This is a genomic window from Methylibium sp. Root1272, assembly GCF_001425905.1.
Lineage (GTDB): Bacteria > Pseudomonadota > Gammaproteobacteria > Burkholderiales > Burkholderiaceae_C > Methylibium.
On sequence record NZ_LMDY01000001.1, the window covers coordinates 226,021 to 449,988 of the forward strand.

215 protein-coding genes, 4 tRNA genes and 1 pseudogene (2 of these 220 cut by a window edge) are annotated in these 223,968 nt (G+C 69.1%); 134 read left to right on the forward strand and 86 right to left on the reverse strand.

The features are described from left to right. On the reverse strand, window positions 1-461 hold the beginning of the coding sequence (locus ASC67_RS01025) for an ROK family protein (protein WP_056314460.1). 481 nt of this gene lie to the left of the window's left edge; 461 of the gene's 942 nt are visible here — the first part of the coding sequence; the start codon lies at window positions 459-461; its stop codon lies beyond the left edge, outside the window. A gap of 209 nt (window positions 462-670) precedes the next feature. On the opposite strand from ASC67_RS01025, the gene ASC67_RS01030 reads away from it, so the two are divergent. From ASC67_RS01030 to ASC67_RS01075, 10 genes are all read left to right on the forward strand, one after another. After that, window positions 671-1,687 (forward strand): YncE family protein, encoded by a 1,017-nt coding sequence (locus ASC67_RS01030; RefSeq protein ID WP_056315083.1) that lies wholly within the window; start codon window positions 671-673, stop codon window positions 1,685-1,687. Beyond that, complete coding sequence (locus tag ASC67_RS01035) at window positions 1,671-2,465, forward strand: polysaccharide deacetylase family protein (RefSeq protein WP_056314461.1); 795 nt, start codon at window positions 1,671-1,673, stop codon at window positions 2,463-2,465. The genes ASC67_RS01030 and ASC67_RS01035 overlap by 17 nt, the downstream gene beginning before the upstream one ends. A gap of 8 nt (window positions 2,466-2,473) precedes the next feature. Next, a complete protein-coding gene (locus tag ASC67_RS01040) occupies window positions 2,474-3,448 on the forward strand; it encodes a sterol desaturase family protein (RefSeq protein ID WP_056314462.1) in 975 nt (324 codons plus the stop codon). 39 nt (window positions 3,449-3,487) lie between these two features. Next, window positions 3,488-4,360, forward strand: coding sequence for an EI24 domain-containing protein (locus ASC67_RS01045; RefSeq protein WP_056314463.1), 873 nt, complete (start codon window positions 3,488-3,490; stop codon window positions 4,358-4,360). A gap of 24 nt (window positions 4,361-4,384) precedes the next feature. Next, the gene (locus tag ASC67_RS01050; RefSeq protein WP_056314464.1) at window positions 4,385-5,194 is read left to right on the forward strand and encodes a molybdopterin-binding protein; all 810 of its coding nucleotides are present in this window, start codon (window positions 4,385-4,387) and stop codon (window positions 5,192-5,194) included. A 223-nt stretch (window positions 5,195-5,417) separates the two neighbouring features. Beyond that, window positions 5,418-6,836 (forward strand): type I glutamate--ammonia ligase, encoded by a 1,419-nt coding sequence (gene glnA / locus ASC67_RS01055; RefSeq protein WP_056314465.1) that lies wholly within the window; start codon window positions 5,418-5,420, stop codon window positions 6,834-6,836. Between the two features lie 191 nt (window positions 6,837-7,027). Beyond that, window positions 7,028-7,543, forward strand: a complete 516-nt coding sequence (locus ASC67_RS01060) for a hypothetical protein (protein WP_056314466.1) — start codon at window positions 7,028-7,030, stop codon at window positions 7,541-7,543. Between the two features lie 37 nt (window positions 7,544-7,580). Next, window positions 7,581-8,660, forward strand: coding sequence for a nitrogen regulation protein NR(II) (glnL, locus tag ASC67_RS01065; RefSeq protein ID WP_056315085.1), 1,080 nt, complete (start codon window positions 7,581-7,583; stop codon window positions 8,658-8,660). A gap of 50 nt (window positions 8,661-8,710) precedes the next feature. Continuing rightward, the gene (ntrC, locus tag ASC67_RS01070; protein ID WP_056314467.1) at window positions 8,711-10,219 is read left to right on the forward strand and encodes a nitrogen regulation protein NR(I); all 1,509 of its coding nucleotides are present in this window, start codon (window positions 8,711-8,713) and stop codon (window positions 10,217-10,219) included. Window positions 10,220-10,270: 51 nt separating this feature from the next. Continuing rightward, window positions 10,271-10,861 (forward strand): DUF3617 domain-containing protein, encoded by a 591-nt coding sequence (locus ASC67_RS01075; RefSeq protein WP_156466609.1) that lies wholly within the window; start codon window positions 10,271-10,273, stop codon window positions 10,859-10,861. 12 nt (window positions 10,862-10,873) lie between these two features. On the opposite strand, the gene xth is transcribed toward ASC67_RS01075, so the two are convergent. From xth to ASC67_RS01090, 3 genes are all read right to left on the reverse strand, one after another. Then, window positions 10,874-11,644, reverse strand: coding sequence for an exodeoxyribonuclease III (xth, locus tag ASC67_RS01080; protein ID WP_056314469.1), 771 nt, complete (start codon window positions 11,642-11,644; stop codon window positions 10,874-10,876). A 212-nt stretch (window positions 11,645-11,856) separates the two neighbouring features. Beyond that, window positions 11,857-12,882, reverse strand: a complete 1,026-nt coding sequence (locus ASC67_RS01085) for a nucleotidyl transferase AbiEii/AbiGii toxin family protein (RefSeq protein WP_056314470.1) — start codon at window positions 12,880-12,882, stop codon at window positions 11,857-11,859. After that, a complete protein-coding gene (locus tag ASC67_RS01090) occupies window positions 12,875-13,471 on the reverse strand; it encodes a DUF6088 family protein (protein ID WP_056314471.1) in 597 nt (198 codons plus the stop codon). The genes ASC67_RS01085 and ASC67_RS01090 overlap by 8 nt, the downstream gene beginning before the upstream one ends. A 256-nt stretch (window positions 13,472-13,727) precedes the next feature. Here ASC67_RS01090 and ASC67_RS01095 point away from each other — a divergent pair, with 256 nt between their 5' ends. Beyond that, window positions 13,728-14,951 carry a hypothetical protein gene (locus ASC67_RS01095; protein WP_056314472.1) on the forward strand — a complete coding sequence of 408 codons (1,224 nt, stop codon included), beginning with the start codon at window positions 13,728-13,730 and terminating at the stop codon, window positions 14,949-14,951. 253 nt (window positions 14,952-15,204) lie between these two features. Here ASC67_RS01095 and ASC67_RS01100 read toward each other — a convergent pair whose 3' ends face one another. From ASC67_RS01100 to ASC67_RS01140, 10 genes are all read right to left on the reverse strand, one after another. Beyond that, window positions 15,205-16,737 (reverse strand): cryptochrome/photolyase family protein, encoded by a 1,533-nt coding sequence (locus ASC67_RS01100; RefSeq protein WP_056314473.1) that lies wholly within the window; start codon window positions 16,735-16,737, stop codon window positions 15,205-15,207. A 1-nt stretch (window position 16,738) separates the two neighbouring features. Further along, the gene (locus ASC67_RS20090; RefSeq protein ID WP_082535750.1) at window positions 16,739-16,906 is read right to left on the reverse strand and encodes a DUF2256 domain-containing protein; all 168 of its coding nucleotides are present in this window, start codon (window positions 16,904-16,906) and stop codon (window positions 16,739-16,741) included. 170 nt (window positions 16,907-17,076) lie between these two features. Then, window positions 17,077-17,445: a hypothetical protein gene (locus ASC67_RS20430; protein ID WP_156466610.1), complete on the reverse strand. Its 369-nt coding sequence runs from the start codon at window positions 17,443-17,445 to the stop codon at window positions 17,077-17,079. A gap of 55 nt (window positions 17,446-17,500) precedes the next feature. Further along, window positions 17,501-17,998 carry a dihydrofolate reductase gene (locus ASC67_RS01110; RefSeq protein WP_056314475.1) on the reverse strand — a complete coding sequence of 166 codons (498 nt, stop codon included), beginning with the start codon at window positions 17,996-17,998 and terminating at the stop codon, window positions 17,501-17,503. A gap of 10 nt (window positions 17,999-18,008) precedes the next feature. After that, window positions 18,009-18,833, reverse strand: a complete 825-nt coding sequence (locus ASC67_RS01115; RefSeq protein WP_082535751.1) for a thymidylate synthase — start codon at window positions 18,831-18,833, stop codon at window positions 18,009-18,011. Window positions 18,834-18,895: 62 nt separating this feature from the next. After that, window positions 18,896-19,603, reverse strand: coding sequence for an OmpA family protein (locus ASC67_RS01120; protein WP_056314477.1), 708 nt, complete (start codon window positions 19,601-19,603; stop codon window positions 18,896-18,898). An 85-nt stretch (window positions 19,604-19,688) separates the two neighbouring features. Further along, complete coding sequence (locus ASC67_RS01125; protein WP_056314478.1) at window positions 19,689-21,521, reverse strand: ABC transporter transmembrane domain-containing protein; 1,833 nt, start codon at window positions 21,519-21,521, stop codon at window positions 19,689-19,691. Window positions 21,522-21,607: 86 nt separating this feature from the next. Next, a complete protein-coding gene (locus ASC67_RS01130) occupies window positions 21,608-22,756 on the reverse strand; it encodes a lipocalin-like domain-containing protein (protein ID WP_082535752.1) in 1,149 nt (382 codons plus the stop codon). Then, window positions 22,753-25,290: an FtsX-like permease family protein gene (locus tag ASC67_RS01135; RefSeq protein WP_056314479.1), complete on the reverse strand. Its 2,538-nt coding sequence runs from the start codon at window positions 25,288-25,290 to the stop codon at window positions 22,753-22,755. The genes ASC67_RS01130 and ASC67_RS01135 overlap by 4 nt, the downstream gene beginning before the upstream one ends. Before the next feature lie 85 nt (window positions 25,291-25,375). Continuing rightward, a complete protein-coding gene (locus ASC67_RS01140) occupies window positions 25,376-27,040 on the reverse strand; it encodes an FAD-dependent oxidoreductase (protein ID WP_056314480.1) in 1,665 nt (554 codons plus the stop codon). Window positions 27,041-27,164: 124 nt separating this feature from the next. Here ASC67_RS01140 and ASC67_RS01145 point away from each other — a divergent pair, with 124 nt between their 5' ends. Continuing rightward, window positions 27,165-27,749: a flavin reductase family protein gene (locus tag ASC67_RS01145; RefSeq protein WP_056314481.1), complete on the forward strand. Its 585-nt coding sequence runs from the start codon at window positions 27,165-27,167 to the stop codon at window positions 27,747-27,749. Window positions 27,750-27,762: 13 nt separating this feature from the next. Here ASC67_RS01145 and ASC67_RS01150 read toward each other — a convergent pair whose 3' ends face one another. The 4 genes from ASC67_RS01150 to ASC67_RS01165 all read right to left on the reverse strand — a co-directional run bounded on the left by ASC67_RS01150 (window position 27,763) and on the right by ASC67_RS01165 (window position 32,806). After that, entirely contained in the window at window positions 27,763-28,749 is a 987-nt protein-coding gene (locus ASC67_RS01150; RefSeq protein WP_056314482.1) for a tripartite tricarboxylate transporter substrate binding protein, read from the reverse strand. 143 nt (window positions 28,750-28,892) lie between these two features. Beyond that, window positions 28,893-30,311: a pyruvate kinase gene (gene pyk / locus ASC67_RS01155; protein ID WP_056314483.1), complete on the reverse strand. Its 1,419-nt coding sequence runs from the start codon at window positions 30,309-30,311 to the stop codon at window positions 28,893-28,895. Next, complete coding sequence (locus tag ASC67_RS01160) at window positions 30,312-31,598, reverse strand: glycerate kinase (RefSeq protein WP_056314484.1); 1,287 nt, start codon at window positions 31,596-31,598, stop codon at window positions 30,312-30,314. A gap of 119 nt (window positions 31,599-31,717) precedes the next feature. Beyond that, window positions 31,718-32,806 (reverse strand): tartrate dehydrogenase, encoded by a 1,089-nt coding sequence (locus tag ASC67_RS01165; protein WP_056314485.1) that lies wholly within the window; start codon window positions 32,804-32,806, stop codon window positions 31,718-31,720. 111 nt (window positions 32,807-32,917) lie between these two features. Here ASC67_RS01165 and ASC67_RS01170 point away from each other — a divergent pair, with 111 nt between their 5' ends. From ASC67_RS01170 to ASC67_RS01190, 5 genes are all read left to right on the forward strand, one after another. Then, on the forward strand, window positions 32,918-33,847 hold the full coding sequence (locus ASC67_RS01170) for a LysR substrate-binding domain-containing protein (RefSeq protein WP_056314486.1): 930 nt from the start codon (window positions 32,918-32,920) through the stop codon (window positions 33,845-33,847). A gap of 31 nt (window positions 33,848-33,878) precedes the next feature. Continuing rightward, window positions 33,879-34,517 carry a phosphatidylcholine/phosphatidylserine synthase gene (locus tag ASC67_RS01175; RefSeq protein ID WP_056314487.1) on the forward strand — a complete coding sequence of 213 codons (639 nt, stop codon included), beginning with the start codon at window positions 33,879-33,881 and terminating at the stop codon, window positions 34,515-34,517. A 122-nt stretch (window positions 34,518-34,639) separates the two neighbouring features. Next, window positions 34,640-35,365 carry an AzlC family ABC transporter permease gene (locus ASC67_RS01180; protein ID WP_056314488.1) on the forward strand — a complete coding sequence of 242 codons (726 nt, stop codon included), beginning with the start codon at window positions 34,640-34,642 and terminating at the stop codon, window positions 35,363-35,365. Continuing rightward, complete coding sequence (locus tag ASC67_RS01185) at window positions 35,352-35,663, forward strand: AzlD family protein (RefSeq protein WP_235566182.1); 312 nt, start codon at window positions 35,352-35,354, stop codon at window positions 35,661-35,663. Before ASC67_RS01180 ends, ASC67_RS01185 begins: the two co-directional genes overlap by 14 nt. Window positions 35,664-35,883: 220 nt before the next feature. Continuing rightward, window positions 35,884-36,858, forward strand: a complete 975-nt coding sequence (locus ASC67_RS01190) for an aspartyl/asparaginyl beta-hydroxylase domain-containing protein (RefSeq protein ID WP_056314490.1) — start codon at window positions 35,884-35,886, stop codon at window positions 36,856-36,858. Window positions 36,859-36,861: 3 nt separating this feature from the next. Here the strand turns inward: ASC67_RS01190 and ASC67_RS01195 are convergent, their stop codons facing one another. Genes ASC67_RS01195 through ASC67_RS01205 form a run of 3 tightly spaced genes read right to left on the reverse strand, consistent with a single transcriptional unit; the run spans window position 36,862 to window position 39,615 of the window. Beyond that, the gene (locus ASC67_RS01195) at window positions 36,862-38,292 is read right to left on the reverse strand and encodes an ATP-binding protein (protein WP_056314491.1); all 1,431 of its coding nucleotides are present in this window, start codon (window positions 38,290-38,292) and stop codon (window positions 36,862-36,864) included. Beyond that, on the reverse strand, window positions 38,261-38,947 hold the full coding sequence (locus ASC67_RS01200; RefSeq protein WP_056314492.1) for a response regulator transcription factor: 687 nt from the start codon (window positions 38,945-38,947) through the stop codon (window positions 38,261-38,263). The genes ASC67_RS01195 and ASC67_RS01200 overlap by 32 nt, the downstream gene beginning before the upstream one ends. Further along, entirely contained in the window at window positions 38,947-39,615 is a 669-nt protein-coding gene (locus ASC67_RS01205) for a MipA/OmpV family protein (protein WP_235566183.1), read from the reverse strand. Before ASC67_RS01205 ends, ASC67_RS01200 begins: the two co-directional genes overlap by 1 nt. A gap of 378 nt (window positions 39,616-39,993) precedes the next feature. Here ASC67_RS01205 and ASC67_RS01210 point away from each other — a divergent pair, with 378 nt between their 5' ends. The 5 genes from ASC67_RS01210 to ASC67_RS01230 all read left to right on the forward strand — a co-directional run bounded on the left by ASC67_RS01210 (window position 39,994) and on the right by ASC67_RS01230 (window position 47,471). Next, a complete protein-coding gene (locus tag ASC67_RS01210) occupies window positions 39,994-41,463 on the forward strand; it encodes an efflux transporter outer membrane subunit (protein ID WP_156466611.1) in 1,470 nt (489 codons plus the stop codon). Next, window positions 41,460-42,614 carry an efflux RND transporter periplasmic adaptor subunit gene (locus ASC67_RS01215; protein WP_056314495.1) on the forward strand — a complete coding sequence of 385 codons (1,155 nt, stop codon included), beginning with the start codon at window positions 41,460-41,462 and terminating at the stop codon, window positions 42,612-42,614. The genes ASC67_RS01210 and ASC67_RS01215 overlap by 4 nt, the downstream gene beginning before the upstream one ends. Continuing rightward, complete coding sequence (locus ASC67_RS01220; protein WP_056314496.1) at window positions 42,611-45,736, forward strand: efflux RND transporter permease subunit; 3,126 nt, start codon at window positions 42,611-42,613, stop codon at window positions 45,734-45,736. The genes ASC67_RS01215 and ASC67_RS01220 overlap by 4 nt, the downstream gene beginning before the upstream one ends. 123 nt (window positions 45,737-45,859) lie before the next feature. Further along, the gene (locus ASC67_RS01225) at window positions 45,860-46,693 is read left to right on the forward strand and encodes a VacJ family lipoprotein (RefSeq protein WP_082535754.1); all 834 of its coding nucleotides are present in this window, start codon (window positions 45,860-45,862) and stop codon (window positions 46,691-46,693) included. 352 nt (window positions 46,694-47,045) lie between these two features. Then, the gene (locus tag ASC67_RS01230; protein WP_082535755.1) at window positions 47,046-47,471 is read left to right on the forward strand and encodes a GreA/GreB family elongation factor; all 426 of its coding nucleotides are present in this window, start codon (window positions 47,046-47,048) and stop codon (window positions 47,469-47,471) included. Between the two features lie 60 nt (window positions 47,472-47,531). On the opposite strand, the gene ASC67_RS01235 is transcribed toward ASC67_RS01230, so the two are convergent. Further along, window positions 47,532-48,473, reverse strand: coding sequence for a carbon-nitrogen hydrolase family protein (locus ASC67_RS01235; RefSeq protein WP_056314498.1), 942 nt, complete (start codon window positions 48,471-48,473; stop codon window positions 47,532-47,534). Window positions 48,474-48,577: 104 nt separating this feature from the next. On the opposite strand from ASC67_RS01235, the gene ASC67_RS01240 reads away from it, so the two are divergent. Continuing rightward, window positions 48,578-49,282: a helix-turn-helix domain-containing protein gene (locus tag ASC67_RS01240; RefSeq protein WP_056314499.1), complete on the forward strand. Its 705-nt coding sequence runs from the start codon at window positions 48,578-48,580 to the stop codon at window positions 49,280-49,282. A 163-nt stretch (window positions 49,283-49,445) separates the two neighbouring features. Further along, window positions 49,446-51,146 (forward strand): amidohydrolase, encoded by a 1,701-nt coding sequence (locus tag ASC67_RS01245; RefSeq protein WP_156466612.1) that lies wholly within the window; start codon window positions 49,446-49,448, stop codon window positions 51,144-51,146. 67 nt (window positions 51,147-51,213) lie between these two features. Here ASC67_RS01245 and ASC67_RS01250 read toward each other — a convergent pair whose 3' ends face one another. After that, window positions 51,214-52,548, reverse strand: a complete 1,335-nt coding sequence (locus ASC67_RS01250; protein WP_056314500.1) for a PLP-dependent aminotransferase family protein — start codon at window positions 52,546-52,548, stop codon at window positions 51,214-51,216. 91 nt (window positions 52,549-52,639) lie between these two features. Between ASC67_RS01250 and ASC67_RS01255 the strand changes: the two genes are divergently transcribed. Next, entirely contained in the window at window positions 52,640-53,263 is a 624-nt protein-coding gene (locus ASC67_RS01255; RefSeq protein WP_056314501.1) for a DJ-1/PfpI family protein, read from the forward strand. Between the two features lie 39 nt (window positions 53,264-53,302). Continuing rightward, window positions 53,303-53,941, forward strand: a complete 639-nt coding sequence (locus ASC67_RS01260; protein ID WP_056314502.1) for an FMN-binding negative transcriptional regulator — start codon at window positions 53,303-53,305, stop codon at window positions 53,939-53,941. A 19-nt stretch (window positions 53,942-53,960) separates the two neighbouring features. On the opposite strand, the gene ASC67_RS01265 is transcribed toward ASC67_RS01260, so the two are convergent. Continuing rightward, window positions 53,961-54,764 (reverse strand): 2-keto-4-pentenoate hydratase, encoded by an 804-nt coding sequence (locus tag ASC67_RS01265; protein ID WP_056314503.1) that lies wholly within the window; start codon window positions 54,762-54,764, stop codon window positions 53,961-53,963. Window positions 54,765-54,988: 224 nt separating this feature from the next. Here ASC67_RS01265 and ASC67_RS01270 point away from each other — a divergent pair. From ASC67_RS01270 to ASC67_RS01280, 3 genes are all read left to right on the forward strand, one after another. After that, window positions 54,989-55,068 (forward strand) — tRNA-Leu (locus ASC67_RS01270). Between the two features lie 48 nt (window positions 55,069-55,116). Continuing rightward, window positions 55,117-55,401 carry a hypothetical protein gene (locus ASC67_RS01275; protein WP_056314504.1) on the forward strand — a complete coding sequence of 95 codons (285 nt, stop codon included), beginning with the start codon at window positions 55,117-55,119 and terminating at the stop codon, window positions 55,399-55,401. Continuing rightward, window positions 55,398-55,775, forward strand: a complete 378-nt coding sequence (locus tag ASC67_RS01280) for a DUF2513 domain-containing protein (protein ID WP_056314505.1) — start codon at window positions 55,398-55,400, stop codon at window positions 55,773-55,775. The genes ASC67_RS01275 and ASC67_RS01280 overlap by 4 nt, the downstream gene beginning before the upstream one ends. Before the next feature lie 147 nt (window positions 55,776-55,922). On the opposite strand, the gene ASC67_RS01285 is transcribed toward ASC67_RS01280, so the two are convergent. Next, window positions 55,923-56,927 (reverse strand): hypothetical protein, encoded by a 1,005-nt coding sequence (locus ASC67_RS01285; protein ID WP_056314506.1) that lies wholly within the window; start codon window positions 56,925-56,927, stop codon window positions 55,923-55,925. A 366-nt stretch (window positions 56,928-57,293) separates the two neighbouring features. Here ASC67_RS01285 and ASC67_RS01290 point away from each other — a divergent pair, with 366 nt between their 5' ends. Further along, window positions 57,294-58,043 (forward strand): hypothetical protein, encoded by a 750-nt coding sequence (locus ASC67_RS01290; RefSeq protein WP_056314507.1) that lies wholly within the window; start codon window positions 57,294-57,296, stop codon window positions 58,041-58,043. 171 nt (window positions 58,044-58,214) lie between these two features. On the opposite strand, the gene ASC67_RS01295 is transcribed toward ASC67_RS01290, so the two are convergent. After that, on the reverse strand, window positions 58,215-59,159 hold the full coding sequence (locus ASC67_RS01295; RefSeq protein ID WP_056314508.1) for an AraC family transcriptional regulator: 945 nt from the start codon (window positions 59,157-59,159) through the stop codon (window positions 58,215-58,217). A gap of 107 nt (window positions 59,160-59,266) precedes the next feature. Between ASC67_RS01295 and ASC67_RS01300 the strand changes: the two genes are divergently transcribed. The 7 genes from ASC67_RS01300 to ASC67_RS01330 all read left to right on the forward strand — a co-directional run bounded on the left by ASC67_RS01300 (window position 59,267) and on the right by ASC67_RS01330 (window position 65,387). After that, window positions 59,267-60,016: an SDR family oxidoreductase gene (locus ASC67_RS01300; RefSeq protein WP_056315092.1), complete on the forward strand. Its 750-nt coding sequence runs from the start codon at window positions 59,267-59,269 to the stop codon at window positions 60,014-60,016. Window positions 60,017-60,190: 174 nt separating this feature from the next. Next, window positions 60,191-61,081 carry a branched-chain amino acid ABC transporter permease gene (locus ASC67_RS01305; protein ID WP_056314509.1) on the forward strand — a complete coding sequence of 297 codons (891 nt, stop codon included), beginning with the start codon at window positions 60,191-60,193 and terminating at the stop codon, window positions 61,079-61,081. Further along, window positions 61,081-62,160, forward strand: a complete 1,080-nt coding sequence (locus ASC67_RS01310; protein WP_082535757.1) for a branched-chain amino acid ABC transporter permease — start codon at window positions 61,081-61,083, stop codon at window positions 62,158-62,160. Before ASC67_RS01305 ends, ASC67_RS01310 begins: the two co-directional genes overlap by 1 nt. Before the next feature lie 25 nt (window positions 62,161-62,185). Further along, window positions 62,186-63,454 carry an ABC transporter substrate-binding protein gene (locus ASC67_RS01315; RefSeq protein ID WP_056314510.1) on the forward strand — a complete coding sequence of 423 codons (1,269 nt, stop codon included), beginning with the start codon at window positions 62,186-62,188 and terminating at the stop codon, window positions 63,452-63,454. 24 nt (window positions 63,455-63,478) lie between these two features. After that, window positions 63,479-64,243, forward strand: coding sequence for an ABC transporter ATP-binding protein (locus ASC67_RS01320; protein ID WP_056314511.1), 765 nt, complete (start codon window positions 63,479-63,481; stop codon window positions 64,241-64,243). After that, window positions 64,243-64,965, forward strand: a complete 723-nt coding sequence (locus ASC67_RS01325; protein WP_056314512.1) for an ABC transporter ATP-binding protein — start codon at window positions 64,243-64,245, stop codon at window positions 64,963-64,965. The genes ASC67_RS01320 and ASC67_RS01325 overlap by 1 nt, the downstream gene beginning before the upstream one ends. 35 nt (window positions 64,966-65,000) lie before the next feature. Then, window positions 65,001-65,387 (forward strand): carboxymuconolactone decarboxylase family protein, encoded by a 387-nt coding sequence (locus tag ASC67_RS01330; RefSeq protein WP_082535758.1) that lies wholly within the window; start codon window positions 65,001-65,003, stop codon window positions 65,385-65,387. A gap of 15 nt (window positions 65,388-65,402) precedes the next feature. Here ASC67_RS01330 and ASC67_RS01335 read toward each other — a convergent pair whose 3' ends face one another. The 6 genes from ASC67_RS01335 to mutL form a co-directional block, all read right to left on the reverse strand. Continuing rightward, window positions 65,403-66,083, reverse strand: coding sequence for a glutathione S-transferase family protein (locus ASC67_RS01335; RefSeq protein ID WP_056314513.1), 681 nt, complete (start codon window positions 66,081-66,083; stop codon window positions 65,403-65,405). Window positions 66,084-66,155: 72 nt separating this feature from the next. After that, window positions 66,156-66,809: an ABC transporter ATP-binding protein gene (locus tag ASC67_RS01340; protein WP_164481698.1), complete on the reverse strand. Its 654-nt coding sequence runs from the start codon at window positions 66,807-66,809 to the stop codon at window positions 66,156-66,158. Further along, window positions 66,806-67,786: a tRNA (adenosine(37)-N6)-dimethylallyltransferase MiaA gene (gene miaA / locus ASC67_RS01345; protein ID WP_056314514.1), complete on the reverse strand. Its 981-nt coding sequence runs from the start codon at window positions 67,784-67,786 to the stop codon at window positions 66,806-66,808. Before miaA ends, ASC67_RS01340 begins: the two co-directional genes overlap by 4 nt. Then, window positions 67,783-69,090 (reverse strand): pseudouridine synthase, encoded by a 1,308-nt coding sequence (locus ASC67_RS21225; RefSeq protein WP_056314515.1) that lies wholly within the window; start codon window positions 69,088-69,090, stop codon window positions 67,783-67,785. Before ASC67_RS21225 ends, miaA begins: the two co-directional genes overlap by 4 nt. Window positions 69,091-69,124: 34 nt before the next feature. Then, on the reverse strand, window positions 69,125-70,006 hold the full coding sequence (locus ASC67_RS01355) for an alpha/beta hydrolase (protein WP_056314516.1): 882 nt from the start codon (window positions 70,004-70,006) through the stop codon (window positions 69,125-69,127). A gap of 30 nt (window positions 70,007-70,036) precedes the next feature. Further along, window positions 70,037-71,860: a DNA mismatch repair endonuclease MutL gene (gene mutL / locus ASC67_RS01360; protein ID WP_056314517.1), complete on the reverse strand. Its 1,824-nt coding sequence runs from the start codon at window positions 71,858-71,860 to the stop codon at window positions 70,037-70,039. 87 nt (window positions 71,861-71,947) lie between these two features. On the opposite strand from mutL, the gene ASC67_RS01365 reads away from it, so the two are divergent. Continuing rightward, on the forward strand, window positions 71,948-73,582 hold the full coding sequence (locus ASC67_RS01365) for a cation:proton antiporter (RefSeq protein ID WP_056314518.1): 1,635 nt from the start codon (window positions 71,948-71,950) through the stop codon (window positions 73,580-73,582). 43 nt (window positions 73,583-73,625) lie between these two features. Continuing rightward, on the forward strand, window positions 73,626-74,282 hold the full coding sequence (locus tag ASC67_RS01370) for a DedA family protein (protein WP_056314519.1): 657 nt from the start codon (window positions 73,626-73,628) through the stop codon (window positions 74,280-74,282). Window positions 74,283-74,300: 18 nt separating this feature from the next. Here ASC67_RS01370 and ASC67_RS01375 read toward each other — a convergent pair whose 3' ends face one another. Both ASC67_RS01375 and tsaE read right to left on the reverse strand, forming a co-directional pair. Beyond that, complete coding sequence (locus ASC67_RS01375; RefSeq protein ID WP_056314520.1) at window positions 74,301-75,665, reverse strand: N-acetylmuramoyl-L-alanine amidase; 1,365 nt, start codon at window positions 75,663-75,665, stop codon at window positions 74,301-74,303. Further along, on the reverse strand, window positions 75,662-76,132 hold the full coding sequence (gene tsaE, locus ASC67_RS01380) for a tRNA (adenosine(37)-N6)-threonylcarbamoyltransferase complex ATPase subunit type 1 TsaE (protein ID WP_056314521.1): 471 nt from the start codon (window positions 76,130-76,132) through the stop codon (window positions 75,662-75,664). The genes ASC67_RS01375 and tsaE overlap by 4 nt, the downstream gene beginning before the upstream one ends. A gap of 33 nt (window positions 76,133-76,165) precedes the next feature. Between tsaE and queG the strand changes: the two genes are divergently transcribed. After that, entirely contained in the window at window positions 76,166-77,215 is a 1,050-nt protein-coding gene (gene queG, locus ASC67_RS01385; protein ID WP_056314522.1) for a tRNA epoxyqueuosine(34) reductase QueG, read from the forward strand. Window positions 77,216-77,244: 29 nt separating this feature from the next. Here queG and ASC67_RS01390 read toward each other — a convergent pair whose 3' ends face one another. Then, on the reverse strand, window positions 77,245-78,147 hold the full coding sequence (locus ASC67_RS01390; protein ID WP_056314523.1) for an AEC family transporter: 903 nt from the start codon (window positions 78,145-78,147) through the stop codon (window positions 77,245-77,247). Window positions 78,148-78,271: 124 nt separating this feature from the next. Between ASC67_RS01390 and ASC67_RS01395 the strand changes: the two genes are divergently transcribed. The 4 genes from ASC67_RS01395 to ASC67_RS01410 all read left to right on the forward strand — a co-directional run bounded on the left by ASC67_RS01395 (window position 78,272) and on the right by ASC67_RS01410 (window position 81,703). Then, the gene (locus ASC67_RS01395) at window positions 78,272-79,255 is read left to right on the forward strand and encodes a tripartite tricarboxylate transporter substrate binding protein BugE (RefSeq protein ID WP_056314524.1); all 984 of its coding nucleotides are present in this window, start codon (window positions 78,272-78,274) and stop codon (window positions 79,253-79,255) included. A 148-nt stretch (window positions 79,256-79,403) separates the two neighbouring features. Next, window positions 79,404-80,324 (forward strand): site-specific tyrosine recombinase XerD, encoded by a 921-nt coding sequence (gene xerD / locus ASC67_RS01400; protein ID WP_056314525.1) that lies wholly within the window; start codon window positions 79,404-79,406, stop codon window positions 80,322-80,324. A 37-nt stretch (window positions 80,325-80,361) separates the two neighbouring features. Beyond that, a complete protein-coding gene (locus ASC67_RS01405; RefSeq protein ID WP_082535760.1) occupies window positions 80,362-81,075 on the forward strand; it encodes a phosphatase PAP2 family protein in 714 nt (237 codons plus the stop codon). A 25-nt stretch (window positions 81,076-81,100) separates the two neighbouring features. Beyond that, window positions 81,101-81,703 (forward strand): MarC family protein, encoded by a 603-nt coding sequence (locus ASC67_RS01410; protein WP_056314526.1) that lies wholly within the window; start codon window positions 81,101-81,103, stop codon window positions 81,701-81,703. 7 nt (window positions 81,704-81,710) lie between these two features. Here the strand turns inward: ASC67_RS01410 and ASC67_RS01415 are convergent, their stop codons facing one another. After that, a complete protein-coding gene (locus tag ASC67_RS01415) occupies window positions 81,711-82,532 on the reverse strand; it encodes a ferritin-like domain-containing protein (RefSeq protein WP_056314527.1) in 822 nt (273 codons plus the stop codon). A 31-nt stretch (window positions 82,533-82,563) separates the two neighbouring features. On the opposite strand from ASC67_RS01415, the gene ASC67_RS01420 reads away from it, so the two are divergent. From ASC67_RS01420 to ASC67_RS01455, 8 genes are all read left to right on the forward strand, one after another. Further along, window positions 82,564-83,088, forward strand: a complete 525-nt coding sequence (locus ASC67_RS01420; RefSeq protein WP_056314528.1) for a gamma carbonic anhydrase family protein — start codon at window positions 82,564-82,566, stop codon at window positions 83,086-83,088. A gap of 138 nt (window positions 83,089-83,226) precedes the next feature. After that, a complete protein-coding gene (locus tag ASC67_RS01425) occupies window positions 83,227-84,192 on the forward strand; it encodes an Hsp33 family molecular chaperone HslO (protein WP_056314529.1) in 966 nt (321 codons plus the stop codon). Window positions 84,193-84,442: 250 nt separating this feature from the next. Further along, window positions 84,443-87,301 carry a 2-oxoglutarate dehydrogenase E1 component gene (locus tag ASC67_RS01430; protein ID WP_056314530.1) on the forward strand — a complete coding sequence of 953 codons (2,859 nt, stop codon included), beginning with the start codon at window positions 84,443-84,445 and terminating at the stop codon, window positions 87,299-87,301. Window positions 87,302-87,414: 113 nt separating this feature from the next. Next, complete coding sequence (gene odhB / locus ASC67_RS01435) at window positions 87,415-88,707, forward strand: 2-oxoglutarate dehydrogenase complex dihydrolipoyllysine-residue succinyltransferase (RefSeq protein WP_056314531.1); 1,293 nt, start codon at window positions 87,415-87,417, stop codon at window positions 88,705-88,707. Between the two features lie 33 nt (window positions 88,708-88,740). Further along, complete coding sequence (locus ASC67_RS01440) at window positions 88,741-89,058, forward strand: multidrug efflux SMR transporter (RefSeq protein ID WP_056314532.1); 318 nt, start codon at window positions 88,741-88,743, stop codon at window positions 89,056-89,058. Between the two features lie 29 nt (window positions 89,059-89,087). Next, window positions 89,088-90,515, forward strand: a complete 1,428-nt coding sequence (gene lpdA, locus ASC67_RS01445) for a dihydrolipoyl dehydrogenase (protein ID WP_056314533.1) — start codon at window positions 89,088-89,090, stop codon at window positions 90,513-90,515. A gap of 117 nt (window positions 90,516-90,632) precedes the next feature. Then, window positions 90,633-91,730 carry a cell division protein ZapE gene (gene zapE / locus ASC67_RS01450; protein WP_056314534.1) on the forward strand — a complete coding sequence of 366 codons (1,098 nt, stop codon included), beginning with the start codon at window positions 90,633-90,635 and terminating at the stop codon, window positions 91,728-91,730. After that, window positions 91,730-92,359 (forward strand): hypothetical protein, encoded by a 630-nt coding sequence (locus tag ASC67_RS01455; RefSeq protein ID WP_056314535.1) that lies wholly within the window; start codon window positions 91,730-91,732, stop codon window positions 92,357-92,359. Before zapE ends, ASC67_RS01455 begins: the two co-directional genes overlap by 1 nt. 63 nt (window positions 92,360-92,422) lie before the next feature. On the opposite strand, the gene ASC67_RS01460 is transcribed toward ASC67_RS01455, so the two are convergent. Continuing rightward, complete coding sequence (locus ASC67_RS01460) at window positions 92,423-93,190, reverse strand: PP2C family serine/threonine-protein phosphatase (protein ID WP_056314536.1); 768 nt, start codon at window positions 93,188-93,190, stop codon at window positions 92,423-92,425. 96 nt (window positions 93,191-93,286) lie between these two features. On the opposite strand from ASC67_RS01460, the gene ASC67_RS01465 reads away from it, so the two are divergent. Both ASC67_RS01465 and ASC67_RS01470 read left to right on the forward strand, forming a co-directional pair. Continuing rightward, window positions 93,287-93,490: a YdcH family protein gene (locus ASC67_RS01465; RefSeq protein ID WP_056314537.1), complete on the forward strand. Its 204-nt coding sequence runs from the start codon at window positions 93,287-93,289 to the stop codon at window positions 93,488-93,490. An 82-nt stretch (window positions 93,491-93,572) separates the two neighbouring features. Continuing rightward, window positions 93,573-95,573, forward strand: a complete 2,001-nt coding sequence (locus ASC67_RS01470; RefSeq protein ID WP_056314538.1) for an ATP-dependent DNA helicase — start codon at window positions 93,573-93,575, stop codon at window positions 95,571-95,573. Window positions 95,574-95,609: 36 nt separating this feature from the next. Here ASC67_RS01470 and ASC67_RS01475 read toward each other — a convergent pair whose 3' ends face one another. Then, window positions 95,610-96,419, reverse strand: coding sequence for an outer membrane protein assembly factor BamD (locus tag ASC67_RS01475; protein WP_056315101.1), 810 nt, complete (start codon window positions 96,417-96,419; stop codon window positions 95,610-95,612). Window positions 96,420-96,485: 66 nt separating this feature from the next. Here ASC67_RS01475 and ASC67_RS01480 point away from each other — a divergent pair, with 66 nt between their 5' ends. The 20 genes from ASC67_RS01480 to ASC67_RS01575 all read left to right on the forward strand — a co-directional run bounded on the left by ASC67_RS01480 (window position 96,486) and on the right by ASC67_RS01575 (window position 117,221). Continuing rightward, window positions 96,486-97,514: an RluA family pseudouridine synthase gene (locus ASC67_RS01480; protein ID WP_156466613.1), complete on the forward strand. Its 1,029-nt coding sequence runs from the start codon at window positions 96,486-96,488 to the stop codon at window positions 97,512-97,514. A 199-nt stretch (window positions 97,515-97,713) separates the two neighbouring features. Further along, window positions 97,714-98,499 (forward strand): SMC-Scp complex subunit ScpB, encoded by a 786-nt coding sequence (scpB, locus tag ASC67_RS01485; RefSeq protein ID WP_056314539.1) that lies wholly within the window; start codon window positions 97,714-97,716, stop codon window positions 98,497-98,499. Then, a complete protein-coding gene (locus tag ASC67_RS01490; protein ID WP_056314540.1) occupies window positions 98,496-100,571 on the forward strand; it encodes a pseudouridine synthase in 2,076 nt (691 codons plus the stop codon). The genes scpB and ASC67_RS01490 overlap by 4 nt, the downstream gene beginning before the upstream one ends. Before the next feature lie 80 nt (window positions 100,572-100,651). Continuing rightward, entirely contained in the window at window positions 100,652-101,077 is a 426-nt protein-coding gene (gene ndk, locus ASC67_RS01495; RefSeq protein WP_011829595.1) for a nucleoside-diphosphate kinase, read from the forward strand. 47 nt (window positions 101,078-101,124) lie between these two features. Further along, a complete protein-coding gene (rlmN, locus tag ASC67_RS01500) occupies window positions 101,125-102,309 on the forward strand; it encodes a 23S rRNA (adenine(2503)-C(2))-methyltransferase RlmN (protein WP_056314541.1) in 1,185 nt (394 codons plus the stop codon). Next, window positions 102,306-103,133: a type IV pilus biogenesis/stability protein PilW gene (gene pilW / locus ASC67_RS01505; protein ID WP_056314542.1), complete on the forward strand. Its 828-nt coding sequence runs from the start codon at window positions 102,306-102,308 to the stop codon at window positions 103,131-103,133. The genes rlmN and pilW overlap by 4 nt, the downstream gene beginning before the upstream one ends. Continuing rightward, window positions 103,126-104,046 (forward strand): RodZ domain-containing protein, encoded by a 921-nt coding sequence (locus ASC67_RS01510; protein ID WP_056314543.1) that lies wholly within the window; start codon window positions 103,126-103,128, stop codon window positions 104,044-104,046. The genes pilW and ASC67_RS01510 overlap by 8 nt, the downstream gene beginning before the upstream one ends. Continuing rightward, window positions 104,043-105,341 (forward strand): flavodoxin-dependent (E)-4-hydroxy-3-methylbut-2-enyl-diphosphate synthase, encoded by a 1,299-nt coding sequence (ispG, locus tag ASC67_RS01515; RefSeq protein ID WP_200946762.1) that lies wholly within the window; start codon window positions 104,043-104,045, stop codon window positions 105,339-105,341. The genes ASC67_RS01510 and ispG overlap by 4 nt, the downstream gene beginning before the upstream one ends. A gap of 77 nt (window positions 105,342-105,418) precedes the next feature. Beyond that, on the forward strand, window positions 105,419-106,750 hold the full coding sequence (gene hisS, locus ASC67_RS01520) for a histidine--tRNA ligase (protein ID WP_056314544.1): 1,332 nt from the start codon (window positions 105,419-105,421) through the stop codon (window positions 106,748-106,750). Window positions 106,751-106,799: 49 nt separating this feature from the next. After that, window positions 106,800-107,492, forward strand: coding sequence for a tetratricopeptide repeat protein (locus ASC67_RS01525; RefSeq protein WP_056314545.1), 693 nt, complete (start codon window positions 106,800-106,802; stop codon window positions 107,490-107,492). Continuing rightward, a complete protein-coding gene (gene bamB, locus ASC67_RS01530) occupies window positions 107,492-108,613 on the forward strand; it encodes an outer membrane protein assembly factor BamB (protein WP_056314546.1) in 1,122 nt (373 codons plus the stop codon). The genes ASC67_RS01525 and bamB overlap by 1 nt, the downstream gene beginning before the upstream one ends. Before the next feature lie 17 nt (window positions 108,614-108,630). Further along, window positions 108,631-109,971 (forward strand): ribosome biogenesis GTPase Der, encoded by a 1,341-nt coding sequence (der, locus tag ASC67_RS01535; protein WP_056314547.1) that lies wholly within the window; start codon window positions 108,631-108,633, stop codon window positions 109,969-109,971. Between the two features lie 72 nt (window positions 109,972-110,043). Further along, window positions 110,044-110,289 carry an RNA chaperone Hfq gene (hfq, locus tag ASC67_RS01540; protein ID WP_036230128.1) on the forward strand — a complete coding sequence of 82 codons (246 nt, stop codon included), beginning with the start codon at window positions 110,044-110,046 and terminating at the stop codon, window positions 110,287-110,289. 70 nt (window positions 110,290-110,359) lie between these two features. Next, window positions 110,360-111,610: a GTPase HflX gene (gene hflX / locus ASC67_RS01545; RefSeq protein WP_056314548.1), complete on the forward strand. Its 1,251-nt coding sequence runs from the start codon at window positions 110,360-110,362 to the stop codon at window positions 111,608-111,610. After that, window positions 111,607-112,917: an FtsH protease activity modulator HflK gene (hflK, locus tag ASC67_RS01550; protein ID WP_082535761.1), complete on the forward strand. Its 1,311-nt coding sequence runs from the start codon at window positions 111,607-111,609 to the stop codon at window positions 112,915-112,917. The genes hflX and hflK overlap by 4 nt, the downstream gene beginning before the upstream one ends. A 13-nt stretch (window positions 112,918-112,930) precedes the next feature. Next, the gene (hflC, locus tag ASC67_RS01555) at window positions 112,931-113,821 is read left to right on the forward strand and encodes a protease modulator HflC (protein WP_056314549.1); all 891 of its coding nucleotides are present in this window, start codon (window positions 112,931-112,933) and stop codon (window positions 113,819-113,821) included. 37 nt (window positions 113,822-113,858) lie between these two features. Further along, complete coding sequence (locus ASC67_RS01560) at window positions 113,859-114,047, forward strand: DUF2065 domain-containing protein (protein WP_056314550.1); 189 nt, start codon at window positions 113,859-113,861, stop codon at window positions 114,045-114,047. Window positions 114,048-114,127: 80 nt separating this feature from the next. Beyond that, complete coding sequence (locus ASC67_RS01565) at window positions 114,128-115,291, forward strand: ATP phosphoribosyltransferase regulatory subunit (RefSeq protein ID WP_056314551.1); 1,164 nt, start codon at window positions 114,128-114,130, stop codon at window positions 115,289-115,291. A gap of 38 nt (window positions 115,292-115,329) precedes the next feature. Next, complete coding sequence (locus ASC67_RS01570; RefSeq protein WP_056314552.1) at window positions 115,330-116,664, forward strand: adenylosuccinate synthase; 1,335 nt, start codon at window positions 115,330-115,332, stop codon at window positions 116,662-116,664. Window positions 116,665-116,699: 35 nt separating this feature from the next. Next, window positions 116,700-117,221, forward strand: a complete 522-nt coding sequence (locus ASC67_RS01575) for a phosphoribosyltransferase (RefSeq protein ID WP_056314553.1) — start codon at window positions 116,700-116,702, stop codon at window positions 117,219-117,221. A 65-nt stretch (window positions 117,222-117,286) separates the two neighbouring features. Here the strand turns inward: ASC67_RS01575 and ASC67_RS01580 are convergent. Beyond that, window positions 117,287-117,371 (reverse strand) — tRNA-Leu (locus ASC67_RS01580). Window positions 117,372-117,445: 74 nt separating this feature from the next. Between ASC67_RS01580 and rnr the strand changes: the two genes are divergently transcribed. After that, entirely contained in the window at window positions 117,446-119,680 is a 2,235-nt protein-coding gene (gene rnr, locus ASC67_RS01585; RefSeq protein WP_056314554.1) for a ribonuclease R, read from the forward strand. Between the two features lie 27 nt (window positions 119,681-119,707). Here rnr and ASC67_RS01590 read toward each other — a convergent pair whose 3' ends face one another. Genes ASC67_RS01590 through ASC67_RS01600 form a run of 3 tightly spaced genes read right to left on the reverse strand, consistent with a single transcriptional unit; the run spans window position 119,708 to window position 124,000 of the window. Beyond that, the gene (locus ASC67_RS01590) at window positions 119,708-121,237 is read right to left on the reverse strand and encodes an NAD(P)H-hydrate dehydratase (protein WP_235566185.1); all 1,530 of its coding nucleotides are present in this window, start codon (window positions 121,235-121,237) and stop codon (window positions 119,708-119,710) included. Between the two features lie 13 nt (window positions 121,238-121,250). Continuing rightward, the gene (locus tag ASC67_RS01595; protein ID WP_082535762.1) at window positions 121,251-122,642 is read right to left on the reverse strand and encodes an FAD-dependent oxidoreductase; all 1,392 of its coding nucleotides are present in this window, start codon (window positions 122,640-122,642) and stop codon (window positions 121,251-121,253) included. After that, a complete protein-coding gene (locus ASC67_RS01600) occupies window positions 122,639-124,000 on the reverse strand; it encodes an amidase (protein ID WP_056314555.1) in 1,362 nt (453 codons plus the stop codon). The genes ASC67_RS01595 and ASC67_RS01600 overlap by 4 nt, the downstream gene beginning before the upstream one ends. Before the next feature lie 223 nt (window positions 124,001-124,223). Between ASC67_RS01600 and rpsB the strand changes: the two genes are divergently transcribed. The 16 genes from rpsB (at window position 124,224) to ASC67_RS01680 (ending at window position 139,299) form a co-directional block, all read left to right on the forward strand. Next, complete coding sequence (rpsB, locus tag ASC67_RS01605) at window positions 124,224-124,967, forward strand: 30S ribosomal protein S2 (protein ID WP_056314556.1); 744 nt, start codon at window positions 124,224-124,226, stop codon at window positions 124,965-124,967. A 116-nt stretch (window positions 124,968-125,083) separates the two neighbouring features. Then, the gene (tsf, locus tag ASC67_RS01610) at window positions 125,084-125,992 is read left to right on the forward strand and encodes a translation elongation factor Ts (RefSeq protein WP_056314557.1); all 909 of its coding nucleotides are present in this window, start codon (window positions 125,084-125,086) and stop codon (window positions 125,990-125,992) included. 89 nt (window positions 125,993-126,081) lie between these two features. Beyond that, window positions 126,082-126,792, forward strand: a complete 711-nt coding sequence (pyrH, locus tag ASC67_RS01615; protein WP_056314558.1) for a UMP kinase — start codon at window positions 126,082-126,084, stop codon at window positions 126,790-126,792. A gap of 23 nt (window positions 126,793-126,815) precedes the next feature. Continuing rightward, a complete protein-coding gene (gene frr, locus ASC67_RS01620) occupies window positions 126,816-127,376 on the forward strand; it encodes a ribosome recycling factor (RefSeq protein WP_056315111.1) in 561 nt (186 codons plus the stop codon). 11 nt (window positions 127,377-127,387) lie between these two features. Then, complete coding sequence (uppS, locus tag ASC67_RS01625; RefSeq protein WP_255353655.1) at window positions 127,388-128,149, forward strand: polyprenyl diphosphate synthase; 762 nt, start codon at window positions 127,388-127,390, stop codon at window positions 128,147-128,149. A gap of 14 nt (window positions 128,150-128,163) precedes the next feature. Further along, entirely contained in the window at window positions 128,164-129,000 is an 837-nt protein-coding gene (locus tag ASC67_RS01630; RefSeq protein WP_056314559.1) for a phosphatidate cytidylyltransferase, read from the forward strand. A 7-nt stretch (window positions 129,001-129,007) separates the two neighbouring features. Further along, on the forward strand, window positions 129,008-130,186 hold the full coding sequence (ispC, locus tag ASC67_RS01635; protein WP_056314560.1) for a 1-deoxy-D-xylulose-5-phosphate reductoisomerase: 1,179 nt from the start codon (window positions 129,008-129,010) through the stop codon (window positions 130,184-130,186). Further along, window positions 130,183-131,544: an RIP metalloprotease RseP gene (rseP, locus tag ASC67_RS01640; RefSeq protein ID WP_056314561.1), complete on the forward strand. Its 1,362-nt coding sequence runs from the start codon at window positions 130,183-130,185 to the stop codon at window positions 131,542-131,544. The genes ispC and rseP overlap by 4 nt, the downstream gene beginning before the upstream one ends. A gap of 4 nt (window positions 131,545-131,548) precedes the next feature. Continuing rightward, a complete protein-coding gene (gene bamA, locus ASC67_RS01645) occupies window positions 131,549-133,894 on the forward strand; it encodes an outer membrane protein assembly factor BamA (protein ID WP_235566186.1) in 2,346 nt (781 codons plus the stop codon). Then, window positions 133,894-134,403 carry an OmpH family outer membrane protein gene (locus ASC67_RS01650; RefSeq protein ID WP_056314563.1) on the forward strand — a complete coding sequence of 170 codons (510 nt, stop codon included), beginning with the start codon at window positions 133,894-133,896 and terminating at the stop codon, window positions 134,401-134,403. Before bamA ends, ASC67_RS01650 begins: the two co-directional genes overlap by 1 nt. 16 nt (window positions 134,404-134,419) lie before the next feature. Next, a complete protein-coding gene (gene lpxD, locus ASC67_RS01655) occupies window positions 134,420-135,517 on the forward strand; it encodes a UDP-3-O-(3-hydroxymyristoyl)glucosamine N-acyltransferase (RefSeq protein WP_056314564.1) in 1,098 nt (365 codons plus the stop codon). Further along, window positions 135,514-135,954, forward strand: a complete 441-nt coding sequence (gene fabZ / locus ASC67_RS01660) for a 3-hydroxyacyl-ACP dehydratase FabZ (RefSeq protein WP_036230115.1) — start codon at window positions 135,514-135,516, stop codon at window positions 135,952-135,954. The genes lpxD and fabZ overlap by 4 nt, the downstream gene beginning before the upstream one ends. Before the next feature lie 11 nt (window positions 135,955-135,965). Further along, complete coding sequence (gene lpxA / locus ASC67_RS01665) at window positions 135,966-136,754, forward strand: acyl-ACP--UDP-N-acetylglucosamine O-acyltransferase (RefSeq protein ID WP_056315116.1); 789 nt, start codon at window positions 135,966-135,968, stop codon at window positions 136,752-136,754. Window positions 136,755-136,773: 19 nt separating this feature from the next. Beyond that, a complete protein-coding gene (gene lpxB, locus ASC67_RS01670; protein WP_404932818.1) occupies window positions 136,774-137,892 on the forward strand; it encodes a lipid-A-disaccharide synthase in 1,119 nt (372 codons plus the stop codon). Then, the gene (rnhB, locus tag ASC67_RS01675) at window positions 137,864-138,517 is read left to right on the forward strand and encodes a ribonuclease HII (protein WP_056314566.1); all 654 of its coding nucleotides are present in this window, start codon (window positions 137,864-137,866) and stop codon (window positions 138,515-138,517) included. Before lpxB ends, rnhB begins: the two co-directional genes overlap by 29 nt. Continuing rightward, complete coding sequence (locus tag ASC67_RS01680; RefSeq protein WP_056314567.1) at window positions 138,514-139,299, forward strand: RNA methyltransferase; 786 nt, start codon at window positions 138,514-138,516, stop codon at window positions 139,297-139,299. Before rnhB ends, ASC67_RS01680 begins: the two co-directional genes overlap by 4 nt. On the opposite strand, the gene mnmC is transcribed toward ASC67_RS01680, so the two are convergent. The 4 genes from mnmC to earP all read right to left on the reverse strand — a co-directional run bounded on the left by mnmC (window position 139,266) and on the right by earP (window position 143,978). Continuing rightward, the gene (mnmC, locus tag ASC67_RS01685) at window positions 139,266-141,227 is read right to left on the reverse strand and encodes an FAD-dependent 5-carboxymethylaminomethyl-2-thiouridine(34) oxidoreductase MnmC (protein WP_056314568.1); all 1,962 of its coding nucleotides are present in this window, start codon (window positions 141,225-141,227) and stop codon (window positions 139,266-139,268) included. The two genes, ASC67_RS01680 and mnmC, sit on opposite strands and share 34 nt — an antisense overlap. Next, entirely contained in the window at window positions 141,224-142,174 is a 951-nt protein-coding gene (locus tag ASC67_RS01690; RefSeq protein ID WP_056314569.1) for a heme-dependent oxidative N-demethylase subunit alpha family protein, read from the reverse strand. Before ASC67_RS01690 ends, mnmC begins: the two co-directional genes overlap by 4 nt. A gap of 88 nt (window positions 142,175-142,262) precedes the next feature. Then, window positions 142,263-142,817 carry an elongation factor P gene (efp, locus tag ASC67_RS01695; protein WP_056314570.1) on the reverse strand — a complete coding sequence of 185 codons (555 nt, stop codon included), beginning with the start codon at window positions 142,815-142,817 and terminating at the stop codon, window positions 142,263-142,265. 90 nt (window positions 142,818-142,907) lie between these two features. Then, entirely contained in the window at window positions 142,908-143,978 is a 1,071-nt protein-coding gene (earP, locus tag ASC67_RS01700; RefSeq protein WP_056314571.1) for an elongation factor P maturation arginine rhamnosyltransferase EarP, read from the reverse strand. Between the two features lie 42 nt (window positions 143,979-144,020). Here earP and uvrC point away from each other — a divergent pair, with 42 nt between their 5' ends. From uvrC to ASC67_RS01750, 10 genes are all read left to right on the forward strand, one after another. Next, entirely contained in the window at window positions 144,021-146,054 is a 2,034-nt protein-coding gene (gene uvrC, locus ASC67_RS01705; protein WP_082535764.1) for an excinuclease ABC subunit UvrC, read from the forward strand. After that, the gene (locus tag ASC67_RS01710) at window positions 146,041-146,550 is read left to right on the forward strand and encodes a hypothetical protein (RefSeq protein ID WP_235566187.1); all 510 of its coding nucleotides are present in this window, start codon (window positions 146,041-146,043) and stop codon (window positions 146,548-146,550) included. Before uvrC ends, ASC67_RS01710 begins: the two co-directional genes overlap by 14 nt. Window positions 146,551-146,601: 51 nt before the next feature. Further along, a complete protein-coding gene (gene pgsA / locus ASC67_RS01715; protein ID WP_056314573.1) occupies window positions 146,602-147,168 on the forward strand; it encodes a CDP-diacylglycerol--glycerol-3-phosphate 3-phosphatidyltransferase in 567 nt (188 codons plus the stop codon). After that, window positions 147,168-148,064, forward strand: coding sequence for a DMT family transporter (locus tag ASC67_RS01720; protein WP_156466615.1), 897 nt, complete (start codon window positions 147,168-147,170; stop codon window positions 148,062-148,064). The genes pgsA and ASC67_RS01720 overlap by 1 nt, the downstream gene beginning before the upstream one ends. Window positions 148,065-148,322: 258 nt before the next feature. Next, window positions 148,323-148,595: an HU family DNA-binding protein gene (locus ASC67_RS01725; protein WP_011829551.1), complete on the forward strand. Its 273-nt coding sequence runs from the start codon at window positions 148,323-148,325 to the stop codon at window positions 148,593-148,595. A gap of 14 nt (window positions 148,596-148,609) precedes the next feature. Continuing rightward, a tRNA-Val gene (locus tag ASC67_RS01730) sits at window positions 148,610-148,685 on the forward strand. Window positions 148,686-148,843: 158 nt separating this feature from the next. Then, window positions 148,844-150,766, forward strand: a complete 1,923-nt coding sequence (locus ASC67_RS01735; RefSeq protein WP_056314574.1) for a SurA N-terminal domain-containing protein — start codon at window positions 148,844-148,846, stop codon at window positions 150,764-150,766. Between the two features lie 29 nt (window positions 150,767-150,795). Further along, window positions 150,796-150,871 (forward strand) — tRNA-His (locus ASC67_RS01740). Between the two features lie 418 nt (window positions 150,872-151,289). Continuing rightward, the gene (locus ASC67_RS01745; RefSeq protein ID WP_056314575.1) at window positions 151,290-151,616 is read left to right on the forward strand and encodes a DUF1778 domain-containing protein; all 327 of its coding nucleotides are present in this window, start codon (window positions 151,290-151,292) and stop codon (window positions 151,614-151,616) included. Window positions 151,617-151,624: 8 nt separating this feature from the next. Continuing rightward, a complete protein-coding gene (locus ASC67_RS01750) occupies window positions 151,625-152,122 on the forward strand; it encodes a GNAT family N-acetyltransferase (RefSeq protein WP_056315121.1) in 498 nt (165 codons plus the stop codon). 30 nt (window positions 152,123-152,152) lie between these two features. Here the strand turns inward: ASC67_RS01750 and ASC67_RS01755 are convergent, their stop codons facing one another. From ASC67_RS01755 to ASC67_RS01780, 6 genes are all read right to left on the reverse strand, one after another. Next, window positions 152,153-153,334: a site-specific integrase gene (locus ASC67_RS01755; protein WP_056314576.1), complete on the reverse strand. Its 1,182-nt coding sequence runs from the start codon at window positions 153,332-153,334 to the stop codon at window positions 152,153-152,155. Beyond that, the gene (locus ASC67_RS01760) at window positions 153,310-153,603 is read right to left on the reverse strand and encodes an excisionase (protein ID WP_310731958.1); all 294 of its coding nucleotides are present in this window, start codon (window positions 153,601-153,603) and stop codon (window positions 153,310-153,312) included. The genes ASC67_RS01755 and ASC67_RS01760 overlap by 25 nt, the downstream gene beginning before the upstream one ends. A gap of 133 nt (window positions 153,604-153,736) precedes the next feature. Continuing rightward, window positions 153,737-156,070 (reverse strand): copper-translocating P-type ATPase, encoded by a 2,334-nt coding sequence (locus ASC67_RS01765; RefSeq protein ID WP_082535765.1) that lies wholly within the window; start codon window positions 156,068-156,070, stop codon window positions 153,737-153,739. Between the two features lie 95 nt (window positions 156,071-156,165). Further along, window positions 156,166-156,411, reverse strand: coding sequence for a DUF2933 domain-containing protein (locus ASC67_RS01770; protein ID WP_056314577.1), 246 nt, complete (start codon window positions 156,409-156,411; stop codon window positions 156,166-156,168). Window positions 156,412-156,427: 16 nt separating this feature from the next. Then, the gene (locus ASC67_RS01775) at window positions 156,428-156,826 is read right to left on the reverse strand and encodes a hypothetical protein (protein ID WP_056314578.1); all 399 of its coding nucleotides are present in this window, start codon (window positions 156,824-156,826) and stop codon (window positions 156,428-156,430) included. 108 nt (window positions 156,827-156,934) lie between these two features. Continuing rightward, window positions 156,935-157,210 carry a heavy-metal-associated domain-containing protein gene (locus ASC67_RS01780; protein WP_082535766.1) on the reverse strand — a complete coding sequence of 92 codons (276 nt, stop codon included), beginning with the start codon at window positions 157,208-157,210 and terminating at the stop codon, window positions 156,935-156,937. Window positions 157,211-157,375: 165 nt separating this feature from the next. On the opposite strand from ASC67_RS01780, the gene cueR reads away from it, so the two are divergent. Further along, window positions 157,376-157,822, forward strand: a complete 447-nt coding sequence (cueR, locus tag ASC67_RS01785; RefSeq protein ID WP_056314579.1) for a Cu(I)-responsive transcriptional regulator — start codon at window positions 157,376-157,378, stop codon at window positions 157,820-157,822. Here the strand turns inward: cueR and ASC67_RS01790 are convergent. Then, on the reverse strand, window positions 157,819-159,171 hold the full coding sequence (locus tag ASC67_RS01790) for a heavy metal sensor histidine kinase (protein ID WP_056314580.1): 1,353 nt from the start codon (window positions 159,169-159,171) through the stop codon (window positions 157,819-157,821). The two genes, cueR and ASC67_RS01790, sit on opposite strands and share 4 nt — an antisense overlap. Continuing rightward, window positions 159,168-159,869: a heavy metal response regulator transcription factor gene (locus tag ASC67_RS01795; protein WP_056314581.1), complete on the reverse strand. Its 702-nt coding sequence runs from the start codon at window positions 159,867-159,869 to the stop codon at window positions 159,168-159,170. The genes ASC67_RS01790 and ASC67_RS01795 overlap by 4 nt, the downstream gene beginning before the upstream one ends. A 228-nt stretch (window positions 159,870-160,097) precedes the next feature. Here ASC67_RS01795 and ASC67_RS01800 point away from each other — a divergent pair, with 228 nt between their 5' ends. The 12 genes from ASC67_RS01800 (at window position 160,098) to ASC67_RS01855 (ending at window position 172,117) form a co-directional block, all read left to right on the forward strand. Further along, window positions 160,098-160,553, forward strand: coding sequence for a hypothetical protein (locus ASC67_RS01800; RefSeq protein ID WP_056314582.1), 456 nt, complete (start codon window positions 160,098-160,100; stop codon window positions 160,551-160,553). Between the two features lie 105 nt (window positions 160,554-160,658). Further along, on the forward strand, window positions 160,659-161,015 hold the full coding sequence (locus ASC67_RS01805) for a hypothetical protein (protein ID WP_200946765.1): 357 nt from the start codon (window positions 160,659-160,661) through the stop codon (window positions 161,013-161,015). Between the two features lie 23 nt (window positions 161,016-161,038). Next, entirely contained in the window at window positions 161,039-162,472 is a 1,434-nt protein-coding gene (locus ASC67_RS01810) for a TolC family protein (protein WP_056314584.1), read from the forward strand. A 19-nt stretch (window positions 162,473-162,491) separates the two neighbouring features. Further along, on the forward strand, window positions 162,492-163,919 hold the full coding sequence (locus ASC67_RS01815) for a multicopper oxidase family protein (RefSeq protein WP_056314585.1): 1,428 nt from the start codon (window positions 162,492-162,494) through the stop codon (window positions 163,917-163,919). A gap of 38 nt (window positions 163,920-163,957) precedes the next feature. Further along, window positions 163,958-164,449 (forward strand): cupredoxin domain-containing protein, encoded by a 492-nt coding sequence (locus ASC67_RS01820; protein WP_056314586.1) that lies wholly within the window; start codon window positions 163,958-163,960, stop codon window positions 164,447-164,449. Then, window positions 164,446-164,913: a DUF411 domain-containing protein gene (locus tag ASC67_RS01825; RefSeq protein ID WP_056314587.1), complete on the forward strand. Its 468-nt coding sequence runs from the start codon at window positions 164,446-164,448 to the stop codon at window positions 164,911-164,913. Before ASC67_RS01820 ends, ASC67_RS01825 begins: the two co-directional genes overlap by 4 nt. 10 nt (window positions 164,914-164,923) lie before the next feature. Continuing rightward, entirely contained in the window at window positions 164,924-165,277 is a 354-nt protein-coding gene (locus tag ASC67_RS01830) for a copper-binding protein (protein ID WP_056314588.1), read from the forward strand. 49 nt (window positions 165,278-165,326) lie between these two features. Further along, window positions 165,327-165,530 (forward strand): hypothetical protein, encoded by a 204-nt coding sequence (locus ASC67_RS01835; RefSeq protein WP_056314589.1) that lies wholly within the window; start codon window positions 165,327-165,329, stop codon window positions 165,528-165,530. Window positions 165,531-165,582: 52 nt separating this feature from the next. Beyond that, window positions 165,583-165,996 (forward strand): hypothetical protein, encoded by a 414-nt coding sequence (locus ASC67_RS01840; RefSeq protein ID WP_056314590.1) that lies wholly within the window; start codon window positions 165,583-165,585, stop codon window positions 165,994-165,996. 69 nt (window positions 165,997-166,065) lie between these two features. Beyond that, entirely contained in the window at window positions 166,066-167,379 is a 1,314-nt protein-coding gene (locus tag ASC67_RS01845) for a TolC family protein (RefSeq protein ID WP_235566190.1), read from the forward strand. Next, entirely contained in the window at window positions 167,376-168,983 is a 1,608-nt protein-coding gene (locus ASC67_RS01850; protein WP_056314591.1) for an efflux RND transporter periplasmic adaptor subunit, read from the forward strand. The genes ASC67_RS01845 and ASC67_RS01850 overlap by 4 nt, the downstream gene beginning before the upstream one ends. Next, the gene (locus ASC67_RS01855) at window positions 168,980-172,117 is read left to right on the forward strand and encodes an efflux RND transporter permease subunit (protein WP_056314592.1); all 3,138 of its coding nucleotides are present in this window, start codon (window positions 168,980-168,982) and stop codon (window positions 172,115-172,117) included. Before ASC67_RS01850 ends, ASC67_RS01855 begins: the two co-directional genes overlap by 4 nt. 57 nt (window positions 172,118-172,174) lie before the next feature. Here ASC67_RS01855 and ASC67_RS01860 read toward each other — a convergent pair whose 3' ends face one another. From ASC67_RS01860 to ASC67_RS01905, 10 genes are all read right to left on the reverse strand, one after another. Beyond that, window positions 172,175-172,513 (reverse strand): CzcE family metal-binding protein, encoded by a 339-nt coding sequence (locus ASC67_RS01860; protein WP_056314593.1) that lies wholly within the window; start codon window positions 172,511-172,513, stop codon window positions 172,175-172,177. 252 nt (window positions 172,514-172,765) lie between these two features. Beyond that, window positions 172,766-173,311 (reverse strand): hypothetical protein, encoded by a 546-nt coding sequence (locus ASC67_RS01865; RefSeq protein ID WP_056314594.1) that lies wholly within the window; start codon window positions 173,309-173,311, stop codon window positions 172,766-172,768. Window positions 173,312-173,323: 12 nt separating this feature from the next. After that, window positions 173,324-173,710 carry a hypothetical protein gene (locus ASC67_RS01870; RefSeq protein WP_056314595.1) on the reverse strand — a complete coding sequence of 129 codons (387 nt, stop codon included), beginning with the start codon at window positions 173,708-173,710 and terminating at the stop codon, window positions 173,324-173,326. A 29-nt stretch (window positions 173,711-173,739) separates the two neighbouring features. Continuing rightward, window positions 173,740-176,859 (reverse strand): efflux RND transporter permease subunit, encoded by a 3,120-nt coding sequence (locus ASC67_RS01875; protein ID WP_056314596.1) that lies wholly within the window; start codon window positions 176,857-176,859, stop codon window positions 173,740-173,742. Window positions 176,860-176,869: 10 nt separating this feature from the next. Beyond that, complete coding sequence (locus ASC67_RS01880) at window positions 176,870-177,982, reverse strand: efflux RND transporter periplasmic adaptor subunit (RefSeq protein ID WP_056314597.1); 1,113 nt, start codon at window positions 177,980-177,982, stop codon at window positions 176,870-176,872. Next, entirely contained in the window at window positions 177,979-178,533 is a 555-nt protein-coding gene (locus tag ASC67_RS01885) for a hypothetical protein (RefSeq protein WP_056314598.1), read from the reverse strand. The genes ASC67_RS01880 and ASC67_RS01885 overlap by 4 nt, the downstream gene beginning before the upstream one ends. A gap of 43 nt (window positions 178,534-178,576) precedes the next feature. Further along, window positions 178,577-179,854: a TolC family protein gene (locus ASC67_RS01890; protein ID WP_056314599.1), complete on the reverse strand. Its 1,278-nt coding sequence runs from the start codon at window positions 179,852-179,854 to the stop codon at window positions 178,577-178,579. 143 nt (window positions 179,855-179,997) lie between these two features. After that, the gene (locus tag ASC67_RS01895; RefSeq protein ID WP_056314600.1) at window positions 179,998-180,348 is read right to left on the reverse strand and encodes a hypothetical protein; all 351 of its coding nucleotides are present in this window, start codon (window positions 180,346-180,348) and stop codon (window positions 179,998-180,000) included. 91 nt (window positions 180,349-180,439) lie between these two features. Continuing rightward, window positions 180,440-180,664, reverse strand: coding sequence for a GDCCVxC domain-containing (seleno)protein (locus tag ASC67_RS01900; protein ID WP_056314601.1), 225 nt, complete (start codon window positions 180,662-180,664; stop codon window positions 180,440-180,442). After that, entirely contained in the window at window positions 180,661-181,302 is a 642-nt protein-coding gene (locus ASC67_RS01905) for a cation transporter (protein ID WP_056314602.1), read from the reverse strand. Before ASC67_RS01905 ends, ASC67_RS01900 begins: the two co-directional genes overlap by 4 nt. A 114-nt stretch (window positions 181,303-181,416) precedes the next feature. On the opposite strand from ASC67_RS01905, the gene ASC67_RS01910 reads away from it, so the two are divergent. The 3 genes from ASC67_RS01910 to ASC67_RS21160 all read left to right on the forward strand — a co-directional run bounded on the left by ASC67_RS01910 (window position 181,417) and on the right by ASC67_RS21160 (window position 182,905). Further along, a complete protein-coding gene (locus ASC67_RS01910) occupies window positions 181,417-181,752 on the forward strand; it encodes a YnfA family protein (RefSeq protein ID WP_056314603.1) in 336 nt (111 codons plus the stop codon). Window positions 181,753-181,768: 16 nt separating this feature from the next. Next, window positions 181,769-182,257: a Cd(II)/Pb(II)-responsive transcriptional regulator gene (gene cadR / locus ASC67_RS01915; protein WP_056314604.1), complete on the forward strand. Its 489-nt coding sequence runs from the start codon at window positions 181,769-181,771 to the stop codon at window positions 182,255-182,257. 282 nt (window positions 182,258-182,539) lie between these two features. Beyond that, entirely contained in the window at window positions 182,540-182,905 is a 366-nt protein-coding gene (locus tag ASC67_RS21160) for a class I SAM-dependent methyltransferase (RefSeq protein WP_310731962.1), read from the forward strand. 26 nt (window positions 182,906-182,931) lie between these two features. Here ASC67_RS21160 and ASC67_RS01925 read toward each other — a convergent pair whose 3' ends face one another. Then, on the reverse strand, window positions 182,932-183,756 hold the full coding sequence (locus ASC67_RS01925) for an NYN domain-containing protein (protein WP_056314605.1): 825 nt from the start codon (window positions 183,754-183,756) through the stop codon (window positions 182,932-182,934). Between the two features lie 935 nt (window positions 183,757-184,691). Between ASC67_RS01925 and ASC67_RS01930 the strand changes: the two genes are divergently transcribed. The 16 genes and pseudogenes from ASC67_RS01930 (at window position 184,692) to ASC67_RS02000 (ending at window position 203,047) form a co-directional block, all read left to right on the forward strand. Further along, the gene (locus tag ASC67_RS01930) at window positions 184,692-185,180 is read left to right on the forward strand and encodes a single-stranded DNA-binding protein (protein WP_056314606.1); all 489 of its coding nucleotides are present in this window, start codon (window positions 184,692-184,694) and stop codon (window positions 185,178-185,180) included. A gap of 73 nt (window positions 185,181-185,253) precedes the next feature. Next, on the forward strand, window positions 185,254-186,111 hold the full coding sequence (locus ASC67_RS01935) for a DUF932 domain-containing protein (RefSeq protein WP_056314607.1): 858 nt from the start codon (window positions 185,254-185,256) through the stop codon (window positions 186,109-186,111). Window positions 186,112-186,241: 130 nt separating this feature from the next. Beyond that, window positions 186,242-186,598, forward strand: coding sequence for a hypothetical protein (locus ASC67_RS01940; protein ID WP_056314608.1), 357 nt, complete (start codon window positions 186,242-186,244; stop codon window positions 186,596-186,598). 238 nt (window positions 186,599-186,836) lie between these two features. Further along, window positions 186,837-187,676 (forward strand): ParA family protein, encoded by an 840-nt coding sequence (locus ASC67_RS01945; protein ID WP_056314609.1) that lies wholly within the window; start codon window positions 186,837-186,839, stop codon window positions 187,674-187,676. Then, window positions 187,660-188,577: a ParB/RepB/Spo0J family partition protein gene (locus ASC67_RS01950; protein ID WP_056314610.1), complete on the forward strand. Its 918-nt coding sequence runs from the start codon at window positions 187,660-187,662 to the stop codon at window positions 188,575-188,577. The genes ASC67_RS01945 and ASC67_RS01950 overlap by 17 nt, the downstream gene beginning before the upstream one ends. Window positions 188,578-188,660: 83 nt before the next feature. Then, entirely contained in the window at window positions 188,661-188,837 is a 177-nt protein-coding gene (locus tag ASC67_RS20835) for a YlcI/YnfO family protein (protein WP_164481699.1), read from the forward strand. After that, window positions 188,834-189,151 (forward strand): annotated as a pseudogene (locus ASC67_RS01955) (type II toxin-antitoxin system RelE/ParE family toxin). Before ASC67_RS20835 ends, ASC67_RS01955 begins: the two are co-directional and overlap by 4 nt. 324 nt (window positions 189,152-189,475) lie before the next feature. Then, window positions 189,476-190,060: a hypothetical protein gene (locus ASC67_RS01960; protein ID WP_156466616.1), complete on the forward strand. Its 585-nt coding sequence runs from the start codon at window positions 189,476-189,478 to the stop codon at window positions 190,058-190,060. A gap of 15 nt (window positions 190,061-190,075) precedes the next feature. Beyond that, the gene (locus tag ASC67_RS01965) at window positions 190,076-191,041 is read left to right on the forward strand and encodes a relaxase/mobilization nuclease domain-containing protein (protein WP_056314612.1); all 966 of its coding nucleotides are present in this window, start codon (window positions 190,076-190,078) and stop codon (window positions 191,039-191,041) included. Window positions 191,042-191,196: 155 nt separating this feature from the next. Further along, entirely contained in the window at window positions 191,197-194,457 is a 3,261-nt protein-coding gene (locus ASC67_RS01970; RefSeq protein ID WP_056314613.1) for a helicase-related protein, read from the forward strand. A 32-nt stretch (window positions 194,458-194,489) separates the two neighbouring features. After that, window positions 194,490-195,230, forward strand: a complete 741-nt coding sequence (locus ASC67_RS01975; protein WP_235566191.1) for a DUF4391 domain-containing protein — start codon at window positions 194,490-194,492, stop codon at window positions 195,228-195,230. 121 nt (window positions 195,231-195,351) lie between these two features. Beyond that, complete coding sequence (locus ASC67_RS01980) at window positions 195,352-197,403, forward strand: site-specific DNA-methyltransferase (protein WP_056314615.1); 2,052 nt, start codon at window positions 195,352-195,354, stop codon at window positions 197,401-197,403. A 2-nt stretch (window positions 197,404-197,405) separates the two neighbouring features. Next, window positions 197,406-198,041 (forward strand): DUF4433 domain-containing protein, encoded by a 636-nt coding sequence (locus tag ASC67_RS01985; protein WP_056314616.1) that lies wholly within the window; start codon window positions 197,406-197,408, stop codon window positions 198,039-198,041. Window positions 198,042-198,054: 13 nt separating this feature from the next. Beyond that, window positions 198,055-199,122 (forward strand): macro domain-containing protein, encoded by a 1,068-nt coding sequence (locus ASC67_RS01990; RefSeq protein ID WP_056314617.1) that lies wholly within the window; start codon window positions 198,055-198,057, stop codon window positions 199,120-199,122. Continuing rightward, the gene (locus ASC67_RS01995; protein ID WP_056315128.1) at window positions 199,119-202,199 is read left to right on the forward strand and encodes a type III restriction-modification system endonuclease; all 3,081 of its coding nucleotides are present in this window, start codon (window positions 199,119-199,121) and stop codon (window positions 202,197-202,199) included. The genes ASC67_RS01990 and ASC67_RS01995 overlap by 4 nt, the downstream gene beginning before the upstream one ends. Before the next feature lie 62 nt (window positions 202,200-202,261). Next, window positions 202,262-203,047 (forward strand): hypothetical protein, encoded by a 786-nt coding sequence (locus ASC67_RS02000; protein ID WP_156466617.1) that lies wholly within the window; start codon window positions 202,262-202,264, stop codon window positions 203,045-203,047. Here the strand turns inward: ASC67_RS02000 and ASC67_RS02005 are convergent. From ASC67_RS02005 to ASC67_RS02100, 21 genes are all read right to left on the reverse strand, one after another. Then, window positions 202,988-204,190 (reverse strand): DUF4417 domain-containing protein, encoded by a 1,203-nt coding sequence (locus tag ASC67_RS02005; protein ID WP_056314619.1) that lies wholly within the window; start codon window positions 204,188-204,190, stop codon window positions 202,988-202,990. The genes ASC67_RS02000 and ASC67_RS02005 overlap by 60 nt on opposite strands. A gap of 1 nt (window position 204,191) precedes the next feature. Continuing rightward, on the reverse strand, window positions 204,192-204,536 hold the full coding sequence (locus ASC67_RS02010) for a hypothetical protein (protein ID WP_156466618.1): 345 nt from the start codon (window positions 204,534-204,536) through the stop codon (window positions 204,192-204,194). Then, window positions 204,526-205,098: a hypothetical protein gene (locus ASC67_RS02015; protein WP_056314621.1), complete on the reverse strand. Its 573-nt coding sequence runs from the start codon at window positions 205,096-205,098 to the stop codon at window positions 204,526-204,528. Before ASC67_RS02015 ends, ASC67_RS02010 begins: the two co-directional genes overlap by 11 nt. 241 nt (window positions 205,099-205,339) lie before the next feature. Then, complete coding sequence (locus ASC67_RS02020) at window positions 205,340-206,242, reverse strand: nucleotidyl transferase AbiEii/AbiGii toxin family protein (RefSeq protein WP_056314622.1); 903 nt, start codon at window positions 206,240-206,242, stop codon at window positions 205,340-205,342. Then, window positions 206,239-206,844, reverse strand: coding sequence for a type IV toxin-antitoxin system AbiEi family antitoxin domain-containing protein (locus ASC67_RS02025; RefSeq protein ID WP_056314623.1), 606 nt, complete (start codon window positions 206,842-206,844; stop codon window positions 206,239-206,241). The genes ASC67_RS02020 and ASC67_RS02025 overlap by 4 nt, the downstream gene beginning before the upstream one ends. A 22-nt stretch (window positions 206,845-206,866) precedes the next feature. Further along, window positions 206,867-208,162, reverse strand: a complete 1,296-nt coding sequence (locus ASC67_RS02030; protein WP_082535769.1) for a DUF1173 domain-containing protein — start codon at window positions 208,160-208,162, stop codon at window positions 206,867-206,869. A 16-nt stretch (window positions 208,163-208,178) separates the two neighbouring features. After that, window positions 208,179-209,336 carry an LPD7 domain-containing protein gene (locus tag ASC67_RS02035; protein ID WP_056314625.1) on the reverse strand — a complete coding sequence of 386 codons (1,158 nt, stop codon included), beginning with the start codon at window positions 209,334-209,336 and terminating at the stop codon, window positions 208,179-208,181. A gap of 13 nt (window positions 209,337-209,349) precedes the next feature. Then, window positions 209,350-210,015 (reverse strand): OmpA family protein, encoded by a 666-nt coding sequence (locus tag ASC67_RS02040; RefSeq protein WP_056314626.1) that lies wholly within the window; start codon window positions 210,013-210,015, stop codon window positions 209,350-209,352. 18 nt (window positions 210,016-210,033) lie between these two features. Beyond that, window positions 210,034-212,085, reverse strand: a complete 2,052-nt coding sequence (locus tag ASC67_RS02045; RefSeq protein ID WP_056314627.1) for a type IV secretory system conjugative DNA transfer family protein — start codon at window positions 212,083-212,085, stop codon at window positions 210,034-210,036. After that, entirely contained in the window at window positions 212,085-213,176 is a 1,092-nt protein-coding gene (gene virB11, locus ASC67_RS02050) for a P-type DNA transfer ATPase VirB11 (protein ID WP_056314628.1), read from the reverse strand. Before virB11 ends, ASC67_RS02045 begins: the two co-directional genes overlap by 1 nt. Further along, the gene (gene virB10 / locus ASC67_RS02055) at window positions 213,173-214,585 is read right to left on the reverse strand and encodes a type IV secretion system protein VirB10 (RefSeq protein ID WP_056314629.1); all 1,413 of its coding nucleotides are present in this window, start codon (window positions 214,583-214,585) and stop codon (window positions 213,173-213,175) included. The genes virB11 and virB10 overlap by 4 nt, the downstream gene beginning before the upstream one ends. Continuing rightward, on the reverse strand, window positions 214,582-215,499 hold the full coding sequence (locus ASC67_RS02060) for a TrbG/VirB9 family P-type conjugative transfer protein (protein WP_056314630.1): 918 nt from the start codon (window positions 215,497-215,499) through the stop codon (window positions 214,582-214,584). Before ASC67_RS02060 ends, virB10 begins: the two co-directional genes overlap by 4 nt. A gap of 35 nt (window positions 215,500-215,534) precedes the next feature. Further along, window positions 215,535-216,317, reverse strand: coding sequence for a virB8 family protein (locus ASC67_RS02065; RefSeq protein WP_056314631.1), 783 nt, complete (start codon window positions 216,315-216,317; stop codon window positions 215,535-215,537). A 12-nt stretch (window positions 216,318-216,329) separates the two neighbouring features. After that, window positions 216,330-217,034 (reverse strand): type IV secretion system protein, encoded by a 705-nt coding sequence (locus ASC67_RS02070; protein WP_056314632.1) that lies wholly within the window; start codon window positions 217,032-217,034, stop codon window positions 216,330-216,332. Between the two features lie 21 nt (window positions 217,035-217,055). After that, window positions 217,056-218,156: a type IV secretion system protein gene (locus tag ASC67_RS02075; protein WP_056314633.1), complete on the reverse strand. Its 1,101-nt coding sequence runs from the start codon at window positions 218,154-218,156 to the stop codon at window positions 217,056-217,058. Between the two features lie 20 nt (window positions 218,157-218,176). Continuing rightward, the gene (locus ASC67_RS20095) at window positions 218,177-218,605 is read right to left on the reverse strand and encodes a hypothetical protein (RefSeq protein WP_082535770.1); all 429 of its coding nucleotides are present in this window, start codon (window positions 218,603-218,605) and stop codon (window positions 218,177-218,179) included. Further along, window positions 218,602-221,088: a VirB4 family type IV secretion/conjugal transfer ATPase gene (locus tag ASC67_RS02080; RefSeq protein WP_056314634.1), complete on the reverse strand. Its 2,487-nt coding sequence runs from the start codon at window positions 221,086-221,088 to the stop codon at window positions 218,602-218,604. The genes ASC67_RS20095 and ASC67_RS02080 overlap by 4 nt, the downstream gene beginning before the upstream one ends. Further along, on the reverse strand, window positions 221,072-221,404 hold the full coding sequence (locus ASC67_RS02085) for a type IV secretion system protein VirB3 (protein WP_056314635.1): 333 nt from the start codon (window positions 221,402-221,404) through the stop codon (window positions 221,072-221,074). Before ASC67_RS02085 ends, ASC67_RS02080 begins: the two co-directional genes overlap by 17 nt. 13 nt (window positions 221,405-221,417) lie before the next feature. Further along, on the reverse strand, window positions 221,418-221,717 hold the full coding sequence (locus tag ASC67_RS02090; protein WP_056314636.1) for a TrbC/VirB2 family protein: 300 nt from the start codon (window positions 221,715-221,717) through the stop codon (window positions 221,418-221,420). After that, the gene (locus ASC67_RS02095; protein ID WP_056314637.1) at window positions 221,714-222,217 is read right to left on the reverse strand and encodes a lytic transglycosylase domain-containing protein; all 504 of its coding nucleotides are present in this window, start codon (window positions 222,215-222,217) and stop codon (window positions 221,714-221,716) included. Before ASC67_RS02095 ends, ASC67_RS02090 begins: the two co-directional genes overlap by 4 nt. Window positions 222,218-222,229: 12 nt before the next feature. Then, window positions 222,230-222,757: a hypothetical protein gene (locus tag ASC67_RS02100; RefSeq protein ID WP_200946768.1), complete on the reverse strand. Its 528-nt coding sequence runs from the start codon at window positions 222,755-222,757 to the stop codon at window positions 222,230-222,232. Window positions 222,758-222,961: 204 nt separating this feature from the next. On the opposite strand from ASC67_RS02100, the gene ASC67_RS02105 reads away from it, so the two are divergent. Continuing rightward, window positions 222,962-223,968 carry the 5' portion of a rhodanese-like domain-containing protein gene (locus ASC67_RS02105; RefSeq protein WP_056314641.1) on the forward strand. It continues 28 nt past the right edge of the window, so 1,007 of the gene's 1,035 nt are visible here — the first part of the coding sequence; the start codon lies at window positions 222,962-222,964; its stop codon lies off the right edge, out of view.

Here is a 223,968-nt window from a genome sequence, read left to right on the forward strand (position 1 = left end):
CCTTGCAGCACTCGGCCATGCACTGCCACGCCGCCGCCGCAGCCGGTGCCGAGGATCACCGCGAACACCACCGCCGCCCCGGCGCCGGCGCCGTCGGTGGCCTCCGACAGCGCCAGGCAGTTGGCGTCGTTGGCCAGTGCAATCGGCTGGCCGAGCAGCGCCTCCAGGTCGTGCAGCAGCGGCTGGCCGTTGAGGCAGGTGGAGTTGGCGTTCTTCATCGCGCCGTCTGCGCGCCGCGTGCCCGGCGTGCCGATGCCCACGCTGATGGCGCTGCCGGCGGCCGCACGGGCCCGCTCGACCAGGCCGCCGAGGGCGGCCAGCGCGGCACGGTAATCGTCGGGCGGCGTCGGGATGCGCTCGCGCCAGCGCGTGGTGCCGGTGTCGTCGAGCAGCATGGCTTCGATCTTGGTGCCGCCGAGGTCGATGCCGAGGGCGGGCAGGGGGCTGGAGCTGGGGCTCATGGTCGGTGGGGTCGGCGGCGAAGGCCATGATCGCGTTGACTGCACTGTAGTGAAGCCCGGGCCGTCATGGGGCCGCCCGTAGAATCTTGGGTTTGCTGTCGGGGGATCGATTGAATCAAGAAGTGAGCGCGGGTCGCGGCCCGTGCCGGCGTGGGAAATTGGGCAGGGCATTGCAGACCGTGGTGCTGACGACGCTCTGCGCGGCCTGCCTGGGGGCCCGATCGCAGCCTGCCTCGGCCCCGGCGGTTGCAGCGGCCCCGGCGCCGCCTGCCGCGAGCGCGGCGAGGCCGAGCGGCCCACAGCCGATCTTCGTGCTCAACTCGCTGGACGCGACGATCAGCGTGATCGATCCCGTGAGCTTCACCGAACTGCGCCGCCTTCCGACCGGCAAGGAGCCGCACCATCTCTACCTGTCGCCCGACGAGCGTTCGCTGCTCGTCGCCAATGCGATGTCGGACACCCTGACGCTGGTCGATCCGAAGACCGGGCTGGTGCAACGCACGATCGCCGGCGTCGACGATCCCTACCAGCTGCGCTTCTCGCCCGACATGAAGTGGTTCGTCACCGCGGCGAACCGTCTCGACCATGTGGCGATCTACCGCTGGAACGCCGCGGTCGACGGTGGCGATTTCAAGCTCGTGAAGAAGGTGCCCGCCGGCAAGACGCCGAGCCACCTCTTCATCGACAGCAGGAGCACTGTGGTCTATGCCTCGTTGCAGGACAGCGACCAGCTGATGGCGATCGACCTCGCAACGCAGACGCCGCGCTGGACGGTGCCGACCGGCAAGTTGCCGGCCGACGTCTACCTGACACCGGACGACAAGCAACTGCTCGTCGGCCTGACCGGCGACGAATTCGTCGAGGTCTACGACGTGACCTCCGCCACCGCGAAGCTGGTCAAGCGCATCAAGACCGGTGCCGGCGCGCATGCCTTTCGCGCCTGGGGCGACGGACGCCACGTGCTCGTGAGCAACCGCGTGGCCAATTCCATCAGCCGCATCGACCTGCAGACGCTGGCCGTGGTCGACACCTATCCCGCGCCCGGCGGGCCGGACTGCATCGACGTGATGGTCGACGCGCAGGGCGTGAAGACCATCCTGGTCACCTCGCGCTGGGCGCGCAAGCTCACGGTGATCGATCCAGTGAAGCGCCAGGTGGTGCGTCAGGTTGCCGTCGGCCGCTCGCCGCACGGCGTGTGGACGCTCGCCCATGCGTCTCGCCGCTGAGCTGCGACGTGCGGTGGCCGCCGTGGCGGCGACGGTGTGCGGCAGCGCGGCGCTCGCAGCGGCCTGCGATAGGCCGGTCTACCTGAGCTTCGATACCGGCCACATGGGTGTGGCGCCGCTGGTGGCCGAGGTGCTGCAGCGCCAGCAGGTCCGGGTCACGTTCTTCCTCGCCAACGAGCGCACGCTGACGGACGGCAGCAGCCTCGACGACCAGTGGGCGCCGTGGTGGAAGGCGCGGGCGGCCGAGGGCCATGCCTTCGGTTCGCACACCTGGGACCACTGGGTGTGGCGCGCCGACCGTGGTGCGGGCTTCAGCGTGCGGCCCACTGCCGGCCCCGACAGCGGGCGGACGCTGTCGGTCACCGCGGCCGACTACTGCGCAACGCTGAAGCGCCCGCTGCAGCGCTTCACCCAGATGACCGGGCAGCAGGCGTTGCCGCTGTTTCGCGCCCCGGCCGGCCGCACCTCGCCGGTCCTTCTGAAGGCGGCCGAAGCCTGCGGCTTCAAGCACGTGCCGTGGTCGCCGGCGGGCTTTCTGGGCGACGAGCTGCCGAGCGACAAGTACCCCAATGCGCAGCTCCTGTCGGCGGCGCTGCGTGACATCCGGGCGGGTGACATCCTGCTGGCCCACCTGGGCATCTGGTCGCGTCAGGACGCCTGGGCGCCGGCGGTGCTGGAGCCGCTGATCGAAGGCCTGAAGGCTCGCGGGCTGTGCTTCGCGACCCTGCGCGAGCATCCCGACTACCTCGCCTGGATCGCGGCCCACCCGCTGCATTGAGCCCGGCGATGGAGACCCTGACCGATCTGTTCGCGCAGGCCCAGCAGGCCTTGTTCGAGGCAGTGGTGCAGCCCTTGCTGTTCTCGCTCGGATTCGGCAACCTGCTCGAGGATGGCTTCGACGCCACCGGCTGGCTGCTGGTCGGCCTGCTGCAACTGGCGGTGATGCTCGCGGTGATCGCACCGCTGGAGCGCTGGCGGCCGGTGGAGCCGGTAGTGGACCGGCAGGCCGTGCGCGTCGACGTGCTGTACACACTGCTGCATCGTCTGGGCCTGTTCCGCGTGGCGCTGTTCTTCGCCGTCGATCCGCTGTGGGACGCGCTGTTCGGCGCGCTCAGCGTGCAAGGCTACGCGGGCTGGCAGCTCGATCAGTGGCTGGCGCCCTGGTGGCCGGGCCTCAGCGACACGGCGGTGTTCGCCTTCGTGGTCTACCTGTTGGTCTTCGACCTCGCCGACTACTGGATCCACCGCGGCCAGCACGGCGTGAACGCCTGGTGGGCGCTGCACGCTCTGCACCACAGCCAGCGCCAGATGACGATGTGGAGCGACAGCCGCAACCACCTGCTCGACGACCTGTTGCGCGACATCCTGCTGGTGCTGCTGGCGCGGGCGATCGGTGTCCCGCCGGGCCAGTTCATCGCGGTCGTCGCGGTCACGCAGTTGCTCGAGAACCTGCAGCACGCGAACCTGCGCCTGAGCTTCGGCCGCGTCGGCGAGCGGCTGCTGGCCAGTCCGCGCTTCCATCGCCTGCACCACAGCATCGGGCTCGGCCACGAGTCGAACGGGCAGGGCACGCTCGGCGGCCACAACTTCGCGGTGCTGTTCCCGCTCTGGGACGTGCTGTTCGGCACGGCGAACTTCGAGAACCGCTACGACCCGACCGGCGTGCGCGACCAGTTGCCCGGCGAGGGTGCGCGCGACTACGGCCGCGGCTTCTGGGCCCAGCAGTGGCGGGGCCTGCGGCGTCTGTTCGGGCGCGCCTGAGCGACGGCGCGGCCGGCGGGCCTTGGGTATGCTCGTCGGATGAAGCAACTGGTCGATTCGTTCTGGCGCGCCGCCGCCTACTGCCTGCACCCGCGCGTCATCTGGCTGTCGGTGCTGCCGCTGTTGCTGACCGGCGTGCTGGCCGCGGTGCTGGGCTATTTCTTCTGGGAGAGCGCGCTGGTGGCCGTGCGTGCCCAGCTCGATGCCTGGTCCCTGACCGGCAGCGCGCTCGGCTGGCTCGAATCCGTCGGCGCCGGCAGCCTGCGGACCCTGGTCGCCCCGCTGATCGTGCTGGCGCTGGCGGTCCCGGCGCTGGTCATCCTGTCGCTGCTGGTGGTGGCACTGATGATGATGCCCAAGCTGGTCGACCTGGTGGCGCAGCGGCGCTTCGCCGCGCTCGAGCGGCGGCATGGCGAGCCGGTGTGGCGCAGCGTGCTGTTCTCGCTCGGCGCGACGCTGCTGGCGGTGGGCGCGCTGGTGATCTCGATGCCGCTGTGGCTCGTGCCGCCGCTGGTGCTGCTGCTGCCGCCGCTGATCTGGGGCTGGCTCAGCTACCGCATGATGAGCTTCGATGCGCTCGCCGAGCACGCGACGCGCGACGAGCGGCAAGAGCTGATGCGCGCGCACCGGTTGCCGCTGCTGGGCATCGGCATCGTCACCGGCTACCTCGGTGCGGCGCCGGCGCTGGTGTGGGCGGTGAGCGCGGCGCTGCTGGTGTTCGCACCGGTGCTGATCGTGGTGTCGGTCTGGCTGTACACGCTGGTGTTCGCGTTCTCGGCGCTGTGGTTCAGCCACTACTGCCTGGCCGAGCTGCAGGCGCTGCGCGCGCGCAGCGAGCCGGGGAGCTCGGTGACAGGGGCGCCCGATGCGATCCTGATCGATGCCGTGCCGCCCGCGCTGCCGCCGGTCTGAACCGCCGCCGAACGAAAGACGACCATGGAATTCGGACTGCTGATCATCGGGGACGAGATCCTCTCGGGCAAGCGCCAGGACAAGCACCTGGCCAAGACCATCGAACTGCTCGGCGAGCGTGGCCTGCAGCTCGCCTGGGCGCGCTACGCCGGCGACGACCGCGCACGCATCACCGCCGACCTGCGCGACGCCCTCGCCAGCGGGGCAGCGGTGTTCTCGTGCGGCGGCATCGGCGCGACGCCGGACGATCACACGCGCCAGTGCGCGGCGGCGGCGCTCGGCGTGCCGCTGGCGCTGCATCCGCAGGCGCGTGAACTGATCCTGGAGCGCATGCGCGACATCGCGGCGGAGCAGGGCGTGCCCTACGAGCCCGATCGCGACGACAACCGTCACCGTCTCAACATGGGCGTGTTTCCCGAAGGCGCGCGGATCATCCCCAACCCGTACAACAAGATCGCCGGGTTCACGGTGGACGGTCCGGCGGGCGGCGCCGTGCATTTCGTCCCCGGCTTCCCGGTGATGGCCTGGCCGATGATGGCCTGGGTGCTCGACACCTACTACGCGCACCTGCGCGGCGGCGGGCAGGCCGAGCGCTCGGTGATCGTCTACGGGGCGATGGAGGCCACGCTGACGCCGCTGATGGAGGCCATCGAGGCCGAGTTCGGCGACGTCAAGGTCTTCAGCCTGCCCAGCGTCGACCATCCGGAGCATGGCCGCCACATCGAGCTCGGGGTGAAGGGCGGCAACGCCGACACGCTGGGCCGTGCCTACGCCACGCTGCTGACGGGACTGTCCGCCCACGGCGCCCGGCTCGGCCCTGAAATGGTGCGCTGACGACGCCAGAGGGTGATCGTGTTTGGTGCGTTGTCTGCCTCTAATCAGTGCCTGATGAGCAATCTGCGCTGGAGATGAGCCGTCGAGGCGCACGCGCGCACCGTTCGCGATCCTGTCCTGGGCATGGTTTCTGCTAAATTTCCGAGAGCCTTATGCGGCCATTGCCGGGGCCTCTCAGCCCCATTACCCCCACACCGATCCAACGTCTCGCTAGGAGCACCTGATGGCCAACAAGACCGTCGCCGACGTGATGAAGATGGTGAAGGAAAACGAGATCAAGTTCGTTGATTTCCGTTTCACCGACACCCGCGGCAAAGAGCAGCACGTATCCGTGCCCGTCTCGCATTTCGACGAAGACAAGTTCACGTCGGGCCACGCCTTCGATGGCTCTTCGATCGCCGGCTGGAAGGGCATCGAAGCCTCCGACATGCAGCTGATGCCCGATCCGAACACGGCCAACATCGACCCGTTCTTCGAAGAGCCCACGCTGATCCTGACCTGCGACGTCATCGATCCGGCCGACGGCAAGGCCTACGAGCGCGATCCGCGTTCGCTCGCCAAGCGTGCCGAGGCCTACATGAAGGCTTCGGGCCTGGGCGACGCCGCCTACTTCGGTCCGGAGCCCGAGTTCTTCGTGTTCGACAGCGTGCGCTGGAGCAACGACATGTCGGGCTGCTTCGCCAAGATCGAGAGCGAGGAAGCGGCCTGGAACACCGGCAAGGAATACGAGCATGGCAATTCGGGCTTCCGTCCTGCGGTGAAGGGCGGCTACTTCCCGGTCCCGCCGGTCGATTCGGGCCAGGACCTGCGCTCGGAGATGTGCCTGATCCTCGAATCGGTGGGCATTCCGGTCGAGGTGCACCACCACGAGGTGGCGAACGCCGGCCAGATGGAGATCGGCACGAAGTTCAGCACGCTGATCCAGCGCGCCGACTGGGTGCAGTTGCAGAAGTACGTGATCCACAACGTGGCCCATGCCTACGGCAAGACCGCGACCTTCATGCCCAAGCCCATCGTCGGCGACAACGGCTCGGGCATGCACGTGCACCAGTCGGTCTGGAAGGACGGCAAGAACCTGTTCGCCGGTGACGGCTATGCCGGCCTGTCGGAGTTCGCGCTGTTCTACATCGGCGGCATCATCAAGCACGCCCGTGCGCTCAATGCGATCACGAACCCCGGCACCAACAGCTACAAGCGACTGGTGCCCGGTTTCGAAGCCCCGGTGAAGCTGGCCTACTCGGCCAAGAACCGCTCGGCCTCGATCCGCATCCCCTACGTGGCGAACCCGAAGGGCCGTCGCGTCGAGGCGCGCTTCCCCGATCCCCTGATGAACCCTTACCTGGGTTTCGCGGCGCTGCTGATGGCCGGCCTGGACGGTGTGGAGAACAAGATCCACCCGGGCGAAGCCGCCACCAAGGACCTCTACCACCTGCCGCCGGACGAAGACGCGAAGATCCCGACCGTCTGCGCCAGCCTCGAGCAGGCGCTCGAGTACCTGGAGAAGGACCGCGCCTTCCTGACCAAGGGCGGCGTGTTCACCGACTCCTACCTCGACGCCTACATCGACCTCAAGATGCAGGAAGTCACGCGCTTCCGCATGGCGACCCACCCGGTCGAGTTCGACATGTACTACACGCTCTGATCCCGGTCGCGGACCTGCGGGTCCGCGCCAGGCGCGGAACACGCGTGTGAGAAAGGGACGGCATCCGCCGTCCCTTTTTTTTGGGCGCGGTGCGCGCCGGCTGCGCCCCGCGCGTTGAATGTGGGATGCCGGATACTCCGGGCGCAGGGCGTTGCGGTGCAGCGACCGGATCGTTTGATGAAGGAGCCGGGATGAGTCGATGGAAGGATGAACTGCGCGTGCTGGCCGCGGCAGGGCTGCTGGCCTCGGCCGTGGGAGCAGGGGCCCAGGAGCCCGTCATCTACAAGTGTCCGGGCAACCTGTACACCAGCGCCCTCACGCCCAAGGAGGCGCTCGCCAAGGGCTGCAAGACGCTCGAGGGCGCACCGATCACCGTGATCCAGGGCCCGGCGCGGCGTGCCCCCGCGGCCACGTCGAGCAGCGAATCGCGCCCGGCCGACAGCCGTGTCGACCCGGCCGACCAGAAGGCGCGCGACACCGACAAGCGCCGCATCCTCGAGACCGAACTGCGGCGCGAGGAAGAGCGCCTGACGGCGCTGAAGCAGGAGTACAACAACGGTCAGCCAGAACGTCGCGGCGACGAGAAGAACTACCAGAAGTACCTGGACCGCGTGGCCGAGATGAAGGCCAGCATCGAGCGCTCCGAGTCCGACGTGGCGGCACTGCGGCGCGAACTCTCCAAGGCCGCCGGCGGCAGCGGTGGCTGAGCGGCGCGGCGTCGCGGCGGCGCCGGGCGTCGCCACCATCCCCTTGCCGCCGACCTCGGCGCTCTGGAACGAGGCCTTCGACCTGCTCGCCACCATGGTGGCGGTGGTCCAGCCCGACGGGCGCTGCCTGTTCGCCAACGCCGCCTTCGAGAACGTGCTCGGCCTGTCTCGGCGCAACGTGCTGCGGCGCGACTGGTTCGACTGGTTCGTCGACCCCGCGCTGCTGCGCGACACCGTCACGGCGGTGGCTCGCAACGAGTTTTCGACCAGCCGGCTCGACGCCCAGTTGAAGCGGCCGTTCGTGTCGCCCGGCGAGCCGCTGCTGGTGCATGTGATCGTCAACCAGATGGAGCATTCCGACGTCACGCTGGTCGAGCTGATCGAGATCGAGCAGCAGACCCGACAGGACCGCGAGGAGCGCGCTCTCGATCAGGTGCGCGCCACCAAGGAACTGATCCGCAACCTCGCCCACGAGATCAAGAACCCGCTGGGCGGCATCCGTGGCGCGGCGCAGCTGCTGCAGATGGAGGTCGAGTCCAAGGGACTGAGCGAGTATGCGCAGGTCATCATCCACGAGGCCGACCGCCTGCAGGCGCTGGTCGACCGGCTGCTGGCGCCGCACCGCCGCCCGCACGTGGTGGGCGATGTCAACATCCACGAGGTGTGCGAGCGGGTGCGGGCGCTCATCGTGGCCGAATTCCCGCGCGGGCTCACGATCGAGCGCAACTACGACACCTCGATCCCCGATTTCCGCGGCGACCGAGAGCAGTTGATCCAGGCGGTGCTGAACATCGCCCACAACGCCGCGCAGGCGCTGGCCGAGCGCATGGTGGCCGGCGACGCCCGCATCGTGCTGCGCACGCGGATCGCTCGCCAGGTCACGCTCGGCAAGCAGCGCTTTCGTTTGGCACTGGAATTGCATATTGAGGACAACGGTCCGGGCGTCCCCGAGGCCATCCGCGATCGCATCTTCTACCCTCTGGTTTCTGGGCGCGATGGCGGGTCGGGCTTGGGGCTCACACTGGCACAGACCTTCGTGGCGCAACATCAGGGCACGATCGAATGCGAGAGTGAACCGGGCAGGACGCTGTTCAAAATCACGATGCCGCTACCCTGACTCCCTGTCGGGGGTGTGGCTTGCAAGACGCTCAGGGATCGCAGAGCCGCATGAAATCCATCTGGATCGTCGACGACGATCAATCCATCCGCTTCGTGCTCCAGAAGGCCCTGCAACGCGAGGAGCTGCCGGTGCGCTGCTTCTCGAACCCGCGCGACGTGCTCACGGCGCTCGACGAGGGCGACGCGCCGCAGGTGCTGGTGAGCGACATCCGCATGCCCGGCGGCTCGGGCATCGATCTGCTCGGCACGCTCAAGGAGCGGCTGCCCGCCCTGCCGGTCATCATCATGACCGCCTACTCCGACCTCGACAGCGCCGTCTCGGCCTTCCAGGGCGGCGCCTTCGAATACCTGCCCAAGCCCTTCGACCTTCCCAAGGCCGTGGAGCTGATCCGCCGTGCGCTCGACGAGAGCCTGCGCGAGGACGAGGGCGACGAGCGGCTGACCCAGGTGCCTGAGATGCTCGGCCAGGCGCCGGCGATGCAGGACGTGTTCCGCGCCATCGGCAGGCTCAGCCAGAGCAACGTCACCGTGCTCATTACCGGCGAGAGCGGCTCCGGCAAGGAGCTGGTGGCGCATGCGCTGCACAAGCACAGCTCGCGCGCCAGCGGCCCGTTCGTCGCGATCAACACCGCGGCCATCCCCAAGGACCTGCTGGAGAGCGAGCTGTTCGGCCACGAGCGCGGCGCCTTCACCGGCGCGCAGACCACGCGGCGCGGCCGCTTCGAGCAGGCCGACGGCGGCACGCTGTTCCTCGACGAGATCGGCGACATGCCCTTCGACCTGCAGACGCGCCTGCTGCGCGTGCTGTCGGACGGCCAGTTCTACCGCGTCGGCGGCCACAACCCGTTGAAGAGCACCGTGCGCGTGATCGCCGCGACCCACCAGGATCTCGAACAACGCGTGAAGCAGGGCGCCTTCCGCGAAGACCTGTTCCACCGCCTCAACGTGATCCGCCTGCGTTTGCCGGCGCTGCGCGAGCGGCGCGAGGACATCCCCGCGCTGGCGCGCTCCTTCCTGCAGAAGAGCGCCAAGGAACTGGGCGTCGAGGCCAAGCGACTGAGCGAGGCCGCGCTGGCGCGCCTGTCGAGCTTCGACTACCCCGGCAACGTGCGCCAGCTCGAGAACATCTGCCACTGGCTCACGGTGATGGCACCGGCGCAGATGGTCGATGCCAAGGACCTGCCACCGGAGCTGACGGCGGCTGCCGCGGTGGTTCCGACAATGGCCGCAGCGTTGGTCGCCCCCCCTGGCACCATGCCCGAGGCCGCGGTCTCCTCGACTTCCGAGCCGGCGGTGGCCGGCGCGGCCGCCACGCCGATCGCGATGGCGGCGGCAGTCGCCGGACTCTGGCTCGACGACCTGGAGCGCGAGGCGCGTGCCCTGCTCGAGGCCGGCGTGCCCGACGTCTGGCAGGCCTTGACCGAGAAGTTCGAGGCGCGCCTGATCCATACCGCGCTCGACATCACGCGCGGCCGGCGCATCGAGGCGGCCCACAAGCTCGGCATCGGCCGCAACACGATCACGCGCAAAATCCAGGAACTGGGTCTCGACGACTGACCGGCGCCACGCCGGCACGGGTCGGTTCCCGGGCTGGACGAGGAGACGATCGTGAGTCATTCATGGACGTGCACCGCGGCGCCGATACAGCGCGGCGCGGTGCTGGCGCTGCTGTGCGCCGGAATGCTGGGGGCGGTCGGGCCGGCGCAGGGCCAGACCGCCATGAAGCCGGGTCTGTGGCAGATCAAGCAGCAGATGGAGCTCGATCCGGCCCAGCAGGCGCAGATGGAGCAGATGCGCAAGCAGATGGCCGCCATGCCGCCGGCCCAGCGCAAGCAGATGGAAGAGATGATGGGCCGCAACGGCGCCAGCCCGGACGCCGCCGGCGGCACGACCAGCAAGGTCTGCGTCACGCCCGAGGACGTGGCGCGCCAGTCGGTCCCGATGGAGCAGCGGCCCGACTGCAAGTACGACCAGAGCCGCTCCGGCGCGACGACGAACATCAAGTACGTCTGCACCAAGCCGCCGTCACAGGGCGACATCGAGATCACCACGCTCGGCCCCGAGCGCTACACGATGAAGATGCGCGGCACCGGGGGCGCCAAGGCGACGAAGATCGCGATGCAGGGCGAGGGCCAGTGGCTCGGTGCCGATTGCGGCAGCGTCAAGCCGGTGCCACGCCCGCCCGCTGCCGCCAAGTAGGCACGCCGCCGTTTACGCGATCGACAACTCCACGACCACCGGCGCGTGGTCGCTCGGCCGCTCGTTCTTACGCGGCAGCTTGTCGATCGTGCAGGCGCTCACCGCCGGCTTCAGCGCCTCGCTGACCAGGATGTGGTCGATGCGCAGGCCCTGGTTCTTGCGGAACGCCAGGTTGCGGTAGTCCCACCAGCTCCAGCTCTTGGGCGGCTGCTCGAACAGCCGGAAGGCATCGACCAGCCCGAGAGCGATCAACTCGCGGAAGTGTTCGCGCTCCTGCGGCGTGCAATGGATCTGCCCGGCCCACAGCACCGGGTCGTGCACGTCGCGGTCTTCCGGGGCGATGTTGAAGTCACCCATCAGCACCAGCCGCGGGTGCGTGGCGAGCTCGCTGCGCACCCAGTCGCGCAGCGCCTGCAGCCACGCCATCTTGTAGACGAACTTCTCGCTGTCCGGCGCCTGGCCGTTCGGGAAATACGCGCCGATGACGCGCACGCCAGCCACGCTGCCGGCAATCACCCGCGCCTGCTCGTCGGCGAAGCCGAAGATGTTCTTCGCCACGTCCTGCGCCGGCTCGCGCGACAGCAGCGCCACGCCGTTGTAGGTCTTCTGGCCGAACCACTGCACGGCGTAACCGGCGGCCTCGATCTCGGCGCGCGGGAACTTGTCGTCGGTGAGCTTGGTTTCCTGCAGCACCAGCGCATCGACCGGGTTCGCGGCCAGCCAGTCCAGCACCTGCGGCAAGCGCACGGTGAGCGAATTGACGTTCCAGGTGGTGAGTTTCAAGGAGATCCTAAGTATCTGTTTTTATTGAACTTTGTTTCTTGAAGACTGAACGGTACCCCCACGCATACCCCCACGCATACCCCCACGCATACCCCCACGCATACCCCCACATTTTTCCGCTGCGAGCCCAGTTGATGGCGCTGGGCGGCAAGGTGTTGTCGTCATCCTACAAGCGGTCGTCGGTACGCGCTCTTGGATGCGCGGGCAGAGCGTCATGCGGCCCCAAGCGCCGCCGCGTTCACCTTGAGCGCAAGCGCCTGGCAACGCTGCAGCAGGACGTCGAAGGGTTCGGCGTCGTCCAAGAGCAGGCCGTCCTCGACCATGCGCTGGTAGTCCTCGGCCAGCGTCTTCCGTGCGTCGCCGCTGGGTGCCAGATCCAGTGCGCCAGTGACCGCTGCGCGGTAGTCGATGAGCGCACCGTCTGGCATCGATTCGGCGAAGAAGATGCTCTTGTGCTCTGCGACGGCGTGTGCCAACGCGCGGTCCTTCGCGGCGCTGTCGGCAAAGCCGGCAGCGTCGAGCCGCGTCACGTCGTGCCAGTGGCGCGCGTAGCGGTCACCGCCTCGAAAGCTGCCTTGGGCGCAGAAGACATGGATGGCCGTGGCCTTCTCCCAGAACGTGCGCTCGGGGCGCATGACCTGGGGTGTGGCCGACGGAAAACTCACGTCCGGCAAGTGCGGCGCGGCGTCGCACGCGACCGATCGCAGCTCGTTGGGCTCGCCCGTCGATCGCGCGCCGAACTCCAGCAGGACCGAGGGACGCACATAGCCCGTACCTTCGCCGAAGGCCTCGTAGTCGATGAAGAGCTGCTCACCCTCTGCGCGGGCCTTCGCCTGCAGCCCCTGCTCGGCGAGTGCTTTGGCGAGATCGGGCGCCAGCTTGCCGCTGACGAGTTCGGCAAGGCGCTGCCGGATGGCCTTGCTCCACTTCTTCTCCTGGCTGCGGGACGTGGGCCAGGGTGAATCGGCCTTCTCGATGAGGTCCGGAGCGATGGCACGGATGTCGTAGGTGAGGTCCACATCTTCCGAGAAGCGCTTGATCACGCCGTAGACCTTGGAGAGCGATGTACCCCCCTTGAAGACCAGGTGCGGCGCGTGCGGTCCGGTGAACAGGTGGTGCAGGGCCCAGACGACCCACGTGTCCTTCTCGAGCAAGTGCAGGGGGCGACCCGAACGCTGTGCCGCAACCAGCAGCGCCTCGCGCTGGTCCTCGCGCGGCAGGGCGAAGTATTCAGGCACGGGTCACCAGGCTGCTGACCTGGCTCGCCAGCCAGGTGGGCAGGCGCGCGCGTGCGTTGGCGACGGCCAGCAATTCCGACGCCGGCAGCCGTTGCCTGAGCTGACCGAGCGCCGCTGCGGAGCCCGATGGCCCTACCCATGCCAGCGAGCGGATGACTTCGCCCGCGGCCTGCCCTGGGTAGAGCAGTTGCCACGGCGGGGCATGCTTCAACTCGACCGTCTGAGCGCCGAGCTTGAGCTTGCGGCTGCGGCCAGAGGTCAGGAAGACCTGGCGCACCGGCACCTGGGTCGTCAGACCCAGCGCATTCGCTGCAGCCGCGCCGTTGCCGACGACGGTTTCGCCGCGCTGGCTGGCCCATTCCTGGACCACCTTGGCGACTTCCGGTGCCCGTGCGCCGAACTTGCCCTTCACCGGCAGGACGTAGACGCCCCGCCCGGCGCGCAGCAGTTCGCCGCTGCGCGCCAGGCGCGACAGCGTCTGATCCACCGCAGCCCGGCTGCCCAGGTGCAGCAGGGCCTTCGCGGACAGGCTGGCGCCTTCCGGCATCGAGGCGGCGTGCGCGAGGACTTGCTGGGCGAGGTTGGACACGGTGATTCCTTAGCTGTCAGAAGTATGAATCTAATTCTGACAATTTTCAAGGGCTGGTGGCGCGGAGCGTGGAGGAGGGCGCTTGGATGGTCCGGGCAGGATGCCTAGAATCGCCGGCAAGGCGCCCGCCGTACTTGCACGCGAGTAGAAACAGGCATCCCTTTCATCGTCATCGATCTCCCTTCAAGGCCTCGTCATCGGGGACTTAAACGCGTGCGTCTGACCTGATTCGGCGAGGTACACCGAAGGAAGACTCATGACCTTGAAAGAACTCGCGCACCTTGCGCAGCAGACCCTGCATACGCGTTCCGGCTGGCCCGTCAAACGCAGCCACGTGCATGAACTCCTCGCCGCCGCGTTCGGGCATCGTTCCTGGGCTGCGTTCCTCAGCGACTCAGTGCTGGCCGATTCGAGCGTGGGAGCGGCGCCGACAGGCGGCTTGCCCGACCTGATCGGTCGCGCCGTTCAGCTTGGCTACGAACAGCAAGCCGCCGCGACGGTTGCGATCACCCTCCAGGCCTTCATCGCCGAACACCGACTTTCGGCGGTGTCGTTGGCCGACCTGCGAGCCGCACTGTTGCCGGCGGCGCAGGTCGCCGACCGTGACGATCTCGACGATGACGATGACGACGACGGCATCGATGAGGACGACGAGGGCTGGAACGATGAACCGCCCAGGACTGCGCCGCCTGCCTCCGGCCCCGCTCGCGAGCACCTCATGGGCTCGCCGATGCTGCTGAGCAGTCTCGAGCAGGCGGCCGGGCCGGCGAATCCGCAGGGGCACTTCCTGCTGGCCGCTCTCTACCGCTGCGGCCGTCCGAATCCCTACCTCTACGAGGAGTCGCTGAAGGGGCGCGTGCTGACCGCCATCGAGCGCGGCTGGGTCGACGACTACCTGCGGCTCGAACCGCAGTACCGGAAGTACGAGGCCCACCTGAAGGCGGCGGCGCTCGGTGGCGTCCGGGTGGCGGCGCTGGAGTACGGCACGACGTTCGAGAACCCGGAGTTCATTGCTTTGGCCGAACGGCTCACCGGCGAGGTCGATGCCCTGAAGATGGCCCGACACGCTTCCAGTGACGAAGCGCGCGCGCGGTGGCTTCGCACGGCGGCGGAGCGGGGGTCGCGGACGGCCATGGAAGCACTCGCGTCCGAAGGTGACGCATGGGCCGAAGACCGGGTTGCGGAGTGGGCCGATGACCATTGGCTGCGATCTGCCGCGGAACGGGCACTCGACGCGGGCAATGTCGTCCGCGCCTGGACCTGGCAGTACCTGGCGCTGGAGCATGGGGTCGACCTCACCCGCTCGACGATGGCCGCGTACCACGACGGCGGTGAACGCGACGGCCAGTTCTATGACAGCGATTTCGGCGGACCCCTGTACGCCGGTGGCGACGAGGGGCTGGTGCTTCCCGACCTGGACCCTTCCTCACACGAGGTGGCAAAGGCGAAAGCCGAAGCGATCTTCAGCCGGGCGCGGTAGGGACGCCTTAGACCGGTTGGATCTGGCCTTCCGCGGTGTCGCAGCTTGGCTGCGTCACCGTGTTGGTCAAGCTTCCAGGTGGCGAGTTTCAAGGCGATCCTAGGTTGTTTTTTGGTGCTGAGAATCCGACCCACACCGGCAGGCTGGGACTCGCGTCATCCTACAAGGCACGGCAGCAGGGCGGCTCACTCAGAACCGGCGGCCTTGTCCATCGTCGGCCAGGTGCAGGTCGCGCATGAACCAGACGACGGCCTCACGCGACCTCGCCATTGCGAACGGCCGCCGCGCGTTCGCGGATTGCCTGCTTCTGCGCGTCGTTCAGGCGAGCCATGTTCTTCATCTGTAGCGCCATGCGCGGGTTGTCGGACAGCGCCGCCTCGTGGCGCATCAGGAAATCCCAGTACAGCGTGGTGAACGGGCAGGCCTTCTCGCCCGTGCGCTGGGCGGGGTCGTAGCGGCAGCCCTTGCAGTGCGGGCTCATGCGCTGGATGTACTTGCCGGTCGCCACGTAGGGCTTGCTGGCCATCAGGCCGCCGTCTGCGTACTGGCTCATGCCCAGGGTGTTGGGCAGTTCCACCCATTCGACGGCATCGACGTACACCGCCAGGTACCAGGCATGCACCTGCTGCGGCTGCACGCCCAGCATCAGCGCATACAGGCCGGTGACCATCAGGCGCTGGATGTGGTGTGCATAGCCGTGCTGCAGCGTCTGCGTGATCGCATCGCGCAGGCAGGCCATCTCGGTGCTGCCGGTCCAGTACCAGGAGGGCAGGTCCTGGTGCGCGTCCAGCGCATTGAGCTCCGCGTAGCCGGGCATGCGAGTCCAGTAGATGCCGCGCACGTACTCGCGCCAGCCGAGGATCTGGCGCACGAAGCCTTCCACGCCGGCCAGCGGCGCGGCGCCTACGCGGTAGGCGGCCACGGCCGCGGCCACCACCTCGCGCGGGTTCAGCAGCTTCAGATTCAGTGCGGCCGCCAGGTGTGCGTGGTACAGCCAGGGTTCGCCGGGCCACATGGCGTCCTGGTAGCGGCCGAACAGCGGCAGGCGCTCGGCGACGAAGCGCTGCAGGGCGACGAGTGCCTGCGCGCGTGTCACCGGCCAGGCAAAGCCATCGAGTCGGCCGGGATGGGCGCCGAAGCGCTTTTCGACCAGCGCAATCACCTCACGCGTGAGCGCATCGGGCTCGAACACCACACGCGGCGGCACGGCGCCGGGACCGGCGGCGCCGAAGGCCTCGCGGTTGTCGGCATCGAAGTTCCACTGGCCGCCCTCGGGCTCGTCGCCTTGCATCAACACGCCGTGGCGCTTGCGCATCTCGCGGTAGAAATACTCCATGCGCAGCACTTTGCGGCCCCGCGCGTGGGCCGCGAACTCGCGCACGCTGCAGTGGAAGTGGCGGTCCTCTCGGATGTCGAGCGGCAGACCCTGCGCTTGCGCCACCCCCTTGATCGACTGCAGCACGCGCCAGTCGCCTGGGGCCGTCATCACCAGGCCGGTGGGGCGCAGGCGCTCGACGTCGGCGTGCAGCTGCGCCTGCAGGCTGCCGTGCGTGGCGGGGTCGTCCAGCGGGGCGTAATGCAAGGTCCGACCGGCGGCGCGCAGGGCGAGCGCGAAATGGCGCATCGCGGCGAGGAACATCACCGTGCGCGGCTTGCTCGACCACACATGCGCCGATTCTTCGGCCACCTCGGCCATCCACACCGCGTCGCGTGCGGCGTCGAAGCCGTCGAACCCGGCAGCGTCCAGATCCAGCTGATCGCCCAGCACGACGACCAGGTGGCGCATCTCAGTCACGGCTTCTCTTGGCGCGCCGGCAAGCGTCGGAGCAGAACTTCACCTCGTCCCAGGTGCGGGCCCAGCGGCGGCGCCAGCTCATCGGCCGGCCGCAGGCCACGCAAGGCTTGCTGGGCAGGGCGGCCTTGTTGCCGCGGAATGCGGGGGTCGATGATGTCATTGGCAGCGTGCCCGAACCGAGCGCCGAGTGGACTGTTCTGGCTCCGAAGGATGCCATCTCGATGCGATCAACCCCATGCTGTGCATGCCGGCGCCGAACTGCATCCCCGCACGGGGTGCGCGCCGGTCTTGAACAGACGCTGGAATAGGTTGCGCTGCGCGAGGGCCCCTCTATTTCTTGGGGAGTTCCTCTGCCAGTCCCTTGGACAGCGCGGCGCCTGCGGCGTTGCTCATCTCGACCGGGAGCACCGCCCCGTTCTCGAACAGCAATTGGACGCGAACCTTGCCTTCGGTCTCGGAAGGCGCTGCTCCCGCAGCCAGACATTCCAACGACGGCGCCGCGGCGCCCGGGGGCTGATCGGTCTTGTCGAGCAATGCGATGGCGACGGCCGGCGCGAGCTCCGTCGCAATGGCTTCGTTGGTCGCGGCCTTCTTCGCGCGCTGGGTCGCAGCAGACTTGGAGCGAGCGCCGCCGGCACCTGGCTTCGACTTCTTGGCCCGCTTCGAGGCGGTCGCCGCAGTCCGGGAAGAGGTTGTCATGATTCGCACCCTCTGAATGAACGTCGAAATAGTAGTCGCTACCGAAAGTGCGGTTTCAGCGATGTACTCGCTTGTAGCGCACGAAGTGATAGGGCCAGGGCGCGACGTCGGCGTGGCTCTCGCGCGCGACTTCGGTGAAGGCGCCGCGCTCCCAGGCCGGGAAGTGCGTGTCGGCGTCCGGCACGTCGGTGTCCACCTCGGTCAGCACCAGACCGTCGGCGTGCGGAAGTGATTGCGCATAGAGCTCGCCGCCACCGATGACGAACACGCGCTCTTCGCGGCGCAGTCGCTCGAGCGCAGCGTCGAGTGACGGCGCCGCCTCGGCGCCGTCGGCCTGCCAGGCGGTATTGCGCGTCACGACCACGTTGCGCCGGCCGGGCAGGGGCCGGAAGCGCGGTGGGAGCGACTCCCATGTCTTGCGGCCCATCACCACCGGGCAGCCCAGCGTCGTGCGCTTGAAGTGCGCCAGGTCCTGCGGCAGGTGCCAGGGCATCGTACCGGCGCGGCCGATGGCGCCGTCGCGCGCCACCGCGGCGATCAGGAACAGCTCCACCGCGCCCGCCTCAGACCGCGACCGGCGCCTTGATCGCCGGGTGCGGGTCGTAGTCGAGCACTTCGAAGTCCTCGTAGGCGTAGTCGAAGATCGACGGCGGGCGCTGCTTGATCTGCAGTGTGGGGTAGGGGCGCGGCTGCCGCGAGAGCTGCAGGTCCACCTGCTCTCGGTGGTTGCTGTAGAGATGGCAGTCGCCGCCGGTCCAGATGAAGTCGCCGACCTCCAGGTCGCACTGTTGCGCCAGCATGTGGGTCAGCAGCGCGTAGCTGGCGATGTTGAACGGCACGCCGAGAAAGATGTCGGCGCTGCGCTGGTAGAGCTGGCACGACAGCCGACCCTCGGCCACGTAGAACTGGAAGAAGGCGTGGCAGGGCATCAGTGCCATCTTCGGCAGGTCGGCGACATTCCACGCGCTGACGATGATGCGCCGCGAATCCGGGTTGGCTTTCAGTCGCTTCACCACTTCGGCGATCTGGTCGATGTGGCCGCCGCCCGGCGTGGGCCAGCTGCGCCACTGCACGCCGTAGACCGGGCCCAGGTCGCCGTCGGGTCGAGCCCATTCGTCCCAGATGGTCACGCCGCGCTCCTGCAGCCAGGTGGCGTTGCCGTCGCCGCGCAGGAACCACAGCAGCTCGAGGATGATGCTCTTGAGGTGGACCTTCTTGGTCGTGACCAGCGGGAAGCCTTCGCGCAGGTCGAAGCGCATCTGGTGGCCGAACACGCTGGTGGTGCCGGTGCCGGTGCGGTCGGCCTTGAACACCCCGTGGTCGCGCACATGGCGCATGAAGTCTTCGTACTGGGAGCGGATGGGGCGAACGGGAGGGGAGACCGGCATCCGAAGATTGTAGGCAGTCGGATGCCGGGAGCCGGATCCCGGCCCCGTGCCCACGCCGGTCCTCAGGACTTGGGCTGTGTCGCCGCGCCGGCCTGTTCCGGCTCGCGCAGCAGGATCTCGACGCGGCGGTTCTTCGCACGGCCGGCGTCGCTGGTGTTGTCGGCGATCGGCTCGTGCGAGCCGCGGCCCGAGGTCTCGACGCGGGCCGGCTGGATACCGCGACCGGCCAGGTAGTCGCGCACGCTCTGCGCGCGATCGACCGACAGCGGGTTGTTGATCGCGTCGCTGCCGGTGCTGTCGGTGTGGCCGATCACGCGCACCTGCAGCGCCGGGTCGTTGGCCAGACCGTTGGCGAAGCTGTCGAGCACGGTGCGCAGCTCGGGCTTGATGGCCGACTTGCCGGTATCGAAGGAGATGTCGCTCGGCACGTTGAGCTTGAGCTGGTTGTCGGCCGTGCGGGTGACGTCGACGCCGGTGCCCTGCGTGGACTGCTCCATCGCACGGCGCTTCTCTTCCATCTTCTTCGACCACACGTTGCCGGCCACAGCGCCGCCCAGCGCGCCGATCGCCGCGCCGGTGGCCGCGCCCTTCTTGCTGTCGCCGATCAGCACGCCGGCCACGGCGCCCACGGCCGCGCCGATACCGGCGCCCTTGGCGGTGTCCTGCTGTTCCTGGTTCATGCTGGCGCATCCGCTGGCCAGCAGTGCGGCGGCGGTGAGCGCGACGATCGAAAGCGAGGAAGAGATCGACTTGCGGGGCGTGATCGTCATGGCTATTCCTTCGGTGACTACGGGGATCGTCTTTGTACGGCGGGGCGCGGAGAGCGCTGCAAGCGTTCGTTACAACGCGCTCGCTTCAGTCGTCGTTGACCGCCGCCGCCGGTGCGTCGGAGAACTGCGACGCCGCCAGCCGTTGATAGAGCCCGCTGCGCGCCAGCAGTTCCGTGTGCGTGCCGCTGTCCACCACCCGCCCGGCATCGAGCACGACGATCCGGTCGGCGTGCATCACCGTGCCCAGCCGGTGCGCGATGACCAGCGTCGTGCGGCCGCGCATCGCCTCGTCCAGTGCGGCCTGCACCGCGCGCTCGCTTTCGCTGTCGAGCGCGCTGGTGGCCTCGTCCAGCAGCAGCAGTGGCGCGTTCTTCAGGATCGCGCGGGCGATCGACATGCGCTGGCGCTGCCCGCCCGACAGCCGCACGCCGCGTTCGCCCAGGAAGCTGGCATAGCCCTCGGGCAAGGCGCGGATGAAGCTGTCCGCGTGCGCGGCCCGCGCGGCGGCGATCACTTCGTCGTCGCTCGCCTCGGGCCGGCCGTAGCGGATGTTCTCCATCGCGCTGGTCGAGAAGATCACGCTGTCCTGCGGCACCAGGCCGATGCGCGAGCGCAGCGCGCCGAGGTCGGCCTCGCGCACCGGCACGCCGTCGATCGCCACCGTGCCGCCCTGGGTGTCGTAGTAGCGCAGCAGCAGCTGGAACACCGTGCTCTTGCCGGCGCCGCTGGGTCCCACCAGCGCCACCGTCTGGCCCGGCTCCACCTCGATCGTCACGCCGTCCAGCGCCGGCGTCAGCGGCCGCGACGGATAACGGAACAGCACATCGCGCAGGCTCACGCGCGAGCCGATCGGCGCTGCGGCCAGCGCGCGCGGCTGGGCGGGGCTCTCGATCGGCGAGCGCGTGGCCAGCAGCTCCATCAGCCGCTCGCTGGCGCCGGCGGCGCGCAGCAGGTCGCCCCACACCTCGGCCAGCACCGCGACCGAGCTCACCAGCAGGATCACGTAGACCACGGTCTGGCCCAGGTGGCCCGCGCTGATCTCGCCGCGGATCACCGCTTGCGTGCCCTGGTACAGGCCCCACAGCAGCGCCGCGAAGGTGGCGGTGATGATGAAGGCCACCAGCCCGGCGCGCATGCGCGTGCGCCGCACCGCGGTGGCGAAGGCGCGTGCGGTGGATTCGTCGAAGCGCTGCGCCTCGCGCGCCTCCTGCGTGTAGCTCTGCACCACCGGCACCGCGTTCAGCACCTCGGCGGCGATCGCGCTCGAATCGGCCACGCGGTCCTGGCTGGCGCGCGACAGGCTGCGCACCTTGCGGCCGAACCACAGCGCCGGCAGCACCACCAGCACCAGGATGCCCAGCACCTGTGCCATCACCACCGGGTTGGTGATCACCAGCATGACGAGCGCGCCCAGGCCCATCACGGTGTTGCGCAGGCCCATGCTGAGGCTGGAACCCACCACCGTCTGCACCAGCGTCGTGTCGGTGGTCAGGCGCGACAGCACCTCGCCGGTCTGCGTGGTCTCGAAGAACTGCGGGCTCTGCTTCACCACGTGCGCGTACACCGCATTGCGCAGGTCGGCCGTGATGCGCTCGCCGAGCCAGGTGACCATGTAGAAGCGCAGCGCCGAGAACAGGCCCAGCGCCGCGCCCACGCCGAACAACGCGAAGAAATGGCCGCGCAGCGCCAGCACGCGCTCGCCGGGGTCGGTGCTGATCAGGCCTTGGTCGATCAGCGCCTTCAGCGCGACCGGAAACACCAGCGTGGTCAGCGCGGCGCCCACCAGGAACAGCCCGGCCAGCACGATGCGGCCGCGGTAGGGTTTCAGGAAGGGCAGCAGGCTGCGCAGCGGGCGGACCGAGCGTGCCTTGGCGTCGGCGGCGCCGTCGGTCGCGCCGCCGGTCACGGCCTGGGTCATCGTGGAAGTGGAAGAGGCCATGGGGCCAGCAGTGTAAGCAGCCTCCGCCATCGGCCCCTGATGCTGCGGCCCTGCGCGCGGCGCGGCTACAGCTTCAGCGGGCTCGCATAGCCCGTCATTTCCAGGTAGCCACGGCCGATGCGCGTGCCGCTGCGCGCGTCGAGCAGGTCGCTCAGGCCCTCCCAGTAGACCGAGCCGGTCGAGCCCCGGCCGTCGAGTTCCTGCGCGTCCAGACGGGCGCGTACGTGGTGCGTGCCGGCGGGCGTGTCGAGCCGCCATGCCACCGCGTACTCGGCCTGCGTGGCCGGGCTGCGCCAGCGCCGCAGCGGGGTGAAGCGCACCTCGTCGGCGCCGAAGGAGCGCACCGCGCCACCGCGCGGCCGCAAGCTGCCGCCGGCCCACAGCGGCGAGCCATCGGCGCGGCGCAGCCGGAAGGCGGTGAGGGCGCTGCCGTCGTCGAGATTCATGCCGACCCAGTCCCAGCCCACCGCCTCGGGATGCATCAATGACTCGCTCCATTCGTGGTCGAGCCAGGCGCGGCCGGTCACCGCGAGCGTGCGGCCCTCGACGCGCAGCGTGCCGGCGACGGCCAACTGCGGCTCGCTGAGGTAGTGGCTGGCTTGCCCCGGTGCCGGGCCCTTGCGCGAGTAGCCGGCGTCGCCCTGCAGCAGCACCGGCTGCGTCGCGTCGAGGCGCAGATCGAACGCGAAGCCCTGCGTGCTGGCATCGACCACGGCGCGGTAGTGGTGCGGGCTCGACGCGGCGGCACCGTCTCGCACGAGCTGCCAGCCACGCAGCCGCACGTCGGTGTCGGCGGTGGCTGCCTCGGCGATGCCGAAGCCCGCACGGGCGATGCGCTGGTCGTGGCGCAGCCGGCCGGCCTGCGGATCGGTGAGCGCCGCATGCGCGAACAGCAGCTGTCGGGCGGCGAAGCGGCTCGGGTGGTCGTCGCCCGCCACGTCGGTGCGCGAACGGAAGAACGTCACCTGAAACCCGAAGGGTTCGGTGGAGCCAAAGCCAAACGGTTCGGACAATTCCGCAACCTCGAGCCAGCCCGTCACGTACCACCATTCGGTGCGGTACTCGGGGTGCGAGCCGAAGTCGCGCGGCAGCACGATCGGCGTGCCGGCGCGCACCACCGGCGCCGCGTGCGCGGTGCCGGGGCCCAGCGCGAAGGCCGGCGCGCACGCCAGCAGCAGCGCGCGGCGCGACAACCGCAGCGGCGACGCGTTCACCAGTCCTCCTTCACCGCCAGCACGGCGTCCTGCGAGACCGCACGCCGCGCCGCGATGGCGGCCGTCAGCGTGCCGGCGGCCACCACCGCGGCGCACAGCGCGGCCAGCCGGCCCCACGGCGCCAGCAGCTCCATGGTCCAGTGGAAGCTCTGCGGATTGACCACGTGCACCAGCACCACGCTGACGGCCAGCCCGAGCCCCAGGCCGAGCAGGGCACCGGCCGCCGTCCACGCGACGCCTTCGCCGGCCACGATGGCCAGCACCTGGCCGCGCGTGAAGCCCAGGTGCGCCAGCAGGCCGAACTCCTTGCGCCGCGCCAGCACCTGCGCCGAGAAGCTGGCCGCGATGCCGAACAGCCCGATCGCGATCGCCACCGCCTGCAGCCAGTAGGTGACCGCGAAACTGCGGTCGAAGATGCGCAACGAGCTCGCGCGGATCTCGCCCGCCTGCGCGAACTCGATCAGCGCCGGGTCGGGCGCCAGCGCGCGCAGCGCCTGCTGCAGCGCGGCCAGGTCGGTGCCGGGCGCGAGCGTGAGCGCGAGGTCGTTCACGCGCGTGTCGCCGGTGAGCGCCACGAAGTCCTGCGTGTCGATCGCCACCGCGCCCTGTTGGCGCGCGTAGTCGCGCCACACGCCGCGCACGAAGAAGGCCGCGCGCACCGCGCTGCCGTCGCGGTGCGTCAGCGGCAGCACCAGGCGCGTGCCCGGCGCGGCGCCGTAGAGCGCCACCATCGCCTCGCTCACGTACACGCCCGGTTCACCGCCCGGCGCGGCCGGCAGCAGCTCGCCCACCATCGGCAGCGTGCGCTGTGCATCGGCCAGTGGCCGTGCGATCAGCACCGGCGGCGGCCGCGCCGGGTCGAGCGACAGCGGCAGCGCGCGCAGCGTCTCGAGGCGGCGCACGCCGGGCAGGGCACCTGCACGCGCCACGAAATCGGGCGGCAGCCAGGCCGTGTCGTTGCTGGCGCTCACGGTCGCGGTGCGCACATACAGGTCGGCCGGCAGCACGGTGTCGAGCCAGCGCGACACCGCGTCGCGGAAGCTCGCCACCATGACCGTCAGCGCCACCGCGAGCGCGAGGCTCGCCACGACACCGGCCACCGCCACCGTCGCGCTGGCGCGCAGGTGCCGCGCGCGCTGGGTGGCCAGCAACCACCCGGCGTGGCGCGACGTGGGCCGCCGCACCGCGCGCAGCAGCAGGCCCACGCCGGCTGGCACGCAGGCGATGCCACCGACCAGCAGCACCGCCACCGCCACGTAGGCGGCGATCGGCAGGCCGGCGATCGGCGGCGCCAGCGCCAGCAGCGCGCCGGCCAGCATCAGCAGCGGCCCGAGCCACGGCCGCCGCGTGCGCGCGCCGGCGTCGCCGAGGCCCTTCAGGGCCTGGGCTGGTGCGATGCGCTGCGCCGCGCGCGCCGGCAGCCAGCCACCGACCAGCGCCGCCACCACACCCAGTCCGCCGTAGACGAGCGCTGCGAGCGGACCGAACTGCAGCTGCGGCGCCACACCGGCGAAGTACCCGCCGCCCAGATCGCCGCCCAGCCAGCGCAGCGCGCCCTGCGCGAGCGCCGTGCCGAGCGCGATGCCCAGCGCGCTGCCCACCAGCCCCAGCAGCGCCGACTCGGCCAGCACCCAGTGCAGCCGTTCGCGCGCGCCCAGCCCCAGCACGCCCAGCAGCGCGAACTGCGGCTGCCGTTTCGCGACCGACAGCGACAGCACCGAGAACACCAGGAAAGCCCCGGTGAACAATGCCACCAGCGCCAGCACCGTGAGGTTCACGCGGTAGGCGCGCGACACGTTGCTGAGCCGCTGCGCCGATTCGGCCGGCGTCGCGGCCCGCACGTCGGCCGGCAGCGCCAGCTCGCGCAGCACGCGCGGCGGGTCGGCGCCGGCGGTGAAGCGCAGGTCGATGCGGCTCAGCCGGCCGAGCCGGTCGAAGGCCTGCTGGGCGCCGGCCAGGTCCATCACCGCGAGCGGCGCGCCCGGCGCGCTGCTGCCGCCGGCGATGCGCAGCGTGACGAGGCGCAGGCCGCTCTGCACGCGCAGCGGGTCGCCACGCGGCAGCTTCAGCGCCGCTCGAGCGGCCGGGTTGAGGAACACCGCGCCGGGGTCCAGCATCGCCAGGCGGCCGGCATCGGCGGCGGGCTCGGGCAGCAGCGAAGGCGAGAGCGCCGGCGCCACCAGCGCATCGAGCCCCAGCACGCGCAGCGCCACGCGCTGGCCCTGCGCATCGAGCGCATAGGTGTCGACCTCGATCACCGGCGACGCCAGCGCCACCTGCGGATGCGTGGCCACGCGGCCGTAGACCGTCTCGTCGAAGCCGCTGCCGGCCACGGCCCGCAGGCTCAGGTCGGGCTCGCCGTTGACGCTGCGCACCGCCGCGCCGAACTCCGACAGCGCCGAAGCGTTGATCAGGTGCACCGAGAACGCCAGCGCCACGCCCAGCATCACCGCGAGCACGGCGACGGCGTGGCGTCCGGCGTTGTGCCGCAGTTCGGGCCACGACAGGTGGCGCAGCAGGGTCGACAGCCTCATCGCGCTGGCTCCGCGGTGCTTCTTGCCGGCGGCAACGCTGGCAGTGCAACGACGGCGCCGCGGACGACGACTGCGCCCGGGCGGCTCAGCGTGCCGCCTCGACGCCGTCGCGCGCCAGGTACTGGTGCACGAACGCGATCGCCATGCTGCCTTCGCCCACCGCGGCGGCCACGCGCTTGATCGGGCTCAGGCGCACGTCGCCGCAGGCAAACACACCCGGCAGGCTGGACTCCAGCAGGAAGGGCTCGCGCGTGTGCGACCAGCGGCCCGACTTCAGCACCTCGTCGCCGGTCAGCACGTAGCCGCTCTTGTCGCGCTGCACCTCGGGGGGCAGCCAGCCGGTGTCGGCATCGGCGCCGATGAAGACGAACAGGCCGCCGCATTCGTGGCGCGTCACGCCGCCCGCCTTGCGATCGACGATGTCGATCGCCTCGAGGTGCGCCTCGCCGTGCGCGGCCTGCACCTCGCAGCCCAGCCGCGCCGCGATGTTGGCCTTGCCGGCGATCTGCTCGATGAGGTAGCGCGACATGCTCTTCTCGAGCGAACCGCCGCGCACCAGCAGCGTCACCTGGCGCGCGTGGTTGGCGAAGTGCAGCGCCGCCTGGCCGGCCGAATTGCCGGCGCCGATCAGGTACACGTCCTGCCCGTGCGTGGACGCGGCCTCGCTGCGCGCGGCACCGTAGTAGATGCCCTTGCCGATCAGGCGCTCGAAGCCGTCGATGACCAGCCGCCGCCACGACACGCCGGTGGCGAGGATCACGCTGCGCGCCCGCACGCGCTCGCCGCCGTCAAGCACCACCTCGCGTGTGGCCGGGTTCATGCTCTCCACGCCGCGCATCACCAGGATCTCGGCCCCCAGCCGGCGTGCCTGCTGCAGCGCGCGGCTGGCCAGCTCGTCGCCCGACACGCCGTTGGGAAAGCCCAGGTAGTTCTCGATGCGCGACGAGGTGCCGGCCTGCCCGCCCGGCGCCTCGCGCTCGATCACCAGCGTGCGCAGGCCCTCGCTGGCGCCGTACACCGCGGCCGCCAGCCCGGCCGGCCCGCCACCGACGATCAGCGTGTCGTAGACCTCCTGCGTGGGGCGCGTCTGCAGGCCCAGGTGCACCGCCAGCTCGCGCAGCGGTGGCTTCTCCAGCCGGCTGCCGTCGGCCAGCCGCACCACCGGGCACTCGACCGCCTGCGGGATGCTGCCGGTCCACGAGCGCGTGAGGTCCGGGGTCTCCGGCGACAGCCAGTCGTGCACGATCTGGTTGCGCGACAGGAAGCGGCGCAGCTCGCTGCAGGCCGGGTCCCAGCGTTCGCCGTACACGGTGATCTGCGCCTTGGGCGGCTGCATCGCGATGCCCTGCAGGCCGCCGATGCGCTCGCGCGCCAGCGCACCCACTTTCTCGGCCACCTCGGGCGCCAACGAGGCGATGGCGAAGTAATGGTGCGGCTCCACGCGCATCACGCGCGACGGTTCTGCCGCACGGTAGCCGCCGGGGAAGGGCGTGGCGAAGGCCAGCGGCACCTCGCCGAAGATCGTGCCGGGCAACCGCCAGCCCAGCGTGCGCTCGACGCCGTCGAAACGCTTGACCACCTCCAACTTGCCTGACAGCACCGCATACAGCGCCCGCTCGCCACCTTCGTGCACGGCGTACTCGCCGGCGTTCAGCCGGATGTCGGCCGAGGTGCGCACCAGGCGATCGATGCCGGCGTCGGACAGGCTCGCGAACAGGGGGACCGAGCGGATCTCGTCGGGGGTCAACATCAGCGGGCCTTTTCGTGTGCAGCCGTGGCGCAGCGCGCCCCATGTCGTTGCTGATGCTAACCGGCTTGCTCGGCTCGACGCGCTGGGTTCGCGGCCGAACCCGAAGCGCTCGTAGACTGCCGGCATGTCGCAGATGCGCCCCGTCGACCTCGACCACGCCAGCCGCCTGGTCAACCACGGCCCCACGGTGCTGATCGCCGCCGAACACCGGGGGCGCCGCAACCTGATGGCCGCGGCCTGGTCGATGCCGGTGGAGTTCACGCCGCCGCGCATCGCGGTGGTGGTCGACAAGAAGACCTGCACACGCGAGCTGCTGGAGGCCAGCGGCCGCTTCGCGATCGGCCTGCCGTGCCCGGCGCTGGCCGACCTGACCTACGCCGTGGGCAGCGAAAGCGGGCGCGCGGTCGACAAGTTCGCGCGGCATGGCATCCGCTCGTTGCCCGGCCCGGTGCTGGGCCTGCCGCTCGTCGAAGGTTGCGTGGCCTGGCTGGAGCTGCGCCACCTCCCGGAGCCGCACACCGAAGACGCCTACGACACCGTGTTCGGCGAAGTGGTCTCGGCGCAGGCCGACGCGCGCGTGTTCGCCAACGGGCGCTGGTCCTTCCGCGACGACAACGCCGAGCTGCACACGCTGCACCACTTGGGCGGCGGCACGTTCGCCGTGCCCTCGCGCATCGTCCGGGCCCGGCCGGTCGGCGACGCTCCCTGAGCGGGCGCGCCGCCTACTCGATGGTCACCTTGGCGTCCTTCACCAGCTTGGCGAACTTCTCGGTCTCGCCCTTGATCTGCTGGCCCATCTGATCGGTGCTGTTGCCGATCGGCTCGGCGCCGATCTCGTCCATGCGCTTGCGGAAGTCCGGTGACTGGATCACCTTCACCATCTCGGCATTGAGGCGGCTCACCACGTCCTTCGGCGTCGCCACCGGCACGAGCACGCCGAACCAGGTGCCGATGTTGAAGCCCTTGAGCCCCGCTTCCTCGAGCGTCGGCACGTCCGGCAATGCCGATGAGCGCTTGTTCGTGGTGACGGCCAGCGCGCGCAGCTTGCCGCTCTTGATGTGCTGGAGCACCGGCGTCACGGTATCGAAGGACATCGTGATCTGGCCGCCCAGCAGATCGGTGGCCAGTGGGCCGCTGCCCTTGTACGGAATGTGGATCACCTCGGTGCCCGTGGCGTTCTCGAACTGCGTGCCGATCAGGTGTTGCGCGGTGCCGTTGCCGTTGGAGCCGTAGGTCAGCTTGCCGGGTTGCGCCTTCGCCAGCGCCACCAGCTCGGCCACGTTCTTGGCCGGGGTCGCGGCGTTCACCACCAGCACGTTCGGCACCAGAGCCACCGTGGTGATCGGCGCAAAGTCCTTCTGGAAGTCGTACGGCAGCTTCTTGTAGACGCTCGGCGCGATCGTATGGTGTACGGCGCCCATCAGCAGCGTGTAGCCGTCGGGCTTGGCCTTGGCCACGAAGTCCGCGCCGAGCGTGGCGCCGGCACCGGGCTTGTTCTCCACGATCACCGGCTGCCCCAGGCTCTGCGCCAGTTTCTCGCCCAGCGCCCGTGCCAGCACGTCGGTCGTGCCGCCCGCCGGGAACGGCACGATCAGGCTGATCGGCTTGCTCGGCCAGGCCTCGGCCATGGCGCTGCCGCCCGCCATCGCGACGGCCAGCGCCGCGGCCTGCACGAGGCGGCGGCGGGTGAGGGTGTGAATGACGTTCATGCTTGTCTCCTAGAGGTCTCAGGGCGCCCGAACCTTAGATTTCGGGCAAGGGGCCGAATCACCGTCGAAGTGAATCCGGCATTAACTTGGTTTCAAGGATTCCGCGGGCAAACACCGGCGGCGTGAGCGGCCATCGGGCGCTCTCAATCGATCTGCGCGATGCGCAGCAGGTTGGTGGTGCCAGCGGTGCCGAAGGGCATGCCGGCGGCGATGACGAGGGTCTGGCCCGGCTGCGCGAAACCCAGCTTCACGGCGGTGTCGACCGCCAGCTCGGTCATGTCGCTGACGTTCATCACGTCCTTGCACAACACCGGCGTCACGCCCCAGACCAGCGCCAGGCGGCGCGCCGTCGAGCGGCTCGGTGTCATGCCGAGGATGCTGGCGCGCGGCCGTTCGCGTGCCATGCGCAGCGCCGACGATCCGGAGCTGGTGTAGGCCACCATCGCGGCCACGTCCAGCAGCCCGGCGACCGAGCGCGCGGCCCAGCCGATCGCATCGGCCGTGTTGGCCGCGGGTTGCGTGTGCGAGGCATCGATGGCGTCGCGGTAGTGCGGGTCGGCCTCGGTCTGGGCAATGATGCGGTCCATCATTGCCACCGACTGCACCGGGAACCTGCCCGAGGCCGATTCGGCCGACAGCATCACCGCGTCGGCCCCGTCGTAGATCGCCGTGGCCACGTCGGAGGCCTCGGCCCGGGTCGGCACCGGCGCGCCGACCATCGACTCCAGCATCTGCGTGGCCACGATCACCGGCTTGCCCAGCTTGCGACAGGCCCGCACGATGCGCTTCTGGATCGCCGGCACCTGCTCGGCCGGCATCTCCACGCCCAGGTCGCCGCGCGCCACCATCACCGCATCGGTCTCGGCGAGGATGGCGTCCAGGCTGTCGATGGCCGCCGGCTTCTCCAGCTTGGCCACGATGCCGGCCCGGCCCTGGACGATCGCCTTCACCTCCGTGATGTCGGCGGCGCGCTGCACGAACGACAACGCGATCCAGTCGATGCCCAGCGTCAGGCCGAAGTCCAGGTCGGCCCGGTCCTTGACGGTCAGTGCCGACAGCGGCAGCACGACGCCGGGCACGTTCACGCCCTTGCGATCGGACAGCAGGCCCCCGGCGATCACCCGCGTTTCGGCGAAATCGGCGCCCGAGCGCTCGACCCGCAGTCGCAGCCGCCCGTCGTCGAGCAACAGGTCGGCGCCCGGCTGCAGCGCGGCGAAGATCTCCGGATGCGGCATCGGCACGCGTGTCGCGTCGCCCGGCGTCGTGCGGTCCAGGTCGAGCCGGAAGGCCGCACCTTCCACCAGCTGCACCGGCCCGCCGGCGAACGTGCCGACCCGCAGCTTCGGCCCCTGCAGGTCGAGCAGCACGCCGATCGGTCGGCCGATGTCGGCCTCGACGGCGCGGATCAGCTCGAGCCGCTGCTGGTGGTCCGCGTGCGTGCCGTGGCTGAAGTTCAGGCGGAACACGTCGGTACCGGCGCGCACGAGCGCCTCGATGGTGACGCGATCGGCGCTGGCTGGGCCGAGCGTCGCGACGATCTTGGCGTTGCAGGGGCGTTGCATCTAGGGAGCTCCAGTGGAAGAGCCGCCGATGACGATGGCCCGAAAGTCGTTCACGTTGGTCAGCGTCGGCCCCGTCACCACCGAGTCGCCGAGCGCCTCGAAGAACCCGTGGCCGTCGTTGTCGTCGAGGCACTCGCGCGGCCTCAGGCCCAGCGCCCAGGCGCGGGCCAGGGTGTCGGGTGCCAGCACGGCACCGGCGATCTCTTCCTGCCCGTCCACGCCGTCGGTGTCGCCCGCCAGTGCATGGATGCCCGGCTCGCCATCGAGCGCCAGGCCGAGCGACAGCAGGAACTCGACATTGCGGCCGCCGCGTCCTCCGCCGCGCACGGTGACCGTGGTCTCGCCGCCCGACAGCAGCACGCAGGGGCGAGGGAAGGGCTGGTCCCGACGCGCCACCTGCAGCGCGATGCCGGCGAGTGTCTTGGCCACGTCGCGCGCCTCGCCTTCGATCGCGTCGCCGAGGATGTAGGTTGGCCATCCGGCTGCTCGCGCCACCGTGGCGGCCGCCTCGAGCGCCTTCTGCGGTGTCGCGATGAAGCGCGTCTCGATCGGCGGCAGGCGCGGGTCGCCGGCCTTGAGGCTCTCGCCTTCGCCGCTTTCCAGCAGCTCGAGCGCGCGCGCCGGCACATCGATCTTGTAGCGACGCAGGAGGCCCAGCGCATCGGCGCAGGTGGTGGGGTCGGGCACTGTCGGTCCGGAGGCGATGTCGATCGGGTCGTCGCCGGGCACGTCGGACAGCAGCAGGTTGATCACCCGGGCCGGATGGCAGGCGGCGGCCAGGCGTCCGCCCTTGATGGCCGACAGGTGCCGCCGCACGCAGTTCATCTCGGTGATGCTGGCGCCGCTGGCCAGCAGGGCGCGGTTGAGCGCCTGCTCGTCGCCGAGGCCCAGGCCAGGCAGCGCCAGCGGCAGCAGCGAAGAGCCGCCGCCGGAGACCAGGCACAGCACCAGGTCGTCCGCCGTCAGTCCGCGCACGAACTGCAGCAGCCGCCGGGATGCCGTCTCGCCGGCCGCGTCGGGCACCGGGTGCGCAGCCTCGACGATCTCGATGCGCCGGCACGGCACCGCGTAGCCGTGGCGGGTGACCACCAGCCCGGAGAGTTCGCCTTGCCAATGGTCTTCGACCGCGCGCGCCATCGCCGCCGAGGCCTTGCCGGCCCCGATCACCAGCAGGCGGCCCTTGGGCACCGCCGGCAGGTGGCGGGGGACGCACAGGGCCGGCTGCGCCGCGGCCACCGCGGCGTCGAACATCGCGCGCAGCAGAGCGCGAGGATCGTGCGGCTGCATCTTTTTGTCTCCTGCTGGATGCGTGGGCGTGAGCCGGTCCCGCAGCTCGTGGCGGCTGCTTGGGGCGGAGCGGTGAAGGGGTCGGTGGCGCGCCGCTTTGGCGCGCGGCCTCGGTGGCCTCAGGCCGCCTTGCGCTGCGCGCTGGCGGCCAGCAGGCCGCACACCGCCTGCGTGACCTCGGCCGTGGTGGCCTGACCGCCCAGGTCGCGGGTGTGCAGCGCCGGGTTGGCGGTGACCTGCTCGATGGCCTGCATCACGCGCTGGGCGGCGTCGGCTTCGCCCAGGTGCTCGAGCAGCATCACGACCGACCAGAAGGTGCCGACCGGATTGGCCAGGCCCTTGCCCATGATGTCGAAGGCCGAACCGTGGATGGGCTCGAACATCGACGGGTAGCGGTGCTCGGGATCGATGTTGCCGGTGGGCGCGATGCCCAGGCTGCCGGCCAGCGCCGCGGCCAGGTCGCTCAGGATGTCGGCATGCAGGTTGGTCGCCACGATGGTGTCGAGCGACGCCGGGCGGTTGATCATGCGGGCGGTCGACGCGTCGACGAGCTCCTTGTCCCAGGTGACGTCCGGGAACTCCTTGGAGATCTGCAGCGCGATCTCGTCCCACATCACCATGGCATGGCGCTGGGCGTTGCTCTTGGTGATGACCGTGAGTAGCTTGCGGGGACGCGACTGCGCCAGCTTGAACGCGAAACGCATGATGCGTTCGACGCCAGCGCGGGTCATCATCGATACGTCGGTGGCGGCCTCGATCGGGTGGCCCTGGTGCACTCGGCCACCGACACCGGAGTACTCGCCTTCGGAGTTCTCGCGCACGATCACCCAGTTCAGGTCATCGGGGCCGCAGCGCTTGAGCGGCCCGTCGATGCCCGGCAGGATGCGCGTGGGGCGCACGTTGGCGTACTGGTCGAAGCCCTGGCAGATCTTCAGGCGCAGGCCCCACAGCGTGATGTGGTCGGGGATGTGCGGGTCACCGGCCGAGCCGAACAGGATCGCGTCCTTGTCGCGCAGCGCGTTGAGGCCGTCGTCCGGCATCATCACGCCATGTTCGCGGAAGTAGTCGCCACCCCAGTCGAAGTTCTCGAACTCGAAGCGGAAGGCCTTGCTGGTACTGGCCAGGGCTTCCAGCACCTGCTGACCGGCGGGAACGACTTCCTTGCCGATGCCGTCTCCGGGGATCGTGGCGATGCGATAGCTCTTCATGGGGGTCTCCGTGTGGGGTGGGGCGGTGTGGAGACTTTAGGAACTGGACGCCCTGCGTTCGCACCGCTAAAGTGAATCCATCGTTAACCTGAAACTAACAATGGAACGCTGATGTCGAGCGGCATCCAACCCTCGGATCTGGGCTTCTTCTCCGTGCTCGCCGGGGCGGGCAGCCTGAGCGCGGCAGCGCGGGAGCTGGGCATCACCACGCCGGCCGTCAGCAAGCACCTGGCGCTGATGGAGTCGCGCGTCGGCGTGTCGCTGGTGAACCGCACCACGCGGCGCATGAGCCTCACGCCGGAGGGCGAGGTCTACCTCGAGCATGCGCGGCGCATCCTCGGCGAGATCAACGACATGGAGGAGCTGATCGGCGTGGCCAAGGCCACGCCGAAGGGCCTGCTGAGAGTGAACGCCACGCTTGGCTTCGGGCGCAGCCATGTGGCGCCGCTGATCTCGCGCTTCGTGCGCAAGTACCCCGACGTGGAGGTGCAGCTGCAGCTGTCGGTCAACCCGCCGCCACTGACGGAAGATGCCTTCGACGTCTGCATCCGCTTCGGTGCGCCACCGGATTCGCGCGTGATCGCCCGGCACATCGCGCCGAACCGGCGCCTGCTGTGTGCGGCGCCGGCCTACCTGGCCCGGCGCGGCATCCCCAAGACCCCGAACGACCTGACCCGGCACAACTGCATCGGCATCCGACAGGGCGAGGAGGCCTACGGCCTGTGGCGCTTGTCGAGCGGGCGTGGCCGCAACGCCAGCACCGAGGCCGTGAAGACCCGCGGCAACCTGACCACCAACGACGGCGAGATCGCGGTCAACTGGGCACTCGACGGCCACGGCATCCTGATGCGCGCCGAATGGGACATCGAACGCCACCTCAGGAACGGCCGTCTCGTGCAGGTGCTGCCGCAGTACTTCACGCCCGACGCGGACATCCATGCGATCTATCCGCAGCGCCACCAACTGGCCGCGCGCGTGCGTGCCTTCGTGGACTTCGTGGCGCTGTCGTTCAGCCAGCAGGCTGCGACCGGCAAGGGCTAGGATCGACCGCTTCCCAAGCAACGAGGCCCGCATGCCCGAGAACCCAACACCACAGCCGCCTCGCCATCTGTCGATGATCCGCGGCTTCCATCTCGCGGACTTCGTGACCCTGGGCAACGCCGCCTGCGGCACGGCCGGCGTGTTCCTGGCGATGGTGTACGTGGGCAGCGGCGAGCTGGCCGACTTCCTGTGGGCCGCCGCGATGGCGCCACTGGCCTTCGCGTTCGACTGGCTCGACGGCCGCGTGGCACGCTGGCGGCAGCAGCACTCGGCGCTGGGCCGCGAGCTCGATTCGCTGGCCGACGTGATCTCCTTCGGCGTGGCGCCGGCCGCGCTGGCGTTCGCCGGCGGCCTGCGCGGCGGTTGGGACGTGGTGGTGCTGATCTACTTCGTGTGCTGCGGCGTGAGCCGCCTGGCGCGCTACAACGTGACGGCCGAGAGCCTGTCGGCCGGCGCCGCCAAGGTGCCTTACTTCGAGGGCACGCCCATTCCCACCAGCGTGGTGCTGACCGCGGTGCTCGCGGCGATCGCGTGGCAGCATGGGCTCACGCCGCCGTTGCCCGGCGGCGCCTGGTCCATCGCCGGCTGGACGCTGCACCCGCTGGTGCTGATGTTCGCGCTGTCGGGCACCTTGATGATCAGCAAGACGCTGCGCGTTCCGAAGATTTGAGCGTTCGCAGGGCGCTGGCTCCTGGCCTGCCGCCCGTCGGGCCGGGCGAGGGCTGGCTTCGCCCGGCTGCAGGGCCGGTGCGGCGTGCCTGCAGACGAATGCCCCCTGGGTGAGGACCAACGATGAGCGATGCAGAGACCGAAGCGAAACTGAGCGAGATCGACCGTCAGCTGGTGTGGCAGGGCTTCAAGCAAATGATGCCCCTTGCCGCCTTCGTGATCGTATTCGGTGCCGCGTTCGGCCTGGCCGCGGTGCAGGTCGGGCTGGACAGCCCCTTGATCTTCTTCATGAGCGCGACGGTCTTTGCCGGCGTCGCGCAGTTCGCCGTGCTGGATTTGTGGGGGTCCCACCTACCGATCATCACATTGGCGATGACCGTGTTCGCCATCAATGCGCGGCACCTGCTGATGGGTGCAACCCTCTACCCCTGGCTGCGCCACATGCCGACGACCCGGCGCTATGGCGTGATGGTGCTGGCGTCCGATGCGAACTGGGCCATGACCATGCAGGCGCTCGCGCGGGGGCAAGCCGGCTTCGGTCTGTTGCTGGGCGGTGGCCTGGCCCTCTGGCTGTCCTGGGTGCTGGGGACGGTGCTCGGCACCTACTTCGGCGGCGCCGTCCAGGATCCAAGGCGGTACGGAATGGACATGGTGATGGGCTGCTTCCTGCTGGCCATGGTGGCGGATGGCCCCAAGAACTATCGAATGCTCGTCATCTGGGGCGTCGCTGCCGCTTCATCCCTGCTGGCCCACCGGTACCTGGCCAACAACAGCCACGTCGTGGTGGGGGCCCTGGCGGGCGGCCTGGTGGGTGCGATCTGGACGGAAGAAAAAGATGTTGAGCATTGATACGCTGGGTTTCGGATCGCTGGTGGTCGTGTTGATCATGGCGATCGTGACACTGGCAACGCGGTGGGGCGGCGTGTTCGTCATGGCCTATGTGCCCATCGGCCACCGGATGCGGCAGTTCATCGGCGCGATGTCCGGTTCGGTCCTGGTGGCCGTGCTCGCACCGCTCGCCATGGACGGCGACGGCGGCGCAAGGCTGGCCCTGGCGACCACGGCCATCGCCATGCTGCTGCTGAAGAAACCGCTGCCGGCCATCGCCGCCGGCATGGTGGCCGCCGCGATATTCCGGCACTTCTGACGCGACCGGCGGCGCATGCGAGCGTCAGTGCCGCCGTTGCCGCTTCACGCGCGCCGCTGATGAAGAATCTGTCCGAACTGCTTGCCGGACGGGAGCGAGCCCCGTTCGAGCTGCACTACAGCGCCCGGACGCCCGCCACCGGTAAGTGTCCGGAAAGTGATGCCCCTCGACAATCCAACCCAATGCACCCTACAGCGGTTCCTTGCCGCCTTCCCTTGCCATGAGCTACAGCCTGCTGGCCATGGGCTTCGTCGCGGCCGTCTCGGCCGGGTCCGTTGCCTACGTCTACCGCTGGCGCGGCACTGCCCGCTATGCCAGCTTCGCTCAGTACATGCGCAAGAGCTGGCCTGTCTTCGCGCCGTTGAACTGCCTGATGTACATGTCGACTCGGGCCTGGGCTCGCAAACCGGTGCTGGATGCCGACTACCTGAAGAACATCGGCGTCCTGCGAGCCAACTGGATGACCCTGCGTGACGAGGCGCTGGCGCTTCAGTCGACCGGCGCGTTCGAAGCCGCCAAGGAGCCGGACTCGGTCGGCTACTACGACGTCGGGTTCCGAACGTTCTACAAGCGCGGATGGAGCAAGTTCTACCTGAAGTGGTACGGCACCACCCACAAGTCGGCGCAGCGGCTGTGCCCGAAAACGCTGGCGTTGCTCGATCAGGTGCCGGAGATCCGGGGGGCCATGTTCTCCATCTTGCCGCCAGGAGCCGAACTGTCGCTGCATTCGGATCCGATGGCCTGCTCGCTTCGGTATCACCTTGCGCTGGTGACACCGAACTCGGAGCGATGCCACATCAACGTCGACGGCCAACCCTGCGCCTGGTACGACGGCCAGGATTTCGTGTTCGACGAGACCTATCCGCACCATGCGCGCAACGAGACCGACGTGCCGCGCATCATCCTGCTGTGTGATGTGGATCGCCCGATGAACGCCATCGGGCGTCTTCTGCGTGCCGCCTACTTCTGCATCGCCAAGGGAACCGTCGTTCCCAACACGCCGGAGGATCGACGCGGGCTGTTCAGCGCACTGTTCTCCAGTGTCGAGCCCTGGCGTCGGAAGACGTTGAAGCTGCGCGAGGGGCACCGCCGCGTCTACAAGACCCTGAAGTTCACGCTCAACACGACGCTGCTGGGCGCGCTGGGGGCGTTCGTCTTCGCCGTCTTCAATGTCGTCGAGTGGATCCTTCTCTGAGCCTCACGCCGGCACATCGGCTTGCGCCGAGCTTGAGCTCGAAACCACGACCCGCAGCCCCGGCTCCGCCCGATGGGCACGAAGCTCCCATCCATGGGCCAGCGCGATCTCCTGGCAGATGGTCAGGCCCAGGCCGGCACCATCGTCGCGGCGATGGGGTCCGCGCCAGAAGCGGGCAAAGATCTTCGATAGTTGATCCTGCGGCACGCCCGGCCCCCAATCGCGCACCGACAGGGTGGTGGCGTCGAACTCCACGCTCACGAGTGTTCCCGCCGCCGTGTGCTGAATCGCGTTCTCCAGCAAGTTCTTCAACAGCGTGAACAGCGCCCCATGGTCGGCCTGCCAGGAGACGTCGACGGTCCGCTGCGGAAGCTCCAGGCGCACGCTCGCAGCGTCCGCCATGCGCTGCAAGTAGCTGGCCGCTTCGTGCACCACGTCGTGCATGTCGATGAGCGTGGGTCGATAGTTCTGCACTTCGCTCGCTTCGGCCAGATGAAGCAGTTGCTGCACCTGCCGACTCATGTGTTCGACATCGCGAAGCAGCATGCTGCGGTCGGCAGAGTGCGGGCTGAGTTCGACCTGCGCACGCACCAGTGCGAGCGGCGTCTTGAGCTCATGGGCTGCGGTCGCCAGAAACTCCTGCTGGATGCGGTAGCCCTGTTCCAGGCGTTCGAGAACCCGGTTGAAGCTGTCCACCAGCGGCGTGATCTCGCTCGGCACCGCCTGGGTCGGCAGTCGTGCGTGCAGCGAGCGCGGGGAGATCTCGGCAGCGGCCTCCGAGAGCCGCCGCACCGGCTTCAGGGCCAGCCTCAGCGCGACGTAGACGCAGGGGCCGAAGACGAAGAGCAGCACCAGGATGAACAAGGTCACTCCGGCCCCGGTGAACGGCAGCGCGAAGGCCTGGTACATGAGGTGCATGAACCGGCGGCTGACCGCCATCTGCAGGTACCAGACCTGGCCGTTGCGCTCCACGGCCTCGGTGGCACCGCGCATCGCAACCCCCTCGTGCTCGAACTCGAAGCGCCCCGGCTTCGGCGGACCCGCGGCACCCGCTTCAGGCCAGAACGTCGCGCCGGCGGCGGAGTACAGAACGACCTTCCCCGATGCGTCCAGCACACGGTACGCGGCCTCCTGCTTCAGGCTCTCGAAGATCCACTCGAGGTTGAAGTCCTCCTGGAGGTCGAAGCTGAAGTTGCGATCGAGCCGGTTGTCGCCGACGCCGATGGGTACGCCGCCGCTGTCGAACCTGAGCTCTTCTGCCATGTCCCGGGTGGCGTCGGCCACGTCCAGCCCGGACAGCACGTCGCCTTGCGTGGAGACGATCGCAATGGCCGTCGCCACGATGAGAAGGACGCTGAGCACAGCGCCGATCACATAGGCGATCAGGACCTTGACGCTGAGGCTATTCAGCCAGTGCATCTTCACGAAGCGCATAACCGAGGCTTCTCACGTTGACGATCTTCTGGCGCGAACCGACGGCGCGCAGCTTTCGGCGGATGCGATGCAGGGCCACGTCCAGGGCATTGGGGGTGACCGCCTCGCTCAGGCCCCAGGCGGCGGCTTCCAGCGCCGAGCGGCGCACCGTGTCTCCGCTCTTGCGGGCCAGCAGCAGCATGATCTGCATCTCGGACGCCGCCAGCGACACGCGCTCTTCGCCGCAGTGGAGCATGCCGTCGGCGGGCCGCAGTTGCAGGTCGCCGTGCCCCGGTGTGACCGGCAGGCACTCCACCGGACGGCGCAGCAGCGCGCGGACGCGTGCCACCAGCTCGTCCATGGCGAAGGGCTTGGGCAGGTAGTCGTCGGCACCGGCGTCCAGGCCTTCGACCCGATCGTTCAGCGCATCGCGTGCCGTCAGGACCAGGCAGGGAATGGTCAGCTCGAAGTCACGCAGCCGCTTCAGCAAGGCCAGTCCGTCACCGTCCGGCAGACCCCGATCGAGGACCATCGCGCCATAGGGCACCTGGTGGAGGGCAGACCAGGCGGCATCGATGCGCTGGACGCTGTCCACGGCGATGCCGGCGGCGGCCAACCCGTTGCTCACCAGTTGAGCAAGTCGCTCGTGGTCCTCGACCAGCAGAATCCGGCTCATCAGAAGCGGTACAGATAGCCCACGAGCACGCGGTTCTCGGTCGAGGTGTCCACCAGCGGACTGTCCTTCATCGACTTGGCCAAGCCAGCCACGCGGGCATCGAACATCAGCGAGTGGTGTGAATCGAGGCGATAGATGGCTCTGACACCGACCCCTGGAACGACACCCGCCTTGCCGACATAGGCAGGCCGCCCTGCCATCGCTTCGCTGCTTCGCACGCCGAAGTAGTAGTCGACGTACTTCTTGTCCAGCCAGGCGGCGCTCAGCCGTGGGGAAATCATCAGGTTCGGACCCAGCCGAAAGGGCTTCTCCACGCTCAGGCTGAAGCGCTGGCCCTTGCTCTTGCCCGCAACGTCGCCCAGCCACTCGGCGCTGACATTGGCCATCTCGTTGCGCCACTGTACCTGGGCACCGGTCCAGAAGCCACCCTTGCGCTCGGCCATGCCGGCAAGGATGGGGGCGTCGTCGGCCTCGTAGCCGGCGCCGTCGAGGTTCATCCGACCCACGATGCTGAAGTCGAGCCGCTGCCTGTCTCCCAGGTCGAGGCCGGGCAGCTTCACCTCGATGCCCAGCGCGCCGACCTTCACATACTGGTTTTCGAACTGGAGTAAAGGCAGCACCTTGGTTTCACGATCGCTGCCCGTGTAGGGCTTTTGCGCGCTGAACACGCCGAGTCCCAGGCCCCAGCTGCTGCCCCCGGGCCCTCCAGGGCCTCCCGATCCCTCGGGGCCCGGTTGCTGGGCCGCGGCGGTCGAGGCAGCAGCGCTCATCACGATGGCCAGTGCGGACAGGTTCGCCGCGCGCCGCAGCGGAGTCGATGGGCCCCGGCCTGGCAGGTGAGGAAGTGACATGGGTGGCTCTGGTCGGTCGTTGAGGAGCCGGGATCATTTCGGACCGACTCTTACCGCGCACTTTCCGACCGGTGCGCACTCGCCGGTCGTCCGGAAAGTAGGCGGAAAGACAGGCCGCGTGACGATGCCGGCGGCCGTGCGTGGCCAGGCAACCGACCAGCGATCGCCAGAGATGGGGACGCCTCGCCAGAACAGATGACTCTCGCCATGGGCCGGCAGTGCGCGCCTTGCCTCACAGCGCTATTGCTGCTCGCCGGCTGCACCACCGCGCCACCGGACACCACGCCGGGCAGCGCGTCGGCACCCGTGCCCCTGCAGTGGCATGCGCCGTTGCCGCAGGACGCAGCCCACGGCGGTGACCTGGCCGACCTGAGCCACTGGTGGGCGCAGTTCGACGATCCCCTGATGCTGCGGCTGATCGAGTCCGGCCAGCAGGCAAGCGCCACGCTGGCGCAGGCCAGTGCGCGTATCGCCGACGCGCGCGCAGTCCGCACGGCCAGCGGCGCGGCGCTGGTGCCGGCGCTCGATGCCAGCGTGAGCGCCAGCCGCGTCGTCCAGAGTCCGGGCGCGCCCATGGCCACGACCTCGTCGGTCGGGCTGCAGGCCAGCTGGGAACTCGACCTGTTCGGTGCCCAGCGTGCCGGCGCCCGGGCCGCGCAGGCACGCCTGGAGTCCAGCCGGGCCGGCTGGCACGACGCACGCGTCTCGGTCGCCGCCGAGGTGGCCACGGCCTACGTCGGCCTGCGCGCCTGCGAGGCGCAGCTGGCGCAAGCGGAGCTGGATGTTCGCTCGCGCGCCGAGACCTCGCGCCTGACCGTTCTGGCCGCAGGCGCTGGCTTCCAGGCACCCGCCGCCGCCGACCTGGCACGCGCCAGCGCCGCACAGAGCAGGGCAGCGCTCACCCAGCAGCGCGCGCAGTGCGACATCGTCGTCAAGTCGCTGGTTGCGCTCACTGCCGTCGACGAAGCCGCGCTGCGACAGGAACTCGCTGCATCGTCGGCGCAGCTTCCGCAGCCGGCCGCTCTGCGCGTCGCCTCGGTGCCGGCCGTGGCGCTGGCCCAGCGGCCCGACATCGCCGCGGCCGCCGCCGAGCTCGTCGCGGCCAGCGCCGACGCCGATCAGGCCGAGGCCCTGCGCTGGCCGCGCATTGCGCTGAGCGGCAGCATCGCCGCAGCCCGGCAGCGCAGCGGCGGCGTCAGCACCGACGGCAAGGTCTGGAGCATCGGCCCGGTCTCCGTCACGCTGCCGCTCTTCGACGCGGGTGTGCGTCGCGCCAATGCCGACGCCGCCCGTGCACGCTACGAGTCGGCCCGCACGGCCTACGCCGCCAGCCTGCGCGCCGCCGTGCGCGAGGTGGAGACCGCCCTGGTCGCGCTGCGCGGCGCCACCGCGCGCGGCGAGGACGTGCGCACGGCCGTCGTCGGCTTCGAACGCTCGTACCAGGCCGCCGAGGCGCGCTATCGCGGCGGACTCGCAAGCCTGTTCGAACTCGAGGACGCGCGCCGCAGCCTGGTCGCCGCGCGCAGCGCGCTGATCGAGCAGCAGCGCGAGTCCGTCATCGCCTGGGTCGACACCTACCGCGCCATCGGCGGTGGCTGGCGACCTTCGTCGACGACCGCCGACGCCGTGACACCCATGCCTTCAACGCAGGCCTTCCGAACATGACGAACTCCCATCGCAGCCCCTGCCGTTTCGCACCGACCCTGCTCGTGATCGCCGGGTCGGTCGCCGCCTTCTGTGCGCAGGTCGCCAACGCCCAGGCCGAGAACCGTCAGCCGGTTGCCAAGCCTGCCTTGGCCGTGACGGTCATTCAACCCCAGCTGGCAACACTGCCCCTTCGCGTCCCCGCCAACGGCAACATCGCGGCCTGGCAGGAAGCCAGCGTCGGGACGGAGGCCGATGGCCTGCGCCTGACCGAGGTCAGGGTCAACGTCGGCGACCGCGTGCGGCGCGGGCAGGTGCTGGCGAGATTCGAGGCCGCGCCGGTCGCGACCGAGCTCGCGAGCCGCCGGGCAGCGCTGGCCGAATCCGAGGCCGCCCTGGCCGAGGCTGCAGCCAACGCGCAGCGAGCGCGCGACCTGCAGGCCAGTGGGGCCCTCTCCGTCCAGCAGATCAACCAGTACTTGACGGCGGAACGCATGGCCGAGGCGCGCCATGAAGCTGCCAGGGCCGTCGCCCGGACGCAGGAACTGCGCCTCGCGCAGACCGAGGTGCGCGCGCCCGACGATGGCGTGATCTCCACGCGCAGCGCCACCGTGGGCGCAGTCCTGCCCGCCGGGCAGGAGCTGTTCCGGCTGATCCGGCGCAGCCGGCTCGAGTGGCGTGCCGAGGTGGCCGCGCCCCAGCTGGCGCGGCTCAGTCCGGGCCAGGGCGCCACCGTGACGCCGGTGGGCGGCGAGGCCATCCTGGGCACGGTGCGCATGGTCGCGCCGGCCGTGGACACGCAGACACGCACCGGTGCCGTCTACGTCGACCTGCCGGCGGGCGGCACGGCACGCGCCGGCATGTTCGCGCGCGGCGAGATCGAGGTCGGCAGGGGCAGCCAGGCCCTCACGCTGCCGCAGGCGGCCGTGCTGCAGCGAGAGGGCTTCGACTACGTCTTGCGCGTCGGGCCCGACTCCAGGGTGCTCCAGACCAAGGTGAAGCTCGGCCGACGCGCCGGCGATCGTGTCGAGGTCCTCGCCGGCGTCGATGCCGCCACGAGAGTCGTCGCCAGGGGAGGGGCGTTCCTGGGGGACGGGGATCTGGTGAATGTGGTCGAAGGGCAGACGGGCCTTGGGCGCACCGGACTTCTGGTGATGGATCGCAGGCCATGAGCATCAACGTCTCCTCCTGGTCGATCCGCAATCCGACCCCAGGCCTCCTGCTGTTCGTGCTCCTCACGTTCGCCGGCCTGATGGGCTTCGCGGCGATGCGTGTCCAGAACTTCCCGGACATGGACTTGTCCACGGTGACGATCACCGCCTCGCTGCCGGGGGCATCGCCATCGCAACTCGAGACCGAAGTCGCGCGAAGAATCGAGAACTCGCTGGCCACGGTGCAAGGTGTCAAGCACATCAACACCACGTTGACCGACGGCACGGCCGTCATCGCGGTGGACTTTCAGCTCGAGAAGCCATCGCAGGAGGCTTTGGATGACGTGCGCGATGCGGTGGCACGCGTTCGCGGTGACCTGCCGGGCGATCTGCGCGACCCCGTGATCCAGAAGACCACCACCGCCGGTTCGCCCATCCTCACCTACACGGTGGCCTCGTCGCGCATGGACGAGGAGGCGCTGTCGTGGTTCGTAGACCACCAGATCGGCAAGACGCTGCTCGCCGTGCCGGGCGTCGGTGCGGTCCGCCGCGTCGGTGGCGTCACGCGCGAGATCAGGGTGGAGCTCGACCCGGCACGGCTGCTGGCGCTGAATGCCTCGGCGGCGGACATCTCGAGGCGGTTGCAGCTGGTCCAGCAGGAGGCTGCGGGGGGCCGCGCCGACCTGGGTGGTTCCGAGCAGCAGGTGCGGACCATTGCCACGGTGCAGTCGGCCAAGGAACTGGCCGCCATCGAACTCGTGCTGAGCAACGGCCGGCCCCTCCGGCTCGACCAGGTCGCGACGGTGGTCGATGGTGTCGCCGACCCGCGCTCCGCGGCCTTGCTGGACGGCAGGCCGGTGGTCGGCTTCGAGATCACGCGCGCGCGCGGTGCGGGTGAGCTGGATGTGGCTGCCGGAGTGCGCGGCGCGCTGCTGGCGCTGAAGACCGCGCATCCGGGAATCGAGGTCGTCGAGGCCGTGAACGCCGTCGATCCGGTCCTGGAGAACTACCGGGGCTCGATGGGTCTGCTCTACGAGGGGGCGGCGCTGGCCGTGCTGGTCGTGCTCGTCTTCCTGCGCGACTGGCGCTCGACCTTCGTGGCGGCCGTGGCTTTGCCGCTGTCCATCATCCCGACCTTCGCGGTCATGCACCTGATGGGCTTCACGCTCAACACGGTGACGTTGCTGTCGCTGTCGCTGGTGGTCGGCGTGCTGGTGGACGACGCCATCGTCGAGATCGAGAACATCGCCCGCCACCTGCGCATGGGCAAGAGCCCGTACCAGGCGGCGATGGAGGCAGCGGACGAGATCGGGCTGGCGGTCGTCGCCACGACCGCGACGCTCATCGCCGTGTTCCTGCCCACGGCGTTCATGAGCGGCGTGGTCGGCAAGTACTTCGTGCAGTTCGGCTGGACGGCAGCCATCGCGGTGTTCTTCTCGCTCGTCGTGGCCCGCATGCTCACCCCCATGATGGCGGCCTACCTGCTCGAGGCGCCGAAGAATCCGCACGATCGCGAGCCCGGCTGGATGGAAACCTACCTGGGCTGGGCGCGCTGGTGCTTGCGGCGGCGCCGGCTCACGCTCGGGCTGGCGTCCGCTTTCTTCGGCGGCGGCCTGTTCCTGGCGTCCACGCTGCCAGGCTCTTTCATTCCGCCCGACGACGGGGCACAGACCCAGGTTTCGCTGACCCTGCCGCCCGGCAGCAACCTCGAGGACACCCTGGCCCTTGCCGAGCAAGCGCGCGAGATCGTGCGTCGGAACGAGCACGCCCGGACCATCTACACCGCAGTCGGCGGCAGTCGAAGCGGTTCGGGGCCCGGTGACGACGGCCCGGTGGCCAGCAATGTGCGCACCGCGGTGCTGACCGTGAACCTCTCGCATCGCGATGTCCGCTCCGGCCTGCACCAGCAGCAGATCGAGCAGCAACTCCGCGAGGCCCTGGCGGGTTTGCCCGGCGCGCGTGTCAATGTCGGCGGTGGCGGTTCCGACGACAACTACGTGATGGTGCTCACCGGTGACGATGACCGGGCACTGGCACAGGCCGCCGAGCAGGTGGAGCGCGAGTTGCGAACGGTCCCCGGCATCGGGGCCGTCACGTCCTCCGCGGGTCTGGTGCAACCGGAACTGGTGGTGCGCCCCGACTTCGCGCGCGCCGCCGATCTGGGCGTCACGTCCGCGGACATCGCCGAGACATTGCGTGTCGCGACGGCTGGCGACCTCGACCAGGCGCTCGCCAAGCTCAACCTCGGCGAGCGGCAGGTGCCCGTGGTGGTGAAGCTGGAAGGCGCGGCGCGGCGGGACATCGACACGCTCAGGCAATTGCCCGTGCCGGGGGCGCACGGACCCGTGGCACTGGAGAACGTCGCGTCGCTGGACATCGGCAGCGGCCCCACGGAGATCACGCGCCGTGACCGCAGGCGCAACGTCAACCTCGAGGTCGAGTTGAACGGCCGCCCCTTGAGCGAGGTGGAGCAGGCGGCGCTGTCGCTCCCCAGCCTGCAGCAACTGCCGCAAGGCATCCGGCACGGCGCGAGCGGTGACGCCGAGGACATGGCCGAACTGGCCTATGGGTTCGGCATCGCCATGCTTACGGGTGTGCTTTGCATCTATGTCGTGCTGGTGCTGCTGTTCAAGGACTTCGTGCAGCCGGTGACCATCCTCGTGGCCCTGGTGCTGTCGGTGCCGGGCGCCTTCGTGGCGCTGTACGTCACGGCTTCGTCGATGTCGATGCCATCCATGATCGGACTGATCATGCTGATGGGGATCGCGACGAAGAACTCGATCCTGCTCGTGGACTATGCGGTTATCGCCCGCGAGCAGCACGGCCTGAGCCGCGCGGAGGCCATCCTCGATGCCTGCCGCAAGCGCGCGCGCCCCATCGTCATGACCACCCTCGCGATGGGCGCCGGCATGTTTCCCGTCGCGCTCGGGTGGGGAGGCGATCCGAGCTTCCGGGCGCCCATGGCCATCGTGGTGATCGGAGGGCTGATCTCGTCGACGTTCCTGAGCCTGCTGGTGATCCCGGTCGTCATCACCTATGTCGACGACTCCGTGCAGTGGCTGCGTGGCGCGCTGCTCGGTCGGCGCAGCCTGGATCGCAACCACTATCCTGCGGCCCGCGGGGAGTCGAGCGAACTCCGATAGCTCGTCATCGGCGCGCGTTCCGGCGAGCGTTCGATCGGTCGCTTGCGATGCCTTGGTAAGTGTTCGGAAAGCCGTGCTCCGCGACGATGCACCTTGTCTCAGTTGTCGGATCGGGAGCCTTGCATGCCGTCGCCCTCACTCTTCCAGGATGCCCACGGCGGGCCATGCCGAAAGCCGCGCACGGACAAGAAGCCGGCGGATGCTGCGTGGGGCGAGCCCCTGCACCGAGGCCTGCGGCCGACGTGCCTGCCGGCTCTGCTGCTGGCGTCCAGCGTCTGGCTCTCGGGCTGCGCCACGCCGCAGAATCCCGATCCGCTGGAGTCTATGAACCGGAAGACGTTCGCGCTGAACGAAGGCGTGGACAAGGCTGTCCTGAAGCCGGTGGCCACGGCCTACAAGACGGCCGTACCGGCACGGATAAGAACAGGCGTCTCGAACTTCTTCTCCAATCTCGGCGACCCCTGGTCGGGTGTGAACCTGTTCCTGCAGGGGCGAGTGAAGGATGGCCTCTCCGACATCGGTCGGTTCGGTACCAATACAACCGTCGGCTTGCTGGGTGTGATGGACGTCGCCACCGATTGGGGGATGCCGCACCAGGGCGAGGACTTCAACGACACGTTGGGATCATGGGGTGTGGCCGGCGGCGCGTACCTGGTGTTTCCGCTGTTCGGGCCATCCGATCTGCGTGGTCTCGCAGCATTGCCGATCAACATCATGGCCAGTGCATCGTCTCAGATCAGCGACGCCGGGACGGCCAATGTGCTGACAGTTCTCGGCATCGTCGACACGCGCGCCGGGTTGCTGGAGATCACCCAGCTGATCGACGACGTCGCCTTGGACAAGTACCTCTTCGTTCGCGATGCGTATCTCCAGCGTCGCAAGCAGCGCGAGAGTGAGCAGGCTCACGACAACGATGGCGATCACGAGAGCGCGGCGGAAGTGATGGAGAGCCGATAGCGACAGGAGCACTGCGGGTCCTCGCAATACGCCCACGCCACAGTGCGACTTGCCCTCGGTTCGTTGCACGAAAGAAGCGCCGCCCGTAGAGTCTCGGCATGGGCTCCATCCCCCTCATCGCCGCCCTTCGCGGTGCACCTCGCCAGGCGGCCACTCCGGCCGCTGGCTGGCTGCATGCGCCCGCGCCGCGGGCCGGGGCGGGGACTCGCATCCGTCTGCCGGCCGCACATTTCTAGGCCCGGCGATCACCTCCACCCACTTTGCGCAAACCTCAGATCGCCGGGCCTCCCGCCCGCGCGATGGCGTGTGTCGGCCACTGGTCGGCATGCAGCCTCTACTGAAGGAATGCTCCGTGGAAGTCCTGGCACTCGAGCGCACGCTCACTGATCTCGACCATGTTCGTCTGCTGAGCCTCGCGCGCCGTCACCGGCGCGGCGACGGCTCCCTGTCCACCCCTTGCGCGTCGATCGAGCAGGTGCTCGACGCCTGCGCCGTCGTGCCGTCCCGCCAGGTCCGGCCCGACGTGGTGACGATGTATTCGCAGGTGCTTCTGCAGGATCAGACCAGTGGCCTTCGCAGCAAGCTCACGCTGTGCTACCCGGCCGACGCGGAGCCTGCGGCGGGCTTCGTGTCGGTGCTGTCCCCGGTGGGTGCGAGCCTGCTCGGGCACACGGTCGGCGGCGTGGCGCGCTGGTCCACGCCCGCGGGCGAAGAGCGATCGGCCGAGGTCCTGGCCATCCTCTTCCAGCCCGAGGCTAGCGGCGACTACGCGACGTAGCTTTCGACATCCCCGCCGTGGCGGGCAACGCAGATGAGCATCGACTCCGGAGCGCGGCGCTCACGCATCGACGTAGCGCACCGGGGTCGCCGCCACGCGGCGCACCTGCAACTCGAAGAGGTCCGGCCGCGCGTAGTGCCCGGTGACGTCGAGCGTTCGGCGCGCCGGCGCCACGCGCGCCACGTCGATCTCCGCATACAGCACGCCGGCCTCGCGGCGCAACGGCCCCGCGACGATCTTTCCCATTGGGTCGACCACCACCGAATCGCCGTCGTTGATCCATTCCTCGGCATCGGGAAACAGCGCCGCGCGGCCAGGGAAGTCTTCCGGAATGTCGCTGGCGCGCAGCGCCGTGCCGCTGCCGATCACCCAGCACCGGCCTTCGAGGGCGATATGGCGCATCGTTCCGATCCAGGCGTCTCCGCTGTCGTAGGTGGGCGCGATGTAGATCTCCACGCCCTGGGCGTACAGCGCGTAGCGCGCCAGCGGCATGTAGTTTTCCCAGCAGATGAGGCTGCCCACCCGGCCGGCCGGCGTGTCCACCACGCGCAATCCCGACGCGTCGCCCAGACCGTGAACCATGCGTTCCGGGTTGGTCGGCATCAGCTTGCGGTGCCGGTTCTGCAGCTGGCCGTCGGTGCCGATGACGACCACGCTGTTGTAGAGCGTCCCGCCGCCATGCGAGCGATCGCATTCGTTCATGCCGCATACGATCGTTACTTCGTGGGCGCAGGCGGCCTCGCAGAGTTCGGCCAGGTCTCCGCCGCCGATGTCCACCGCGCTGGCGAGCAGGCGGGCGTGCAGTTGGCCCATGACGGCGCCGTCCTTTCCCGGCGCGAGCCGCCATATCCAGGAGGGGTAACCCGCGATGAAGGTCTCGGGAAAGACGATCAGCGTCGCCCCCGCAGCGGCGGCTTCGGCGACCCATTGCACGGCCTTTGCGAGGGTGGCGCCGCGATCGAGCAGGACCGGCGGGCGTTGAATGATGGCGATCTGGGTCATGGTGTCTCTCCTGGGCAGGGGCTGCCCGACCGGGAGAGCATGCGCATGACTTGGCACCCGGACCAGTCCAGAATCTGAAGCGTTTGCGCTCCGGAGACGATGCGATGGACAACACCTATGGTCAGTTCTGCACCGTCGCAAGGGGCGCCGAGGCCTTGTGCGAGCGATGGACTCCGCTGGTCGTGCGCGAGTTGTTGTGCGGCAGCAAGCGCTTCAATGACCTGCATCGCGGCGTGCCGCGCATGTCCACGAGCCTGCTGGCGCAGCGGCTGCATCGGCTCGAGGAGTTCGGCATCGTGCGCCGCAATGCCGTGGGCAAGGTCTGGGAGTACAGCCTCACCGAGGCGGGCGAGGAGCTTCGCCCCGTCGTCATGGCGCTGGGCCATTGGGGCGCGCGGTGGATCGGCAGCCGCCTGCGCGATGAGGAGCTGGACGCCGGCCTGCTCATGTGGGACGTGCGCCGCTTCGTGTGCCTCCCGGAGTTCCCGAGCCGGCCCGTGGTCATCCACTTCCAGCTGCGAGACGCCCGGACGCGCGAGCGCGCCTGGTGGCTGGTCGTCGAGGACGGCGTGGCCGATCTGTGCCGCGACGACCCGGGGCGCGAGCTCACGCTCGTGGTGGATGCGTCGGTGCGTGCCCTGACCGAAGTGTGGGCCGGTGACCTCACCCCTCAACAGGCCCTCGAGTCGCGCGAGATCCGTGTGGACGGCGCGAAGCGCGACGCACACGACTTGTGGCGGTGGCTGGGCACCAGCGCCTTCGCGTCGACGCGGCGCGAGCGCAGGCCGGGCCCGCTGCGGCCGGTGTGAAACCCCCCGGTCGAGATCAGGTGGCCGAGGCGTGCCGGAGCCCACCTGTCCCAGCGTCGGCCGGAGGCGCGGGGCACCTGGGGCGAGGTGGAAACCTATACTGCCAATCGATCTGAACACCCACCACGCGCGTCCATCGGCGAGAGAACATCGAAGAGGCTTTATGCGATGGATTGAAGCGATATCTTCCGCGCTACTTCTTGTGTCGCTCAATGTGAGCCCGGCGAGGGCGGCGGATGCCGACACAATCTGGCATGGTGGTTCCATCGTCACCATGAATGACGGGGCACCCTTCGCCGAGGCCGTAGCCGTCAAGGACGGCAGAATCGTCAGGGTCGGCAAGTCGGATGCCGTGCTGAGAGCCGAGCGCGGTCCGGCCACCGAGCTTCGCGACCTTGCAGGACGCACCATGCTGCCGGGTTTCATAGACCCGCACAGCCACTTCATCGATTCCCTGTCACTCGCTGATCGCGTCAACGTTTCCGCGCCGCCCGTCGGGCCCGCCAAGAGCGCCGATGAAATCGTTGCGACCTTGCTCAAGGCCGCGAAAGCGCGATCCCTGAAGACCGATGAAATGCTCCTGGGCTACGGGTACGACGAGAACCTGATGCCGAAGGACCGGCCGCTGACACGAGTGGCGCTCGACCAAGCCTTTCCAGACAATCCCGTAGCCGTCATCCATGTCTCGATGCATGGGGCCGTGCTGAATTCCAAGGCGTTCGACAAGTTCGGCTACAAGGACGGCATGGAGACGCCTGCTGGCGGCGTCATCTTGCGCAAGCCTGGCACCCAGGAACTGCAAGGCCTGGTCATGGAGACGGCCTACCTGCCGATGTTCTCCGCCCTGCCGTTGCCGGAGGACGAACTGGCGGCCGCGAAAGCAGGCCAGATGCTCTACGCCGCCGCTGGCGTGACAACCGCGCAAGAAGGTGCGACACACGCCAATCAAGTGGAGCAACTCAAGCGCATTGCCGCGCAGGGCGGACTCTTCATCGACGTGGTGAGCTACGCCTTCATTCTGGACCTGGACAAGGTTCTGGAGAGCAACCCACCAGCGTCATTCGGCAAGTACAACAAGGGTCTGAAGCTTGGGGGCTGCAAGCTCACGCCCGATGGTTCCCCGCAGGGAAAGACAGCCTGGTTCACCACGCCGTACCTGACGGGTGGTCCGAGCGGAGAGGCGAATTGGAAAGGAGAGCCCGGCCTTCCGATCGATGCCATGCTCGCCGGCACCAAGAAGTGCTACGACAACAACCTTCAAGTGCTCTTCCACGCCAACGGCGACGCCGCCATCGACTTCCTGATAGAGGCGCACGAGAAGGCCGTCGGCAATGGCGATCTCGCAGCGGACCGACGCACGGTGTGCATCCATTGTCAGTTCGTGCGGCGCGATCAACTCGCCAAGCTCAAGGCGTATGGCATTGTCCCGGCGCTGTTCACCGACCATACCTTCTTCTTCGCCGATACCCATGTGAAGAATCGTGGCCTCAAGCAGGCGTCGGTCATCAGCCCCATGAAATCAGCGGCGGCGATGGGACTGCGTCCGACCAATCACACGGACGCATTTGTTGTTCCCATCGACCAGATGATGACGGTCTGGACGGCTGTAAACCGCGTGGCCCGAAGCGGTCGCATTGTTGGGCCGGAAGAGCGGGTCACGCCACTCCAGGCTCTGAGAGCGATCACGATCGACGCTGCGCGTCAATATCGCGAAGAGGACAGTAAAGGGTCGGTCGAAGTCGGCAAGCGCGCCGACCTCGTGGTGCTTAGCGCCAGCCCGTTGAAGGTCAAGTCGATGGCTATCAAGGACATCAAGGTTCTTGAGACCATCAAGGATGGGAAGACCATCTACCGAGCCCCGTGAACAACTTGTATCTGCGACGACGCGTCGCGGGCCCGAAACACATCCTCGCGATAGCTCAGCGCTTCAATCAGAACGTGCGCGCCGCGATCACTTCCGCCACCTTCTCCAGCGCCTCCCGCAGCGTGTCGAAGCCCACCGAGCCCAGCGCCAGCCGGATGGCATGCGGCACCTGGGCCGACGTGGCGAAGGGCTCGGCCGTGGATACCGAAATGCGCTCGCGCATCAGCGCCGCGGCCACCTGGTCGGCGCGCACCTCCTCGGCGAGCGGCAGCCACACGAAGTAGGACGCAGGATGGCTCACGCGCCGCAGTGAGCCCAGCACCTGCGCTGCGAGTTGCTGGCGTGCGCGCGCGTCCTGGCGCTTGCCGGCTTCCAGCCGGTCCACCGTGCCGTCGTCGAGCCAGCCGCAGGTGATGGCAGTCATCACGCCGGGCGTGTTCCAGGTGGTGGCGCGGATCGCGCGCTCGATCCGGCCCACCCACTGCGGCGGTGCGGCCACGCATCCCACGCGCAGGCCGGTCGCCACACTCTTGGAGAAGCCCGACACGTAGACCGTGCTCTCCGGCGCCAGCGCCGCCAGCGGCGGCGGTGCCTTCTCCACCAGGAAGGCATAGGCGGCGTCTTCGATGACGAGCAGCCCGTGCCGCCGTACCACCGCCACCAGGGCGCGTCGGCGGCTCGCGCTCATCACCCAGCCCAGCGGGTTGTGCATCGTCGGCATGGCGTACAGCGCCTTGACCCGGCGGCGCTTGCACAGCGCCGCCAGCGCGTCCGGGTCGGGGCCCTCGGTGCCGGCGGGCACGGCCACCAGTTCCAGGCGGTGGGCCTCGGCGAGCAGCTTGAAGCCGGGGTAGGTGAGGGCGTCGACCGCTACCACGTCGCCGGGCTGCAGCAGCGCCATCACGGTGGTGGCCAGTCCGTGCTGCGCGCCGTCGACCAGCATCACCTGCTCGCCCGGCACCGCGAGCCCACGGCGCGCCAGGTGCCGCGCCACGGAGGCGCGCTCGTGCGGGCGCCCGCCGTGCGGCTGGTAGCGCAGCAGGGCCTCCAGGTCACCGGCAGCGGCCAGCTGGCGCAACGCGCCCCGCAGCAGCTCGGCCTGCCCCGGCAGCGCCGGGTAGTTGAAGCTCAGGTCCAGCATGTCGGCCGCCACCGCGTGCTGGTCCACGCCCTGGCCGCGCGGCACCGCCGTTTCCTTGACGAAGCTGCCGCGGCCTGCCTCGCCGCTCACCAGACCCATGGCCGCCAGCTCGGCGTAGACGCGGCTGGCCGTCACCAGCGCCAGGCCCTCGTCGGCGGCGAGCTGCCGGTGCGTGGGCAGGCGGGTGCCGGGCCGCAGATGCCCGGCGCGGATCTCAGCGGCGAACCGGTCGACGACCTGCTTGTACCGAGCCTGGGCCATGGAGGGAGCTTGTATGCATGACAATTATTTGATTGTATTGATTCACGCGTCTAGCATGGCGCCCACATTGCACCCGGCCAGAGGGGAACCCATGCACATCGCCATCCTCACCTTCGAGGGCTACAACGAGCTCGACTCGTTGATCGCCCTCGGCATCCTCAACCGCGTGAAGCAGCCCGGCTGGCGCGTGTCGATCGCCAGCCCCGCCGCCAAGGTCCGTTCGATGAACGGCGTGGTCATCGAGGCCCAGGCCTCGCTGCAGGACGCCATGGCGGCCGACGCCGTGATCGTGGGCAGCGGCATGCAGACCCGCGAGGTCATCGCCGATGCCGCGCTGATGGCGCAGCTGAAGCAGCTCGACCCGACCCGGCAGCTGCTGGGCGCTCAATGCTCCGGCACGCTCGTGCTGGCCAGGCTGGGCCTGCTGGACCGCGTGCCCGCCTGTACCGACCTGATCACGAAGCCGTGGGTCCAGGAGGCCGGCGTCGACGTGCTGAACCAGCCCTTCTTCGCCCGAGGCAACATCGCTACCGCGGGCGGTTGCCTGGCCTCGGCCTACCTGGCGGCGTGGGTCATCGCGCGCCTGGAGGGTGTGGCCGCGGCCGAGAGCGCCCTCCATTACGTGGCGCCGGTGGGCGAGAAGGAGGCCTATGTGTCGCAGGCGATGCGCAACATCGGGCCCTATCTTGCGGGTGCCGAACGGGTGGCCGCGTGAGCATCGAACGCCAGTGACCCGAGACCACAGGGAGCCACGATGTATTTGCCCCGCCATTTCGAGGAGCAGCGGCCCGAGGCCCTGCACGACCTGATCGCAAGGCACCCGTTGGGCATGCTGGTCACCCACGGCAGTGAGGGCCTCGACGCGAACCATGTGCCGTTCGAGCTGGATGCCGATGCAGGCCTGGGCGCGCACGGCGTGCTGCGCGCCCACGTGGCCCGCAACAACCCGCTGTGGCAGAGCGTGGCCAATGGCGATGAGGTGCTGGTGGTGTTCCGTGCCCACGATGCCTACATCTCCCCCAACTGGTACCCCAGCAAGCACGAGGCGCACAAGCAGGTGCCCACGTGGAACTACCGGGTGGTCCACGCGCATGGGCCCATCACGGTGCGCGACGACGAGCGCTACGTGCGGGGCCTGGTGGCGCGGCTCACGCGCCAGCACGAGGCCGGGCAGCCCAGCCCGTGGAAGATGGGTGATGCGCCGCAGGACTACATCGACGCGATGCTGAAATCCATCGTGGGCATCGAGATCACGGTGGCGCGCCTGGTGGGCAAGTTCAAGCTCAGCCAGAACCGTGAGGCGCGCGATCGCCTGAGCGCGGCGCAGGCCCTGATCGGGCAGGGCGACAGCGAGCTCGGCGAGGCGATGCGGGCCGCCGGACCGCCCGCGTGAGCCGGAGCCGCAGGCCGCTCTAGCCGGACACCCCGATCTCGATCGCGCCGAAGCGGCCGTAATCGGCCACGACGCGGTCGCCAGGCTGCACCTCCAGCGGCACCATGCAGGTCCCGCACGAGGCCCAGTCGCCCGCTCGCAGGCCGATGCCGAGCGAGCACAGTTCGTTGGCCAGCCAGGTGAGCGCGGTGCGCGGATCGCCGAGCAGGGCGCGCCCTTCGCCGCGGCGCGTGTAGCGCACGCTGCCATCGCTCCCGTGGACCGTGGCCTGCACGCCATGCGCTGCCAGATCGGCCGTGCGCCACGCCGACGGCGCCACCGCCGGCCCGAACGCGAAGCGGCCGCAGCAGGCATCGTCGGCAATCAACTGGGCCTTGCCGGCGCGAGCGAAGTCGGCGAAGCGCGAATCGGGCAACTCGAAAGCCGGGTGCAGCGACGCGACGGCCGCCATCACTTCATCGACGGCGTACGGCGTGGCGCGCGGCGGCAGCGCAGAGCCCATGCGGAACGCGAACTCGGGCTCGACCACCCGCATGTGGTTGCCCGCGAGCGACAGCGTCGCGCCGATCGGGTAGACGAAGCTGCTCAGGATGCGCCCCGGCAGCGGGCCATCGACCTGGATGTGCGCCTGCCCGGCCGCGCTGGTGGCCGCGATCTTCCAGCCGACCACCGGCCGACCGGCCACCTCCGCCAGCGCGGCCTGGATCGCATGGCCGGCGACGGCGTCGCCGGGGCGCAGCGCAGCGGGCAAGGCGTCGATGACGGTGCCCGACTGGCGGCAGGTCCAGAGCAAATAGGCGGCGTCGTGGGCGCTGCAGGGCATGGGGGTTCCTGGGGATAACGCCAGGATGTTGCCAGAGGGGTGGGCGGGCACGGAAGGCCACTGTTGGAGGTCAGATGTCGGCCAGTTGCAGTCTGTGGCCAAGGGCAGCTAACCGGCATCGCACCGAGTCGTCTCGGTCCCGATAACGCCAACTGGTCAGCTGGCGGCGCTCGAGTGATCACACCCGGCTCGCGGTCACTTGGGCAGCTTCGTCGACCCAACGCGCGAGTGGCGTAATCGGGAGCCGCATGGGACCTAGAATCCAGGGCTGGAAGACCTGCGGGTTCAAGTCCCGCCTCGCCCACCGACGTCCTCGCGCCTACCGCCGCCGTCACCTCCACGAGCACCAGCCATGATCGACTTGCTTGGCTTCCTGTACGAGATCGGCAAGGACCTCAAGGAGCATCACGAGTGGAAGGAAGAAGACAAGCTGGTCGATCTACCGTGGGTTCAGAAGTCGGGCTTTGACAAATCTGCGGAGGCCAACGGGTACAAGCTCTGTTGGTCGCGGCCGGATCGCATCGAGAGCCTCAAGCTCGACGGGTATGAGGTGATGTTCGAGCTCGACAGATCGGCCCGCACACGTCGCAGGCTGGTCGCGCGCGACGGCTTGGTTCTGGTGGGAAAGAAGACGTGAAGCGCGACTGGGATGTGATCCGTGAAGTGCTGATCGAAGTAGAGGCACTGTCCGAGCAGGAGCGCAATACGTTCGGCTACGGCCTCGGTGACGAGCGCGCTGGCGACGACCCCGCTAAGAGCGAGCATGCTCTGTTGCTGTGGAAGGCCGGCTTCATCGAGGCAATTGAAGCGGGCACGTTGTCGGGGCCGGCGATCATGTCGCCCGAGTTGACTTGGAAGGGGCACGACCTGCTCGACACGTTGCGCAGTAGGGCAGTGTGGGAGCGCATCAAGACGACCGCCAAGGAGAAGGGCATCGAGTTGACGTTCGATGCGGTGAAGGCCATCGGCAAGGTCGCGCTGGACTACGTGCTCAAGCAGGGCGCGCAATAGTTGACCTGAAGCGCGTTGCACTTGCAGGCCCCGCCGGGCTACCGAGCCCTACCCGTCGATCGTTGGCGCGCTGGGGCGGACTGCTCCGCGGCTGCTCAGGGCGATTCCTGCTGATCACCAGCGGCGCAGCCGTGCAGGCGCCGGCTGTCACTTGCCGCGCGCTCGATCAATCTCGAGCTGGATAACTCGGTCTACAGCCATTGCAAGCTGGTCGAGCACGTACTCTGTTCGGTCTAGCGTCGCGTCCGCTTCGGCGAATACGTCGAAGACCTTGAGGCGGTCCGACGGATTCCGGAGCACGTCGGGAATGCGGCGGACGCGATCGATCACCGAACTATCAAGAGCTTTGTCGAGCCCACGTGGTGGCGGAGGATAGGCGACCTCGCGACTTAGCCTCTTCAGGGTGAACGTCTGCGCGGCGGCAATGACGGCATCAGGCGTCTTCTCGACACGCGTCTCGTCAACCAGAAACTCGATCGTCTGATCCAGGGCTTCAATGCGTTCTTCGAGGTTCTCGGCCAAAGCAGCATGCACGGCCTCGGTATCAACATCGGCAGCGCCCCGAATCTCAGCCAGAACCCGTTCCATCTCGCGTTCTTCCCATAGCGCAGATGGGCTGCGAATGCCGAAGCGTTCATTGAGCCACGAGAAGTCCTGCTTCGAGTTGTACCCCGCGGAGCCCAGCTTGAGCGTTCGGACGAGGTCACAAACAAGGTGAATCTGGATCGCGACGGTTGTGCGAAGAATGCCGGGCCTCACACGGCCTCCGTGGTAGCTCTCGTTCCTGTATCGATGAATGTGAGACAGCACAGACGCAACAGTCGGCGCGAGTACGCAGCGCTCGGACGCGAACGTGAGCTTCTCGTTGAAGTATCTGGCGACCCTGGACGCGTCGGCGGCCGTAAGGAATGTCTCCACGAAAAGGTCGGCGAAATGCGGGTGATCCGTGGGGATACCTGCTTCGACAGCGCGGTTCTTGATCTGCCGCTGCATGCCCTCGTGCGCTAGCCGATCTTCGATCCAGCGGTCGAGAAGAACCTCCGTGCAGTTGTCCAACAGGAGGAGTGCCGTCCGCAGCCTTGGTACTGCGCCAGCACGAAGCATCTTCGCCGCTTCGTCGGCTTGAAAGAGAACGAACTGAAGTCGGAGCATGGTGCCTCGTTTCGCCAACGTAATGCGCCCAACCATCGTGGCGGTAAGCAAGTTTCGCCGCCTGTGCCCGGTTCCCCAGTTCGCGGTCGGGCACAGCTGTGCCCTCGCGCTTGCCGGCTGCTTGCAGGGCCGCTACCGCACTGCTTCCTTGCTCGAGTGCCAGCAGTAAGAAATCCCGGCCAACTGGTAATCCGCCAAGAGAGCGTGCTGGCGACAAGCAGCTTTTGGAGTCCCTAGCTGCATCGCTCTCGCCTGCATCCGGCCCCCTGCACCTGCGACAGCGCACACCTGGGTCAAGCCGGATGTGTGAGGCTGGCAAGTTGTAGGCGGCGAGAATGGCGCTGGCACGCGATGCAAGGATGAGCCATGCAAGCTGAAGTTCAACATCTTTCACTGTCGGCAGATGCGCTGCGCGCGCTCGAGCCACGGAGGCGCTACGTGTTTGCCTTAGTCGGGCATATTTTCAATGAGCTGATGCTGTTGCAGAAGTGGATCCACATCAGTCGCAGAGCGCCCGGTCGTCCTGGGCCGCAGGAAGACGCGGCGGTTGGCGTGACGCTGTTTCTGGTTCGCCTGCTTTCCGCGAAGGTCTACGAGGCATTGCATGAAGATGCCTTGCGAAAGGCGTCGGTCAATGAGGTGCTGCGTACCGACTACTTCGGCAAAGTGGACGGGCTAAACCAAAGATGGGACGAGGTGCTGGCGCAGCATGACGGGCTCGAATGGCTCGGCTGGATTCGCAACAAGGGCGGCTTCCACTATATGAACGCCAACCAATGGGCTCCGGGCCTGGAAGACTCAATGTGCGAGGACGCCTACATCTGGACGGGCAGGCGATACGGCGACACGTACTTCCACTGGGCGGAGATGACCGCCGCTCTGCCAGCGATGCGTCACGTCAATGCGGATGAGCCCTTCAAGGGGCTTGAGCAAATGGTGGAAGACTTGGGCCGACTGCTAAGCGGCGTGACCGATTGCCTCGCGCTCGGCTTGCGAGCCTTCATGACGACGAGCGGAGTTGGCGACAAGCTCATGGACGCGACACGCTTTGAGGCCCCAATGCTTGAGCCTCTGGCGTTGCACTACTTCTTTGCCGACGCACGCTTGGGCGGCTAGGGTTAAGCGGAGGCTACGACAGTGCCCAGTCCGGGAACTGGCTGGAGGCAGCGCAGATTGTTCCCGCCTGTTTGGTGTCCGGCCGACCGCTTTGCGGCACCGGGATCAGAGCAGCGGATGTCTCTTCAGGGTCGAACGCGGTCATTCGACATCTGGGGCAGAACGACAGCTTCAGCTTTCAGGCGAGGACCGCCGAGACGGGTCACCACTTGCCCGCCCCGTCCGCGCATACCGAGTCGGCGGCATCCCCACATGCCTGCCGAAGGCCACACTGAAGCTGCTGGTGGAGCCGTAGCCCACGCGCTCGGCCACGTCTGACACCGCCAAACGGTGATCGCGGAGCAACAGCTCCTTGGCGATCTCCATGCGCCAGGCGAGCAGGTAGGCCATCGGTGCCAGGCCCACCGCGCGCGTGAAGCGCTCGTAGAACGCGGAACGGGACAGGGCCGCGGTCTTGGCCAGCTGGGCCACGCTCCAGGCGCGGTCCACACGGGCGTGCAGTTGCTTGAGTGCGCGCGCCAGTCGCTCGTCGCCCAGCCCGCGCAGCAGCCCGGGCGGTGCGCCCCCGGTCGCCGCCGAGCTGCGCATCGCTTCCACGAGCATCATCTCCACCAGCCGCGACCGAATGAACTCACCGCCGGGCTGCGGTGCCGCGGATTCCTCGCCCACCATCTGCACCAGCCGCGCCAGCCGGGTCGACCCCTGCACATGCACCACGCGTGGCAGCAGCGACACCAGCAGGCTGGCATCGGCCCCGTCGAACGCGAAGGCGCCGCCCAGCGAACGCATGTCCGGGCGGCCGCGTCGTTCGCCGTAGCGCAGTTCGCCCCTGGCGGCTGCGGCCTGTCGCGGGTCCAGGTGCACCGGCGACGCCGGCTCGTGGCTCGAGAGCGTGAAGCCGGGCGTGGTCGGCAGCAGGACGAAGTCGCCCGCCTGGATCGTGATCGGCGCATGCCCGTCCACGGCCAGCAGGCTGCTGCCTTCCAGCACGATGCAGAAGCTGGGCAGGCCGTACTCGGTGTAGCGCACGGCCCAGCGCCCCTTGCCGCTGATCAGGTTGGCCACCACGGCGCGCGGGCGCAGCAGCCGGACCACTTCGGACAGTGGATCGTTCATGACAGGACGATGGCTAAAAACATCAGGACGACAGGGCGTAGTTCGTCCTGAGATCGTGGCCTATCGTTCTCTCTGAGTCAACCAAACCCTGGAGTCGAATGATGATGATGAAGACGAAGACAGCATTGATCACCGGTTGTTCGTCCGGCTACGGCCTCGAGACCGCGCGCCATTTTCTTGCGCAGGGCTGGCGGGTGGTCGCCACGATGCGCACCCCGCGGGAGGTCGGCTTCCCCATGTCGAGCAAGCTGCAGGTCCTGGCGCTCGACGTGACCGAACCTCACAGCATCGCCCGTGCGCTGGATGCCTGCGGCCCGATCGACGTGGTGGTCAACAACGCCGGCATCGGCCTGTTCGGCGCGTTCGAGGCCACGCCCATGGCCACCGTGCGCGAGGTCTTCGAGACCAACACCTTCGGCGTGATGGCCCTGTGCCAGGCCGTCATCCCGCGTTTCCGTGCGCGCGGGGCGGGGACCATCGTCAACGTCACATCGAGCGCGGTGCTGGCCCCGATGCCGCTGGTGTCGGCCTACACCGCCAGCAAGACCGCCATCGAAGGGTTCACCGCCTCGCTCGCGCTTGAACTCCAGGCGTTCGGCATCCGGGTGAAGCTCGTCGAGCCCGGCTACGGCCCCATGACGCAGTTCGCGTCCAACGGGCAGACGCGCATGCAGGGGCTCGTCACCGAGCCCTATGCAACCTACGCGCAAGGCGTCTTCGCGCAGTTCGTCGGCGCCCCGCTGACCACCACGCCGGCCGACGTGGCCGAGGCCGTCTGGCAGGCGGCGAACGACGCCACGGGGCCGATGCGCTACCCGGCCGGGCCGGACGCGGTGGCGCTCGCAGCGGCCCGGTGACCGCATGCGTTTCCTGAACATCGATATATGAAAGGAATGTTTGTTGTGGCGCCACACGGCAAATAGGCTTCCGCTCTTCGGAGTGGGAGTCAAAACAATGATGGAAGAGGGCAGCAGCGTCGCGCGGCATCGGCGGCGTGCGCGGACGGAACACACAACGGCGGTGCGTGTGTGATGTCCCTCGAGATGTTCCTCACCGTCGCGTTGAACGGCCTGACGGTCGGCGCGCTCTACTTCATCGTGGCGTCGGGCTTCTCGCTCACCTTCGGCCTGATGCGCACGGTGAACATGGCGCACGGGTCGCTGTACCTGATCGGCGCCTACGCGGGCATCACCGTCTACAACCCGCTCTACGACGCGGGCCTGTCCTATGCGTGGGTGGTGGGCATGGGGGCCGGCATCCTGGCCGCCGCGGTGGCCGGCGTGCTGCTGCAGTGGGTTTTCCTCGGCTGGATGCAGGGCCAGGAGATGCGCCAGACGCTGGTGACGATCGGCCTGTCGATCATCGCGGCGGACCAGATCCTCGCGGTGTTCGGTGGTGACAGCCAACAGTTCTTCCCGCCCGACATTCTGTTCACCTCGACGCTGCTGCCCGGGGTGCAGGGCGGGAAGTACCCGACCTTCCGCCTGTTCCAGGCGGCGCTGGCGATCGGCGTGGCGCTGGCACTGTGGCTGCTGCTGCAGCGCACGCGGCTCGGAGCCGTCATCCGCGCCGGCGTCGACGACCGCGCCATGCTCACGGCCTGCGGCGTGAACGTGCCGCTGGTGGCGATCGCCGTGTTCGCACTGGGCGCCGCGTTGGCCGGGCTGGGCGGTGTGGTCGGTGGAACGGCGCAGCCCTTCGGCCAGGGCAAGGACGTGCAGTTCCTGCTGACCTCGCTGGTGGTGGTCATCGTGGGCGGGCTGGGCTCGATCGGCGGCACCGCCCTCGGTGCGGTGCTGGTGGGGCTGGCGGAGCAGTTCGGCCAGGCCCTGATCCCCACCTACTCGGTCATCCTCACCCTGCTGCTGATGGTCGGCGTGCTGGCCGTGCGACCGCAGGGCCTGCTGGGTCGCAAGCTGTGATGGCCGCGTCCTCCTCTCCGAACCCGCGTCGCGCGGCGGCTATTGCGACGGGCGCCGTGCTCGCGGCGCTGGCTTTCGCGCCGGCCGTGTTCCCCGAGTTCTGGCTCACCAACATCATCGACCGCGCGCTCATCTACGGAATCATCGCGCTGTCGCTGACCTTCCTGGCGCACTACGGCGGCTTCGTCTCGCTGGCGCAGATGGCCATCGCCGGCATCGCCGGCTACACCATCGCCATCACGGTGCCCGAGGCCATCCCGGCCAACCGACTGGGCCTGTCGCTGTCCTATGCGGCGGCGGTGCCGCTCGCGCTGCTGGCGTCGACCGTGGCCGGCCTGATCGTCGGCGCCATCGCGGTGCGCACCCGCGAGATCTACCTGCTGATGATCACGCTGGCGACCGCGGTGAGCTTCTATTACGGCGTGCAGACCAACCTGGAATACCTGAACGGCTACGAAGGCATCCGCAACGTGCTCGGGCCGCAGATCCTGGGCCTGCCGTTCCGCGACCCGCAGGTCTTCCATGCCGTGACGCTGGCTACCGCCGCGCTGCTGTACGGCGCAGTGCTGTACGTGGTGGGCAGCCCCTTCGGCCTGGTGCTGCAGGGCATCCGCGACAACGCCCGACGCATGTCCGCGCTGGGCTACCACGTGGCGCTGCACCGCATCGCCGCGTTCGGCGTGGCCGGCCTGATCGCCGGCTGCGGCGGCATCCTCAGCACCATCTACAACATCGGCATCTCGCCCGGGCAGGTGTCCACGCACGCCACGATCAGCATCCTGATCATGGCGGTCATAGGCGGCCTCGGCCATCCGGTCGGCGCCTTCCTCGGCGCGCTGATCTTCACGCTGGTCGACACCTTTTCCGCGTCGATCTACGACCGCGACCGCTTCAACACCCTGATCGGCTTCGTGTTCCTGGTCATCGTGCTGGTCTCGCCCGACGGCGTGGTCGGACTGGTGGCGCGGGGTCGCGAGCTGGCGCAGCGGCTGGCCGCACTCGGCAGCACCGCGTGGAAGCACAGCGGCCACAAGCGGGAGGCGCTGGTATCGCCGGCCCATCCCTCCACCGATTCCTGATCGACAACAAACCGAGAGTACAGACATGAACAACTCACTCAATCGACGCCGCTTCCTGGGCGCCTCCGCCAGCCTGGCCGGCACCACGCTGTTCGCACCGCACGTGAAGGCCGACACGCCCATCCGCCTGGGCACTCTGGCTTCGCTGGAAGGGCCGCTGGCCACCAGCGGCCAGGATGCCTACCGCCTGGTGCAACTGCTGCTGGAGGAGGTGGACTACAAGATCGGTGGGCGCCGCATCGAGTGGATCCGCGAATCGTCGAACGCCCAGCCCGACATCGCGCTGGCGCGTACCCGCAAGCTGGTGGAACAGGACAAGGTCGACATCGTGCTCGGGCCGCTGTCGGGCGCCGAGGGCATTGCCGTGCGCGACTACGCTCGCACCGTCCCGAACCTCACCTTCATCAACGGCTCTTCGGCGGCGGCGGACACGACGCTGCGCAATCCTGCGCCCAACTTCTTCCGCTTCAACACCGACGGGACGCAGTGGGTGGCCGGCCTCGGCCGCTACGTCAAGGAAGTGCTGAAGCTCAACGAGATCACCGTGGTGGCGTCGGACTACGCCTTCACCTATGCGCAGGTGTTCGGCTTCAGCCTCGAGTACAGCAAGGCCGGCGGCAAGATCAACTACCTGTGGTCGCCGTTCGGCACCTCCGACTATTCGTCGCTGATCGCGCAGATCCCCAAGTCCTCGCATGGCCTGGCGGTGTTCTACGGCGGCTCGGACGGCCTGGCCTTCCTCACGCAGTACGCGCAGGCCGGCGGCGCGCTGCCGCTGGTGGGCGGCACCATCCTCGCCGACCAGACGTTGCTGTCGGCGCGCGGTCCGCATCGCCAGGTGTTGAACGGCATCGTGTCGGCCGGCCCCATCGGCGACTACTACGACAACCCGGCCTGGAAGGACTTCGTGGCGCGCTACCGCAAGCGCTGGCAGGGCCAGGGCGGCTTCCCGTCGCCGTCCAGCCTGGGCTTCGCCTACACGGTGAACCTGCAGGCCATCCTGCTCGCGCTCAAGGCGGTGGACGGTGACCTGACGGGCAACCAGGCGGCCTTCCGCAAGGCGCTGACCGGACTGGATTTCCGCAACCGCATCGATGCCCGTGTGCGCCTGGACCACAACCGCCAGGCCATCTCCGACAACTTCCTGAACAAGGTGGAAGAGAAGGAGGGCCGCCTGCAGACCGTGGTGTTCCGCAACGTGAGCGACGTCAACCAGACCCTGGGCATTCCGGAGAAGGACTACCTGGCGCTGGGCTCGCCGTCGCGCAACAACCCCGGCAACGTCGGCGCCTGAGCGCCGCGACGCGAAAGAGTCCACATGACAGCCTCTCCGCCTGCGATCACCCTCGATCGGGTCAGCCGCCGGTTCGGCGCCGTGCAGGCGGTGCAGGACGTCTCGCTCGAGGTGGCTACGGGCGAGCGGCGCGCCATCCTCGGCCCGAACGGCGCCGGCAAGACGACCCTGTTCAACCTGGTCTGCGGGGACTTCGCTCCGACCCGTGGCAAGGTCGTGCTGTTCGGCGAGGACATCACGCATTTGCCGGCCCACCAGCGCACCCGCGTCGGCATCGGCCGCACCTACCAGAACTCCTTGCTGCTCGACGGGCTCAGCGTGCGCGACAACCTCTATCTCGCGGTGCGCGGGGCACGCGCCGGACGCTTCTCGCTGCTGCGCTCGCGCAAGGGCGATGTCCATCGCGCGGCCGCCCGGGAAGTGGCCGAGCGCGTGCGTCTGGACCACCTGCTGGACCGCAAGGCGCGCGAGCTGTCGCACGGCCAGCGCCGGCAGCTCGAGGTCGGCATGGCGCTGGCCGGCAAGCCACGCCTGCTGATGCTCGACGAACCGGGTGCGGGCCTGTCGCCGGCCGAGCGGCCCGAACTGCTGCGCCTGCTGCAGGAACTGCCGAGGTCGCTGTCGCTGGTGCTGATCGAGCACGACATGGACATCGCGCTGCCGGTGGCCGACCGGGTGACGGTGATGAAGGACGGCGAAGTGGCGGTCGAGAGCACGCCCGACGTCGTCAGCGACCACCCGGTGGTGCGGGCCATCTACCTCGGCGGCGGCGCGAGAGGAGGCCACTGATGCTGTCCGTCCGCGACCTGAACGTCCACTACGGGCCGGCGCAGATCCTGCACGGCGTGTCGCTGACGATGGGGGACGCGCCGCTGGCGGTCGTCGGCCGCAACGGCATGGGCAAGACCACGCTGTGCCAGGCGATCATGGGACTGACCGACGCGAGCGCCGGCGAGATCCGTCTCGACGGCCGCCGTGTCGAAGGCCTGGGCGCGCGCCGCGTGGCGCGGTCGGGCATCGCCATCGTCCCGCAGGGCCGCCGGGTGTTCCCCTCGCTCAGCGTCGACGAGCACCTGTCGCTGGTCGCGCCGCGCCGCAAGGCGCAGTCCCCGTCGGCCGCGTGGACCCTCGATCGCGTGTACGAGAGCTTTCCGCGCCTGGCCGAGCGGCGCCGCAACGGCGGATCGCAACTGTCGGGCGGCGAGCAGCAGATGCTGGCGATCGCGCGCGCGCTGCTGATGAACCCGCGCCTGGTCATCATGGACGAGCCGTCGGAGGGCCTGGCGCCGGTGATCGTCGACCACCTGGTCGAGATCCTGCGCCACCTCGCCACCGACGGCATCGGCCTGCTGCTGATCGAGCAGAACCTGCGTGTCGCGACGGCGGTGGCGGATTCGGTGACCGTGATGGTCAACGGCCGTATCGCCGCCGTCCTGCCCGCCAGCCAGCTGCTCGAGGACGAGGCCCTGCAGAGCCGTTATCTGGGCATCGCCCGCAGCCACCACCACTGAGAAGAACCAACCGAAAGAAAGCGAAGGAGGACGAGATGAGCAACAACGACACCTGTTGGCAATCCAGCCTGGACGACGGACTCGGCCACCTGGAAACCTTCGGCAGCATCGCCCCCGGCACCCTGGCCGGCTACCGGCAGCTCCACGCTGCCGGTGCGGCAACCGACCACCTGGGCGCCAAGACCCGCGAGCTGATCTGCATCGCGGTCGCGGTGACCACGCGGTCGGAGCTGTGCATCCTCAACCACATCGCCAAGGCCCAGGTGCTGGGGGCGACGCGTGCCGAAGTGGCCGAGGCGCTGGGCGTGGCCGTGGCGATGAACGCCGGGGCCGCGATCACCTACGCCGGTCGTGCGATCGGCGCCTTCAACGAGTTCGCGGCCGACCCGCAGAAAGCCGTGGCGGAGAACCCCTGCGGTTGAGACCGCAGCGTCGCCCTAGGCCTTCGCGGCCGGCAGCGTGTCCGGCGCCGGCACGATGGACACGCCTTGCAGCCTCGCTGCCGCCTCCTGAGACTGCAGGGCGCGGCGGTAGGCGTCGCGAAGCTGCAGGCGCTCCCAGTAGGCCTTCACCGCGGGCGTGAAGCGCGGAGCGAGTCCGAGGTGCTGCGCCAGCAGCAGCGCATAGCCGACCGAGACATCCGCGGCCGTGAAGCGGCCGGCACACAGGTAATCCTCTTGGGTCAGCAGCGGCTCCAGCGTGCGCAGCCTGGCCAGGAACCACCTGGCATAGTCTTCCGCGACGACGGGCTGGCGCCGGTCTTCGGGCTCGAAGCGCGTGTAGCGCAGCACCAGCGTCTGCGGGAAGGTCAGCGTGGCCTCGCCGAAGTGCAGGTGGTTCAGGTAGGCGCCGTAGGCCGGATCGCCCGGCTCCACCGCCAATGGCGTGGTGCCGCTCACCGCACAAAGGTACTGGCAGATCGCGGCCGACTCGGTCATGCGCGTGCTGCCGTCGATCATCAGGGGCACCGTGCCCAGCGGGTTGAGGTCGAGGTAGGCGCGCGCGGTCACGCGGGGCGGAAACGGCAGCATCCGCAGCTCGTAGGGCAGCCCCAGTTCCTCCAGCATCCACAGCGGACGGAACGAGCGCGCGCTCATGCAGTGGTACAGCGTGATCATCGTGAGACTCGCTTGCTGATCGAGAGCCGATCGAGAGGTCTGGGGCTTCGGGTGGACGGCCGGCGTCGACGTTCAGGCCGTCTGCAATCCGCCCGGTGTCAGGCGCAGCACGCGGTCGGCGCGCGCCGCGGCGGCGGTGGAATGCGTGACCAGCACGCAGGCCGTACCCTCCTGCCGCACCTCGCTCGCCAGCAGGTCCATCACGCGCTCGGCGGTGCTGGGGTCGAGGTTGCCGGTCGGCTCGTCGGCCAGGATCAGCCGCGGACGGTGCACCACCGCGCGCGCGATCGCCACGCGCTGCAACTGGCCGCCCGACAGTTGTTGCGGCAGGCGCTCGCCCAGGCCGGCCAGCCCCACGGCGGCCAGCACCGACTGCACGCGCGCCGGGTCGGGCGCGCCCAGCAGCAGCAACGGCAGCGCCACGTTGTCGGCCACGCTCAGGTGCGGCAGCACGTGGAAGGCCTGGAATACGAAGCCGAGCTTCGCGCGCCGCAGCAGCGCCAGCGCGCGCTCGGGCAGGGCAGTCACGTCGTCGCCGTCCAGCAGCACGCGGCCGGCGTCCACCGTGTCCAGCCCGGCGATGGCGTTGAGGAGCGTCGACTTGCCGACGCCCGATTCGCCGAGCAGCGCGACGAACTCGCCCGCCTCGACGCGCAGCGACACATGCTCGAACACGGTGCTGTCGCCGTAGCGCTTGGTCAGGCCGTCGATGGCGAGCAGGCTCATGCCGCGGTCTCGCTCTCGTGAGCCAGCCGCCGCGCCAGCGCCACCACTTGTGCGGTGGCGTCGGCCGCGTCGCAGGCCACCGCGTGCCGCCATGGCATCGATCGCAGCCACGTGAGCTGGCGCTTGGCGAGCTGGCGCGTCGCGGCGGCACCTTGCTCCTGCAGCGTCTTCAAGTCGGGCGGGTCACCGGCGTCGAGTGCGGCCCAGGCCTGACGGTAGCCCACGCAGCGCATCGACGGCAGCTCGGCGTGCAGGTCGCCGCGCGCGCGCAGGCGGCGCACCTCGTCCAGCAGCCCGGCCTGCAGCATGGCCGCGAAGCGCTCGCCGATGCGGGCGTGCAGCCAGCCGCGATCGGTGGGCTCCAGCGAGATCAGCGCAGTGTGGGGCGGGGCGGCGGGGGCCAAGTCGAAGCGACCGCTGTGAAAGCTCGACAGCGGTTGGCCGGTGGCGCGCCACACCTCCAGCGCGCGCTGGACGCGCTGCGCATCGTTCGGCGCCAGCCGCGCGGCCGTGGCCGGGTCCACCGTGGCCAGCTCGGCGTGCAGTGCCGGCCAGCCGCGTTCGCGGGCCTGGGCGTCGAGCGCGGCGCGAAGGGCCGGGTCGGCCGGCGGGAGCGTGTCGATGCCGTCGAACAGCGCCTTGAAGTACAGCATCGTGCCGCCCACCAGCAGCGGCAGCCGCCCGCGGGCGCGGATCTCGCCCATCGCACGCCGCGCGTCGGCGACGAACTGCGCGGCCGAGTACGCCGCGCTGGGCTCGATCAGGTCGATCAGGTGGTGCGGCACGAGCGCGCGCTCGGCGGCGCTGGGCTTGGCGGTGCCGATGTCCATGCCGCGGTAGACCAGCGCGGAGTCGACGCTGATCACCTCGACCGGCAGCGCCGCAGCCAGCGCCAGTGCGGCGGCCGTCTTGCCGGCGGCGGTGGGGCCGGCCAGGCAGAGGGCCTCCAGCCCCGCGGGGGCGGGGGCCGCGCTCACAGGAAGGACTCGAAGGGCCCGAGGTAACGCCACTGCCCCGGCGGCAGCTCGCCCAGGCCCACGCGGCCGATGCGGATGCGCTTGAGCGTCACCACCTGCAGGCCTACCAGCTCGCACATGCGGCGGATCTGGCGTTTCTTGCCCTCGCGCAGCACCACGCGCAGCTGCTGCTCGTTCTGCCACGACACCTTGGCCGGCTTGAGCCGCTCGCCGTCGAGCTCGAGGCCGTGGCGCAGGCGCTCCAGCTGCTCGGCCGGGAAGGCCTCGTTCAGCGCGGTGACTTCCGGGTGTGCGGTCCACGAAACGCGCACCACGTACTCCTTCTCGACCTTGCTGTCCTCGCCAATCAGCTGCTTGGCGACGCGGCCGTCCTGCGTCAGCACCAGCAGGCCGGTGGAGTCGAGGTCCAGGCGGCCGGCGGGCACCAGGTGCTTCAGCTGGCTGGCATTGAAGCGCTGCTTGCTGCCGTCGTTCGCCCAGCGGTTGGCGGCGGTGACCAACGTGAAGGCCGGCGCATGGCCGTCCTCGGCCTGGCCGCTCACATAGCCCAGCGGCTTGTGCAGCAGGATGGTCACGCGCTGCGCCTGCTCCAGCTTCGCCTGCGGGTCGATGGCGATCTGCTGCTCGGGCCGCACGCGGGCGCCGAGCTGGTCGACCACCACGCCGTCGACGCGCACGTAGCCCTGTTCGATCCACTCGTCGGCCTCGCGGCGCGAGGCGAGGCCCAGCTCGCTCATGCGCTTGGAGAGGCGCGGGTTGAGCGCCTCGGTCGGCGCGCCGCTGGCGGCGCGGGCCGGGGCAGAGCGGGGCGGTGGGCGCTGTGACGGCCGGGCCGACGGGCGCGGCGCACCGCTATCGGCTGCGCGCGGCGGGCGGCGGTCGGTGCTCGGCCCGCGGGCCGGGTCGCGCGAGGCGGGGCGCTCGGAGGTGCGGTTCGGGTCACGCGGCGAGCGTTCGGCACCGGGCCGGCCGGGGTCGCGCGGGGGCCGGCCGGTCTCCGCGCGAGGTGCCGGGCGCGGTGTGTCGCGGCGTGGCGGCGGGCGCGGTGCGTCGCTGCGCGGTGTGTCGCTGCGCGGGCGGCCGGGCGCGGCGGGTGCAGTGCGGCCGCCGCGGGGCGGGGCGTCGGCCCGCTCGGGCCGCGGTGGGGGCGTGCTTTCCGCGCGCTGGCGGGCGCGCTCGGCCTCGGCCTGCGCCAGTGTCGGGCGCGCCGGCTTCACGCCGCCGCTGCGCAGCGGCGCGCGGCGTTCGGTCGCGGGGGAGGAGGGCGCGCCGGGCGCCGGCTTCTTGAGCTTGAGGGTGGCCATGTCGGTGTCGATTGGATCATGGCGCGCCGCCGGCTCAGGAGGCCAGCCCGAACAGCTCGCGCAGCGCCTCGCGGTAGGCGCTCTGGCCGACGGCGTTGGTGTTGTGGTGCGAGCCGCCGTCCACCAACAGCCAGCGCTTCGGCGCAGCGGCGCGGTCGTACAGCGCCTTGCCGAGCGCGGGTGGGATCAACCGGTCCTCGCTGCCGTGCACCACCAGCAGCGGCGAGCCGATGTTCGCTACCTTGGCCTGCGCGTCGAAGCGCTGCGTGATCAGCGGACCGAGCGGCAGCCAGCCCCAGCGCATCTGCGAGAACACGTCGCGCACCGAGGTGAAGCTGCCCTCGACGATCAGCCCGGTCTCGTCGGGCACCTGCGCGGCGAGGTCGATCGCGATCGCGCCGCCCAGCGAGTGGCCGAAGATGTAGCGCGGCGCGCCCGGGTGCTGCACGGCAAGCCAGTCCCAGGCGGCGCGGGCGTCCTCGTAGGCCATCTGCTCGGACGGCAGCTCCCCCGGGGCGCTGCGGCCGAAGCCGCGATAGTCGATCGCCAGCACGCTGAAGCCCAGCTCCTGCATGCGCCGAACGCGGCGGGCGCTGCCGGTCACGTCCCATCGAGCGCCGTGCAGGTAGAGCAGCACCGGGGCCGGGCTCGCCGCGCCCGGGTGCGGATGCCACAGCCCGTGCAGGCGCGTCGGCTGGCCGGTGTGCGCGGAGTCGAACGCGATCCACACGTCCTGCATGCCCTCGGCGGCCTCGGTGCCGCCCCGCCAGGGCGAGGCGGCGGGTTGGAAGATCCAGCGGCGCTGCTGGGTGTCGAGCGAGCTGCAGCCGGCGGACAGCAGCGCCAGACAAAGCAGCAGGGCGACGAGGGCGAGCGGGAGGCCGAATCGGCGGGTGGGGCGGGGTACGGCGGGCATGGGCTACAGAGCGCCGCGCCGCGCGGAAGTTCAGCGGCCGCGCAGGAAGCGCTGGTCCAGTTCCTTCAGCGTGAGCTGGCGCCAGGTCGGCCGGCCGTGGTTGCACTGGTCGGCGCGCTCGGTGCGCTCCATGTCGCGCAGCAGCGCGTTCATCTCTTCCACGCTGAGGCGCCGGTTGGCGCGCACCGCGCCGTGGCAGGCCATGCTCGACAGCAGCTCGTGCTGCGCGCGCTCGATCGCGTGGCTGGCGTCGTAGCGGGCCAGTTCGGCCAGCACTGAGCGCGCGAGCGCCACCATGTCGCCACCGGCCAGCGCGGCGGGGTGCGAGCGCAGCGCCAGCACGCTGGGCGACAGCACCGTGAGGTCGAGGCCGAGCCGCGCCAGCGTCTCGACCTGGGCCTCGGCGGTGGCCACCTCGGCGGCGGTGGCGGGAAAGATGGCGGGGATCAGCAGCGGCTGCGCGTCGATGTGCGCGCCGGCCAGACCGGCCTTCAGCCGCTCGTAGACCACGCGCTCGTGCGCGGCGTGCATGTCGACGATGACCAGGCCGTCGCGGTTCTCGGCCAGGATGTACACGCCGCCCAGTTGCGCCAGCGCGCGGCCCAGCGGCCAGTCATCGCCACCGTGAGCGGCCGACGTTGACGGCAACGACGCAGAAGAAGAGGGCCCGCGGCCGGACTCGGGCTCCAGGTGCAGCAGCACGTCGACCGCGTCGCTGCTCGGCGCGGGCCAGGCCGGCCGGCGCTCGCTGATGCCGGCGCCCAGACCCAGCCCGGCCTGCTCGGCCAGCGGGCTCCACACGGCCGGCCGGGTGGGCTCGAACAGCGCGGGACGGGTCTCGTCGGCGCGCGGCAACGCCAGCGCGTCCTCGGCGGCATGGCGCACTGCCTGGTGCACCTCGCGGCCGTCGCGGAAGCGCACCTCGATCTTGGTCGGGTGCACGTTCACGTCCACCCGCGAGGGCGCGATCTCGATGAACAGCAGATAGCTCGGCTGGCGCCCGCCGTGCAGCACGTCGGCGTAGGCGGTGCGCAGGCCGTGCGAGATGAGCCGGTCGCGCACGTGGCGGCCGTTGACGTAGACGTACTGCTCGTCGGCGCGCGCGCGCGCGGCGTCGGGCAGGCCGATGCGGCCGCTGATGCGCAGGCCGGTGGGCTGGGCCGTGACCTCGCGGCTGTGGGCGACGAAATCCTCGCCCAGCGCGTCGCGGATGCGCTGCTCGAGCGGCGCGCGGCGCCACTGCGCCAGCAGCTTGCCCTCGTGCCAGACCGCGAAGCCGACGTCGGGCCGCGCCAGCGCGTGGCGGCGCACCGCCTCCAGGCAGTGGGCGAGCTCGGTGGCATCGGTCTTCAGGAACTTGCGGCGCGCCGGCGTGCTGAAGAACAGCTCTCGCACCTCCACGCTGGTGCCGACGCCGCGCGCGGCGGGCACCAGCTCGCCGGAGCGGGCGTCGAGCCGCTGCGCGTGCGGCGCGTCGGTATGGCGGCTGGCGATCGACAGCTCCGACACCGCGGCGATGGCGGCCAGCGCCTCGCCGCGAAAGCCCATCGTCGACACGTTCTCCAGCTCGTCGAGCGAGGCGATCTTGCTGGTGGCGTGGCGCTTCAGCGCCAGCGGCAGCTCGTTGGCGGGAATGCCGGCGCCGTCGTCCTCCACCAGGATGGAGCGCACGCCGCCGGCCATCAGCCGAACGACGATCTCGCGCGCGCCGGCGTCGAGCGCGTTGTCGACCAGTTCGCGCACCACCGAGGCCGGCCGTTCGACCACTTCGCCGGCGGCGATCTGGCTCACCAGCTCGTCGGGCAGTTCGCGGATCTGCCGGCGCGGGCCGGCCGGGGACATCACGGCATTCATCGGAAAGATTGTAGGAGGGCGAATTCGCCGGTCGGCCTGTTATGGTCTCGGACGCAGCTTTCACAGACCCTGGAATTCTCCTCACGCATGCACGACCTCACGCTGATCGTCACGCTGGCCGGTGGCCTGGCCTTCGCCCTCCTGTTGGGGGCGCTGACGCGCAGGCTCGGGTTGTCGACGCTGGTGGGCTACATGCTGGCGGGCATCGTGGTCGGGCCCAACACCCCGGGCTTCGTGGCCGACCAGTCGCTGGCCTCGCAGCTCTCGGAGATCGGCGTGATCCTGCTGATGTTCGGCGTGGGGCAGCACTTCCATCCGCAGGAGCTGCTGCGCGTATGGCGCCTCGCGGTGCCCGGCGCGGTGGCGCAGAGCCTGGTGGCGGGCGTGGCCGGCTGGGCCGCGGCGCGGGCTTTCGGCTGGTCGCATGCGGCCGGCGCGGTGTTCGGCATGTCGTTGGCGGTGGCGAGCACGGTGGTGCTGATGCGCATGCTGGTGGAGCGCGACCGCCTGAGTTCGCGCGACGGCCACGTGGCGGTGGGCTGGCTGATCGTCGAGGACCTGTTCACCGTCGCGGCGCTGGTGGTGCTGCCGGTGCTGGCCAGTGACACCGCCGACGCGCAGGGCCTGGGCGGCGCGCTGCTGCTGGCACTTGGCAAGGTGGCGGCCTTCGTGGCGATCGTCATGCTGGTGGGCACCCGCGTGGTCAGCCGGCTGCTCGAGCGCGTGGCCGGCACGCGCTCGGCCGAGCTGTTCACGCTCACGGTGTTCGTGGTGGCGCTGGGCGTGGCGGTGCTGGCGTCGGAGCTGTTCCATGTGTCGGTCGCGCTCGGGGCCTTCTTCGCCGGGCTGGTGGTCGGGCAGTCGCGCTTCGGGCCGCAGGCCGCCGCCGACATGGCGCCGTTCCGCGATGTCTTCACCGCGCTGTTCTTCGTCTCGGTGGGCATGCTGTTCAACCCGAACCTGGTGGTGGAGCAGCCGGCGCTCGTGCTCACCGCGCTGGGCGTCGTGCTGCTGCTCAAGCCGCTGGTGGCGGTGGTGATCGTGCTGCTGCTGCGCTCGGACTGGCGCACCGCCGCGACGGTGGGCGTGGGCCTGGCGCAGATCGGCGAGTTCTCGTTCATCCTGGCGAGTCTGGGGTTGAGCCTGGGCGTGATCCCCAAGGAGGCGCTGGACGTGCTGGTGGTGGCGGCCATCGTCTCGATCGCGCTCAACCCGGTGCTGTTCCGCCTGGTCGAGCGCTGGCTGCCGAAGGAGCGCAGCAAGTCCGAGGAGGAAGAGGTGCCGCTGGCCTCCACCTATGCGCCGGACGCACCGGGGGCCGTGGTGGTGCTGGCCGGTTACCGCTCGCTCGGGCGGCGCGTGGTGCAGCGCTGCGCCGCGGCCGGCATTCCGCTGTGCGTGGTGCAGCACGAGGCGAGCGAGGCGATCGAAGGCCTGCCGCCGGGCGTGGCCCAGGTGTACGGCGATCCTGGCCGGCCCGATGTGCTGGCCGCTGCCGGCCTGGCGCAGGCACACATGCTGGTGGTGGCCGACATGCCGCTGGTCGACAAGATGCAGGTCTGCCGCGCGGCGCGCCAGCTCAATCCGCGTGTCGAGATCATCGGCGCGGCGATGAACGACGCCGAGGCCGCCTGGCTGCGCGACTTCGGGGCCGAGTTCGTGGTCGACGCGCTCGACGAACAGACCGAGCAGATCACCCGCGCCATCCGCGCGCGGCTGTGAACCGCCGCTGTCGCGTCATCGCCGCCCCGGATAATCGCGCCCCATGGAATTCATTGCCTACCTGATCGACTTCATCCTGCGCGTCGACGTGCACCTCGCGGCCTTCGTGCAGGCCTACGGGGCCTGGGTCTACGCGCTGCTGTTCCTGATCGTGTTCGTCGAGACCGGCGTGGTGGTGATGCCCTTCCTGCCCGGCGACTCGCTGCTGTTCGTGGTGGGCACGCTGTGCGGCGCCGGATTGATGAGCCTGCCGGTGGCGATGGGTCTGCTGCTGGTGGCCGCGGTGCTGGGCGACCAGACCAACTACTCGATCGGCCGCTATTTCGGCCCCAAGGTGTTCCAGTGGGAGAACTCGCGCTTCTTCAACAAGCGCGCCTTCGACCAGGCCCATGCCTTCTACGAGCGCTATGGCGGCATCACCATCGTGCTGGCGCGCTTCATGCCGTTCATCCGCACCTTCGCGCCCTTCGTGGCCGGCGTGGCGGCGATGAGCCGCAGCAAGTTCACCGGCTACAACGTGTTGGGCGGCGTGCTGTGGGTCTGCGGCCTGGTGCTGGCCGGCTACTGGTTCGGCAACATCCCCTGGGTGCAGCAGAACCTCAGCAAGATCATCTGGGCGATGATCATCATCCCCGGCGTGGTGGCGCTGATCGGCGCCTGGCGCGCCAGCCGCGGCGAGGGCAAGGCACCGGCGGTCTGACGCCGACGGCGCCGCGTGCTACATGGAGCGGTTGCGCGCCAGCGGCGGGTTCTTCGCGAAGTAGCGCTGGATGCCGCTCAGCAGCGCCTCCACCAGTTGCGTCTGGTAGGCGGGGTCGCGCAGGCGGGTCTCTTCCTCCGGGTTGGAGATGAAGGCCGTTTCCACCAGGATGGAGGGCACGTCGGGTGCCTTCAGCACCGCGAAACCGGCCTGCTCGACGCGCGGCTTGTGCAGCCGGCCGACCTGGCCGATGCGTCCCAGCACCTCGCTGCCGAGCCGCAGGCTGTCGCGGATCTGTAAGCTGGTGCTCATGTCGAGCAGCGCGCGCGTGACGGCGGCGTCCTTGCTCTTGATGTTGGTGCCGCCCACCAGGTCGGCGGCGTTCTCCTTCTGCGCCATCCAGCGCGCCTCCACGCTGGTGGCGCCCGACTCGCTGAGCGCGAACACCGACGCGCCGCGCGCGTGCGGCTTGATGAAGGCGTCGGCGTGGATGGAGATGAACAAGTCGGCCTGCACCCGCCGCGCCTTGCGCACGCGCTCGTGCAGCGGCACGAAGAAGTCGGCGTCGCGCGTCATCATCGCGCGCATGTTGGGCTGCTCGTTGATGCGGGCGCGCAGGCGTTGCGCCACCTGCAGCACCACGTCCTTCTCGCGCAGGCCGGTCGGGCCGATGGCGCCGGGGTCCTCGCCGCCGTGGCCGGGATCGAGCGCCACGATCACCAGCCGCTCGGCAATGCGCTTTGCGGCCGCCGCACCCGCCGACGGCGGCCCGCTGCCGGCCACCGGCGGTACCGGCAGCGGCCCGGTGGCGCTGGCGGCGGGCTTGTTGTTGTGGCCGCCCACCTGGCCGATGAAGTCGCCCAGCGCGTCGTTCACCGCCGAGGCGGCCCGGTCCGAGGGTTCGGCGGCGGCGCGGTCGGCGTAGACCTTCTCCTGCACCAGTGCCAGCAACGGGTCGCGCTCGGCGGTCGGGTAGAGGTCGAACACCAGCCGGTGCCGGTAGGCGGCCACCGGCTCGAGCGTGAAGACCTGTGGCGCGGTCGGCTGCTTCAGGTCGATCACCAGCCTCACCACGCGCGGCTGGTTCTGGCCGACGCGCACGCCGGAAATGAACGGATCGCCGGCCTTGACCTTGCCGACCACCTCGCGCAGCTCGGGGCTGAGTTCGAGGCCGTCGATGTCGATCACCACGCGGTGCGGGTTCTCGGCGATGAAGTGCCGTGCCGCGAGCGCGCTGTCGGATTCGATGGTCATGCGGGTGTAGTCGGCCGCCGGCCACACGCGCACCGCGACGATGCTGGCGCCGAAGGCCAGTTCGCGCGTGCCGAGCAGCAGCACGACCGAGCCGGCGCGTTGCAGCAGTCGGCGTCGGGCGGATTTCATCGCAGCAGCTCCCGGCCGCGCTCGGTATAGGCCATCAGGGTCACGGCGCGTTGGTCGCCATCCAGCGGCGCAAGTTCCACGCGCAGGTCGGGGATGGGCAGGGTTTCGCCGGCGTTCTGCGCCCACTCCACGAGCTTCAGGCCCGGGCCCGCGAAGATGTCGCGAAAGCCCGCGTCCTCCCATTCGCGCTCGTCACCGAAGCGGTAGAAGTCGAAGTGCCAGGCCGGCCCGATGGCGAGCTCGTAGGGTTCGACCACCGCATAGCTCGGGCTCTTCACGCGGCCGGTGACGCCCAGCGCGCGCAGCAGGTGGCGTGTGAAGGTGGTCTTGCCGGCGCCGAGCGGTCCCTGCAGCTCGATGAAGGCGTCGCGCAGTGCCGTGTGGGCAGCGAGTGCGGACGCGCGCGCCGCGCAGGCGGCTTCGTCGGGCCAGTGTTCGTGACGGGTTTCTAGAATCGGTGGATGCATCGAACGCAAGGCGTCCCGGACGAGCAGGCCGTGATGGCCGGGCTGCGCCGTGAGGCGCGCGAGCTCGGATTTTCACAGATCGGTGTGGCCGACGTGGACCTGCGCAGTGCCGAGCCCGGCCTGCTGGCCTGGTTGGCGCAGGGCTTTCACGGCAGCATGCACTACATGGCGCTGCACGGGCTGAAGCGGGCGCGGCCCGGCGAGCTGGTGCCGGGCACGGTGCGCGTGATCACGGCCCGCATGGACTACCTGCCGGCCTCGCTGCCCGAAGGCTGGCAGGCGATCGAGTTCGAGCGCCTGCGCCGGCCCGAGGCGGCGACCGTGTCGCTCTATGCCCGGGGCCGCGATTACCACAAGGTGCTGCGCGCGCGGTTGCAGACGCTGGCCGAGCGGCTGGCCCGGCAGCTGGGCCCGTTCGGGCACCGCGTGTTCACCGATTCGGCGCCGGTGCTGGAGGTGGAGCTGGCGTCGCGCAGCGGCATCGGCTGGCGCGGCAAGCACACGCTGGCGCTGTCGCGCGAGGCCGGCTCGATGTTCTTCCTGGGCGAGATCTACGTCGACCTCGCGCTGCCGCTCACCGACCCGGTGGACGCGCACTGCGGCAGCTGCCGCGCCTGCATCGATATCTGCCCCACGCAGGCCATCGTCGGCGAGCGGCGCGTCGATGCGCGGCGCTGCATCTCCTACCTCACGATCGAACACGACGGGCCGATCCCGGCCGAACTGCGCGCGCCCATGGGCAACCGCATCTACGGCTGCGACGACTGCCAGCTCGTGTGCCCGTGGAACAAGTACGCGAGCCGCGCGGTGCTGCCCGACTTCGACACCCGCGAGGCCTTCGAGGCGCCGGACCTGCTGGGGCTGTGGGCCTGGTCCGAGGCCGAGTTCCTGAAGCGCACCGAGGGCAGCGCGATCCGCCGCATCGGCCATGCGCGCTGGCGGCGCAACCTGGCGGTGGCGCTGGGCAACGCCTGGCGCGAGAGTGGCGACCCGGTCGTCGCGCACGCGCTGCAGTCGGCGCGAGACGGGGCGAGTGAGCTGCTGCGCGAGCACATCGACTGGGCGCTGGCGCAGCGCGCCTGAGCGCCACCGCGGCCGTCGCGCGGGCGGACTCAGCCCACTGCGAGCCGAAGCGCGATCCAGGCCGGCAGCGTGACCATCCCCAGCAGCGTCGACACGGTCACGAGCCCGGCGACGAAGGGACCGTGGCCGCCCATGCGCACCGCCAGCACGTAGGCGCTCGACGCGGTGGGCATGGCGGCGAACGCGGCCAGCACCGTCAACTCCAGCGGCGGCATGCGCATCCAGAGGCCGTAGCCCAGCGCGAAGGCCGGCAGCAGCGCGTGGCGAATGGTCAGCAGCGCGGCGCCCAGCCTCGGCGCGATCGCCAGGCCGCCCAGTTGCAGGCCGGCACCCACTGCCATCAGCCCGAGTGGCAGCGCCGCGCTGCCGATGCGCTGCAGCGTGGTGCCGACCGCGTCGGGGAACTGCAGGCCCAGCAGGTTGGCCACCAGGCCGCCCAGGGTGCTGAGGATCAGCGGGTTGCGCATCAGCTCGCGGCCGAGATGGTGGCCACCGTGACGTGCCAGCGGCAGCACCGCGCCGGCGTTGCACAGCGGCACGCACACCGCCACCAGCACGGCCATCTGGGCCACGCCGGCCGCGCCGCCCAGCCGTTCGGCCATCGCCAGCGCGACGTAGGAGTTGAAGCGGAAGGCCGTCTGCGCACCGGAGGCGTGCAGCATCGGGTCGACGCCGGGCCAGCGCTTGAGCGCGTAGGCCAGCGCCATGCCCAGCACCACGGTGGCCACGCCGCCGAGCGCCAGCGAGGCGGCATCGGCCGGGTTCAGCGGGTTGCGCACGATGGACGTGAACAGCAGCACCGGGAAGAGCAGGTGGTAGACCAGCTTCTCCATCGACTCCCAGATCGGGCGGTTCAGCGTCGTGTAGCGGCAGACGAGGAAGCCGACGACGATCAGCAGGAAGTCGGGCAGCAGGAGCAGGATGTCGCGCATCGGCGGAGGGCGAGGTGAGGCCGCTAGGGTAACGGCTGACCCTGTGAGGGGTTTCCACAATCGGCGGTGACACAGCGTGGGGGCACAGTCGACCGCATTGCCCATCTTCCCTCAGGAGCGCTCAATGGTTTCGAGTTCCCGTCGCATCGTGCTGGCCGCCTGCGGAGTGCTGGCGGCACTTGCCCCGGCCTCGGCGGTGTTCGCCCAGGCCTACCCGAGCAAGCCGGTCCGGCTGATCGTGCCGTTCGCGCCCGGCGGCACCACCGACATCGTGGCCCGCGTGGTGGCCGAGAAGATGAACGGCCCGCTCGGGCAGACCGTGGTGGTCGAGAACAAGGCCGGCGGCGGCGGGATCATCGGTGCCAACGAGATCACCAAGGCGGCGCCGGACGGCTACACGATCGGCATGGCCACGGTGTCCACCACGGCGTCCAACCCGGCCATCAACCCGAAGACGCCCTACAACCCTCTGACCGACTTCACGTCGATCATCAACATCGCGGCGACGCCGAACGTCATCGCGGTGCACCCCAGCTTTCCGGCCCGGGACTACAAGGGCTTCCTCGCCGAACTGAAGAAGAGCCCGGGCAAGTACAGCTTCTCGAGCTCGGGCACCGGCGGCATCGGCCACCTCCAGATGGAGCTCTACAAGAGCCTGTCGGGCACTTTCGTGACCCACATTCCCTACCGCGGCGCCGGTCCGGCTCTCAACGACACGGTGGCGGGCCAGGTACCGATGATCTTCGACAACCTGCCGTCGGCGCTGCCCTTCATCAAGGACGGCCGCCTGATCGCGATCGTGGTGGCCGCGCCCGAGCGCCTGGCGGTATTGCCGAACGTGCCGACCTTCAAGGAGGTGGGCCTGGAGCCGGTGAACCGCATGGCCTACTACGGCTTCCACGGCCCCAAGGGCATGCCCCGGGATGTGGTCGACAAGATCGCCACCGCGACCAAGAAGACGCTGGAGGACCCGTCGGTGCGCAAGCGCATCGAGGACACCGGTTCGCTGATCGTCGCGAACACGCCGGAGCAGTTCACCGCCCAGACGCAGGCCGAGTTCGAGGTCTACAAGAAGGTCGTCGAGAAGCAGAAGCTCAAGCTGGATTGAACTTGCTCACCCCCGTTGCGGCTGCGCCGCTCCCCCTCGAGGGGGCGACGCTGGTGGCCCGGCGGAGCCGGAGCCACGGCGTCTACTCGGTTCGACCGTGTTTGCGCGTCCGGAGCTGCCGGGGGGTTTATGGGCACACTGCGGTGTGATGCCACACGACGAACTGCCGCCTCTGCCCGCCGACAGTGGCGTCGCGATCGACGCCTTTCTCGAGGCGTTGTGGGTCGAGGACGGGCTGTCGGCCAACACGCTGTCGGCCTACCGGCGCGACCTGACGCTGTATGCGCGGTGGCTGGGCCACACCACCGGCAAGCCGCTCGACGGCAGCGGCGAGGCCGACCTGCGAGCCTACGCGCTGGAGCGGCACGCCGGCACGCGCGCAACCAGTGCGAACCGCCGGCTCACCGTCTTCAAGCGCTATTTCCGCTGGGCGCTGCGCGAGCACCGGCTGAGCGCCGATCCGACCCTGAAGCTGCTGGCCGCGAAGCAGCCGCTGCGGGTGCCCAAGATCCTGAGCGAGGCGCAGGTGGAGGCGCTGCTGGAGGCGCCCGACGTCGACACGCCGCTCGGTCTGCGCGACCGCGCGATGCTGGAGATCCTGTACGCCAGCGGACTGCGCGTCAGCGAGCTGGTCACGCTGAAGAGCGTGAACGTGGGCTTTTCGGAGGCGGCGCTGCGTGTCACCGGCAAGGGCAGCAAGGAGCGGCTGGTGCCGTTCGGCGAGGAGGCGCACGGCTGGCTGATGCGCTACCTGGCGCAGGCGCGCGCCGGCATCCTGGGCGGGCAGGCCAGCGACGCGCTGTTCGTCACCGCGCGGGGCGGGGCGATGACGCGGCAGGCGTTCTGGCAGTTGATCAAGCGGCACGCCAGGTCGGCCGGTATCGAGGTGCCGCTGTCGCCGCACACGCTGCGCCATGCCTTCGCGACCCACCTGCTCAACCATGGCGCCGACCTGCGCGCGGTGCAGATGCTGCTGGGCCATGCCGACATCTCCACCACGACGATCTACACGCACGTGGCGCGCGAGCGGCTCAAGCAGTTGCACGCGCAGCACCATCCGCGCGGTTGAACGGGCGCCGCCCGGGGCGCGGACTACCATCGGAGCCTTGAAGCACCGCCTCCTTCCCGCCGTCGGCTGGTTGCATGAACTGCGCCGGCGGACCCGCGTGCTGAGCCTGGTGAAGATGACGGGCACCACCGTCGGCATCTCGCTCTTCTTCGTCGCCTACTTCTGGGTGATGCGCCACACGCCGCAGTCGATCACGACGATGCCGCTGATCGCGATGGACGACTGGGTGGCCTTCCAGCCCGCCGCGCTGCCGCTGTATGTCTCGCTGTGGTTCTACGTGTCGATGGCCCCGGCGCTGCTGAACGATGCGCGGGAGGTGCGCACCTATGCGCTGTCGGCGCTGCTGCTGAGCCTGGTCGGGCTGGCGATCTTCTGGCTGTGGCCGAGCAAGGTGCCCGAGTTCGAGATCGACTGGGCCCGGCATGCCTCGGTGGCTTTCCTGAAGTCGGCCGACGTGGCCGGCAACGCCTGCCCGTCGTTGCACGCGGCGTTTGCGGTGTTCACCGCAGTGTGGTTCGAACGCCTGTTCCGCCAGACGGCTGCCGGCGTATTGCTGCGCGGCCTGAACCTGCTGTGGTGCGTGGGCATCCTGTATGCCACGCTGGCGGTCCGACAGCACGTGGCGCTGGACATGCTGGCCGGCAGCGCGCTGGGGGGCCTGGTGGGCTGGCTGAGCCTGCTGGCGCTCGATCGCCGGCCGGCGACGCGCTCTGCGGCCGCTGCGCCGAACGCGCGCGCGCGCGGCACCTGAAGCAGGGGCCTGGGACAATCGGCCCATGGATCACAGCTTCCTCTCCGCCTTCGTCCTGCTGCTGCTGGTGCTCGACCCCTTCGGCAGCCTGCCGATCTTCATCTCGGTGCTGAAGGGCGTGCCGCCCGAGCGGCGCACCCGCGTGGCGGTGCGCGAGGTGCTGATCGCCTTCTGCGTGCTGCTGACGTTCATGTTCGCGGGGCAAGGCTTCCTGAACCTGATGCACCTGTCGGAGCGCTCGCTCGAGGTGGCCGGCGGCGTGATCCTGCTGATCATCGCGATCCGCATGATCTTCACGTCGGGCTCGCAGATCTACGCGTCCGACGGCGGCGCTCGCGAGCCCTTCATCTTCCCGCTCGCGGTGCCGCTGCTGGCCGGGCCGTCGGCGATGGCCACGGTGCTGCTGCTGGCCTCACGGCAGCCGCAGCAGTTGTGGCAGTGGGTCGGCGCGGTCAGCGCCGCGATGCTGGTGTGTGGCGTGGTGATGCTGGCGGCCGACCGCATCCGCAAGCTGCTCGGTCACTCGATGGTGTCGGCGATCGAGAAGCTGATGGGCCTGGTGCTGACCGCGGTGGCGGTCGAGATGATCCTGGCGGGGTTGAAGCGTTATTTCTTCGACAGCCTTTGACGCCGACTCATTCGCCCAGGTAAGCCAATTCCTCGGCGCTGAAGCCCGCTGCTGCGCGGGCCGCCAGATTGAAGGGCGGCCGCGGGCGTGGCGCCTCGTAGCGGGCCGCGAGTTCGGGGTAGAGCGCCACCGGATCCAGGCCGTCGCGCTCGCACAGCCAGCGGTACCAGTGGTTGCCGATCGCCACATGGCCGATCTCGTCGCGCAGGATGATCCCGAGGATCTCGACCGCGCGGGCGTCGCCGGCCCCCGCGAACTTGCGTTGCAGCGGCGGGGTGGCGTCGAGCCCGCGGGCCTCCAGCGTGCGCGGGACCAGGGCCATGCGGGCGATGGGATCGTGCGCGGTGCGCTCGGTCATGATCCACAGGCCATCGTGGGCCGGAAAGTCGCCGTAGTCGTGGCCCAGGCTCACCAGATGCTTGCGCAGCAGCGTGAAGTGCAAGGCTTCCTCGCCGGCCACCTGCAGCCAGTCGCGGTAGTAGGCCTCCGGCAGGCCGGGGAAGCGCCAGAGGGCGTCGAGCGCGAGGTTGATCGCGTTGAACTCGATGTGGGCGATGGCGTGCAGCAGCGCGGCCCGGCCCTCGGGACTGGCCATCGAGCGTTGCGGCACCCGCAGCGCCGGCAGCAGCACGGGCCGCTCGGGCCGGCCGGGCAGCGGCCCTGCAGGCTGGAGCGTGGCCGTGGTGTCGAGTGCGAGCGCGTCGCGCCCGGCCAGCAGCGCGCGTGCCGCCGCGGCCTTGGCCAATGGATCGCATTCCTGCAGCAGCGCCAGCGCGCGGCTGCGCAGTTCAAGTTCTTGCTCGCCGGCGCGGGGCAGGTCGGGATGCATCCGTAAAATTATCGCTTTGCCGGAGTTGCCCATGGCCCTGTACCAGCTCGATGACCGCGTGCCGCAGGTGCATGCGACGGCCTATGTGGCCGAGAGCGCCGAGTTGATCGGCAGCGTGGTGGTCGGAGAAGGCGCCAGCGTGTGGTCGCAGGTGACGATGCGCGGCGACAACGAGCCGATCGTCATCGGCCGCCACTCCAACGTGCAGGAAGGCAGCGTGCTGCACACCGACCCGGGCTGCCCGCTGGTGGTGGGCGAGGGCGTCACGGTGGGACACCAGGCCATGCTGCACGGCTGCACCGTCGGCGACGGTGCGCTGATCGGCATCCAGGCGGTGGTGCTCAATCGCGCGAAGATCGGCCGCAACTGCCTGGTCGGTGCCGGCGCGCTGGTCACCGAGGGCAAGGAGTTCGAGGACGGCATGCTGATCCTCGGCAGCCCCGCCAAGGCGGTGCGGCCCCTGAGCGAAGAGGACATCGCACGGATGCAGCGCGGCACCCGGACCTACGTGGACCGGGCCCAGCGTTTCAAGGCCACGTTGAAGCGTGTCGCTTGAGCCCCATATGCGGGCAAGTCAACAGGCGAGTCGAGCCCAGGGCCGCCCCAAGCCGGCTCGCGTCCCATGGACCGCGCAGGCGGGCCACCATGTGGACCTTGGAGACCGACCGAAGTACTCACCGGGCGAAGGGCGGTCATGAGCGAACTCCATAAATTCATCTTCGAGGGCCTGCCGGTGCGCGGCATGCTGGTGCGGTTGACCGGCGCCTGGACCGAGTTGCTGGCCCGGCGCGGGCCGGAACGGGCGCACCCGGAACCGGTGCGCGCACTGCTCGGCGAAATGGCCGCCGCCGGCGTGCTGATGCAGGCCAGCATCCGGTTCAACGGGGCGTTGGTGCTGCAGATCACGGGCGACGGGCCGGTGAAGCTGGCGGTGGCCGAGGTGCAGCCCGACCTGGCGCTGCGGGCCACGGCCACCGTGGTCGGCGAGGTGCCGCCCGGCGCGCGGCTCGAGGCGCTGGTCAACGTCGACGGGCGCGGCCATTGCGCGATCACGCTCGACCCCAAGGACCGCTTCCCGGGCCAGCAGCCCTACCAGGGCGTGGTGCCGCTGCATGGTGATCGGCGAGAGCCGCTGCAGCAGCTGTCGGACGTGCTCGAGCACTACATGCTGCAGTCGGAGCAGCTGGACACCAAGCTCGTGCTCGCGGCGAACGACCAGATGGCCGCGGGGCTGCTGATCCAGCGCCTGCCGGTCGAGGGCGAAGGCAACCTCGGTGCGCGCAACGAGGACGAGATCGGCCTGAACGAGGCCTACAACCGCATCGCCCACCTCAGCGCGACGCTGACGCGCGAGGAGTTGCTGACGCTGGATGCCGACACGCTGCTGCGTCGGCTGTTCTGGGAGGAGACGGTGCGCCGTTTCGAGCCGCTGGTGGGCGAGCAGGGCCCGCGTTTTGCCTGCAGCTGCTCGCGAGAGCGGGTGGCGCGCATGCTGCGCGGCCTGGGGCGCGAGGAGTTCGATGGTCTGATCGCCGAGCGCGGGCTGGCCGAGGTGGGCTGCGAGTTCTGCGGAGCGCAGTACCACTTCGATGCGGTCGACGGCGGCGAGGTCTTCACGGCGCCGCGCGACCAGCCCCCGGCCTCTCGCGCCGTGCAATAGCGAGGATCGGCCTCACGATCGTGAAACGCCGATGAAGGGCACTTATCCCGGCCTGTTGTGGTGCCGGTCCGCGGGACACCCATGCGCCGCGGTGCTACAGTCCTGAGCGAAATTTGGTCCTTCCCGTCCCCTTTTCTGGTTCTGTTGAACAAGCAAAGGCGGGTCGCAATCCGCCAACCGGTCCAGCCGTGTCGCGGAAGGTTTTTCAACCAGCCAACGTCCTGGATACCAGGGTGAAAGGTGAGCGAAGATGATGCAGCAGTACCGGTCGAACTCGTACCTGTTCGGGGGCAACGCGCCCTACGTCGAGGAACTGTACGAGTCCTATCTCGACAACCCGGGCTCGGTCCCCGAAAAATGGCGCGCCTACTTCGACGCGCTCCAGCACGTACCGGCCACCGACGGCTCCGAATCCCGCGACGTGGCGCATGCGCCGGTCGTCGAATCCTTCGCGCAGCGCGCCAAGGCCAACGCCTTCGCCGTCAAGGCCAGCGCCGCCGAACTGGCGGTCGCGCGCAAGCAGGTGCACGTGCAGTCGCTGATCGCGGCCTACCGCACACTGGGCGCCCGCTGGGCCGACCTCGACCCGCTCAAGCGCACCGAGCGCCCCAAGATTCCCGAACTGGAGCCGGCGTTCTACGACCTGAGCGAGTCCGACATGGACATCACGTTCAGCGCCACGAACACCTACTTCACCACCGCCGAGCAGCAGACGCTGCGCGAGATCCTCCAGGCGCTGCGCGAAACCTACTGCGGCAGCATCGGCGCCGAGTTCATGCACATCACCGAGCCGGTCGAGAAGCGCTGGTGGCAGCAGCGGCTCGAGAGCGTGCGCGCCAAGCCGAGCTTCACCGCGGCGCAGAAGACCCACATCCTCGATCGACTGACCGCCTCCGAGGGCCTGGAGCGCTATCTGCACACCAAGTACGTCGGCCAGAAGCGCTTCTCGCTCGAAGGCGGCGAGAGCTTCATCGCCTCGATGGACGAGGTGGTGCAGCGCGGCGGCGAGCGCGGCGTGCAGGAGATCGTGATCGGCATGGCCCACCGCGGCCGTCTCAACGTGCTGGTCAACACGCTGGGCAAGATGCCCAAGGACCTGTTCGCCGAGTTCGACCATACCGCCAAGGAAGAACTGCCGGCCGGCGACGTGAAGTACCACCAGGGCTTCTCGAGCGACGTCACGACGGCGGGCGGCCCGGTCCACCTGAGCCTGTCGTTCAACCCCTCGCACCTGGAGATCGTGAACCCGGTGGTGGAGGGCTCGGTCAAGGCGCGTCTCGACCGGCGCGGCGACAAGGAAGGCGACACGGTGCTGCCGGTGCTGGTGCACGGCGACGCGGCCTTCGCCGGCCAGGGCGTGGTGATGGAGACGCTGGCGCTGGCGCAGACGCGCGGCTACTACACCGGCGGCACGGTGCATCTGGTCATCAACAACCAGATCGGCTTCACCACCAGCGACCCGCGCGACTCGCGCTCCACGCTGTACTGCACCGACGTGGTCAAGATGATCGAGGCGCCGGTGTTGCATGTGAACGGCGACGACCCCGAGGCGGTGGTGCTGTGCACCCAGCTCGCGCTCGACTACCGGCAGGAGTTCAACAAGGACGTCGTCGTCGACATCATCTGCTTCCGCAAGCTGGGCCACAACGAGCAGGACACGCCGTCGCTGACCCAGCCGCTGATGTACAAGAAGATCGCAGCCCACCCCGGCACGCGCAAGCTGTACGCCGACAAGCTGGTGGCCCAGGGCACGCTGAAGCCCGAAGAGCCGGACGCGATGGTCAAGGCCTTCCGCGCTGCGATGGACGCCGGCAAGCACACGGTCGATCCGGTGCTGACCAACTACAAGAGCAAGTACGCGGTCGACTGGACGCCCTACCTGAACCGCAAGTGGACCGACGCGGCCGACACCGCGCTGCCGTTGGCCGAGATCAAGCGCCTGGCCGAGCGCATCACGACCATCCCGAAGGGCTTCAAGGTCCATCCGCTGGTCGAGAAGGTGCTGGCCGACCGTGCGGCGATGGGCCGCGGCGAGATCAACGTCGACTGGGGCATGGGTGAGCATCTCGCCTATGCTTCGCTGGTGGCGAGCGGCTACCCGGTGCGCTTGTCCGGCGAGGACTGCGGCCGTGGCACCTTCACCCACCGCCATTCCGTGCTGCACGACCAGAACCGCGAGAAGTGGGACGAAGGCACCTGGACGCCGCTGCAGCACGTGGCCGACGGCCAGGCGCCGTTCGTCGTGATCGACTCCATCCTGTCGGAGGAGGCAGTGCTCGGCTTCGAGTACGGCTACGCCTCGGCCGACCCGACCACGCTGACGATCTGGGAAGCGCAGTTCGGCGACTTCGTCAACGGTGCGCAGGTCGTGATCGACCAGTTCATCGCCTCCGGTGAGGTGAAGTGGGGCCGCGCGAACGGCCTGACGCTGCTGCTGCCGCACGGCTACGAAGGGCAGGGCCCGGAGCACAGCTCGGCGCGCCTCGAGCGCTTCATGCAGCTGGCCGCGGACAACAACATGCAGGTCTGCCAGCCGACCTCCGCCAGCCAGATCTTCCACCTGCTGCGCCGTCAGCAGGTGCGCATGTTCCGCAAGCCGCTGGTGGTGATGACGCCGAAGTCCCTGCTGCGCAACAAGGATGCCGCGTCGCCGCTGTCGGAGTTCACCCGCGGCGAGTTCCGCACGGTGATCCCCGAGCAGAACGCCGACATCGAAGCGGCCAAGGTCAAGCGCGTGATCGCCTGCTCCGGCAAGGTCTACTACGATCTGGTGAAGCGCCGGGACGAGAAGAAGAGCAACGACGTGGTGATCCTGCGCGTCGAGCAGCTCTATCCCTTCCCGCACAAGGCGTTCTCGACCGAGCTGAAGAAGTACCCGAACGCGACCGACGTGGTGTGGTGTCAGGACGAGCCGCAGAACCAGGGCGCGTGGTTCTTCGTGCAGCACTACGTGCACGAGAACATGCTCGAGGGGCAGAAGCTCGGCTACGCCGGCCGCCCGGCCTCGGCCTCGCCGGCCGTCGGCTACGCGCACCTGCACCAGGAGCAGCTCAAGGCGCTGCTGGACCAGGCCTACGGCAAGCTCAAGGGATTCGTCCTGTCCAAGTGACGTCATCGCGAACGCGTGCGCGGCGATGAACCGCGGTCTTCGACCGGCCCCCGCGCCGGTCGGAGCTGCCGGACCCGCGCGATGCGTCATCCGAACAACGAAGAAAGCATTCCATGGCCATCATTGAAGTCAAAGTTCCTCAGCTGAGCGAATCCGTTGCCGAAGCGACCCTGCTGCAGTGGAAGAAGAAGCCCGGCGAAGCCGTCGCGATCGACGAGATCCTGATCGAGATCGAGACCGACAAGGTCGTGCTCGAAGTGCCGGCGCCGGCCGCGGGCGTGCTGGCGCAGCTGGTCAAGAACGATGGTGAGAGCTGCGTCAGCGACGAGGTGATCGCCAAGATCGACACCGACGGCAAGGAGGCGGTCAGTCCGCTCGAGGTCAAGCCGGTGCCCGAGGGCAAGCCGGCGTCCGGCGCAACGCCCGGTGTCACGGCTGACCCGGCGGGCGCGAAGAGCGACGTGGCGATGCCCGCGGCCGCCAAGCTGCTGGCCGAGAACCAGCTGGGCGCGAGCCAGGTGGCCGGCACCGGCAAGGACGGGCGCGTGACCAAGGGCGACGTGCAGGCGGCGCTGCAGGCCGGCGTCAAGACGGCGGCGCCCGCGGTGGCGGCCCCGGCAGCAGCGACCGTCTCGGTGCCGGTCGCGCCGTCCGTCGCCAGGGCGCTGCCCGCCGTCACGGTGCCGACCGCGCTGAACCTGGGTGACCGCCCCGAGCAGCGCGTGCCGATGTCGCGCCTGCGGGCGCGCGTGGCCGAGCGGCTGCTGCAGTCGCAGGCCACCAACGCCATCCTGACCACCTTCAACGAGGTCAACATGGCCCCGGTGATGGAGATGCGCAAGCGCTTCCAGGAGAAGTTCGAGAAGGAGCACGGCGTCAAGATCGGCTTCATGAGCTTCTTCGTGAAGGCGGCGGTCGCGGCGCTCAAGCGCTACCCGGTCATCAACGCCAGCGTGGACGGTAACGACATCGTCTACCACGGCTATTTCGACATCGGCATCGCGGTGGGCTCGCCGCGCGGCTTGGTGGTGCCGATCCTGCGCAACGCCGACCAGATGAGCTTCGCCGACATCGAGAAGAAGATCGCCGAGTTCGGCCAGAAGGCGCGCGACGGCAAGCTGTCGCTCGAAGATCTGACCGGCGGCACCTTCTCGATCTCCAATGGCGGCACCTTCGGCTCGATGCTGAGCACCCCGATCATCAACCCGCCGCAGAGCGCCATCCTGGGCGTGCACGCGACCAAGGATCGCGCGGTGGTCGAGAACGGCCAGATCGTGATCCGGCCGATGAACTACCTGGCGATGTCCTACGACCACCGCATCATCGACGGCCGCGAGGCGGTTCTGGGCCTCGTGGCGATGAAGGAAGCGCTGGAAGACCCGGCGCGGCTGCTGTTCGACATCTGATCGTCTCGAGACCGGTTTCCGTCCGACACGAGCATGGCCTGGATCTACCTCGCGCTGGCGGGCCTGTTCGAGATCGGCTGGCCGGTCGGCTTCAAGCTGTCGCAGCAGCCGGCCTTCAAGGTCTGGGGCATTGCCGGCGCGGTGCTGTCGATGGGCCTGTCGGGCTGGCTGCTGTGGCTGGCCCAGCGCGAGATTCCCATCGGCACGGCCTACGCGGTCTGGACCGGCATCGGCGGCGCCGGCACCTTCCTGATCGGGGTGCTGTTCTTCGGCGATTCGGCCTCGCTGGCCCGTTACCTCGGCGTCGCGCTGATCGTCGGCGGCGTCATCACACTCAAGCTCGCCCACTGAACGCGGCGAGCATTTCGGAGCACTCTCTCATGAGCAAGACTTTCGACGTCGTCGTCATCGGCGGCGGTCCGGCCGGCTACATCGCGGCCATCCGCGCGGCGCAGCTCGGTTTCAATACCGCCTGCATCGACGAGTGGAAGAACGACAAGGGCGGCCCGGCACCGGGCGGCACCTGCACGAACGTGGGTTGCATCCCGTCGAAGGCGCTGCTGCAGTCGAGCGAGCACTTCGAGCACGCCGGCCACGCCTTCGCCGATCACGGCATCGGCCTGAAGGACCTGAGCATCGACATCGCGAAGATGCTGGGGCGCAAGGACACCGTCGTGAAGCAGAACAACGACGGCATCCTCTACCTGTTCAAGAAGAACAAGATCACCTTCTTCCACGGCCGCGGCTCGTTCGTGAAGGCCGGTGACGCCGGCTACGAGATCAAGGTCAGCGGTGCCACCGAGGACACGCTGATCGGCAAGGACATCATCATCGCGACCGGTTCGAATGCGCGTGCGTTGCCCGGCGCCCCGTTCGACGAGGAGAGCATCCTCAGCAACGATGGCGCGCTGCGCATCCCGTCGGTGCCGGCGAAGCTGGGCGTCATCGGCTCGGGCGTGATCGGACTCGAGATGGGTTCCGTGTGGCGCCGCCTGGGCGCCGAGGTGACGGTGCTGGAAGCGCTGCCGACCTTCCTGGGCGCGGTCGACGAACAGATCGCCAAGGAGGCCCAGAAGGCCTTCATGAGGCAGCGCCTGAAGATCGAGCTGGGCGTGAAGATCAGCGAAGTCAAGAAGGACAAGAAGGGCGTCAGCGTCAGCTATACCAGCGCGAAGGGCGACGCGAAGACGTTGGAGGTCGACAAGCTGATCGTGTCGATCGGCCGGGTGCCCAACACCACCGGCCTGAACGCCGAGGCGGTGGGGCTGAAGATCGACGAGCGCGGCGCCATCGTGGTCGACGACGACTGCCGCACCAACCTGCCGAAGGTGTGGGCCGTCGGCGACGTGGTCCGCGGCCCGATGCTCGCCCACAAGGCGGAAGAAGAGGGCGTGGCGGTCGCGGAGCGCATCGCCGGCCAGCATGGTCATGTCAACTTCAACACCATCCCCTGGGTCATCTACACCAGCCCGGAGATCGCCTGGGTCGGCCAGACCGAGCAGCAGCTCAAGGCGGCCGGCCGCGCCTACAAGGCCGGCACCTTCCCGTTCCTGGCCAACGGCCGTGCGCGCGCACTGGGCGACACGACCGGCATGGTGAAGTTCCTGGCGGACGCGGCGACCGACGAGATCCTCGGCGTGCACATCGTCGGGCCGATGGCCAGCGAACTGATCGCCGAGGCGGTGGTGGCGATGGAGTTCAAGGCCAGCGCCGAGGACATCGCCCGCATCTGCCACGCGCACCCATCGCTGTCCGAAGCGACCAAGGAGGCGGCGCTGGCCGTCGACAAGCGCACGCTGAACTTCTAGTCATGTCAGCCCCCACGTCGCTCTGCTCCCGTCTCCCGAGGGGGCGCTCGGCCGCGAGGACCACGAGGGGGGCCGTCCCTGGCCGCTGGCAGCCCGGCGCCGACCGAGACGCGACACGTGGCGGTTCGTGATCTATACGCCGCCATGCTCGCCGAGCGTGGCTACACAAGCGACGCGGCACAGCTGAGCGCGCTCGACGCGCTGGAGCGTTGCGAGAACGAGTGGGCCGACTACAAGGCACGCCGCAGCAATGCGGTGAGCAAGCTGCTGCGCCGCCCGCCGATCCCGCGCGGCGTCTACATGTATGGTGGTGTCGGGCGCGGCAAGAGCTTCCTGATGGACTGCTTCTTCCAGTCGGTGCCGCTGGTGCGCAAGACACGGCTGCACTTCCACGAGTTCATGCGCGAGGTGCACCGCGAGCTGCAGGAGCTCAAGGGCACGGCCGACCCGCTGGACGAACTGGGCAGCCGCATTGCGCGGCGCTTCCGGTTGATCTGCTTCGACGAGTTCCACGTGGCCGACGTGACCGACGCGATGATCCTGCACCGGCTGCTGGCGGCGCTGTTCGCCAACCGCGTCAGCATCGTCACGACGTCCAACTTCCACCCCGACGGCCTCTACCCCAACGGCCTGCACCGCGACCGCATCCTGCCGGCGATCGAGTTGCTCAAGGACAGGCTGGAAGTGATCAACGTCGACGCCGGTGTCGACTACCGCCAGCGCACGCTGGAGGGCGTGGCGCTTTACCACGTGCCGCTCGGACCGGCGGCCGATGCAGCGCTGACCGAGACCTTCGAGCGCCTCGCCGAGGCCAAGGACGAGGATCCGGTGCTCAACATCGAGCAGCGGACGATCCGTGCGCGCCGACGCGCCGGCGGCGTGGTGTGGTTCGACTTCAAGACCTTGTGCGGCGGCCCGCGCTCGCAGAACGACTACCTCGAGCTGGCCTCGCAGTTCCACACCGTGCTGCTGTCCGACGTGCCCGAGATGCCGCCACGGCTGGCGTCCGAGGCACGGCGGTTCACCTGGCTGGTCGACGTGCTCTACGATCGGCGCGTGAAACTCGTGATGTCTGCGGCCGTGCCGCCCGAACAGCTCTACACCGACGGACCACTGGCCCATGAATTCCCACGTACCGTGTCGCGCCTGACCGAGATGCAGTCGGCCGAGTTCCTGGCGCTGTCGCGGCGGGAAGTCGACACGAGCCTGACCTGATGCACACGCGCCTCGCCGGCTTTCTACGCTGCAGCGTCGTCGCCCTGGTGACGATCGGCGCGGCGTTCGTGTCGCGGGGTGAGGCCGGTGCCTCCGACACGGCATTGCGTGAACGCCTGTCCACCGAGCGCCGGCAGGTCGAGCGCGACTATGCTGCGCAGGAGCGCGAGTGCGGGCAGCGCTTTCTCGTGACGGCGTGTGTCGACGCCGCCAAGGCGCAGCGCCGAGACGCGCTGAAGCGCCTGAGTACACGCGAGGCGGCGCTCGACGACGCGGAGCGGACGCGGCGGGCCGCGGCCCGTCAGCAGCACATCGACGCCAAGCTGGAGCGCCAGATGCGCGACCGTGAGGAGCGCGCCTCGGCGCCGCTGATTCCCTTCGACGCCGCGAGTGCGGCGATCCGCACGCCGGCGGCGCGCACGCCGCCGCGCACGCCGACATCCACGCCGCCGATCGACGAAGCCCAGCGGCGCGCCGACGAACAGCGCTCTCGCACCGAGTACGAGACCCGGCAGCGCCAGGTCGAGGCAAGGCAGCAAGCCGCGGCCCAGCGCCAGGCGCAACGGGCTGGGTCGCGCAAGCCGCCTGCGGCGCCGCTGCCGCCGATCGAGGGGGCGTCCGCGCCCTGAGCGATGGTCAGGCCGCGTCCGGGGCGTGGCCCGACGACGCGGTCCAAGCGCCGAGCTTCCTGTTCAGCCCAGCGCTTCGACCCGCACCAGCGCCAGCGACAGGTTGTCGCCGCCCCCGCGGGCCCGGTGCCGGGCCTTGCCGACCAGCATCTCGCTGGCCTCGCGTGGCGACAGCGTGTGCACGATCGCGCCAAGTTCGCGCGGCGTGAAGTAATGCCACAAGCCGTCGCTGCAGGCCAACAGCGTGTCGCCGATTTCGAGCGACGCGATGTGGCTCAGCGTCAGCGGCGGGTCCTGCTGCGTGCCGAGGCAGCCGGTCAACAGGTTCGATTGCGGGTGTGTGTTCGCCTCGTCTTCGGTGATCTGACCTTCGTCAACCAGGCGCTGCACGAAGGAGTGGTCCACCGTGCGGCTGACCAGCTCGGCGCCGCGGAAGTGGTAGATGCGCGAGTCGCCGGCGTGGATCACGTCGCAGGCGCGCGAGGCGCTGATCAGGAAGGCAGCCAGCGTGCTGTGCGGCTCTTCCTCGGCGGTGATCGCCGTGAGCTTGATCATCAGGTGCGACTCGAGCACCAGCTGCTTCAGCGTCTCGGAGGGGGTGTCGCGGCTCGGCGTGTAGCGCTCGAACAGTTGCTGGGCCGTGAGCAGCACCTGGTCGGCGGCCTTGCGCCCGCCGCTCTTGCCGCCCATGCCGTCCGCGACGACGGCCAACACGCAACCCGGCACCCGTGGATGAGGCAGCACGCCGACCTGGTCTTGCTGGTACGCGCGATCGCCGCGGTGCAGGCCGGTGGCGGCGGCAAGTCGATAACCCGGGGGCGCAGTACTCATCCGAAAACTATAATCTCCATTGCCATGCGAACCAATGGCAGGCTTGCATCGGCATCAAGGCCTGTTGACATCCAGATTGCGGCTGTGCAACCCCCGATGGACGACAACCTGCATTCACCGCAACGCCGGCTGATCGAATTGCGCATCGAGCATGGCGATCTCGACAGCCTGATCGACCAGGCGTCCATCGAGCGGCCCCTCGACGAATTGACGCTCAGGCGCCTCAAGAAGCGCCGCCTCGCCCTGCGGGACCAGATCGCCACACTGGAAATGCGCCTCAGCCCACCCGAGCCGGCATGAGCCCGACGCACGGCCGCCCGAAGGCGGGCGACATCCCCGTGGGGGATCGGGAGCGGCCCGCGGCCGCGAGCGCGGGGCGGTCATGAGTTCGGCCGACGGCTTGCGCAGCGAGCTGCAGGCGGCGGTGAGCGCGGCCTTCGCGCTCGGCGGGCCGCTGCAGCGGGCCGATGCGCAGTACCGCGAGCGCGGTGCCCAACTGGAACTCGCCGCCGCAGTGGCTGATGCGATCGATGCGCGCGAGGTGCTGGTGGCCGAGGCCGGCACCGGCGTCGGCAAGACCTTCGCCTACCTGGTGCCGGCACTGCTGGCCGGGCACCGCACGTTGATCAGCACCGCGACCAAGAGCCTGCAGGACCAGCTCTACCTGCGGGATCTGCCGCGGCTGCGCGACGTGCTGGCCTTGCCGGTCAGCGTGGCCTTGCTGAAGGGACGCAGCAGCTACCTGTGTCTGCAGCGACTGGTGCAGGCCCGGGAGGCGACGGCGCTGCCCGACCGCTACGCCGCGCGCACGCTGGCGAAGATCGAGCAATGGGCGCAGCGCACCGTGAGCGGCGACCTGGCCGAACTCGACGGTCTGGACGAGCGCTCGTCGGTGATTCCGCTAGTGACCTCGACGCGCGAGAACTGCCTCGGCAGCGAATGCCCGGAATATCGAGGCTGCCATGTGATGAAGGCGCGCCGCGAGGCGATGGCGGCCGACCTGGTGGTGGTCAACCACCACCTGTTCTTCGCCGATCTGTCCTTGCGCGACACCGGCATGGCCGAACTGCTGCCCTCGGTCGACGTGGCGGTGTTCGACGAAGCGCATCAACTCGCCGAGGCGGGCGTGGCCTTCCTCGGCAGCACGCTGGGCAGCGCCCAGGTGGTCGATTTCGCGCGCGACATGCTGGCTGTCGGCCTGGGTCAGGCGCGTGGCCTGCAGCCCTGGCAGGAGCTGGCGGCGGGTTGCGACCGCGCGGCGCGCGAGCTGCGGCTGGCGGCCGCAGGGCCCTTGCGCGAGGTGCGGGGCAGCCTGAAGCTGCGCTGGGCCGATCGCGCCGACCGGGCCGATTTCATCGAGACGCTCGCCGCGTTGGGGCAGGCGTGTCGGAGCGCGGCCGACGCGCTCGACGTCGTGGTGGAGATGTCTCCCGATCTGGCCAAGCTCGCGGAGCGGGCATCGACGCTGGCCGCCCGTGCGGCCGGTTTCGGCCTCGAGGCCGAGCCGGGGCGCGTGCGCTGGATCGACCTCACGCCGCAGGGGCTGCGGCTGGTGGAGTCGCCGCTCGACGTGCGCGACGCGATGCGCGAGCAGATCGCCGCCGCTCCGAAGGCCTGGATCTTCACGTCGGCCACGCTGGGAGCCGACGAGCGGCTCACCTGGTTCACCGAACAGGCCGGGCTGGAGACGGCGCGCACGCTGCGCGTCGACAGCCCCTTCGACTATCCGATGCACGCGCGGCTCTTTGTCCCCACGCATTTCCCGAAGCCGAACGAGCCAGGTCACACCGCATCGGTCGCACGCCTGGCAGCGGCCTGTGCGCGGGCGGCGGGCGGACGGACTTTCGTGCTGACGACGACCCTGCGTGCGCTGGCTGGCGTGGGCGAGGCGCTGCAGGCCGACTTCGAGGGCGATGCGGAGCCGATCACCGTGCTGATGCAGGGCAGCGTGCCCAAGCGCCAGTTGCTGCAGCGATTTCTCGACACACCGCGCGCGGTGCTGGTCGGCTCGCAGAGCTTCTGGGAAGGCATCGACGTGCCCGGCGAGGCGCTGCAGTGCGTGATCATCGACAAGCTGCCGTTTCCGCCGCCGAACGATCCGCTGGTCGAGGCGCGCGTGAAGCGGCTCGAGAGCGAAGGGCGCAACCCGTTCAACGACTACTTCGTGGCCGAGGCCGCGGTCTCGCTGAAGCAGGGCGCCGGCCGGCTGATCCGCAGCGAGAGCGATCGCGGCCTGCTGGTGGTGTGCGACCCCCGCATGAGCACGATGGGCTATGGACAGCGCCTGAGGGCCGCCTTGCCGCCGATGCAGGTGCTGCGCGAGGAAGCGCAGGCGCTGGCGTGGCTGGCCGAGATCTCGAAGGCCGCGCCGGCCTGGGCTTGAGGCGGCGGGATCAGGGCCGCGGGCCCGGCCGCCCGATCACCAGATCTGCCACCAGGGCTTGTCGGCCGTCTCGAAGCCGTCCTTCACGTAGCGCGAATCCGGGAAGCTGGTCTGCAGGACGCGCTGGGCATCGTCGCGCAGTTCGGTCAGTCCGAGCTTGTCGTAGCTGATGCCCAGGATGTAGAGCGCCTCTTCAGCCGCCGGAGCGCGCTGGAACTCCTGCACGGCCTGCTGGGCGCGGTTGGCCGCGGCCACGTAGGCGCCGCGGCGATAGTAGTAGCGAGCCACGTGGACCTCGTAGGCGGCCAGCGTGTTGACGATGTAGTTCATGCGCAGTTGCGCATCCGGTGTGTACTTGGAATTGGGGTACTGCAGCGTCAGCTGGCGGAAGCTCTGGTAGGCGTCGCGCGCCGCCTGCTGGTCGCGCTCCGAGAGATCCTGGCGCGCCAACCCGCCCAGGAGGCCGAGGTTCTCGTTGAAGTTGATCAGGCCCTGCAGGTAGTAGGCATAGTCGATCGCCGGGCTGCTGGGGTGCAGCTTGATGAAGCGTTCGATCGTGGACAGGGCCTGGGCCTTTTCGTTCGTCTTGTAGTACGCGTAGGCGAGGTCGATCTGCGTCTGCTGCGCCTGCTGGGTGCCGGCGGTGCGCGCCTCGAGCTTCTCGTACAGCTTGGAGGCACGCTCCCAGTTGCCGTTGGCGGCTTCCTCGCGCGCCTCTTCGTACAATTTGTCGGTGCTCTTGCCGGCAAACTCGTCCTTCGGGCCACCGGCACATCCGATCAGTCCGATGCTGGCGGCCGCCAGCACCACGGCCAGGGTCGCGCGCCATCCGGCGGCAGAGCTCATACGCATCGCGGTCATCACCAGCAGGCGGCGCCGGGGCGACCGCAGTTGAAGGAACAGCAAAATTATATGGGTGCTCCCTTGCGCCAGACCGCGACCACCGAGCCGGCCGAGGCCGACGAGCCCGCCGAACCGCTGGCTGGCGATGCCGAGCAACGCCAGGCGCGGGTCGATGCCGGGGCACACGGCGAGCGCCTCGATCGCTGGCTGGCGACGCTGGCGGGCGAGTTCTCCCGCAACCACCTGCAGACGCTGATCGAGGGCGGGCAGGTCCGCATCGACGGGCAGGCCGTCACCGCCCGCGCACGGCGCGTCAGCGCGGGCCAGCAGATCGAGATCACGCTGCTGCCCACGCCCGAGAGCCAGGCCTTCCGGCCCGAGCCGGTGGCGCTGTCGGTGGTGTTCGAGGACGCCCATCTGCTGGTGATCGACAAGCCGGCCGGCCTGGTGGTGCACCCGGCGCCCGGCAATTGGTCGGGCACCGTGCTCAATGGCCTGCTGGCGCATCACGCCGGCGCGGCGGCGCTGCCGCGGGCCGGCATCGTGCACCGGCTCGACAAGGACACCAGCGGCCTGATGGTGGTGGCCAAGACGCTGCCGGCCATGACGTCGCTGGTGCGCGCGATCGCCGCGCGGGAGGTCCACCGCGAGTACCTGGCACTGGCGCATGGCGTGCTGCGCCAGGCCGCCTTCAGCATCGACGCGCCGATCGGCCGCGATCCGGTGTCGCGCATCAAGATGGCCGTCCTGTCGGGTGGCCGGACGGCGCGTACCGACGTCGAGCTGATCGCGGCGCGCGACGCCGTCAGTGCGGTGCGCTGCACGCTGCACACCGGCCGGACGCACCAGATCCGGGTGCACATGGCCTCGCGGGGCCACGCGTTGCTGGCCGATGTGCTCTATGGCGGCCGCGAGGGCCTGGGGATGACCCGGCAGGCACTGCACGCGCACCGGCTGGGTTTCGTGCACCCGGCGAGCCTGCAGGCCGTCGAGTTCAGTGCCGGCCTGCCCGACGACCTGCGTGCGGCTTGGCGACAGGTCGCGGTCGAGCCGCCCGCGCCCGGGTCCGATGCAGATACAATCGCTGCGCAGGGCTGATGCAGCCCTCGCCGGTGGCCGATGAGGGCCCGACCGGCTCCGACCACCGCAGGTCCTCCCCGAGTTCAGCCGCACCCCGGCTCCGGCCGGCCTCTGCGGCCGAGACACTCGCCGCACCTGCAGTGCAGACAGCACACAGAAGGCACCCCGGTTCCCTTGCACGCCGGCACCCAGTCGGCCAAGACGACAGACGGATTCGATGAACACACAGGATGCAAAGCGCGTCCTCGAGACGGCGCTCATCTGCGCGCAGCAGCCGCTGCCGCTGCGCGAGTTGCGCACGCTGTTCGATGACCAACTCGGCCCCGACACCTTGCGCGTCCTGCTCGACGAGCTGGCACGCGACTGGGAGGACCGCGGCGTGGAGCTCGTGGCGGTGGCCAACGGCTGGCGTTTCCAGAGCCGTCCGGAGCTGCGCGAGTACCTCGACCGGCTGCATCCCGAGAAACCGCCGCGCTACACCCGCGCGACGCTCGAGACGCTGGCGATCATCGCCTACCGCCAACCCGTGACGCGCGGCGACATCGAGGACATCCGCGGCGTCACTGTCAACAGCCAGTTGCTCAAGCAGCTCGAGGACCGCGGCTGGATCGAAGCCATCGGGCACCGCGAGACGCCGGGCCGTCCGGCGCTGTTCGCGACAACGCGGCAGTTCCTCGACGACCTCGGACTGGCCACGCTCGAGCAGTTGCCCGCCCTCGATGGCGCACCGGCGGTGACGATGCTGGTCGATGCCTTGCCGGGCCAGGTCTCGCTGCTCGACGCGCCGACCGATGCGGCCCTGCCGGGCGAGGACGATCCCGTACCCCCGCGGCCGAGCCTCGACGCCGTGCAGACCGAGTCGCTCGAGTGGCCGGACGAAGCGGCCGTTGCTGATGACGAGGCTGCCGCCGCAGCCACCTCCATGGCTGCGCCGGAGGCCCCCGCCTCGACCGCAGAACTTCCCACGCCGCCGGCCGATGCCGGCACGGAACCCCTGACATGAATTCGAACGACACCCCGTCCAGCGATACGCAGCCCGATGCCACGCCGCCCACCGGCGACGACAGTGCGGCTGCCGCGCCGGTCAAGCGACGCACGCGCAAGCCCGCGGCAGCCGCGGCCGAAAGCGCGGCCGCGGTAGAGGTGACGGCCGCGGTCGACGCCGATGCCGGCACGGAGGCGCCGAAGGCGCCGCGGCGGCGCAAGCCCAAGGCCGACGCGGCCGTTGCGGATGCGGCGGAGGCCGTCGCGCCACCCGTTGCTGTCGATGCGCCAGCGGAGATCGAAGCCCGACCGGCGCCCGTCGAGCGGCAGACGGCAGCCGCGGTGCCGGCCATCGCCGAAGCGGCCGACGGAAGAGGCGCCACTGGCGAACCGGCCGAACCCGGTGAAGCGGCCGAAGCGGGTGCGGCCGCCGGCGACGAGTCGGGTGAGCGCGGCCGTCGTGGCCGCAACCGGCGCCGGGGCCGCAAGGATCGCGTCGGCGGCGAGGCGGCGGGCGCCGAGGGCTCGGCCGAGCCCGGCACCGAACGTCCGCCCCAGGCGCCGCGACCGGCGCTGGATCCGGCCCTGGTGGTGGAGCGATTCGAGGAAGTACTGTCCGGTGCCTACGATGCCGAGCCGCCCGAGCCGGACGACGAAGCCAGCGTCGAGCAGTCGACCAAGCGCGTGCTGCGTCCGGAACCCGAAGCGCCGAAGTTGCACAAGGTGCTGGCGCAGTCGGGCATCGGTTCGCGCCGCGACATGGAGCAGTTCATCCTGGACGGCAAGGTCACGGTCAACGACGAGGTCGCCCATGTCGGCATGCGCATCTCCTACGGCGACCGCATCGCCGTCGACGGCAAGCCGGTGCGCCTGCGGATCCAGCCGGGTCCGGCGCGGCTGCTGGCCTATCACAAGCCGACCGGCGAAGTGGTCACGCTGAACGATCCGGAAGGTCGCCCCACGGTGTTCCGCCGCCTGCCGCGCCTGCAGCAGGGCAAGTGGCAATCGGTCGGTCGACTGGACATCAACACCGAGGGCCTGCTGCTGTTCACCAACTCGGGTGAACTGGCGAACCAGCTGATGCATCCGCGCTTCGGTGTCGAGCGCGAGTACGCGGTGCGCGTGTTGGGCAGCCTGAACGAGGAACAGCGCGCGAAGCTGCTCGAGGGCGTGGAGATCGATGGCCAGACCGCCGGCTTCAAGAGCATCGAGGAGGGCGGTGGCGAAGGCGCGAACCGCTGGTACCGCGTGGTCATCACCGAAGGGCGCAACCGCGAGGTGCGCAAGCTGTTCGACAAGGTCGGGCTGGCCGTGAGCCGGCTGATCCGCATCCGCTACGGCACCGTGGTGCTCCCGCGCGGCCTCAAGCGCGGCGTCTGGGTCGAACTCGACGATCAGGACCTGCGCGCGATCCGCCAGCTGGCCAGCGGCGGCCGTGGCCAGGCCGCACCGGGCGAGGCCCGCGACAACCAGGGCAACCGCGAACAGCGGCGCAACAACGGCCGCAACGGGAAGCCCGACCGGAACGGTCGCGGGCCGCAGCAGGCCGGTCCCCGCCCACAGCAAGGCCAGGGTGGCGCCGAGCGCGGCCCCCGCCGCGAACCGCGCGAGCAGCGGTCCGCCGAGTCCGCGCCCGACACCGACGGCGCGGGAGAGGAAGACTTCGGCCGCATCCCCAATCCGCTGGAGCAGACCTTCGACCGTCGCTTCGCGAAGGGCCCGCGCCGGGGTGGTGCCCAGGGCTTCGGGCATGGCGGCTCGCAGGCGGATCACGATGTCGGCGGTCCGCCCGGAACCATTCCGAACCCGCTGGAACAGACCTTCGACAAGCGCTTCGTCAAGGGCTCGCAGCGCATCAATGCCGGCTTCGGCCGGCACGATGCGCACCAGCCTGACCAGGGTGGCGCCAAGAAGGGAGGGCCGAAGCAGCCCGATCCGATGCAGACCTCGGTCGGCTACATCGGCGCGGATGCCTACTTCAACAAGGCCGGCGGCAAGCGGGGCGGCGGTGGCGGTCGCGGCGGCCAGGGAGGCCGTAGCGGCGGTGGTGGGGGCGGGGGCGGTGGTGGGGGCCGCGGACCGCGGCGCTGAGACCGCGCGTGACATCGAGGCGCCGACCTCAAGCGCTACAATTCAAGGTTCTGCTAAATCATTGATTCCGGAGAATAAATATGGCGATCGAACGCACCTTGTCCATCATCAAGCCTGACGCCGTTGCCAAGAACGTGATCGGTCAGATCTATGCCCGTTTCGAGGGCGCGGGCCTGAAGATCGTGGCGGCCAAGCTGGTTCACCTGTCGCGCGGCGAGGCCGAGCAGTTCTATGCCGTGCACAAGGCGCGTCCCTTCTTCAAGGACCTGGTCGAGTTCATGATCTCGGGCCCGGTGATGATCCAGGCGCTCGAAGGCGAGGGCGCGATCGCCAAGAACCGCGAGCTGATGGGTGCCACCGATCCGAAGAAGGCCGAGAAGGGCACCATCCGTGCCGACTTCGCCGACAGCATCGACGCCAACGCCGTGCACGGCTCGGACGCCCCGGAGACCGCAGCGGTCGAGGTGGCGTTCTTCTTCCCGGGCATGAACGTCTACAGCCGCTGAGCGATCGCGGGGCGCCGAGCGTCCCGACGGTCCGATCGGTGCATCCCATGACTGCGGCCAACCTGCTCGAATTCGATCTCGACGCGCTGGCCGCTTTCTGCGAGCAGCTCGGTGAGAAGCGCTTTCGCGCCACGCAGTTGTTCCGCTGGATCCACCAGAAGGGTGCGCGCGACTTCGCGCAGATGTCCGACCTGGCGAAGTCGCTGCGCGAGAAGCTCGCGGGGCGCGCAACGATCCAGCCGCTCGCGGTGCTGAGCGAGCATGTGTCTGCCGATGGCACGGTCAAGTGGTTGTTCGACGTCGGCGGCGGCAACGCCGTCGAGACGGTGTTCATCCCCGAGGATGACCGCGGCACGCTGTGCATCTCGTCCCAGGCCGGCTGTGCAGTCGGCTGCCGTTTCTGCTCGACCGGGCACCAGGGCTTCAGCCGCAACCTGTCGACCGGCGAGATCGTTGCCCAGCTCTGGCATGCCGAGCACCAGCTGCGCGGGCGGCTGGGCACGACCGAGCGGGTCATCAGCAACGTCGTGATGATGGGCATGGGCGAGCCGCTGCAGAACTATGCCGCGCTGCTGCCGGCGCTGCGCGTGATGCTCGACGACCACGGCTACGGCCTGTCGCGCCGTCGTGTCACGGTGTCCACCTCCGGCGTGGTGCCGATGATCGACCGTTTGCGCGAGGACTGCCCGGTGGCCCTGGCGGTGTCGCTGCACGCGCCGACCGACGCACTGCGCGACGATCTCGTGCCGCTCAATCGCAAGTACCCGATCGCGGAGTTGCTCGAGGCCTGCCAGCGCTACCTCGAGGCGGCACCGCGCGACTTCATCACCTTCGAGTACTGCATGCTCGACGGCGTCAACGACAGCGAGGCGCAGGCGCGCGAGCTGCTGCGCCTCGTCGGCGAGCGTGGGCCGGTCGGGCGCGTGCCCTGCAAGATCAACCTCATTCCCTTCAACCCTTTCCCCGCTTCGGGGCTGACGAGGTCGTCGTCGGCGCGCGTGCAGGCCTTTGCGAAGCTGCTGGTCGACGGGGGCCTGGTCACCACGGTGCGCAGGACGCGGGGTGACGACATCGACGCCGCCTGCGGCCAGCTGGCCGGCGAAGTGCAGGACCGCACCAATGCGCGCTCGCGGATGCAGCGGGCGCCGATTGCCATCCAGCCGATCGACAGCGTGGTGCAGCGCCGGACAGGCGCCGCACCGTCGGGTTCAGCCACGGAGACGACACGATGATTCGGGACGGATGGTCGAGGGACGCGACGCGGTGGATGCTGCTCGCTGCGCTGTTGTGCCTCGGCGCCTGGAACTCGGTCCACGCACAGGGCCGGTCCAACGACTTCGGCCGCGGCAATCCGACCGCCGGTTCGGACGAGGAATCCGACGCATCGAAGCGTGCGCGCATCCGCCTCGACCTCGCGGGAGCCTATTTTTCCGAAGGACGCCTGGAGAACGCACTGTCGGAGGTAAAGCTGGCGCTGGCCTCGAACCCCGACCTGCCGCAGGCGCTGAACCTGCAGGGCCTGGTGCTGGCCGCGCTCGGTGAAGAACAGAAGGCCGAGGACAGCTTCAAGCGCGCGCTGCAACTGGCGTCCACCGACGGCGACGTGATGCACAACTACGGCTGGTTCCTGTGCCAGCGCGGCCGCTACCCGGAGGCGGAGAAACTGTTCCAGCGCGCCGTGACGACGCCGCAGTACCGCACGCCGAACCGGACCTTCCTGGTGCAGGGCATCTGCGAGGCACGCGCCGGCCAGCTCGATCTCGCCGAGCTGACCCTCAAGCGCGCCTACGAACTCGAGCCGGCCAACCCGGCGATCGCGATGAACCTGGCCGACGTGCTGTACCGCCGCGGCGAGTACGAACGGGCGCGCTTCTACGTGCGCCGTGTTAACAACAACACCGAGCTGCGCAGCGCCGAGACGCTGTGGCTCGCGGCACGCATCGAGAACCGCCTCGCCAACCCGCAGGGTGTGCGCGATCTGGGCAACCAGCTGCGATCGAGCTATCCGAATTCCCGCGAGGCGGCATCGTTCGAGCGAGGAACGTTCGATGAGTGAGGGGACGGTCGACACCAGCCCGCCGGCGACGACCGCAGGGCGGTTGCTGCGTGCGGCGCGGGAAGCGCAGGGCCTGCACCTCGCGGTGCTCGCGGCCTCGCTGAAGGTCACGCCGCAGAAGCTCGAGGCGATCGAGAACGACCGTCTCGAGCTGCTGCCCGACGCCACCTTCGCTCGCGCTCTGGCGCAGAGCATGTGCAGGGCGCTGAAGATCGACGCCGAACCGGTGCTGTCGCGCCTGCCCCAAGCTGCCTCCGCCGGGCGTGGGCTCGACCACGTGGCGCGCGGCCTCAATCAGCCCTTCCACGACCGCGGCGTTCCGAGCGACGGGGTCGAATGGCAGCACTTCCTGAGCCCGCCGCTGGTCGCGGCCGCGTTTCTGGTGCTGGCGGCGGCGGCCGTCTACCTGCTGCCGGCGGGCTGGGTGGGTCGGCTGCTGCCGGCCGATGCCGGCGCATCGGCGGCCGCCGAGAACGCCGCCAGCAGCCCGGACGCTGCGGGCAGCGTCGTGTCGCTGGAGACGGCCACGCCGCAGGCCGCGTCGTCCGAAGCCGTGCCTGCATCGGCGGCATCGCTAGCGGGACAGGCGGGAGCCGATGCGGCGCCGCCGGGCTCGGCCGTGATCGACACCGTGTTCTCGGCCCCGGTGGACACAGCGGCGTCGGCATCGGCCGCCGGCGGCTTGTTGACGATGCGGGCCGTGGCGGAGTCCTGGGTCGAGGTGCGCGATGCGAAGGGCCAGGTGCTGCTGTCGCGCACACTGGCAGCCGGTGAGGCGGCAGGCCTGGACGGACCCTTGCCGCTGCACGTGACCGTGGGCAATGCCGAAGGCACACAGCTCGTCTTTCGCGGCCAACCGGTCGTGTTGAGTGCGTCGACGCGCGACAACGTCGCGCGCCTGGAGTTGAAATGAACAGGCCAGTAGCGTCCGAAGAATCCGGCAGCGACGCCGAGGCGATCGACGTGGTGCAGCCGGCGGCCCGCCGTTCACTGCAGGCGCGCGTCGTCTGGGGCAGCAACGTGGTCACGGTCGGTGGCGACGCCCCCGTGCGCGTGCAGTCGATGACCAACACCGACACCGTCGACGCGATCGAGACTGCGATCCAGGTCAAGGAGCTGGCGCTGGCGGGCTCGGAGCTGGTGCGCATCACGGTCAACACGCCGGAGGCGGCCCAGGCTGTGCCGCACGTGCGCGAGCAGCTCGACCGCATGGGCATCTCGGTGCCGCTGATCGGCGATTTCCACTACAACGGCCATCGTCTGCTGACCGAGTTCCCGGACTGTGCGGCCGCGCTGTCGAAGTACCGCATCAACCCCGGCAACGTGGGCAAGGGCGACAAGCGGGATCGCCAGTTCGCCATGATGATCGAGGCCGCGTTGCGCCACGACAAGCCGGTGCGCATCGGCGTCAACTGGGGCAGCCTCGACCAGGAGCTGCTGGTGGCACTGATGGACGAGAACGCCGCTCGCGCGCAGCCCTGGGACGCCAAGCAGGTGATGTACCACGCGCTGATCAGCTCGGCGCTGCAGTCGGCCTCGTATGCGCGCGAGCTGGGCATGGACCCATCCCAGATCCTGATCAGTTGCAAGGTCAGCGGCGTACAGGACCTGGTGAGCGTCTACCGTGCGCTGGCCAGGCGCTGTGACTACCCGCTGCACCTCGGGCTCACCGAGGCTGGCATGGGCACCAAGGGCACCGTCGCGTCGACCGCGGCACTGGCGATGCTGTTGCAGGACGGCATCGGCGACACCATCCGTGTCAGCCTCACGCCTCAGCCCGGCGAGTCCCGTACGCAGGAAGTGGTGGTGGCGCTCGAGATCCTGCAGTCACTCGGCCTGCGTGCCTTCAATCCCAGCGTCACCGCCTGCCCGGGCTGTGGCCGCACCACCAGCACCACCTTCCAGGAACTGGCCAAGCAGATCGATGATTTCCTGCGGGCGCAGATGCCGGTCTGGAAGGCACGCTATCCAGGTGTCGAGAACATGAAGGTGGCGGTGATGGGCTGCATCGTCAACGGCCCCGGCGAAAGCAAGCATGCCGATATCGGCATCAGCCTGCCCGGCACCGGCGAGGCGCCGGCCGCGCCGGTGTTCATCGATGGCGAGAAGGCGATGACCTTGCGCGGCGAGGGCATCGCACGCGAATTCCAGAACGTCGTCGAGAACTATATCGAGCGCCGCTACGGCAGCATCACCGCCGCGCATTGACGTGGCGAGCCGGCGCACCCCGCGGGTGTGCCCAGCGAACCGGCCGCGGCCGGCCTGAATCCTTGTGGGCATCGACCATGGCAGAACAACAGAAAGCCGCCAAGACGGAGACTTCGCCGCTGCGTGCGGTCAAGGGCATGAACGACCTGCTGCCGCCCGAGTCGGCGCGCTGGGAGTGGTTCGAGGAGGCGGTGCGCCGGGTGATGCAGCGCTACGGCTATGCCGCGATCCGCACGCCGATCGTCGAACCGACGGCGCTGTTCGTGCGCGGGCTCGGCGAGGTGACCGACATCGTCGAGAAGGAGATGTACTCCTTCACCGACAGCATGAACGGTGACCAGCTCACGCTGCGTCCGGAAGGCACGGCCGGTGTGGTGCGCGCGGTGACCGAGCATTCGCTGCTGTACGAGGGCGGCAAGCGCCTCTACTACCTGGGCGCCATGTTCCGCCACGAGCGGCCGCAGAAGGGCCGCTACCGCCAGTTCCATCAGGCCGGCGCCGAGGCGCTGGGTTTCCACGGCCCGGACGTCGATGCCGAGCTGATCCTGATGTGCCGCGCGCTGTGGCGCGAGCTCGGCCTGATCGAAGGCCGCGACCTCTGGCTGGAGATCAACAGTCTGGGGCAGGCCGAAGAGCGGCGCGCCCACCGGGCGGCGCTGATCGCACACCTGGAGGCACATGCCAATCTGCTGGACGACGATGCCAGGCGGCGCCTGCACAGCAACCCGTTGCGCATCCTCGACACCAAGACACCCGCGATGCAGGCCGTGGTGGAGGCGGCGCCCAGGCTGATCGATTTCCTTGGAGAAGCCTCGCTGGCGCACTTCAACGCGGTGCGCGCCGTGCTGGATGCCGCCGGGCTGCCGTACCGCGTCAACCCGCGGCTGGTGCGCGGCATGGACTACTACAACCTCACCGTGTTCGAGTGGGTCACCGACCGCATGGGCGCGCCCTTGACGGTCGGCGGCGGTGGCCGCTACGACAGCCTGATCGAGCAGCTCGGCGGCAAGCCGGCCCCGGGCGTCGGCTGGGGTCTGGGCATCGAGCGGCTGCTGCTGCTGCTCGACGCGGTCGGCGTCGTGACGCCGCCCCGGCTGCCGGATGCCTACGCGGTGCTGCCGAGCGCGGCGGCGCTGCCGGCGGCGATGGTGCTGATCGAGGCCTTGCGCGCCACCGGGGCCAGCGTGGTGCTGCACCCCGCCGGCAAGGACGGTCCGGCCAGCATGAAGTCGCAGTTCAAGAAGGCCGATGCCAGCGGCGCCCGCTATGCGCTGGTGTTCGGTGCCGACGAAATGGCCCAGGGCATGGTGGCGCTCAAGCCGCTGCGTGCGGGCGAGGGCGCGGCCGCGCAGGTGTTGCGCCCGCTGGCCGATCCGGCGGCCTGGGCCGGCGAACTGCTCCGTTCATAATCCCGGCTTCGCGCCCCACACGCCGCGCAGCCTCTCACAAAGCATCCGCATGGCCACCCCTCTCGACCTCCAAGAACAAGAACAGCTCGACTCGATCAAGCACTTCTGGAAGCAGTACGGCAACCTGATCACCTGGGTCCTGATCATCGCGCTCGGCGGTTTCGCCGCCTTCAACGGCTGGCAGTGGATGCAGCGCGATCGCGCCGTGAAGGCCAGCGTGCTGTTCGACGAACTCGACAAGGCCGTGACCGCCGGCGACACCGACAAGGTCGCCCGCGTGTTGGCCGACATGAAGGAGCGCTACGGATCGACGGCCTTCGCCGGGCAGGCCGGACTGCTTGCGGCGAAGGCGCAGTTCGAGAAGGGGCAGAACGACGCCGCGCGGGCCAGCCTCGAGTGGGTGATCGGCAACGCGAGCGAGAAGGAGTACGCGGTGCTGGCGCGTCTGCGGCTGGCCGGCGTGTTGCTCGACGAGAAGAAGTACGACGAGGCGTTGAAGGCGCTGCCTACCGATCCGCCGACGTCCTTTGCAGGACTTGCGGCCGACCGCCGCGGCGACATCCTCACGGCGCAAGGCAAGGCCGACGAGGCGCGCGCCGCCTACCAGGTCGCGTTCGATGCGATGGCGCCGACGCTCGACTACCGCCGCCTGGTCGAAGCGAAGCTGACCGCACTGGGCGCGGCACCCGAGACGCCGGCGACGGTGGTTACCGTGCCGGCCGCGGCAGGAGCATCGAAGTGATGCGCCCCCGCGTGGCAAGGCTCGCGGTCGCGCTGCTCGTTGCCGGCCTGGCGGCCTGCTCCAGCGGGCCGGAGAAACCCAAGCCGACGCCGCTCGAGCCGCTCAAGGCGCAGATTGCCGGCCGGCAGGTCTGGTCGCAGGGTCTGGGCAGTGTGGACTTTCCCTTGCGCATCGCCTCCGGGGCCGGCGCCGTGGTGCTGGCCAGTTCGGACGGCCGCGTGATCGCGCTCGCAGCGGAAACCGGCCGGGAGCTCTGGCGCGGCGATGCCGACGGCAAGCTCAGCGCCGGTGTCGGCAGCGACGGGCGCTACGCCAGCGTCGTGACGATCGGCAACGAACTGGTCGTGCTCGACAGCGGCAAGCCGCTCTGGCGCACGCGCCTGACCACCCGTGTCGTGACGCCGCCGCTGGTGGCCGGTGAGCGCGTCTTCGTGCTCGGCATCGACCGCAGCGTGCAGGCCTTCGACGTGCTCGATGGCCGCAAGCTCTGGGTCCAGCAGCGCCCCGGCGATCCGCTGACGCTGCTGCAGCCCGGCGTGCTGCTGCCGTGGAAGGACACGCTGGTGGTTGGCCAGGGGCCGCGCCTTGCCGGGCTCGACCCGCTGCGCGGCAGCGTGCGCTGGGACACCACCGTCGCATCTCCACGCGGCACCAACGAGGTCGAGCGGCTGGCCGATCTGGTGGGGCCGGCGGCGCGCGTCGGCGATGCGGTCTGCGTGCGCGGCTTCCAGGCCGCGGTCGGCTGCGTCAACGCCGAGGCCGGCACGCTCGCCTGGGCCAAGACCACCGGCGGGACCAACGGCGTGGCGGCCGACGAGCAATTGGTGTTCTCGGCCGATGCCACTGACCGCATTACCGCGTGGAAGCGCGCCAGCGGCGAAGTCGCGTGGACCTCGGAACGCATGCTGCACCGCGGTCTCAGCTCGCCGCTGGTGGTGGGCCCGACGCTCGTGTTCGGCGATTTCGAAGGCCAGGTGCACTTCCTCGATCGCAGCAACGGCGCGCCGCTGCTGCGCCTGCCCACCGATGGCCAGCCCATCGTCGGCGCCCCGGTGAAGGTCGGCACCACCATCGTCGCGGTGACCCGCCGCGGCACGGTGTTCGCGTTCCGCCCCGAGTGAGCGCGATCGGAACCTAGATGAAACCCGTCCTGGCGCTCGTGGGGCGCCCCAACGTCGGCAAGTCGACGCTGTTCAACCGCCTGACGAAGAGCCGCGATGCGATCGTGGCCGACTTCGCCGGTCTGACCCGCGACCGCCACTACGGTGACGGGCGCCTCGGCGAGCGCGAGTTCATCGTCGTCGACACCGGCGGCTTCGAACCCACGGCCGAGAGCGGCATCTACAAGGAGATGGCCAAGCAGACGCGCCAGGCGGTGGCGGAGTCCGACGTGGTCATCTTCGTCGTCGACGTTCGCGCCGGCGTCACCGGGCAGGACCACGACATCGCGCGCTACCTGCGCACGGCTGGCAAGAAGGTGCTGATCGCGGCCAACAAGGCCGAGGGCATGCTCGAAGGCATTCAGCTCGCCGAGTTCTACGAGCTCGGCATGGGCGAGCCGCTGGCGGTGTCATCGGCGCACGGGCAGGGCATCCGCAGTCTGTTGACGGCGGCGCTGGAAGACTTCGTGTTCGACGAGCCCGACGATCTGGCGCTCGACGACCCCGACCGGCCGATCCGCCTGGCGGTGGCCGGCCGCCCGAACGTCGGCAAGTCGACGTTGATCAACACCTGGCTCGGCGAAGAGCGCCTGGTGGCCTTCGACCTGCCGGGCACCACGCGCGACGCCATCAGCGTGCCGTTCGAGCGCAACGGCCAGAAGTTCGAATTGATCGACACTGCCGGCCTGCGTCGCAAGGGCAAGGTGTTCGAGTCGATCGAGAAGTTCTCGGTCGTCAAGACGCTGCAGGCCATCGCCGACGCCAACGTCGTGCTGCTGCTGCTCGACGCGACCCAGGGCGTGACCGATCAGGACGCCCACATCGCCGGCTACATCCTCGATTCGGGCCGGGCCGTGGTGCTGGCGGTGAACAAGTGGGATGCGGTCGACAGCTATCAGCGCGAGCTGCTGCAGCGCTCGATCGAGCAGCGGCTGGCCTTCCTGAAGTTCGCACCGGTGCTGCACATCTCGGCCATCAAGCGCCAGGGTCTGGGCCCGGTGTGGAAATCGATCGCCGATGCCTGGGCTTCGGCGACCAAGAAGCTCCCCACGCCGGTGCTGACGCGCGTGCTGCTGGAGGCAGTTCAGTTCCAGCAACCCAAGCGCGCCGGCGCCTTCCGTCCCAAGCTGCGCTATGCGCACCAGGGCGGCCAGAACCCGCCGGTGATCGTGATCCACGGCAATTCGCTGGAGCACGTGACCGACGCCTACAAGCGCTTCCTGGAGGGGCGTTTTCGCAGCCACTTCCAGCTCAGCGGCACGCCGATGCGCATCGAGATGAAATCGTCACGGAACCCCTTCGCAGAAAAGGACTCGTAACCTGAGGGCGTTCGCCGGCTGGAGCCTGTGATACCTTCCATCCTCCAACAGCTTTAAAACACGGACGATATCGTGAGCAACAAAGGGCAACTCCTACAAGACCCGTTCCTGAACCTGCTTCGCAAGGAGCACGTTCCGGTCTCGATCTACCTCGTGAACGGCATCAAGCTGCAAGGTCACATCGAGTCCTTCGACCAGTACGTGGTCTTGTTGCGCAACACCGTGACCCAGATGGTCTACAAGCACGCCATCTCCACCGTCGTGCCGGGCAGGGCGGTGAATTTCCAGGCCAACGACGCGCCGGAGTCGGCGGGCTGAACGGCTCGATGCACTCCCGGCATCCGTCCCGTCGTCCGACCGCCCACCGCCAGACCCTGGTGGTCCCAGCTTGAGCGCGCCTGCCGTCGTCAACGAGGCCAGGGCGGTGCTGGTCGGAGTCGACCTCGGCGCCGGCTCCTCCTTCGATGCGACGCTCGACGAACTGGCGCTGCTGGCCGAGTCGGCCGGCGACACGCCCGTGGCGCGCCTGATCGCCCGCCGCAAGGCCCCCGACGCCGCGCTGTTCCTCGGCTCGGGCAAGGCCGACGAGCTGAAGGCGCTGGTGGCCGAAAGCGGCGGCCAGTGCGTGATCTTCGATCAGGCGCTGTCGCCGACGCAGCAGCGCAACCTGGAGCGCCACCTCGGCGTCGAGGTGCTCGACCGCACCGGGCTCATCCTCGAGATCTTCGCGGCCCGTGCTCAGAGCCACGAGGGCAAGTTGCAGGTCGAGCTCGCGCAACTGCAGTACCTCAGCAACCGCCTCGTGCGGCGCTGGACCCACCTCGAGCGCCAGCGCGGCGGCGTGGGGCACCGCGGCGGCCCGGGCGAACGCCAGATCGAACTCGACCGCCGCATGATCGGCGAGCGCATCAAGTCGCTCAAGGCGAGGCTCGACAAGGTGAAGCGCCAGCGCGGCACGCAACGGCGCTCGCGCGAGCGCGCAGGGACCTTCCGGGTCTCGCTGATCGGCTACACCAATGCCGGCAAGTCCACGTTGTTCAATGCGCTGGTCAAGGCGCGCAGCTATGCCGCCGATCAGCTGTTCGCGACGCTCGACACCACCACGCGGCAGCTCTACCTCGAAGATGCACGTCGCTCGGTGAGCCTGTCGGACACCGTGGGCTTCATCCGCGATCTGCCGCACACGCTGGTCAAGGCCTTCGCCGCCACGCTGCAGGAGGCCGCCGATGCCGACCTGCTGCTGCACGTCGTCGATGCATCGAGCCCGGTGCTGGCGGAGCAGATGGTCGAGGTCGAGCGCGTGCTCACGGAGATCGACGCTGCGGGCATCCCTCAGATCCTGGTCTACAACAAGCTCGACCAGCTCGACGAAGAACAGCGGCCGCGCGCGCTGGTCGATCTGCTCGAGCTGGACGGAGGGCGCCGCGTTCCGCGCGTCTTCGTCAGTGCCCTGCGCGGCCCGGGGCTTCCCGAGCTTCGGGCGCTGGTGAGCGAGGCACTGCTCGCCGACGGCGGCGAGACCGGCTCACCCGACGCCGCCTCTTCGGTTCCGCCGGCGCACGACGATACCGGCGCTTCCGCCGAGCCCCCCGATCACGATCCCATCTCCGCATCCGTCTTGCTCCAACGACACGCATGAATACCTATAACGATGCAGGCGCAGAGCGCCCGCGGGGTCGCCCCGCACTACTGGCCGAGGCCCTGGTCTTGCTGTCGTCCGGCGTCGCCCGCCGGGCGGCCTGGCGGGCGCGCGGCGAGCGGCTGCTCGCGACGGGCGGTCGCAACGATGGCCCGCCGGACCTCGACGAGCTGTGGCGCGACTTCAACCGTCGCCTGAGCGGCTTGTTCGGCGGCAAGGGTGGGGGTGGCAATTCGCAGCCCGATGGGGGCGGCGCCAGTTCACCGCCACCCGACATGCGCAGTGCCGGCATCGGCATCGGCCTGATTGGCGCGGTCGTGGCGCTGATCTGGCTGGGCAGCGGCTTCTTCATCGTGCAGGAAGGGCAGCAGGGCGTCGTGATGTCCTTCGGCCGCTACAGCCACACGGTCGAAGCCGGCTTCCAGTGGCGTTTCCCGTACCCGTTCCAGTCGGCCGAGGTCGTGAACGTGACGCAGTTGCGATCGGTCGAAGTCGGCCGCAATTCGGTGGTGCAGGCCACCGGGTTGCGTGATTCGTCGATGCTGACCCAGGACGAGAACATCGTCGACATCCGTTTCACGGTGCAGTACCGCCTGAAGGATTCGAAGGACTACCTGTTCGAGAACCGCAACGCGGACGAGGCGGTGGTGCTGGCCTCGGAGTCGGCGGTCCGTGAGATCGTCGGGCGCAGCAACATGGACTCGGTGCTGTACGAGCAGCGCGACGCCATCGCCACCGACCTCGTCAAGTCGATCCAGGCGCAGCTCGACCGCCTGAAGACCGGCATCCTGATCTCCAACGTCAACGTGCAGAGCGTCGCGCCGCCGGAGCAGGTGCAGGCGGCGTTCGACGATGCGGTGAAGGCCGGCGCCGACCGCTCGCGCTTCAAGAACGAAGGCCAGGCCTATGCCAATGACGTGATCCCCAAGGCGCAGGGCACGGCCTCGCGCCTGCGCGAAGAGGCCGAGGGCTACAAGGCCCGTGTGATTGCCCAGGCCGAGGGTGATGCGTCGCGCTTCAAGCAGGTGCTGACCGAGTACCAGAAAGCGCCGGCCGTCACGCGCGATCGACTCTACGTGGACACGATGCGCGAGGTGTATTCGAACGTCAGCAAGATCCTGATCGAGTCGCGTACCGGCTCGAACCTGCTGTACCTGCCGCTCGACAAGCTGATGCAATCGGCCGGTGCGACCGCCGCCATCGCGGCGTCGGCGCCCACCCCGCCCACCACCGAAAGCGGCAGCACGTCGCAGAACGACGTGCGATCGCGCGACAACCAGCGTTCGCGTGAGCGCGAAAGCCGCTGAGGAGAACAAGAAAATGAATCGCATCGGTCTGATCGTGGCGAGCGTGTTGCTCGCATTGATGATTGCCTCGAGCACGTTGTTCGTCGTCGACCAGCGGCAGTTCGCCGTGCTGTATGCGCTGGGCGAGATCAAGGAAGTCATCGCCCAGCCGGGGTTGAAGTTCAAGATGCCACCGCCGTTCCAGAACGTGGTCTTTCTCGACCGCCGCATCCAGAGTCTCGACAGCCCCGAGACGCGGCCGGTGTTCACCGCCGAGAAGACCAGCCTGGTGATCGACTGGCTCGTGAAGTGGCGCATCAAGGATCCGCGTCAGTTCATCCGCAACAACGGCGTCGATGCACGCAATGTCGAGGCGCGGCTGGCGCCGATCGTCCAGGCCGCGCTGAACGAGGAGGTCACCAAGGTCAGCGTGCGCCAGGTGCTCTCTACCGAGCGGGACAAGGTCATGCAGGGCGTGTTGCGTCGCCTGTCGGACGATGCGACGAGCTTCGGTATCGAGGTGGTCGACGTGCGGATCAAGCGGGTAGATTTCGTCGCCAACATCACCGAGGCGGTTTATCGCCGAATGGAGTCGGAGCGCAAGCGCGTGGCCAACGAGACCCGTTCCACCGGCCAGGCCGAGGGCGAGCAGGTGCGCGCCGACGCCGACCGGCAGCGCGAGGTCATCGTCGCGGAAGCCTACCGTGAAGCGCAGAAGGTCAAGGGCGACGGTGATGCCAAGGCCTCGGCGCTGTACGCCGAGGCCTTCGGGCGCGACGCGCAGTTCGCGCAGTTCTATCGCAGCCTCGAGGCCTATCGGGCGAGCTTTCGCAGCAAGACCGACGTGATGGTGGTCGAGCCCGAGAGCGAGTTCTTCCGCGCGATGCGGGGCGAGGGCGGGCCATCGTCGTCGCGCGGCAGGTGAGCACGGATCACCGGCGCTCCTCCACCGGGAAGCAGGCATGTGGGACACGCTGTTCAGCGCGCTCGCGCTGATGCTGGTCTTCGAGGGTCTGCTGCCCTTCCTGAGTCCGCAACGCTGGCGCAGGGTGTTCGAGCAGGCCACGCGGTTGAGCGACGGGCAGCTGCGTTTTCTCGGCTTGAGCAGCATGCTGGGAGGCCTGATCGTGCTGCTGATCGTGGCGGGCTGAGTGCCGTTCTTGACCGAGGATCGCGAGCGAAAGCCGCTGAGGGCGCCGGTACAATGCGGTTTTAACCCCGCAGGCTTTTCATGACCTCTGCTTGGCTGCTGCCCGAGCACATTGCCGACGTGCTGCCGTCCGAGGCGCGGCGCATCGAGGAATTGCGGCGCACGATGCTGGACGCGGCCCGCGTCTATGGCTATGAACTGGTGATGCCGCCCTTGCTCGAGCATCTCGAGTCGTTGCTGTCGGGCACCGGGCACGAACTGGACCTGCGGACCTTCAAGCTGGTCGACCAACTGAGCGGCCGCACCCTGGGTCTGCGTGCAGACACCACGCCCCAGGTGGCACGCATCGACGCCCACCTGCTCAACCGCAACGGCGTCACACGTCTGTGCTACTGCGGCCCGGTGGCGCACACACGGCCGGCCGGGCTGCATGGCAGCCGCGAACCGCTGCAGTTCGGGGCCGAGCTCTACGGGCACGCCGGACTCGAGGCCGATCTCGAGGTGCAGGATCTGGCGCTCGACAGCCTGCGCGCCGCGGGCGTGCCCGGCCTGGTGCTCGATCTGGCCGATGCGCGCATCGTGCGCGGCCTGCTGGCCGGTGTCGCCTGCGACCCCGTGCGCCTGAACGAGGTGTATGCGGCGCTTGCCGCCAAGGACGGCACGGCGCTGCAAGGCCTCGGCAGCGGTTTTGCCGTCGAGGTGAGGGATGGGTTGCAGGCGCTGACGTCGCTGTACGGCGATATCGAGGTGCTCGACATCGCGGAGGCGAAGCTGCCCCCGCGTCCTTTGATCGTCGCCGCGCTGTCGGACCTGCGCCGTCTGGCCGCGCATGCTGCGATCGCGCATCCGGACGTGGGGGTCGGCTTCGACCTCGCCGACCTGAGCGGTTATGCCTACTACAGCGGCGCGCGCTTCGCCGTGTATGGCGCTGGCTCCAGCGATTCGCTGGTGCGCGGCGGTCGCTATGACGAGGTCGGTGCGGTGTTCGGTCGCAACCGGCCTGCGGTCGGCTTCAGCGCCGACCTCAAGGAAGTCGTGCAACGCGCCCGCCTCGATGGGCGCCGCGCCGCGGTGCGCGCACCTTGGGGAGAGGAGACCGGGCTGCGCGCTGCGGTCCGGGCCCTGCGGGCCGGCGGCGAGACCGTGGTGTGCGTGCTGCCGGGGCACGAGCACGACGTACAGGAATTCGACTGCGATCGCGAGATCGTGGACGAAGGCGGCCAATGGGTCGTCCGGGCGTTGTGAAACCAGCGCCCGAGAGCTCTCAGATTCAGGACAAGACAATGCAAGCAGCGAGCAAGGCCGGTCACAACGTCGTGGTGGTCGGCACCCAGTGGGGCGACGAGGGCAAGGGCAAGGTGGTCGATTGGCTGACCGACCACGCCGCGGCCGTGGTGCGCTTCCAGGGCGGCCACAACGCCGGCCACACGCTGGTGATCAAGGGCAAGAAGACCGCGCTGCAACTCATCCCCTCAGGGGTGATGCGTGACGGCGTGGCCTGCTACATCGGCAACGGCGTGGTGGTCGATCCGACCCACCTGCTCGGCGAGATCGAGCGGCTCGAGGCGGCCGGCGTCGAGGTGCGCTCGCGGCTGTTCATCAGCGAGTCGTGCCCGCTGATCCTGCCCTTCCACGTGGAACTCGACAAGGCCCGCGAGGCGCTGCGCGAGAGCTCGGGCGCCGGCAAGATCGGCACGACCGGCAAGGGCATCGGCCCGGCCTACGAGGACAAGGTCGCGCGCCGCGCCTTGCGCGTCCAGGATCTGAAGCATCCGGATCGCTTCGCGAAGAAGCTGCGCGACCTGCTCGAACTGCACAACTTCGTGCTGCAGGGCTTTCTGAAGGCGGACGCGCTCGAGTTCCAGCCGATCTTCGACCACGCGATGAAGGTGGCCGAGCAGTTGAAGCCCATGCTGGCCGATGTCGGTGTGCGCATCCACGAGACCAATCTGGCCGGCGGCAGCGTGCTGTTCGAGGGTGCCCAGGGCACGCTGCTCGACATCGATCACGGCACCTATCCCTACGTCACGTCGAGCAACTGCGTGGCCGGCAATGCGGCCGCCGGCTCAGGCGTCGGCCCGGACAAGCTGCACTACATCCTCGGCATCACCAAGGCGTACACGACGCGCGTCGGCTCGGGCCCGTTCCCGACGGAGCTGCCGATGGACGAACCCGGCACGGTGGGGCATCACCTGTCGACGGTCGGCCAGGAGCGCGGCACCGTCACGGGCCGTCCGCGGCGCTGTGGCTGGCTGGATGCAGCGGCGATGAAGCGCTCGATCCTGATCAACGGCCTCACGGGTTTGTGCATCACCAAGCTCGACGTGCTCGACGGCCTCACCGAGATCAAGATGGGCGTGGGCTACGAACTCGACGGCCGGCGCATCGACATCCTGCCGCTCGACGCCGACGAGATCGTGGCCTGCAAGCCGGTCTACGAGAGCTTCCCGGGGTGGACCGACAGCACCGTCGGCACGACGCGCTGGGACGACCTGCCGCTCAACGCGCGCTGCTATCTCGAACGCGTACAGGAGATCATCGGCGCGCCGATCGACATGGTGTCGACCGGGCCGGACCGCGAGCACACGATCCTGCTGCGCCACCCCTACCTGGGCTGATGCGCAGAAGACCGACACCACGGGAATCACGCCACATGCTCACCGACGACGGCAAGCACCTCTACGTCTCCTGGGACGAGTACCACCTGCTGATCGAGCGCCTGGCGCTGAAGGTGCACAACTCGGGCTGGGCGTTCGACCAGATCCTGTGCCTGGCGCGCGGTGGCCTGCGGCCCGGCGACATGCTGTCGCGGGTGTTCGACAAGCCGCTGGCCATCATGTCGACCAGTTCCTACCGCTCGGACGCGGGCACGATCCAGGGTCGACTGGACCTGGCGACCTACATCACCCTGCCCAAGGGCGAACTGGCCGGCCGCGTGCTGCTGGTCGACGATCTTGCCGACACCGGAGTGACCTTGAAGGCCGTGGTCGATCGCCTGCGCGGCATGCCTTCGATCAGCGAGCTGCGTTCGTCCGTGATCTGGGTCAAGGGCGTGTCGAGCTACACGCCGGACTACTACGTGGAGTCGCTGCCGACCAGTCCCTGGATCCATCAGCCTTTCGAGGACTACGACAGCCTGCGGCCCGAAGGGCTCGCGAGGAAGTTGGCGGTTTGAGCGGCCACGTGCCATCGATCGCGGAAAACAAAAAGGCCAGCGCGCTGCGCTGGCCTTTTATGATTTGGTGCCCAGGAGAGGACTCGAACCTCCACGATGTTACTCGCTAGTACCTGAAACTAGTGCGTCTACCAATTCCGCCACCTGGGCTAGGTACCGAAGCCGGAGATTTTAGCATCAAGAACGAAGACAAGACAAGCAGTGCGCCACTCGGCGCTGCACTGATGAGTGAGGTCGATGGCATCGTCCAAGGCCACCGCGATGGGCACGGCTTCGTGCAACGCGACGACGGCGAGTCCGACATCTATCTGTCGCCGCAGGAAATGCGGGCGGTGCTGCACCGCGACCGCATCCGCGTGCGGGTGATCCGCTACGACCGCAAGGGCCGGCCGGAGGGGCGCGTGCTCGAGATCCTGGAGCGCCGCAAGGCGCCGATCATTGGTCGCCTGCTGCACGAGAGCGGCATCTGGCTGGTCGCGCCCGAGGACAAGCGTTACGGCCAGGACATCATGATCCCGAAGAACGGCATCGCCAATGCCAGCGCGGGGCAGGTGGTCGCCGTCGAACTGACCGAGCCGCCGTCGATGCATTCGCAGCCACTCGGTCGGGTGACCGAGGTGCTGGGCGAGATCGACGACGCGGGCATGGAGATCGAGATCGCTGTGCGCAAGTACGAGGTGCCGCACCGCTTCTCGGCCGAGACGCTGGCGCAGACGGCCAAGCTGCCCGACAAGGTGCGGCCGACCGACAAGAGGCAGCGCATCGACCTGACCGACGTGCCGCTGGTCACGATCGATGGCGAGGACGCCCGCGACTTCGACGATGCCGTCTACTGCGAGCCGGTCACGATCGGCCGCAAGACCAAGGGCGCGTCGCCGAACGGCTGGCGCCTGATCGTCGCCATTGCCGACGTGAGCCACTACGTCAAGCCCGGCGAGTCGCTGGACGACGATGCCTACGAGCGCGCGACCTCGGTCTATTTCCCTCGGCGCGTGATCCCGATGCTGCCGGAGAAGCTAAGCAACGGCCTCTGTTCGCTGAACCCCAATGAAGACCGTCTCGCGATGGTGTGCGACATGGTGGTCGACGCGGTCGGTGAGGTGCACGCCTACCAGTTCTTCCCGGCCGTCATCAACTCGCATGCGCGCTTCACGTACACGGAAGTCGCGACGATCCTCGCCAACACGCGCGGGCCCGAGGCGCAGAAGCGCAAGGCGTTGGTGCCGCACCTGCTGCACCTGCACGAGGTGTACCGCGCGCTGCTGAAGGCGCGTGCCACGCGCGGCGCCGTCGACTTCGAGACCACCGAGACGCAGATCGTCTGCGACGAGAACGGCCGCATCGAGAAGATCGTGCCACGCACGCGCAACGACGCACACCGCCTGATCGAGGAGGCGATGCTGGCGGCGAACGTCTGCTCGGCCGACTTCATCGCGTCGCACAAGCACGCCTCGCTGTACCGTGTGCACGAGGGCCCGACGCCCGAGAAGCGAACGATCCTGCAGACCTATCTGCGGGCGCTCGGACTGGGGCTGTCGATCGGCGATGATCCGCGGCCCGGAGAGTTCCAGGCGATCGCGCAGGCGACGAAGGACCGCCCCGACGCCACCCAGATCCACTCGATGCTGTTGCGCTCGATGCAGCAGGCCATCTACACGCCGACCAACAGCGGTCACTTCGGCCTAGCCTACCCGGCCTACACGCACTTCACCAGCCCGATCCGTCGCTATCCGGACCTGCTGGTGCACCGCGTGATCAAGGCCTTGCTGGGCAGCAAGAAGTACCACCTCCAGGTCACCGAGCTGGCCAGCTCGGCTGTCCACACGCGCAAGGTGCGGCCGACCGCGGCCTCCAGGGCGCAGCAGGCCAGCAAGCTGGTCGTCAAGCAGACCGCCGAGGCAATGGCCTGGGAAGCGGCCGGTGCTCACTGCAGCGCGAACGAGCGGCGGGCCGACGAGGCGTCGCGCGATGTCGAGGCCTGGCTGAAGTGCAAGTTCATGCGCGAGCATCTCGGCGAGGAATTCGGCGGCGCGGTCACCGCCGTCACCACCTTCGGGCTGTTCGTCACGCTCGACGAGCTGTACGTCGAGGGCCTGGTGCACATCACCGAACTCGGTGGCGAGTACTTCCGCTTCGACGAGGCGCGGCAGGAGCTGCGCGGCGAGCGCACCGGCGTGCGCTACGTCGTCGGCAGTCGGGTGCGAGTGCAGGTGAGCCGCGTCGATCTCGACGGGCGCAAGATCGACTTCCGGCTGGTCCACGAATCGGGCCTGAGCCCGCGGCCGCCGCGCGACAAGGCGGCGTCGGCCGTCGAGGAACTGCAGGTCGTGAAGGACGTCGACCGCGAGCACAAGCGGGCGACCAAGAAGGCGGTCAGCAAGACTCCCCGCAAGCCCGCGCGCAGCGCTGGGGCGGACACCGCGGCAGCGCCGCGCAAGTCGAAGCGATCGAGGCGGTAGGCCCGAGCCGCTGAGCTGCCGTGGCGCTCAGCGCCGCAGCTGAGCGATCAGCGCGCTCGCCGCCAGCGGCCCGGGGTGCGCCTGGCGTGTGCACCAGGCGTCGGCCACGGCGCCATGGGTGTGCGTGCCCAGCAGCGCGGCGTTGCGGGCCGACAGGCCTTGCGCCCAGAGCCCGCCGATCCAGCCCGCCAACACATCACCGGTTCCCGCCGTGGCCAGCGACGCGTTGCCGCTGGCGTTGATCAGCGTGGTTTCACCCGGCGCGGCGATGACGCTACCCGATCCCTTGAGGACGACGGTGGCGTGCCATCGCTGCGCGAGCCGGTCCGCGGCCGACAGCCGGGCCGACTGGACCGCGGCGGTCTGCAGACCCAGCAGCCGGGCGGCCTCGAGGGGGTGCGGCGTCAGCAGCGTGGCGCGCCCGCGGCCGGCGCGCATGTCGAGCAAGCGAGCGAGCGACGGGTCAGTGGCCACCGAGTTCAGCGCGTCGGCATCGAGCAGCAGGCGTCCGGCGCGGGCGATCAGGCCCGGCAGGTGCTCGCGCACCGCATCGCCGCCGCCGCATCCGCACACCACCGTGGCGTTCTCGAGTGGCGTGCGGGCATCGTGCAGCGCGGCAAGTCGCCGGTGCATCAACTCCGGGTGCATGGGATCGAGCGCCGGTGACTGCGGCTCGAGCGGCACCAGGTGCACTCGGCCTGCGCCCGCGGCCAGCGCGGCCCGTGCTGCCAGCAGCGCGGCTCCGGCCATGCCGGCGGCGCCACCGACCACCCACACATCGCCGAAGCTGCCCTTGTGCTGCGCATGCCGTCGCGCGGGCCACAGTGCGCGCGCCCCTGTGAGCAGGCCTGCGCTCGCCCGGGTGGCATCGGCATGGACGCCGAGGTCGTGGAACCAGACCTGCCCGGCATGGTCGCGGCCCTGGGCTGTGAACAAGCCCGGCTTCAGGGTCAGCAAGCTCAGCGTCCAGCAGGCCTGCACCGCAGCGTTCTCGTCGAGCAGCGAACCCTGCTTGGCATCCAGGCCGCTGGGCAGATCGATCGACAGCACCGGGGCCAAGCCGTCGTTGAGCGACCTCAACGCGGCCAGGGCCCAGCCGGCCGGCGCGCGCGTCAGGCCGATGCCGAACAATGCGTCGATGGCCAGATCGTCAGGGCCGAGCGGCGCGGGCGGTGTGCTGCTTTCCACCAGCGTCACGCCTGCAGCGCGCGCCCTGGCGCCGGCCGCCGCCGCATCGGCTGGCGGTGGCGCAGACGGTGCCCATCCCACCGTCACTTGCTTGCCGGCACGCTGCAGCCACGCCGCGGCTTCCAGGCCGTCGCCGCCGTTGTTGCCGGGGCCGGCAGCGATCCAGATGCGTCGTGCGTGCGGCGCCAGCGCCAGCGCCAGCCGGGCCACCGAGCCGCCGGCACGCTGCATCAGCGTGTGGGGCGGCAAGGTGCACGCGGCCTCGGTTTCCAGCTCACGGGTCGCCGCCACGCCGAACAGCGGCAGTCGCTCCACCTCACGCTGCGAGCCGTCGTCCAGAACCGCCCAGGGCATCGCGGCGTCGATCATGTTGGCGGCCCCGTCAGGCGGGCGGTGGCCCCGAGGCTGCCCGTGCCAGCGCGAAGCTGCCTGGATCGAAGCCGGGCGAGCGCCCGGCGATCTGGTCGGCCAGCAGCCGGGCGCTGCCGCAAGCCAGCGTCCAGCCGTGGTCGGCATGGCCCAGGTTCAACCAAACGCCGGGGCGGGGGCTGGGGCCGATCAACGGCAGGCCGTCGGGCAGCGTCGGCCGCGCGCCTTTCCACACTTGGGGCCGCGCGATGTGGGCGGCGCCCGGGAACCAGTCGTTGAGCAGGCGGTACAGCGTCTCGACCGCCGCCCGCCGTTGCGTCTGCGCCGAACCGCCCAGTTCGGCGCAGCCGGCCAGGCGCACGCGCTGCCCCAGCCGGCTCATCGCGATGCGGTAGCGCTCGTCGATCAGCGCCGCCTTCGGGCCCCGTTCAGGCGAACGCAGCGGCGCTGTCAGCGAGTAGCCGTGGATCGGCATCAGCGGCAGTTTGATGCCCAGGCCCGGCAGCAGTTCGGCGGCGTCGACGCCGGCGGCGATGACCACCGCGTCGAAGGCCTCTGCCGACACCGGATCGAGGTAGCGCGCCGCGGCGCGCGCACGGTGAGCCATCGCGCTGCCGTGCTTGTTGCCGTTGCCGCCGGGAAGGGCCGTGGCCCGGCTCGAAGCGAAGCCGGTGGTCAGAGCCAGGTGCTCGAGCTGCAGTTCGGCGCCATCGGAGCGTGTCCCGGTCTCCAGCGCGCGCACCACGGTCCCGAAGCGGAACTCGACACCGAGCCGCTCGGCCGCGTCGCGCAGCAGGTGGGCGAACTGGCGGCAGTTGCCGACCCCGTCCTGCGGCAACTGGATCCCGCCCGCCAGCGGCTGCTCGCGATTGAGGCCGGGCTCCGTTGCGTGGCAGGCGGCCGCATCCAGTTCGCGCACGCTGATGCCGAGTTCGCGCAGCAACGCCAGGCGGGGCTGCGCCGCGGCAACGTCGCGCTCTTCGCGCAGCAGGAGCAACAGGCCCTGCGAGCGTTCGAAATCCAGTTGCAGCCGCTCGTCTAGCACGCGGAGCCGTTCGCGGCTGTACTGCGCCAGTCGCAGCAGCTCGATGCGGCGCTGCGGGAAGTTCGGTGCGCGGCAGGCGCTCCACCAGCGCCACAGCCAGCGCCATTGCATCGCGTCGAAGGACGGCCGCACGCGCATCGCCGGATGGCGGCTGAACAAGTCGCGCAGCAGCCGTCCGGGCAGGCCGGGTGCCGCCCAGGGCGCGACATCGCCCGAGCCCAGCACGCCGGCATGTGCGAAGCTCGCCTCCGAGGCGACGCTGCTGTGCCGCTCGAACACGGTGACGTCGTGGCCGTCCTCGGCCAGTTCGTAGGCCGTGGTCACGCCGACGATGCCGGCGCCGATCACACCGACTCTCATGAGGACGCTCCAGCGGCCAGCGCGGCTTCGACGGCCAGGGCCGTGTCGAGCAGGGCGTCGTCGGCATGGCCGCGCGACCACAGCATCAGGCCGACCGGCGCATCGCCCGGCGCCTGGCAGGGCAGGCTGATCGCGCAGCCGTCCAGCAGGTTCACAACCGAGGGGTTGCGCAGCAGCAGCGAGTTGACGCGGAAGAATTCCTCGTCGCTCGCTTCAAGCGTGGCGATCGGCGGTGCGAGGATCGGCACGGTGGGGGACAGTACCGCGTCGAAGCCGCGCAGCGCCTCGTGCATGCAAGCGGTCCAGGCGGTGCGTGCCGTCTGCAGGTCGATGTAGTCCGCGGCACTCATCGCCATGCCGCGGCGGATGCGTGTCACCACGCGGCGGTCGTATTCGGCTTCTCGTGTCGCGAGCCGGTGCCGATGCCAGGCCCAGCTTTCGCAGCTCGCGAACCCACCGTTGAGTTGCAACGGCGCCATGTCGGCCAGCGGCGGGAAGTCGAGCGTGACGATCTGTGCGCCGGCGCGAGACAGTCCGGCGAGGGCTCGCTCGAAGGCTGCGGCCACAGCAGGCTCCAGCACGTCGAGCATCAGCGTCGTCGGCACCGCGAGCCGGGTGGCGCGCAGCGGCCGGCTCGGCAGCACGACGCGGCGGGCCGACAGCACCTCGTGCAGCAACACGGCGTCGCGCACCGAGCGTGTGAGGGCCGAGACCGTGTCGAGCGTGGTGGACAGCGGGATGGCACCCTCGGTCGGCGTCAGCGACGCTGTGTTCTTGAATCCGACCAGGCCCTGCAGCGCGGCCGGGATGCGCACCGAACCGCCGGTGTCCGAACCCAGGGCCGCCCACGCGGCCCCACCCGCCACCGAGACCGCTGCGCCGGAACTGGAGCCGCCCGGGATGCGCGGCGTGTCGCGGTCCAGGGTCGCCATCGGCAGGTTGGCCGGCGTGGGGTGATGCGGATTGAGGCCGACGCCCGAGAACGCGAACTCCGTCATATGGGTGCGGCCGATCAGCGCCGCCCCGGCCGCGCGCAGTCGCGACACTGCGGGCGCATCCTGCGCGGCCGGCGCTGCATCGGCCAGGACCGTCGAACCCGCGGTCGTGACCTGGCCGGCGATGTCGAACAGGTCCTTGATGCTGACGGCGAGTCCGGCGAGCGGCGGCAGCGGGGCACCACTCGAGAGAGCAGTGTCGACGGCGCGCGCCGCGGCTCGCGCGCCGACGGCATCGAGTTTCAGGAAGGCCGGGGCCACCGCGGCAGAGGCAGCGTGCTGCAGCGAGCGTTCGATCTCGGCGCCGGCGCTGCTCGTGCCACCGAGCAGCCGGGCGCGCCGGGAGAGCAGATCGTCGGTCATCGGCGTGCTAAACTCTCAGGGTTTTTCTGGAACACGTCGGTGCCTGTCCTGGTCGGTTCGATCGAGGTCGGTTCGGCGGAAGCCGGAAGAACATTTGCAATCCGCAAACCCGGTCGCCAAAAGGTGTTGCAAGACTCGAAAGAGGTTTGTTTGCATGTCGCTACAAAGCGCTGCAATCACTTGCAATTCTGGCCGGATTTTAGACCCAACCTTTGGAGTTTCCATGTCCCTCACCATGCGTGAAATGCTGGAAGCGGGCGTCCATTTCGGACACCAGACCCGCTTCTGGAACCCGAAGATGGCCCCGTTCATCTTCGGCCATCGCAACAAGATCCACATCATCAACCTCGAGAAGACGCTGCCGCTCTTCAACGAGGCGATGAAGTTCACCCGCTCGCTCGCTGCCAAGCGCGGCACGATCCTGATGGTCGGCACCAAGCGCCAGGCGCGCGAAGTGGTCGCCCAGGAAGCCCAGCGCGCCGGCATGCCCTACGTCGACCAGCGCTGGCTCGGCGGCATGCTGACCAACTTCAAGACCGTCAAGGGGTCGCTGAAGAAGCTGAAGGAAATGCAGGCCCAGCAGGAAGCCGGCCTGGAGGCGATGAGCAAGAAGGAAGCGCTGCTGTTCGCCCGCGAGATCGCCAAGCTCGAGAAGGACATCGGCGGCATCCAGGACATGAGCGCGCTGCCCGATGCCATGTTCGTCATCGACGTGGGTTATCACAAGATCGCGATCGCCGAGGCGAAGAAGCTGGGCATTCCGGTCATCGGTGTGGTGGACTCGAACCACTCGCCCGAAGGCATTGACTACGTGATCCCGGGCAACGACGACTCCGCGAAGGCCGTGGCGCTGTACGCCCGTGCCGTGGCGGATGCCGCGCTCGAAGGCAAGGCCAACGCGGTCAACGAAGTGGTCACTGCCGCCCAGAGCACCGACGAGTTCGTGGAAGTCAGCGACGCGGCCTGAGTCCGTCGCAAGGCGCCCCGCGCACTCATCAAGGGGCTGATTCAGCCCCTTTTTTTCAATGATTTCTAAGCAGTCGCTGCCTTCGGGCAGCACCGCTTCACCGAACGGAGAACGCAATGCCCGCAATCACCGCCAGCATGGTCGCCGAACTGCGCGCCAAGACCGACGCCCCGATGATGGAGTGCAAGAAGGCCCTCACCGAGGCCGAAGGTGACTTGAACAAGGCTGAGGAGCTGCTGCGCGTCAAGCTCGGCAGCAAGGCCAGCAAGGCCGCCTCGCGCGTCACGGCCGAAGGCATCGTCGTGGCGCACATCAACGGCACGACCGGTGCGCTGATGGAACTGAACTGCGAAACCGACTTCGTCTCGAAGAACGATGATTTCCTGGCCTTCGGCAAGACGCTCGCCGAACTCGTGGCCACCCAGGCCCCGGCCGATGTCGCTGCGCTGTCGGCGCTGGAGATCAACGGCGCGACGGTGGAGGCCACCCGCACCGCACTGATCGGCAAGATTGGCGAGAACATCGCGATCCGCCGCTTCAAGCGTTTCAGCGGTGACAGCAAGCTCGTCAGCTACCTGCACGGCACCCGCATCGGCGTGGTGGTCGAGTACACGGGCGACGACGTGGCTGCGAAGGACGTGGCGATGCACGTGGCCGCGATGAAACCGGTGGCGCTGACCTCGGCCGACGTGCCGGCCGATCTGATCGAGAAGGAGCGCAACGTCGCCGCCGGCAAGGCTGCCGAGGATGCCAAGACGGCCGAAGCCGCCGGCAAGGCGCCCCAGTCCGCCGAGATCGTCGCCAAGCGCGTCGAGGGTTCGGTGCAGAAGTTCCTGAAGGAGGTCTCGCTGTTCAACCAGACCTTCGTGAAGAACGACAAGCAGACAGTCGAGCAGATGCTCAAGGCCGCCAGCACGTCGATCAAGGGCTTCACGATGTACATCGTGGGCGAGGGAATCGAGAAGAAGACAGACGACTTCGCCGCGGAAGTGGCCGCCCAGGTGGCCGCTGCCAAGGGGCAGTAAGCGCTCCGCGTGGCCCGGCGCGTGTTTGCGGGCCGGGGCCATCCCCTAAACTGCCGTTCCACCGACCGTTCACCCGAGGAGACCTCCGCATGCCGGCGTTCAAGCGCATCCTGCTCAAGCTTTCCGGCGAGGCCTTGATGGGCGACGACGCCTACGGCATCAACCGCGCGACCATCGTGCGCATGGTGCAGGAGGTTCGCGAGATCACCGAGATGGGCTGCGAGGTGGCGGTGGTGATCGGCGGCGGGAACCTCTTCCGAGGTGTGGCCGGCGGCGCCGTCGGCATGGATCGCGCGACGGCCGACTACATGGGCATGCTCGCCACGGTGATGAATGCGCTGGCCTTGGCCGACACGATGCGCCAGGAGGGCATGACCGCCCGGGTGATGTCGGCGATCGGCATCGAGCAGGTGGTCGAACCCTATGTGCGGCCCAAGGCGCTGCAATACCTCGAGGAAGGCAAGGTGGTGATCTTTGCTGCCGGCACCGGCAACCCGTTCTTCACCACCGATACCGCCGCCGCGTTGCGGGGGGCAGAGATCGGTGCACAGATCGTGCTGAAGGCGACCAAGGTCGACGGTGTCTACTCCGCCGATCCGAAGAAGGACCCCGGCGCCACGCGCTACGCGAAGATCAGCTTCGACGAGGCGATCAGCAAGAACCTTCAGGTCATGGACGCGACCGCGTTCGCGCTGTGCCGCGACCAGAAGCTGCCGATCAAGGTGTTCTCGATCTTCAAGCCCGGCGCCCTCAGGCGCGTGGTGATGGGTGAGGACGAGGGCACCCTGGTGCACGTGTGAATCCGTCCGAGGACCGCAACAACATGAGCATCGCAGACATCAAGAAGACGTTCGAGCAGAAGGCCGCGCGCTCGATCGATGCATTCAAGTCGGAACTTCAGAAGATCCGCACCGGCCGCGCCCACCCCGGCATCCTGGATCAGGTGCACGTCGAGTACTACGGCTCCATGGTATCGATCAGCCAGGTGGCCAACGTGAGCCTGCTGGACGCCCGCACCATCAGCGTTCAGCCGTGGGAGAAGGGCATGGGCCCGAAGATCGAGAAGGCGATCCGCGAATCGGATCTGGGCCTGAACCCGTCGTCGCAAGGCGAACTGCTGCGCGTGCCGATGCCGGCGCTGAATGAAGAGCGCCGCCGTGACCTGACGAAGGTGGTGCGTGGCGCCGGAGAAGACGCGAGGATCGCGGTGCGCAACCTGCGCCGCGACGCCAACGACCAGGCCAAGAAGCTCCTGAAGGACAAGGCCATCTCCGAGGACGACGAGCGCCGCTCGCTCGACGAGGCGCAGAAGCTCACCGACCGTGCGATCGCCGAGATCGACAGGCTGGTGCAGTCCAAGGAAGCCGAGATCCTCGCGGTTTGAGAACCTCCGGTGTGCGAACCGCCTCCGCCGTGAGCCAGGCCCCTGCTGCGATCCCTCGCCACGTGGCCGTCGTGATGGACGGCAACGGCCGCTGGGCCAGCAAGCGCTTCATGCCGCGCTTCGTCGGGCACAAGCAGGGCGTCGACGCGCTGGTTCGCACCGTGAAGGCCTGCGCCGATCGCGGCATCGAGTACCTCACGGTGTTCGCGTTTTCCAGCGAGAACTGGAAGCGGCCCGAGGAAGAGGTGTCGGGTCTGATGGGCCTGGTGCTGGTGGCCGTCTCGAAGTACCTGGCCAAGCTGGCGAAGGAGGGCGTGCGCATCCGCATCGTCGGCGACCGCGATGCGGTGTCCGACAAGGTGCGAGAAGCCTGGGCCGAGGCCGAGCGCAGTACCGCGCACAACACGCGCATCACCTTGTCGGTGGCGTTCAACTACGGCGGCCGCTGGGACGTTCTGCAGGCCTGTCGCCAGGCGATCGCGGACGGCGTGTCGGCCGAACAGCTGAACGAGGCCCGGCTGGGGCAGTACATGGCGCTCAGCCACGCGCCCGATCCCGACCTCTTCATCCGCACTGGCGGCGAGGTGCGGATCTCCAATTTCCTGCTCTGGCAGGCGGCCTACTCGGAGCTGTACTTCACCGACTGCCTGTGGCCGGACTTCAGCGACGTCGAGCTGGATGCCGCGCTGGCCGCCTACGCGGCGCGCGATCGCCGTTACGGCGGCGTGAAACCGGCCGCGCCGGTGGCGGCCGATCCGCAGGCCGCGGTCTGAGCGCCGCCGACACGATGCTCAAGCAACGCATCATCACCGCGGTGCTGTTGCTCGTGGTGCTCCTGCCGGCATTGTTCGCGGCGGCCCTGTGGCCGTTTGCGTTGCTGGTGCTGCTGATGATCGGCGCCGCGGGTTGGGAATGGGGGCGCCTCAACGGCCTCGGCTCGGGCGCGGCGCTGGCGCTGGGCGGGCTGATCGCTGCGGGCGGGCTGGCGGCTTATGCGCTCGGCTGGCCCGACCTGGCACAGGGCGGCGCCTGGTGGTTCGCGACCGCGGCCTGGGTGCTGGGCGGCGCCTGGATCCTCCGACGGGGCGTCGCCGGCTGGCCGGCGCTGAGCCCGTCGCTGAGATGGCTGCTCGGAGCGGTGCTGCTGTGGGGGGTCTGGCTGGCCATGGTGGCGGCCAAGGCGCGCGGCGTGAACTTCCTGCTGTCGGTGTTCACGCTGGTCTGGGCAGCCGACATCGCGGCGTATTTCGGTGGGCGCGCCTTCGGTCGGCGCAAGTTGGCGCCGGCCATCAGCCCGGGCAAGAGCTGGGAGGGCGTGTGGAGCGGGATGGTGGGCGTGCTGGTGCTCGCCGCGGCCTGGATCGCGCTCGACCGGTTCACCGGCCAGTCTGTGTCCAGCCTGTACAGCCAGTTGCTCGAACGGCTCGGGTTCGTCGGGCTGGCCGTCGCGCTGCTGTTCCTCACGGCGATGAGCGTCGTCGGCGATCTGTTCGAGTCGCTGGTCAAGCGCAGTGCCGGAGCCAAGGACAGCAGTGCGCTGCTGCCGGGCCACGGCGGCGTGCTCGATCGCATCGACGCGCTGTTGCCGGTATTTCCGCTGGCATTGGCGCTGTGTTCTCTCTGAAGATGCCATGACGACGCAAAGCGTGTGCCTGCTCGGTGCCACTGGTTCGATCGGTGTCAGCACCCTCGACGTGATCGCGCGCCACCCCGACCGCTACCGGCTGTTCGCGCTCAGCGCCCACAGCCGCATCGACGAGCTGGCGGCGCAGTGCCTGCAGTTCCGGCCGCGTTATGCGGTGCTGCCGGACGCCGCGGCGGCACGGACACTGCGCGAGCGTCTCGCAGGCAGCGGCATCGAGGTGCTGTCCGGCCCGTCCGCGTTGGCCGAGGTGGCGGCGCACCCGGAGGTGGACACGGTCATGGCGGCGATCGTCGGCGCTGCCGGGCTCGCGCCCTGCCTGGCGGCGGCGCGGGCCGGCAAGCGCCTGCTGCTGGCCAACAAGGAGGCGCTGGTGGTCGGTGGCGCGCTGTTCATGGCCGCGGTGAAGGAGGGGGGCGCCACGCTGCTGCCGATCGACAGCGAGCATTCGGCGATCTTCCAGTGCCTGCCGGAAGACCGCAGCACCTGGGCACGGCGCATCGATCACATCGTGCTGACGGCCTCCGGCGGGCCCTTCCGCAGCCGCGACCCGGCGAGCCTGCGCGACGTGACGCCCGACGAGGCCTGTGCCCACCCGAACTGGGTCATGGGTCGCAAGATCTCGGTCGACTCGGCGACGATGATGAACAAGGCGCTCGAGGTGATCGAGGCCCGCTGGCTGTTCGACCTGCAGCCCGAGCAGGTGCGCGTGGTGCTGCATCCGCAGAGCATCATCCACTCGATGGTCGTGTGTCGCGATCATTCGGTGCTGGCGCAACTCGGCACGCCCGACATGCGGGTGCCGATCGCCTACGGCCTGGCGTGGCCGGAACGCATCGAGTCCGGGGCCGAGCAGCTCGACTTCACGCGCCTGGCCTCGCTCAGCTTCGAGCCGGCCGACGAGCGCCGCTACCCGGGCCTGCCGCTGGCCTGGGCCGCGCTGCGCGGACCGGAAGGCGGCACGGCGGTGCTGAACGCCGCCAACGAGGTGGCGGTGGCAGCCTTCCTGGCGGGAACGATCCGCTTCGACCAGATTCACAACATCAATGCCCACACCATCGAACGTACCCCGTTGGACGCCGGGGCCGCCGCCTCGCTCGAGAGCCTGCTCGCGCTCGACGCGCAAGCCCGCAGCGTTGCGCGCCAGTACCTGAAAGCCTTGTCATGATCACCTTGCTGGCCTTCCTTCTGACGCTCGCCATCCTGATCGTCGTTCACGAGTACGGCCACTACCGCGTGGCGGTGGCCTGCGGCGTGAAGGTGCTGCGCTTCTCGGTCGGCTTCGGCCGCGTGATCTGGCGGCGACAGCGGGGCGAGACCGAGTTTGTCGTGTCGATGCTGCCGCTGGGTGGGTACGTGAAGATGCTCGACGAGCGCGAGGGCGCAGTCCCGACCGCCGAGCGGTCGCGGGCCTTCAACAACCGCCCGCTGTGGCAACGCTCGGCCATCGTGGCCGCCGGGCCGGCCGCGAACCTGGTGCTCGCGGTGCTGCTGTATGCGGCGGCGAACTGGGTCGGGCTCGAAGAACCCAAGGCTGTGCTCGGCGCGCCGACGGCCGGCAGCATCGCCGAGCGCGCCGGGCTGGCGGCGGGCGACTGGGTGCAGGGCAGCGTGCAGGACGACGGCAGCGTCGAACCGTTGCGGTCGATGACCGACTTGCGCTGGCAGCTGACCGACGCAGCACTGCGCGGCGAACGCATCGCGCTGCGCGTCACCGACGCCCAGGGGCATGGCGCGCGCACGGTGCACCTGGCGCTCGAGGGTGTGGATGCGCGTGAGGTCGACGCCGAGTTGATGCGCCGCATCGGTCTCGGTGCGCCGTTCAGCGAGCCGGTGCTCGGCAAGCTGGTCGACGGCGGGCCTGCCGCGCGGGCCGGATTGCGTGAGGGCGACCGTGTTCTGGGAGTCGATGGTGCCCGCATCGACGATGCCGGACGACTGCGCGAGACGATACGCGCGGCTGTGCGCGATGGCGCGCCGGTCCCGATGGCGTGGGACGTTCAGCGCGGCAGTGAGCGCCTGTCGTTGGCCGTGACGCCGACGCTGCTGGCCGATGGCGGTCGCACGATCGGCCGGATCGAGGCCTACGTGGGGCAGGCGCCAGAGATGGTCACGGTGCGCTACGGTGCGATCGATGGCCTGGTGCGCGGTGCGCAGCGTACCTGGGAGGTGGCGGCGCTGAGCCTGCGCATGCTGGGCAAGATGCTGATCGGCGAAGCCTCGCTGAAGAACCTGAGCGGGCCCCTGACGATCGCCGACTACGCCGGCCAGTCGGCCCAGCTCGGGCTGGCCTACTACCTCGGCTTCCTCGCCCTGGTGAGCGTCAGCCTCGGCGTGCTCAATCTGCTGCCGCTGCCGATGCTCGACGGCGGACACCTCATGTATCATCTTTTCGAAGGAGTGACAGGGCGGCCGGTCTCTGAGATGTGGCTCGATCGGCTGCAGCGCGGGGGGCTGGCGATCATGCTCGTGATGATGTCACTCGCCCTCTACAACGACGTGGCCCGCCTGCTGGGCCTGCACTGACCGCATGGCCTTCTCCCGCGCGCTACCCTCGTCTACGGTCCGTCCGTTGCTTTCCTTGGCCACTCCCTCCGCGTTGCGACCCTCGGTCCTTGCCGCCGCCCTGGTGGCGGCGCTGCACGCGACGCCGGTGTGGGCGGTCGAGCCCTTCGTGCTGAAGGACATCCGCGTCGAAGGCCTGCAGCGGGCCGACGCCGGCACCATCTTCGGCGCGCTGCCCTTCCGCATCGGCGATACCTACAGCGACGAGAAGGGGGCGGCCGCACTGCGTGCGCTGTTCGCCACCGGCCTGTTCAAGGACGTGCGGCTGGACGTCGACGGCGAAGTGGTCGTCGTCATCGTCGAAGAGCGGCCGATCATCTCGTCGGTGACCTTCGTCGGACTCAAGGAGTTCGACAAGGACGCGCTCACCAAGTCGCTGAAGGACGTGGGCATCGGCGAAGGCCAGCCGTTCGACCGTGCCCTGGCCGACCGCGCCGAACAGGAACTCAAGCGCCAGTACCTGACGCGCAGCCTGTACGGGGCCGAGGTCGTCACCACCATCACGCCGGTGGAACGCAACCGCGTCAACGTCACCTTCACCGTCAGCGAAGGCGAGGTCGCGAAGATCAGCGACATCCGCATCACCGGCAACAAGGAGTTCTCCGAAGGGACGCTGCTTGGGCAGTTCGAGTTGACCACCGGTGGTTGGCTCACCTGGTACACGAAGACGGACCGCTATTCGCGCACCAAGCTCAATGCCGATCTCGAGACACTGCGCGCCTATTACCTGAACCGCGGCTACCTCGAGTTCACCGTCGACTCCACACAGGTGGCCATCTCGCCGGACAAGCAGAACATCTCGATCACGATCAACGTGACCGAAGGGCAGCCCTACACCGTGACGGCGGTCCGCCTCGAGGGCGAGTACCTCGGCAAGGAAGACGACTTCAAGACCCTGGTGGCCATCAAGCCGGGTGAGGCCTATCGCGCCGAGACGGTCGCCGAAACGACCCGCCGCTTCACCGAGATGTACGGCGCCTTCGGCTACGCTTTCGCGCGCGTCGAGCCGCGCACCGAGATCGACCGTGCCACCGGGCGTGTCGAGGTGGTGCTGGTCGGCGAGCCGAGCCGCCGCGTCTATGTGCGCCGCGTGAACGTGGCCGGCAACACCCGCACCCGCGACGAGGTGGTGCGGCGCGAGTTTCGGCAGTTCGAGTCGTCCTGGTACGACGGCCGGCGCATCAAGCTGTCGCGCGACCGCGTGGACCGACTCGGCTACTTCAGCGAGGTCACCATCGATACCGCCGAGGTGCCCGGCGCGCAGGACCAGGTCGACATCACCGCCCAGGTGGTCGAGAAGCCGACCGGCAACCTGCAACTGGGTGCCGGCTTCTCCAGCGCGGAGAAGGTGTCGCTGACCTTCGGCATCCGCCAGGACAACATCTTCGGCAGCGGCAACTACCTGGGCTTCGAGGTCAACACGAGCCGGTACAACCGCAACATCGTCGTCAGCACGGTCGATCCCTACTTCACGGTCGATGGCATCTCGCGTGCGATCGATGTGTTCTACCGCACCGCCAGGCCGATCAACAGTCAGGGCGAGGACTACAAGCTGGTGACGCAGGGCGGGGCGATCCGTTTCGGCGTGCCTTTCAGCGAGTTCGACACCGTCTTCTTCGGCGCGGGCTGGGAGCGCACCGAGATCCAGGCCGGCGTCTCGATCCCGAACAGTTACTTCCTGTACCGCGAAGCCTTTGGCGACGTCACCGACAGCCTGCCGCTGACACTCGGCTGGCAGCGCGACGGCCGCGACAGCGCCCTGGTCCCGACCTCCGGCCTCTACCAGCGGCTCAATGCCGAATGGAGCGTGGCGCTCGACACCCGCTATCTGCGCACCAACTACCAGATCCAGCAATGGATCCCGCTGTCGAAGAAGTACACGCTCGGCCTGAATGCCGAGGTCGGCTACGGCAAGGGCTTCGGCGGGCGCCCATACCCTATCTTCAAGAACTTCTACGGCGGCGGCCTCGGGTCGGTGCGCGGCTTCGACCAGAGCTCGCTGGGTCCGATCGACGTGACCGGCGCCTACATCGGCGGCAACCGCAAGATCAACCTGAACGCCGAGTTCTACGTCCCGGTGCCGGGCTCGGGCAACGATCGCACACTGCGCCTGTTCGGATATCTCGACGCCGGTAACGTGTGGGGCGAGGACGAGAAGCTCAGTCTCGGCGATCTGCGCGCGGCGGCCGGTATCGGCCTGAGCTGGGTCTCGCCGGTGGGGCCGCTCAAGATCAGCTATGGTCAGCCGGTGCGCAAGTTTGCGCAGGATAGAATTCAAAAGTTGCAATTCCAGATCGGGACCGCGTTCTGATGAAGACCTTGTCATTGATGCCGATGCTTGCCGCGGCGGTGCTCGCTGCCGGAGTGACGGCGGCGGCCGCGCAGGAACTGAAGATCGGCTACGTGAACAGCGAACGCGTGCTGCGCGAGGCGAGCCCCGCAAAGGCGGCTCAGGCCAAGCTCGAGGCCGAGTTCTCCAAGCGCGAGAAGGAACTGGCCGACGTCGCTGCGAAGCTGAAGACCGCTTCGGAAAAGCTCGAGAAGGATGCCCCCACCCTGGCCGAAGGCGATCGCAGCCGCCGCCAGCGCGATCTGGTCGAGCAGGACCGCGAGTTCCAGCGCAAGCGGCGCGAGTTCCAGGAAGACCTGAACCAGCGCAAGAACGAGGAACTCGCCGGTGTGGTCGATCGCGCCAACAAGGTGATCAAGCAGATCTTCGAGACGGAGAAGTACGACGTCATCCTCCAGGAAGCCGTGTTCGCGGGTCCGCGCGTCGACATCACCGACAAGGTGATCAAGGCGCTGAACGGCGCCAAGTGAGGCGCGTGGCCGCGCGGTGATCGACTCGGCAGAGGTCACGCTCGGCGACATCGCCGCGGCACTCGGCGGCGAACTGATCGGCCCGGAGCAACTCGGCATCGCCCGCATCGGGCCGCTCGAGGACGCCGACTCCGCCACCATCTCCTTCCTGGCCAATCCGCGCTATCGCGCCCAGCTGCCCGGCAGCGCGGCAGGCTGCGTGATCGTGGCCCCGGCCCTGCGTGACGAGGCGGCGGCACGCGGCGCGGCGATCGTCACGCCCGACCCCTATCTCTATTTCGCGCGCCTGACCCAGTGGTGGGCGAGGCGCGTGCGGCCCGCCGCGGTCGCTGGCGTGCACCCCAGCGCCGTGGTCGATGCCGGCGTGCGGATCGGCGCCGGCGTCAGCATCGGGGCGCTCGCGGTGGTCGAGGCCGGTGTGCAGATCGGCGACGGCGCGGTGGTCGGGGCGCAGTGCTTTGTCGGGCGCGATGCCCGCATCGGCGCCGGCACGCGGCTCCATCCGCGCGTGACGCTGGCGTTCGATTGCGCGATCGGTGCCCGGTGCATCGTCCACAGCGGTGCCGTCATCGGTGCAGACGGCTTCGGCTTCGCACCGACTCGGGAGCACGGCTACGTGAAGATCGAGCAACTGGGTGCCGTGCGCATCGGCGACGACGTCGAGATCGGCGCCAACACCTGCATCGACCGCGGCGCGCTCGGCGACACCGTGATCGAGGACGGCGTGAAGCTCGACAACCTGATCCAGATCGCCCACAACGTGCACATCGGCCGCGGCACGGCCATGGCCGCCTTCACCGGCGTGGCCGGCAGCACGCGCATCGGCGAAGGCTGCACCTTCGGCGGCGGTGCCGGCGTGGTCGGTCACGTGAGCATTGCCGATGGCGTGCACGTCTCGGCCCACACGGCCGTGCTGCGCTCGATCGACAAGCCGGGGGTGTACACCGGCATCTTTCCGCTGGCCGAGAATCGCGCCTGGGAGAAGACCGCGGTCACGCTGCGCCAGTTGCCGGCGCTGCGCGAGCGCATCCGCGCACTGGAGCGCCAGGTCGCAGCCGCTTCCGATCACGAACCAGGCGCCGCCGACGCGAGCGGGGCCGAGACCACGCCATGATGGACATTCACCAGATCCTCGAGAAACTGCCGCATCGCTACCCCTTCCTGCTGGTGGATCGGGTGCTGGAGGTCGAGGCCGGCGTGCGCATCAAGGCGCTGAAGAACGTCACGATCAACGAGCCCTTCTTCGTCGGACATTTTCCGCACCGCCCGGTGATGCCGGGCGTGCTGATGCTGGAGGCGCTGGCGCAGGCTGCTGCGCTGCTGAGCTTCGCCGACAACAACCTGCAGTCCGACAAGAACTCGGTGATCTATTTCGTCGGCATCGACGGCGCGCGCTTCAAGCGGCCGGTCGAGCCGGGCGACCAGCTCATCCTCGAGGTCGAGGCCGATCGCGTGCGCGGCGGCATCCACAAGTTCAAGGCACGCGCCACGGTCGCCGGGGAACTGGCCTGCGGCGCCGAGCTGATGTGCACGATGCGCAGCGTCGCCTGAAGGCTCCCGCCATGAGCACGGTCCATCCCACCGCGATCGTCGACCCGCAGGCGCAACTGGCCGCCGATGTCCAGATCGGCCCCTACACGGTGATCGGGCCGCACGTGAGCATCGGTGCCGGCACCACGATCGGGGCGCACTGCGTGATCGAGGGTCACACGACGATCGGGTCCGACAACCGCATCTGGCAGTTCTGCTCCATCGGCGCGGCACCGCAGGACAAGAAGTACGCCGGCGAACCGACCCGGCTCGAGATCGGCGACCGCAACACGATCCGAGAGTTCTGCACCTTCAATTGCGGCACCGCGCAGGACAGCGGCGTCACCCGCGTCGGCAGCGACAACTGGGTGATGGCGTACGTGCACCTCGCGCACGACGTGCAGCTCGGCAGCCAGTGCATCCTTGCCAACAACGCCACGCTGGCCGGGCACGTGCACGTGGGCGACTGGGTCATCATCGGCGGGCTCACCGGCGTGCACCAGTTCGTGAAGATCGGCGCGCACGCGATGGCCGGCTTCCAGACCGCGCTGTCGCAGGATGTGCCCCCCTTCATGATGGTCGACGGCAACCCGGCCGAGGTGCGCGGCTTCAACGTCGAGGGGCTGCGCCGGCGCGGCTTCGGCGCGGAGCGCATCGCCCAGGTCAAGCAGATGCACCGCCTGCTCTATCGCAAGGGCTTGACGCTCGACGAGTCGAAGGCGGCCATCGCCGCCCTTCAGGGCGGCGTCGACGGCGGTGACGTGGACCTCGGGCTGATGCTCGATTTCCTCGCGGCCTCCAAGCGCGGCATCGTCAGATAGCGCCACCATGCAGCTCGGCATGGTCGCTGGCGAAGCCTCTGGCGACCTGCTCGCCGGCCTGTTGATGGGCGGCCTGAAGGCCCGCTGGCCGACGCTGCAGGCGGCCGGCATCGGCGGACCGGACATGGTGGCCCAGGGCTTCGAGCCGTGGTGGCCCAGCGAGCGTCTTTCGGTGCACGGCTATGCCGAGGCGCTGAAGGTCTACCGCCAGCTCGTCGCGCTGCGCACCGAGCTCGGCGATCGCCTGCTGGCGCAGCGTCCGGCCGCCTTCATCGGCATCGATGCGCCCGACTTCAACCTCGGCCTCGAGGCCCGCCTGAAGGCGGCCGGGCTCAAGACCATCCACTTCGTCTGCCCGTCGATCTGGGCCTGGCGCGGCGGGCGGGTCCACAAGCTGGCCGCGTCGGCCGACCACGTGCTGTGCCTCTTTCCGTTCGAGCCGGCGCTGCTGGCGCAGGCGGGCGTGCCAGCCAGCTATGTGGGCCATCCGCTGGCCGATGCGATCCCGCTCGACGTGCCGCGCGCCGCAGCCCGGGCCGCGCTCGGCCTGGGCGACAGCGAGACCGTGGTGGCCGTGATGCCCGGCAGCCGCCGCGGCGAGATCCGCCACATCGCTCCCGACTTCCTGCGCGCCGCGCAACGGCTGCGGACGGCCCGGCCCGGCCTGCGCTGCCTGTTGCCGGTCGCGCCCGGACTGCGCGCGATGGTCGAGGCGGTGGTGGCCGAAGCCGGGGCGCAGGAAGCCGTGGAACTGGTCGACGGCCGCTCGCACGAGGTGATGGCCGCCAGCGACGTGGTGATGGTGGCCAGCGGCACGGCCACGCTGGAAGCCGCGCTGTTCAAGCGGCCGATGGTGATCGGCTACCGCGTGCACTGGCTCAACTGGCAGGTGATGCGCCACATGCGCTACCAGCCCTGGGTGGGCTTGCCGAACGTGCTCAGCGAGGACTTCGTCGTCCCCGAACTGCTGCAGCACGCGATGACGCCGGACGCGCTGGCCACTGAAGTGCTGCGCTGGCTCGACGACCCGGGCGCCTGCGAGCGCATCGCGCGGCGCTTCACCGAACTCCATTTCCTGCTCCGGCGCGACACCGCTCGCGCCGCCACCGATGCGATCGCGCAAGTCATCGCGGGCTGAGGCGCCGGGCCTGCCGAGCGACCGGCAGCTCGGCCTGTCGTGGGATGTCCCGGGCCTGCTGGCCGGTGTCGACGAGGCGGGCCGCGGGCCGCTGGCCGGGCCGGTGGTGGCTGCGGCGGTGATCCTCGACGACGCGCAGCCGATCCGCGGCCTGGGCGACTCCAAGGTCCTGAGCGAGCGGGTGCGCGAGCGGCTGTTCGACGAGATCCGCGCGAAGGCGCTGTGCTGCTGCATCGCCGAGGCCAGCGTCGAGGAGATCGACACGCTCAACATCCTGCAGGCCACGCTGCTGGCGATGCGCCGCGCCGTCGACGGCTTGCGACTGCGGCCGCACAAGGTGCTGGTCGACGGCAACCGGCTGCCGGTGCTGCAGGTGCCGGCGGAGGCCATCGTCAAGGGCGACGCGAAGGTGGCCGCGATCTCCGCGGCGTCGATCCTCGCCAAGGTGCACCGAGACCGCCTCTGCCTCGCGCTGCACGAGGTGCATCCCCAGTACGGTTTTGCGGGTCACAAGGGCTATCCGACGCCCGACCATCTGGCGGCGCTGCGCACGCACGGGGCCTGCGGCGCGCACCGGCGCAGCTTCGCGCCGGTGCGCGAGGTGTTGCTGGAGCGGCGGCCGTGACCAGCGGCCCGCAATTCATCAGCTCGCGCGACAACGCGCTGCTCGTGCGGCTGCGCAAGCTCGCGCAGGACCCGGCGGCCTACCGCAAGCTCGGCGCGGTCTGGCTCGAGGGCGATCACCTGTGCGCGGCCTGCGTCTCGCGTGGCGTCGTGCCGGCGCAGGCGGTGGTCAGCGAGGCCGGCTGGGCCGATCCGCGGCTGCAGCGGCTGGCGCGAGCCGCCCCGCGCATCGCGATAGTGGCTGACGCGCTGTTCGCGCAACTCAGCGGCCTGGAGTCGCCGGCCCGGATGGGCTTCGTGTTCGATCATGAGGCCGAGGCGACGGCGATGCAGGCAGGCGTGGCGACCGTCGTGCTTGACCGGCTGCAGGATGCCGGCAATGTCGGCAGCGTCCTGCGCAGTGCGGCGGCGCTCGGCGTGGCACAGGTCGTCGCGCTCAAGGGGACCGCGGCACTGTGGTCTCCGAAGGTGTTGCGTGCCGGCATGGGCGCGCATTTCGCGCTGCACCTGGTCGAATCGGCCGGGGTCGGAGACCTGGACGCGCTGGGCGTGCCGCTGCTGGCCACCAGTTCGCACGCCGGCCTTGCGCTGGCCGAAGGACGATTGCCGAGTCCCTGCGGCTGGGTGCTCGGGCACGAAGGCCAGGGTGTCGGCGAGGCGCTGCTGGCGCGCTGCAGCGAGACGCGGCGCATCCCGCAGCCGGGCGGTGAGGAATCGCTGAACGTGGCCGCCGCTGCGGCGATCTGCCTCTACGAGTCGCTGCGCCAGCGCGGCAGCGCGTAGCGCGCGGGGTCGAGCGCGTCGCGCAGGTCGGCTTCGAGCGGGCAGGGCGCGCCGCTGATCCACGAGGCCAGAAGTTGGCCGCCGAGTGCGGCCCAGGTGATGCCGCGAGAACCGAGGCCGGTGAAGACGTAGAGACCGCCCCGTGCGTCGCGCTGGCGTGGCACGAAGCGCGGCTGGTCGGCGCGCGACGCGCTGTCCAGCGCCTCCAGGTCGGGCACGGCGCCGATCAGCGGCAGCCGGTCGCTCGTCACGGCACGCCAGCCCACGCGGCCCCGCCAGGGCAGGGCAGACCAGGCGTCCGCGTCGCCGCCCGACAGGCCCGCGAGCTGCTGCAGATTGAGCCGGTGGTCGGCGTCTCGCAGCGCGGGATCGGTGTCGTCGGGCTGGCTGGTGGCGCCGAAGATCAGCCGACCGCCCGTCGGCGGCAGCACATAGCCGCCGCCGGCGACCGGCAGGCGCGGGCAGGGCAGCGGGCCGGGGAGCGCGTCGACGGCCAGGCTGCTGATCTGCCCGCGCACGGCCGTCAGCGGCCACAGCGCCGCATTTCGGCCGGCGCCGAGCAGGCCTTTCGCACCGAGCCCGTTGGCCAGCACCAGCACCGGCGCTTCGGCGATCACCTGACGCCGCGCGTCGAGGGCACGCCACAGGCTGCCGCGCCGCTCGATGCCGGCCACGTCGACGCCGCCCCGGAAGCCCGCGTCGGCGTGAGCCAGCAAGGTGCGCGCGTAGTCGCGCGGCGCGAGCCAGCCGCCGCCCGGGTAGGACCAGGCACCGCTCGGCAGGGCGAGTCCGGAGCGCTCGCTCGCGGTGGCCCGGTCCATCCAGTCGACATAGCCGGGCGCGATCTGCTGCGCGGCCAGTGCGGCGCGCGCCGCGTCGTCGTCCCACCTCGACTCGAGGCGCAGGCAGCCGGCGAGCTGCCCGGCGATGCGGCCCTGCGCGATCCACGCGCCGGCCAGGCGCTCGGTCGCCAGCGCCGCGGCACGCAGCGTGCGCGCATGCGGACCGTCGTCGCGATGGAAGCTGCCGTGGAACAGGCCGGCCGGGTTGCCCGAGGTGACATCGGCAGGCTCCAACGCGCGATCCAGCACCTGGCAGCGCCAGCCCTGCTGCGACAACGCCCAGGCCGCAGCGCAGCCGGCCAGGCCGGCGCCGATCACCAGCGCCTCTCGCGATGCAGCGTCGTGCGCCTGCCAGCCGCCGGGCGGTGACGCGGCGATGTGTCGTGGCGCGAACCGCGCCACCGTGATGTCGCGCTTGCCGCCGGTGCCGGCCGTGGTTTCCACCGTGAAGCCGGCCGCCGAGAGCGCGTCTCGCACCACCCGCGCGGCGCTCCAGGTGGCGGCGGTCGCGCCGGGCGCGGCGAGCCGGCCCAGGCGCTGCAGCCGGCGCGGCTCCCACATCTCCGGATTGCGGGCCGGCGCGAACCCGTCGAGGAAGAACGCATCGACCGATGCCACCAGCCGAGGCAGCAACAAGGCCACATCGCCGAAACCCAGCAGCAGTTGCACCCGACCATCGTCGAAGGTGATCGGATGCAGATTCGGCGTCGGCAAGGGCCAGGCCGAGACCAGCGCACGGGCTAACTCAGGCAGCGGCGAGGCGGCATGCGCACGGCCCAGATCCACGCGTGTCAGTGGGTGCTTCTCGATGGAGACGAACACCAGCCGCTCGCAGCGCTGCGGATCGCGGCGCCAGGCGTCCCAGGTGGCGAGGAAGTTGTTCCCCAGTCCGAAGCCGGTCTCGAGGATCACGAAGCATTTGCGGCCGCCCCAGCGCGACGGCAGCCGGTTGCCGCCGAGGAAGACGTGGTGCGCCTGCTGCAGCGCACCGGCCGCCGGGTGGTAGACATCGCCGAACTCCGGTGCCAGCGGCACACCCTCTGGCGAGAAGGCCAGGCGGCCCGGCGTGATCGGCGCGGTCTTCATGTCGACGCGCGGGCGGCGAGCCAGGCCAGCAGGGCGTCACGTGCCGGGCCGAGGCCGCGGTAGGCCAGCACCGCATCGCTCATCGTCGACAGCGCGGCATGCAAGGCGGCGGCCTGGCGCGGCGTCGCGATCGCCTGCGCCATCGTCTGCACGTTCACGTGGATCGTGAACACGGCCTGCTGCAGCGCGGGCAGTGGGATGAAGGTCTGGTGCTCTGTGCGCCAGTAGGCCGTCGCGGCCACGGCCTGCGGGTCGTCGGGCCAGGGCTGGCGTGCGTGGCGGGCCGGATGCTGGTCGTGCGAAGGGTGCGTCGTCAGGTTCCACACGAAGCGCTCCCAGCGCTGTGACTGGCAGACCAGCCGCGTCAGGTGCTGGCTCGCCGCGATCAGCGTGGCGTTGTCGGCCACCGGCCCGTGCACCGCGGCGAAGGAGCGACCGACCTTCTCGGACGGCGCCCAGTGCGAGGGCAGGCAGACTGCCATCCAGGGCAGCGTCGCCCTCACGCCGTCGACGATCGCCAGATCCTCGTGCAGCGCGAGGCTCAGCAGGCCCGGCAGGCGCTGCGAAGCCGGCAGCGCCGCGAGGCAGGCTGCAGCCTCGCGGTGGAGCGCCGATGGGCGTCCGACGGCAGCCAGCTCGCCGTCCCAGTGCACGCGGCAGCCGAGTTCATGGCTGCTCACGCCATCGGCGTCGGCGCTCAGTCCCGTGCCCTGGTCTCGGGCGGCCTCATGCGCCAGCGCCTGCAGCGCGGGCAGCGGGTCGAAGTCCGGCGCGCAGACCAGCGCATCGCCGGCATGCCGCGTCAGCACCGCGAGCTTCTCGGAGAACGCCGGCGCGGCCGGGTTCAGCGCCGTCAGCTGGGCCGTCGTGGGCGCCAGCTTGCGCAGCCCCGGCTGCATGCGAAAGGGCGCGCCGACGGCGGCCTCGAAGTCGAACCCGGGGTTCATGGTCCGGATGGTGCCCGCAGCCGCCGTGCGCCGCCAGAAACGGCAAGGGCACCCGCAGGTGCCCTCGTTCGCGGCGAAGCGAGTTCGCTCACACGCGCTTGCGGTACTCGTGCGTGCGGGTGTCGATCTCGACCTTGTCGCCGGTCTGCACGAACAGCGGCACCGAGATCTCGAAGCCGGTGGCCAGCTTCGCGATCTTCAGCACCTTGCCCGAGGTGTCGCCCTTGACGGCCGGCTCGGTTTCGGTGATCTCGCGCACCAGGCTGGTCGGCAGTTCGACCGAGATGGCCTTGCCGTCGTAGAACACTACCTCGACCGGCATGCCGTCCTCGAGGTACTGGATCGCATCGCCCATGTTCTCGGATTCGACCTCGAACTGGTTGTACTCGGCATCCATGAAGGCGTACATCGGGTCGGCGAAGTAGGAGTAGGTGCACTCCTTCTTCTCGAGCACGATCTGGTCCATCTTGTCGTCGGCCTTGAACACCAATTCGGCACCGGAGCCGTTCAGCAGGTTCTTCATCTTCATGCGCACCGTGGCGGAATTGCGGCCGCCGCGGCTGTATTCGGTCTTGAGCACGACCATAGGGTCCTTGCCCTGCATGATCACGTTACCGGCGCGGATTTCCTGTGCGAGTTTCATAGTGATTCCGTGTTGGAAGCGGCGAGCCCGAGGTGGCCCGACCGTGCTGCCCAGCGGCAGCGCCGCCTTCTTTCTAGACAACTCGACATTTTAGCCTCTGCCGGCCACGAAGCGAAGCAGGCTGTCGGTCGCGTCGGGCAAGGTGGCCAACTGCCCGCTCCAGTCGCGTGCAAGAACCCGCCAGGCAGGCAGATCGGGCCAGACCGGATGCGGGACGTCGTCGAGCCCGTTCCAGCCCCACCACAGCGCCCGGATCCGGGCGGCCAGAGCGGGCGACGCGGTGGTGAGGTAGCGGTTCAGGAAGGCGTCCAGCTTCACCGCGTGGAAATCATCCACTTGCGGATAGATGTGCCAGATGAACGGCGCGGCCGCCCACTGTGCCCGAGAGAAGGAGTCTTCGCCGCGCACGAAATTGAGGTCGCTCGCCCACAGCAGGTGGTCGAACTCCTCCTGCGGAAGGTAGGGCAGCGTCACGGTCCGCAGCGCGCCCGTGCGCCCGCCGTTGCCGAGCGCGGCTGTGACCTGCCGCGCGGCCTTGTCCGGCGTGACCAGCAGCACGGTCGGCTGCGCCGCCAGGCTGGTCAGCCAGCCCGGCAGCACCGGGTTGTCGTAGCAGAACAGGCTGACCACGCGCTCGCCGGGCTGGCGCACCACGCCCTGGCGGGCCAGCCAGTCCGCCGCGTCGAAGGCCGCGCGCCGCGCTGGCAATCCCGGCTCGCGGATCAGGCCGGCGGTGGCCGGCGTGAAGCCGGGGTAGAGGAACCACTTGGTCAGGCCCTGACCGGGCCCTTCGAGCTGCGGCGAAGGCAGCCCGTGGCTGCGCTCCACGTAGGACTCGGCGCTCAGGTATTCGAAGTTGATCCACACCGGCGGACGCGGGCGGACCATGCGGCGCACAAAGCCTTCGGGCAGCTGGCAGCCGAAGGTCTCGACAACCACGTCGCCGGGCTCGCGGTCCGGCAGCGGGTCGGCCCAGCGCAGCACTTCGACGCCGGCATGCCCTTGCGGCGCCATCCAAGCGAGTGCCGACGGATCGTCGATCCACAACCGCACCTGCTGTCCTCGCCGCGCCAGGTCGATGGCGAGCCGCCACGACACGCCGACGTCGCCGAAGTTGTCGATCACGTGGCAGAACAGATCCCATCGCAGCGGCTGTGTCATCGGCGGGATTATCGACAGGGCGACGCTGCACAATCCGCGACCATGACGGCCGTCTCCCCCGACAACACGGTGCCGCCGCCCGACGCCGCCGCCGCCGCCGCCGCGGCAGCCGGCGACGCGGCACGAGACCGCCTGGCAATCGAGGTGGCAGCCTTGCCCAGCCTGCCGGGCGTCTACCGCTACTTCGACGCGCAGGGCGCGCTGCTCTACGTGGGCAAGGCCGGCAACCTGAAGAAGCGGGTGTCCAGCTACTTCCAGAAAAACCACGGCGGAACGCGTACCGGCCACATGGTCGGCAAGATCGCGCGGCTCGAGACCACGGTCGTGCGCTCCGAGGCCGAGGCGCTGCTGCTCGAGAACAACCTGATCAAGACGCTGAACCCGAAGTTCAACATCCTGTTCCGCGACGACAAGAGCTACCCCTACCTCAAGATCACCGGTGCGGCATCGCCCGGCGCGCCGCAGGCCGCTGCAGGCGCGGCCTTGGCCGCCGACTACCCGCGCATGGCCTACTACCGTGGTGGGGTGGACAAGCGACACCGCTATTTCGGTCCCTACCCGAGCGCCTGGGCGGTGAAGGAATCGATCCAGCTGCTGCAGAAGGTGTTCCGGTTGCGTACCTGCGAAGACACGGTGTTCAACCACCGCACGCGGCCATGCCTGCTGTACCAGATCAAGCGCTGCTCGGGGCCGTGCGTGCAGGCCATCGCGGCGGCGGACTACGCGCGCGACGTCAGGAACGCCGAGCGCTTCCTGCTCGGCGAACAGCAGGAGGTGATGGACACGCTGCAGGCGCAGATGATGGCGCACGCCGATGCGCTGGAGTTCGAGAAAGCCGCCGAGATCCGCAACCAGCTCGGCGCGCTGTCGCGGGTGCTGCACCAGCAGTCGGTCGAGACCAACGCCGACGGCGCCTTCGACAAGGACGCCGACATCCTGGCGGCGGTGGTGCAGGGCGGGCGTGCCTGCGTCAACCTGGCGATGGTGCGGGGCGGCCGGCACCTGGGCGATCGGCCGTACTTCCCGACGCACGTCGAGGAAGCCAGTGCGCTGGAAGGGTTGGAGGACGCTGCCGAACCGGCCGCCGAGGCTGCAGCGGTGCCGGCCCAGGCCCGTGTCGAGGTGCGGGTGCTGGAGGCTTTCATCGCTCAGCATTACCTCGACGGGGCGCCCCCGCCGCTGCTGATCACCAGCCATGCGATCGACAAGGCGCTGGTCGAGGCACTGACCGAAGCCAGCGGCGTGCGCGTCACCGCCCAGCACCAGCCGCGCGACCAGCGCCGGCAGTGGCTGGAGATGGCCCTGAAGAACGCCCGCATCAAGCTCACGCAACTGCTGAGCGAGGAGGGCTCGCAGCAGGCCCGCACGCGGTCCCTGGTCGACGCGCTCGACCTGGCGCCCGACCAGCTGGAGCGCTTTCGCATCGAATGTTTCGACATCAGCCACACGGCCGGCGAGGCGACGCAAGCCTCTTGCGTGGTGTTCGAGGAGCACAAGATGCTGCCGGCCCAGTACCGCCGCTACAACATCACCGGCATCACCCCCGGCGACGACTACGCGGCCATGCGCCAGGTGCTGACGCGCCGCTACGCCAAGCTCGCCGAGGCGGCTGCTAAGAGCGAGGCCCGGCTGCCCGACCTGGTGCTGGTGGACGGCGGCAAGGGCCAGGTGGCGATGGCGCGCGATGTGTTCGAGGAGCTCGGACTCGACCTGTCGCTGATCGTCGGCGTCGAGAAGGGCGAGGGCCGCAAGGTCGGGCTCGAGGAACTGGTGTTCGCCGACGGCCGCGCCAAGGTCTACCTCGGCAAGGACTCGGCGGCGTTGATGCTGGTGGCGCAGATCCGAGACGAGGCCCACCGCTTCGCGATCACCGGCATGCGCGCCCGGCGTGCCAGTGTGCGCACCGGCGGCAGCCGGCTGGAGGACATCGCCGGCATCGGGCCCAAGAAACGTGCGAAGCTGCTGCAGCGCTTCGGCGGCGCACGCGGCGTGGCCAGTGCGAGCGTGGACGACCTATCGACCGTCGACGGCATTTCCAGAGAACTGGCGGAGGAGATCTACCGTGTCCTGCACTGATGAATCGGCGGCGCATCGCATGCGCTGGCCTGCGGCCCGGCTCGTGGTTGCGCTGGTACTGACGCTGGGCGCCTGCTCTACCACGCCGCCGCCCGCGCCGGCACCCACGCGTACTGCGGCGCCTGCCGCACCCAAACCGTCGGCCGGAGCCTTGCCGGCCCCCGAAACGCCTCGCACGCTCGCAGGGCTGAGGCTGCAGGCGGCGCGGCGGCTGGTCACCGCCAATCCCGGCCTGACCTACACCGGCGAGGTGCCGGAGCCGCTGCTGGCCATCCCGGTGCTGGAGGTCGAGCTCAACGCCGACGGCAGCGTGCGCCGCATCGAGGTGCTGCGCGAGCCGCGCCAGGCCAAGGACACCATCCAGCTGGCGATCGACGCGGTGCGCCGTGCGGCGCCCTTCGGTGATGTGTCGAGACTGCCCAGGCCCTGGAAGTTCACCGAAACCTTCCTGTTCCGCGACGACCGGAAGTTCAAGCCGCGCACCCTCGATTCCTGAGCACTGTCGGCATCGCCAGGGGTACGGGCTCTTCTTGGGCACAATGCCCTCATGTTCTTCACGCTGCCGACACTCCTGACCTGGGCGCGAATCGTCGCGATCCCGCTGATCGTCGGCGTGTTCTATCTGCAGGTGGCGCCGTCGATGCAGAACCTGATGGCGACGGTGCTGTTCATCGTGGTCGCGCTCACCGATTGGGCCGATGGCTACTTGGCGCGCAAGCTAAACCAGACCTCGTCGTTCGGTGCCTTCCTCGATCCGGTGGCCGACAAGTTCCTGGTCTGCGCGGCGCTGCTGATCCTGGTGCAGCTCGATCGCGTCAACGCGCTGATCGCGCTGGTGATCATCGGCCGCGAGATCGCGATCTCGGCACTGCGCGAGTGGATGGCGCAGATCGGCGCGTCGCGCAGCGTCGCAGTGCACATGCTGGGCAAGCTCAAGACGACCGTGCAGATGGTCGCGATCCCCTTTCTGCTGTTCGACGGCCATCTTCTCGGCTTCGTCGATACCCACCTGTGGGGCACCGTGCTGATCATCATTGCCGCCGCGCTGACCATCTGGTCGATGGTCTATTACCTGCAGAAGGCGCTGCCCGAGATCCGCGCCAAGGTGCGCTGATGCTGCCGGCCGGGCGGCGCGCGCTGTTGATCGGCGCGATGCCGGCGCTGTTCGTGCTGATCTGGAGCACCGGCTTCATCGTGGCGCGCTATGGCATGCCGCATGCGCCACCGCTGAAGTTCCTGGCCTGGCGCTTTGCGTTCTCGGCGTTGTGCTTTGTCCTGTGGGTGCGGCTGTCCAACGCGGCGTGGCCGCAGGGGCGGGTGCAGTGGTGGCATCTGGCCGTGACCGGCGTGCTGATGCACGCCGGCTACCTGGGCGGGGTGTGGGCTGCAGTGAGGATGGGCATCGGGGCGGGCACTGTGGCACTGGTCGTCGGCCTGCAACCCGTGCTGACCGCCGTGTGGATCAGCCGCACAGGATCGCAGTCCGAAAAAGTGTCGGCCCGGCAGTGGCTCGGCCTGGCGCTCGGCTTCGCCGGGCTCCTGCTGGTGGTGGGCCACAAGCTCGGCAGCGGCGAGGTCACGGCGGCGAACCTCGGTCTGTCCGTGTTCGCATTGCTCTGTATCACTGCGGGTACGCTGTACCAGAAGCAGCATGTGGCGCGTTGCGACGTGCGCACCGCCAGCGCTGTGCAACTGCTCGCGGCGCTGGTGGTCACGCTGCCGCTCGCGCTGCTGGAGCCGGCGCCGGTGCAATGGCATCCGCAACTCCTCGGGGCGATGGCCTGGTCCGTCGTGGTGCCGACGCTCGGCGGAAGTTCGCTGCTCTACCTGCTGATTCAGCGGGGTGCAGCAACGTCCGTGACCAGCCTGCTCTACCTGGTGCCGCCTTGCACGGCGCTGATGGCGTGGCTGCTGTTCGGCGAATCACTGTCGTTGAGCGTGCTGATCGGGCTGGCCCTCACGGCGGCGGGCGTCGCCTTGGTGGTTCGTGCAACGCGACGCGACGCATGAGTGGGGCGACCTGTGCCGTCGCGTCCACAAGGTGTCCCGTCGGGCATGCGGCGTCGACACGAGCCGGGTCGCCGGGCCCCGGCCGGCGGTCCGTCTGCATGGGGGAATACGCATAGAATCGCCTTCCGCGCTTGACACCCCGCAGGCTCACCGCTGTAATGATCCGCAGTCCAAGCGGCCTTCCGCAGCGCGTCCCACCGGGCCGGGTCCCGCACCATCCACCGTAGACAGAGACACCTTTCAAAGGGGGTACCTTTCGTGAACAAGACTGAACTGATCGAACACATCGCCAAGCAGGCTGACATCTCGAAGGCCGCTGCCACGCGCGCGCTCGAGGCGCTGATCGGCGGTGTGCGCACGACGCTCAAGAAGGGCGGCAGCGTGTCGCTCGTCGGGTTCGGCACGTTTGCCGTGACCAAGCGTGCGGCACGCAGCGGGCGCAACCCGCGCACCGGCGACACGATCAAGATCAAGGCGGCCAAGGTGCCGAAGTTCCGTCCGGGGAAGGCCCTGAAGGACGCACTCAACTGAACCGTGTCCGGCTCGGGTGCTTAGCTCAGCTGGTAGAGCGGCGCCCTTACAAGGCGTAGGTCGGGGGTTCGAACCCCTCAGCACCCACCACCCCGGAGTCGACATCCAGCGACGGCCTCGACCGCTTCGATAGAATCCGGTAGCAGCGCTCTCCTCAGAGCGCGCAAGAGAGCCAGTCCCGCAAAGGCGAACCCCGGTTCGCCTTTGTCGCATGTGGACCGCCACAGATCGATCATCCGAGGCCATCGATGTTTGAATTCGTTCGTTCGCACACCCGGCTGTTCCAGTTCATCCTGGTCCTGCTGATCTTCCCGGCCTTCGTGTTCTTCGGCGTGCAGGGTTACACCGGCTTCAGCGAAGGCAACACGGTCGTTGCCAAGGTGGCGGGCACCTCGATCACGCAGGCCGAATGGGATGCGGCGCACCGCAACCAGGTCGAGCGCCTGCGGGCGCAGTCGCCCGGTGCCGACCTCAAGCTGTTCGACACACCCGAGGCGAAGCAGCGCACGCTGGACGCCCTGGTGCGCGAGCGCGTGATGCTGGTCGCGGCCGACAAGCTGCACCTGACGGCCAGCGACGAACGCCTGCAGCGGATGTTCGCCAGCGATCCGCAACTCGCCTTCCTGCGCAAGCCCGACGGCAGCCTGAACGCCGACCTGCTGGCGGCGCAGGGCATGAGTGCGCGGCAGTTCGAGCAGCAACTGCGTCAGGACCTGGCGATGCGTCAGGTCCTGCAGGGCGTGAGCGGCACGGTGCTGGCACCGAGCCGCCCCACGTCGACGGCGCTGGATGCGCTGTTGCAGCAGCGCGAGGTGCGCATCGCACGCTTCGAGGCGCAGAAGTTCGTTTCCAAGGTGAACCCCACCGACGCCGACATCGAGGCCTACTACAAGGACGGCCGGCACGCCGCCGAGTTCGAGACGCCGGAGCAGGCGTCGATCGAGTACCTAGTGCTCGACCTCGATGCCATCAAGGCCGGCATCACGGTCGGCGACGACGATCTACGCAAGTACTACGCCGAGAACGAGAGCCGCTACGTCGCGCCGGAAGAGCGCCGCGCCAGCCACATCCTGATCAAGGCCGAGAAGGGCGCGTCGGCCGAGCAGCGCGAGAAGGCCAAGGCGAAGGCCGCGGCCTTGCTCGCCGAGGCGCGGAAGGACCCTGCGAAGTTCGCCGAGCTGGCCAAGAAGAATTCGGAAGATCCCGGCTCCGCGGTGCAGGGTGGTGACCTGGACTTCTTCGCGCGCGGCGCGATGGTCAAGTCCTTCGAGGACGCCGCCTTTGCGCTGAAGCCGGGGCAATTGAGCGAGGTGGTGGAAAGCGATTTCGGCTACCACGTGATCCTGCTCACCGCGGTGCGGGGCGGCGAGAAGAAGTCCTTCGAGTCCGTCAAGGCCGAGATCGAGAACGAGGTGAAGCAGCAACTGGCGCAGCGCCGCTACGCCGAAGCGGCCGAGACCTTCAGCAACACCGTCTACGAGCAGGCAGACACCCTGAAGCCGGCAGCCGAAAAGCTCAAGCTCACGGTACGCACGGCCACCGGCGTGGCGCGTACGCCGGCTCAGGGCGCCACGGGTCCGCTCGCCAACCCGAAGTTCCTGGAGGCCCTGTTCGCGGCCGACACCTTGCGCAACAAGCGCAATACCGAAGCGGTCGATCTGGGCGGCAACCAACTGGTCGCCGGCCGCGTCGTCGACCATGCGCCGTCGCGCAAGCTGCCGCTCGCCGAGGTGAAGGATCGCGTGCGCGAGCGTGTCGTCGTCGAGCAATCGGCGGCGCTGGCGCGCAAGGAAGGCATGGCAAGGCTCGCGGCCTGGAAGGGCGGCGCTGAACCCGAGGGCCTGGAGCCGGCCTTGACGGTCTCGCGAGGACGGCAGCAGGAGCTGCCGCCCGCGCTGGTCGATGCGGTGATGAAGGCGCCGCCTGCGCCGCTGCCGTCGTGGACGGGGGTCGATTTCGGCGACGAGGGCTATGCGGTGGTGCGTGTCGACAAGCTGCTGCCGCGCGACCCGGCGGCCGGTGACGACAAGCGGCTGCAGCAGCAGTACGGGCAGATCTGGGGCACGGCCGAGGACGAGGCCTACTACGCGGCACTGAAGGAACGCTACAAGGTGAAGATCACCGGCGTTGCCAAGAGCAGCGACACCGAGCAGCCCGGCGCTTCGCGCTGAAGCTCTCCGCTATAATTCAAGGCTCTGCGGTGGCTGTAGCTCAGTTGGTAGAGTCCAGGATTGTGATTCCTGTTGTCGTGGGTTCGAGTCCCATCAGCCACCCCAAAATTTCCCTTTGAAATCAACACGTTAGGCCTGCCAAGGCCTTTTGTGGGATAAATCTGGGATAAATCCGTAGTTGAACGTGCCCCGAGGCGAAGCCTCGGAGAGGCCCTTCGAGCCCTACGAAGCGCGCCGAGAACATGTCTCGCGCGGAGCCAGACCCGCACCGCTGAGACTTCTCGAACCAAGGCAAGTCGGCTGGCCGGATCGATCAATTCGGGTCGGGCCTGCGGCTCCGGTGCGAGCAGCTCGGCTACCCCGATCCCGCTCGTTGGGTCGGCACCTTCGCGTCGGCGGATGGAACCCGCCCGCAACGCGCTGCGCGGGCACGCAGGCCGACCTCCTGCGGCGCGGCCCTCAGATGTATGGACAAATGACATACAATGTTGGCATCGAGAACGCAGTACACGAAAAGCATCTCATGGCCTACACCCAAGAGCCCGTCACGATCAGCATCCGCGCCAAGGCCGGGCAGCGCGACCTGATCGACCAAGCCGCTGAGCGCCTGGGTCGCAGCCGCTCGGACTTCATGCTCGAAGCCGCCTGCAGGCAGGCCGAGGACGTGCTGCTCGATCAGACCTACTTCGCGCTCGACGCGAAGAGCTTCGGCGCCTTCCAGGCCATGCTCGACAAGCCGCCGGCTCCCACCGACCGCCTGCGTCGCACCCTCGGCGCCCGCGCACCTTGGGAGTCGAGCACGGCAAAGCCGCCAGCCACAGGCAAAGCCACCGGCCAACGCGTGAAGTGACGCTGCCGATGCTGTCGGCGCCACAGCCGCTGAGCGACGAGCACCAGCTCGCCGACTTCGACAGCGGAGAGCCCTCGCTGGACGACTGGCTGAGGCGCCGCGCGGCCAAGAACCAGGCCAACGGTTCGTCCCGCACCTATGTCGTGTGCGAAGGCGATCGCGTGGTCGGCTACTACTGCCTGGCCGCCGGCGCCGTCGGCCACGCCGAAGCGCCGTCCACGATGAGGCGCAACCGGCCCGACCCGGTTCCAGTGCTCGTCCTCGGGCGCCTGGCCATCCACAAGAGCCACCACCAGCAGGGCATCGGCACGGCGCTGCTCAACGACGCCATCCGGCGCGCGATCCAGGCCGCCGACATCGCTGGCGTCACCGCGCTGCTGGTGCATGCCCTGTCGGAGCAAGCCCGGCGCTTCTACCTCTCGCGCGGTTTCATCGAGTCGCCGGTCAAGCCGATGACCTTGTGCCTGATGCTGGCGACGGTCGACCAAGCGCTGCGCGAGCCTTGAGCGTGCGACGCGGGCGGTCGGCGGGCTCTGTCACTTGACCTTGCCGGGCTGCGTCTGCTGGCCATCCGGGGAAAGCGCAGCTTCGAGGCGGCCCATCTCCAGCGCATTCTGGCCGCCGTCGATCCACTTGGCGTAGGTGCGCAGGAACATCTCGACCGAGTGCCCGAGCTGCTTGGCGCAGAAGGCCGGTGTCATGCCGGCCATCAGCATCATGGTCGCGTAGGTGTGGCGGGTGTTGTACGGCGGCCGGTAGCGCATGCCCAGGCGCCGCAGCGTGGGTTCCCAGTAGCTGCGACGGAAGGCGCGTTCCTCGAGCCAGGGTTCCCCGTAGCGCGGGTCGAGAAAGACGTGTGCGTCACGCATCTGGGTGTGCTTGCGCTGGCGCTTCAGCGCCGCGAGCGCGCGGCTGTTGAGGATGACCTGGCGGGCGGTGTTGGTCTTGGTGTTGTTCTTCTCGACGCCACGCACGATGGCTCGGTGCACGAGCAGGTGCTTGCCGGCGAGGTCGACATCGCGCCAGTGCAGGCCGAAGCTCTCGGAGGTGCGAAGGCCGGTGAAGAACTTGAACTCGATGTAGTTCGCGATCGGGGCCGGGTAGTGGGCCGTCATGTCGGCGACGATGGACTCGGCCTCCTCGCGCGAGAACGGGTCGGGCAGGGGCTTCTGGTGCTTGGCCCGGGTGACGGCGCTGACCGGGTTGGTCGGGATCGCCTTGTCGGCGACGGCGAGCTCCATCGCCTTGCGCAGCACCGACACGTAGTTGTTGACGGTCTTGCCCGACAGGGTGGGGCGCGAGGCGAGGGCGGTCAGCACGTCGCTGTGCTTGAGCATGCGCACCGGCCGGTCGCCGAGCCTGGCGCCGCGGCGGTCGCAGACCGCGGCCTTCCAGAAGCGGATCGCGCTCGAGTAGCCGGCGCTGGTCGAGGCTTCCAGGCGCTGCGCGGCGAGCCAGTCGTCGAGCTGGGTGCCGACGGTCATCGGCTGGCCGACGTCGCCATCGGCCGGGAAGTATTCGGCGAGCGAGAAGCTGCCGAAGCGGATGCGCTCGCGGATCTCCGCCGCCAGCCGGTGGGCGTACTTCAGGTTTGCCGCGGTCGGCGGCAGCGGCTTGCCTTCGACGCTGAGCGTGCGGCGCAGCACCTCGCCGTTGAAGGTGAACTGGATGCGGATCGAGTTGCCGCGAACCTCTACGCCCGACCCCTTTCGACCCATAGCTCATACCCCTTCACGCTGATCAGCACATGACCGTCGGGCGCGCGTCGGAACTCGCGGCCTTCGAGCCAGACTCCAGCCTCGATCTTGCGCCGGATGGCCTTGGCCGAATACCCCGTGATTGCCGCGGCGATCGGGATGGTGACGTAGTCAGCCCGTGCGGGGGTGACGGCCCAGCGGGACAGGTCGGGCGGGACCTGCGGCTTGCGGCCAACCCGACTGGGCGGCCTCGATGGCGGAGATTCGAGGGTGGCGGTCTGGCTGGGCATGTGCACAGCGTAGGCGAGGGCAGCTCACGGTCGTGCGATGACTTCGCCCGGAGAATCATCGAACCGGACAATTCGTCACCAGCCTATCAGGCTGACCTGCTGGCTTTCGTCGCGGCCCGCTCGATCGACTCCGTCACTCGATGTTCAGCGCTCGAAGCCGCAACGCGTTGCCGATGACGCTGACCGAGGACAGCGCCATGGCTGCGGCTGCCACGATGGGCGAGAGCAGCAGGCCGAAGAAGGGGTAGAGCACGCCCGCGGCCAGCGGGATGCCGGCGACGTTGTACGCGAACGAGAGGAAGAGGTTCTGGCGGATGTTGCGCATCGTCGCCTGCGACAGCCTGCGCGCGCGGACGATGCCCATCAGGTCGCCCTTCAGCAGCGTGATCCCGGCGCTCTCCATCGCCACGTCGGTGCCGGTGCCCATCGCGATGCCCACGTCGGCGGCGGCCAGCGCGGGCGCGTCGTTGACGCCGTCACCGGCCATGGCCGGCACCCGGCCTTCGCGCTTGAGCTGCTGCACCACGCGGGCCTTGTCCTCCGGGAATACCTCGGCGACGACCTCGTCGATGCCCAACTCGCGGCCCACGGACTCGGCCGTGGTCCGGCCGTCGCCGGTCAGCATCACGATGCGGATGCCGGCCGCCTTCAGGGCCTGCAGGGCCTGCGGCGTGGTCGGCTTGATCGGGTCGGCGATCGCGACGAAGCCGGCGAGGCGACTGTCTTTGCCGACGAAGATGACCGTGGCGGCCTTCAGTCGCTGGCGCTCGGCCGCGTCGGCCAGCGGCCCGACCTCGATGCCCTGCTGGGCGAGGAAGCGGCCGCTCCCGGAGACGATCCGGGCGCCGTCGACCGTGCCGACCACACCCTTGCCGACCGGTGAGTCGAAGTCGGTCACCGGCGACAGCGGCAGCCGGCGTTGCAGCGCGTCGTTCACGACCGCCATCGCGAGAGGATGCTCGCTGGCGCGTTCCACGCTGGCGAGCTGCTGCAGCACCTCGTCGGCCGTGTGGCCCGGGGCCGGCTCGACGTGCACGACCTTCGGGCGGCCTTCGGTCAGCGTGCCGGTCTTGTCCACCACCAGCGTGTCGACCTTCTCCATGCGTTCCAGCGCCTCGGCGTCGCGGATCAGCACGCCATGCTGGGCGCCGCGGCCGACCCCGACCATGATCGACATCGGTGTGGCCAGGCCCAGCGCGCAGGGGCAGGCGATGATCAGCACGGCCACCGCCGTGATCAGCGCGTAGCTGAAGGCGGGCGACGGTCCCCAGACGAGCCAGGCCGCAAAGGTGAGCAGCGCCACGAGGATCACGACCGGCACGAACCAGCCGGCCACCTGGTCGGCCATCCGCTGGATCGGCGCCCGGCTGCGCTGCGCCGCGGCGACCATGTGAACGATCTGCGACAGCAGCGTGTCGGCGCCGACCTTCTCGGCGCGCATCACGAAGCCGCCGGTCTGGTTCAGCGTGCCTGCCGTGACCTTGGCGCCGGGCGCCTTGGCCACGGGCATCGGCTCGCCGGTGACCATCGATTCGTCGACCGTGCCCTTGCCTTCGGTGAGTTCGCCGTCCACCGGCACCTTCTCGCCGGGGCGCACGCGCAGCAACTCGCCGACCTGGATGGTGTCGATCGCGACGGTGTCGTCCTGCCCGTCAGCACCGACCCGGATGGCCGTCTTGGGCGCAAGGTCGAGCAGTGCCTTGATCGCGCCCGAGGTCTTCTCGCGGGCGCGCAGCTCCAGCACCTGACCGAGCAGCACCAGAACCGTGATCACGGCGGCGGCCTCGAAATAGATCGGCACCGCGCCATCGGCCAGCCGCAGGTCGGCCGGAAAGAGCCGCGGGGCGACTGTGCCGACGATGCTGTAGAGCCAGGCCGCGCCGGTGCCGAGCGCGATCAGCGAGAACATGTTCAGGCTGCGGTGCTCGACCGATGCCAAGGCCCGCACGAAGAAAGGCCAGCCGGCCCAGAGCACCACCGGTGTGCCGAGCAGCATCTGGATCCAGTTCGACAACTGCTGCCCGAGCAGGTGGTTCAGGGTGGTCAGGTGGCCGCCCATCTCGAGCGCGAAGACCGGCAGCGTGAGAACGGTGCCGATCCAGAAGCGCTTCGTCATGTCGCGCAGCTCGGCGCTGTCGCCGGCGGCGGCGGTGACCAGCACCGGTTCGAGCGCCATGCCGCAGATGGGGCAGTGACCCGGGCCCATCTGGCGCACCTGCGGGTGCATCGGGCAGGTGTACTCGACCTCGTCCAGAGAGTCCGGGCGAGCCGTTGGTGTCGCGTTGGTGCTCGCGTGACCGGGCTGGTGGTGCGTGTGCTCGAAGTGCGGCCGACCGCCATCGGTCCGTATAGGTTTCAGCGGACCGTGTTCCTGGTGCGCACCGTCTCCGTGCGGGTGATCGGACATCGCCGTGGCCGTGGCCCGATGGTGGGTGTGATCGTGAGGGGTTCCAGGGCTGCCCTGCATCGCGTGCTCCTTGTGATGGAAGGCAGTCTCGACCTTCCCACCGTTGGAGAGTCAAGCGGTACGTTGACGCAGCGCCAGGCCGGGGCACTGCGAGGTCAGCGGGGTGGTCGTTCCTCGTTCGGTGCGCCGCCGGGTTCGCCGCCGCCGTGGCGGCCATGATGGCCGCGGTGGAACAGGTGCATCAAGGGACAGGCCAGCAGGATCAGGAAGGGCACGGCCTGGAGCAGGTGATCGAAGTGCCGGGTCAGCAGAACATAGGCGCCGAACGCTGCGGCCGCCAGCAGAACGAGGCCGAGGGGGCTGCGCCAGATCGGCGGCCGGCGTGGTGCGGGATGGTCCATGGCGAGAGATCCCGGCCTAGCGCTCGGCGGGCGGCTTCGTGGCCTCCCGGTCCATCATCAATTGCATCATCATTTCCATCATGTCCATGCGGCGCTTCATGGTCTCGGGGTCCATCGCCATCGACCCCTTGGCGCCCATGCCCTCGCGCATCCGGCCCATCATCGCCATGCCGTCCTGCATCGACTGCCTGTGATCCTTCATCAGCGCCGCGCGCTCCTCCGGCGTCTTCGCGGCGGCCATCTTCCGGTGCATCTCGTGCATCGCGGCCATCTGCTGCTCGTAGGCGACGGGTGCCGCCGCCGCCGGCGACGCCGTCGGATGGTGGCCCTTGTGCTCGTCCTTCGCGTCGCTGCCGACGGCCGTCGCGCAACCCGTCAGTGTCGCCAGCGCGATCGATCCGATGATGAGCTTCATGGTGTTCTCCGCAAGGTGACGGCGCCGTCGTGGCGTCCATGCGGCCAGCTTGCGCCCGTTCGGCGGCGCCGGGCTTGACGGAGGTCAATCCCGGCGTGCCGTGGTGCGTCAGCAGCAGCCGCAGGCGCCGCGCCGTGCGGCCTTGACGTTGGGCGCTTGCGGCGTCGGTGCGTCGGATACCGCCACCGGCGTGTAGCCGGCCGTGGCGATGGACCGCCTCAGCCGGCTGGCGTCGACGGTGGCTGAGTCCACCTGCACCAGGCGAGTCGCTAGATCGATCTCGACCTCGGCTTGCGGGTCGGTCGCCTGGATCGCCGCGGTGATGGTGCGGACGCAGTGGCCGCAGGTCATGTCGTCGACTCGGAACCGGATCGTGTTGCTCATGGTGCTCTCCTGCACGTTGATGACCCGGTTACTTTCGTCCTTGCCATCGTGGGAGGGTCAAGCCGCTTCGAGGGCTTCGTCCAATTCGCTGCACGGTGCTTGACCTTGCCATGATGGGAAGGTCTAGACTGGGTGCTCATTCGAGAGTTCGAGGAGCGTGTCGTGATGAACATCGGCGAGGCGGCGGAGGCCTCCGGGGTCTCCGCAAAGATGATCCGGCACTACGAAGGTCGTGGCCTTCTGCCGGCCGCGCGGCGCACCGAGTCGGGCTACCGCCAGTACGAGCCCGGCGAGGTGCACACGCTTCGCTTCATCCGGCACGCGCGCGACCTGGGTTTTTCGCTGACCGAGATCGCCGAACTGGTCGGCCTGTGGCAGGACCGTCGGCGGCCGAGCCGGCAGGTCAAGGCCCTGGCCGAGGCGCATGTCCGTCAACTGGAGCAGAAGGCCTCGGAGTTGCTGGCGATGAAGGCCGCCCTCGAACACCTGGTTCATGACTGCCACGGCGACGACCGTCCGGACTGCCCTATCCTCGTGGGCCTGGCCGACCCCGGTGTCGCGCGGCCTGTGGCGGGTCGTGCCGCGCCGCGGCCCGCGGTACGGCGGGGCTAGACCGGCAGCCGAAGGCCGACGGCGTTGCCGTTGGCCTCGGACCGTACGAAGACGCTGCCCCGGTGCATGACGGCGATGGCCCGGACGATGGCCAGGCCGAGCCCGACGCTCTCGCCGCTGTGCTGGCGCGATCCGTCGGCGCGGAAGAAGCGGTCGAACATGCGTGTCCTGACGGCCTCGGGGATGGGCACGCCGGGGTTGTAGACCTCAACGATGGCCTGACCGTCCTCCTGACCCAGGCGCAACTCGATCGTACCGCCGCGGGGCGTGTGCTTGATGGCGTTGGACAGCAGGTTCGACAGTGCGCGCCGCACCAGGCCGGCGTCTCCGCGCGAGCGCGCGTCGCCGACCAGCTCGGCGGTGATCGACGCGTCGGCGAGGGCCGCCTCGAAATAGTCCAAGGCCTTGCGGGCCTCGGTGCGCAGGTCGAGGTCGAGCCACACGGCCGCGGATTCACCGCGGTCGGCGCGGGCCAGGAACAGCATGTCGTTGACCATGCCCTTCATCTCTTCGAGCTGGTCGAGCTGCTGGGCCAGCGTCTGTTCGAGCTCTTCGGGGGGGCGGGCACTGGACAGCGTGACCTGGGCGGCATTGATCAGGCTGGCGAGCGGCGTGCGCAGTTCGTGGGCCACGTCGGCGTTGAAGGCCTCCATGCGGCGGTAGGCCTGCTCGACGCGGTCCAGCGCCGCGTTGAACGCCCGCACCAACCCATGCACTTCCGGATCGACGGCGTCGTCGCGCAGCCGCACCGAGAGGGACGCCGGGGCGATGGCGGTGGCTTCCGCGGAGAGCCGGACCAGCGGCTGCAGGCCGCGCCGGGTCGTCCAGGCCGCGAGACCGATGCTCGCCAGCACGCCGATGGTGCAGGCGGCCACCAGCACGACGAGGTAAGCGGCCAGCAGACGCAGGCGCGGACGGATGTCGATGGCGACGAGCATCGTCGCGACGGGCAGGGCCCCGGCGTTGTCGACGGCAACCTCCAGGCCCTCCATCGGCGTGCCGTCCGTATGCGCGAGGCGCAGCACGCCTTCCATGCGCTGGGCGACCGTCGGCAGCGCCGGGTCGCCGACGGTGACGCGGCGCTGCGCGTCCAGCAGCCAGACGCGCAGCTCGCCGTGGCCGATCAGCACGTCGTCGATGTGGTGGCGCAGGTCGTCCACGCTGCCACCCCGCGTTTCATCGATGAAGTGGCGGACGATCCGGACCTTGCCGGCCAGGCCGTCGCGGTCGGCCTGTTCGAGCTGGTGGGCCAGGGCCCAGTAGAGGATTCCGCCGACCACGGCGAACACCGCCACGGCGCTCAGCCCGAGCGTCAGCACGAGCCGCTGGCGGATCGACAGGACCGTCATGGCGTCGGAGCCTCGCCGGGACCGCGCCATTCCATCACGTAGCCCATGCCGCGCACGGTGTGGATCAGCTTGGTGCCATAGGGTTCGTCGACCTTCGCCCGCAGGCGCCGGATCGCGACGTCGACGACGTTGGTGTTGCTGTCGAAGTTCATGTCCCAGACCTGCTCGGCCAGCGTCGTGCGCGACATCGCTTCGCCGCGCCGCCGCATCAGCAGCGTCAGCAGCGTGAACTCCTGCGCCGTCAGCTCGATGCGTTCGCCGGCGCGGTGGACGCGGCGGGCCGACAGATCGACCTCCAGGTCGGCCAGGCGCAGCAGCAGCTGGTCCTCGATCGGCTGGGGCGTGCCGCGCCGCATCACGGCGTCGATACGCGCCAGCAGCTCGGAGAAGGCAAAGGGCTTGGCCAGGTAGTCGTCGGCGCCGGCGCGCAGCCCACGGACGCGGTCCTCGACCTGGTCGCGGGCGGTCAGCATCAGCACCGGCGTGTTCTTGCGGGCCCGCAGGTCCTTGAGGACGGCGAAACCGTCGACACCGGGCAGCATCACGTCGAGCAGCACCAGGTCGTAGTCGCCCTCCAGGGCGAGGTGGCGTCCGTCGATGCCGTCGCGGGCGACGTCGACGACATGGCCGTGCTCTCTCAGACCCTTGTGCAGGTAAGCGGCTAGCCGCGGCTCGTCCTCGATGATCAGCAGTCGCATGGCGGGGCAGGAGTCGTCGATCGCTGAAGTGTCCGCCAGCGAACGCGCCGGCCGGGCCAGCGGCAGGCCTTGATGACGAAGCTGTAATGATTCGGACCAGTTCCTGACCGAAGCTGCGGCCGATCATCGCCGCGATCCCGGAACTCCGGCACGACGTCGGGTGTCCGAGGCAGGCCGGGTCACCCCCCGCATCGACCCGTCCATTCGTCTTGCGATAAGCTCAGAGTCATGTGGGTTGCCGTCCGTGCCGCGTTCATCTGGCTGGTGATGCTGGCGATCCCCCTCCAGGGGATCGCAGCGTCCTTCATGCTGCATTGCGGCCCCGGGCATGAGCGCCAGATGGTGCAGGTGAGCGCGGCCGACCATCACGGCGACCGTCGCGGGCTTGGCTCGGTGCACCATCATCCGGCTGCAGATCACCAGGCTGCGCACGTTGACACCGCGGCGGCAGAGGCTGCATCGACGGATCACGGCCAGCTGTCGGCGCAGGCCGACCAGGCCCAGCTCGGCAAGTTCAAGTGCAGCGCCTGTGCCCAGTGCTGCGCCTCGGTCGCATTGCTCGACCGGGTGTCCGATCCGATCCGGCTCGAGCCGGTGTCGATCGCCCCGGTGATAGCGGCAGACGACTACCCCCAGGTCGCCCAGACCGGCCCCGAGCGGCCACCCCGACCCTTCCTCGCCTAGCGACGCGCCCTGCGCGCGCACCCGTGCGCGCCCCGTTCCCGTCGCGATGAACCGTTCCCGGCTGCCCTGGCAGCCGGACCGATCACGAGTTCCTGCGAGGACACCATGCTCCCTGTTCCCATCCGCCGGATGCTGCCGGCGCTGGCGCTGACCGTCGCGGCGGCAGCGCAAGCCGGTCACGAGGCTCACGCGCCGGGCCGCGCCAGCCCGCTCGACGCGACGGCCGACGTGCCCGCCGTCACCTACGACTCGGCCTTCACGCGCTACCGCCCGCACGCCGACCAGAAGCTGCGTCCATGGAAGGACTCCAACGACAACGTCGGCCGCATCGGCGGCTGGCGCTCGTATGCGCGCGAGGCCGCCCAGGAGGAGCCTGCAGCCGCGCCCGGTCCCAAGGCTGCGGGGGGCGAGGGCCGCGCAGTGCCGGCGCCTAAGGCCGCTGATGGCCACCACAAGCACTGAGGACGATCATGCGCACAGATTCCATGGCAGACACCCGGCGCGCGGGTCTCGGTCGTCTGAGACTACCCGGGGCGGTGATTTCCGTGCTGCTGCTGGCCGGCTGCGCCAGCATCAGCCCGGACGGCGGCTTCGGCCCGGTGCAGCAGACCGCTAGCGAGCGGCTCGGCAAGGAAGTCCGCTGGGCCCGGACGGCAGGAGACCAGGACCGCATCGACGCCCGCGTGACCGAGCTGCTGGCCAAGCCGCTGACGGTCGACGATGCGGTGCAGGTCGCGCTGCTCAATAACAAGGGGTTGCAGGCCCGGTTCTTCGAGCTGGGCATCGGTGAGGCCGAGCTGGTGCAGGCCAGTCGACTGCCGAACCCGGGCTTCAGCTTCGGCCGGATCAAGCGCGGCGACGAGGTCGAGCTGGAGCGTGGCTACCACCTCAACCTGGCGCGGCTGCTGGCGATGCCGCTCGTTCGCCAGGTCGAGGAGCGGCGCTATGCGCTGACCCGCGGCGCGGTCTCGGTGCAGCTGCTGTCACTCGCCTCCGAAGCCCGCAAGTCCTACTTCACCGCGGTCGCGGCCGAGGAGACGGTGCGCTATATGCGCCAAGTGCAGCAGGCCGCCGAGGCCAGCGCCGAGCTGGCGCGCCGCATGGCCGAGGTCGGCAACTTCAACAAGCTGCAGCGCATGCGCGAGCAGGGCTTCTACGCTGACGCGACGCAGAACCTGGCGCGGGCTGAACGCGCAGCGCTGGCCTCGCGCGAGAAGCTCACGCGGCTGATGGGCCTGTGGGGCGCGCAGACGCGCTTTCAGCTGCCCGAGCGCCTGCCCGACCTGCCCGAGGCGCCGAAGGACCAGCCCGACATCGAGCGCGTCGCGCTCGCCCAGCGGCTGGACGTGCAGGGCGCCAAGCTCGCAGCCGAGCAGACCGCGAAGAACCTGGGGCTCACCAAGACGACGCGCTTCGTCAACGTGCTGGAGCTGGGCTGGGTCCACAACAGTTCCAACGAGGAGCCGACGCAGACGGGTTGGGAGGTCGGGCTGGAGCTGCCGCTGTTCGACTGGGGCGGCGCGCGCGTCGCGCGGGCCGAGGCGGTCTACATGCAGGCGCTCGCCCGCGCCGCGGAGACCGCGGTCAATGCCCGCTCGGAAGTGCGCGAGGCCTACGGCGCCTACCGCAGCAGCTGGGACATCGCGCGCCACAACCGCGACGAGATCGTCCCCCTGCGCCAGCGCATCGCCGAGGAGAACGTGCTCCGCTACAACGGCATGCTGATCGGCGTGTTCGAGCTGCTCGCCGACACCCGCTCGCAGATCGCCAGCGTCAACGCCTACATCGAATCGCTGCGCGACTTCTGGCTGGCGCAGGCCGACCTCGAGATGGCGCTGATCGGCAAGCCCGAGCTGTCGGGCGCGGCCATGGCAGTCGGCGCGGGCGCGTCAGCCGGCGATGCCGGCGGCGGCCACTGAACATCAAGAAGGACATCCCATGGTTTCCCGACGCAATTTCCTCGGCGGTGCCGGCGCGGTCACCGCGGCCGTCAGCGCCGCCGCCGTCAGCAAAGTCGCGATGGCCGCGCTGCCCGAGCCGGTGCTGCAGACCTCACCCGACACGATGCCGCCGCTGCTGCCCGCCACAGGCCGGCCCTACAACCCGGTCGTCACGCTCAACGGCTGGACGCTGCCCTGGCGCATGAACAACGGCGTCAAGGAGTTCCACCTGGTCGCCGAGCCGGTGGTGCGCGAGATGTCACCCGGCTTCAAGGCCCACCTGTGGGGCTACAACGGCCAGAGCCCGGGGCCGACGATCGAAGTGGTCGAGGGCGACCGCGTGCGCATCTTCGTCACCAACAAGCTGCCCGAGCACACCAGCATCCACTGGCACGGCCAGCGCCTGCCCAACGGCATGGACGGCGTGGCCGGGCTGAATCAGCCGGCCATTCCCTCGGGCAAGACCTTCGTCTACGAGTTCGTCGCGCGCCGCCCCGGCACCTTCATGTACCACCCGCATGCCGATGAGATGACGCAGATGGCGATGGGGATGATGGGCTTCTGGATCACGCATCCCAAGCAGAAGCACCCGCTGATCGACGAGGTCGACCGCGACTTCGTGTTCCTGCTCAATGCCTACGACATCGATCCTGGCGCCTACACGCCGAAGATCATGACGATGCTGGACTTCAATCTGTGGAGTTGGAACAGCCGCGTGTTCCCGGGGATCGATACCTTGAACGTCCGCAAGAACGACAAGGTACGCATCCGCATCGGCAACCTGACGATGACCAATCATCCGATCCACCTGCACGGCCACGAGTTCCTCGTGACGGGGACGGATGGCGGCCCGACGCCCAAGAGCACGCGCTGGTACGAGGTGACGACCGACGTGGCGGTGGGCCAGATGCGCCAGATCGAGTTCCTGGCCGACGAGGAAGGCGACTGGGCCTTCCACTGCCATAAGAGCCACCACACGATGAATGCGATGGGCCACGACGTGCCGACGATGATCGGCGTCGACCATCGCCAGGTCGTCAAGCAGATCACCAAGCTGGTGCCCGACTACATGGTGATGGCCGAGCGCGGCATGGCCGACATGGCCGAGATGACGATGCCGCTGCCCGACAACACCGCGCCGATGATGACCGGCGACGGGCCGTTCGGCTCGGTCGAGATGGGCGGCATGTTCACGATGGTCAAGGTGCGCAAGGACCAGAAGCCGGGCGACTACAAGGACCCGGGCTGGTTCAAGCACCCGGCCGGCACGGTTGCCTACGAGTGGACCGGCGCGCTGGCCGAGCCGGCGCGCTTCAAGGCCGAGAGCGCCGGTGCGATGCCCGCGAAGAACATGCCGGCGACCGACATCGAAGTCCAGGTCCGCAAGCCGGTACGTGGCGGCGGCGGCGGACACGCCGGCCACTGAGCTTGCCATCACGAACCACCCACCCCAAGAGGACATCCATGCCGAACATCAAGACCCTGCTGCTGGCGGCGCTGCTCGCTGCCTCCGGCGTCGCCCAGGCCCATGGCGAGGCGGACCACGCCAAGAAGCCCGCGGCCGTCATCAAGGAACAGAAGGACTGGGGCATCGCCGGCGATGCCAAGGCCGCCAAGCGGACGGTCGAGGTGAAGATGCTGGACAGCATGCGCTTCAGCCCCGATCGGCTCGAGGTCAAGCAGGGCGAGACGGTCCGCTTCGTCGTCCGCAACGACGGCAAGGTGATGCATGAGTTCGTGATCGGCACCAAGGCCGAGAACGACGAGCATGCCGCGCTGATGATCAAGTTCCCGAACATGGAGCACGACGCGCCCTACATGGCGCACGTTGCCCCGGGCAAGACCGGCGAGATCGTCTGGACCTTCAACCGCGCGGGCGAGTTCGACTTCGCCTGCCTGATCGCCGGCCACTACCAGGCCGGCATGGTGGGCAAGATCGTGGTGGCGGCGCGATGAAGCGGCGGCGCCGTCTGATGCTCGCAGCCGCCTCGGTGGCCGTCCTGCAGCTGCTGTCGCCGGTGGTCGCGGCGCAGGGCCGCGGGCCGCTGGTGATGGTGTGGAAGAGTCCGACCTGCGGCTGCTGCAAGGACTGGATGCGGCATCTCGAGGCCGATGGCTTCGAGGTCCGCACGCACGACACCGGCAACACCGATGCGCGGGCGCGCCTGGGCATGCCGGTGGCCTACGGGTCCTGCCACACCGCCCAGGTGGGCGGCTACGCGATCGAAGGCCATGTGCCAGCCCGCGAGATCAAGCGGCTGCTGAAGGAACGCCCCGACGCCGTCGGGCTGGCGGTGCCGGCGATGCCGCGCGGCTCGCCGGGCATGGACGGCCCCGAGTACGGCGGTCACCAGGACCCCTACGACGTGCTGCTCGTCCGCAAGGACGGCCGCGTCACCCCTTACCAATCCTATCGATGAAGGAGTTTTCATGAAGACCCAACTGCACACCCTGATCGCCGCCATCGCCTTCGCCGCATCGGCGGCTTCGCTGCCGGCACTGGCCGCGAACGACCACGGCTCGCATGGCTCGCATGGTGCCAAGGCCGCCGATGCCGCCACCGAGATGACCGACGGCGAGATCCGCAAGGTCGACAAGGAGAACGGCAAGCTGACGATCAAGCATGCCGAGATCAAGAGCCTGGACATGCCCGGCATGACCATGGTCTTCCAGGTCAAGGACAAGGCGATGCTCGACAAGGTTCAGGCCGGCGACAAGGTGAAGTTCAAGGCGGCCAACGAGTCGGGCAAGTTCACCGTCACCGAGCTCGAGGCGGTGAAGTGATCGGTCGTCACATCCACGCCAGCCTCGGGCGCGGCTGAGCGGAGGCGTCGTGGCCCACGAACTCCATGCCGTCGCCGGGCAGTCGCACGAGACGCTGACGACGCTGCTGGTCGGCGGTGGCGCAGGTGCGGCACTGCTGATCGGCTTCGTGGCCTACCTCGTGTGGCGCGATCGCCGTCGTCCGCGGCGCGGCAGCCCGAAGCCGGGCGGCAAGAACCGGCTGCGCATACCGCGCGCCGGGCGGGCGCCGTGAGGCCGGTGCGGCGCGCGGTGCCGGTGGGTCCGATGTGGGCTAAGCTTTCGCCATGGGTTTGAACCGCACGCTTCGGCGCTGGGTCGTCGGCGCCATGATGGCGGTGCTGCTGTTCGCGCAGCTCGCGACGGCGGCCTACGCCTGCCCGGCGCAGGGTCAGGCCGGGGGCGGGAGCCCGCAATCCATGGCCGGCATGCCCTGTGCGGAGATGATGGCGGGCGCACAGCCGGTCGACGACGCGCAGCCGGGCCTGTGCCACGAGCACTGCCAGGCGGACACCGCGCAGCCGCCCGCCGATCCGGCGCAGTTCACCCATGTGCCCGCCGCAGCGATGGCGGGCTACTTCATCGTGTCGGTGCCGCTTGCGAAAGCGGACGCCGAGGGTCGCTGGTCGGCGCAGGAGCGCTGCCTCGATCGCGCGCCGCCAGACGACCACCGCGTCGTCCACTGCTGCTGGCGCATTTGATCTCCTGAAGTTCCGGCCTGAGGTGCGGGCGATGCCCGCACCGACCTCGTCCGATCTTCAGGAGTGACCATGAATCCTCGTTTGCCGGTCGCGGCCGCACGCCTCGCGGTCTGCCGTGCGCTGCTGCTGCCGCTGCTGTTTCAGTGGCCGCTCGCCCAGGCGCTCGCCGCCACGCCTCCCGCGCTGCCCCTCGATGCCGCCGTGGGCATCGCCACCCGCCATGCCCGTCAGGTCGATGCGATGACCGCCCAGGTCCGTGCCGCGCGGGAGCGGACCGTGGCGGCCGGACAGCGCCCCGATCCGGTCCTCAAGCTCGGTCTGAACAACCTGCCGATCGACGGCCCGGACCGGTTCAGCGTCACGCGCGACTTCATGACGATGCGCTCGGTCGGACTGATGCAGGAGTTCACCCGCGCCGACAAGCGTGCAGCACGCGGCGCGCGGGCCGAGCGCGACGTGGCGCTGGCCGAGGCCGAGCGCCGGCAGGCGGTGGCCGCGGTGCAGCGCGACGCGGCGCTGGCCTGGCTGGACCGCTCCTTCGCCGAGTCGGTGCGCGAGCAGTTGTTCGGGCAGATCGCGCAGGCCGGCCAGCAGGTGCAGGCGGCTGAAGCGGTGTACCGCAGTGGCCGGGGCAGCCAGGCCGACGTGTACGCCGCGCGCAGCGAGGTCGAGGGACTGCGCGACCGGCTCGACGAGGCCGAGCGCGACATCGAGGTTGCGACCGCGCGGCTGGCGCGCTACGTCGGCGACGCGGCCAATGAGCCGTTGGGCTCGCGACCGGCTTTTGTGCTCCCCGCGTGGCTGGCGGTGGATGGGGCCGTCGCGCTCGACGCACTGCCCGACATCGCGGCCCGCCGCGAGCAGGAAGCCGCTGCGGTGGCCGATGCGCAGGTGGCCGACGCCGAGCGGCAGGCCGACTGGAGCGTGGAGCTGATGTACAGCCAGCGCGGCACGGCCTACTCGAACATGGTCTCGATCAATCTGTCGGTGCCGCTGCAGTGGGACCGTGCGAGGCGCCAGGATCGCGAGCACGCCGCGACGCTCGCGCGGATCGACGAGGCGCAGGCCCGGCGCGAGGATGCCGAGCGCGCCGTCCAGGCCGATCTCCAGTCCGGGCAGCGGGCCTGGCGCAGCCACGAGCGCCGCTTGCGCCGCCACGACGAAGCCCTGCTGCCGCTGGCCGAGCAGCGAGCCGCTGCGGCGCTGAGCGCCTATGCAGCCGGCAGCGGCACGCTCGCCGCCGTGTTCGAAGCGCGCCGCAACGCGCTGCAGGTCCATCTGGACCGCCTGTCCATCGAGGCCGACATCGCTCGCCTCTGGGCTCAACTGAACTTCCTGATGCCGCAGCCCGACGGCCAGGCCCTTCCGAGGAGCACGCCATGATGCTGCGCAATGTCCTGATCGCTACGGCCGTGCTGGGCGCCGGCGGCTACGCACTCCACCAGTTCGGCATGATGCAGGGCAGGGCCGAGTCCGGTCCAGCCGCCTCCGTGGCGACGACACCCGTGGAAGACCCGACCAGCAGCGTCGCCGCTGGCGAGGCCGCGACACGGCGCCACATCGAGCAGGGTCTGAAGGCCGGCGAGGTCGACCCGGCCACCGGCAAGCCCATCCTCTACTACCACGACCCGATGGTGCCCGGTAAGCGCTTCGATGCGCCGGCCAAGTCGCCCTTCATGGACATGATGCTGGTGCCGGTCTACGGCGGCGCCGGCGGCGATGACCAGGGCACGGTGACGGTGAGCCCGCGCATCCAGCAGAACCTCGGCGTGCGCACCGCGGTAGTCGAAGAGGGCGCGCTGCAAGCGATGGTCAGCGCGGTCGGCAGCATCGCCTGGAACGAGCGCGACCAGTCGGTGGTGCAGGCGCGAGCCACGGGCTACCTCGAGAAGCTGCATGTGCGGGCGACGCTCGACCGCGTCCGCGCCGGCCAGCCCTTCGCCGAGCTCTACGTGCCCGACTGGGTGGCGGCCCAGGAGGAATACCTCGCCGTGCGCCGCATCGCGCCGGGCGACGCGGCCCTCGCGGCCGCGGCGCGCCAGCGCCTGCTGCTGGCCGGCATGAGCGAGGCCCAGGTCGCGCGCGTCGAAGCGGCCGGCGCGGTGCAACCGCGCGTCACGCTCGTCGCGCCGTCGAGCGGCGTGGTGGCCGAACTCGTGGCCCGCGAGGGCATGACGGTGAGCGCCGGGATGATGCTCGCGCGCATCAACGGCCTGGCCAGTGTCTGGGCGCTGGCCGAGCTGCCCGAAAGCCAGGCCGCGCTGGTGCGCCCCGGCAGCCAGGTCGAGGCGCGCAGCCCCGGCGTCCCGGGCTCGGTGTTCCGCGGCAGCGTGCAGGCGCTGCTGCCCGAGGTGAGCCCGGCCACGCGCACGCTGAAGGCGAGGGTGCAGTTCGCCAACCCCGAAGGCCGGCTGGTGCCGGGACTGTTCGTCACGATGCAGTTCATGGACACGCGCGCCGAGAAGGCGCTGCTGGTGCCGACCGAAGCCGTGATCCAGACCGGCCGGCGCGCGGTGGTGATGGTGGCCGAGGACGGGGGGCGCTTCGCGCCGGTCGATGTGGAGACCGGCCTGGAGACCGGCGGCCGGACCGAGATCAAGCGCGGCTTGAAGGCCGGGCAGCGCGTCGTCGTCTCGTCGCAGTTCCTGATCGACTCCGAGGCGAGCCTGAAAGGCGTGGAAGCGCGGCTGAACCAGGACCCGGCCCCGAGCGCCGCCGACAAGGCCGAGCGCCACCGCGGCGAGGCGCTGATCGAGGCCCTGGGCCGCGACACCGTGACGCTCAGCCACGGGCCGGTGCCGAGCCTCCAGTGGGACGCGATGACGATGGAGTTCAGGCTGCCGCCGCCGAATCAGCGACCGCGCGGCCTGGAGGCCGGCGACCGGGTCGACTTCGAGTTCTACATGCACCCCGATGACGGGCCGACGGTGACGCGGCTCACGCTGCTGCCGCCAGCGGTGCCGGCAGCCGCAGGAGCCTCGCGATGATCACCGCGCTGATCCGCTGGTCGCTCGTCAACCGCTTCCTGGTGCTGCTGGCGACGCTGCTCGTCACCGCCTGGGGGCTGTGGGCCGTGCAGCGCGCGCCGCTCGACGCGTTGCCCGACCTGTCGGACGTGCAGGTCATCATCCGCACCACCTACCCGGGCCAGGCGCCACGCATCGTCGAGAACCAGGTCACCTACCCGCTGACGACGACCATGCTGTCGGTTCCGGGGGCCAAGGTCGTGCGCGGCTACTCCTTCTTCGGCGACAGCTTCGTCTACGTGCTGTTCGAGGACGGCACCGACCCCTACTGGGCGCGCTCGCGGGTGCTGGAGTACCTGAACCAGGTGCAGTCGCGCCTGCCCGCCGCGGCCAAGCCGGCGCTCGGACCGGATGCGACAGGGGTGGGCTGGATCTACCAGTACGCGCTGGTCGACCGCAGCGGCAGCATGGACGCTGGACAGCTGCGCGCGCTGCAGGACTGGTTCCTCAAGTACGAGCTGAAGACGGTGCCGAACGTCGCAGAGGTCGCTTCGGTCGGCGGCATGGTGCGCCAGTACCAAGTGCTGCTCGACCCCGACAAACTGGCGGCCTACAACATCCCGCACGGCGCGGTCATCGACGCGATCCGCAAGGCCAACCAGGAGGCCGGCGGCTCGGTGCTGGAGCTGGGCGAGGCCGAGTACGTGGTGCGCGCCTCGGGCCTGCTGGCGACGCTGGACGACTTCCGCCGGATCCCGCTGAATGCCACCGACGCCGGCGTCAGCGTGCGCCTGGGCGACGTGGCGCGCATCCAGGTCGGGCCCGAGATGCGGCGCGGCATCGGCGAGCTCGACGGCGAGGGCGAAGCCACCGGCGGCGTGATCGTGATGCGCTCGGGCAAGAACGCGCTGGAGACGATTGCCGCCGTCAAGGCCAAGATCGCCTCGCTGCAGGCCGGCCTGCCGAAGGGCGTCGAGATCGTGCCCACCTACGACCGCTCCAGCCTTATCGAACGGGCCGTCGAGAACCTGAGCCACAAGCTGATCGAGGAGTTCATCGTCGTCGCATTGGTGTGCGTGGTGTTCCTGTTCCACCTGCGCTCGGCCTTCGTGGCTATCGTCACGCTGCCGCTCGGCATCCTGGCGAGCTTCATCGTCATGCACTACCAGGGGGTCAACGCCAACGTGATGTCGCTGGGCGGCATTGCGATTGCGATCGGCGCAATGGTCGACGCGGCGGTGGTGATGATCGAGAACGCGCACAAGCACATCGAGGCCTGGCGACACGAGCATCCGGGCGAAGACCTGCAAGGCGAGGCGCAGTGGCGCGTGGTCGGCGACGCCGCGGTCGAGGTCGGCCCGGCGCTGTTCTTCTCGCTGCTGATCATCACGCTGAGCTTCGTCCCGGTGTTCACGCTGGAGGCGCAGGAGGGGCGCCTCTTCTCGCCGCTGGCCTACACCAAGACCTACGCGATGGCGGCCTCGGCGGGGCTGGCGGTGACGCTGGTGCCGGTGCTGATGGGCTGGTTGATCCGCGGCCGCATCCCCGACGAGCGGCGCAACCCGCTGAATCGCGCGCTGATCGCCGCCTACCGCCCGCTGCTCGACGGCGTGCTGGCCTGGCCGAAGACGACGATCGCCGTCGCGCTGCTGCTGCTCGCCAGCACCGCTTGGCCGATCCTGAAGATCGGGGGCGAGTTCATGCCGCCGCTCGACGAGGGCGACCTGCTCTACATGCCGACCGCGCTGCCCGGCCTGTCGGCCGGCAAGGCGGCCGAGCTGCTGCAGCAGACCGACCGGCTGATCAAGACCCTGCCGGAAGTGGCGTCGGTCTATGGCAAGGCCGGCCGCGCCGAGACGGCCACCGACCCGGCACCGCTGGAGATGTTCGAGACCACGATCCAGTTCAAGCCCAAGAGCGAGTGGCGCGACGGGATGACGAGCGACAGGCTGGTCGAGGAACTGGACCGCATCGTCAAGGTGCCCGGCCTGTCGAACATCTGGGTGCCGCCGATCCGCAACCGCATCGACATGCTGGCCACCGGCATCAAGAGTCCGGTCGGCATCAAGGTGGCCGGCACCGATCTGGCGGAGATCGACCGCATCGCCGGTGAGATCGAGAAGGCCGTGAAGGGCATACCCGGCGTCAGCAGCGCGCTGGCCGAGCGGCTGACCGGCGGACGCTATGTCGACGTGAACATCAACCGCGACGCGGCGGCACGCTACGGCATGAACATCAGTGACGTGCAGTCGGTGATTGCCTCGGCGGTCGGTGGCGACAACGTCGGCGAGACGGTGGAAGGTCTGCAGCGCTTCCCGATCAACGTGCGCTACCCGCGCGAGGTCCGCGACTCGCTGCAGAAGCTGCGCCAACTGCCCGTCCTCACGCCGCGTGGTGCACGCATCGTGCTGTCCGACGTGGCCGAACTGCGCATCACCGACGGCCCGCCGATGCTGCGCAGCGAGAACGCGCGCCTGGCCGGCTTCGTCTATGTCGACATCCGCGGGCGCGACCTGAAGTCGGCGGTCCAGGACATGCAGCGGGCGGTGGCCGAGCAGGTGAAGCTCGCGCCGGGCTACTCGGTCTCGTGGTCGGGGCAGTTCGAGTTCCTGGAGCGCGCGACGGCCAGGCTGAAGGTGGTGGTGCCCTTCACGCTCGGCATCATCTTCATCCTGCTCTACCTGACCTTCCGGCGCTTCGACGAGGCGCTGCTGATCCTGGCGACGCTGCCCTTCGCGCTGATCGGCGGCTTCTGGCTGCTCTATGGGCTGGGCTACAACCTGAGCGTGGCCGGTGCCATCGGCTTCATCGCGCTGGCCGGCGTGGCGGCCGAGTTCGGCGTCATCATGCTGCTCTACCTGAAGCAGGCCTGGGAAGCGCGGCTGGCGCGTGGCCAAAGCAGCGACGACGCACTGCTCGACGCGATCCGCGAAGGCGCGGTGCTGCGCGTGCGGCCGAAGGCGATGACGGTGGCCGTCATCATCGCCGGCCTGCTGCCGATCATGTTCGGCGGCGGCACCGGCTCCGAGGTGATGCAGCGCATCGCCGCGCCGATGGTCGGCGGCATGGTGACGGCGCCGCTGCTGTCGATGTTCGTGGTACCGGCGGTGTACCGCTTGTTGCGCGGTCGGCGCGGCTCGGGCGCGTCGTCCTAGTTTCGCAGCGCGCGACCGGCGCGGCTGTCCCTGGGCAGCACGCGCCGGCCAACGTGATCAGCCGCCGCGGTTCCACGGGTTCGGCGCCACGTAGATGATCAGCGGCTTGGTCGGAAAGCCCGCCGGGGCGATCTTGGTGATTTCGACCGGGCGGTGGTCCATGCCGTTGAACTGCCAGGTGAAGCTGCGGCCTTCGTTCGTGAAGGTGATGACACTGCCGTAGTCCACGTCCAGCGTGGACCGCGAACCCAGGGTGACCTGGCGCGCGTAGGCCGTGGCGGCCGTCGGCGTGCCGTAGAAGGATTCGCCGTTCCTGAAGGTGTCGGCGTAGGCCGAGAAGGCTGCCGCGGCGAGGGCGGCGAGCAGCGTGGCACGAAGGGTCGATGTCGTTCTCATGGGGGCCTCCAGTTCTTGCGGGTGGCCGGCAACGCGGGGGCGATGCCGATGACGCAAGGGCGCGTCATGAGAACGACTCTAGGAAGCGGCCTGGGTCAATCGATGGTCGGCGGCGTGACGAAACTGCAATGAAGGCGTGCAGGGGCGCGCGTGGTGCCGGGTCGAAGCAGGACGTCGCATGGCCGATGGTCGAAGTGCGCGGCGAAGACCACCGTGCGGCGGGCATATCACCGCATCAAGTGCACGCTGCGATCAGCGCAAGCTCACGTCGGCCACCAGCCGCGTGCCGGCGGCGCGACGCCGGAGATCGTCCACGGTCGATGGCTGCCACACGAAGCGGTCGCCCCAGAACCAACTGCTCCCGACCAGCTCGATGGCGTGCACGTCGCCTGGCGCACCCTCGATACTCAGCTCGGTTCGTTGCCCGTCCCAGTCGACCGCCAACGTGTGTCTGCCCGGCGCGAGGGCCACTCGCACCAGCGACGCGGGGACCGTCGCTGCCACGGGCCGGCCGTCCACCTGGAGTTCGACGACGCGGTGGGCATCCAGCCAGCGATGGCGCAGCACGTACAAGCCCAGGGCGCCGGGGATGGGTTCGAAGCGCTTGGCGTCGGCGTCCGCCGAGGCGGGCGGTACCGAGCCCGGCGTGCACGCCACCTTCTGGCGAGGCCGCCGGCCGAGGCGGCGGCAGTAGGAACCGTCGGCCTCGAGCCTTGCCGGCGTGCGCGTGGCGCACCCTGCCGCGGTCATCCCCAGGGCGGCGAGCCCGCCGAGGGTCAGCGATCTGCGCGCGAGCATGCTCGTCTCCGGCTACTTGAGGGTGAAGCGCGCGGTCGCCGTCTTGCCGCCGACCGTCACGACCGCCACCGCCTTGGTGCCCGGTCCGACCTTGAAGCTGCCGGTGGCTTCGAGCCTGTCGCCGGCCGGCTTGAGCTCGACCTCCTGCTTGTCGGTGCCCGACAGCAGCGTCAGCTTGCCCTTGGCCTGGCTCGCGTCCATCGGCTTGCCGTGGTCGCGCAGATGGAGCTGGATCACGGTCGGCTTGGCCACGAGCTCGAAGTCCATGAGCTTGGTCGCGGTCACGACGCCGCCGTGCATCGGCTTGTGGTCATCGGCTGCGTGGTGGTGGTCGCCGGCGGCGAAGGCGGAGCCGGCCAGTGCCAGGGTGATCGAGGCGACGAGGGTCTGGGTTTTCATGAGGGTCCTTTCGGGGTGGGTGGAAGAGATCACAGCGCCTCGGCGTCCTTGTCGTCCATCAGCGCCTCGGCCGGCTTGCGGCCGAAGAGCCAGAACATCGCGGGCGTGAGGAAGGTGTCGAGCAGCGTCGAGCTGATCAGGCCCGAGAAGATCACCACCGCCACCGGGTGCAGCACCTCGGTGCCGGGGCGTTCGGCCTCCAACAGCAGCGGCGCCAGCGCGAAGGCCGTCACCAGCGCCGTCATCAGCACCGGGCTCAGGCGCTCCAGCGAGCCGCGGACGATCATCTTCTGGTCGAAGGCCTCGCCCTCGAAGCGCATCAGGTTGATGTAGTGGCTGATCTTCAGGATGCCGTTGCGCACCGAGATGCCGGCCAGCGTGATGAAGCCGACCAGCGCCGCCACCGACAGCGGCTGGCCCGACAGCCACAGCCCGAGCACCGCACCGACCAGCGCCAGCGGGATGTTGACCATGATCAGCGCCGACAGCGCCGCCGATTTGTAGCGGCTGTAGAGCACGACGAACATCAGCGTCAGCGACACGATCGACAGCAGGCCGACCAGCCGCGAGGCTTCCTCCTGGGCCTGGAACTGCCCGCCCAGGGTGATGAAGTAGCCCTCGGGCAGCTTGGTCTCGGCGACCACTTGGCGGATGTCGGCGACGATCTCCGACAGCGCACGGCCCGAGGCATTGGCCGACAGCACGATGCGCCGCTTGCCGTCGTCGCGGCTGATCTGGTTGGGCCCGTCGCCGTCCTCGATCGTCGCGATCTTGGCCAGCGGGATGCGGCCGCTGGGCGTCTCGATCAGGATGCCGCCCAGGCCCTCCACCGAGCGTGCCGATTCCGGCAGTTTCACCACCAGCGCGAAACGCCGGCTGCCCTCGACGATCTGGGTGATCTTCTCGCCCTCGACCAGGCCCTGCAGCGTGCCCAGCACCTGCGGCGCCGGCACGCCGTAGCGCGCGGCCGCCGCGTAGTCCACACGCACCTTGATCTGCGGCGCCAGCACCTGCTTCTCGATCTGCAGGTCGGCAATGCCGGGGATGGTGGCCAGCTTCGCGCGCAGCACATCGGCCTGGCCGCGCAGCGCATCGAGGTCTTCGCCGAAGATCTTGACCGCGATCTGCGAGCGCACGCCCGACAGCATGTGATCGATGCGGTGCGAGATCGGCTGGCCGATCTCCAGCGCCGCCGGCAGGTTGACCAGGCGGGCGCGGATGTCGGCCTTGACCTCGTCCATGCTGCGCGTCAGCTCGGCGGTGGGGACGAGGCCCACGTCCAGCTCGCTGACATGCACGCCCTCCGCGTGTTCATCCAACTCGGCCCGGCCGCTGCGGCGGCCGACGTGGGTGACCTCGGGCACCTGCTTGATCAGGACTTCGGCCTGGCGTGCCAGTGCCGAGGTCTCGGCCAGCGTCACGCCCGGGTTCAGGCGCAGGCCGATCAGCAGCGTGCCCTCGTTGAACGGCGGCAGGAAAGTGGTCGGAAAGAAGGGTACGGCCACCGCCGCAACCATCACCGCCGCACCCGCGGCGGCCATGGCCGCCTTGGGCCGGTCGAGCACCGCCTGCAGGCTGCCGCAGTAACGCGCCTTCAACCAGGCCAGCACCTTGGTGTCGCCATGGTCCAGGGTCTTCATCCGCGGCAGCAGGTAGAAGCTGAGTACCGGCGTGACCGTGACCGACACGATCAGCGAGGCCAGCGTCGAGACGATGAAGGCGATGCCCAGCGGCACAAACAGCTTGCCTTCCAGCCCCGGCAGCGCGAACAGCGGGATGAAGACGAGCACGATGATGACCGTCGCGTAGAGGATGGCCGAGCGAACTTCCATCGTCGCCCGCGCCACGACCTCGATCGGGTGCATGCGGTGATCCGGGTGCTTAGCGCGGTCTTCCTTCAGGCGCCGCAGCACGTTCTCCACCCCCACCACCGCGTCGTCGACCAGGCCGCCGATGGCGATCGCCAGGCCGCCCAGCGTCATGGTGTTGATCGACAGCCCGAAATACTTGAAGACCAGCGCGGTGATGAAGATCGATACCGGGATCGCCGTCAGCGCGATGACGGTCGGCCGCAGCGTGCCGAGGAAGAAGAACAGGATCGCAGCGACGAAGATCGAGGCGCCGATCAGCTTGCCCTGCAGCGTGCTGATCGAGGCCTCGATGAAGCTGGCCTGGCGGAAAGTGACCTGCGGCGCCTCCATGCCGGCCGGCAGCGAGGCCTTCAGGCCGGTGAGTGCGTCCTCGATGGCGAGCGTCAGCGCGATGGTGTCGGCGGTCGGCTGCTTCTGGATGCCCAGGATGACGGCCGGCTTGCCCTCGAAGCCGGCGTCGCCGCGCTTGGGCGCCGCGGCAAAAGTCACTTCGGCGATCTGGCGCATCAGGATCGGCTGGCCGTCCTTCGCCGTCAGCGCGAGGTTGTTCAAGTCGTCGAGGCGCGAGGTGCGGCCCAGGTTGCGGATCAGGTATTCGCGGCCGTTGAGTTCGAGGAAGCCGCCCGAGGTGTTGCTGGAGTAGCCCTTCAGCGCAGCTTCGAGCTGATCGTGCGTGATGCCCAGCTCGGCCATGCGGGCGGTGTTGGGCTGCACCTGGAACTGGCGCACCTCGCCGCCGATGGGAATGACCTGCGCGACGCCGGGCACCGACAGCAGCCGCGGCCGCAGCACCCAGTCGGCGTACTCGCGCACGGCCATCGGGCTGATCTTCTGCGGATCGACCGGAATGGCGATCTGCATGATCTCGCCCATGATCGAGCTGATCGGCCCCATGTGCGGCGTGACGCCCTCGGCGACGCTTTCTTCCATGCCGGCGAGCCGCTCCGACACCAGTTGCCGGGCGCGGAAGATGTCGATGTCCCAGTCGAAGGTGACGTAGAGGAAGGACAGGCCGGCCGACGAGATCGAGCGCACCGACTCCACGCCGGGCAGGCCGTTCATGGTCGTCTCGAGCGGGAAGGTGATGAGCTGCTCCACCTCCTCGGCGGCCATGCCGCCGGCCTCGGTGATGATGGTGACGGTGGGCTTGTTGAGGTCGGGGAACACGTCCACCGGGGTGCGCGAGAGCGTGAACGCGCCATAGGCCATCAGCACCACGCTGGCGATGATCACCAGCAGCCGGTTGCCGAGGCTGTTGTCGAGGAGCCACTTGAACATGGTGGCTTCCTCAGCGGACCTGGTTGATCAGCGTCGCGCCCTGGGTCGCGACACGATCACCCGGCTTCAAGCCCGAAGTCACGGCGGCGTTGACGCCGTCGAGCGGCTCGGTGGTCACGCTGCGCGGCTCGAAGCGCTCCGGCGCGGTCTTGACCCAGACGATGGTCTGGTTGGCCGGGTTCTTCATCAGCGCGGCGACCGGCACGGCGATGCCTTCGATCGTCTTCTTCGTCTGCACGAAGACCTGCACCGGCTGGCCGACGGCCAGTTGCGCGAGCGTCGGGCCCTCGGCGCGGAAGGCCAGCGGCAGCGCCTGCTCGCGCAGGCTGCGCGAGGCGCCGACGAAGACCAGGGGTACGCGCTGCTCGCCGACGGCGAGCGTTGCGCCGCCGATGTCGGACGCGAGCGCGGCGTCGAAGGCCAGCGCCTCGATGCGCAGGCGAGAGGGATCGACGATCTCGAAGACCAGTTCGCGGGCATCGACCACCTGGCCGGCGACCACGTTGGCCGAGGCGATCACGCCGGACACCGGCGCGACCAGCGTCTCGCGGGTGGCGAGGCCGGCGCCGACCGCGGCGATGCGCGCCCCCAGGCTGGCCGATTCGCTTTCCGCCGCCTCGATCTCCTTGCGCGGCACGGTGTCGGCCAGCTCCTGCAGGCGCGCGACGCGCTTGTCGGCCAGGGCCTTGGCCGCGCGCAGCTCGGCCAGCTGGGCGGCCTGGTTGGAGCGCTCGATCGGCGCGGCCGACGGCAGCACATAAGCGAGCACCTCGCCCTTGCGCACCGTCTGCCCGAGGTTGGGCAGGCCGCGCGGCCCGGGTTCGATGCGGCCGGCGTTCAGGGCCTGCACCTTGCCGCCGGCGTTGGGGTCCATCAGCACCCTGGCGTTCAGTTCCACCGTGCGCGGCAGCGTGGCGGCCGCGGTGACGAGGGTGCGTACGCCGAGCTGGCGCTGCGCCGGCTTGGGCAGGAAGACGCTGCCGTCGGGCTGGCGCTGCGGGCCGTTGGCGCTGGGCGCGGCCGTGCCGTCGCCGTGGTCGTGGCCTTCGCCGGCCCGCGCCGCGTGGGGCCCGGCCAGTGCGATCAGCAGCCCGAGGCTGGTGGCGATCAGCGCGCGCTTCATGCCGCACCCCCGGCGCGAACGCCGCGCGCGCCGAGCATGCGACGTGCGGCCCAGCCGAGCAGGGCCAGTACGGCGAAGCCGGCGGTGGCCCATAAGGCGTATTCCTTCAACGAATGCGCGTGCTCGGCCTCGTCGGCGTGGGCCTCCTCGTGGATGTCCAGCTCGCCGGCCAGCAGGTCGGCCTCGTTGCCGGCGGTCACGGTCGCGGTGATGGGCAGCACACCCGGCTTCGGCGCCTCGGGCAGCAGCACCTCGTACTCGCCGTCGCCATGGGCTTCGGCCTTGAACTTGGCGCCGCTGATCTCGAGCTCGATCTGCGCGTCGCGCACCGGGTTGTTGTCGGCATAGCGGTCGAGGTAGAGGGTGATCTGCTGGCCGCTGAGCACGCCGACGAGCTCGAACAGTTCAGACTCGGCGGTGAAGCGCGGCAGCGCCTCGCCGACGGCCGAGGGGGCGGCGTCGCCGTGGTCATGGTCGCCGGCGGCGCGCGCGGGCGGAGCGGCGAGGAAGGCGGCGACGAGGATCGCGGCCAGGAGGTGCGGGAGGTTCATGGGGAGGGTCCTGAAGGATTCGGTGTGTGGCGTCGATGCAGCGTCACTGGGGCATGAGACCCAGCGCCTGCCGCCACGCGGAGATCGCCGCGGCGAGTTCGATGCGGGTGCGCGCGGCCTGGCGTTCGGCTTCCGCGGCTTCGGCTTCGATGCGCAGGCGCGTCGGCAGGTCGGTCTCGCCGAGGCGGAAGGACTTGTCGAAGAAGCCGCGCGATTCGCGCGCGAGCAGGGCACGGCGCTCGGCGGCGGCGAGCTGGGTGCGCGAGGCGTCCACCCGCACGCGCGCGGCTTCGCGTTCGGCGCCCAGGCGTTCGCGCTCCAGCGCCAGCTGGGCCTGTGCCTCGGTCGCTTCGGCGCGTGCGCTGGCGGATCGGGCATCGTGCCGCGGGCCGCCGCCAAAGGGGATGCGCACGCCGAGCGTCAGGGTCTGCTGAGACGACTCGCCGAAGGCGCCGCGGTCGCGGGTGGTCGCCAGCATCAGCTCGGGGCTGGCGCGCGACTGCGCCGCGGCCAGCGCCGCGCTGCCTTCTGCCACCGCGGCGCGGTCCCTCAGCTCCTGCAGCGCCGGGTGCGCGTCGGTCTCGGCCGAGGCCGTACCAGGGTCTGGCTCGGCGGCGGCACCGGCGGTTACGGTGGCAGCGGGCGCACGGCCTGCCAGCGCGCGGAGTTGCTGCCGGGCCGCAGCCAGTGCGGCTTCGGCCTGTACGAGCCCCGACTCGGCTGCCGCCACCGCACCATCGGCCAGGTGCTGGTCGGCGCGGGCCAGATCGCCGGCGCGAGTCCGCCTGGCCACGTCGGCAGCGATGCGGCGCGTGTTGTCGAGCTGATCGCGTGCGCTCTCAGCCTCGATGCGGGTGCGCTGCCATTGCCACCATGCGTCGCGGACCGCCGCCGCCACGCGCAGCTGCGCGGCAGATGCACGGCTTTCGATCGCCGCGCCTTCGGCGTCCGCCAGTGCAGCGCTCTTGCTGCGCTCGCCGGGCAGCCACAAGGGCACGGCAACGCCGACCTCGAGTTCGCGCGCGCCCTGGTTGCGGTTCAGGCGGTCGGTCTTGTTGGACAGCTCCAGCGCTGCGGGTTCAGGGGTCCAGGCCTGCGCGGCCTTCTGCCGGGCCCTGGCCGCGTCACGGTGCGCCTGCAGGGCAAGGGCCTCAGGCTGGCGCGCCCAGGCGGCGTCGAAGACTTGCCGGAGGTCAAGAGGCTCTTCGGGCGCGGGTTGCGCCATGGTGGTCTGGGCCTGCGCCGCCCATGCGCAGGTGGCCCATGCGGCGGCCACGGCGGTGCGTCGCAGCCATGCGGTCGTTCGAGTTCTTCGGTGCATCCGATGCTCCAGTGTCGAGAACAAGCCACGGGAGATCGGCGAGCGGCGACCAGAAGGTCGCGTCGTGCCTGCGCGGGCCGCATGCTGCGGCCGGCGCTCAGGCGCGAACGGGTTTCAGGAAGAAAAGCGACCCGCCTCGCCGATCAGGCGAGGGGACGCCACTGGGGGCGTTCGGGTCGGGGCGGCGCGAGGGCGCCGCTGTGCACGTCGATGCGGATGTCGGGCGACGTGCTGCCGATGACGGCGGCCACGAGGCAGACCGGTGCCGGCATGCCCGAGCACTGGCCGTGGCAGTGGTGGCCGTCGGCGTCGATCGAGCCGCCTGCATCGCCGTCGGGCGCGTCGGGCGGTTCGCCGTGGTCGTGGCCGTGATCGTGATGCCCGAAGTGCATCTCATGGCTGCCGCTGCCGTGCGCGTCGTAGTCGGCTGCCTGCGCCCAGGCGAACTGGAGCGGCAGCAGCACGAGCAGGAGGATGGAGAGCCAGCGACGCACGGAGCGCAGTCTAGCGGCTGCGCGGCCCGGCGGCACGACGCCATCCCGACCGGCGTGAAGGGTGACGCGGCATGGCATCGGTCGGGCCCCGTCAGCCGCAGCACGACCCGGGCTCGCCTGCGGCGGCCTGGACCGGCGGGCAGGGCACCGACCCGTAGGAGCAGAACACGCAGCAGTGGCCGGGCCGCGGGCGCAGCAGCCGGCGGCACTGCGGGCATTCGTGCAACCACAGGCAGCGGTCGGTCGGCATGGTCTCGGTCGACCGGTGGCCGCAATGCGGGCAGGTCAGCGCCGAGGTCAGGACGACCGCACTCATGGCGTCACGGGACCGGCAGCGGCCGGTCGCAGCTCGGTGGTGGCCTGGCGCACGACGGACGCCGCCGCGGCGATCGCGAGGCTGCCCATGATCGCGGCGACCGCGAGGTCGGGCCAGGCGCTGCCGGTGCCGAACACACCGAGCGCCGCGGCCATCACGGCGAGGTTGCCGATGGCGTCGTTGCGGCTGCACAGCCAGACCGAGCGCATGTTGGCGTCGCCCTCGCGCCAGGCGTAGAGCATGGCGGCGACGGCCACGTTGGCAAGCAGCGCCAGCGCGCCGATCGCCCCCATGGTCACCGGCTCGGGCACCGTACCGGTGGTCGCGGACCAGGCGGCCCGGGTCAGCACGAAGACGCCGAAGGCGCCCATGGTCAGGCCCTTGAACAGCGCGGCGCGTGCGCGCCAGCGCAGGGCCATGCCGAGCACGAGCAGCGAGATGCCGTAGTTGGCCGCATCGCCGAGGAAGTCCACCGCGTCGGCCAGCAGCGACACCGAGCCGGCGTGCAGGCCGCCGGCGAGCTCGATGCCGAACATCATCGCGTTGACGATCAGCGCGGCCCACAGCACGCGGCGGTAGCGCGGGCTCCGGACGGCGGATGGGGTGGCGCAGCCGTGGCTGCAGCAGGGCTCGCTCATGGGCTGGTCCGAGGCATCATGGTTCGCATTGGAAACCCTGTAGCGGCTCCAGAGTCAAGCGTTAGCATCGTGTCGCCTTCCCTCACCATCGCCCCGCCTCCCGGAACCTCAGCCATGCTCGACTTCCTGCGCGTCACGGGCCTGTTCTTCGTCACCGCGGTGGCCGAGATCGTCGGCTGCTACCTGTCGTGGCTGGTGCTGACGCAGGGCCGGCCGGTCTGGTGGCTGCTGCCGGCCGCGGGTGCGCTGGCAGCCTTCGCCTGGCTGCTGACGCTGCACCCGAGCGCGGCGGGGCGGACCTACGCGGCCTACGGCGGCGTCTACGTGGTGGTGGCGCTGCTGTGGCTGTGGCAGGTCGACGGTGTGGCGCCGACGCGCTGGGACCTGGTCGGCGGTGCGGTCTGCCTGGCCGGCATGGCGCTGATCGCGCTGCAGCCGCGCGCTGCCTGAGTCGGAGGAGACGGCGATGAAGATCGGTGAACTGGCGGCCGCGGCGGGGACCCCGGTCGAGACCATCCGCTACTACGAGCGCGAAGGGCTGCTGCCGACGGCGGCGCGCACCGAAGGCAACTACCGCATCTACGGGCCCGGGCATGTCGAGCGGCTGGCCTTCGTGCGGCACTGCCGGTCGCTGGACATGGCGCTGGACGAGGTTCGCGTGCTGCTGCGCGTCAAGGACGCGCCGCAGGCCGGGTGCGGCGAAGTCAACATGCTGCTCGACGAGCACATCCACCATGTCGCCACGCGCATCCGGGAGCTGCGGCAGCTCGAGCGGCAGCTGAAGTCCCTGCGCGCGCAATGCGGCGGGGCGGGCGAGGCGGCGCGGTGCGGCATCCTGGACGGGTTGGCGCAACCGGTGGCACGGGCACCGGCGGGCGGGGTGCATGTCGAGGGTGCCCACGGTCGTTCCGGGGGCAGGCGCGCCGCCGATCGCCGTCGGGGATCGGCCGGCTGAACGCCCTGGCGTGCAGGAGAGAGGCGATGGATCCGAAGCAGCATTGGGAGCAGGTGTACGGCGGCAAGGCGGCCGATGCCGTGAGCTGGTTCGAGCCGCATGCGGCCACCTCGCTCGCGCTGATCGAGCAGGCCGCGCCCGGCGGGAGCGCCCGGATCATCGACGTGGGCGGCGGAGCCTCGACGCTGGTCGACGATCTGCTGCTCGCTGGCTACCGCGACGTCACCGTGGTCGATCTGTCGGCGGCGGCCCTGGCCGCGGCGCAGGCTCGATTTGGGGCCGGTGGCCCGGCGGGTGCACTGGCTGGTCGGCGACATCACGTCGATGGACCTGCCGGGACTGCCCTACGACCTCTGGCACGACCGGGCGGTGTTTCACTTCCTGGTCGAGGAGGCGGCGCGACGTGCCTATGTGGCGCAGGTGCTGCGCGCGGTCCGTCCCGGCGGCCATGTGATCGTCGCCACCTTCGGGGCGCGGGGGCCGACGCAGTGCAGCGGCCTGCCGGTGAAGCGGTACGACGCCGACGCCTTGCACGACGAGTTCGGCAGCGCCTTCGATCTGGTCGAACACCGGGAACACGAGCACCGCTCGCCGGGCGGCGTGGTCCAGCAGTTCGTGTACTGCTACTGCCGCAAGGTCCTGACCTAGTCTCTGACGGAGGCCAGTCGGGGCGGTCAGCTCGACCGCAAGCGCAGCAGGTGGTCGGTCTCGCCCTTCTTGACCTCGACGACGGTGTCGAGCGCTTTGAGCATCTCGGTGAAGCTGGCGTAGCCGTGGTCCTTGGTGTCGAAGGTCGGGTCGAGGCGCTTGATCATCGGCCAGACGTTGGCCTTGTTCACCCAGGCCTCGCCGCGGGTTTCGGCGAGCAGGCGGAGCGCTCGCCGGAGCATGTCGGCCGCCGGGTCCGCGGGCGGCGGTGCCGCCGCGTCCCTGGCTTCGGCGGCGGCTTGGGCCTGCGGTCCGGGTTCGGGCTCGACGAGGGTGTCGTAGTAGCGGAACTCGTGGCAGCTCTTGGCCCAGTGCTTGTTGGTGTTCCGGCGGTTGCCGATGCCGATGAGGGTGCGGCCGGCGGCCTTGATCTTCTGGGCGACGGGCATGAAGTCGCTGTCGCCGCCGATGATGATGACGGTGCCGATGTGGGCGAAGCGACTGATGTCCTCGGTGGCGTCGAGGCAGAGCTTGATGTCGGCGCCGTTCTTCGCCGACGCGCCGGGAGGAAAGAGCTGGATCAGCTCGACGGCGCTCTGGAGCAGGGCGTCGCGGTAGCGGCCAAAGAATTGCCAGTTGCCGTAGGCGCGGTTGATGGCGACCGGACCGAAGGAGGCGGCGAGCTCGACCAGGGCCTGCACGTCGATCAGCGGTTCCTGGGCCTTGAAGCGGTTGTCCGGCTTGGCGTAGGCGCCTTCGCCGTAGCGGGCTTCGACGAGCCCTGCGTGCAGGTTCTCGAAGTCCCAGTACAGGGCCACCGATCGGTTGTCGTCGTTGTCGTTCGGGGTCAAGCGCTTCTCCCTCCCGTTCTTGTCGAAGGCATCGTAATGCCTCCGGGCGAGGTTCCCGTGCGCGGCAGCGTTGGGCCCGATGGAGGCGACGCGGGTGGGCGTGCGGCCGGGTCAGCCGCCAGGTCCTGGTGGGCTATGGCGTGTCCCCGCGGAGCGGGGCCGGGCTGTGGCGCTGCGCGTCGAGCCGCCGGCTGTGCCGGCGTCTCGCCCCTGACGGGCTGCCATCCCTCACGCGAATCCAGTCAGGCCGGCGGGGCCGGCTGAAGCACGCGGCGGCCCTGTCCCGTGCCCGGGGATCGCGGGCCTGGTTTCCTTCACGCTGCGCGTGAACGAGGCCCGCTTGGCGAACTGACCGGCTTGCAGGTCGCTGCGCTGCGCTCCGCTCGGTGCGGCGCCGGCCAGATCGCCACCCCGGTCACCCGCCATGCCCGATGCCGGGCCGCTGAAGACAGGGTCAGACAAGTGCTCGCAGCGGCTTTGCCGCTGCACAGCCAGCGATCAGCGGCTCGACCGCCGTGCCATTCGCTCGCCTGCGGCGCCCTCGGTGGCACGTCGGCCGCAGGGCCGCCGCTGCTCGTGAGCCTTCGGTCGGCTGCGCTGCAGCCGCTGCGCCAGGCGGGCTGGCACAGCGGCCGCGACGCTGCGCCGACCAAAGGGGCCGCCGGGGCGCCGGTCGTCCCACCGCGCTCCCCCCACGGCGCCCCCGTCAATGGATGAGGGGGACTTGTGGGGGGATCTCATGGCGGTGGGTCGGGAAACCGGCTCACTGCCTCGGCTGCTGCTGAACCCCACCCATCCCCCACCCCTTCCCGTGAGGGAAGGGGCCGTGCCCACCCCCCGCCCGCCCGTGGGCGGGAGCGAGGAGAGCCAAGCAGAAGGATCAGTTTTCAGCAGCCAGGACGGGTGCGGCGGGTCCTTCGGATGAGGAGTTCATCATGGCTTTCGTACGTGTCGAACAACGCAATGCGCACCTGGCGGGCGCGGTCCGGCTGGTGTCGGTGGCGGGCCGGGACGGCCCCGTGAGCAAGGCGACGCTGACCGCGATCAGCAACACCCGCAAGGGCAGCGGCGACAACCGCGGCGAGGAGGCCACGGCGATCCAGTGGACGCTGTGGGGCAAGCAGGCCGAGAACGCGGCGCAGTACCTGGGCAAGGGCAGCCACGTCAACGTGGTCGGCCGGGTGCAGAACAACAACTACGAGCGCGACGGCGAGACGGTCTACGGCATGGCCTTCACCGCCGAGGAGGTCGACTACCTCGATACCAAGGCCCAGAGCGAGGCGCTGCGCGCCCGCCAGGGCACGGGGCCGGAGGAGGGCGACGGCGCCCCGGCGCCGGCCGCCGCGCGCGGCAAGTCCGCGAAGGCCCGCAAGGCCGGCGCCAAGGCGCCCGCAGACGAGGCCATGGATTCCGCGACGGCCTGAACCCTGAGGTCGGTGCGCCGGGCCTCGGTCCGGCGTGCCGTCCTTTCATCCATCGATCCCGAAAGGAACCGACATGCACGCGACCCCCACACTCGCCACGCGCTTTGCGCGCAACACCCGCGTCCTGCGCGGCGACAGCCCGCTGAGCGAAGACCAGATGCGCACCGCCGCGCCCTCGGTGTTCGCCGAGGGCAAGCACGCCAGCCGCTCCGAGCGCTACACCTACATCCCGACCATCGAGGTGCTGCGCGGGCTGCGCAAGGAGGGCTTCGAGCCCTTCATGGTGGCCCAGGGCGCCAGCCGCATCGAGGGCAAGGCCGAATTCACCAAGCACATGATCCGCATGCGCCACGCCGGGCAGGTACAGGCCCGGCCCGAAGCGAACGAGATCATCCTGATCAACAGCCACGACGGCGCGAGCAGCTACCAGATGCTGGCGGGCCTGTTCCGCTTCGTCTGCTGCAACGGCCTGGTGGTCGGCCAGGTGGTCGAGGACATCCGCATCCCGCACAAGGGCAACGTGCAGGGCGAGGTGATCGAAGGTGCGTTCCGGGTGCTCGACGAGTTCGAGGCGGTCGAGGCCTCGGCCGAGGGCATGAAGGCGCTGACGTTGCGGCCCGAGGAGCAGACCGCCTTCGCGACCGCGGCGCTGGCGCTGCGCTTCGGCGAACGGGGCGAGGACCAGCCCCCGCCGCCGGTGACCGCCGCGCAGTTGGTCGAGGCGCGCCGGCCCGAGGACCTCGGTCAGAGCCTGTGGACGACTTTCCAGCGCGTGCAGGAGAACGTGATGCGCGGCGGCCAACCCGGGCGCAGCGCGCAGGGCCGCCGGCTGCACACCCGGCCGGTCGGCAGCATCGACCGCGGCGTGAGCCTGAACCGGGCGCTGTGGGTGCTGGCCGAGGAGATGCGGCGCATCAGGGCGGCGGCTTGAGGCCGTGATCCCGTGGCCGGGGCGATGACTTCGAACCCGAAATCATCGCCCCGCATCGCTGCGGCCGGCGCGAGCATCGAGCCGCAGCGTCCAGACCGGGTGCGCCCGGCACCGCTTCGAGGACTTCCCCATGAACTCCGCCCAGCACATCGACACCGAACACGACGGCTACCGCGCGCGTTCGAGCGTGGCCACCGCCCAGGGTGCCCAGGCCTTCACCCGCCTGCTGCGCCTGGCCGAGACGCGCGACTCCGGGCAGACCGTCCGCGTGGTGCGCTTTCTCGCGGCGACCTACAACGCACAGGCCTTCCCGCTCGACCCCTTCGAGCTGCGCGCCGTCGATGTCGCGATCAGCGACGACATGCTGCTCTGCCTCGATGCGCTGCGGTGGGGGCAGGCCGACCTGCATACCCTGGTGCCCGACGGCGACCGGCGCCTGCAGGCCGTCATCGCACGTTGGGGCCTGCGCTGGCCCGAGGGCGGGTGATCGGCCACCGATGACTTTCCCCTGAAAGTCATCGCTGCCAGGACCGCGATCCGCGTCGATCATCGACCGGGCATGGTGCCCGCGCTGCGCCTCGCGCGACGCTCGCCGGCCGGCGCTTCGCGTCGGCCGGCTCGCAGGGTCCGGTGCCGCCTGTCGAGGTCGGCCCCCGGGCCCGGCAGGGCACCGTGCCCACCCCACGGGTCGGTGGTCCGCGATCCGCTCGCAGGAGTGCGTGCCGATGAAGACCCTCGTGCTGTGCAACCAGAAGGGCGGCGTCGGCAAGAGCGCCGTCGCGACCTTGCTGGCTCATCACCTGGTCCAACGCGGCCGGCGCGTGCTGGCGATCGACCTGGACCACCAGGGCAACCTGAGCAAGCCGCTGCGGCTGTCGGGCCGTGCGAGCCCGAGCGAAGCCACAGCCGACGCGCTGCTGACCGGCGCGCCGCCGTCGCTGCCGGACCAGCCCTTCGTGCTGGTGCCCGGCGACCGGGCGCTGCTCGGCCTGGAGCGGCAGCCGGCGCTGCACACACCCTTCGCGCGGCATTTCCGGACCTTCCTGGCGAGCGTGGACGCGGACTTCGACGTGTGCGTGATCGACACCAACCCGAACCCCGACATCCGGGTCATCGCCGCGCTCGCCTCGGCCGACTTCGTGCTGTCGCCGATCCAGCTCAACCAGGAGGCGATGGATGGCGTCAGCGGCCTGCTCAACCACGAGCGCGTCGGCCTGCGCAAGATCAAGGCGGTGCTGAACCCGAAGCTCGCGCTGATCGGCCTGCTGCCGACGATGGTCGAACCCACTCCGTTTCAGAAGGCGAACTTCATTCAGATCGTCCAGCAGTACCACCCGCTGATGATCCGCATCGGCGACGGGCCCGGCGACTTTGCGTCGATTCCCCGGCGCTCGTGCATCGCCGAGGCCCAGGCCGACGGGGCCGTGCTGTGGGAGATGAAGAAGACCGCGGCGCGCGATGCCTGGCGCGAGATCGAGCCAAGCCTGACGCGCATCGCCGCGATCGTGACCGGGGCGGTGCCCGAGGTTCGCCGCGCGGAGGCCAGCGATGCCGCTGCAGCTTGACGACCTGGCCGGGCTCGACGCGCCGAGCCCGACCGCGAGCGGCGAGCCGCTGCAGTTGCCGGTCGCCGACATCGACGAGGACCCCGAGCAGCCGCGGCACGAGTTCGATGCCAACGCGCTGCAGGAGCTGGCAGCGACGATCCGGGAGCGGGGCGTGCGCCAGCCGATCTCGGTGCGGCCGCACCTGCAGGCCGCAGGTCGCTGGGTGCTGAACTTCGGTGCGCGGCGCCTGCGCGCCTCGAAGCTCGCCGGGCTCGACACGATCCCCGCCTTCGTCGACACCACCGCGGACCGCTACGACCAGGTGATCGAGAACGAGCAGCGCGAAGGTCTGAAGCCGCTCGAGCTGGCGCTGTTCGTGCAGAAGCGCCTCGCGCTCGGCGACCGGCAGGCCGACATCGCGCGGCAGCTCGGCAGGAGCCGGCAGTGGGTCACCCTGGCGACCGCGCTGATCGAGGCGCCGAACTGGCTGCTGCAGGCCTACCGCGAAGGCCGCTGCCGCGGCATGAACGAGCTCTACGAGCTGCGGCGGCTGCACGGTAAGCATGCGGGCGCCGTCGAGGCGTGGACCGCGCGCGAACGGTCGATCACCCGCGACCGGCTCGCGGCGCTGCGGGCCGAACTGTCGGCCACGGTGGCACCGGACCCGAGCGAAGCCACCCGGCCGGGAACGCCGCCGCAGCCTGTCCGCCAGGCAGAAAGTCCGGTCGAAATGGACGAGTCACGTTCACCACGCTCCACCAAGCGCATCCATGTCGAGTTCGACGGTCAGGACTACCAGCTCGTCGTGTCGGTGGCGCCGGAGCAATCCGGCCATGTCTACGTCCGCCCGCTGGTCGGCGGCCCGCGCCGGCTCGCGCCGGCCGCGTCGCTGAAGTTGCTCGGCTTTGTCGATGGCTGATTTGTCACTCCGATGGACAGGCTGACGTGAGCAGAGAACATGATCCGAGGCTGTATGCGGCGCAATTGCGATACGCTGCCTGCATGAAGACCGCCACCATCCCTTCCCTCCGTGTGGAGCCGGAGTTCCGTGCCGAGGTCGAGGCCGTGCTGGGCGAGGGCGAGACGCTGTCGGAGTTTGTCGACGCCGATGTCGTGTTCGAGGCGCTGCAGCGCAAGCTCGACGCCGCGCGCGCCAAGCAGGCGAAGACACGCCGGTGAGCGACCGGGTCCGCCTGACCCGTCAGGCCCGGGACGACCTCGACCGCCTGTTCGACTTCATCGTCGAGCGCAAGCTGGCTCGGGACGGCGGTGATCTGGATCTCGCTACCCAGGCGCTGGCCGCCATCCGCAGGGGGATCGACACCCTGTAGGCCTCGCCCTTCACCTGCCGCAAGGCGGGCTGGAGCCCGTTCCTGCGCGAGCTGATCATCCCCTTCGGCCGGGCCGGCTACGTCGCGCTGTTCGAGGTCGAGGACGCCGCCACGGTCGCGGTCCTCGCGGTGCGGCACCAGCTCGAAGACGACTACCACTGAGGCCGCCGCCGCTTTGATGCGGTGTGGTTCGTGTTGTCCATCGGATGGACATCGGTGGCCATTGACGCTGCCGGCTCGCGCGAGGAATTCCGGGACGCTGTCTCGGAAATGAGGTCGGTCTTCCTGGGCGCAACCCTGCTGCGCTCGTGCTCACCGCGAGCTGCGCGGAAGGCGAGGGCGATGATTCTGAGGTCGGAATCATCGGTCGTGCGACCTCGATCCGGGCCAATACTGAATGCGTAGGTGAGTGCAGAGATAGGCGGCCTGCCGCCGGCTTGTGAAGCTCCGCTTGCCTCGCATCGCATCGCATCGATTGCTCGGACCATGAACACCCCGACTCACGAGTTCGTTACGGCAGACATGCGCGGCCTGAAAGCCGCGCTGGTGGCGCGCGCGCAGGCCGAACGGGTCAGTGTGTCGGTGGTGGTCCGTCGGGCGGTCGAGCGCGAGCTGGGCCTCGTCGACGCGTCGCGTGCGCCCGCCGAGGCGGGACGATCAGCGTCCTTCACCGGATCGACCGTAAAGCTGTCCATCCGATTGACACGCGGCGAGGCCGAGCAGCTCGATGGCGGAGCGAAGAATTCAGGCCTGTCGCGCGGTGCTTTCCTTGCAGGCTTGCTGGCCGACGTGCCGGCGTTGTCGGGTCGGTCGGGCAGCCGCCCCGTCTGCCTGGCTGCGCTCACGGCATCGAGCGCCGAACTCTCGACGCTGAGCCGGAGCATCAACCACCTCACCGCGCTGCTGCGTCAGGGCAATGTGCGGCCTGCCCTGGAGTACCGCCGCATGCTCGACACGCTGGGCGACGACGTGCGGGCGCATCTGACCCTGGCGGCCGGCGTCCTGGCCGACCTGCGGCCCGCACGCTCATCTGCCGGGCGTGGCGAGTCAAGGCGACCCGCGGCCTCGTGAAGCGAAGGAGATGACATGTCTCAACGACCCGACATCGACGGCATCCTGATCCAGTGGGGCGATCGGCTGTTCTACCCGGGCAACCGGATCGTCAAGAGCCAGCCGCAGCCCAAGCTCGGAGCCCTCGCGGCGCGTCAGCGTGCCGCGGCCATCCGCGAGCGCATCGAGGCCACCGTCGTTCGCCGCGTGCCGCAAGTGATGGTCAAGGTGACCGGTGGTGGGCGCGGCATGAAGGCCATCGCCGCACACTTCCGCTACATCAGCAAGAACGGCCGGCTCGAGATCGAGGACGAGCGTGGCGAGACGACGCGCGGCAAGGAGGCGCTGCGCGAGCTGGCCAACGACTGGCGTTTCGGCGGCAGCCTGATCGAGGACGTGAGCGATCGGCGGGAGGCGTTCAACATCATGCTTTCGATGCCGCGGGGCACGGACCCTCTGACTGTGCAATGGGCCGCGCGCGAGTTCGCCAAGATCGAGCTGGCCGACCACAAGTATGTGATGGTGCTGCACGACCACCAGGCCAACCCGCATGTGCACATCAGCGTGCGGGCCGAGTCGAAGCATGGCCGGCGTCTGAACCCGCGAAAGACTGACCTGCATCGGTGGCGTGAGACCTTCGCCGAGAGGCTGCGCGAGCGGGGTGTTGAGGCCGAGGCCACGCGACAGGCGACGCGGGGCAGCAGCCGCAACTATGACCCGCTGTGGCGGATCAAGGCGCGGGAGGACGGGCGCCTGCGAACCACGCAGGCAAGCGTGAAGGCAGGTCAGCGCGCCACGGCGACCCGCGTGGAAGTCGCTCAGTCGTGGACGCAACTGGGAAGAGCTCTGGCGGCATCCGGCAACGCGGGAGACCGCGACCTCGCACGCTCGATCGCGCGCTACGTGAGGGACATGCCCGCAGCAAGAACGAGCGTTGACGTGGACAGGGGGTCGGCTCCGCCCGCTTCTCAAGTGCGGGCAGTCCTCGATCTACATCGCTGAGGGGGCTGACGTTGATCCATAGCGCCCCTCGGGTGGGGCCGAAGAGTTGGTGTTGGCGGTCGCAGCCAGCCGAGAGCAATTGCGCAGGGGGTGTTCCCCGAGAGGAGTTCGGCAACTGAGTTCGGTAGAGTCCAACCCAGGGAGGCCGAAACCCAATGAGGCTGGTACGAAACGCGGGGAATGACCGAGTCCTTGACCTGATCCAGGCGCATCTGGCGCCCGGCCGACGGCTGGATCTGATGTCCGGCGCCGCGTCGCTGTTTGCGTTCGAAGCCATGCGCGCTTCGGCATCGGCCCTGGCCGGTACCCGTTGGATCGTCCCCGGCGCGGGTGCCGATCTGGCGCTGCTGGGCGGTGAGGCCGACCGGCCAGCGCGCAACCGGCTGCAGGCTGCCCATGTGGCGCGGCAAATGGCCGAATGGTTGCGTCAGGCGGCCGAAGTTCGCGCTGCTGCCGGCTCCATCCCGCAAGGCCTGGCCGTCATTCATGACGAACGGGGTGCGCCGGTGCAGGCGGTTCACGGCTCTTTCGGCCTGTCCACCGACGGCCTGGGCCTGACGCCCGGCAACCCGCTGGCCTTCATCCAGGCGTCTGAATCAGCCACCGAGAGCCAGATGCTGGCGCAGTGGTTCGACGCGCAGTGGGCAGCGTTGGGCCAGCGCGGCGACGACAAGGCGCAGCTGCTGGCGCAACTCGAATCGCTGGCGGCGCCGCGAGACGCGGCCAGCGTGTACGCCGCAGTGCTGTTCCATCTGCTGCAGCGCGACGGGCAGGAGATGGACGAAGACCGCATCGTCAAGGCGGCGACCGGCATCCGCAACACCGTGGTCTGGAAGAAGCTCTACAAGTTCCAGCGCGACGGCGTCGTCGGCGCGATCGACAAGCTCGACCGCTTTGGCGGCTGCATCATTGCCGACAGCGTGGGCCTGGGCAAGACCTTCGAAGCGCTCGCGATCATCAAGTACCACGAACTGCGCAACGACCGCGTGCTGGTGCTCGCCCCCAAGCGCCTGCGCGACAACTGGACGCTGTACAAGGCCAACGACCAGCGCAACGTGCTCGCGTCGGACCGCCTCAACTACGACGTGCTGAACCACACCGACCTGTCACGCGACGGGGGTTTGTCGGGTGACATCGAACTCGGCCACGTGAACTGGGGCAACTACGACCTCGTGGTCATCGACGAGTCGCACAATTTCCGCAACAAGAAGTCGCCCAAACAAGGCAACGAGACGCGTTACGACAGGCTGATGCGCCGCATCATCCGCGAAGGCGTCAAGACCCGCGTGCTGATGCTCTCGGCCACGCCCGTCAACAACCGGCTGGCCGACCTGCGCAACCAGATTGCCTTCGTCACCGAAGGCGACGACACGGCGCTGTTCGACCACGGCATCGCCAGCATCGACAGCACCACACGCCGGGCGCAGAAGTCCTTCAACCGCTGGCTCGAACTGCCGGAAGAAGAGAAGACGCCTGCGCTGTTGGTGGACATGCTGGGCTTCGACTACTTCACGCTGCTGGACCACCTGACCATCGCGCGGTCGCGCCGCCACATCGAGAAGTACTACGGCATCGAAGAGACGGGGCGCTTTCCCAGCCGCTTACGGCCTATCAACATCAAGGCCGACGTTGACCGCGCCGGCGAGTTCCGCCCCATCAAGGAGATCAACCTCGAGATCCGGCGGCTCAGGCTGGCCAGCTACGCGCCGCTGCGCTACGTCAAGGACGGCCGGCTCGCGGCCTACGACCAGAAGTACAGCACCGCCATCCGCGGTGGCGAGAGCATCTTCCGCCAGGTCGACCGCGAAGAAAGCCTCATCCACCTGATGCGCGTGAACCTGCTCAAGCGTATGGAAAGCTCGGTCTATTCCTTCGCGCTGACGGTGGGCCGTCAGCTCAAGGACGTGGACACCACACTGGCGCGGCTGGCTGCCTACAAGGCGGGCAAGGACGGTGAACAGGGCGATGCGGACGAGTTCGAAGAACTCGACATCGCCGACGTCGACGTCGACGATCCGTTGTTCGAACCGCTGCTGGTCGGCCGCAAGGTCAAGGTGCTGCTGGGCGACCTGGACCTCGCTCGCTGGCGGCAAGACCTCACCGAGGATCGCAACCGCCTGGCCACGCTGCACGCCGCGGCCCTGCAGGTGGACGCCGGCCGCGACGACAAGTTGCTGAAGCTGCGAGAACTCATCGCCGACAAGGTGCGCAACCCGATCAACGCGGGCAACCGCAAGCTGATCGTGTTCACGGCCTTCGCCGACACGGCCGGCTACCTGTACGAGCACCTGGCCGGCTGGGCCCGCGACCAGCTCGGCATCGACAGCGCGCTGGTTACCGGCTCCGGCGGCAACCAGACCACGATGCCCGGGCTGCGCCGCGACCTCGGCAGCATCCTTACGACGTTCTCGCCGCGGTCCAAGGAGCGCCCGGCGGCGCTGGCCGACGAGGGCGAGCTCGACCTGTTGATCGCCACCGACTGCATCAGCGAAGGCCAGAACCTGCAGGACTGCGACTGGCTCGTCAACTACGACATCCACTGGAACCCGGTGCGCATCATCCAGCGCTTCGGCCGCATCGACCGCATCGGCTCGCCCAACACCAGCATCCAGCTGGTGAACTTCTGGCCCAACATGGAGCTGGAGGAATACATCAACCTCGAACAGCGTGTCAGCGGCCGCATGGTGCTGCTGGACGTGTCGGCCACCGGCGAAGAAAACCTCATCGAGCAGCAATCCGGCGACCCAATGAACGACCTGGAGTACCGGCGCAAGCAGTTGCTGAAGCTGCAGGACGCGGTCATCGACCTGGAAGACCTGTCCAGCGGCGTGTCGATCACCGACCTGACCTTGACCGACTTCCGCATCGACCTGGCCCGCTACCTTAAGGCGCATCCCGGCAAGCTCGAAGCCATGCCCTTGGGTTCCAGCGCCGTGGTCACCACCACCGAGGCCGACCTGCCCGCGGGCATCCTGTTCTGTCTGCGCGCCGAGGGCGCAGCCGCCGAACGTGCCGTCGAACCGGGCTACCCCTTGGCGCCGGTGTACCTGGTGCATGTGTCCGACAGCGGGAGCGTGCTGCTGCCCTACACCCAGGCCAAACACGCGCTGGACCGGTTCAAGCGGCTGTGCGTCGGGCGCGAGCTGCCCGACGCGGTGGCCGTGGCCCGGTTCGGCAAGCAAACCCGCCACGGCGCCGACATGCGCCATGCCCAGGGCCTGCTGGCGGCGGCGGTGTCGTCCGTGGTGGGCAAAAGCGCCGAGCGCGCCGTCGCCAGCCTGTTCGACCCCGACGGGACGCATGCGCTGAAGGGCGAGTTCGCCGGCATGAACGACTTCGAGGTGCTGGCCTACCTGGTGGTGCTGACCGGGTCCGATGCCGCCGTGGCGGATGCTGGCCCCGCTGCGGTTGTCTGACGCCGGGTATGACGGTCAATGAGCTTCTTCAAGTGCTGCAACTGCCCGAGTCCACCCGGGTGCAGCAGCGTGTACCCAAGAAGCTGCTGATCGAACATGGCGCGGCAACGCCGCAGGACAAGCGCCTTATCCAGGACGGCGTCGACGAGATCACCTGGCTCGCCTCGCTGAAACCGCACCTCACCGGCGTGCCGGCCTACGAGGACGAGCACCGCCACTACCGCGAGGCGGCGGTGCTGAGCCTGACGCTGCGCCCCGGCACCCGCCCTGCGCGGCTGGTGGAACTGCTGCACCGCGCCGTGCCGCACCCGGTGCTGTTGGCGACGACGGTGAACCAGACCTTGAGCCTGTCGGTCGCACACCTGCGCAAATCGCAGACCGAGGCCGACCAGACGGTGCTGGACGGGCCGCTGTTGTCGGTGGCCATGCCTGCGGACGGCGGTGACGCCACCTTCCGCGCCGCGCTGTCGCTCGCCGGCCAGCCCCGCTCGGACCTGTACGCGCTGGTGCAGGGCTGGATGGACACGCTGGCCGCCCTGGACGTGGCGCAGGAAACCGGAACCTTCCAGCCCAGCGCCAGCCGCGAGCAGGCCGCAGCACGGCACGCCGCCCTGCAGCAACTGCGCCTGCTTCGCGCCCAGGCGGCTGAGCTTCGGAACCGCGCCGCCAAGGAGCGTCAGCTCGCCCGCCAGGTGGCGCTGAACGAGGAACTGCGGGCGGTGCAGGCCCAGGCAGAGCAGCTGCGCCAGCAACTGGACGGCGGCGCCGCATGAGTGGCGGCGCCGGCGTGGTGGGCACGGTGCCATGGGCTGCGATGATGTGGGCCGTGCTGGCTCCTGGGACGACGAACGCCGCGACTTGCGCCACGACATAAGACCGACTGAGAACCGAACGATGCCTGTAGAGAAGATCGAACCCGGCGCGCCTGAATCGCAGAGTGCAGACCTGCGTGCCGACAACCTGGCCCGCTTGAAGGCGCTGTTCCCGGAACTGCTGACCGAACGGCAGGTGGACGGCCGCACAGTGCCGGCCGTCAACGTGGACGTGCTCAAGAGCCTGGTCGGCGATGCCACGGTGACCGATGCCGACGAGAAGTACGGCTTGAACTGGCATGGCAAGCGCGCCGCACGCCAACTGGCCCTGACGCCCAGCACCGGCACTCTGCGACCCTGCCGCGATGAGAGCGTTGACTGGGACACGACGCAGAACCTGATGATCGAGGGCGACAACCTCGAGGTGCTGAAGCTGCTGCAGAAGAGCTACGCCGGCAAGGTGAAGCTGATCTACATCGACCCGCCGTACAACACCGGCAAGGACTTCGTCTACCCGGACAACTTTCAGGACAGCATCAAGAACTACCTGGAGCTGACGAGGCAGGTTGAGGGTGGCAGAAAGATCACGAGCAACACGGAGGCCAGCGGTCGGTTCCACACGGACTGGCTCAACATGCTGTATCCGCGCTTGAGGCTGGCGCGTGCGCTGCTCAAGCCGGACGGTGTCGTATTCATATCAATCGACGATCGTGAGTTGAGCCACCTACGATCACTCGCCAATGAGGTGTTCGGCGAAGAGCGCTTTATCGCGACGATCACGGTTGTCAATAACATGAAGGGGCGCAACGATAAGAAGCACGTTGCAGCGACGCATGAGTACGTCGTTGTTTACTCAGGACCCGACTTTGTCTCGAACGGTCTACCGTTGACGGCTGAACAGCGCGCTGCCTTTAAGTACACCGACGAGAGAGGATTCAAGTACGCACTGCGGGACTTACGGAAGCGGGGCGGTCCTGACCGCCGAGAAGACCGCCCAAATATGTACTTTCCAATTTTCTGGAATGAGGGGCTCGGTCTTTGCAGGTTGGAACGACAGGCTGCTACAGATGTCGAGATCCTTCCGATCCGCGGTGACGCTTCCGAAGGACGCTGGCGTTGGGGTATCGACAAGGTGCGTCAGCACTTGGCTTGGATGCATCCAAAGCGTTCGCAACGCAGCGGCAGGCTTGATGTGGAGCATCGGTTCTACTTGGATGCATCGCTCGCTGTTGACGACGATATCGAAGGTGACGAAGGCGACGACGAAGACGAGGAAACGATCGAACGCACGTCAAAGCCGAAGTCTGTCTGGCTTGGAGGCGAGTTTTCAAGTGACAGCGGCAAGCGAGCATTCAAGGAATTCCTTCCTGGCGCAGTCTTCGACTTCCCAAAGGCCATCGACTTTCTGCGTACATGCGTGCTTCTCGGCTCCCGTGGAGACGACATCGTCCTCGATCTATTTGCGGGTTCAGGCGCTGCTTCGCAGGCGGTTATGCAGCAGAACGCGCTTGACGGCGAGAAGCGGCGGTTCATCTGTGTTCAGTTGCCCGAGCCGCTAAATCCATCGGATAAGAAGCAAAAGGCCGCGGCTGCGCTCTGCGACAAGCTCGGGGTTGCACGCAATGTGTCCGAGCTGACCAAGGAGCGTATCCGACGCGCTGGCGCCAAGATCAAAGCTGACAGCCCATTGATCGATGGTGACACTGGATTTCGCGTACTGAAGCTTGATCACTCGAACATTCGGCCTTGGAATCCGGACCGCGGAGACGTAGGACGGTCACTGCTTGATCATGAGAATCATGTTTTGCCTGATCGCACTGAAGACGACTTGCTCTACGAATTGCTCCTGAAGCTTGGCCTTGAGCTGTGCGTCCCGATGCTGCAACAGTCCATTGCAGGGAAGACCGTGCACGCCATCGGTGGCGGAGTGTTGATGACCTGTCTGGACAAGGCCATCACCGCCGCCGAGGCCGAGCCGCTCGCGCTCGGCATCGCGGCCTGGCGCAAAGCGCTCGATCCGGCCGGGGACGTGACCTGTGTGTTTCGCGACAGTGCCTTCGAGAACGACGTGGCCAAGACCAATCTGGCCGCCATCCTCGAACAGCACGGCATCGCCAAGGTGCGGAGCCTTTGACCATGCCGGTACCGGCGCGGCCCAAGATCTATCACATCTGCCATGTGGACCGTCTGGCGTCCATCGTGGCCGGGGGGCTGCTGTCCGACGCCGAAGTTCAACGTCAGGCACCGCCGGGCACCGTCATCGGCATGAACAACATCAAGCAGCGCCGGTTGACCGAGCTGACGCTGGACAGCCACCCCGGGCTGTATGTCGGGCAGTGCGCGCCTTTCTACTTCTGCCCACGCTCGGTGATGCTGTTCCTGATCCACAAGCGAAACCCCGAGCTGACCTACAAGGGCGGGCAGGAGCCGATCGTGCACCTTGAAGCCGACCTGTATGACGCCGTCGCGTGGGCGCAGGCCAACGGCAGGCGATGGGCTTTCACGCTGTCCAACGCGGGTTCGTACTACTTCGAGGATCGGGCCGATCTGGCCCAGCTTGACCAGATTGACTGGACCGCCGTGGCCACAACGCAGTGGCCGGCCGTGAAGGAACGCAAGCAGTCCGAGTTCCTGGTGGAGCAGAGCTTCCCTTGGCACTTGATCGAGCGCATCGGCGTGTACTCTGGGGCGATCAACGCCCAGGTGGCGCACGCCTTGCCCGTGGGCGGGCACCGGCCACCGGTGGCCGTGCTGCCGGCCTGGTACTACTGACAAGGAGACCGCAATGATCGAACTGACCAGCGGCGACATCTTGAAGGACGATTCCGACGCGATCGTCAACACCGTCAACTGCGTGGGCATCATGGGCCGTGGCATCGCGCTGCAGTTCAAGAATGCCTGGCCCGAGAACTTCAAGGCGTATCAGGCGGCCTGCAAGCGCGAAGAGGTGCAACCTGGCCGCATGTTCGTGTACGAGGTAGGCCAGCTGACGACACCGCGATTCATCATCAACTTCCCGACCAAGCGGCACTGGAAGGGAAAGAGCCGCATCGAGGATATTGATTCGGGCCTGACGGCCTTGGTGAGCGAGATCCGCGCCCGCGGCATCCGGTCGGTGGCCATTCCGCCGCTGGGCAGCGGCCTGGGCGGCCTGGAGTGGAGCGACGTTCGGCCCCGCATCGAGGCCGCCTTGAGCGAACTGCCCGACGTGCGCGTGCGCATCTATGAACCCAAGGGCGCGCCGGCGTCTGACGTGATGCAGCACAGCCGCGAGGTGCCCTCGATGACCGCGGGCCGCGCGGCGCTGGTGGAGCTGATGGGCCGCTACATCCGCGGCCTGCTGGACCCGACCATCACGCTGCTGGAGGTGCACAAGCTGATGTACTTTATGCAGGAGGCCGGCGAGCCGCTGCGGCTGAAGTACGTGAAGGCGCCCTACGGGCCCTATGCCGAGAACCTGCGGCATGTGCTGCTAGCCATCGAGGGGCACCTGGTGGCTGGCTATGCCGACGGCGGCGATGCACCCGACAAGCCGCTGACGCTGGTGCCGGGCGCGGTGGACGATGCCAATGCCTTCCTGGAAGCCAATGCGAGCACGCGCGAGCGCTTCGACCGTGTGGGTCGGCTGGTGGAAGGCTTCGAGACGCCCTTCGGCCTGGAGTTGCTGGCCACGGTGCATTGGGTGGCGCGGCACGAGAGCCAGGCGCAGAGTCCTGCGGAGGTGGTGGAGCGCACCTATGCCTGGAACGAGCGCAAGCGGCAATTCACGCCCCGGCAGATCGGCATTGCGCTGAAGGTGTTGTCGCAGCAGGAATGGATAGCGCCGATGCGGGCCGGGGAGGCCGCCGCGTGAGACTGCACTTCGAGGCCGACCTGCCGTACCAGCAAGCCGCCATCGAGGCGGTGTGCGACCTGTTCCGGGGGCAGGAGGTGTGCCGCACCGAGTTCACGGTCACGGTGCGGGCTGCCCGACTGGGCAATGACGCGGCCGCCGCCCAGGGAGCGCTGGAAGGCATGTTGGCTACCGAACAGGGGGGCATAGGCAACCGGCTGACGCTGCTGGACGACGAGATCGAAGGCAACCTGCGCAGCGTGCAACTTCGCAACGGCGTACCGCCGACCACGAAGCTGTCGCCCGACTTCACGGTGGAGATGGAGACGGGCACCGGCAAGACCTACGTCTACCTGCGCACGGTGTTCGAGCTGAACCGTCGTTATGGTTTCACCAAGTTCGTGGTCGTGGTGCCCTCTGTCGCGATCAAGGAGGGCGTGAACAAGACGCTGCAGATCACGCGCGAGCACTTCGAGGCGCTGTATCCGGGTGCCAAGGGCTACGAGTTCTTCCAGTACGACTCGGCCAAGCTGGGGCAGGTGCGCAACTTCGCCACCAGCCCGAACATCCAGATCATGGTGATCACCGTCGGCGCCATCAACAAGTTCGGCGACGAGCAGGAGGCTGCCGCCGAAGAGGCCGACGAGGCGCTGCGCCGCGAGAAGAGCAAGAACGTGATGTACCGCGCCAGCGAGAAGACGGGTGGCGAGAAGCCCATCGACCTGGTGCGGCAGACGCGGCCGATCCTGATCGTGGACGAGCCGCAGAGCGTGGACGGCGGTATGGACGGCCGGGGGCGCAAGGCGCTGTCGCGCATGCACCCGCTGTGCACGCTGCGCTATTCGGCCACGCACGTCGACAAGCACAACATGGTGTACCGGCTCGATGCGGTGGACGCCTACGAGCAGAAGCTGGTCAAGCAGATCGAAGTGGCTGCGGCCACCGTCGAGCAGGCGCACAACAAGCCATACGTGAAGTTCCTGGGCGCCAAGGCCAAGCGCGGCACCGTGGTGGCCACCGTGGAGCTGGATGTGCAGACCAAGGCCGGTGCGGTGAAGCGGCAAGAGGTCGAGGTGCAGGACGGGTTCGACCTGCAGCAGGAGACCGGCCGGGCGGTGTATGCCGACCTGCGCATCGGCAACATCCGCGCCGCAAAGAAGGACGAGTTGCTGGAACTGCACGTGCCCGGTGGCCAGCACTATCTGCGCATGAACGAGAGTTGGGGTGGTGTGGAGCCGCTGGCGATCGAACGCGAGATGATCCGCCGCACGATCAAGGAGCACCTGGACAAGGAGCGTCGCTTCCGCCCGATGGGCATCAAGGTGCTGAGCCTGTTCTTCATCGACGCGGTGGACAAGTACCGCGTGTACGACGCGCAGGGCAATGCACTCAAGGGGGTGTACGCGACGATCTTCGAAGAGGAGTACCGGCGCTGGGCGGGGCACCCCGATTACCACGACCTGTTCGGGTCGGTGGACCTCAGCGCAGCGGCAGCCGAGGTGCACAACGGCTACTTCTCGATCGACAAGAAGAAGGTGGGCGGCAAGACCGTCGAGATGGTGAAGGACACCAGCGGCAGCACGGCCGCTGACGACGACACCTACAACCTGATCATGCGTGACAAGGAGAAGCTGCTGGGCTTCGACTCGCCGCTGAAGTTCATCTTCAGCCACTCGGCGCTGAAGGAGGGCTGGGACAACCCCAACGTCTTCCAGATCTGCAACTTCAGCAACCGCGAGACCGAACGCTGGCGCCGGCAGACCATCGGCCGCGGCCTGCGCCTGTGCGTGAACCAGCAAGGGCACCGCGTGCGCGGGTTCGAGGTGAACACGCTGACCGTGGTGGCCAACGAGAGCTACCAGCAGTTTGCCGACAACCTGCAGAGGGAGATCGAGGCCGACGGCTACCAGTTCGGCGTGGTGCCCGAGCACCTGTTCGCCGGCGTGGCGGTGGCGCAGGCCGATGGCACGCAGAAGCCGCTGGGCTTCGAGCTGTCGAAGGCCGTGACGGAACACTTGCGCGCGGCCGGCATGCTCGACGCCCGCGGCAAGGTGAAGGACGAACTGCGCCGTGCCATCAATGACGGCAACCTGGCGCTGCCGCCAGAAGTGGAGGCGCAGCGCACGCAGATCCTGGAGCTGCTGCGCAAGGTCTCGGGCAAGCTGGAGATCAAGAACGCCGACGAGCGCCGGCAGGTACCGGTGCGGCGCGCCATGCTCGACAGCCCCGAGTTCAAGGCCCTGTGGGACCGCATCAAGTACAAGACCACGTACCGGGTGCAGTTCGACAACGAACGCCTGATCCGCGACTGCATCACCGCGGTGATCCAAGCGCCGCCCATCAGCAAGACGCGGCTGCAGTGGCGCAAGGCGGGCATGGAGATCGGCGAGGCCGGCGTGACGGCGGTCGAGCTCAAGGGCGCCGACATGGTGGTGCTCAACGAGGACGACATCGAGCTGCCGGACATCCTGACCGAGTTGCAGAACCGCACCCAGCTTACGCGTCGCAGCATCGGCCGCATCCTGGTCGAGAGCCACCGGCTGAACGACTTCAAGCGCAACCCGCAGCAGTTCATCGAGACGGTGGCCGAGGCCATCAACCGTTGCAAGCGCGCGGTGCTGGTGGATGGCATCCGCTACCAGCGACTGGGCGACGAGGCCTACTACGCGCAAGAGTTGTTCGAGACCGAGGAGCTCACCGGCTACCTGAAGAACATGCTGCTGGATGCTGAGCGCTCGGTGTACCAGCACGTCATCTACGACTCCGACACCGAACGTGATTTTGCCGACCAGCTGTCGAAGAACGAGTCGATCAAGGTCTACGCCAAGCTGCCCGCTTGGTTCAAGGTGCCCACGCCGCTGGGCAGCTACAACCCCGACTGGGCGGTGCTGGTGGCCACGCCGCAGGGCGATCGGCTGTACTTCGTGGTGGAAACCAAGAGCAGCTTGTTCGTCAGCGACCTCCGCAATGCAGAGAGCGCCAAGATCGAATGCGGCCGAGCGCACTTCAAGGCGCTGGCGGTAGGCGAGAAGCCGGTGATCTACGACAAGTTCAAGGACGTGGCGGGGCTGTTGGAGCGGGCGCAGTCGATGTCTTAGGGCCGCGCTCAGCGCCCTGAGAAGGGCCTACCAGATGACAAGCGGCGCAGGGAGGTTGACTCGTGCAGAAACATCGGGAGGCCGTCAGCTTCCAGCAGCGGTTTGCGCGTTCGGACGATATCGCGGCGGTGCTCGCCGGTCAGTCCGATCAAGCAGTGCGGGTCGACGCTTCAGGAGTCGGTCTTGGCGCCTTGCTCGAACTGCTGATGCTCAAGCGAGGTGCGCCTCAGGCGGTCACGGTCGCTGACACCTCGAGCCGAGGGCGGCTGTTGCGCCGGCTGTTGAGGTCGTCGCAGCCATATCTCAGCGAAGGCGCAAGGAGTGTGCTGCACCGGCGCGCAGGACATGAGTCCGAAGACGCGACCAATGACTTCGCCGATTGTTTCCGAGCGCAGCTGGTGGCCGCCGGCGTGATGACCACCGCTGCCCTGCGCCTGTCGGGGGCGCTGCATGAATTGCTGACGAATGTGGACGAGCATGCCGGTGATGGAGTCGACGGGCTCGGCGCTTTCGAGGTGATCGAACGCGAGGCCTGGATGGTGGTGGCTGACAGCGGACGAGGCGTGATGGGTGGTTACCAGGCATCACCGCTTGCCGACAAGCCTGCCGACGCGGAGCAGGCGCTGAAGTGGGCAGTGATCGATCATCGATCGCGCACCGGTGAGCCAGACCGAGGGACAGGATTTCAAACTGTGATCCAGTCGGTGCGCTCGCTGGATGGCTGCGTGCGCGTGCGCAGCGACGGCGCCAGCCTCGAGCTGGAGCAGCAGGCCGACCGATCGCGCTTTCTACTGCGGGAACAAGGCAAGCTGCGGGGATTCGTCGTCAGCGTCCTGCTGCGCTGGTAGGGCGTTGAAGTCCAGTCGCGCCTGCGGATCCGGTACAGCCGGCGTACGAGACTCGGTGGCGGCCAGACGCAGCGTATGGATGTTGTGGCGTAGCAGAGCTCGAGCCTCCCGGCTGGTACTGGTGTGCACGGGAAGGTAGGCGATCTTGCCGTTCTCGTTGACGTAGGCGCGTCGGCGTTTCGTCGATCGCATGTAGGCGGTCGAATCGATGAAGACGACTTGCTTGTAGGCGGCGCGCAGCGCGCGCGCCGCCTCCGCGTTCCCACGGACCACGAGCGTCAGGTCCCGTCCGACAGCCGCGGCGAGGTCAGCCAAGCGCTCGCAGTATTGGTCGACGCTCTGCTTGGTGGCAGTGCCGGTGAGGAACTCGAACGCGATGGCCTTCACGGCGGGCTGCAGTCGAACGAACTCCGCCCATCGAACAAAGTCGTGATCGGTGCGGCCATTGACATGCAGCGCCGTGCACAGCCCGCCTTGGGTCATGTGATACCAAACCCATGCGATGCGTTTCATCGCGTGCAGGTTGTCGTGTCGCGGGCTGTCGAGAATCGTGCTGAAGTCCGGGGACGTGGCGAAGATGGCGCCGGCGTGAACAAGCTGCCGGGCAATGCGGCTGATGTCGGGCAGAGGCCAGATGCGCTCGACGGCGGGATCCTCCTGCACGCCGGACAGCACCCATCCGTGGCGGGGCCGAACGCCATAACTCTCCCCCAGTTCCTGGCGAGTGCGTCCGCGCGTTGCATGGCCGCGACCCTTGAGAGCGTAGGTGAGCGGCAGGGCCAGGCAATCGTCCAGCGCCGTGGCACGCCGGCCCAGCAGGTTGCCCTGCAGCAGCGGAATCCAGTCCGGCAGGCGCGGAAGTTCAACCGTGCGCGCAGTTGGGATCGTGGTGAGGTCCCAGCCATCGACTTCGCGGTGCCGCGCGACGTAGTCCTCCGGCTTGCGCGGGCAGACGATGTCGCACTGGCTGGTGTCCTCGCAGGTGCAGTACGACATGCAGGAGACCAGCAGCGATCCGGTATTGCGAAGGTGAAGACCGCCGCAGACCTTGCGGTCGATGCAGCTGCCACATCCCAGCAGCGGCTGGCCCGGCCCGACGTCCTTGAACGTCGGTGCGAATCGGACGGCGTCGGCAGCCAGCAAGTCAGCGCTCCACGACGAGGTCGACGCAGCTGGCTGCATCGAGCTGCGACCGGACCTGGGCCACGGCGAGCCCCGCGCCGCGCTGCAAGTCCTGCAGGAGTTCGGGCCTAGGGTGGTTCACTTCGCCGATGCACACGTTCTCGTCGCGAACCATAATGGTTCCGTTGAGGAGTTGCAGCACCACTTTGCGCCCCACCGCTGGCATCTCGCCTCGCACCGAGGCGCGGCAACCCAGCTCCTGTCCCGGCGCAAGCGCGACGAGCATGTCCTGCCCTCCGGAGCGCAGCTGGCGGTTCCAGCCTTTGGCGCGGCCCTCGCGCTGTTTGCGCAGAAATTCATTTCCCATACGACATGCCCTTCACGACGGGGGAGTAGTACTTCGTCTTCCCGGCCTTGCGGTCGGTGAGCAAACCCATGCGGGTCAATGCCACGAGGCGGTTGTTCCAGGCGGTCGTGACGGTGTCCTCTCCCGAGGCGTCACTGACGGCCTTGGCATCGGCTTCACCGAGCTGGAGCACCAACTCGAACGTGGTCTCCAACTTGGCGTCTAGCGGGCCACGGGCGACGACGTCCGTGATGGTCAACCCGTCGAGCTTGCAGAAGAGCAAGACGCTGCCCGACTGGGCCGCAGCGATCAGCCCTTCTTCGCAGGTCACTTCGTTGACGTTGGCGAGCAGGCAAGCGCGGCCGTCATCGGCGGCCCAGCGTACGATGGATAAGATGGCTTCGCGGAAGGCGCTCGCTGTGATCAGCTCGATGCCTTCGAAGGCCAGGACCCACGGTGTGGGCAGCGTGGCGGTAGCGGTCTGGAGCTTGGCGGCGGCCGCGCGGCCTGACGCTGCGCCGGCCAGCGTTGTGCATCCGAGGACGGTGCGGAGCGACAGGATGTTTCGTTCACTCACTTGCATGAGTGAGAATGTATGCGCAAACCGCCTGGTGCGCAATCCCTTCGGTTTTAGTCAACTTCGTCTCACGCGCTTTCGATGCTGGATCGAAAGGCGCGGCGCCAATGCGACTATCCCGCCGCAAGTAACGGGGTCGTCAGACGCCAGACGATCAAGCCCGATATCTGAAGCTGGCGACACCGCCCCTGCACGGTGATTGCTCGAATGGCACTGAGCAGCGGAAGTTACCGATCGTGCAATTCGCTCAGGTCCAGCTACACAGTTTCGGGCTCCACTTTGACTTGAAGCTCATTCCGCAGACAGCGGCATCGATCGGTGGCCGGAGAAGCGCATCAATCGCGCCGACAACATCCTCAAGACTCTCGGCTTGCAACCCTGACTTCGTCACGAAAGCGCGCCACTGCTTCCCTTTGACGGGGTCCGATGCGAACTGCTGGGTAAGCGCGGGCGGGCTGGATTCTGGCATCGGCGTGCCGCGTCGCCCGAACGTGGACCGGAGCGCATCTACCAGGGTACTGCCATCGAGTTCGGATGTCCTGGCGATGACCGCGAGATCGAAGAAGTCCTTCATCCGGCTGTTGTTGATCCCCAGCTCGACCATCGCGTGGAACTTCTCGGCGATCACCGTGTAGATGGGATATGCGCGTAGTTGCGCCGCGCCCATCCCATCGAGCAGGGGCGGGTAGGTGACGAGTTCCGGATCGGGGGTGACCGCGTCGCCAAAACCGATGTCCACCTGGACCGGCAGGCGAGCGCTGCCCACGAAGGCGGTCAACGTCATGCGCAGTCCGCCATAGACGTTGTCCTCGCGGATCGGCGCGATCCGCATGCTGTTGATGTCGTAGCGAACGCCGTCGTTGGCGTCGATCGCGCAGACCGAGGTGAACGTCTCGCGTAGCGTGTCGGCGTCGTCCGCGCCGAAACCGAGCAGGTCGGCATCCTTTGTCGGCCGGTGCGGCGTGTCGTACCAGAGCGCGAAGAGCAGCGCGCCCTTCAGCACGAAGCTGCCGGCGTGCGGCGACACCGAGAGCCGGAACAGCAGCCGCTCGATCACGAAGCGCGACAACAGGAGGTTGTAGTTCTCGCCGGTGCTCCTTGACCGGTTGAGCAGGCGTGCGAGCGCCGAGGCGGAACGGTCCGCGCTCATCCGGTCAGCGCTTCGAGGTACGGCCGCATCACGTTGCTCATCCGGTTGACCTTGGCGTAGCGCGACAGGTCGTCCATCGTCACCTTGCGCGCCTTCCAAGCCTCGCGCAGCGCCTCCAGCGCCACGTCGAGCCCCACCTTGCTGCGCAGCTTGAAGCAGTCGGTGATCGTCTTGGCCAGGGTGTAGACGCGCACAGGTGCCCCGTCGAGCATCACCGTTTCGACGCCTTCGGAGAAGGCTGCGCCCGACAGGCGCGTGACCCGGATTGCCGTGCCTGTCCCCTTGGGCGCGTGCGTGCCGGCTGGCAGTGCGATCCAGACCTCGTGCGGCGCCTGCACACCCACCTCGTGGATCTCCAGCGCCGAGAGCAGGCACACGACGGCTTTGGGAGCTTGCTTGGCCACCTCTATGACCGACTGGTGGGCACTGGGCGATACCTCCATGCCCGTGTAGAGCCCGCGGCCAACGCGGCGCAGGCGGCCGCTGGCAGCCATGCGCGAGAGCACGCGCGGAGGAACGCCCGCGGCCGAGATCTCGCGCGCGGAGACGGCCGGCTGCGCCTGGGCGATGCGCAGGAGCTTGTCGGCATGGTTGGTGCTCATGCCGGGATGGTAGCAAAATGCACTACTTATGCGCAAGTAGTGCATTTCTAGGCATTTCTCTTGGGCCTGCGTGCGCGCCCGCCGCGCCAACGGTGCGGGGGCACGCCACTCGCGGCAGCGGCGGCATGGCTTCGCTTGCCGGATGCCACAGCCACACGGGGATCGAGGGCTCGCACACCTGCCGATACCGCCCATCGTCCTCCACGCCTGCAGGAATGACGAAGAGCAACGGTGCGGGATTTTCGCAGTCGGTCAGCGTTGCACTGGCCAGGGCGCTGCCCGTGCCGAGGTTGTAGCGAAGCCCTTTGACGAAAGATCGCCCGTCGCCGACGAGCCGCTCGACCAGTTGCTTGTGAAATCCGTCCTCGACCGGCAGCCACTGCCGCGTCACCGGCATCAGCGACAGCTCGACGATCGTCGGTATGCCGGACGCTGCAACGCTGAAGGTCGCGATCATCACCATGTGGATGTCGTCGGCGGCGCCCCACAGCCCAAGTTCGGGCCCGAAGCGCCGGCCAAGCCGTCGGTAGGTCTGCTCGTCGAGCGCAAAGGCCTGGTCGGGCACATGCTTGACCACCGCCTTGAAGCCGTAGCGCGCCGGCACGATCTCCTTCACTTCGGCGATCAGCAGCATCAGTTGCTGCGGCTTGCCGGGCACAGCGATGGCCTGGGACCACTGCGCGACGCGTCGGGCGTAGATGGCGTCGCGCTGTTCGACCGTGAACGCCTCGGGGATGTACAGCCGGGCGCGCAGCGAATCCCCGCGCGCGATCTTGTTCTCGGCCGCCTGCAGCAGGTGCTTGCGCACGGTGACCCAGGTTCGTTTGCCGGTAAAGCCGGGATGCCACCGCGTCAGCTCGGCCTGGTCCCACAGGTAGTGCAGCAGGCTGCGCAGCGAGAGCTTCGACCCGCTGCTTGCTACGCTGTCGCTTTCCCCACCACTCGTCGGCACCGACGAACGCCCGGTGACCTTCGACATGGCGAAGTCCAGCTTCAGCGTCGTCTCGCCTGTGGCCGGGTCTTCGGTGATCGCCGAGCCCAGCACCTGCCCCAGGCCGGAGACCTCGGGCGGCGGTTCATAGGAGGCGCAGTCGGGCGCATGGTGGCTGCCCGTGTCCGGCATGCGCTTGACGATGTAGCCGCCATCCGAGCCGGCCAGACGGGCGACGTACATCTCCACGCCGTCCACAAGACAGAGGCAGCGCGGGCGTTGGTGGGCCGCGTGCGCACGGGCAATGGCTTCGGCGAACTCGGGTGAGCCCGCTTCGATCCGCCGACCACCGACCAGGTACGCAGTGCGCCTTCCAGCGGAGTCCATGGATCCAGGTCCGGCCTCACCGCACCGGCGCTGCGCGTTCGCGCGTGCGCTGCACCTCGGGAACCGGCATCACCGCGGGCCGCTGCGAAGGAGCGGCCTTGTCGTACACCTTGACCTTCGGCGCCTGGCCGTCACGCAGGCGCTGCGCCAGCTTCTCGGTGGCGGCGGCCATCACTGCTTCGCGCTGTTTCTCCGGAACGCGCTTGGCCACCAGCACCGCCTCGATGGCCGCCAGCACCGCCTTGCGGCCACCGCTGCCGCGCGCCGAGCCTTTCTCGGCCGGCATTGCTCCAGCAGCCTTATCGCCAGCCGAATCGCGTGCCGGTTCGATGCGGTTAACCAGACGCGATTCGCGCTCGCGCTTGAGCACCTCGAGGTCCGCGGGGTTCGGTTCGTAGCCCAGGGTCTTGACGCCGCGCACCGAGGCTTCCAGCCACACCATGCGCCGGAAATCCTCGTTACCCGAGACGCGCAGCGAGCGCCAGTTGCGAGCCTCGGCCACGTCGACCATCGAGCGCGCGACCGACGGGCTGTTGGTGTCGGTCGCCAGTTTGAAGGTCGATTCCGTGAAGGCCACGCGCGAGGTGTCGCCGCGGAAGCGGTACTCGGTGCGGCCGATCGTCATGTCGCCGACCGTCACCGGCGCGCGCTTGATGAGGTAGCGCTCCATGAGGGCCGTTTCGAGCCGCGCGAGCAGCGCCACGCGTTCGGCCTGGGCATCGAGGCGGGCAATGGTCTTGGCGTCGACCGCGTCGCTTCTTGCGGGCGCTTTCGGAGCCGTCGTTGCGCTCGGCTGATGGGTGGCCTCGTCGCGGGCCACGTCCGGCACCTCGTCGCGGACGGGCAGCGGGTCGAGCGGCCTGTCGGGCGCGGCCGGGCGTTGCGGGCCGCGCTGCCACTCGCCGTCCACCCGCTGCAAGGTCGTGCGATGTCCCTGGGTATCGATCGCGGTGACGCGGCGGCTGCCGAGCTGCTCGGCCTTGGCGATCATCTCGGCGAGATTGCCCGAGCGGTAGGTCAGATCGGCCATGGCGTCGCGCAGCTCGTAGCGCTCGTCGGGTACCTGGGTCGGCGTCTGGAACAAGTCCTTGGCGAGCGTCGCGCGGTCGGCCGGCTCGACCGTGCCACCCTGGGCTCTTGTCGTACGGCGGTTGGGGGCGTGGTCGGCTTCCATGGGGTCCTCGCTTTCAGGGCTGGACAGGGGTGGGCGCCCCGGCCATCGAGGCCGTGTTGCCGACCGAGACCGGCGCGGCGCGGTACACCTCGATCTCGACGCGGCGGTTCAGGGCTCGGCCGGCGGCGGCGTTGTTGTCGGCGGCGTGGTCGCCCGCTGGTTGGTAGGTGGCGCGGATGCGCGCCGCATCGACACCGGCGGCAACCAGGTAGTCGCGCACCGCAGCGGCCCGGTCGCGCGCGATGCGGCTCTCGGCCGCTGCATCCGAATTGCCATCGGTGCGGCCACGCAGCAGCACCAGCGGCGCCGCCTTGGCGTCCGCGATCAAGGCCGCGGCCATGTCCAGCGGCACCACGACGCGGGCACTGCCGAACCCGAAGTGCACGGTGTGGATGCTGTTCGCCCGAGCCGCCGGTGCGGCCGGCTCCGTCATCGCCGCCAGCAACTGCTGGCGCGCCGCCATGTGCGCCAGCGTCGCGGCCGTCGTGTCCGCGAGTCGCCCGGACTCGGTCGCCAGGATGCGGGTGTTCTGCAGGTCGTTCCGGCAGACCTGCAGCTCCACCGCCATCTGCGAGTTGACGGGACGTTTCCTGGATTCGTCCACGGCCGGTGGCTTGGGCGGCGAGCTGCAGGCGGCCAGGACGAGGAGCCAGGGGATGCAGGGGATGGCGGCGCGCATAGGAGGTCTCCTGGGGTCTCAGGATTGGGGTTGGGCTTCGGTCAGGGTGGCTTCGTCGCTCTTCGACGCGCCGCCGCCCGCATCGGGTGCGGCGACATCCAGCGCAGGCAGGACGCCGTCTTCGTCGGCCATCGGCTCGATCGATCCACCGTCTCCCGGGACGTCCGGCTTGCCTCTGCTGAAGAACTCCAAGAGATCGCCGGCCACCTTGTCCGGCGGGCCCTCGAAAGAATCGGGCAGCAGTGCCACGTCGTGGGCCAGGGCTTCGAGGCTGAGCGTCTGCCCCACCGGCAGCTCGTCGTCTGCAAACCGCCAGCGCTGCTGTACCCGGGCCAGATGCAAGTCCATGTCGATGCGCGGCACCTCGGGCGCGGGCTGCAGGCGCTCCCGGAAGACCTTCTCGCGGTGGTAGCGGATCTTCTCGCCGAGGATGGGCTTGCAGTTCTCGCAGATGACCACCAGGCGTTCGCTGCCGAGTTCCTTGAACTCCTGGGGCAGCAGCAGGGCTCGACGCTGCTCGCTCTCGTTGCGGCTGACGGTGCTGTGACCGTGCCCGCTGAAGGACCGGCTGCGCCCGCGCGAGGTGGCGCGCTCGGTGAAGTGGCCGAGCATCGCGCTGTACTCGTCGGCGTCGCGCTGTTCGCGCGGCGCGTAGAGGATCTGCAGCCCGTGGTTGGTCGCGAAGGTCCGCGCCTCCTTGTCGCCGTAGAGGGCATCGAGCTGCGACATGGCCTGCACGACCGTCAGCAGGCGCAGGTTGTAGCCGGCCAGGAAGGCCGCCGAGATCGTGATGATGCCGACCCGGCCGAGGGCCGCGAACTCGTCGTTGACCAGCAGGCACTGCAGCTTCAGCGTCGGGTCCTGCCCGGGCAGCACCTGGGTGTTCAGACTGACCAGCTGCGAGAAGAACAGCGCCAGCAGCGGCCGGGCGTTGGCCAGCCGGTTGGGCGGGATGCGCACGTAGACCGACATCCGGTGGCGGCGCACATCCTCGAGCCGGAAGTCGTCGGCGCTGGTCGCTGCATCCACCACCGCATCCGCGAAGATCGTCAGCGGCGCGTTGAAGGTGGCCACGACGCTGGAGAGCGTGTTCTCCGAGTTCGACAGCAGCCGCTGCAGCGCGTCGACGCATTCATCGGTCAGGGGCTTGCCGTCGTCGCGACGTTCGGTGATCAGGGCGCCGAGGTGATCCTTCAGGGGGCGACCCTTGCCCGAGGACTGGCGCAGCATCTCGCCGACGGTCCGCGGCAGCTCCGGGGTTTCGAGCAGCAGCAGGCCGAGTCCGAGGAACAGGTTCCTGGCCTGGTCGTTGAAGAAGGCCTCGGACGAGGTGCCGCCCCCATCGTTCGGGAAGAAGACCTGGCCGATCGCCAGCAGATCACCCACGCGGTGCAGGTCGCTGCTGCGTACGGTCGACAGCGGATTCCAGCGATGGCTGCGGGCTTCCTCGTCGAACGGCGAGAAGGCGTAGACCGCCTGACCATGGCTGGCCCGGTAGCCGGCGGTGATGGCGTGGTTCTCGCCCTTGATGTCGAGCACCACGACCGAGTCGGGCCAGTTCAGCAAGTTCGGGATCACCACGCCGACGCCCTTGCCGCTGCGGGTCGGGGCCGACAGCATCACCGAGAGCTGGCCCGGCAGGCTCAGGAAGCGCCCGCGGTGGCGACCGATCAGGATGGCTGGCGCATCACCCGTGCCACCCGACAGCCCGGCGCGGGCAATCTCGGCCGTGCTCGCGAAGCGCGCATCGCCGTGCAGGGGCCGCCTGGGCCGCGCTGCCGCGACCAGCGCTGCCGGCAGGACGATGCCGAGCCCGAAGCCGCAGACTCCTATCGAGACCAGCAGCCGTTGACGCAGGGGTGGATCGTCGGCGTAGAGCTGCCAGTAGTGGGCGATGCTGGTGAAGCCGGCTTGTCGCGGGTCGGCCTTGCTGAGCAGCAGAAAAACCACCGCCGACAGGTACACCGCGGCGCACGCCAGACCGACCAGGCACAGACCCGCGAACATTGCCGCCGCGACCTTGCGCCACGCCGGCCAGGTCGCCATCGACAGCGCCGTGACGGTGCTCATCAGCCGGTCCCCACCGCGTCGTCCCAGCGGCCGAGTCGCTGACGCCGTGGCTCGTAGTACAGCTCGGAGATGAAGCGCCCGCGCTCGTCACGGTCGAACTGGACGATCACGTCGACCACGACGCCGAGCAGCCACTTGATCTCGTTCATGCGCAGGCCGCCGCCGGCCCCGGACTCGCGGATCATCAGCGACATCTGCTCCAGGGCGAGGGCGCAGCTGCCGGCGTGGACGCTGGTGATGCTGCCCGGATGGCCCGACGCGGCGAGGCGCACGAAATGGAAGCACTCGTCGCCGCGGACCTCGGCCAGGAAGATGCGGTCGGGCTTCATGCGCAAACAGGCTTCGAGGAGCGACTTGGCCGTCACCTTGGCGGTGCCCTGGGCGTCCTTGCTGTAGAACAGGTGCACGACGTTCGGATGGTTCGGCAGCGTCAGCTCGGCGGTGTCCTGGATCGTGATCAGCCGTTCGTGCCGGGGCACCTCCTCGACGAGGCCCTTCATGAAGGTGGTCTTGCCCGAGCCGGTCTTGCCGCTGACGACGATGGTCTGGTGCTTACGCACGGCCAACCGCAGGAACTCGGCCCAGCGGCCAGCCTCCTTGAGCTTCACGAGTTCCTGTTCGAAAGGCAGCAGCTCGCTAGCTTCGGTGCGGGTGACGGTGGCGGTCCGCTCGAACAGGCCTTCCTGCTCGAAGTCGTCGAGCCGCTTGATCAGCTGCGAGGGCTTGCGCACCGTGACCGACACCGTGCCCCGCGTGACGGCCGGCGGAATCGCGAACTGGATGCGCTCGCCGCTGGGGAGCGTGGCCGACAGCAGCGGGCGCTCCTGGTTGATCTGCTGGTCGCAGTAGGTGGCCACGGCCGTGGCCAGCGACAGGCAGCGCTCCAGGGTCATCTCGGGTGCGGCGGTGACGCGCCAGCCAGTGACGGTCTCGACGAGCAGTTCCCCCGGTCGGTTGATGCAGACTTCGAGAACACCCTCGGCGTCGAGCTGCTCGCGCAGCGGTCGCAGGAACTCGACGACCGAGGTTGCATCGCCGCACCAGGCGTCGCCGCCGTCGGCAACTTCAGCGGGGGCGTGCAGGCGGTTCATCGCGGCGACGGGCTCAGTTCGTAGACCGACGAGAAGTCCACATCGCGCGCGACGTAGATACCGACGATGCCGCCCTGGTTCTGGTAGATCAGCGGCGGGATGTTGATGGTGCTGTCGAGCACCTTCTCGGCGAGCTTGCTGGTGTTGGAGGTCGTCGAGGGCAGGACGATCGTGTCGGCGGTCGACTCGTTGGCCTGGTTCTGGATCACCAGCTTCACCGAGTCGTCGATCAGTGACAGCAGCATCGCGGCGCCGATGCGCTCGCCCCAGCGGTTGTCCACATAGCCGTCGATGCCCGATTCGCCCAGTTGACCGGTACCGGGCGAGTCGATGTCCACCGTCACGCCGTGGGGCGTGCGGATGCGGGTCCAGAGCACCGGGATGCGCACGGTGCCGGGCCGCACCGACGCGATGCGGTACTCGCCGTCGAGGTGCGAACCGCGTTCGATCAGCAGCACGCGGCCGTCGTCGCTGAAGACGTTGCGCTGGACCTGGCAGCCCACCAGGCCGGACACGGCGCTGATGACCTTGGTCTTGAGCGCGCAGGTGAAGGCCGTGCCCTTGGGCAGCGTCAGGCTGCGGTTGCCGAGCAGGGTGGCCGACACACGGGGCGTGGCCGAGCCCTGGAGCTGGCCGCCGAACAAGCCGGCGCCGGCAGCCGCCATGCCCGGCGCGACGTTCGGCAGTTGCACACCCCCGGGCGAGGGCACACCGAGGAGGGCACTCGGGGGTGGCTCGGCGGAGTTCTGACCTGCCGCCAGGGCGGCGGACTGGGTGAGGGTGTCGAGGAGTCCCTGGAGTTGCTGCTGGTAGGCTCGCAGGTTGCTCGCGGTGGCCTCCATCGGATCGTCGGGGTTCACCGCCGGCTCGTTGGTCCCCGCAGGTGCGGCCCGCCTCGTGCCACCGCTGGTCGGCATGGGCGCTCCCGGCAAGGGCGGCCGGGTGGTCACCAGCAGCACGGGTGCATCCTCCGGGGGCGCCACCTTTGCGGCCCCTCCGGCAGGGGCACCCGAGCCGGTGCGGCGCACTCCGATCGGTTCTGCCGCTTCCTCAGCCGTCGGCAGGATCGCGGGGACGACCGGGACGGCCGCCGGCGCCGCACTCGCGGCGATGGGGCGGGCCGGCATCTCGAGCCGCCGTGGCTCCTTCGATGCTGCCGTCGGCCGGTCGCTGACCAGCGCGGCTTGCGATTCGTCGCTCGCCTTGCCGCTGGCGGTGAAGCGCTGGATGGAGACGGCGGCCACCGCGACCATAGACAGCAGCAGCAAGCCGACGGCGAGCAGGCCCTTCTTCGAGATCGGGGTGCGCTGCCGTTCCGCGACGTTCGGTATGCCGGGCTCGCCGGGGAGGGGTGCGATCGATTCGGCGCCGTCGGTCGGGCGGTCGGATGGATGGTCGGTACGACTCATGGTGTGGCCTCCGATCGCGCGTCGCCGGCCGTGACTCGACGGGCAGGTGGAGCCGTCGGACCTTCGACGGTCCTCATCTGGCGTCGGACCCCGGGAACCGTCGTCCCCTCCTGCGGTTGTACGCCGTCCAGGTCGTAGGCGTCGTTCCACACACCGACGACGGCCGAGCCGGCCCGCAGCATCAGCCGGCGGCTGACGCGATCGACCACGAGCACGTCGTCCTCCATCCTGGCGTTGAGCAGCGTCTCGCTGCCGTCTCCGAGCACATGGAAGACGGCCGGCACTTCCCGGTTGCCCGGAAACCTCAGGTAGGTGAAGCGCCCGTCGTCGTAGACCATCGTGGGCACGATGTCTTCCGATGCCTTGCCCTCGGCGACCGAGTAGCTGGCGTTCAGCACCTGCGGCTTGGCCTGCAGTCGCTCCTCGACGATCTGCCGCGGGGTGGGCGCTGGGGGTGTGGGCGCTGCTTGCGTCAGCGCCTGCAGCAGGGCAGCCTGATCCGGGATCGATCGGGGCGATGCGACCAAGGGTGTGACCGGCGCCTTGACGACAAGGCGGTAGATCGGCGACCGGGCGTCGCCATCACCGAGAACGACGAAGCGGAAGCTGTGCATGCGCTGATCCGTGACGACCGCCAGGGTGTTCGGTGCGGATGCCGTGCTCTTCGGCTTCACATACAGATGACGGCCTCCCGGCTGGGCCGCGACGCACCAGGCGGCGTCGGCCTTGGCACAGTCGCCGCCCAGACCGGCTGCGACTTCGGTGATCGCCTCGCGTGCGTCGAGGACGACATGCGTGACCACCCCACGCTTGACGGGCACGGTGACCACGGCGCCCGGGTCGTAGACCACTTCGCGCAATCGCGGGTCCGACGGTGCGGCAGGGCCGGCGCACCAGGCCGAGCTGGTGACCATGCCGGCGAGCAGAGCGACAGACGTTCTGCCGCCTCTCATGGCCGGGCTCCCGTCGCGGCGGTGTTGATCTCCGGATCGGAGCGGTAGGCGACGACGACGAAGCCGAAGGGGTTCTCGAGCCGGTCCTTCTCCTTGGCCAGCACCTTGGGCTGGTACTGGTAGACCACGCTGGCGACGTGGCGCGTGGTCACCTCGGGCAGGTTGCGGTCGGTCAGGCGAACGATCTTGTCGTAGGTGACCTGGGCCTCGCCACGGTTGCCGGCCCGGCCCTCCGCCGCCAGCCGCACGCCCACGACCTGGATGCGCCAGTCCTCGGCCGCGCCCAGCTTCTTCTGGAGCGCGGCGTCACCTTCGAACTGGCGGTTGTAGTCGCCGAACACGGCCGGGACCGCCATACGGGCCACCTGGTCGAAGTCGCGCTGCAGAAACATCCAGCTGTAGCCCTCGCGTGCCCGCACGAAGGTCGCCAGGTTGTGCTTGTCGAGCGCTTCCATCGGCGGGATGCTCTCGACGCTCAGCCGCTGCTGGACGGTGGCCTCGCCGGTGACCCGATCGACGACGATCGGGATGCCGACGACCTGGCGCAGCGGACCCTGCACGAAGACGGCCGCAACGCCGACCAGACCGAGCGCCGCACTGGCGATGGCTACGCGCCAGGCGCGCCGCTCGGAGCGTTCGAGCATCAGCACACGATCAACCTCCCAGGCGCGGTTCGCTGCGAAGCCCGGTTCGCTGGCGTCGGCACGGTGCTCTCGTCCGGTTCGAGACGATGCGGCAGCTTCGGCTGGCTTGGCGCCAGCCGTCAGGACAGCACTCATGGGATGGCTCCGCTAGGGTAGGTAGTCGGCGACCTTGCCGGTGCGGCCGAGCATTTCGTACTGACGCTCACGCTCGCGCGAGCGGGCGATGCGCTCCTCGCTGTCGGCCATGCCTTGCAGCATCTGCACCTGCGAGACCTCGTGCGCGAGCAGGGCGTTCTCGGCGCCGATGCGGGCCTGGATCTCCTGCACCGCCTTCTGGTCGGCGGTCGCGTTGATCTGGCTCATCAGCGAGTTGATCTGCGCCAGCCGTCCCGAGGCGGACTTCATCGCATCCTGCAGCAGCCCCTTGGTCTGGTAGGGCGCGGAAAGCGTGGTCTGGCAGCGCGTCCGCTCGGCGCCATCCAGGTCCAGGCAGTTGTAGACCATGCCGGCATCCCGCAGCGCCTTCGCCGTGCCCGTCAGGCCGCTGTAGCCGCCGGTGCTGACCGCGTTGACGTAGGTGTAGGCCTCGCTCGGCACGTAGTTGCGGAGCGTCGGGTTGTCGAAGACCTGGCCGAGGTTGCGGTAGCCGTTGATGCTCGCGAGCTGGTTCTGCAACTGCGTGATCTGCTGGACCTGGTTCTGGATCTTGGTGATGTCGTTGACGACCTGCTGGATCGTCTGGATCAGATTCGCGGCGTCGATGACGGGGATGCCGCCGGCCCATGCGGGGGCGATGCCGAGCGCGCTGGCCGCCACGCAGACGAGCGTGGCGATCTTGAGTCGAGAACGCATTTGGGGCTCCTTCACGGTCGATCAGGCCCTGCCACGCAGGGCAGCAAGCCGGTAGGCGGCAGTGCGTGCCGCGACGTAACCTTGTCGTGCCGCGGCAGCAGCGCCGGTGGTCATCGAGCCGGCGAATCGGTTGCCGGCGGTCGATGCCGCGCCTGCGGCCCGGCCTATGCCTTGAGGCATGCCGGCCCCCGCACGGATGACGCCACCGGCAGCCGAGGCAGCCGACGCTCCGCGCGAGGCCGACGCCGATCTCAGGCCAGAGACCATCATGGCGTTCTGGATCATCTGCACGCCCTGCTGCACAGCGGCGCCGCCCGTGAGCGCCGATGCCAGGCTCGGTGCCTGGAAGCAGATGATGGCCATGAGGATCATCAGCACGCAGTAGCGCGTCGCCTCGCCCAGCACGTTGAAGGTGCCGCCAAGGAAGCCGCCGCCGCTCTGAATCGCGACGAACATCTGGTTCCCGATGAACGTGCTAAGCCCGAGGGCGAAGAACGCGAACCAGGTCAGTACGACAGCGTTCAGAACCATAGACAGCCAACTGTCGAAGAATCGCGTGGTAGGTCGCCACGCAAGGCAAAGCACGAAGATCGGTCCGACAGCGATCACGAAGGTCAGGAAGAGCTTCGACAGCGTGACAACGAACAAGCCGATGCACAGGAAGATCACCGAGCCGACAGAGAAGACGACTCCGGCGATCACGAGGTCGAGCCGAAACATGCTCGCTTCCTTCATGATGTCTGCGACTTGATCACTGGCCTCGTCGTTGAACTGGTCGAGCAGCGCATACGGCGTCGTGACAGTGTTCGGGTCGACTGCTGCTGGCAAAAAAGTCGAGGCCACGCCCATGGCCAAGGCGTTCGCCGTGTCAGAAACATTGCTGATGTAGAACCCTGACTGGAGAGCAAATGCCAGCACAAGCCCGATCTTGAAGACCTTCCACATGAAGACCGGCAAGGTCTCGGACACTTCGTTCCGGAGTACCGCCCATCCATAGAGCGCAACCCAGAGCGTCATTGCGGTCAGTGCGACGGGGGCAAGTGCGGTCATCAACGCAGACACGACCCCCAGCACGTAGGTGCTGAGCACGCTGTCGAACTGCGATCCAACCCAGTTGAACACCGGTTTTTCCTTTTCTATACCTACTGCACCGCCGAGACAGGCAAGTTCAAGGGTGGGCGTGCGTTCATGTCAACGCACTTGCTGCTGAGGTCGGGGTACTGACACCACAGCCATGTTGAACCGCGCTTAGCGACCCAGAGGCGCGAAATCTTCTGGCTGCCATATGTCGAATCGCGACAGCTCGAAGAGCGAGCGAAGGGCTCGGTGCATTCCCGTAATCCATCGCTCGTCTCGACCATGTGCCAGGGGCCAGGGTGACAACCGGCGTTCGCCGCACACGGCTTTGACTTGGATGCAGCACCTGATGCTGACAGCGCGGGCGTCTCGACCTTTCGCGTCCCATCGGGCATCAGCTTCACGGCCTCATTGCCCTTGACGTACTGGGCTTGTGCGGCGGTAGCGAGCAGGCCGACTGCGAAGGCAAGGGCGAACAGGCGGACGGTCTTCATAGGGCTCCCCTGGAATTGCTGGAGCGCCGATGCTGAACCTCGCGGAGGAGCAGGGGAAGCCATTGAAACGGATCGTCACCGTGTCGTTCGCGGAGGGTGTCGAGCAGGGCGACGTTGTCGGTGGTGGCCGAGAGCACGGTGATCGCGTCGTCCATCCCTGACAGGTCGAGCTCGCAGATCGCGCTTGCGTGACCCTGCTTGACGAGGAAGCGGCGCCCGCCCTGGGCGCCGAGGGATCGGACAATGTCGTACTCGGCGTCGCTGAGCCCGAAGCCTTCGACGTACTCCTCGCGCACCGCCTCCGGGTTGGCGAGGAAGATCTTGGTGACGCTCTGCTCGACCATGGTCCGGCCGATAGGGTGGCGCAGCACGTCCGACGGGCTCTGGGTGTCGAAGATGCCCAGACCGTTCTGCTTGCGGATCGTCTTCTGCTTCTGCTTGGCGAAGTCGCTGAAGATCGGATGGTCGAGTGCCTTCCAGAACTCGGAGATCACGTAGATCATTCGCTGGCCGTCGACCAGGTCTTCCATGACCTGCAGCAGGTAGAGCATCACCGGTGTGCGCACCTCCGGCAGGTCGAGGAACTCGGTGGTGTCGAAGCCGATGACCGGAGCGTCGCCGAGCTGACCCAGGCGGTCGTCTGCCATGTCGAAGACCCAGCCGAGCGCGCCACCCTGGCACCAGCGGCCGAGCCGTTCGTACAGGCTGTTCTCGTCGGACTTCGGCAGGTTCTGGCGAACCGTCGAGAACCGGCGCAGGGCCGTCGGCATCATCGCCACCGCCCGGACGGCCTCGGCGATGGCGCGCTCGTCGGACGGCATCAGCGGCATCGCCGGCGTGTCGAGGCAGGTGCGGATGAGCTGCTCCCAGAACTGCAGCCGGGCCGGCGTCGGCGCCTGCTGCAGCGGGTTGCAGCCGGTCGGCTGGCCGGCTTCGAGGGCGAAGTAGCGCCCGCCGAGGGCGCGGATCGCGATCTCGCAGCCGCGGTCCAGGTCGAACAGCACGAGCCGTGGCGCCGGCTGCCACTTGCGCGTCAGCGTCAACAGGAACATCTCGAGCGTGGTCTTGCCCACGCCGGTCGAGCCGATCAGGAGCGTGTTGCCCGGCAGCTTGCGGTCGGCCGAGTCCTCGCCGTCCGGGCTGGCGTGCAGGTTCAGGTAGTAGGGCTGGCCCGAAGGCGTGCGCAGCAGCGCGAGCGCCTCGCCCCAGGGGTTGCCGTTGCGTTTGCCGCGGGCGAAGTTGTGTCCTGCCGCCAGCGCAGCGAAGGCGCGCGAGCTGAGCTTGGCATCCCGCGGACGCCACTGCCAGTTGCCGGGCATCTGCGCGAACCAGGCCGCGTCGGCCACCAGATCGACCGGCGACATCTGCAGGCTGGAGGCCTCGCCGACGGCCCCGATCGCCTGGGCAGCGCGTCGGCCGGCGTCGGCCACGTCGTCGCCGAAGACGACCAGGCTGTAGTGGTACTCGCCCATGCAGAACTGGCCGTCGCCGAGTTCGTTGAGCGCCACATCCATGTCGGCGACCTGGCTCGCGACCACGTCATCGCTGGCGATCAGCTGGTCGCGCTGCAGTTCGAGGGCACGCATGGCCTCGCGGCGCGGCAGGATCGAGAAGCTCTGGGTCTCGATGAACTCGCTGGACTCGTAGAGCAGGGCGTTCAGGATGCCGGGCTGAACGGCGTCGGCGTACTCCTTGATGTCGACCAGGGAGGCATATCGCACCGTCTCGCCCTGGCGCAGCTCGAGCTTGTCGCCGCCGAAGGACAGCCGCGTCGTGGGCAGGGTGCGGTACAGCGGGCCGGCCTGCGCCGGCACCGGTCGCCCGCAGCCGTTGACCAGGTGGCCGAGAAACTCCGCCACCTCCGAGTAGCGGCGGCCGCGCTCCTCGCGCTCACCGAGCAGCTCGGGCCCGAAGCCACGCAGCACCCGGGCGACCAGCGCCGTGCGCTCCTCCATCACCCGCAGCGCGTCGGCCTGGGCCGCCGCGATTGCCTCTCGCGTCCGCCGGGTCGATTGCAGGGCCCGGCCAAACCGCGAGGCGTTCGGGCGGTACACGAGCGTCAGGTAGAGCTCGTTGCTCATCATCCGGTGCTGCGAAAGCCTGCCCTGGTAGGCGACGGACAGGTCACGGGCGAAGCCGGCGTCGCGGGGGTGTTGCAGTTCGTCGCTGACGGTCCGGTGCAATCGATGGGTCCAGACGGCCCACTGGCCGCCGGCGAGGTTGCGCAGCAGGCTGCACAGGGCTTCATGGCGCTCGGCGATCAGGTGCTCGTCGGCGCACTCGAAGGGCACCCCGTCGAGGCGCCAGGTGCGCAGGTAGTCGCCGCCGCGGGTCAGCACGTCATGCGGGCTCAGCAGGCTCGAGAACGGCACGAAGCGCGCCAGCGGGTTCTCGTCTCGGGCCTGCGCCCAGTAGCGCGGCGCCGTTGGCACCCGTCCGGCCGCGTTTCGGGGTGGCGCGTCGGCCCTAGACATGCCAAGCATCGCGTGCCCCCCGGTACAGCGTCGGTGCGTAGCTGCGCGCGCGCCAGAAGCGGCGGTTGCGGTCGTGCAGGTGGAGCTTGGCCGCGACGAACATCTGGCGGAAGCGCTGGTCGTCCTTCGCGGTCACGTAGCGCATCCATGCGAGCGCCGGCACGATGGCCGCGAACACGACGACGGCGACCCACCCGCTGACAAGGATGCCGCCCCACATCACCAGCAACATGCCGGTGCCGAACAGCAGCACCAGCGGCACCAGCGGGATGCCCAGCTTCATGGCCGGGCGGGTGGCGCCCTTGTAGATGGCTTCGCCTTGCATCTCGTGCCCCTGCTCAAGTCACGATGTAGCTGGCGAAGGCCGCAGCACCGCCGACCAGGGTGCCGCCGATGAGTACGTTCGCCACATCGGCCAGGCGGGCACCCTGGAAGATCATCTTGAAGCCGGCCCAGATGATCGCGATGGTGACGACCGCGATCGAGATCGTCACCAGGATCGCGTTGACATTGCTGACGGTCGTGTTGATCTTGTCGAAGCCCTGGGCGAGGGCGAGCTGCGGCAGCACCAAGGCGGATGCCAGCGCCGGCCCGGCCACCGGTCGGACGGACCGTGCGAGTGAAGCGATCAGGCTCATGAAGCGGACTCCTGAGTTGTCGGGGCCGGCGCTGGTGGCGCCGCAAGGGATCGAGCGCTCGCCACCACCCGGCCGACGTAGCCGTGGCGCATCCCGGTCACGAAGTTGCCGCTGTAGTAGCAGGACAGGGCCCGGCGCAGGGCCGTCTGCGACTCGGCCTTGGGTTGCGCGCGCAGGTAGCACTCGGCGAGCACCGCCTGCATCGCCGTCAGGCTGGTGCAGGGATCGAGCGCTGTCGCCGGGGTCAGGCCCAGGCGGGCGAAGTTCGCCACGTTGATCTGGCCCAGCCCGACGCTGTAGTTCCAGCCGGCCGCCCGCAGCGTGTCGATGGTGGCCAGCGCCTCGGCACGCGTGCGCGGCTGACGGACGAGTGCGCCCCCCACCACGCCGATGGCGTAGGGGTTGAAGCTGCTCTCGACGCTGACGAGCGCCTGGGCGGTCGTGGGGTGGACCTGCGGCGCACAGGCCAGGGCCAGAGCCAGGAAGGTCGCGTTGTCCATGTCGGCGTCTGGTCAGAACAGGTCGATCGACGGCGGCGGTTGCGTCGCCTGCCACTTCGCGTAGTCGTCGTCGAACCGGGTGTCCCAGCTGCCGAGCTGGGTCTTGGCGGCAGCGCTGAACTCGGTGACCGAGTCGCCGCCGAAGCTCCACCAGGTCTGCGAGAAGGGGACTCCGTCGATGGACACCGAGATCGCGCCGCTGTAGTGGCAGTGGTGGAGCACGCCACCTTCGGTGTCGAAGGCCAGCGTGTACTGCGGCGGGCAGAAGGACGGGGCGCGGGCCCAGGCGTGGCGGGCACGGTTGCCGGCGCCGGCCATGCTGCAGTTCGGGAAGGACTTGCCGCGGGCGAGGTCGCGGAAGAGCTGCTTGATCGGCGGCACGCACTGGGGCATCGCGCGCCAGTTCGGTGCAGCCAGGCACAGCAGCACGAGGCAGCCGTCGACGGCGCGCGCCGGCGGCGTGGTGGCCGCCAGCGTCATCGCGACGGCCGCCGGGGCCGCGATGGCGGCCACGCCACGGATGCCGCTGCGGCGCTTCACAGGGCCTGCGCGGCGGTCTAGAGTGCTTGTCACAAACATGCGGCGGGCTCCGAGGACATCGCCGAAGGGGGACTTCGTTCCGTGACGCGCGGTGCGCGCCATGGCTGAAATCTAGGCGGGTCCATTACCGCGCCGAGCGATGACTTCGGGCCAGGAATCATCGGAAGAAGTCGCCATCGCCGGTTCCAACTGCCGTCGCACCCCATGGGCATCGAATCGCTCGCCGGCACCTACCACCCGCATGCCATCGAGGTGCAGGATTTCGCGGGCTATGGTCTCGTCATCGACCTGCGATCGGCGGCCGAGTACGCCGACGATCACATCCCGGGGGCGGTCCATGTCGCGGCTCCCGAGGTTGTCGCCGATCCAGGGCAGGGCGGTTCCGTCGGCGAGCCGGTGGCGACACCGCTGTGGCGTGCGCTGGAGGCGGCGGTCGCAGGCGTGCGGCTCGACCAGGCGCTCCTCGTGTACTGCGGGCAGGGCGGGCTCGTCAGCACGCCGGTCGCGAAGTCGCTGCGCTGGAGGGGCTGGGCCACGGACGTGCTCCCCGGCGGCTGGGTCAACTACCGGCGCTGGGTGCTGGCGGGGCTGGAGGTGTTGCCTCGACTGCTGGCGTTCCGCGTGGTGTCGTGCACGCTCGGCACCGAGACAGCGCGGGTGCTGAGCGCGCTGCACGGCGCCGGGCAGCAGACGCTGGATCTGGAGATGCTGGCGGCAAGCCGGCGCTTCGTGTTCACGCCGGGGCCATCGGTACCCTCTCAGGCATGGTTCGACAGCCAGTTGCTGCAGGCCCTGAGAGGCTTCGATCCGACCCGCCCGGTGTGGGTGGCGGAGCTGGGTCCGCGCGTCGGTGCCATCACGCTGCCGGGTGCCCTCGTCGACGCGCTGGGCATTGCCCCGATGGCTGCCCTTCAGGCACCGGCCGGCGGGCGTGTCGGAGCGTGGATGACCGACGAGCCCCTGTGCGCCGACGCCGAAGCGCTGACGGCCGCCGTCACCTCGATGTGCCCGGCGCCATCCGACGCCCTCGTCGCTTCCTGGCGCGAGCTGGCGGCTCGCAACGCGACCCGGCTGCTGCTGGAGAGCATCCTCGGGGGCTTCCTTGACCCGGCCTACGCCGCTGACCGCGACGCGCGCTCGCCCCGGCGGCATGCGCTGGCGCCGATCGTCACCGGCTCGCTCGCGCCCGGGCCGCTGGGCAGCGCGGTGGC

Excerpts from the sequence above, each read along its gene's own strand:
- ASC67_RS01035 (WP_056314461.1), top strand. The coding sequence starts at position 1,671 with ATGCGTCTCGCCGCTGAGCTGCGACGTGCGGTGGCCGCCGTGGCGGCG.
- ASC67_RS01040 (WP_056314462.1), top strand. The coding sequence starts at position 2,474 with ATGGAGACCCTGACCGATCTGTTCGCGCAGGCCCAGCAGGCCTTGTTC.
- ASC67_RS01045 (WP_056314463.1), top strand. The coding sequence starts at position 3,488 with ATGAAGCAACTGGTCGATTCGTTCTGGCGCGCCGCCGCCTACTGCCTG.
- ASC67_RS01050 (WP_056314464.1), top strand. The coding sequence starts at position 4,385 with ATGGAATTCGGACTGCTGATCATCGGGGACGAGATCCTCTCGGGCAAG.
- glnA (WP_056314465.1), top strand. The coding sequence starts at position 5,418 with ATGGCCAACAAGACCGTCGCCGACGTGATGAAGATGGTGAAGGAAAAC.
- ASC67_RS01060 (WP_056314466.1), top strand. The coding sequence starts at position 7,028 with ATGAGTCGATGGAAGGATGAACTGCGCGTGCTGGCCGCGGCAGGGCTG.
- ntrC (WP_056314467.1), top strand. The coding sequence starts at position 8,711 with ATGAAATCCATCTGGATCGTCGACGACGATCAATCCATCCGCTTCGTG.
- ASC67_RS01095 (WP_056314472.1), top strand. The coding sequence starts at position 13,728 with ATGACCTTGAAAGAACTCGCGCACCTTGCGCAGCAGACCCTGCATACG.
- ASC67_RS01100 (WP_056314473.1), bottom strand. The coding sequence starts at position 16,737 with ATGCGCCACCTGGTCGTCGTGCTGGGCGATCAGCTGGATCTGGACGCT.
- ASC67_RS20090 (WP_082535750.1), bottom strand. The coding sequence starts at position 16,906 with ATGACATCATCGACCCCCGCATTCCGCGGCAACAAGGCCGCCCTGCCC.
- ASC67_RS20430 (WP_156466610.1), bottom strand. The coding sequence starts at position 17,445 with ATGACAACCTCTTCCCGGACTGCGGCGACCGCCTCGAAGCGGGCCAAG.
- ASC67_RS01115 (WP_082535751.1), bottom strand. The coding sequence starts at position 18,833 with ATGCCGGTCTCCCCTCCCGTTCGCCCCATCCGCTCCCAGTACGAAGAC.
- ASC67_RS01120 (WP_056314477.1), bottom strand. The coding sequence starts at position 19,603 with ATGACGATCACGCCCCGCAAGTCGATCTCTTCCTCGCTTTCGATCGTC.
- ASC67_RS01125 (WP_056314478.1), bottom strand. The coding sequence starts at position 21,521 with ATGACCCAGGCCGTGACCGGCGGCGCGACCGACGGCGCCGCCGACGCC.
- ASC67_RS01135 (WP_056314479.1), bottom strand. The coding sequence starts at position 25,290 with ATGAGGCTGTCGACCCTGCTGCGCCACCTGTCGTGGCCCGAACTGCGG.
- ASC67_RS01140 (WP_056314480.1), bottom strand. The coding sequence starts at position 27,040 with ATGTTGACCCCCGACGAGATCCGCTCGGTCCCCCTGTTCGCGAGCCTG.
- ASC67_RS01145 (WP_056314481.1), top strand. The coding sequence starts at position 27,165 with ATGTCGCAGATGCGCCCCGTCGACCTCGACCACGCCAGCCGCCTGGTC.
- ASC67_RS01150 (WP_056314482.1), bottom strand. The coding sequence starts at position 28,749 with ATGAACGTCATTCACACCCTCACCCGCCGCCGCCTCGTGCAGGCCGCG.
- pyk (WP_056314483.1), bottom strand. The coding sequence starts at position 30,311 with ATGCAACGCCCCTGCAACGCCAAGATCGTCGCGACGCTCGGCCCAGCC.
- ASC67_RS01160 (WP_056314484.1), bottom strand. The coding sequence starts at position 31,598 with ATGCAGCCGCACGATCCTCGCGCTCTGCTGCGCGCGATGTTCGACGCC.
- ASC67_RS01165 (WP_056314485.1), bottom strand. The coding sequence starts at position 32,806 with ATGAAGAGCTATCGCATCGCCACGATCCCCGGAGACGGCATCGGCAAG.
- ASC67_RS01170 (WP_056314486.1), top strand. The coding sequence starts at position 32,918 with ATGTCGAGCGGCATCCAACCCTCGGATCTGGGCTTCTTCTCCGTGCTC.
- ASC67_RS01175 (WP_056314487.1), top strand. The coding sequence starts at position 33,879 with ATGCCCGAGAACCCAACACCACAGCCGCCTCGCCATCTGTCGATGATC.
- ASC67_RS01180 (WP_056314488.1), top strand. The coding sequence starts at position 34,640 with ATGAGCGATGCAGAGACCGAAGCGAAACTGAGCGAGATCGACCGTCAG.
- ASC67_RS01185 (WP_235566182.1), top strand. The coding sequence starts at position 35,352 with ATGTTGAGCATTGATACGCTGGGTTTCGGATCGCTGGTGGTCGTGTTG.
- ASC67_RS01190 (WP_056314490.1), top strand. The coding sequence starts at position 35,884 with ATGAGCTACAGCCTGCTGGCCATGGGCTTCGTCGCGGCCGTCTCGGCC.
- ASC67_RS01195 (WP_056314491.1), bottom strand. The coding sequence starts at position 38,292 with ATGCGCTTCGTGAAGATGCACTGGCTGAATAGCCTCAGCGTCAAGGTC.
- ASC67_RS01200 (WP_056314492.1), bottom strand. The coding sequence starts at position 38,947 with ATGAGCCGGATTCTGCTGGTCGAGGACCACGAGCGACTTGCTCAACTG.
- ASC67_RS01210 (WP_156466611.1), top strand. The coding sequence starts at position 39,994 with ATGACTCTCGCCATGGGCCGGCAGTGCGCGCCTTGCCTCACAGCGCTA.
- ASC67_RS01215 (WP_056314495.1), top strand. The coding sequence starts at position 41,460 with ATGACGAACTCCCATCGCAGCCCCTGCCGTTTCGCACCGACCCTGCTC.
- ASC67_RS01220 (WP_056314496.1), top strand. The coding sequence starts at position 42,611 with ATGAGCATCAACGTCTCCTCCTGGTCGATCCGCAATCCGACCCCAGGC.
- ASC67_RS01225 (WP_082535754.1), top strand. The coding sequence starts at position 45,860 with ATGCCGTCGCCCTCACTCTTCCAGGATGCCCACGGCGGGCCATGCCGA.
- ASC67_RS01235 (WP_056314498.1), bottom strand. The coding sequence starts at position 48,473 with ATGACCCAGATCGCCATCATTCAACGCCCGCCGGTCCTGCTCGATCGC.
- ASC67_RS01240 (WP_056314499.1), top strand. The coding sequence starts at position 48,578 with ATGGACAACACCTATGGTCAGTTCTGCACCGTCGCAAGGGGCGCCGAG.
- ASC67_RS01245 (WP_156466612.1), top strand. The coding sequence starts at position 49,446 with ATGCGATGGATTGAAGCGATATCTTCCGCGCTACTTCTTGTGTCGCTC.
- ASC67_RS01250 (WP_056314500.1), bottom strand. The coding sequence starts at position 52,548 with ATGGCCCAGGCTCGGTACAAGCAGGTCGTCGACCGGTTCGCCGCTGAG.
- ASC67_RS01255 (WP_056314501.1), top strand. The coding sequence starts at position 52,640 with ATGCACATCGCCATCCTCACCTTCGAGGGCTACAACGAGCTCGACTCG.
- ASC67_RS01260 (WP_056314502.1), top strand. The coding sequence starts at position 53,303 with ATGTATTTGCCCCGCCATTTCGAGGAGCAGCGGCCCGAGGCCCTGCAC.
- ASC67_RS01265 (WP_056314503.1), bottom strand. The coding sequence starts at position 54,764 with ATGCCCTGCAGCGCCCACGACGCCGCCTATTTGCTCTGGACCTGCCGC.
- ASC67_RS01275 (WP_056314504.1), top strand. The coding sequence starts at position 55,117 with ATGATCGACTTGCTTGGCTTCCTGTACGAGATCGGCAAGGACCTCAAG.
- ASC67_RS01285 (WP_056314506.1), bottom strand. The coding sequence starts at position 56,927 with ATGCTCCGACTTCAGTTCGTTCTCTTTCAAGCCGACGAAGCGGCGAAG.
- ASC67_RS01290 (WP_056314507.1), top strand. The coding sequence starts at position 57,294 with ATGCAAGCTGAAGTTCAACATCTTTCACTGTCGGCAGATGCGCTGCGC.
- ASC67_RS01295 (WP_056314508.1), bottom strand. The coding sequence starts at position 59,159 with ATGAACGATCCACTGTCCGAAGTGGTCCGGCTGCTGCGCCCGCGCGCC.
- ASC67_RS01300 (WP_056315092.1), top strand. The coding sequence starts at position 59,267 with ATGAAGACGAAGACAGCATTGATCACCGGTTGTTCGTCCGGCTACGGC.
- ASC67_RS01305 (WP_056314509.1), top strand. The coding sequence starts at position 60,191 with ATGTCCCTCGAGATGTTCCTCACCGTCGCGTTGAACGGCCTGACGGTC.
- ASC67_RS01310 (WP_082535757.1), top strand. The coding sequence starts at position 61,081 with ATGGCCGCGTCCTCCTCTCCGAACCCGCGTCGCGCGGCGGCTATTGCG.
- ASC67_RS01315 (WP_056314510.1), top strand. The coding sequence starts at position 62,186 with ATGAACAACTCACTCAATCGACGCCGCTTCCTGGGCGCCTCCGCCAGC.
- ASC67_RS01320 (WP_056314511.1), top strand. The coding sequence starts at position 63,479 with ATGACAGCCTCTCCGCCTGCGATCACCCTCGATCGGGTCAGCCGCCGG.
- ASC67_RS01325 (WP_056314512.1), top strand. The coding sequence starts at position 64,243 with ATGCTGTCCGTCCGCGACCTGAACGTCCACTACGGGCCGGCGCAGATC.
- ASC67_RS01330 (WP_082535758.1), top strand. The coding sequence starts at position 65,001 with ATGAGCAACAACGACACCTGTTGGCAATCCAGCCTGGACGACGGACTC.
- ASC67_RS01335 (WP_056314513.1), bottom strand. The coding sequence starts at position 66,083 with ATGATCACGCTGTACCACTGCATGAGCGCGCGCTCGTTCCGTCCGCTG.
- ASC67_RS01340 (WP_164481698.1), bottom strand. The coding sequence starts at position 66,809 with ATGAGCCTGCTCGCCATCGACGGCCTGACCAAGCGCTACGGCGACAGC.
- ASC67_RS21225 (WP_056314515.1), bottom strand. The coding sequence starts at position 69,090 with ATGGCCACCCTCAAGCTCAAGAAGCCGGCGCCCGGCGCGCCCTCCTCC.
- ASC67_RS01355 (WP_056314516.1), bottom strand. The coding sequence starts at position 70,006 with ATGCCCGCCGTACCCCGCCCCACCCGCCGATTCGGCCTCCCGCTCGCC.
- mutL (WP_056314517.1), bottom strand. The coding sequence starts at position 71,860 with ATGAATGCCGTGATGTCCCCGGCCGGCCCGCGCCGGCAGATCCGCGAA.
- ASC67_RS01365 (WP_056314518.1), top strand. The coding sequence starts at position 71,948 with ATGCACGACCTCACGCTGATCGTCACGCTGGCCGGTGGCCTGGCCTTC.
- ASC67_RS01370 (WP_056314519.1), top strand. The coding sequence starts at position 73,626 with ATGGAATTCATTGCCTACCTGATCGACTTCATCCTGCGCGTCGACGTG.
- ASC67_RS01375 (WP_056314520.1), bottom strand. The coding sequence starts at position 75,665 with ATGAAATCCGCCCGACGCCGACTGCTGCAACGCGCCGGCTCGGTCGTG.
- tsaE (WP_056314521.1), bottom strand. The coding sequence starts at position 76,132 with ATGCATCCACCGATTCTAGAAACCCGTCACGAACACTGGCCCGACGAA.
- queG (WP_056314522.1), top strand. The coding sequence starts at position 76,166 with ATGGCCGGGCTGCGCCGTGAGGCGCGCGAGCTCGGATTTTCACAGATC.
- ASC67_RS01390 (WP_056314523.1), bottom strand. The coding sequence starts at position 78,147 with ATGCGCGACATCCTGCTCCTGCTGCCCGACTTCCTGCTGATCGTCGTC.
- ASC67_RS01395 (WP_056314524.1), top strand. The coding sequence starts at position 78,272 with ATGGTTTCGAGTTCCCGTCGCATCGTGCTGGCCGCCTGCGGAGTGCTG.
- xerD (WP_056314525.1), top strand. The coding sequence starts at position 79,404 with ATGCCACACGACGAACTGCCGCCTCTGCCCGCCGACAGTGGCGTCGCG.
- ASC67_RS01410 (WP_056314526.1), top strand. The coding sequence starts at position 81,101 with ATGGATCACAGCTTCCTCTCCGCCTTCGTCCTGCTGCTGCTGGTGCTC.
- ASC67_RS01415 (WP_056314527.1), bottom strand. The coding sequence starts at position 82,532 with ATGCATCCCGACCTGCCCCGCGCCGGCGAGCAAGAACTTGAACTGCGC.
- ASC67_RS01420 (WP_056314528.1), top strand. The coding sequence starts at position 82,564 with ATGGCCCTGTACCAGCTCGATGACCGCGTGCCGCAGGTGCATGCGACG.
- ASC67_RS01425 (WP_056314529.1), top strand. The coding sequence starts at position 83,227 with ATGAGCGAACTCCATAAATTCATCTTCGAGGGCCTGCCGGTGCGCGGC.
- ASC67_RS01430 (WP_056314530.1), top strand. The coding sequence starts at position 84,443 with ATGATGCAGCAGTACCGGTCGAACTCGTACCTGTTCGGGGGCAACGCG.
- odhB (WP_056314531.1), top strand. The coding sequence starts at position 87,415 with ATGGCCATCATTGAAGTCAAAGTTCCTCAGCTGAGCGAATCCGTTGCC.
- ASC67_RS01440 (WP_056314532.1), top strand. The coding sequence starts at position 88,741 with ATGGCCTGGATCTACCTCGCGCTGGCGGGCCTGTTCGAGATCGGCTGG.
- lpdA (WP_056314533.1), top strand. The coding sequence starts at position 89,088 with ATGAGCAAGACTTTCGACGTCGTCGTCATCGGCGGCGGTCCGGCCGGC.
- ASC67_RS01455 (WP_056314535.1), top strand. The coding sequence starts at position 91,730 with ATGCACACGCGCCTCGCCGGCTTTCTACGCTGCAGCGTCGTCGCCCTG.
- ASC67_RS01460 (WP_056314536.1), bottom strand. The coding sequence starts at position 93,190 with ATGAGTACTGCGCCCCCGGGTTATCGACTTGCCGCCGCCACCGGCCTG.
- ASC67_RS01465 (WP_056314537.1), top strand. The coding sequence starts at position 93,287 with ATGGACGACAACCTGCATTCACCGCAACGCCGGCTGATCGAATTGCGC.
- ASC67_RS01470 (WP_056314538.1), top strand. The coding sequence starts at position 93,573 with ATGAGTTCGGCCGACGGCTTGCGCAGCGAGCTGCAGGCGGCGGTGAGC.
- ASC67_RS01475 (WP_056315101.1), bottom strand. The coding sequence starts at position 96,419 with ATGAGCTCTGCCGCCGGATGGCGCGCGACCCTGGCCGTGGTGCTGGCG.
- ASC67_RS01480 (WP_156466613.1), top strand. The coding sequence starts at position 96,486 with ATGGGTGCTCCCTTGCGCCAGACCGCGACCACCGAGCCGGCCGAGGCC.
- scpB (WP_056314539.1), top strand. The coding sequence starts at position 97,714 with ATGAACACACAGGATGCAAAGCGCGTCCTCGAGACGGCGCTCATCTGC.
- ASC67_RS01490 (WP_056314540.1), top strand. The coding sequence starts at position 98,496 with ATGAATTCGAACGACACCCCGTCCAGCGATACGCAGCCCGATGCCACG.
- ndk (WP_011829595.1), top strand. The coding sequence starts at position 100,652 with ATGGCGATCGAACGCACCTTGTCCATCATCAAGCCTGACGCCGTTGCC.
- rlmN (WP_056314541.1), top strand. The coding sequence starts at position 101,125 with ATGACTGCGGCCAACCTGCTCGAATTCGATCTCGACGCGCTGGCCGCT.
- pilW (WP_056314542.1), top strand. The coding sequence starts at position 102,306 with ATGATTCGGGACGGATGGTCGAGGGACGCGACGCGGTGGATGCTGCTC.
- ASC67_RS01510 (WP_056314543.1), top strand. The coding sequence starts at position 103,126 with ATGAGTGAGGGGACGGTCGACACCAGCCCGCCGGCGACGACCGCAGGG.
- ispG (WP_200946762.1), top strand. The coding sequence starts at position 104,043 with ATGAACAGGCCAGTAGCGTCCGAAGAATCCGGCAGCGACGCCGAGGCG.
- hisS (WP_056314544.1), top strand. The coding sequence starts at position 105,419 with ATGGCAGAACAACAGAAAGCCGCCAAGACGGAGACTTCGCCGCTGCGT.
- ASC67_RS01525 (WP_056314545.1), top strand. The coding sequence starts at position 106,800 with ATGGCCACCCCTCTCGACCTCCAAGAACAAGAACAGCTCGACTCGATC.
- bamB (WP_056314546.1), top strand. The coding sequence starts at position 107,492 with ATGCGCCCCCGCGTGGCAAGGCTCGCGGTCGCGCTGCTCGTTGCCGGC.
- der (WP_056314547.1), top strand. The coding sequence starts at position 108,631 with ATGAAACCCGTCCTGGCGCTCGTGGGGCGCCCCAACGTCGGCAAGTCG.
- hflK (WP_082535761.1), top strand. The coding sequence starts at position 111,607 with ATGAATACCTATAACGATGCAGGCGCAGAGCGCCCGCGGGGTCGCCCC.
- hflC (WP_056314549.1), top strand. The coding sequence starts at position 112,931 with ATGAATCGCATCGGTCTGATCGTGGCGAGCGTGTTGCTCGCATTGATG.
- ASC67_RS01560 (WP_056314550.1), top strand. The coding sequence starts at position 113,859 with ATGTGGGACACGCTGTTCAGCGCGCTCGCGCTGATGCTGGTCTTCGAG.
- ASC67_RS01565 (WP_056314551.1), top strand. The coding sequence starts at position 114,128 with ATGACCTCTGCTTGGCTGCTGCCCGAGCACATTGCCGACGTGCTGCCG.
- ASC67_RS01570 (WP_056314552.1), top strand. The coding sequence starts at position 115,330 with ATGCAAGCAGCGAGCAAGGCCGGTCACAACGTCGTGGTGGTCGGCACC.
- ASC67_RS01575 (WP_056314553.1), top strand. The coding sequence starts at position 116,700 with ATGCTCACCGACGACGGCAAGCACCTCTACGTCTCCTGGGACGAGTAC.
- rnr (WP_056314554.1), top strand. The coding sequence starts at position 117,446 with ATGAGTGAGGTCGATGGCATCGTCCAAGGCCACCGCGATGGGCACGGC.
- ASC67_RS01590 (WP_235566185.1), bottom strand. The coding sequence starts at position 121,237 with ATGATCGACGCCGCGATGCCCTGGGCGGTTCTGGACGACGGCTCGCAG.
- ASC67_RS01595 (WP_082535762.1), bottom strand. The coding sequence starts at position 122,642 with ATGAGAGTCGGTGTGATCGGCGCCGGCATCGTCGGCGTGACCACGGCC.
- ASC67_RS01600 (WP_056314555.1), bottom strand. The coding sequence starts at position 124,000 with ATGACCGACGATCTGCTCTCCCGGCGCGCCCGGCTGCTCGGTGGCACG.
- rpsB (WP_056314556.1), top strand. The coding sequence starts at position 124,224 with ATGTCCCTCACCATGCGTGAAATGCTGGAAGCGGGCGTCCATTTCGGA.
- tsf (WP_056314557.1), top strand. The coding sequence starts at position 125,084 with ATGCCCGCAATCACCGCCAGCATGGTCGCCGAACTGCGCGCCAAGACC.
- pyrH (WP_056314558.1), top strand. The coding sequence starts at position 126,082 with ATGCCGGCGTTCAAGCGCATCCTGCTCAAGCTTTCCGGCGAGGCCTTG.
- frr (WP_056315111.1), top strand. The coding sequence starts at position 126,816 with ATGAGCATCGCAGACATCAAGAAGACGTTCGAGCAGAAGGCCGCGCGC.
- ASC67_RS01630 (WP_056314559.1), top strand. The coding sequence starts at position 128,164 with ATGCTCAAGCAACGCATCATCACCGCGGTGCTGTTGCTCGTGGTGCTC.
- ispC (WP_056314560.1), top strand. The coding sequence starts at position 129,008 with ATGACGACGCAAAGCGTGTGCCTGCTCGGTGCCACTGGTTCGATCGGT.
- rseP (WP_056314561.1), top strand. The coding sequence starts at position 130,183 with ATGATCACCTTGCTGGCCTTCCTTCTGACGCTCGCCATCCTGATCGTC.
- bamA (WP_235566186.1), top strand. The coding sequence starts at position 131,549 with ATGGCCTTCTCCCGCGCGCTACCCTCGTCTACGGTCCGTCCGTTGCTT.
- ASC67_RS01650 (WP_056314563.1), top strand. The coding sequence starts at position 133,894 with ATGAAGACCTTGTCATTGATGCCGATGCTTGCCGCGGCGGTGCTCGCT.
- fabZ (WP_036230115.1), top strand. The coding sequence starts at position 135,514 with ATGATGGACATTCACCAGATCCTCGAGAAACTGCCGCATCGCTACCCC.
- lpxA (WP_056315116.1), top strand. The coding sequence starts at position 135,966 with ATGAGCACGGTCCATCCCACCGCGATCGTCGACCCGCAGGCGCAACTG.
- lpxB (WP_404932818.1), top strand. The coding sequence starts at position 136,774 with ATGGTCGCTGGCGAAGCCTCTGGCGACCTGCTCGCCGGCCTGTTGATG.
- rnhB (WP_056314566.1), top strand. The coding sequence starts at position 137,864 with ATGCGATCGCGCAAGTCATCGCGGGCTGAGGCGCCGGGCCTGCCGAGC.
- mnmC (WP_056314568.1), bottom strand. The coding sequence starts at position 141,227 with ATGAAGACCGCGCCGATCACGCCGGGCCGCCTGGCCTTCTCGCCAGAG.
- ASC67_RS01690 (WP_056314569.1), bottom strand. The coding sequence starts at position 142,174 with ATGAACCCCGGGTTCGACTTCGAGGCCGCCGTCGGCGCGCCCTTTCGC.
- efp (WP_056314570.1), bottom strand. The coding sequence starts at position 142,817 with ATGAAACTCGCACAGGAAATCCGCGCCGGTAACGTGATCATGCAGGGC.
- earP (WP_056314571.1), bottom strand. The coding sequence starts at position 143,978 with ATGACACAGCCGCTGCGATGGGATCTGTTCTGCCACGTGATCGACAAC.
- uvrC (WP_082535764.1), top strand. The coding sequence starts at position 144,021 with ATGACGGCCGTCTCCCCCGACAACACGGTGCCGCCGCCCGACGCCGCC.
- pgsA (WP_056314573.1), top strand. The coding sequence starts at position 146,602 with ATGTTCTTCACGCTGCCGACACTCCTGACCTGGGCGCGAATCGTCGCG.
- ASC67_RS01720 (WP_156466615.1), top strand. The coding sequence starts at position 147,168 with ATGCTGCCGGCCGGGCGGCGCGCGCTGTTGATCGGCGCGATGCCGGCG.
- ASC67_RS01735 (WP_056314574.1), top strand. The coding sequence starts at position 148,844 with ATGTTTGAATTCGTTCGTTCGCACACCCGGCTGTTCCAGTTCATCCTG.
- ASC67_RS01745 (WP_056314575.1), top strand. The coding sequence starts at position 151,290 with ATGGCCTACACCCAAGAGCCCGTCACGATCAGCATCCGCGCCAAGGCC.
- ASC67_RS01750 (WP_056315121.1), top strand. The coding sequence starts at position 151,625 with ATGCTGTCGGCGCCACAGCCGCTGAGCGACGAGCACCAGCTCGCCGAC.
- ASC67_RS01755 (WP_056314576.1), bottom strand. The coding sequence starts at position 153,334 with ATGGGTCGAAAGGGGTCGGGCGTAGAGGTTCGCGGCAACTCGATCCGC.
- ASC67_RS01760 (WP_310731958.1), bottom strand. The coding sequence starts at position 153,603 with ATGCCCAGCCAGACCGCCACCCTCGAATCTCCGCCATCGAGGCCGCCC.
- ASC67_RS01765 (WP_082535765.1), bottom strand. The coding sequence starts at position 156,070 with ATGCAGGGCAGCCCTGGAACCCCTCACGATCACACCCACCATCGGGCC.
- ASC67_RS01770 (WP_056314577.1), bottom strand. The coding sequence starts at position 156,411 with ATGGACCATCCCGCACCACGCCGGCCGCCGATCTGGCGCAGCCCCCTC.
- ASC67_RS01775 (WP_056314578.1), bottom strand. The coding sequence starts at position 156,826 with ATGAAGCTCATCATCGGATCGATCGCGCTGGCGACACTGACGGGTTGC.
- ASC67_RS01780 (WP_082535766.1), bottom strand. The coding sequence starts at position 157,210 with ATGAGCAACACGATCCGGTTCCGAGTCGACGACATGACCTGCGGCCAC.
- cueR (WP_056314579.1), top strand. The coding sequence starts at position 157,376 with ATGAACATCGGCGAGGCGGCGGAGGCCTCCGGGGTCTCCGCAAAGATG.
- ASC67_RS01790 (WP_056314580.1), bottom strand. The coding sequence starts at position 159,171 with ATGACGGTCCTGTCGATCCGCCAGCGGCTCGTGCTGACGCTCGGGCTG.
- ASC67_RS01795 (WP_056314581.1), bottom strand. The coding sequence starts at position 159,869 with ATGCGACTGCTGATCATCGAGGACGAGCCGCGGCTAGCCGCTTACCTG.
- ASC67_RS01800 (WP_056314582.1), top strand. The coding sequence starts at position 160,098 with ATGTGGGTTGCCGTCCGTGCCGCGTTCATCTGGCTGGTGATGCTGGCG.
- ASC67_RS01805 (WP_200946765.1), top strand. The coding sequence starts at position 160,659 with ATGCTCCCTGTTCCCATCCGCCGGATGCTGCCGGCGCTGGCGCTGACC.
- ASC67_RS01810 (WP_056314584.1), top strand. The coding sequence starts at position 161,039 with ATGGCAGACACCCGGCGCGCGGGTCTCGGTCGTCTGAGACTACCCGGG.
- ASC67_RS01815 (WP_056314585.1), top strand. The coding sequence starts at position 162,492 with ATGGTTTCCCGACGCAATTTCCTCGGCGGTGCCGGCGCGGTCACCGCG.
- ASC67_RS01820 (WP_056314586.1), top strand. The coding sequence starts at position 163,958 with ATGCCGAACATCAAGACCCTGCTGCTGGCGGCGCTGCTCGCTGCCTCC.
- ASC67_RS01825 (WP_056314587.1), top strand. The coding sequence starts at position 164,446 with ATGAAGCGGCGGCGCCGTCTGATGCTCGCAGCCGCCTCGGTGGCCGTC.
- ASC67_RS01830 (WP_056314588.1), top strand. The coding sequence starts at position 164,924 with ATGAAGACCCAACTGCACACCCTGATCGCCGCCATCGCCTTCGCCGCA.
- ASC67_RS01840 (WP_056314590.1), top strand. The coding sequence starts at position 165,583 with ATGGGTTTGAACCGCACGCTTCGGCGCTGGGTCGTCGGCGCCATGATG.
- ASC67_RS01845 (WP_235566190.1), top strand. The coding sequence starts at position 166,066 with ATGAATCCTCGTTTGCCGGTCGCGGCCGCACGCCTCGCGGTCTGCCGT.
- ASC67_RS01850 (WP_056314591.1), top strand. The coding sequence starts at position 167,376 with ATGATGCTGCGCAATGTCCTGATCGCTACGGCCGTGCTGGGCGCCGGC.
- ASC67_RS01855 (WP_056314592.1), top strand. The coding sequence starts at position 168,980 with ATGATCACCGCGCTGATCCGCTGGTCGCTCGTCAACCGCTTCCTGGTG.
- ASC67_RS01860 (WP_056314593.1), bottom strand. The coding sequence starts at position 172,513 with ATGAGAACGACATCGACCCTTCGTGCCACGCTGCTCGCCGCCCTCGCC.
- ASC67_RS01865 (WP_056314594.1), bottom strand. The coding sequence starts at position 173,311 with ATGCTCGCGCGCAGATCGCTGACCCTCGGCGGGCTCGCCGCCCTGGGG.
- ASC67_RS01870 (WP_056314595.1), bottom strand. The coding sequence starts at position 173,710 with ATGAAAACCCAGACCCTCGTCGCCTCGATCACCCTGGCACTGGCCGGC.
- ASC67_RS01875 (WP_056314596.1), bottom strand. The coding sequence starts at position 176,859 with ATGTTCAAGTGGCTCCTCGACAACAGCCTCGGCAACCGGCTGCTGGTG.
- ASC67_RS01880 (WP_056314597.1), bottom strand. The coding sequence starts at position 177,982 with ATGAAGCGCGCGCTGATCGCCACCAGCCTCGGGCTGCTGATCGCACTG.
- ASC67_RS01885 (WP_056314598.1), bottom strand. The coding sequence starts at position 178,533 with ATGAACCTCCCGCACCTCCTGGCCGCGATCCTCGTCGCCGCCTTCCTC.
- ASC67_RS01890 (WP_056314599.1), bottom strand. The coding sequence starts at position 179,854 with ATGCACCGAAGAACTCGAACGACCGCATGGCTGCGACGCACCGCCGTG.
- ASC67_RS01900 (WP_056314601.1), bottom strand. The coding sequence starts at position 180,664 with ATGAGTGCGGTCGTCCTGACCTCGGCGCTGACCTGCCCGCATTGCGGC.
- ASC67_RS01905 (WP_056314602.1), bottom strand. The coding sequence starts at position 181,302 with ATGAGCGAGCCCTGCTGCAGCCACGGCTGCGCCACCCCATCCGCCGTC.
- ASC67_RS01910 (WP_056314603.1), top strand. The coding sequence starts at position 181,417 with ATGCTCGACTTCCTGCGCGTCACGGGCCTGTTCTTCGTCACCGCGGTG.
- cadR (WP_056314604.1), top strand. The coding sequence starts at position 181,769 with ATGAAGATCGGTGAACTGGCGGCCGCGGCGGGGACCCCGGTCGAGACC.
- ASC67_RS01930 (WP_056314606.1), top strand. The coding sequence starts at position 184,692 with ATGGCTTTCGTACGTGTCGAACAACGCAATGCGCACCTGGCGGGCGCG.
- ASC67_RS01935 (WP_056314607.1), top strand. The coding sequence starts at position 185,254 with ATGCACGCGACCCCCACACTCGCCACGCGCTTTGCGCGCAACACCCGC.
- ASC67_RS01940 (WP_056314608.1), top strand. The coding sequence starts at position 186,242 with ATGAACTCCGCCCAGCACATCGACACCGAACACGACGGCTACCGCGCG.
- ASC67_RS01945 (WP_056314609.1), top strand. The coding sequence starts at position 186,837 with ATGAAGACCCTCGTGCTGTGCAACCAGAAGGGCGGCGTCGGCAAGAGC.
- ASC67_RS01950 (WP_056314610.1), top strand. The coding sequence starts at position 187,660 with ATGCCGCTGCAGCTTGACGACCTGGCCGGGCTCGACGCGCCGAGCCCG.
- ASC67_RS20835 (WP_164481699.1), top strand. The coding sequence starts at position 188,661 with ATGAAGACCGCCACCATCCCTTCCCTCCGTGTGGAGCCGGAGTTCCGT.
- ASC67_RS01960 (WP_156466616.1), top strand. The coding sequence starts at position 189,476 with ATGAACACCCCGACTCACGAGTTCGTTACGGCAGACATGCGCGGCCTG.
- ASC67_RS01965 (WP_056314612.1), top strand. The coding sequence starts at position 190,076 with ATGTCTCAACGACCCGACATCGACGGCATCCTGATCCAGTGGGGCGAT.
- ASC67_RS01970 (WP_056314613.1), top strand. The coding sequence starts at position 191,197 with ATGAGGCTGGTACGAAACGCGGGGAATGACCGAGTCCTTGACCTGATC.
- ASC67_RS01980 (WP_056314615.1), top strand. The coding sequence starts at position 195,352 with ATGCCTGTAGAGAAGATCGAACCCGGCGCGCCTGAATCGCAGAGTGCA.
- ASC67_RS01985 (WP_056314616.1), top strand. The coding sequence starts at position 197,406 with ATGCCGGTACCGGCGCGGCCCAAGATCTATCACATCTGCCATGTGGAC.
- ASC67_RS01990 (WP_056314617.1), top strand. The coding sequence starts at position 198,055 with ATGATCGAACTGACCAGCGGCGACATCTTGAAGGACGATTCCGACGCG.
- ASC67_RS02010 (WP_156466618.1), bottom strand. The coding sequence starts at position 204,536 with ATGGGAAATGAATTTCTGCGCAAACAGCGCGAGGGCCGCGCCAAAGGC.
- ASC67_RS02015 (WP_056314621.1), bottom strand. The coding sequence starts at position 205,098 with ATGCAAGTGAGTGAACGAAACATCCTGTCGCTCCGCACCGTCCTCGGA.
- ASC67_RS02020 (WP_056314622.1), bottom strand. The coding sequence starts at position 206,242 with ATGAGCGCGGACCGTTCCGCCTCGGCGCTCGCACGCCTGCTCAACCGG.
- ASC67_RS02025 (WP_056314623.1), bottom strand. The coding sequence starts at position 206,844 with ATGAGCACCAACCATGCCGACAAGCTCCTGCGCATCGCCCAGGCGCAG.
- ASC67_RS02030 (WP_082535769.1), bottom strand. The coding sequence starts at position 208,162 with ATGGACTCCGCTGGAAGGCGCACTGCGTACCTGGTCGGTGGTCGGCGG.
- ASC67_RS02035 (WP_056314625.1), bottom strand. The coding sequence starts at position 209,336 with ATGGAAGCCGACCACGCCCCCAACCGCCGTACGACAAGAGCCCAGGGT.
- ASC67_RS02040 (WP_056314626.1), bottom strand. The coding sequence starts at position 210,015 with ATGCGCGCCGCCATCCCCTGCATCCCCTGGCTCCTCGTCCTGGCCGCC.
- ASC67_RS02045 (WP_056314627.1), bottom strand. The coding sequence starts at position 212,085 with ATGAGCACCGTCACGGCGCTGTCGATGGCGACCTGGCCGGCGTGGCGC.
- virB11 (WP_056314628.1), bottom strand. The coding sequence starts at position 213,176 with ATGAACCGCCTGCACGCCCCCGCTGAAGTTGCCGACGGCGGCGACGCC.
- virB10 (WP_056314629.1), bottom strand. The coding sequence starts at position 214,585 with ATGAGTCGTACCGACCATCCATCCGACCGCCCGACCGACGGCGCCGAA.
- ASC67_RS02060 (WP_056314630.1), bottom strand. The coding sequence starts at position 215,499 with ATGGTCACCAGCTCGGCCTGGTGCGCCGGCCCTGCCGCACCGTCGGAC.
- ASC67_RS02065 (WP_056314631.1), bottom strand. The coding sequence starts at position 216,317 with ATGAGTGCTGTCCTGACGGCTGGCGCCAAGCCAGCCGAAGCTGCCGCA.
- ASC67_RS02070 (WP_056314632.1), bottom strand. The coding sequence starts at position 217,034 with ATGCGTTCTCGACTCAAGATCGCCACGCTCGTCTGCGTGGCGGCCAGC.
- ASC67_RS20095 (WP_082535770.1), bottom strand. The coding sequence starts at position 218,605 with ATGAAGACCGTCCGCCTGTTCGCCCTTGCCTTCGCAGTCGGCCTGCTC.
- ASC67_RS02080 (WP_056314634.1), bottom strand. The coding sequence starts at position 221,088 with ATGCTTGGCATGTCTAGGGCCGACGCGCCACCCCGAAACGCGGCCGGA.
- ASC67_RS02085 (WP_056314635.1), bottom strand. The coding sequence starts at position 221,404 with ATGCAAGGCGAAGCCATCTACAAGGGCGCCACCCGCCCGGCCATGAAG.
- ASC67_RS02090 (WP_056314636.1), bottom strand. The coding sequence starts at position 221,717 with ATGAGCCTGATCGCTTCACTCGCACGGTCCGTCCGACCGGTGGCCGGG.
- ASC67_RS02095 (WP_056314637.1), bottom strand. The coding sequence starts at position 222,217 with ATGGACAACGCGACCTTCCTGGCTCTGGCCCTGGCCTGTGCGCCGCAG.